The organism is Paenibacillus paludis, assembly GCF_042610515.1.
In the GTDB taxonomy this organism is placed as follows: domain Bacteria; phylum Bacillota; class Bacilli; order Paenibacillales; family Paenibacillaceae; genus Paenibacillus_AQ.
In genome coordinates, this window is sequence record NZ_JBGJZP010000008.1 from 57,090 (window position 1) to 287,775 (window position 230,686).

The 230,686-nt window shown below is 48.0% G+C and carries 226 protein-coding genes and 1 pseudogene (1 of these 227 running past the window's edge); 62 read left to right on the top strand and 165 right to left on the bottom strand.

Annotated features, from left to right (window positions below):
* Positions 1–204 precede the first annotated feature (204 nt).
* From ACAN56_RS17170 to ACAN56_RS17195, 6 genes are all read right to left on the bottom strand, one after another.
* Positions 205–891, bottom strand: coding sequence for a hypothetical protein (locus ACAN56_RS17170; protein ID WP_379144391.1), 687 nt, complete (start codon positions 889–891; stop codon positions 205–207).
* A gap of 105 nt (positions 892–996) precedes the next feature.
* The gene (locus ACAN56_RS17175; protein ID WP_379144394.1) at positions 997–1,554 is read right to left on the bottom strand and encodes a DUF4240 domain-containing protein; all 558 of its coding nucleotides are present in this window, start codon (positions 1,552–1,554) and stop codon (positions 997–999) included.
* Between the two features lie 36 nt (positions 1,555–1,590).
* A complete protein-coding gene (locus tag ACAN56_RS17180; protein WP_379144396.1) occupies positions 1,591–2,061 on the bottom strand; it encodes a hypothetical protein in 471 nt (156 codons plus the stop codon).
* A gap of 259 nt (positions 2,062–2,320) precedes the next feature.
* Complete coding sequence (locus ACAN56_RS17185) at positions 2,321–3,529, bottom strand: MFS transporter (protein ID WP_379144398.1); 1,209 nt, start codon at positions 3,527–3,529, stop codon at positions 2,321–2,323.
* A gap of 12 nt (positions 3,530–3,541) precedes the next feature.
* Positions 3,542–5,350: an ABC transporter ATP-binding protein gene (locus tag ACAN56_RS17190; RefSeq protein ID WP_379144400.1), complete on the bottom strand. Its 1,809-nt coding sequence runs from the start codon at positions 5,348–5,350 to the stop codon at positions 3,542–3,544.
* A gap of 108 nt (positions 5,351–5,458) precedes the next feature.
* Complete coding sequence (locus ACAN56_RS17195; RefSeq protein WP_340897734.1) at positions 5,459–6,013, bottom strand: MarR family winged helix-turn-helix transcriptional regulator; 555 nt, start codon at positions 6,011–6,013, stop codon at positions 5,459–5,461.
* Positions 6,014–6,334: 321 nt separating this feature from the next.
* Between ACAN56_RS17195 and ACAN56_RS17200 the strand changes: the two genes are divergently transcribed.
* Complete coding sequence (locus tag ACAN56_RS17200; RefSeq protein ID WP_052092164.1) at positions 6,335–7,468, top strand: C45 family autoproteolytic acyltransferase/hydrolase; 1,134 nt, start codon at positions 6,335–6,337, stop codon at positions 7,466–7,468.
* 97 nt (positions 7,469–7,565) lie between these two features.
* On the top strand, positions 7,566–8,006 hold the full coding sequence (locus tag ACAN56_RS17205; protein WP_038593784.1) for a DUF6376 family protein: 441 nt from the start codon (positions 7,566–7,568) through the stop codon (positions 8,004–8,006).
* 124 nt (positions 8,007–8,130) lie between these two features.
* Here the strand turns inward: ACAN56_RS17205 and ACAN56_RS17210 are convergent, their stop codons facing one another.
* Positions 8,131–9,036 (bottom strand): hypothetical protein, encoded by a 906-nt coding sequence (locus ACAN56_RS17210; protein ID WP_038593787.1) that lies wholly within the window; start codon positions 9,034–9,036, stop codon positions 8,131–8,133.
* A 193-nt stretch (positions 9,037–9,229) separates the two neighbouring features.
* Here ACAN56_RS17210 and ACAN56_RS17215 point away from each other — a divergent pair, with 193 nt between their 5' ends.
* A complete protein-coding gene (locus ACAN56_RS17215; protein ID WP_379144405.1) occupies positions 9,230–9,733 on the top strand; it encodes a hypothetical protein in 504 nt (167 codons plus the stop codon).
* Here ACAN56_RS17215 and ACAN56_RS17220 read toward each other — a convergent pair.
* From ACAN56_RS17220 to ACAN56_RS17260, 9 genes are all read right to left on the bottom strand, one after another.
* Positions 9,657–10,421: a VOC family protein gene (locus ACAN56_RS17220; protein WP_379144407.1), complete on the bottom strand. Its 765-nt coding sequence runs from the start codon at positions 10,419–10,421 to the stop codon at positions 9,657–9,659. The genes ACAN56_RS17215 and ACAN56_RS17220 overlap by 77 nt on opposite strands.
* Positions 10,421–11,230, bottom strand: coding sequence for a pyrroline-5-carboxylate reductase (gene proC, locus ACAN56_RS17225; RefSeq protein ID WP_379144409.1), 810 nt, complete (start codon positions 11,228–11,230; stop codon positions 10,421–10,423). The genes ACAN56_RS17220 and proC overlap by 1 nt, the downstream gene beginning before the upstream one ends.
* A gap of 17 nt (positions 11,231–11,247) precedes the next feature.
* Positions 11,248–12,078 (bottom strand): MetQ/NlpA family ABC transporter substrate-binding protein, encoded by an 831-nt coding sequence (locus tag ACAN56_RS17230; protein WP_379144411.1) that lies wholly within the window; start codon positions 12,076–12,078, stop codon positions 11,248–11,250.
* A 12-nt stretch (positions 12,079–12,090) separates the two neighbouring features.
* A complete protein-coding gene (locus ACAN56_RS17235) occupies positions 12,091–13,110 on the bottom strand; it encodes a uroporphyrinogen decarboxylase family protein (RefSeq protein ID WP_379144413.1) in 1,020 nt (339 codons plus the stop codon).
* A 29-nt stretch (positions 13,111–13,139) separates the two neighbouring features.
* Positions 13,140–13,799, bottom strand: a complete 660-nt coding sequence (locus ACAN56_RS17240) for a methionine ABC transporter permease (protein ID WP_038593806.1) — start codon at positions 13,797–13,799, stop codon at positions 13,140–13,142.
* A complete protein-coding gene (locus ACAN56_RS17245) occupies positions 13,774–14,817 on the bottom strand; it encodes a methionine ABC transporter ATP-binding protein (protein ID WP_038593809.1) in 1,044 nt (347 codons plus the stop codon). Before ACAN56_RS17245 ends, ACAN56_RS17240 begins: the two co-directional genes overlap by 26 nt.
* Before the next feature lie 243 nt (positions 14,818–15,060).
* Positions 15,061–16,212: an amidohydrolase gene (locus ACAN56_RS17250; protein ID WP_379144760.1), complete on the bottom strand. Its 1,152-nt coding sequence runs from the start codon at positions 16,210–16,212 to the stop codon at positions 15,061–15,063.
* A gap of 30 nt (positions 16,213–16,242) precedes the next feature.
* Positions 16,243–16,926 carry a GntR family transcriptional regulator gene (locus ACAN56_RS17255; protein WP_379144416.1) on the bottom strand — a complete coding sequence of 228 codons (684 nt, stop codon included), beginning with the start codon at positions 16,924–16,926 and terminating at the stop codon, positions 16,243–16,245.
* A gap of 432 nt (positions 16,927–17,358) precedes the next feature.
* A complete protein-coding gene (locus tag ACAN56_RS17260) occupies positions 17,359–18,345 on the bottom strand; it encodes an aldo/keto reductase (protein WP_379144417.1) in 987 nt (328 codons plus the stop codon).
* A 217-nt stretch (positions 18,346–18,562) separates the two neighbouring features.
* Here ACAN56_RS17260 and ACAN56_RS17265 point away from each other — a divergent pair, with 217 nt between their 5' ends.
* Positions 18,563–19,315: a nucleotidyltransferase domain-containing protein gene (locus ACAN56_RS17265; protein WP_379144418.1), complete on the top strand. Its 753-nt coding sequence runs from the start codon at positions 18,563–18,565 to the stop codon at positions 19,313–19,315.
* A gap of 70 nt (positions 19,316–19,385) precedes the next feature.
* Here ACAN56_RS17265 and ACAN56_RS17270 read toward each other — a convergent pair whose 3' ends face one another.
* From ACAN56_RS17270 to ACAN56_RS17290, 5 genes are read right to left on the bottom strand one after another with little or no spacing between them, the layout of a single operon-like run.
* Entirely contained in the window at positions 19,386–20,399 is a 1,014-nt protein-coding gene (locus ACAN56_RS17270; protein WP_379144419.1) for a Gfo/Idh/MocA family protein, read from the bottom strand.
* Entirely contained in the window at positions 20,396–21,589 is a 1,194-nt protein-coding gene (locus tag ACAN56_RS17275; protein WP_379144422.1) for a radical SAM protein, read from the bottom strand. Before ACAN56_RS17275 ends, ACAN56_RS17270 begins: the two co-directional genes overlap by 4 nt.
* Positions 21,589–22,707 carry a glycosyltransferase family protein gene (locus ACAN56_RS17280; RefSeq protein ID WP_076114451.1) on the bottom strand — a complete coding sequence of 373 codons (1,119 nt, stop codon included), beginning with the start codon at positions 22,705–22,707 and terminating at the stop codon, positions 21,589–21,591. Before ACAN56_RS17280 ends, ACAN56_RS17275 begins: the two co-directional genes overlap by 1 nt.
* A 13-nt stretch (positions 22,708–22,720) precedes the next feature.
* The gene (locus ACAN56_RS17285) at positions 22,721–24,055 is read right to left on the bottom strand and encodes an ATP-grasp domain-containing protein (protein ID WP_379144425.1); all 1,335 of its coding nucleotides are present in this window, start codon (positions 24,053–24,055) and stop codon (positions 22,721–22,723) included.
* Positions 24,052–24,294 (bottom strand): acyl carrier protein, encoded by a 243-nt coding sequence (locus ACAN56_RS17290; RefSeq protein WP_038593838.1) that lies wholly within the window; start codon positions 24,292–24,294, stop codon positions 24,052–24,054. The genes ACAN56_RS17285 and ACAN56_RS17290 overlap by 4 nt, the downstream gene beginning before the upstream one ends.
* A 168-nt stretch (positions 24,295–24,462) precedes the next feature.
* Here ACAN56_RS17290 and ACAN56_RS17295 point away from each other — a divergent pair, with 168 nt between their 5' ends.
* Positions 24,463–25,395 carry a helix-turn-helix domain-containing protein gene (locus tag ACAN56_RS17295; protein WP_379144428.1) on the top strand — a complete coding sequence of 311 codons (933 nt, stop codon included), beginning with the start codon at positions 24,463–24,465 and terminating at the stop codon, positions 25,393–25,395.
* The gene (locus ACAN56_RS17300) at positions 25,373–26,359 is read left to right on the top strand and encodes a hypothetical protein (RefSeq protein ID WP_379144430.1); all 987 of its coding nucleotides are present in this window, start codon (positions 25,373–25,375) and stop codon (positions 26,357–26,359) included. The genes ACAN56_RS17295 and ACAN56_RS17300 overlap by 23 nt, the downstream gene beginning before the upstream one ends.
* 127 nt (positions 26,360–26,486) lie before the next feature.
* Here the strand turns inward: ACAN56_RS17300 and ACAN56_RS17305 are convergent, their stop codons facing one another.
* The gene (locus ACAN56_RS17305; RefSeq protein WP_379144432.1) at positions 26,487–27,386 is read right to left on the bottom strand and encodes a LysR family transcriptional regulator; all 900 of its coding nucleotides are present in this window, start codon (positions 27,384–27,386) and stop codon (positions 26,487–26,489) included.
* Positions 27,387–27,541: 155 nt separating this feature from the next.
* Between ACAN56_RS17305 and ACAN56_RS17310 the strand changes: the two genes are divergently transcribed.
* On the top strand, positions 27,542–28,201 hold the full coding sequence (locus ACAN56_RS17310; RefSeq protein WP_379144434.1) for a histidine phosphatase family protein: 660 nt from the start codon (positions 27,542–27,544) through the stop codon (positions 28,199–28,201).
* Positions 28,202–28,227: 26 nt separating this feature from the next.
* Here ACAN56_RS17310 and ACAN56_RS17315 read toward each other — a convergent pair whose 3' ends face one another.
* The 7 genes from ACAN56_RS17315 to ACAN56_RS17345 form a co-directional block, all read right to left on the bottom strand.
* Positions 28,228–29,724 (bottom strand): serine hydrolase domain-containing protein, encoded by a 1,497-nt coding sequence (locus ACAN56_RS17315; RefSeq protein ID WP_379144435.1) that lies wholly within the window; start codon positions 29,722–29,724, stop codon positions 28,228–28,230.
* A gap of 205 nt (positions 29,725–29,929) precedes the next feature.
* Positions 29,930–30,148 carry a helix-turn-helix domain-containing protein gene (locus tag ACAN56_RS17320; protein ID WP_038593853.1) on the bottom strand — a complete coding sequence of 73 codons (219 nt, stop codon included), beginning with the start codon at positions 30,146–30,148 and terminating at the stop codon, positions 29,930–29,932.
* A gap of 10 nt (positions 30,149–30,158) precedes the next feature.
* A complete protein-coding gene (locus tag ACAN56_RS17325) occupies positions 30,159–30,641 on the bottom strand; it encodes a DUF2975 domain-containing protein (protein ID WP_379144762.1) in 483 nt (160 codons plus the stop codon).
* A gap of 229 nt (positions 30,642–30,870) precedes the next feature.
* Entirely contained in the window at positions 30,871–32,427 is a 1,557-nt protein-coding gene (locus ACAN56_RS17330) for an ABC-F family ATP-binding cassette domain-containing protein (RefSeq protein WP_038593856.1), read from the bottom strand.
* Between the two features lie 190 nt (positions 32,428–32,617).
* Complete coding sequence (locus ACAN56_RS17335; protein ID WP_379144438.1) at positions 32,618–33,493, bottom strand: amidohydrolase family protein; 876 nt, start codon at positions 33,491–33,493, stop codon at positions 32,618–32,620.
* The gene (locus tag ACAN56_RS17340) at positions 33,480–36,650 is read right to left on the bottom strand and encodes a GNAT family N-acetyltransferase (RefSeq protein ID WP_379144441.1); all 3,171 of its coding nucleotides are present in this window, start codon (positions 36,648–36,650) and stop codon (positions 33,480–33,482) included. Before ACAN56_RS17340 ends, ACAN56_RS17335 begins: the two co-directional genes overlap by 14 nt.
* A gap of 289 nt (positions 36,651–36,939) precedes the next feature.
* Positions 36,940–38,244: an MFS transporter gene (locus ACAN56_RS17345; RefSeq protein WP_379144443.1), complete on the bottom strand. Its 1,305-nt coding sequence runs from the start codon at positions 38,242–38,244 to the stop codon at positions 36,940–36,942.
* A gap of 256 nt (positions 38,245–38,500) precedes the next feature.
* On the opposite strand from ACAN56_RS17345, the gene ACAN56_RS17350 reads away from it, so the two are divergent.
* Positions 38,501–38,593: a YjcZ family sporulation protein gene (locus ACAN56_RS17350; protein WP_231578298.1), complete on the top strand. Its 93-nt coding sequence runs from the start codon at positions 38,501–38,503 to the stop codon at positions 38,591–38,593.
* Between the two features lie 54 nt (positions 38,594–38,647).
* Here ACAN56_RS17350 and ACAN56_RS17355 read toward each other — a convergent pair whose 3' ends face one another.
* A complete protein-coding gene (locus ACAN56_RS17355; RefSeq protein WP_076114330.1) occupies positions 38,648–38,968 on the bottom strand; it encodes a hypothetical protein in 321 nt (106 codons plus the stop codon).
* Positions 38,969–39,132: 164 nt separating this feature from the next.
* On the opposite strand from ACAN56_RS17355, the gene ACAN56_RS17360 reads away from it, so the two are divergent.
* The 3 genes from ACAN56_RS17360 (at position 39,133) to ACAN56_RS17370 (ending at position 40,426) form a co-directional block, all read left to right on the top strand.
* Positions 39,133–39,387: a hypothetical protein gene (locus tag ACAN56_RS17360; protein WP_379144448.1), complete on the top strand. Its 255-nt coding sequence runs from the start codon at positions 39,133–39,135 to the stop codon at positions 39,385–39,387.
* A 35-nt stretch (positions 39,388–39,422) separates the two neighbouring features.
* Entirely contained in the window at positions 39,423–39,833 is a 411-nt protein-coding gene (locus ACAN56_RS17365; RefSeq protein WP_379144450.1) for a hypothetical protein, read from the top strand.
* Positions 39,834–39,982: 149 nt separating this feature from the next.
* Positions 39,983–40,426: an aminoacyl-tRNA deacylase gene (locus ACAN56_RS17370; protein ID WP_038593867.1), complete on the top strand. Its 444-nt coding sequence runs from the start codon at positions 39,983–39,985 to the stop codon at positions 40,424–40,426.
* Between the two features lie 34 nt (positions 40,427–40,460).
* On the opposite strand, the gene ACAN56_RS17375 is transcribed toward ACAN56_RS17370, so the two are convergent.
* The 8 genes from ACAN56_RS17375 to ACAN56_RS17410 all read right to left on the bottom strand — a co-directional run bounded on the left by ACAN56_RS17375 (position 40,461) and on the right by ACAN56_RS17410 (position 48,095).
* The gene (locus tag ACAN56_RS17375; protein ID WP_156130918.1) at positions 40,461–40,790 is read right to left on the bottom strand and encodes a hypothetical protein; all 330 of its coding nucleotides are present in this window, start codon (positions 40,788–40,790) and stop codon (positions 40,461–40,463) included.
* A gap of 123 nt (positions 40,791–40,913) precedes the next feature.
* Entirely contained in the window at positions 40,914–41,474 is a 561-nt protein-coding gene (locus ACAN56_RS17380; protein ID WP_038593874.1) for a cysteine hydrolase family protein, read from the bottom strand.
* A gap of 159 nt (positions 41,475–41,633) precedes the next feature.
* Positions 41,634–43,106 (bottom strand): protein adenylyltransferase SelO, encoded by a 1,473-nt coding sequence (locus ACAN56_RS17385; protein WP_379144455.1) that lies wholly within the window; start codon positions 43,104–43,106, stop codon positions 41,634–41,636.
* Between the two features lie 28 nt (positions 43,107–43,134).
* Entirely contained in the window at positions 43,135–44,058 is a 924-nt protein-coding gene (locus ACAN56_RS17390; protein ID WP_038593880.1) for an amidohydrolase family protein, read from the bottom strand.
* Between the two features lie 65 nt (positions 44,059–44,123).
* A complete protein-coding gene (locus ACAN56_RS17395) occupies positions 44,124–45,272 on the bottom strand; it encodes an SGNH/GDSL hydrolase family protein (RefSeq protein WP_379144458.1) in 1,149 nt (382 codons plus the stop codon).
* A gap of 51 nt (positions 45,273–45,323) precedes the next feature.
* Positions 45,324–45,932 (bottom strand): CPBP family intramembrane glutamic endopeptidase, encoded by a 609-nt coding sequence (locus ACAN56_RS17400; RefSeq protein WP_379144462.1) that lies wholly within the window; start codon positions 45,930–45,932, stop codon positions 45,324–45,326.
* A 111-nt stretch (positions 45,933–46,043) separates the two neighbouring features.
* Positions 46,044–47,369: a GHKL domain-containing protein gene (locus ACAN56_RS17405; RefSeq protein WP_379144464.1), complete on the bottom strand. Its 1,326-nt coding sequence runs from the start codon at positions 47,367–47,369 to the stop codon at positions 46,044–46,046.
* Positions 47,370–48,095, bottom strand: a complete 726-nt coding sequence (locus tag ACAN56_RS17410) for a LytR/AlgR family response regulator transcription factor (protein WP_341379035.1) — start codon at positions 48,093–48,095, stop codon at positions 47,370–47,372.
* A 196-nt stretch (positions 48,096–48,291) separates the two neighbouring features.
* Between ACAN56_RS17410 and ACAN56_RS17415 the strand changes: the two genes are divergently transcribed.
* Positions 48,292–48,648, top strand: coding sequence for a MarR family transcriptional regulator (locus ACAN56_RS17415; RefSeq protein WP_379144468.1), 357 nt, complete (start codon positions 48,292–48,294; stop codon positions 48,646–48,648).
* Between the two features lie 19 nt (positions 48,649–48,667).
* Positions 48,668–49,117, top strand: a complete 450-nt coding sequence (locus ACAN56_RS17420) for a pyridoxamine 5'-phosphate oxidase family protein (RefSeq protein ID WP_038593899.1) — start codon at positions 48,668–48,670, stop codon at positions 49,115–49,117.
* Between the two features lie 78 nt (positions 49,118–49,195).
* Here the strand turns inward: ACAN56_RS17420 and ACAN56_RS17425 are convergent, their stop codons facing one another.
* The 4 genes from ACAN56_RS17425 to ACAN56_RS17440 all read right to left on the bottom strand — a co-directional run bounded on the left by ACAN56_RS17425 (position 49,196) and on the right by ACAN56_RS17440 (position 53,339).
* Entirely contained in the window at positions 49,196–50,008 is an 813-nt protein-coding gene (locus ACAN56_RS17425; RefSeq protein ID WP_038593902.1) for an ABC transporter permease, read from the bottom strand.
* On the bottom strand, positions 49,992–51,029 hold the full coding sequence (locus tag ACAN56_RS17430) for an ATP-binding cassette domain-containing protein (protein WP_379144471.1): 1,038 nt from the start codon (positions 51,027–51,029) through the stop codon (positions 49,992–49,994). Before ACAN56_RS17430 ends, ACAN56_RS17425 begins: the two co-directional genes overlap by 17 nt.
* Before the next feature lie 229 nt (positions 51,030–51,258).
* Positions 51,259–51,984: an AAA family ATPase gene (locus tag ACAN56_RS17435; RefSeq protein WP_038593908.1), complete on the bottom strand. Its 726-nt coding sequence runs from the start codon at positions 51,982–51,984 to the stop codon at positions 51,259–51,261.
* A gap of 134 nt (positions 51,985–52,118) precedes the next feature.
* The gene (locus ACAN56_RS17440; protein ID WP_379144474.1) at positions 52,119–53,339 is read right to left on the bottom strand and encodes an MFS transporter; all 1,221 of its coding nucleotides are present in this window, start codon (positions 53,337–53,339) and stop codon (positions 52,119–52,121) included.
* A 334-nt stretch (positions 53,340–53,673) separates the two neighbouring features.
* Between ACAN56_RS17440 and ACAN56_RS17445 the strand changes: the two genes are divergently transcribed.
* On the top strand, positions 53,674–53,949 hold the full coding sequence (locus ACAN56_RS17445) for a hypothetical protein (RefSeq protein WP_038593914.1): 276 nt from the start codon (positions 53,674–53,676) through the stop codon (positions 53,947–53,949).
* Positions 53,950–54,037: 88 nt separating this feature from the next.
* On the opposite strand, the gene rbsB is transcribed toward ACAN56_RS17445, so the two are convergent.
* The 8 genes from rbsB to ACAN56_RS17485 form a co-directional block, all read right to left on the bottom strand.
* Positions 54,038–54,955 (bottom strand): ribose ABC transporter substrate-binding protein RbsB, encoded by a 918-nt coding sequence (rbsB, locus tag ACAN56_RS17450; protein WP_038593917.1) that lies wholly within the window; start codon positions 54,953–54,955, stop codon positions 54,038–54,040.
* Positions 54,956–54,970: 15 nt separating this feature from the next.
* Complete coding sequence (gene rbsC, locus ACAN56_RS17455) at positions 54,971–55,939, bottom strand: ribose ABC transporter permease RbsC (RefSeq protein ID WP_038593920.1); 969 nt, start codon at positions 55,937–55,939, stop codon at positions 54,971–54,973.
* A gap of 2 nt (positions 55,940–55,941) precedes the next feature.
* A complete protein-coding gene (locus ACAN56_RS17460) occupies positions 55,942–57,423 on the bottom strand; it encodes a sugar ABC transporter ATP-binding protein (protein ID WP_379144477.1) in 1,482 nt (493 codons plus the stop codon).
* Positions 57,424–57,444: 21 nt separating this feature from the next.
* Positions 57,445–57,840 carry a D-ribose pyranase gene (gene rbsD, locus ACAN56_RS17465; protein ID WP_379144479.1) on the bottom strand — a complete coding sequence of 132 codons (396 nt, stop codon included), beginning with the start codon at positions 57,838–57,840 and terminating at the stop codon, positions 57,445–57,447.
* A gap of 2 nt (positions 57,841–57,842) precedes the next feature.
* Complete coding sequence (gene rbsK, locus ACAN56_RS17470) at positions 57,843–58,721, bottom strand: ribokinase (protein ID WP_379144482.1); 879 nt, start codon at positions 58,719–58,721, stop codon at positions 57,843–57,845.
* A gap of 5 nt (positions 58,722–58,726) precedes the next feature.
* A complete protein-coding gene (locus ACAN56_RS17475; protein ID WP_076112475.1) occupies positions 58,727–59,725 on the bottom strand; it encodes a LacI family DNA-binding transcriptional regulator in 999 nt (332 codons plus the stop codon).
* A 177-nt stretch (positions 59,726–59,902) separates the two neighbouring features.
* Positions 59,903–60,892 (bottom strand): hypothetical protein, encoded by a 990-nt coding sequence (locus ACAN56_RS17480; protein WP_379144485.1) that lies wholly within the window; start codon positions 60,890–60,892, stop codon positions 59,903–59,905.
* Positions 60,893–61,105: 213 nt separating this feature from the next.
* Positions 61,106–61,684, bottom strand: a complete 579-nt coding sequence (locus ACAN56_RS17485; protein WP_379144487.1) for an NAD(P)H oxidoreductase — start codon at positions 61,682–61,684, stop codon at positions 61,106–61,108.
* 240 nt (positions 61,685–61,924) lie between these two features.
* On the opposite strand from ACAN56_RS17485, the gene ACAN56_RS17490 reads away from it, so the two are divergent.
* On the top strand, positions 61,925–62,302 hold the full coding sequence (locus ACAN56_RS17490) for a winged helix-turn-helix transcriptional regulator (protein WP_038593935.1): 378 nt from the start codon (positions 61,925–61,927) through the stop codon (positions 62,300–62,302).
* Between the two features lie 220 nt (positions 62,303–62,522).
* On the opposite strand, the gene ACAN56_RS17495 is transcribed toward ACAN56_RS17490, so the two are convergent.
* The 5 genes from ACAN56_RS17495 to ACAN56_RS17515 form a co-directional block, all read right to left on the bottom strand.
* Positions 62,523–62,999: a hypothetical protein gene (locus ACAN56_RS17495; RefSeq protein ID WP_038593938.1), complete on the bottom strand. Its 477-nt coding sequence runs from the start codon at positions 62,997–62,999 to the stop codon at positions 62,523–62,525.
* Positions 62,996–63,376, bottom strand: a complete 381-nt coding sequence (locus ACAN56_RS17500) for a hypothetical protein (RefSeq protein ID WP_063848052.1) — start codon at positions 63,374–63,376, stop codon at positions 62,996–62,998. The genes ACAN56_RS17495 and ACAN56_RS17500 overlap by 4 nt, the downstream gene beginning before the upstream one ends.
* A gap of 170 nt (positions 63,377–63,546) precedes the next feature.
* Complete coding sequence (locus ACAN56_RS17505) at positions 63,547–64,680, bottom strand: DUF4179 domain-containing protein (protein WP_379144490.1); 1,134 nt, start codon at positions 64,678–64,680, stop codon at positions 63,547–63,549.
* Entirely contained in the window at positions 64,646–65,239 is a 594-nt protein-coding gene (locus tag ACAN56_RS17510) for an RNA polymerase sigma factor (protein WP_038593943.1), read from the bottom strand. Before ACAN56_RS17510 ends, ACAN56_RS17505 begins: the two co-directional genes overlap by 35 nt.
* Positions 65,240–65,394: 155 nt before the next feature.
* On the bottom strand, positions 65,395–66,288 hold the full coding sequence (locus tag ACAN56_RS17515) for a LysR family transcriptional regulator (RefSeq protein WP_038593948.1): 894 nt from the start codon (positions 66,286–66,288) through the stop codon (positions 65,395–65,397).
* A 133-nt stretch (positions 66,289–66,421) separates the two neighbouring features.
* Between ACAN56_RS17515 and ACAN56_RS17520 the strand changes: the two genes are divergently transcribed.
* The 4 genes from ACAN56_RS17520 to ACAN56_RS17535 all read left to right on the top strand — a co-directional run bounded on the left by ACAN56_RS17520 (position 66,422) and on the right by ACAN56_RS17535 (position 70,883).
* Positions 66,422–67,009, top strand: coding sequence for a LysE family translocator (locus ACAN56_RS17520; RefSeq protein ID WP_379144494.1), 588 nt, complete (start codon positions 66,422–66,424; stop codon positions 67,007–67,009).
* 210 nt (positions 67,010–67,219) lie between these two features.
* Entirely contained in the window at positions 67,220–69,091 is a 1,872-nt protein-coding gene (locus tag ACAN56_RS17525) for an LTA synthase family protein (protein WP_379144496.1), read from the top strand.
* Positions 69,092–69,240: 149 nt separating this feature from the next.
* On the top strand, positions 69,241–70,050 hold the full coding sequence (locus ACAN56_RS17530; RefSeq protein ID WP_379144499.1) for an alpha/beta fold hydrolase: 810 nt from the start codon (positions 69,241–69,243) through the stop codon (positions 70,048–70,050).
* A gap of 29 nt (positions 70,051–70,079) precedes the next feature.
* Entirely contained in the window at positions 70,080–70,883 is an 804-nt protein-coding gene (locus ACAN56_RS17535) for a lipase family protein (RefSeq protein ID WP_038600141.1), read from the top strand.
* 28 nt (positions 70,884–70,911) lie between these two features.
* Here the strand turns inward: ACAN56_RS17535 and ACAN56_RS17540 are convergent, their stop codons facing one another.
* On the bottom strand, positions 70,912–71,412 hold the full coding sequence (locus ACAN56_RS17540; protein WP_379144501.1) for a hypothetical protein: 501 nt from the start codon (positions 71,410–71,412) through the stop codon (positions 70,912–70,914).
* 173 nt (positions 71,413–71,585) lie between these two features.
* On the opposite strand from ACAN56_RS17540, the gene ACAN56_RS17545 reads away from it, so the two are divergent.
* From ACAN56_RS17545 to ACAN56_RS17555, 3 genes are all read left to right on the top strand, one after another.
* On the top strand, positions 71,586–73,226 hold the full coding sequence (locus ACAN56_RS17545) for an AraC family transcriptional regulator (RefSeq protein ID WP_379144503.1): 1,641 nt from the start codon (positions 71,586–71,588) through the stop codon (positions 73,224–73,226).
* Between the two features lie 127 nt (positions 73,227–73,353).
* Positions 73,354–74,355 (top strand): ABC transporter substrate-binding protein, encoded by a 1,002-nt coding sequence (locus ACAN56_RS17550; protein WP_038593962.1) that lies wholly within the window; start codon positions 73,354–73,356, stop codon positions 74,353–74,355.
* A 26-nt stretch (positions 74,356–74,381) separates the two neighbouring features.
* Positions 74,382–75,155, top strand: coding sequence for a (2Fe-2S)-binding protein (locus ACAN56_RS17555; protein WP_379144506.1), 774 nt, complete (start codon positions 74,382–74,384; stop codon positions 75,153–75,155).
* A 9-nt stretch (positions 75,156–75,164) separates the two neighbouring features.
* Here the strand turns inward: ACAN56_RS17555 and ACAN56_RS17560 are convergent, their stop codons facing one another.
* From ACAN56_RS17560 to ACAN56_RS17580, 5 genes are all read right to left on the bottom strand, one after another.
* On the bottom strand, positions 75,165–75,560 hold the full coding sequence (locus ACAN56_RS17560; protein ID WP_038593968.1) for a hypothetical protein: 396 nt from the start codon (positions 75,558–75,560) through the stop codon (positions 75,165–75,167).
* Positions 75,561–75,608: 48 nt separating this feature from the next.
* On the bottom strand, positions 75,609–76,511 hold the full coding sequence (locus ACAN56_RS17565; protein WP_379144508.1) for a sensor histidine kinase: 903 nt from the start codon (positions 76,509–76,511) through the stop codon (positions 75,609–75,611).
* A gap of 27 nt (positions 76,512–76,538) precedes the next feature.
* Entirely contained in the window at positions 76,539–77,276 is a 738-nt protein-coding gene (locus ACAN56_RS17570) for an ABC transporter permease (protein ID WP_038593974.1), read from the bottom strand.
* Complete coding sequence (locus tag ACAN56_RS17575; protein WP_379144511.1) at positions 77,269–78,192, bottom strand: ABC transporter ATP-binding protein; 924 nt, start codon at positions 78,190–78,192, stop codon at positions 77,269–77,271. The genes ACAN56_RS17570 and ACAN56_RS17575 overlap by 8 nt, the downstream gene beginning before the upstream one ends.
* A 96-nt stretch (positions 78,193–78,288) precedes the next feature.
* On the bottom strand, positions 78,289–78,981 hold the full coding sequence (locus tag ACAN56_RS17580) for a response regulator transcription factor (RefSeq protein ID WP_379144514.1): 693 nt from the start codon (positions 78,979–78,981) through the stop codon (positions 78,289–78,291).
* 135 nt (positions 78,982–79,116) lie between these two features.
* Here ACAN56_RS17580 and ACAN56_RS17585 point away from each other — a divergent pair, with 135 nt between their 5' ends.
* Positions 79,117–79,671 (top strand): SMI1/KNR4 family protein, encoded by a 555-nt coding sequence (locus tag ACAN56_RS17585; protein WP_379144517.1) that lies wholly within the window; start codon positions 79,117–79,119, stop codon positions 79,669–79,671.
* 95 nt (positions 79,672–79,766) lie between these two features.
* Here the strand turns inward: ACAN56_RS17585 and ACAN56_RS17590 are convergent, their stop codons facing one another.
* The 19 genes from ACAN56_RS17590 to ACAN56_RS17680 all read right to left on the bottom strand — a co-directional run bounded on the left by ACAN56_RS17590 (position 79,767) and on the right by ACAN56_RS17680 (position 95,767).
* Positions 79,767–80,192 (bottom strand): GNAT family N-acetyltransferase, encoded by a 426-nt coding sequence (locus ACAN56_RS17590; protein ID WP_076112453.1) that lies wholly within the window; start codon positions 80,190–80,192, stop codon positions 79,767–79,769.
* Positions 80,193–80,207: 15 nt separating this feature from the next.
* A complete protein-coding gene (locus ACAN56_RS17595) occupies positions 80,208–80,966 on the bottom strand; it encodes an amino acid ABC transporter ATP-binding protein (protein WP_379144520.1) in 759 nt (252 codons plus the stop codon).
* A complete protein-coding gene (locus ACAN56_RS17600; RefSeq protein WP_379144523.1) occupies positions 80,959–81,699 on the bottom strand; it encodes an amino acid ABC transporter permease in 741 nt (246 codons plus the stop codon). Before ACAN56_RS17600 ends, ACAN56_RS17595 begins: the two co-directional genes overlap by 8 nt.
* 11 nt (positions 81,700–81,710) lie before the next feature.
* Positions 81,711–82,574 (bottom strand): transporter substrate-binding domain-containing protein, encoded by an 864-nt coding sequence (locus tag ACAN56_RS17605; protein WP_379144525.1) that lies wholly within the window; start codon positions 82,572–82,574, stop codon positions 81,711–81,713.
* A gap of 38 nt (positions 82,575–82,612) precedes the next feature.
* Positions 82,613–83,623 carry a glutathione S-transferase C-terminal domain-containing protein gene (locus ACAN56_RS17610; RefSeq protein WP_379144528.1) on the bottom strand — a complete coding sequence of 337 codons (1,011 nt, stop codon included), beginning with the start codon at positions 83,621–83,623 and terminating at the stop codon, positions 82,613–82,615.
* Positions 83,624–83,644: 21 nt separating this feature from the next.
* Positions 83,645–84,616 carry a glutathione S-transferase family protein gene (locus tag ACAN56_RS17615; RefSeq protein WP_379144531.1) on the bottom strand — a complete coding sequence of 324 codons (972 nt, stop codon included), beginning with the start codon at positions 84,614–84,616 and terminating at the stop codon, positions 83,645–83,647.
* Between the two features lie 22 nt (positions 84,617–84,638).
* Complete coding sequence (locus ACAN56_RS17620; protein WP_379144533.1) at positions 84,639–85,613, bottom strand: glutathione S-transferase family protein; 975 nt, start codon at positions 85,611–85,613, stop codon at positions 84,639–84,641.
* A gap of 16 nt (positions 85,614–85,629) precedes the next feature.
* Positions 85,630–86,064 (bottom strand): GNAT family N-acetyltransferase, encoded by a 435-nt coding sequence (locus ACAN56_RS17625; RefSeq protein WP_379144536.1) that lies wholly within the window; start codon positions 86,062–86,064, stop codon positions 85,630–85,632.
* Between the two features lie 171 nt (positions 86,065–86,235).
* Positions 86,236–86,655 carry a hypothetical protein gene (locus tag ACAN56_RS17630; RefSeq protein ID WP_379144538.1) on the bottom strand — a complete coding sequence of 140 codons (420 nt, stop codon included), beginning with the start codon at positions 86,653–86,655 and terminating at the stop codon, positions 86,236–86,238.
* A 49-nt stretch (positions 86,656–86,704) separates the two neighbouring features.
* The gene (locus tag ACAN56_RS17635) at positions 86,705–86,971 is read right to left on the bottom strand and encodes a hypothetical protein (RefSeq protein WP_379144540.1); all 267 of its coding nucleotides are present in this window, start codon (positions 86,969–86,971) and stop codon (positions 86,705–86,707) included.
* Positions 86,972–87,093: 122 nt separating this feature from the next.
* Positions 87,094–89,034, bottom strand: coding sequence for an FtsX-like permease family protein (locus tag ACAN56_RS17640; RefSeq protein ID WP_379144542.1), 1,941 nt, complete (start codon positions 89,032–89,034; stop codon positions 87,094–87,096).
* Positions 89,031–89,786 (bottom strand): ABC transporter ATP-binding protein, encoded by a 756-nt coding sequence (locus ACAN56_RS17645; protein ID WP_038594028.1) that lies wholly within the window; start codon positions 89,784–89,786, stop codon positions 89,031–89,033. The genes ACAN56_RS17640 and ACAN56_RS17645 overlap by 4 nt, the downstream gene beginning before the upstream one ends.
* 136 nt (positions 89,787–89,922) lie before the next feature.
* Positions 89,923–91,311 (bottom strand): hypothetical protein, encoded by a 1,389-nt coding sequence (locus ACAN56_RS17650; protein ID WP_379144544.1) that lies wholly within the window; start codon positions 91,309–91,311, stop codon positions 89,923–89,925.
* A gap of 67 nt (positions 91,312–91,378) precedes the next feature.
* Positions 91,379–91,687 carry a DUF1801 domain-containing protein gene (locus ACAN56_RS17655; RefSeq protein WP_379144764.1) on the bottom strand — a complete coding sequence of 103 codons (309 nt, stop codon included), beginning with the start codon at positions 91,685–91,687 and terminating at the stop codon, positions 91,379–91,381.
* A gap of 100 nt (positions 91,688–91,787) precedes the next feature.
* Positions 91,788–92,792 (bottom strand): sensor histidine kinase, encoded by a 1,005-nt coding sequence (locus ACAN56_RS17660; protein WP_038594034.1) that lies wholly within the window; start codon positions 92,790–92,792, stop codon positions 91,788–91,790.
* Positions 92,789–93,478: a response regulator transcription factor gene (locus ACAN56_RS17665; RefSeq protein ID WP_038594037.1), complete on the bottom strand. Its 690-nt coding sequence runs from the start codon at positions 93,476–93,478 to the stop codon at positions 92,789–92,791. The genes ACAN56_RS17660 and ACAN56_RS17665 overlap by 4 nt, the downstream gene beginning before the upstream one ends.
* Positions 93,479–93,636: 158 nt before the next feature.
* Complete coding sequence (locus ACAN56_RS17670; protein ID WP_038594040.1) at positions 93,637–94,335, bottom strand: polysaccharide deacetylase family protein; 699 nt, start codon at positions 94,333–94,335, stop codon at positions 93,637–93,639.
* Positions 94,336–94,361: 26 nt separating this feature from the next.
* Positions 94,362–94,964 (bottom strand): YkoP family protein, encoded by a 603-nt coding sequence (locus ACAN56_RS17675; protein WP_379144548.1) that lies wholly within the window; start codon positions 94,962–94,964, stop codon positions 94,362–94,364.
* 230 nt (positions 94,965–95,194) lie between these two features.
* On the bottom strand, positions 95,195–95,767 hold the full coding sequence (locus tag ACAN56_RS17680; RefSeq protein WP_379144550.1) for a hypothetical protein: 573 nt from the start codon (positions 95,765–95,767) through the stop codon (positions 95,195–95,197).
* Positions 95,768–95,941: 174 nt separating this feature from the next.
* On the opposite strand from ACAN56_RS17680, the gene ACAN56_RS17685 reads away from it, so the two are divergent.
* The 7 genes from ACAN56_RS17685 to ACAN56_RS17715 all read left to right on the top strand — a co-directional run bounded on the left by ACAN56_RS17685 (position 95,942) and on the right by ACAN56_RS17715 (position 104,256).
* Positions 95,942–96,796, top strand: a complete 855-nt coding sequence (locus ACAN56_RS17685) for an AraC family ligand binding domain-containing protein (protein WP_379144552.1) — start codon at positions 95,942–95,944, stop codon at positions 96,794–96,796.
* On the top strand, positions 96,796–97,719 hold the full coding sequence (locus ACAN56_RS17690; protein WP_379144766.1) for a DMT family transporter: 924 nt from the start codon (positions 96,796–96,798) through the stop codon (positions 97,717–97,719). The genes ACAN56_RS17685 and ACAN56_RS17690 overlap by 1 nt, the downstream gene beginning before the upstream one ends.
* Before the next feature lie 147 nt (positions 97,720–97,866).
* Positions 97,867–98,448, top strand: coding sequence for a LysE family translocator (locus ACAN56_RS17695; RefSeq protein ID WP_379144554.1), 582 nt, complete (start codon positions 97,867–97,869; stop codon positions 98,446–98,448).
* A 20-nt stretch (positions 98,449–98,468) separates the two neighbouring features.
* Complete coding sequence (locus tag ACAN56_RS17700; RefSeq protein ID WP_379144556.1) at positions 98,469–99,242, top strand: AraC family transcriptional regulator; 774 nt, start codon at positions 98,469–98,471, stop codon at positions 99,240–99,242.
* A gap of 185 nt (positions 99,243–99,427) precedes the next feature.
* Positions 99,428–100,540, top strand: coding sequence for an ArsR/SmtB family transcription factor (locus ACAN56_RS17705; protein ID WP_379144558.1), 1,113 nt, complete (start codon positions 99,428–99,430; stop codon positions 100,538–100,540).
* A gap of 51 nt (positions 100,541–100,591) precedes the next feature.
* Entirely contained in the window at positions 100,592–102,430 is a 1,839-nt protein-coding gene (locus tag ACAN56_RS17710; RefSeq protein ID WP_038594060.1) for an ABC transporter ATP-binding protein, read from the top strand.
* Entirely contained in the window at positions 102,427–104,256 is a 1,830-nt protein-coding gene (locus tag ACAN56_RS17715; RefSeq protein WP_379144561.1) for an ABC transporter ATP-binding protein, read from the top strand. Before ACAN56_RS17710 ends, ACAN56_RS17715 begins: the two co-directional genes overlap by 4 nt.
* 162 nt (positions 104,257–104,418) lie before the next feature.
* Here ACAN56_RS17715 and ACAN56_RS17720 read toward each other — a convergent pair whose 3' ends face one another.
* Positions 104,419–104,877, bottom strand: a complete 459-nt coding sequence (locus ACAN56_RS17720; RefSeq protein ID WP_038594063.1) for an Lrp/AsnC family transcriptional regulator — start codon at positions 104,875–104,877, stop codon at positions 104,419–104,421.
* 171 nt (positions 104,878–105,048) lie between these two features.
* Here ACAN56_RS17720 and ACAN56_RS17725 point away from each other — a divergent pair, with 171 nt between their 5' ends.
* Positions 105,049–106,224 carry a serine hydrolase domain-containing protein gene (locus ACAN56_RS17725; protein WP_379144564.1) on the top strand — a complete coding sequence of 392 codons (1,176 nt, stop codon included), beginning with the start codon at positions 105,049–105,051 and terminating at the stop codon, positions 106,222–106,224.
* Positions 106,225–106,368: 144 nt separating this feature from the next.
* Positions 106,369–107,568, top strand: coding sequence for an MFS transporter (locus tag ACAN56_RS17730; RefSeq protein ID WP_379144567.1), 1,200 nt, complete (start codon positions 106,369–106,371; stop codon positions 107,566–107,568).
* A gap of 142 nt (positions 107,569–107,710) precedes the next feature.
* Here the strand turns inward: ACAN56_RS17730 and ACAN56_RS17735 are convergent, their stop codons facing one another.
* The 4 genes from ACAN56_RS17735 to ACAN56_RS17750 form a co-directional block, all read right to left on the bottom strand.
* Entirely contained in the window at positions 107,711–108,586 is an 876-nt protein-coding gene (locus tag ACAN56_RS17735; RefSeq protein ID WP_038594069.1) for an AraC family transcriptional regulator, read from the bottom strand.
* Between the two features lie 92 nt (positions 108,587–108,678).
* Positions 108,679–109,236, bottom strand: a complete 558-nt coding sequence (locus tag ACAN56_RS17740; RefSeq protein WP_379144569.1) for an HAD-IIIA family hydrolase — start codon at positions 109,234–109,236, stop codon at positions 108,679–108,681.
* 22 nt (positions 109,237–109,258) lie between these two features.
* Positions 109,259–109,684 (bottom strand): GNAT family N-acetyltransferase, encoded by a 426-nt coding sequence (locus ACAN56_RS17745; RefSeq protein WP_379144571.1) that lies wholly within the window; start codon positions 109,682–109,684, stop codon positions 109,259–109,261.
* 35 nt (positions 109,685–109,719) lie between these two features.
* Positions 109,720–110,499, bottom strand: coding sequence for a hypothetical protein (locus tag ACAN56_RS17750; protein ID WP_179091797.1), 780 nt, complete (start codon positions 110,497–110,499; stop codon positions 109,720–109,722).
* 160 nt (positions 110,500–110,659) lie between these two features.
* Here ACAN56_RS17750 and ACAN56_RS17755 point away from each other — a divergent pair, with 160 nt between their 5' ends.
* Positions 110,660–111,817 carry an acyltransferase family protein gene (locus tag ACAN56_RS17755; protein ID WP_379144574.1) on the top strand — a complete coding sequence of 386 codons (1,158 nt, stop codon included), beginning with the start codon at positions 110,660–110,662 and terminating at the stop codon, positions 111,815–111,817.
* 252 nt (positions 111,818–112,069) lie between these two features.
* Here the strand turns inward: ACAN56_RS17755 and ACAN56_RS17760 are convergent, their stop codons facing one another.
* The 12 genes from ACAN56_RS17760 to ACAN56_RS17815 form a co-directional block, all read right to left on the bottom strand.
* Entirely contained in the window at positions 112,070–112,504 is a 435-nt protein-coding gene (locus ACAN56_RS17760) for a MarR family winged helix-turn-helix transcriptional regulator (protein ID WP_038594072.1), read from the bottom strand.
* Positions 112,505–112,509: 5 nt separating this feature from the next.
* A complete protein-coding gene (locus tag ACAN56_RS17765; RefSeq protein WP_379144577.1) occupies positions 112,510–113,469 on the bottom strand; it encodes a zinc-binding dehydrogenase in 960 nt (319 codons plus the stop codon).
* A 256-nt stretch (positions 113,470–113,725) separates the two neighbouring features.
* On the bottom strand, positions 113,726–114,427 hold the full coding sequence (locus tag ACAN56_RS17770) for a YhfM domain-containing protein (RefSeq protein ID WP_379144579.1): 702 nt from the start codon (positions 114,425–114,427) through the stop codon (positions 113,726–113,728).
* A gap of 206 nt (positions 114,428–114,633) precedes the next feature.
* Entirely contained in the window at positions 114,634–115,122 is a 489-nt protein-coding gene (locus tag ACAN56_RS17775) for a hypothetical protein (RefSeq protein ID WP_038594076.1), read from the bottom strand.
* A gap of 7 nt (positions 115,123–115,129) precedes the next feature.
* Positions 115,130–115,579 carry a DUF5412 family protein gene (locus ACAN56_RS17780; RefSeq protein WP_052092175.1) on the bottom strand — a complete coding sequence of 150 codons (450 nt, stop codon included), beginning with the start codon at positions 115,577–115,579 and terminating at the stop codon, positions 115,130–115,132.
* 255 nt (positions 115,580–115,834) lie between these two features.
* The gene (locus ACAN56_RS17785) at positions 115,835–116,386 is read right to left on the bottom strand and encodes a hypothetical protein (protein ID WP_038594079.1); all 552 of its coding nucleotides are present in this window, start codon (positions 116,384–116,386) and stop codon (positions 115,835–115,837) included.
* Between the two features lie 877 nt (positions 116,387–117,263).
* On the bottom strand, positions 117,264–117,626 hold the full coding sequence (locus ACAN56_RS17790; RefSeq protein WP_038594082.1) for a hypothetical protein: 363 nt from the start codon (positions 117,624–117,626) through the stop codon (positions 117,264–117,266).
* A 233-nt stretch (positions 117,627–117,859) separates the two neighbouring features.
* Positions 117,860–118,624, bottom strand: a complete 765-nt coding sequence (locus ACAN56_RS17795) for an ABC transporter ATP-binding protein (RefSeq protein WP_038594085.1) — start codon at positions 118,622–118,624, stop codon at positions 117,860–117,862.
* A gap of 15 nt (positions 118,625–118,639) precedes the next feature.
* Positions 118,640–120,979 carry an ABC transporter permease gene (locus ACAN56_RS17800; protein WP_038594089.1) on the bottom strand — a complete coding sequence of 780 codons (2,340 nt, stop codon included), beginning with the start codon at positions 120,977–120,979 and terminating at the stop codon, positions 118,640–118,642.
* A gap of 37 nt (positions 120,980–121,016) precedes the next feature.
* Entirely contained in the window at positions 121,017–122,303 is a 1,287-nt protein-coding gene (locus ACAN56_RS17805; RefSeq protein ID WP_379144585.1) for an MFS transporter, read from the bottom strand.
* Positions 122,284–122,970, bottom strand: coding sequence for a TetR/AcrR family transcriptional regulator (locus ACAN56_RS17810; protein ID WP_379144588.1), 687 nt, complete (start codon positions 122,968–122,970; stop codon positions 122,284–122,286). Before ACAN56_RS17810 ends, ACAN56_RS17805 begins: the two co-directional genes overlap by 20 nt.
* Before the next feature lie 166 nt (positions 122,971–123,136).
* On the bottom strand, positions 123,137–123,742 hold the full coding sequence (locus ACAN56_RS17815; RefSeq protein ID WP_379144591.1) for a histidine phosphatase family protein: 606 nt from the start codon (positions 123,740–123,742) through the stop codon (positions 123,137–123,139).
* Between the two features lie 218 nt (positions 123,743–123,960).
* Between ACAN56_RS17815 and ACAN56_RS17820 the strand changes: the two genes are divergently transcribed.
* Positions 123,961–124,905 carry a serine hydrolase domain-containing protein gene (locus ACAN56_RS17820; protein WP_379144593.1) on the top strand — a complete coding sequence of 315 codons (945 nt, stop codon included), beginning with the start codon at positions 123,961–123,963 and terminating at the stop codon, positions 124,903–124,905.
* Positions 124,906–124,969: 64 nt separating this feature from the next.
* Here ACAN56_RS17820 and ACAN56_RS17825 read toward each other — a convergent pair whose 3' ends face one another.
* Together ACAN56_RS17825 and ACAN56_RS17830 are read right to left on the bottom strand one after the other, a co-directional pair.
* Positions 124,970–125,767 (bottom strand): hypothetical protein, encoded by a 798-nt coding sequence (locus ACAN56_RS17825; RefSeq protein ID WP_379144596.1) that lies wholly within the window; start codon positions 125,765–125,767, stop codon positions 124,970–124,972.
* A 169-nt stretch (positions 125,768–125,936) separates the two neighbouring features.
* Entirely contained in the window at positions 125,937–126,872 is a 936-nt protein-coding gene (locus ACAN56_RS17830) for a heparinase II/III family protein (RefSeq protein ID WP_379144599.1), read from the bottom strand.
* A 41-nt stretch (positions 126,873–126,913) separates the two neighbouring features.
* On the opposite strand from ACAN56_RS17830, the gene ACAN56_RS17835 reads away from it, so the two are divergent.
* Entirely contained in the window at positions 126,914–127,168 is a 255-nt protein-coding gene (locus ACAN56_RS17835; protein ID WP_269322572.1) for a helix-turn-helix domain-containing protein, read from the top strand.
* Between the two features lie 141 nt (positions 127,169–127,309).
* Here ACAN56_RS17835 and ACAN56_RS17840 read toward each other — a convergent pair whose 3' ends face one another.
* The 3 genes from ACAN56_RS17840 to ACAN56_RS17850 form a co-directional block, all read right to left on the bottom strand.
* Complete coding sequence (locus ACAN56_RS17840) at positions 127,310–128,089, bottom strand: CPBP family intramembrane glutamic endopeptidase (RefSeq protein WP_052092178.1); 780 nt, start codon at positions 128,087–128,089, stop codon at positions 127,310–127,312.
* A 126-nt stretch (positions 128,090–128,215) separates the two neighbouring features.
* On the bottom strand, positions 128,216–128,770 hold the full coding sequence (locus ACAN56_RS17845) for a hypothetical protein (RefSeq protein WP_379144602.1): 555 nt from the start codon (positions 128,768–128,770) through the stop codon (positions 128,216–128,218).
* A gap of 125 nt (positions 128,771–128,895) precedes the next feature.
* Positions 128,896–130,008, bottom strand: coding sequence for a copper amine oxidase N-terminal domain-containing protein (locus ACAN56_RS17850; RefSeq protein WP_379144604.1), 1,113 nt, complete (start codon positions 130,006–130,008; stop codon positions 128,896–128,898).
* Positions 130,009–130,444: 436 nt separating this feature from the next.
* Between ACAN56_RS17850 and secA2 the strand changes: the two genes are divergently transcribed.
* On the top strand, positions 130,445–132,727 hold the full coding sequence (gene secA2 / locus ACAN56_RS17855; RefSeq protein ID WP_379144606.1) for an accessory Sec system translocase SecA2: 2,283 nt from the start codon (positions 130,445–130,447) through the stop codon (positions 132,725–132,727).
* A 25-nt stretch (positions 132,728–132,752) separates the two neighbouring features.
* On the opposite strand, the gene ACAN56_RS17860 is transcribed toward secA2, so the two are convergent.
* Together ACAN56_RS17860 and ACAN56_RS17865 are read right to left on the bottom strand one after the other, a co-directional pair.
* Positions 132,753–132,959: an HAD hydrolase-like protein gene (locus tag ACAN56_RS17860; protein WP_231578301.1), complete on the bottom strand. Its 207-nt coding sequence runs from the start codon at positions 132,957–132,959 to the stop codon at positions 132,753–132,755.
* A 212-nt stretch (positions 132,960–133,171) separates the two neighbouring features.
* On the bottom strand, positions 133,172–133,663 hold the full coding sequence (locus ACAN56_RS17865; protein ID WP_379144609.1) for an AAA family ATPase: 492 nt from the start codon (positions 133,661–133,663) through the stop codon (positions 133,172–133,174).
* A 160-nt stretch (positions 133,664–133,823) separates the two neighbouring features.
* Here ACAN56_RS17865 and ACAN56_RS17870 point away from each other — a divergent pair, with 160 nt between their 5' ends.
* Positions 133,824–134,192, top strand: coding sequence for a hypothetical protein (locus ACAN56_RS17870; RefSeq protein WP_038594114.1), 369 nt, complete (start codon positions 133,824–133,826; stop codon positions 134,190–134,192).
* 79 nt (positions 134,193–134,271) lie between these two features.
* Here ACAN56_RS17870 and ACAN56_RS17875 read toward each other — a convergent pair whose 3' ends face one another.
* The 4 genes from ACAN56_RS17875 to ACAN56_RS17890 form a co-directional block, all read right to left on the bottom strand.
* The gene (locus tag ACAN56_RS17875; protein ID WP_038594117.1) at positions 134,272–134,475 is read right to left on the bottom strand and encodes a hypothetical protein; all 204 of its coding nucleotides are present in this window, start codon (positions 134,473–134,475) and stop codon (positions 134,272–134,274) included.
* 97 nt (positions 134,476–134,572) lie between these two features.
* Positions 134,573–136,561 (bottom strand): chemotaxis protein CheA, encoded by a 1,989-nt coding sequence (locus tag ACAN56_RS17880; protein ID WP_379144612.1) that lies wholly within the window; start codon positions 136,559–136,561, stop codon positions 134,573–134,575.
* Positions 136,562–136,578: 17 nt separating this feature from the next.
* Complete coding sequence (locus ACAN56_RS17885) at positions 136,579–137,004, bottom strand: chemotaxis protein CheW (RefSeq protein ID WP_038594123.1); 426 nt, start codon at positions 137,002–137,004, stop codon at positions 136,579–136,581.
* Between the two features lie 23 nt (positions 137,005–137,027).
* Positions 137,028–138,617: a methyl-accepting chemotaxis protein gene (locus tag ACAN56_RS17890; protein WP_379144615.1), complete on the bottom strand. Its 1,590-nt coding sequence runs from the start codon at positions 138,615–138,617 to the stop codon at positions 137,028–137,030.
* Between the two features lie 283 nt (positions 138,618–138,900).
* Here ACAN56_RS17890 and ACAN56_RS17895 point away from each other — a divergent pair, with 283 nt between their 5' ends.
* Positions 138,901–140,238 (top strand): MFS transporter, encoded by a 1,338-nt coding sequence (locus ACAN56_RS17895; protein ID WP_379144618.1) that lies wholly within the window; start codon positions 138,901–138,903, stop codon positions 140,236–140,238.
* Positions 140,239–140,279: 41 nt separating this feature from the next.
* Positions 140,280–141,035: a PIG-L deacetylase family protein gene (locus ACAN56_RS17900; protein WP_379144620.1), complete on the top strand. Its 756-nt coding sequence runs from the start codon at positions 140,280–140,282 to the stop codon at positions 141,033–141,035.
* 80 nt (positions 141,036–141,115) lie between these two features.
* On the opposite strand, the gene ACAN56_RS17905 is transcribed toward ACAN56_RS17900, so the two are convergent.
* The 10 genes and pseudogenes from ACAN56_RS17905 to ACAN56_RS17950 form a co-directional block, all read right to left on the bottom strand.
* Positions 141,116–141,988 carry a tetratricopeptide repeat protein gene (locus tag ACAN56_RS17905; protein ID WP_379144622.1) on the bottom strand — a complete coding sequence of 291 codons (873 nt, stop codon included), beginning with the start codon at positions 141,986–141,988 and terminating at the stop codon, positions 141,116–141,118.
* A gap of 26 nt (positions 141,989–142,014) precedes the next feature.
* Entirely contained in the window at positions 142,015–142,974 is a 960-nt protein-coding gene (locus ACAN56_RS17910; protein ID WP_379144624.1) for an ATP-binding protein, read from the bottom strand.
* Between the two features lie 59 nt (positions 142,975–143,033).
* A complete protein-coding gene (locus ACAN56_RS17915; protein WP_379144628.1) occupies positions 143,034–143,888 on the bottom strand; it encodes a phosphotransferase in 855 nt (284 codons plus the stop codon).
* Between the two features lie 94 nt (positions 143,889–143,982).
* Positions 143,983–144,816 carry an alpha/beta hydrolase gene (locus ACAN56_RS17920; RefSeq protein WP_231578302.1) on the bottom strand — a complete coding sequence of 278 codons (834 nt, stop codon included), beginning with the start codon at positions 144,814–144,816 and terminating at the stop codon, positions 143,983–143,985.
* 240 nt (positions 144,817–145,056) lie between these two features.
* On the bottom strand, positions 145,057–145,899 hold the full coding sequence (locus tag ACAN56_RS17925; protein WP_379144631.1) for a GNAT family N-acetyltransferase: 843 nt from the start codon (positions 145,897–145,899) through the stop codon (positions 145,057–145,059).
* Between the two features lies 1 nt (position 145,900).
* Positions 145,901–146,890, bottom strand: coding sequence for an MBL fold metallo-hydrolase (locus tag ACAN56_RS17930; protein ID WP_379144634.1), 990 nt, complete (start codon positions 146,888–146,890; stop codon positions 145,901–145,903).
* A 144-nt stretch (positions 146,891–147,034) separates the two neighbouring features.
* Positions 147,035–147,199 (bottom strand): annotated as a pseudogene (locus ACAN56_RS17935) (sugar ABC transporter permease); the annotation flags it as partial.
* The gene (locus tag ACAN56_RS17940; protein ID WP_379144637.1) at positions 147,196–148,374 is read right to left on the bottom strand and encodes a sugar ABC transporter permease; all 1,179 of its coding nucleotides are present in this window, start codon (positions 148,372–148,374) and stop codon (positions 147,196–147,198) included. The pseudogene ACAN56_RS17935 and the gene ACAN56_RS17940, both read right to left, overlap by 4 nt.
* Before the next feature lie 11 nt (positions 148,375–148,385).
* Positions 148,386–149,906 carry a sugar ABC transporter ATP-binding protein gene (locus ACAN56_RS17945; protein WP_038594148.1) on the bottom strand — a complete coding sequence of 507 codons (1,521 nt, stop codon included), beginning with the start codon at positions 149,904–149,906 and terminating at the stop codon, positions 148,386–148,388.
* Between the two features lie 96 nt (positions 149,907–150,002).
* Positions 150,003–151,106, bottom strand: coding sequence for a sugar ABC transporter substrate-binding protein (locus ACAN56_RS17950; protein WP_379144639.1), 1,104 nt, complete (start codon positions 151,104–151,106; stop codon positions 150,003–150,005).
* A 256-nt stretch (positions 151,107–151,362) separates the two neighbouring features.
* Here ACAN56_RS17950 and ACAN56_RS17955 point away from each other — a divergent pair, with 256 nt between their 5' ends.
* Positions 151,363–152,400, top strand: a complete 1,038-nt coding sequence (locus ACAN56_RS17955) for an asparaginase (protein ID WP_379144641.1) — start codon at positions 151,363–151,365, stop codon at positions 152,398–152,400.
* A gap of 175 nt (positions 152,401–152,575) precedes the next feature.
* Here ACAN56_RS17955 and ACAN56_RS17960 read toward each other — a convergent pair whose 3' ends face one another.
* From ACAN56_RS17960 to ACAN56_RS17975, 4 genes are all read right to left on the bottom strand, one after another.
* On the bottom strand, positions 152,576–153,262 hold the full coding sequence (locus ACAN56_RS17960) for a cyclase family protein (protein WP_038594154.1): 687 nt from the start codon (positions 153,260–153,262) through the stop codon (positions 152,576–152,578).
* A gap of 227 nt (positions 153,263–153,489) precedes the next feature.
* Complete coding sequence (locus tag ACAN56_RS17965; RefSeq protein WP_379144644.1) at positions 153,490–158,919, bottom strand: diguanylate cyclase; 5,430 nt, start codon at positions 158,917–158,919, stop codon at positions 153,490–153,492.
* 13 nt (positions 158,920–158,932) lie between these two features.
* Complete coding sequence (locus ACAN56_RS17970; protein ID WP_379144646.1) at positions 158,933–160,099, bottom strand: small-conductance mechanosensitive channel; 1,167 nt, start codon at positions 160,097–160,099, stop codon at positions 158,933–158,935.
* A 442-nt stretch (positions 160,100–160,541) separates the two neighbouring features.
* The gene (locus ACAN56_RS17975; protein WP_379144648.1) at positions 160,542–161,639 is read right to left on the bottom strand and encodes a winged helix DNA-binding domain-containing protein; all 1,098 of its coding nucleotides are present in this window, start codon (positions 161,637–161,639) and stop codon (positions 160,542–160,544) included.
* A 174-nt stretch (positions 161,640–161,813) separates the two neighbouring features.
* On the opposite strand from ACAN56_RS17975, the gene ACAN56_RS17980 reads away from it, so the two are divergent.
* The 3 genes from ACAN56_RS17980 (at position 161,814) to ACAN56_RS17990 (ending at position 163,977) form a co-directional block, all read left to right on the top strand.
* Positions 161,814–162,728 (top strand): apurinic/apyrimidinic endonuclease family protein, encoded by a 915-nt coding sequence (locus tag ACAN56_RS17980; protein ID WP_379144650.1) that lies wholly within the window; start codon positions 161,814–161,816, stop codon positions 162,726–162,728.
* Positions 162,729–162,904: 176 nt separating this feature from the next.
* Positions 162,905–163,333: a VOC family protein gene (locus ACAN56_RS17985; RefSeq protein WP_076109742.1), complete on the top strand. Its 429-nt coding sequence runs from the start codon at positions 162,905–162,907 to the stop codon at positions 163,331–163,333.
* A 239-nt stretch (positions 163,334–163,572) separates the two neighbouring features.
* Positions 163,573–163,977 (top strand): CBS domain-containing protein, encoded by a 405-nt coding sequence (locus ACAN56_RS17990; protein ID WP_038594172.1) that lies wholly within the window; start codon positions 163,573–163,575, stop codon positions 163,975–163,977.
* 63 nt (positions 163,978–164,040) lie between these two features.
* Here the strand turns inward: ACAN56_RS17990 and ACAN56_RS17995 are convergent, their stop codons facing one another.
* From ACAN56_RS17995 to ACAN56_RS18035, 9 genes are all read right to left on the bottom strand, one after another.
* Entirely contained in the window at positions 164,041–164,319 is a 279-nt protein-coding gene (locus ACAN56_RS17995) for an STAS domain-containing protein (RefSeq protein ID WP_038594175.1), read from the bottom strand.
* A gap of 1 nt (position 164,320) precedes the next feature.
* Positions 164,321–166,330 carry a methyl-accepting chemotaxis protein gene (locus tag ACAN56_RS18000; RefSeq protein ID WP_379144653.1) on the bottom strand — a complete coding sequence of 670 codons (2,010 nt, stop codon included), beginning with the start codon at positions 166,328–166,330 and terminating at the stop codon, positions 164,321–164,323.
* A gap of 51 nt (positions 166,331–166,381) precedes the next feature.
* The gene (locus ACAN56_RS18005; RefSeq protein WP_076109745.1) at positions 166,382–166,774 is read right to left on the bottom strand and encodes an ATP-binding protein; all 393 of its coding nucleotides are present in this window, start codon (positions 166,772–166,774) and stop codon (positions 166,382–166,384) included.
* A 15-nt stretch (positions 166,775–166,789) separates the two neighbouring features.
* Entirely contained in the window at positions 166,790–168,217 is a 1,428-nt protein-coding gene (locus ACAN56_RS18010; protein WP_379144656.1) for a SpoIIE family protein phosphatase, read from the bottom strand.
* 191 nt (positions 168,218–168,408) lie between these two features.
* Positions 168,409–169,155 carry a type I methionyl aminopeptidase gene (gene map / locus ACAN56_RS18015; protein WP_038594183.1) on the bottom strand — a complete coding sequence of 249 codons (747 nt, stop codon included), beginning with the start codon at positions 169,153–169,155 and terminating at the stop codon, positions 168,409–168,411.
* A gap of 211 nt (positions 169,156–169,366) precedes the next feature.
* Positions 169,367–171,091, bottom strand: coding sequence for an assimilatory sulfite reductase (NADPH) hemoprotein subunit (gene cysI / locus ACAN56_RS18020; RefSeq protein ID WP_038594186.1), 1,725 nt, complete (start codon positions 171,089–171,091; stop codon positions 169,367–169,369).
* Positions 171,092–171,109: 18 nt separating this feature from the next.
* Entirely contained in the window at positions 171,110–172,963 is a 1,854-nt protein-coding gene (locus ACAN56_RS18025; protein WP_379144769.1) for an assimilatory sulfite reductase (NADPH) flavoprotein subunit, read from the bottom strand.
* Between the two features lie 244 nt (positions 172,964–173,207).
* Positions 173,208–173,417, bottom strand: coding sequence for a hypothetical protein (locus ACAN56_RS18030; protein ID WP_379144659.1), 210 nt, complete (start codon positions 173,415–173,417; stop codon positions 173,208–173,210).
* On the bottom strand, positions 173,392–174,684 hold the full coding sequence (locus tag ACAN56_RS18035) for a DHA2 family efflux MFS transporter permease subunit (protein ID WP_379144661.1): 1,293 nt from the start codon (positions 174,682–174,684) through the stop codon (positions 173,392–173,394). Before ACAN56_RS18035 ends, ACAN56_RS18030 begins: the two co-directional genes overlap by 26 nt.
* A 154-nt stretch (positions 174,685–174,838) precedes the next feature.
* Between ACAN56_RS18035 and ACAN56_RS18040 the strand changes: the two genes are divergently transcribed.
* Entirely contained in the window at positions 174,839–175,399 is a 561-nt protein-coding gene (locus ACAN56_RS18040; RefSeq protein WP_038594189.1) for a PadR family transcriptional regulator, read from the top strand.
* Positions 175,400–175,512: 113 nt separating this feature from the next.
* Here ACAN56_RS18040 and lspA read toward each other — a convergent pair whose 3' ends face one another.
* Entirely contained in the window at positions 175,513–176,004 is a 492-nt protein-coding gene (lspA, locus tag ACAN56_RS18045; protein WP_038594192.1) for a signal peptidase II, read from the bottom strand.
* 180 nt (positions 176,005–176,184) lie between these two features.
* On the opposite strand from lspA, the gene ACAN56_RS18050 reads away from it, so the two are divergent.
* Positions 176,185–176,868 (top strand): DUF421 domain-containing protein, encoded by a 684-nt coding sequence (locus ACAN56_RS18050; protein ID WP_038594195.1) that lies wholly within the window; start codon positions 176,185–176,187, stop codon positions 176,866–176,868.
* A 69-nt stretch (positions 176,869–176,937) separates the two neighbouring features.
* Here ACAN56_RS18050 and ACAN56_RS18055 read toward each other — a convergent pair whose 3' ends face one another.
* The 4 genes from ACAN56_RS18055 to ACAN56_RS18070 form a co-directional block, all read right to left on the bottom strand.
* A complete protein-coding gene (locus ACAN56_RS18055) occupies positions 176,938–177,912 on the bottom strand; it encodes an aldo/keto reductase (RefSeq protein WP_038594198.1) in 975 nt (324 codons plus the stop codon).
* 179 nt (positions 177,913–178,091) lie between these two features.
* The gene (locus ACAN56_RS18060) at positions 178,092–181,355 is read right to left on the bottom strand and encodes an ATP-binding protein (RefSeq protein ID WP_379144664.1); all 3,264 of its coding nucleotides are present in this window, start codon (positions 181,353–181,355) and stop codon (positions 178,092–178,094) included.
* Positions 181,333–181,713: a response regulator gene (locus tag ACAN56_RS18065; protein ID WP_038594201.1), complete on the bottom strand. Its 381-nt coding sequence runs from the start codon at positions 181,711–181,713 to the stop codon at positions 181,333–181,335. Before ACAN56_RS18065 ends, ACAN56_RS18060 begins: the two co-directional genes overlap by 23 nt.
* 60 nt (positions 181,714–181,773) lie before the next feature.
* Entirely contained in the window at positions 181,774–183,405 is a 1,632-nt protein-coding gene (locus ACAN56_RS18070; RefSeq protein ID WP_379144668.1) for a GGDEF domain-containing response regulator, read from the bottom strand.
* 222 nt (positions 183,406–183,627) lie between these two features.
* On the opposite strand from ACAN56_RS18070, the gene ACAN56_RS18075 reads away from it, so the two are divergent.
* On the top strand, positions 183,628–183,897 hold the full coding sequence (locus ACAN56_RS18075; RefSeq protein WP_019910116.1) for an ACT domain-containing protein: 270 nt from the start codon (positions 183,628–183,630) through the stop codon (positions 183,895–183,897).
* 28 nt (positions 183,898–183,925) lie between these two features.
* Complete coding sequence (locus tag ACAN56_RS18080; protein ID WP_256718062.1) at positions 183,926–185,281, top strand: PFL family protein; 1,356 nt, start codon at positions 183,926–183,928, stop codon at positions 185,279–185,281.
* A gap of 183 nt (positions 185,282–185,464) precedes the next feature.
* On the opposite strand, the gene ACAN56_RS18085 is transcribed toward ACAN56_RS18080, so the two are convergent.
* From ACAN56_RS18085 to ACAN56_RS18095, 3 genes are all read right to left on the bottom strand, one after another.
* Positions 185,465–186,337, bottom strand: a complete 873-nt coding sequence (locus ACAN56_RS18085) for a sigma-70 family RNA polymerase sigma factor (protein ID WP_379144771.1) — start codon at positions 186,335–186,337, stop codon at positions 185,465–185,467.
* 94 nt (positions 186,338–186,431) lie between these two features.
* The gene (locus tag ACAN56_RS18090) at positions 186,432–186,878 is read right to left on the bottom strand and encodes a carboxymuconolactone decarboxylase family protein (protein WP_379144773.1); all 447 of its coding nucleotides are present in this window, start codon (positions 186,876–186,878) and stop codon (positions 186,432–186,434) included.
* Between the two features lie 86 nt (positions 186,879–186,964).
* Positions 186,965–188,419, bottom strand: a complete 1,455-nt coding sequence (locus ACAN56_RS18095; RefSeq protein WP_379144670.1) for an MFS transporter — start codon at positions 188,417–188,419, stop codon at positions 186,965–186,967.
* A 160-nt stretch (positions 188,420–188,579) separates the two neighbouring features.
* On the opposite strand from ACAN56_RS18095, the gene ACAN56_RS18100 reads away from it, so the two are divergent.
* Together ACAN56_RS18100 and ACAN56_RS18105 are read left to right on the top strand one after the other, a co-directional pair.
* Positions 188,580–189,005 (top strand): MarR family winged helix-turn-helix transcriptional regulator, encoded by a 426-nt coding sequence (locus ACAN56_RS18100; protein ID WP_379144672.1) that lies wholly within the window; start codon positions 188,580–188,582, stop codon positions 189,003–189,005.
* Positions 189,006–189,025: 20 nt separating this feature from the next.
* The gene (locus ACAN56_RS18105) at positions 189,026–189,610 is read left to right on the top strand and encodes a histidine phosphatase family protein (protein ID WP_379144674.1); all 585 of its coding nucleotides are present in this window, start codon (positions 189,026–189,028) and stop codon (positions 189,608–189,610) included.
* Positions 189,611–189,639: 29 nt separating this feature from the next.
* Here ACAN56_RS18105 and ACAN56_RS18110 read toward each other — a convergent pair whose 3' ends face one another.
* Complete coding sequence (locus ACAN56_RS18110; protein ID WP_379144676.1) at positions 189,640–190,284, bottom strand: DUF1796 family putative cysteine peptidase; 645 nt, start codon at positions 190,282–190,284, stop codon at positions 189,640–189,642.
* Positions 190,285–190,440: 156 nt separating this feature from the next.
* Here ACAN56_RS18110 and ACAN56_RS18115 point away from each other — a divergent pair, with 156 nt between their 5' ends.
* Together ACAN56_RS18115 and ACAN56_RS18120 are read left to right on the top strand one after the other, a co-directional pair.
* The gene (locus ACAN56_RS18115; RefSeq protein WP_038594226.1) at positions 190,441–190,947 is read left to right on the top strand and encodes a YbaK/EbsC family protein; all 507 of its coding nucleotides are present in this window, start codon (positions 190,441–190,443) and stop codon (positions 190,945–190,947) included.
* A gap of 2 nt (positions 190,948–190,949) precedes the next feature.
* Positions 190,950–192,179 (top strand): MFS transporter, encoded by a 1,230-nt coding sequence (locus ACAN56_RS18120; RefSeq protein ID WP_038600203.1) that lies wholly within the window; start codon positions 190,950–190,952, stop codon positions 192,177–192,179.
* Positions 192,180–192,956: 777 nt separating this feature from the next.
* Here ACAN56_RS18120 and ACAN56_RS18125 read toward each other — a convergent pair.
* The 6 genes from ACAN56_RS18125 to ACAN56_RS18150 form a co-directional block, all read right to left on the bottom strand.
* Positions 192,957–194,657: an extracellular solute-binding protein gene (locus tag ACAN56_RS18125; protein WP_379144679.1), complete on the bottom strand. Its 1,701-nt coding sequence runs from the start codon at positions 194,655–194,657 to the stop codon at positions 192,957–192,959.
* Positions 194,654–196,057, bottom strand: a complete 1,404-nt coding sequence (locus ACAN56_RS18130) for a response regulator transcription factor (RefSeq protein WP_379144682.1) — start codon at positions 196,055–196,057, stop codon at positions 194,654–194,656. Before ACAN56_RS18130 ends, ACAN56_RS18125 begins: the two co-directional genes overlap by 4 nt.
* On the bottom strand, positions 196,050–197,795 hold the full coding sequence (locus ACAN56_RS18135) for a sensor histidine kinase (protein WP_379144686.1): 1,746 nt from the start codon (positions 197,793–197,795) through the stop codon (positions 196,050–196,052). The genes ACAN56_RS18130 and ACAN56_RS18135 overlap by 8 nt, the downstream gene beginning before the upstream one ends.
* A 134-nt stretch (positions 197,796–197,929) precedes the next feature.
* Positions 197,930–199,765 carry a type 2 periplasmic-binding domain-containing protein gene (locus ACAN56_RS18140; protein WP_379144689.1) on the bottom strand — a complete coding sequence of 612 codons (1,836 nt, stop codon included), beginning with the start codon at positions 199,763–199,765 and terminating at the stop codon, positions 197,930–197,932.
* Between the two features lie 171 nt (positions 199,766–199,936).
* Positions 199,937–200,830: a carbohydrate ABC transporter permease gene (locus tag ACAN56_RS18145; protein ID WP_379144692.1), complete on the bottom strand. Its 894-nt coding sequence runs from the start codon at positions 200,828–200,830 to the stop codon at positions 199,937–199,939.
* Positions 200,831–200,844: 14 nt separating this feature from the next.
* Positions 200,845–201,804 carry an ABC transporter permease gene (locus tag ACAN56_RS18150; RefSeq protein ID WP_038594237.1) on the bottom strand — a complete coding sequence of 320 codons (960 nt, stop codon included), beginning with the start codon at positions 201,802–201,804 and terminating at the stop codon, positions 200,845–200,847.
* 512 nt (positions 201,805–202,316) lie between these two features.
* Between ACAN56_RS18150 and ACAN56_RS18155 the strand changes: the two genes are divergently transcribed.
* Complete coding sequence (locus ACAN56_RS18155) at positions 202,317–202,853, top strand: CDP-alcohol phosphatidyltransferase family protein (protein ID WP_379144694.1); 537 nt, start codon at positions 202,317–202,319, stop codon at positions 202,851–202,853.
* Between the two features lie 41 nt (positions 202,854–202,894).
* On the opposite strand, the gene ACAN56_RS18160 is transcribed toward ACAN56_RS18155, so the two are convergent.
* Positions 202,895–203,575 (bottom strand): SDR family NAD(P)-dependent oxidoreductase, encoded by a 681-nt coding sequence (locus ACAN56_RS18160; RefSeq protein WP_379144696.1) that lies wholly within the window; start codon positions 203,573–203,575, stop codon positions 202,895–202,897.
* 155 nt (positions 203,576–203,730) lie between these two features.
* Here ACAN56_RS18160 and ACAN56_RS18165 point away from each other — a divergent pair, with 155 nt between their 5' ends.
* The 4 genes from ACAN56_RS18165 (at position 203,731) to ACAN56_RS18180 (ending at position 208,042) form a co-directional block, all read left to right on the top strand.
* Positions 203,731–204,309 (top strand): TetR/AcrR family transcriptional regulator, encoded by a 579-nt coding sequence (locus tag ACAN56_RS18165; protein WP_379144698.1) that lies wholly within the window; start codon positions 203,731–203,733, stop codon positions 204,307–204,309.
* A gap of 118 nt (positions 204,310–204,427) precedes the next feature.
* Positions 204,428–205,972 carry a right-handed parallel beta-helix repeat-containing protein gene (locus ACAN56_RS18170; RefSeq protein WP_379144700.1) on the top strand — a complete coding sequence of 515 codons (1,545 nt, stop codon included), beginning with the start codon at positions 204,428–204,430 and terminating at the stop codon, positions 205,970–205,972.
* Positions 205,973–206,140: 168 nt separating this feature from the next.
* Positions 206,141–206,719 (top strand): TetR/AcrR family transcriptional regulator, encoded by a 579-nt coding sequence (locus ACAN56_RS18175; RefSeq protein ID WP_379144703.1) that lies wholly within the window; start codon positions 206,141–206,143, stop codon positions 206,717–206,719.
* Between the two features lie 189 nt (positions 206,720–206,908).
* Positions 206,909–208,042: an NADH-dependent flavin oxidoreductase gene (locus ACAN56_RS18180; protein WP_379144706.1), complete on the top strand. Its 1,134-nt coding sequence runs from the start codon at positions 206,909–206,911 to the stop codon at positions 208,040–208,042.
* Positions 208,043–208,253: 211 nt separating this feature from the next.
* Here the strand turns inward: ACAN56_RS18180 and ACAN56_RS18185 are convergent, their stop codons facing one another.
* On the bottom strand, positions 208,254–209,138 hold the full coding sequence (locus ACAN56_RS18185; RefSeq protein ID WP_379144709.1) for an SMP-30/gluconolactonase/LRE family protein: 885 nt from the start codon (positions 209,136–209,138) through the stop codon (positions 208,254–208,256).
* 153 nt (positions 209,139–209,291) lie between these two features.
* On the opposite strand from ACAN56_RS18185, the gene ACAN56_RS18190 reads away from it, so the two are divergent.
* Positions 209,292–209,924: a GyrI-like domain-containing protein gene (locus ACAN56_RS18190; protein WP_379144711.1), complete on the top strand. Its 633-nt coding sequence runs from the start codon at positions 209,292–209,294 to the stop codon at positions 209,922–209,924.
* On the opposite strand, the gene ACAN56_RS18195 is transcribed toward ACAN56_RS18190, so the two are convergent.
* From ACAN56_RS18195 to ACAN56_RS18240, 10 genes are all read right to left on the bottom strand, one after another.
* The gene (locus ACAN56_RS18195; RefSeq protein ID WP_379144713.1) at positions 209,914–210,591 is read right to left on the bottom strand and encodes a bactofilin; all 678 of its coding nucleotides are present in this window, start codon (positions 210,589–210,591) and stop codon (positions 209,914–209,916) included. The two genes, ACAN56_RS18190 and ACAN56_RS18195, sit on opposite strands and share 11 nt — an antisense overlap.
* Positions 210,581–211,270, bottom strand: coding sequence for a hypothetical protein (locus ACAN56_RS18200; protein ID WP_379144715.1), 690 nt, complete (start codon positions 211,268–211,270; stop codon positions 210,581–210,583). The genes ACAN56_RS18195 and ACAN56_RS18200 overlap by 11 nt, the downstream gene beginning before the upstream one ends.
* 13 nt (positions 211,271–211,283) lie before the next feature.
* Positions 211,284–211,916, bottom strand: a complete 633-nt coding sequence (locus tag ACAN56_RS18205; RefSeq protein WP_379144718.1) for a YhbD family protein — start codon at positions 211,914–211,916, stop codon at positions 211,284–211,286.
* A 184-nt stretch (positions 211,917–212,100) separates the two neighbouring features.
* Complete coding sequence (locus ACAN56_RS18210) at positions 212,101–212,715, bottom strand: 50S ribosomal protein L25 (RefSeq protein ID WP_038594264.1); 615 nt, start codon at positions 212,713–212,715, stop codon at positions 212,101–212,103.
* A gap of 275 nt (positions 212,716–212,990) precedes the next feature.
* Positions 212,991–213,956 (bottom strand): ABC transporter ATP-binding protein, encoded by a 966-nt coding sequence (locus tag ACAN56_RS18215; protein ID WP_038594267.1) that lies wholly within the window; start codon positions 213,954–213,956, stop codon positions 212,991–212,993.
* Entirely contained in the window at positions 213,949–214,932 is a 984-nt protein-coding gene (locus ACAN56_RS18220) for an ABC transporter ATP-binding protein (protein WP_038594270.1), read from the bottom strand. The genes ACAN56_RS18215 and ACAN56_RS18220 overlap by 8 nt, the downstream gene beginning before the upstream one ends.
* A 14-nt stretch (positions 214,933–214,946) precedes the next feature.
* Positions 214,947–215,807 (bottom strand): oligopeptide ABC transporter permease, encoded by an 861-nt coding sequence (gene opp4C / locus ACAN56_RS18225; RefSeq protein WP_379144776.1) that lies wholly within the window; start codon positions 215,805–215,807, stop codon positions 214,947–214,949.
* Positions 215,808–215,885: 78 nt separating this feature from the next.
* Positions 215,886–216,839 carry an ABC transporter permease gene (locus tag ACAN56_RS18230; protein WP_038594276.1) on the bottom strand — a complete coding sequence of 318 codons (954 nt, stop codon included), beginning with the start codon at positions 216,837–216,839 and terminating at the stop codon, positions 215,886–215,888.
* A 61-nt stretch (positions 216,840–216,900) separates the two neighbouring features.
* Positions 216,901–218,655: an ABC transporter substrate-binding protein gene (locus ACAN56_RS18235; protein WP_379144723.1), complete on the bottom strand. Its 1,755-nt coding sequence runs from the start codon at positions 218,653–218,655 to the stop codon at positions 216,901–216,903.
* A gap of 235 nt (positions 218,656–218,890) precedes the next feature.
* On the bottom strand, positions 218,891–219,793 hold the full coding sequence (locus ACAN56_RS18240; RefSeq protein WP_038594282.1) for an ArsR/SmtB family transcription factor: 903 nt from the start codon (positions 219,791–219,793) through the stop codon (positions 218,891–218,893).
* Between the two features lie 210 nt (positions 219,794–220,003).
* Here ACAN56_RS18240 and ACAN56_RS18245 point away from each other — a divergent pair, with 210 nt between their 5' ends.
* From ACAN56_RS18245 to ACAN56_RS18255, 3 genes are all read left to right on the top strand, one after another.
* A complete protein-coding gene (locus ACAN56_RS18245; RefSeq protein ID WP_038594285.1) occupies positions 220,004–220,297 on the top strand; it encodes a GNAT family N-acetyltransferase in 294 nt (97 codons plus the stop codon).
* 85 nt (positions 220,298–220,382) lie between these two features.
* Positions 220,383–221,234, top strand: coding sequence for a GNAT family N-acetyltransferase (locus ACAN56_RS18250; protein WP_038594287.1), 852 nt, complete (start codon positions 220,383–220,385; stop codon positions 221,232–221,234).
* 228 nt (positions 221,235–221,462) lie between these two features.
* Entirely contained in the window at positions 221,463–222,533 is a 1,071-nt protein-coding gene (locus ACAN56_RS18255) for an SDR family oxidoreductase (protein WP_379144727.1), read from the top strand.
* A 56-nt stretch (positions 222,534–222,589) separates the two neighbouring features.
* On the opposite strand, the gene ACAN56_RS18260 is transcribed toward ACAN56_RS18255, so the two are convergent.
* The 5 genes from ACAN56_RS18260 to ACAN56_RS18280 form a co-directional block, all read right to left on the bottom strand.
* Positions 222,590–222,973, bottom strand: a complete 384-nt coding sequence (locus tag ACAN56_RS18260; protein WP_038594293.1) for a winged helix-turn-helix transcriptional regulator — start codon at positions 222,971–222,973, stop codon at positions 222,590–222,592.
* 99 nt (positions 222,974–223,072) lie between these two features.
* Entirely contained in the window at positions 223,073–223,852 is a 780-nt protein-coding gene (locus tag ACAN56_RS18265) for a hypothetical protein (protein WP_379144731.1), read from the bottom strand.
* 2 nt (positions 223,853–223,854) lie between these two features.
* A complete protein-coding gene (locus ACAN56_RS18270; RefSeq protein ID WP_038594296.1) occupies positions 223,855–224,307 on the bottom strand; it encodes a flavodoxin in 453 nt (150 codons plus the stop codon).
* A gap of 169 nt (positions 224,308–224,476) precedes the next feature.
* Entirely contained in the window at positions 224,477–224,842 is a 366-nt protein-coding gene (locus ACAN56_RS18275; protein ID WP_038594299.1) for a VOC family protein, read from the bottom strand.
* 102 nt (positions 224,843–224,944) lie between these two features.
* Positions 224,945–225,778, bottom strand: a complete 834-nt coding sequence (locus ACAN56_RS18280) for a helix-turn-helix domain-containing protein (RefSeq protein WP_379144735.1) — start codon at positions 225,776–225,778, stop codon at positions 224,945–224,947.
* A 293-nt stretch (positions 225,779–226,071) separates the two neighbouring features.
* Between ACAN56_RS18280 and ACAN56_RS18285 the strand changes: the two genes are divergently transcribed.
* Together ACAN56_RS18285 and ACAN56_RS18290 are read left to right on the top strand one after the other, a co-directional pair.
* Positions 226,072–226,935: a class I SAM-dependent methyltransferase gene (locus tag ACAN56_RS18285; RefSeq protein ID WP_076109786.1), complete on the top strand. Its 864-nt coding sequence runs from the start codon at positions 226,072–226,074 to the stop codon at positions 226,933–226,935.
* A gap of 3 nt (positions 226,936–226,938) precedes the next feature.
* A complete protein-coding gene (locus ACAN56_RS18290) occupies positions 226,939–227,685 on the top strand; it encodes an RluA family pseudouridine synthase (protein ID WP_342436178.1) in 747 nt (248 codons plus the stop codon).
* Positions 227,686–227,738: 53 nt separating this feature from the next.
* On the opposite strand, the gene ACAN56_RS18295 is transcribed toward ACAN56_RS18290, so the two are convergent.
* Positions 227,739–228,170, bottom strand: coding sequence for a MarR family winged helix-turn-helix transcriptional regulator (locus ACAN56_RS18295; RefSeq protein WP_038594308.1), 432 nt, complete (start codon positions 228,168–228,170; stop codon positions 227,739–227,741).
* 203 nt (positions 228,171–228,373) lie between these two features.
* Positions 228,374–230,686, bottom strand: the 3' portion of a protein-coding gene (gene gyrA, locus ACAN56_RS18300; protein WP_038594311.1) for a DNA gyrase subunit A. It continues 129 nt past the right edge of the window; only the last 2,313 of its 2,442 coding nucleotides appear in the window; the start codon falls outside the window, past its right edge; the stop codon is at positions 228,374–228,376.

Here is a 230,686-nt window from a genome sequence, read left to right on the forward strand (position 1 = left end):
CTGCAGGCTTGCCGAGCACACTTTTTCTTATCACGAGACATAATATGATGGTTGCCATGCTCAGTATGATCGCTATAGAGTGCATGCCTCCATAGTATATGCTGAGTACCAGCGCCCGAAAGGATCAATGTATTCCACCAAACTTAATATCGCCGTATTTAGGTTCCATCGTAATCCGCCTATTCTAATAAACTATCAACAGCATTACATGCTCAAGAGTTCGGTTTCATATTTTTCAAGCTTCTCCATTACACCGTCAACCCATTCCCGGTCATCCCACAATTTAGGATTATTAAGTTTTCTTACCGCTGGGTGACCTGTTGCCAACGTATCTACACCATCTTTGTTTCCAAAGTACAAATCTACTATTATTAATGACTTGTTAACAGATTGAATTAACAGCTTGCAGCTCATTCCAGACCCCTTGTTTGAAAAGGGGAAATCTAAATAGTAAAGATTGTTATCCAGCCTCTTGAGCTCTGCTTTCGTAAACTCATTGTCCAGGCCGAATATTATACCATTACCACCCTTCGAATCCTGCAGTTGTTCTAACTCCAACATTTTATTAGTGAACTGACGGAGATTTTTATTAGCGATGTAGTTTTCAAACGATACGGTTACCTGTTCTGCAACAGCTCCGGTATAAAGATTTATGAATGCTTTTCCGAAGGCCTCCATAAAAGTATAATCATCTTCACTAATCTGATCTGCTTGGATTGAAAACTCTTGATTAGCCAGATCACTTAATATCTCTGCTGCAGATTTCTCTGGCGATTCACCAGAAGCTTCTATATAGGATATAGATCCCTTTGTTGGATTATTTTCCCTCTGTGAACAACCCGCAAGGATCACAAATACCAATACAGCAATACCTAACGTAAATTTCTCCATAGCACCACCTTTTAATAAATCATTCAGTTACCTTGTCGTCCGCAAAGTTCAAGACCATTACATTCCAGGAGGACCGCGGCGGTTTGTCCGCCATCAAAACATTCCTTAGGTCAGTGGATTCTCTCCAAATCTTCCCCATAATAATGGGTACATTTCTTCCAGGTCTTCTTCTTCCCAATCATTTTCAATCTCTGTTACTTCAAAATTGTAGCCTCGAGCTTCCAGCTCATTATAAAATTCAGTGTTTATATCATCGTTGTACTCGAACATACCGGTTTTTTGATAAATGTACGCGTCTGAAGCAACTGATAGCATCTCTTCCAGTTGGGGTGCAAAAACATCCTCTTGCAAATTTTCTTCAGATAAATATTCTGCTAGAAATTCAGGATTCTTTATTACCTGATTGAAAACTTCTTCTCCGCGGGAGATTAACCAACCCCTAAAGCAATCAAATCCATCATCTGAACATCCTCCCATTACTACAAAAGCTGCTCCCCATAATGAAGATGTATAGGATTGTTCCATCTTATTCCTAAATTCTATTTCAAATTGAAGGATCTCTTCTTTACTAGACTTTGTTAATTCATTGGTTAACCATTCAATTTGTTGTTCACCATACTTTTTTGAGTTGTTTATCAATTCCCAGAAAAAAACAGTCGTCATTGCAGAGAACCTCCGTTATTATGTTTTTTATTAGGATTACTTAACTTCATATTCATTTAATTTGGATTCAATATATTCCCAAGCACTATTTAGATCTTTAAACACCCATCCAATTTCTTCAATTGTTTTATTGCTTTCTAAGCCAACAATTAGAGTTCTAATAGCCTCTTCTGATCTGCTCCCTACAATTAATGCTACTGGAAACGGTGTGTCTATATATATTTCTTCTCCAACAAAAAAGATGCTTTCAATTCGATCCCCCCACTCATATGATAGATCGCTTAAGTCAATTATTAGACCCCCAGGTTCCCAAGCTTCTAAAACGGCTTTACCAATTGCGCTCATATAAGTTGCATCCGAGTTCCCAGCTGATCCATATCCATAATCCCCGATAAATTTTAAAATCATGATTTCGAGATAATTTACTACTCTTGATGTGCCAGTATGTACTTCATATTGGATATTGCTCAGATCCTCTAGTTTCAACTGCTTTGTAAATATGTTCATATACTCCTCCAAATTGACTAAATGTGCATTTTGACTAACTTTATATTCACGTAACTCAAGACAAATCGTGTTTGTAACAGTCCTATCTAGGCATGTTTTAATTATACTATCAAATGGAAGAATATTACGATTTCAAAATACACTTAGTAATCGTTAATCTCAGCAAGGGAATAAAAAAGGCAACTTCAAATGAAGTTACCTTTAATAAACAATCGTTATGATGTCATTTCATCGTTTTTTTTGTTTATTGATCACAAATTTACTGGCTTTTTATCTCCCCTGCCTCCTCATGATGAATAAGACATGCTGCTAGCAACCCAACGCACAGAATACATGCCAATAGAAGAAACGTAATTAAATAACTTGCATTATTCATCAATTGAAGCGAGATAATCGGACCGAAGCTTGTGCCTGTAAACAATATAAAAGTATATACGGATACAGCTATCCCGCGCATCTTGCCGCCCACTTGCCCAACAAGCGAAACAAGTGAAGGAACGGCTAGTGCGATCCCTCCCACAAAAAGGATGCTCATCACAATAAGAAGTGGCAGATTAGAAATCATCCCCATAGACGCCAAACCAATGATCGCTAGCAACAATCCACCGCGAAGCGTTCTACCTACGCCGACATGCTTGGATATTCTTCCCGCGAATGGAGAAACGAGCATGCCTACTATGCCGATAATACGGACAGAAAGAATTTCTTGCTTGCTTAGTTCATATGGAGCTGTACTTAGATAGTTACCCAGCACTGTATACATACTTACAAAAGACATAAGCAGAACGAATGCTACTAGATAACATAATACCAATTGTTTTTGAACAAACACTTTGCCAATTTGCTTAATAGGCTCCCAGATATTAGCGTGTGCCTGCTGGATACCGCCTTTGGGAAGGAAGAAGAACACTAATATGGCGGTCACCGCATAAACAACGGCAAGAATATAAAAAACAGCGTTCCAGCCATAATGCTCACTGAGTATACTACTAACCACTTGACCAACAATACCTGCAATCAGAAATCCTGTACTGATAAAACCAATGGTAGTTACCCGTTTTTCCGCTGGATACATCTCAACCGCATAGGCAAGTGCTACTGGAGAGAAGGTTGCTGCTGCTGCTCCCTGTAGTCCTCTTAATCCTAAAACCCATGCAAAGCTGTGAACGGTTCCCAGAATTAATGATATCAATGTCAGGAAAAGGAGCCCTGCAAATATAACAGTCTTCCGTCCGTATTTATCGGACAGCGCGCCATAGATTAAGCAACCAATGGCAAAGCCTATCGAAAAGGTACTTCCCGCAGCGGCAGCATTCGTCGTGGAAATTTCAAAAAGCTGTGCAAACAATGTAATTAGCGGAATCGTTACGTATAGACTGGACATGACAACAAGGCCGGTCCAGCAAAGGATAATGGTCATAAGCGTATAATTTCTAGTTGCACCCGTAGCATTGATTGGATTGTTCATATTACACCTCAATTATAAAATTTGTTCGAAGTTAGATTTTGATGGAAATTGCATCTCGTATAGTTCCTTGTATCGCCCATTTCGGCGGAGTAGGTTTTCATGATTTCCCAGCTCCACAATCTCTCCATGCTCCAATACAACAATTTGATCGGCATTTTGAATCGTGGAAAGACGATGGGCGATAACCAGACAAGTTCGACCTGGAAGAAGCACAGATAACGCATGCTGAATACGTTGTTCAGATTCCGTATCCAGAGCAGCCGTAGCTTCGTCCAAAATAAGAATGCGAGGATTGGTCAAGAAAGCTCTGGCGATTGACAATCTTTGCTTTTGTCCTCCGGAAAGCTTGACCCCTCTTTCACCGATGGGCGTATCATAGCCCATTGGAAAGGCTGAAATAAATTCATGGGCATTTGCGGCATGGGCAGCCGCTTTAATCTCATCTTCTGTGGCCTGAGGTCTACCGTACGCAATATTTTCACGTATCGTGCCATTGAGGAGGATTACGTCCTGAGATACGATCCCCATCTGCTGTCGAAGTGACTTCACCGTCACTTCCGTTAACGGATAACTGTCAATATAAATGTCCCCTCGCTGAACGTCGTACAAACGGGCAATCAAATAAGCAATCGTTGACTTTCCTGATCCTGACGAACCAACCAAAGCCGTAGTTTGGTTACATGGAAGCCGCAATTGAAAGTTTTGTAGAATGGGATGTCCTTCTTCATATGCAAACTCAACATCATCAAACACAATTTGTCCTTTTACTGGCGGCAGAACAATCGCTCCTTCCTTATCGTAAACCTCTGGAACGGTTGCTAAGACTTCTTGAATGCGCTCGAATGCTGCTGCCGATTGCTGCACTTTGGTAATCATTCTTCTAAAGGAGCGGATGGGCGCTTGCAACAAACGTAAATAAGCTAAGTAAGCTACGATATCACCAACGGACATGTTCCCATGCATAACCTGCCACGCTCCGAACAGGAGCACCGACGTCATACCTACATAATTCAGCCAATCGATAATTGGCGAGAAAGTTTCCGACAACCTTGAAGCAAAAACTGTGGCTATCCGATGCTGTTCGCTCAATGCCTCGAACTGCTTAGCTTCCGCATCTTCACTTGCAAAAGACTTGATCATCCGTATGCCTGATAACGTATCTTGAAGTGAGTTGTTTAACTGAGCTGATATTTGACGTACCGCTCTATAGGCATTCTTAATGCGTAGGCTGAAATATCGTGATGTTACAAATAAGAAAGGCAAGGTAATAAGTGTAATTAATGCTAGTTGCCAGTCCGTATATAATAAGTACCCCACGATCGCAGCGAAGGTTATGACATCCGCTATGATGGACAGGCTATCGGCTGAAACCAGTTCCTGTAGTTGATTTACATCACTCGTTAACCTTGCCATAAGATCCCCGGTCCGATTACGATCAAAAAATTTCAGATCCAAACTTAATGTGTGTTTGTGCAATTTGTTTCGCAACTGGAGAATTGCCTTCTGACTAACAATTGTCATTACATAACTGCTACTAAAGTTAAATATCCCCAGCAGCAATGCAGCTAGCAGGATAAGACCTCCCGTTTCTAGTAGCGCGTAATACCTTTTTTCAGGGATGATCTGGTCTATGATCTCTTTAGTTAACTGAGGGATCATAAATTCAAGAATGGAAATGGCTATCACTGTGACGGCACCAAGCATAAGCAAGACCCATTGCGTCCTTGTGTGCAAGAACATCTCCTTAAACATGATGCGCAGCGATATAAAATGCTGTTCACGACTCTGCTGCTGGTCCCCGGAATGCCGAGTTTGTTTCATTTTGAATCACATACCTTCATGTTGTAATGTCCATCACGGTTACCAAATCAGATCATATCCCTCTCTGATCTCATGTAATTAGATTATCTAACTATATGACCAAAAAAATTATCTACCCGATCCAAGTCGTTTTTCTAAGCTTGCATTTAGTTTAACCAACACTTTTTGGAACACCGCTTGCTCCTCTTTATCTAATTCATCAACAAGGGATGCGCAAGTAGACCAGAATGTAGGCAATATTTGATTCACAAGCGTACTGCCTTCAGCGCTAATACGAACGTGAGTCATGCGGCCATCCTTGGCATACGGTTCACGAACAATCAAATTTTTTTTCTCCAGCCATATTAACAAGGCCGTTACAGACGATCGACGAATCCCCAATCGGTCTGCTATGGATGAAGGTGTTACCAACTCCTGATCGGCGTGAAGGGATAATAGGAGTAATAGATCCAGCTTGCTCTCCGTGATGTCAAAAGCAGCTAAATCAATATCCACCATGTCTAAAATGTTATCTCCCAGCCAGATCATAATTAGTCCCAGATGCGCTGAATTTAGATTGGTATCGGATGAAGCTGTAAGCTCCATCAACTTCAAATAAGGTGATGTTCCAAGTCTCGGTAATTGTTGCTCAGTTGTATATTCCTTGGCAGGCTTTCTTTTCAATTTGTATACCTCCTTACTCCTATAGTTAGATTATCTAATTACATTGAATATAACTGATTTCTTTTATTTTTGCAAACCTGATTAAGAAACAAGGGTAAGCCTAGAGGCAGAGTTACCTAACATCATGTATTCGAGAAATGTACAGAATTCCGAAAAACTAATTCTTGAATAATCTGGATCTGATACTTACCCTCTTCGATCTGTCAACTATGCGCAGGTAATGACAGGACAGTATGAAAGAAAAACAATATCATAATATGCAGAGGGGTGAGTATAAGCCACCCGCTTATTTGAAAAATAGTCTGAAAGAAGGCGCTCAACATGTCAAACCAGTTCGTTAGCTTTTCAAAATTCGTCTCAGAGGGCAGCCATTACGAGATTGGCACTAAGCTGGCTCATACAGTCAGAAACAACCCGGAGCTTATGAGTATCAATATACAAGGTGATTGTATGGATAGTTTTTTATTAAGAAAGAAACAAACCCTTTTAGATGAATTTTGTCCCGGAGTAAACGAGGAAATCCTTGGACTTTCAGACAGCTTAAAAATCCCACTGGGGAAATTGGCTGTATTTGCGGATGATGTAATAGAAGCTGGAGCATGCAGTCAATTCGCAGCTTTGCCAAGTATTACATCTGATGGGCACACTTTAATTGGCAGAAGTTATGAATTTTCGACTGAAGATGAGATGTGTTTGTGTGTAACAAGGGCAGACGGAAAACCTGCACATATAGGTTTTTCACTGCTATTGTTTGGGAGATTTGACGGAATAAATGAGCATGGCTTAACAGTAAGCATGTCATCTTGTGAATTTGGACAACGCCCTTTTGGTGAAGGACTTTGGTTCCCGTTTGTGCTGAGGTCTTTATTGGATAATTGCTCCTCTGTTGAGGATGCCATATATCTTTTGAAGAATATGCCTATACGAAGCAATGTAAACCTGCTGATTGCTGATACTTACGGAAATGCCACAATAGCTGAAACTGCCTGCTTCGGAGACGATAGAAAAATATCTTTTAGAAACAGTGAAGATCTTCTTATCGCGACGAATCATTATCAGAATAACGAAATGTTGCCTTATGATAATAATCGCAGAAGGCATTCTGTGATTCGATACAACACTATAAAAGATTTTTTTTCAAAAAAGAAAGGATCTATTTCTGTAGAATCAATAAAGACAATCCTAGAGGAAAAAGTGCCACAGGGCGTATGTTGCCCATTTTATGAAGATTGTTTAGGAACCTTGCATTCAATGGTTTTTGACACGACGGAGATTAGCGTACAGGTGTGTTTTGGGGCAGCATCCCCGCAAAAATGGGAAAAAATCTCTTTTAATAGTCCATGTGAAAATTCTAAAATACAAGTCCCTATAAATAACGAGTTCCCCCAGAACCCCACAACCTTTTGGGAGCACTTAAACCCTGGAAGTATGGAGCAGAATCGTCTTCATCGGTAACCGTAGCCGCATATCACTTTCATGCAACCTGACGCCCTTCTGGCCGTATGAACTACAGTAAACTTGGCACATACGATACTCTAAAGGAGTGAAGCAAATGAAGAAATATGGCTTAAGTCTGCTGCTACTCATCTTGCTGGTTGTACCGGGTTGCGGGATTGCGGAAAAGGTAGGAGACAGCGTCAATTTCACCGCCGATACCGCTTCTTATATGCAAACTTTGACGGAGTTCGGACAAGAGATGGGAACCTGGGCCACGGATGCTGCCACAGACCCGCAGGCCAGGGATGAATTAAAGGATAGGCTGCTTGCCCTCAAGGAACAGATCGTCCAATATGCCGGGCTTCAGGTTCCGGAATATGCGGCAGGCCTGCATCAATCTATTGTCGGATACAATGAAACACTGCAGCAAGGACTGGATCAGGCCATAACCAACCTGGAAGAAGGAAAAGCCGCCTTCGAATCGACAGGTATTCCCGAGACTATAAACCAAGTCAACGAGCTATTGAACCAGATCACCCAGCTCATCCCGCAGTAACAGTCTAAATAAGCGCTCAAAGTATGGGAAAACATACCTGGAGCGCTTTTTCTTTTGTCAGCCGCATCTAAGGGAGCACGTGAAAAAGAAGTGGCAGGTTTCTCCACTTCTCTCAAATTTTCATTTACGATGCTATTTCTGCTTTTTGTACACTAGTTACAATCTCTTGGCTGATAGGAATTACTGCCTTTTTATCTTCTTGCTCTTCAAAATTCCCATGTTTATCTAGCGTATAACAACTCTTGATCAGGTAGCCCTGTTGACAATTGGGACAATGACCAAACTTAAATCCATATTTAACATTAGTATCTGAAGCTCCACCCTCACAAAGTGTCTTTTGTTCAGTGATATATTTTGTTAATCCTTCACCGTTGTTATTTTGTATGTATTGATTGATTTCACTTAATACCGGCTCTATCATTTCATCATTTACATCTAAGAGCTTATGTTCCTGTAAATAGGCTTTGTTACACGAAGAACAATGTGTCTTACCACTTGTCACCAGCAATCCGGCACTTAGACCACCTATTAATAAACCAACACATTGTATGAGGAATTTGCTGATGTTTACCCACTTATTTGGTTCAATATCTATTGCATTGCCTACATGTCCTCTTGAAAATATGCTTAAACTGCTATTATTAAATTTATAATCATAATAGTTCAATAGTGTTATAGGTTTATCTGATTCTCCAAACACAAAATTGCTTATATGCTCCCCCTCAAACTTATAATTAATTTCATTCGATGATGAGACATATGCCATCTGATATTCTCCATACATAAACCCGCTAAATGAAAGTAATATGAAAATAACCGATATTAAATAGTTGTTTTTATTCGGCTTTAATCCCTGTCTTACAGTTTTAGAAAAATACCCGAAGGTGGCTATACCTCCGAGAATAATCCCCCCTACCGGAATAATGAATAACACAGAAAAGCTAAAAAAGTTAAAACCTAAGAGACTCAAGATAAGCAATTGCACAATTACTGATACTGCCGCCGTTATTACTCCCCAAACCCATTTCATAAATATTACTTCCTCCTCTTTCTGAATAAGATATATTTTAACATCTGATGCAAAATGCCCCAATAATAAAAATTACATCATTTTTCGACAGTTTAATCTTGTATTCCTGCCTGTTCACTGGCTTGGGCTTCCTGTTTATTCGCCCCTAGCAGTTTGACGAGCTTTTCCGATCCATGCTGGAGGGGCAGTACAGATGGCGGCTTATTTGGATGCCATTCATCAGGCGGATTTGCTGATGGGAGACCGGAAAGCGGCGGATGAATATGCGAGACCGCTCAAGGAAGGCAGCTTAAAATTATGCCATGATGCACCGCTTCAAAGTTGGTTGCCTTATCTTGAAAATGCGCTGGATCGAGGAGATTTCGAGGATGCGGCTGCCAGTGCTAATGCGCTTTATCGGCAGGGAAGCGGAATAGCTCTGACTATTTTGCACGGGATTTGGAAGCTGCCGAGCGGCTTATACTCCAGCACAGCCAGAAGTGATTCAGAGCAGAGCCTTAATGCAGAGAGAGTCGGCAGGTTCCCCACATTCTCTCTACAAAACGCAAATAGGGTTGTTACCGCGCTATGCGATAACAACCCATTTTCAAACCAAGGAAATCAATTCACGCAGTTACTTTTTAAACAAACACATACTCACCAGCACCAACTTGAATCGTCTTTCCTTTTAACCCGGTGGAATCCGTTTCAAAAATGACCTGTTTGAATTGGTTCTCATCCCCTTGCAGAAAAGCAAAAGACTTATCTCCAATTTCAAGGGTGAAGTTGTTAACTTCTGACTGTGCAATTGGCAGTCCAAATAACGCTCCCCAATGTTCAGCGGCGGCTGCAGGATCTGAGACACGGAATACTGCCCTCACGATTTCCGCATGTCCCGCAGGATGGGATTGAATGACTCCGGATGCCGTTAACCGTTCCAATCGCTCTTCATCCGTCCCGTTCCATTGAATGATAAACGGATAGACCAGTCCTTGAAAGTCTCCATCAATGGTCATCATCCGCCACTCTATTAATCTTCCTTTATTATCCAGACGTTTACCATCGATTATAGGAGATAACGATAAACCGGCTGCCTTCAAGGAAGCAGCGATTTCTTCAATATCATTCGTCCGGATCACAACTCTGCTTAAGACTTCCTGTTCTGGAAGAAGGTTAACCGCATCCCTCACTACAACATTGTGCTCGGTTGCCTTCGCTAATTCCAGATCCTCGATGCCAAGAAACTCAAGATAGGTTAGCCCAAAGTAACTTAAGGCATTATAGGTTCCCCAATCCTTATGAGAACCTCCCATAAAAGCAATCAAACCATGATCTCCGAAGATTTCAACCGGTTTATCCAGATCATTGACATAGTGTACTAAATGATCCCATTTCAGGATTGCCATTATTCCTTCACTCCCAGCTCAGTAGTACGCTTTACGGCTGCCAGAACACTTCTTTGCAGTCCGGCCGCGAAATCACTGTTGTTCAGCTCGTACAAGCCGTGAATGCCAACACCGCCAGGCGAATTATTAATATCAAGCAGTTGTCTTGGATGCAGACCTGTCTGCTGCAGCATCACAACCGCTCCCATAACATTCTCCAGCGCTACCTTCCAAGCTTGCTCCCGTGGCAGTCCGGCGAGGACACCCGCATCCGCAAGAGATTCAATGAAATAATAGATATAGTTAGGTCCAGCTACACCGAACCCAGTGAAGATATCTATATATGACTCCTCCAGATATTGTACTTTGCCGAACCCGAGCAGGAACTTTTCAACTTGATCACGAGTGGCGTAGGCATTTAAAGCTATACCACTATAGCCGTAACCCGTATCGGTCAACGTATTGGGAATGACCCGAATGATTGGGCGTTCAGCTCCAAAATATTGTCCTAACTTCGCAATCGTTACCCCCGCCACAATCGATACGACTGCGGCAGTAGGTGAAGCGAATTGTTGCACAATTTGTCCGAGTGCAGTCAAATCATCCTGTGGACGAACTGCAACTACAATCAACTCTGCTGTTGAGAGGCCGTGCTCCTGCGAACTATCTGTATTTACGCTGTATTTTGTATTCAACAACTGAAGACGGGCTTCATTAATATCGGATACACTGATTTGTTCTGCAGACAGGGTATCATTGGCAATACTTGCGCGGATGATCGCTTCCGCCATCTGTCCTCCGCCAATAAAATGAATCTTTTGCTTGGTCACGTACGTTCACTCCTTACTTAATTATTTTTCCATGCTTCAGGCAAAATGAAACCATCATATTTCTCGATTCCAAGGATATATTCTTCAAACTCTTTGGATTCATAGGCAGCCTTCAAGTCCTTGGCCCACTGCGAATCTTCATCCTTTTTGTTAACCGATACGATGATTCTGTGCTGCATTGGCGTGTTTTCAATCTTGAGTGCATCCGTAATCTTTCTGTCGGGTGAATTCGCAATATAATTACCGTTCACAACACCATAATCCACATCTTGAAGGGAAACCAGAATTTGCGCCGGGTCCAAAATTTTAATATCAATATTATACTTATCCGGCTCCATGCTGTTAATGTTGAAGTCTGCTACACCTGCTCCTTCTTTAATTTTGATCCAGCCCAATTCCTCCAGAATACGCAGTGCACGCTCCTGGTTAACCGGATCGTTGGGAACCGCCACCGTTGTACCATCTTTAACATCGTCAAGAGTAGTATGATTTACGGAATAAAGACCTTGTGGAGCGCCTGGCACATAAGCAATTCCTGTCATGTCTGCATTAATTTCTTTATTAATGGCTTCCATGTAAGCTGTGCTTTGGAATATGCTCGCATCAATGGAGCCTTCCTTCATCGCCGGATTAACCTGCATGTTTTGCGAGAAGGTTTTAATATCAACGGTATAGCCTTGTTTCTCCAGGATCGGCAGAATCGATTGACGGAATTGTTCCTCATAGGTTCCGACACCGAATCCAACGGTAAGCTTCTTCTTATCTCCAGAACTTTCTGCTTCCTTATTGCCGCAGGCCGTTAACACCGCCAGAACACCTATCAACATTACTAACATTAACTTTTTCATTACCTTCATCTCCTATTCAAATACTGAGTTTTTTAGTTGTTCTAACGCCTCATCTGTAACATTTAGCGGGATCGCACAATTTGGCGAGAGAATAAAAGGCTGGTTTTTCATTAACGTCAAAGCTTCCTTCGCCTGCTTTTGAATTTGATCTAAATTGTTTTCTGCAAACAATCCATGATCAACGCCACCTACTTTAGTAGCTTTAAGATTCGCTTCTAAACCTGGATTGCCTTCGGCTATAGTATCCCAGCTGATCCCATCAATACGATAATCATTGAATTTCTCCGGCTTTGCATGGGCTCCACAGGTATGAAGGATGTTTTTTCCATAACTTGCGGCCTCCAACACAATAGAATCATAGGGTCTGGACAGCTCATCGAACATCGCTTCATCAAATAATCCCGGATGTGCTGTACCTGTCACCGCATAGAACAAACCATTTGAACCTGCATGCTGCAACTCTTGCACATAATCAGCTAAGGTTAATGAAATAGCATGTAACGCATGGTGTGCTGCCGCTCTATGCTCTTTAAACAACGATTCCAAAGTAACAGGCTGCTCAATGCCAAACACTGTTTTTGTTACATATGCAGAACGCCCTACGATAAACAGCAACACCGTTAATGGCGAAAATACGGTTTGGATTAGCGGAGTGTCCGGTAACCCTTGACGAATTTTTCTGACCGCCTCTAAATGCTCCTGCAGAGATGCAGTCTGGGTTGCCTTTTTCACTTCGAGATCCCATAGGTTATCGGCTGTAGGAATAGCAGTCGTCTTCTGTCTTGGAAAGACAGTCTGATAATCCGTAAAGTCATACTGATTACCCCAAGCTTCAGCTAAATAAGTTGCTCTAGGATTAATTTTGACCCAGTCCCAATCATATTTTTTCGTGAAGGAAATCGTTGTTGCTGCTAAATCTTCTGCATTTTGTTCCTTGTCAATAAAATGTCGCCATCCGCTGACAATGTGACGATCCGCCCGTTCTCCGGACAATATTGCTTTAAACCGATCTTGCTTACTCCATTCACTCATCTGCCAATCCCTCCATGTCTCAGTAATAACTAATAGCGGCGAATTTTTCTTGCCAGCTTGTTACCTAAAGATTGAATGCCTTGCACCAAAATGATGAGAATAAGAACGGTGGCTACCACGACTACGGTGTCAAATCGCTGGTATCCATAGACTATGGCCAAGTTGCCGACTCCGCCGCCGCCTACTGTTCCGGCCATTGCAGTTGCACCTATCAATCCGATCGTTGCTGTTGTCAATGACAGGATTAAGGATCCGACCGCTTCCGGCAACAAAAAGTACCAGATGACTTGAAAGGGAGTAGCCCCCATCGCCTCTGCGGCTTCCAGAATTCCCGGGTTCACTTCAAGCAGCGAGTTCTCTACCAAACGTCCTATATAAGGCGCGATATAGATAATCAGCGGTACGATCGCTGCGCTTGTCCCAATCGAAGTATGCACAATGGCCCGTGTAAACGGAACAATCGCAACCAGCAAAATAATAAAAGGTAGAGAGCGAATGATGTTGATCATCGGATTTATGATGGCGTAAAGGGCTTTGTTCTCCAAAACACCGCCTGGACGAGTGATTACTAGCAATATCCCGATTGGAATCCCGAGCAGAGAACCAAGAAACAAGGAGAACCCTACCATTTGAATCGTTTCTATTATGGCCTGCATAAATTGTTCACTTGTTACTGTGGTCGAAAACATAAGATTCTACCTCCTCTACACCGACTCCGCTTCTTTTCAGGAAAGCTAAAGCATTGTTAATCTCTGATTGCTCTCCATTTAATTGAATGATCACTGTTCCGAGTGTCGTTTCTTGAATCTCTGTCATATTCGCAAATAAAATATTGACCTTTATCTCGGAAGAACGAATCATCTCATACAGAACGGGCTCAGATGCACTTTCACCAACAAAATTAAGTTTATAGAGCAGACTTCCATGTTCTGCTTTTATTGATTTTTGAACACTGGACGTCATGCTGTTTTGAATAACGGTTTTCACAAAATTTTGCGTGGTCTCATGTTTGGGTTGACCGAATACATCCAGCACGCTTCCTTGCTCGATGATCCGTCCCTCTTCCATCACAGCCACCTTGTTGCAAATCTCTTGAATGACAGACATTTCATGCGTAATGATCATCACCGTAATGTTGTATTCCGCATTGATTTTTTTCAAAAGCTGTAAAATAGATCGTGTTGTCTGTGGATCTAAGGCAGAAGTCGCTTCGTCACACAGCAGGATAGACGGATTCGAGGCAAGCGCTCTGGCAATCCCGACCCGCTGCTTCTGTCCACCTGATAATTCACTCGGGTAACTTCCAGCTTTGTCACTTAATCCGACAAACTCAAGCAGCTCCTGTACCCGCTTGCGGATTTCATCTTTATTCTTTTTCAACAGAACGAGAGGAATCGCGACATTATCAAATACTTTTTTAGATTCTAACAGGTTAAAATGTTGAAAAATCATGCCGATATTTTTCTTGGCCGCCCGCAGCTCTTTATCGTTGTATGTTCCCAAATCACGCCCGGCTACTAGAACCTGTCCTTTTGTGGGTCTTTCCAAATAATTGACTAAACGGATTAATGTGCTTTTTCCCGCACCACTATAGCCGATAACCCCGAATATATCGCCTTTTTCAACCTTTAAATTGATCCCTTGCAGAGCATCAATCGTAATATCTTTGCGAGTGAATGTTTTGTACACATTCTTTAATTCAATCATGTTCATTCCCCTCAATCATATTGTAGATTTAAGATTGAACTGAAAAGTTTAGAGTAAAGGTTCAGTCGCAACTACGGGTAATGTTTGGACTTCCGGCCGCTGTTGTCTTCGGATTTCTTGATTATGACCGCTGTTCGCGGATGAAATCCGAAGACAAAGGCGGTCGCTATCGCTCCTACAGTTCCAAACCCCCCCTCCGCCGCTCCGCTCTCTTCCCTCAAGTTTCAAGTTCAATCTATAGGATTAAGCCCTCTCTAGCAGCTTCTGAAGTGCTTGCTCTGCCAATGAAGCAAAATATTTAGCGGCAGGCAGTATAGCTGCCTCATCAACATCGAATCGGGGGTGATGCAAAGCATAAGCCGGTCCTGTTCCGATATTTACAAATGCACCCGGTATCTGCTGTAAATAGTATGAGAAATCTTCTCCCCCCATTTGCGGCGGGATATCATGCACATCATATCCGGCTTCTAAGGCGACTTCTTTGGTGAAGTCAGCCCAATCCCCATGATTGATAGTTGCTGGCGGGCCTGGATACCAATGCAATTGCGCCTCAGCCCCGGCTCCTGCAGCAATCCCTTCGATAATTCGGGTCATTTGTATAGGAATCTGGCGGCGGATCTCTTCATTGTAAGTACGTACCGTACCTTCTAATTCAACTTTTTCCGGCAATACATTCCATGTGAAGCCTCCGTTAATTCTGGTAACACTTAACACAATCGGCTCTAAAGTATTATTTTGGCGGCTTACGACGGTTTGCAGCATTGTAACAATTTGCGCAGCGGTCACAATTGAATCCACACCTTTTTCCGGAGTAGCAGCATGAGCGCCAACGCCTTTTACAGTGATTTCAAACCGGTCAACACCTGCCGTTAAAGCTCCCGATCTCGTTCCAAAAGATCCTGTTGGCAAGTCTGGTGAGTTATGTAAACCGAATATAGCTGCTACATCCTTGAGGCCTCCTGATGCTAAGACACCTTCCGCCCCGTGTCCTGTTTCTTCTGCCGGCTGGAACAAGACTCTAACTCTTCCCGGCAATTCACTTTCACGCTCTTTCAGCAACAAAGCAGCGCCTAAGATGGTAGCAGTGTGAAAGTCATGTCCACATGCATGCATTTTCCCTGGAATCTCTGAGGAAAAAGGTAATTCTGTTTGTTCTTCTATCGGAAGTGCATCAATATCACAGCGAATGGCCACAACAGGCCCGTCACCTTGTCCAATCTCTGCGATAAGTCCAGTCTCTAAAGGGAGGTCTAAAATATGTATATTGGCAGATGTCAGCCATTCCCGCAGTTTCTTTGTTGTTCTGAACTCTTCATATGCCAGCTCTGGTTCTCGATGCAGGTTTCTTCGAACCTCTATCAATTGACTAGCTAAAGCTTGATCAATCTTATGCAGTGGCTTCATAGGTGAAGTAATCCCCTTTCGTTATGGACCGATATGGTCTATCTCGTTTTCTTCCAGCCCTTTGATTCGCTCAAGCGCAGTAGATAAGCTGCTTAGAATATGCTCCCGCATTGCTTTTTCTGCACCATCTTCATTTTTGTCAGCTATCATTTGCAGGATATAATTATGTTCTTCATCCGCCTGTGTGTTCCAATCTCCATGCATGGAGACATAGCGACAGTAGCGAAGCGAATGATCTCTTAATTGATTCAGAACTTTCTCAAAGGTCCTAAGTTCACTGATTTCAGATAAATAATCATGGAACTCAAAGCCATAGGATACAAAATCCTGTTTGTCACCTAACTGGAAGGAATGTTTGATTCGCTCCATCATCGTCGTTAAATGTAGAATATCTTTATCTGTAGCATGCTTAGCTGCACTTCTTGCAATATAGCCTTCAAGCATGCTGCGAATCAGAAAAACCTCTTCCACCTCTTTGATAGTTACGGAGGCTACCCGCAACCTGCCATTCGGCTGACGAACGAGAAAATCTTCATTCTCCAATCTCTGAATGGCCTCTCTTAAAGGAGTCCGGCTGACCCCGAGCAACGCCGCCAAATTTTCTTCATTTACCGCTTGATTCGGCTCTAACTCACTATCAATAATTTTTTGTTTTAATGCATAGTAGGTATTATCCTTTGACAACCTTCGTGATCGTATCACCATACCTATATTGCTCCTCATCGATAATTTAAGAGTGGCTTTAAATATATTTGTATAATTGTATACAATTATTAAATTAATAGATTAGATAGAAAATTATTTTAAAACACGTCTCTGTTTTTCAAGCTTTTTTCATACTATAAACCTATTATCCCCCCTAGTCAAGTGGGTATTATGGGTGAATAAACTCAGGTTTTCCAGAAGTATACTGTGCCCCATAAGTAAGACACTTAAAAAAAGTAAAACTGTTGAGAGCCTTGCAAATACGTATAGAGTTTCCTACTAGTTCAGAGTTGGTTTCGAGTCGTCATTGAAAATCCCAGGAACAGCAAAAGAAAGACAAAAAGTATCTCCAGTATTGAAATCACCCTTAGCTAGCAAAAGACACTAACGCAGGTTAGTGTCTTTGTGTATTCATAGCTTGCAATTTTATCATTACATCGAAATAGGACCCACTACCGGATGTGGAACATATGGCTCTTCCAGCGACGCAATTTCTTCAGCTGTTAACTTAATGGAAAGAGCGGCTACGGCATCTTCAAGGTGAGACATTTTCGTGGCACCGATAATCGGGGCTGTTATTGGTGCTTTCTGCAACACCCAGGCAAGTGCAATTTGAGCGCGGGGAACACCACGGTGCTCTGCGATTGCTGCAACTTTCTCTACAATTAACCGGTCCGTATTCGCAGTCGCATCATATTTAGATTTCTGGACTTGGTCGGTTTCGGAGCGATGTGTGATTTCCGACCAATCACGCGTCAATCTCCCTGATGCAAGTGGGCTATATGGAATCACAGCGATTTTTTCTTCCTTACAAAGCGGCAGCATCTCTCTCTCCTCTTCACGGTATACGAGGTTGAAATGATTCTGCATGGATACAAACTTAGTCCATCCATTGTTCTCAGCTACATGTAATGCCTTTAGAAACTGCCAAGCGAACATGGCAGAAGCACCAATATATCTTGCCTTCCCGGCCTTAACAACATCATGCAAGGCTTCCATCGTTTCTTCAATGGGAGTATTGAAATCCCAGCGGTGAATCTGGTACAGATCCACATAATCTGTTCCCAGTCTCTTGAGACTCTTGTCTATTTCACTCATGATCGCCTTTCGGGAGAGTCCGGCACCGTTTGGACCTTGATGCATTCGGAAATAAACTTTCGTCGCCAGGACAATTTCATCTCGATTAGCATAATCCTTTAAAGCCCGTCCAACGATTTCCTCGCTTGTTCCGTCTGAATATACATTCGCTGTATCAAAAAAATTGATCCCATTCTCCAGAGCTTGTTTAATAATGGGACGACTCCGCTCTTCATCAAGGACCCATGGATGGACCCATCGTTCTGCTTCACCAAAGCTCATACAACCCAGACATAGCCGAGAGACATCCAAACCAGTATTTCCGAGTTTCACATATTCCATTTGATTGTTCCCCCCATAGATATTGTTTCCTTCAAATGTAGTTTACTCCTTGGAGTTAACTCCAAAGCAAGCGATTTTATTACATGCTGCGGATGAATAGATGTCTTCATTGACCATAGCCGCTAAGCGCGGTAATCGTTACGCTTAATAGAGCAAAAACAATATAGAGAGGATGAACCTGATGTTGGAACACCATAGACAGACATTGGAGAATTTCGTGAACAAGCTGAAAGTTGACGCTTCTTGTCTGGCGGTCATCACCTCTGGGTCGGTTGCCCGGGACCGGGCGAAGGAAACTTCCGATGTGGATGTCCATCTGGTGGTAACTGATGAATCCTACGAAGCGCATGCAAGAAACAACAACCTGTCTTATGTGGACCGGGAGGCCAGCATATATGAAGGCGGGTACGTGGATGTGAAGGTGATTAATCTCCGCTTTCTGGAGCTGGCCGCTGAGCGCGGTAACGAGACGACGCGGTATGCGTTTACCGGTTCGCAAGTACTTTTCTCAAGAATGCCTGAACTGGAGCGTCTTGTAGCTCGAATCCCCATTTATCCCGAAGAGAACCGTGAGCGCAATTTGCGGGACTTCAGCGCGCAGATTCATCTGCATGCTTTTTATTTCGCCAAGGAAGCCGCCAAAAATAACGATACCTATCTAATGGCGCATACGGTAAGCAATCTGGTATTTTACAGCGGGCGGATGATCCTGGCCTATAACCGTATGCTCTTCCCCAGCCACAAGGCCTTACTCGATACGGTCGAGACCGCGCCGCACAAACCGGAGGTTTTCAAACAGCGGGCTACAGAGCTTCTGCTTAATCCGAATGTCAATAAAAGCACACGGTTTGCAGCGATGATGCTCTCTTTCCACAACCCCGGGCTTTCCTCTGACCAGGCACTGGGGATCTATGTAAAAAACAATGAGCGCAACTGGATAGACCAGCCGCCTCCCTTGTCCGACCGTTAATCCGCACACAAAAAACAGTCTGATCCCTGGACCAGCAGTTCTGGCCACCGGATGCAGACTGTTTTCTTATTTACCTATAGCTCCAGGCCTGTTCGGCCATAGCCATCATTCGCGATTGAAGAGTTACCCGTTCCAAGGAACGCACCAGTCCAGCCTCACGGGTCCCGTCCATTATTTCAGCGAAAGCTCGAAGCTGGTTCACGTAATAATTCATTGGTTCAAAATCTTGAACTGTGCTGCGGTCATCCGGCAGATCATGGCGTATTTTCATAGGATAGAATCCTTTGAGCGGCCGTAAGAAATCGGGTACCGTCAGCACCGTCTGATCAAAATAAAGGGTATGCGAGGCGCGGTAAGGCAGTTCAAAGGAGATCAGACATTCCGCATCCAGCCCGCTGTCATACTTAATCGATGCCTGAAAGGTCCAGTCGCAGCCGTCCGGACCGTCAAATTTCGACTGCCCGGAGATTTGCACATGTTGAAGCCCCACTATGTTCTCCACGAACTGTAGCCAGTAACAGCCCAGGTCAGCAAAGGCACCGCCGCCTTTTGACTTGATGCAGCGGTAATTCCCGGTATGTTGGTCCTTGGCAGGAATGGTTATACGGGTCTTCAGACTGCGCAGCTGGCCATATTGACCGGAATCAATGATGGATTTGAGCGCCTGCTGCCAAGGATGATGGGCCACCATCAGGCCTTCGACTAGCTTCGGAGCTGCAGGCTGTGCCGAAGCCGTCCTCAATTGTTCCGCCTCTGCGGTAGTCAAGGCAATTGGCTTCTCGACCAGCACATGCTTGCCAGCCGCCAGTGCCTTGAGGGCCCACTCTGCATGCAGGTCGTTGCTGAGAGCGATATATACCGCATCCAGCTCCTTCATTTCCAGCAACGCCTCAAGACTGCCTGCAACTTGGGGGATGTTGTATGCGTGAGCCAGTTCCGCCGCCTTCTCCGTGGTGCGGTTGGCAATAGCGGATACGGTAATACCATCAACATAACGAGCCGGTTCCAGCAGGGCAGGCCTGACGATATTCGAAGCACCGAGAATGCCGAGCCTGTAAGAGTGTGTCCCGCCTTCAGTCCTCATACATGTGTCAGTGCCGAATAGGTATTCAGGTACAGCACATTGCACTTGGAGCAGGCCGGGGACAACCCTTCATCCAGAATCCGCCGCAGCCGGTCATAACGCTCGGAGTTCCAAATATCTGTTAGCGTTTGTTCGTTTACATTGCCGATGGACAACTCAGAAAAGAACTTGCAGGCGCTCACATCGCCATTCGGGGCAATATCGACCCGGGTGCTAAGCGCCAGACATTTCGAGGTGCTGCGGGACGCCATCGGCTTGCCGGCCACGAAATCCTCAATCTCATCGAAGTCCAGTCCCGGCTGGTAACGGATGCGGGTATTTTTCCAGGTGTGGGCATTGATCCGTTTCAGGTCTTCCGTCAGCCTGACCACATTGTCAGGTTTGATATGATACTTGAAGGCATGCCAGCTGCTGCGGTGGTCCGGGCTCAGCTCGGCAAGCCATTGGAAGCGCTCGTCATAAAACCGGTCCATTTCCAGACTGGTCTCACTGGAAATATACCAGGGGAAGCAGAGCAGCACCAGATCGATACCCTTTTGCTCGAAGAATTCCACCATTTCGTACAGCTTGCCGATCATATTGTCATTGATCACATTATGCACCGATATTCTGCCTTTGAACTTCCCTTGCTCCCGCAAGGCAAGCAGCCGGTCCACAGCCTCGACCACTTTTTGAAAAGAGCCTTTCCCCCGCAACAGATCATGTTCTTCCTCGAAGCCCTCAATCGGGATCAGCAGTTCCAGATTGTCCGAGATCGCACACAGCTCCTCTTCATATTTAGAGAGAAGAAGGGCATTGGTGCAAACCGTCGTATCTCTGGGATGCGCCTTGAGCAGCTCCAGAATTTGCTGTGTATCACGGTGAAACAACGGCTCTCCACCCCACAAATACAGTCTGGACTGTGCTTCATCGGTTTCCTCCAGCAGTTCGCGGATCATGTCCAGCCTCATGTCGAGATTCTGTTCGGCCTTGTCCATATCATGGTGATAGCCCGATTCATTCCACTGATAGCAATGCTTGCAACGAAGATTACAACGGTTGGTCAGCTTGAGCGACATAATTTCCGGCATCACCGTCTTGAAGCCGGGATCAAGCTTCCGCTCTCTATGAGGAACGACTACATTTTTGATGGTGCGTTTCAGCGCTTCAAAGGACTTGGCGTCCAGCGCTACTTTGCTGCTTGGTTGCATTAGCTTCTCCCTTCTGCTGCATACAGACGTTCTGCATAGCTCTTGGCATAATCAGGATACCGTTCTCTGGACGTTAGGATGTTCTCCGATAACCTCCGCAGCAGTTCACGGTCAAAGCCAGCCTGCTTCCACTCCTCATAACGGATACCGAAGCCAAGCCCGACCCAGAGATCACTGTTGATTTGCTCGTGGGGACCGAATGGGTCCAGCAGCACGAGCGGAGTCCCGGAAGACAGTGAATCGACCAAGGCACCACCACCCGGCTTACTGATGACTGCAGAGGCCTGGCGGATAACACCATACATGCCTTCTGGATAATTTTGACAAGGCGGGAACCGGTTCTCCCCGCTGCCGCTCACCTTGGCAAAGGGAGGGAAGCTGTAGTGTCCGCTGCTGTCACGGAGCCATGTCCTCCACTGCGGGTCATTCATATAGTAATGTCTTCCGTGGATTTCTTCGCCGATCTCCTCATTGCTGTAAGCAGCTATATCAAGCAGGTAGCCCGCTGCCTCCAGCTCAGCAAATTTCTCGCGGAATGTTCCGATTCCCCAACCTCCGCCATGCACAACCAATCGGCCATTCCTTGCCGGCATGGGCAGCGGCTCGATACCCGTGTCAATTCTGCACAGCACCTTCCGATTCACAAGGTCATACATGTTCACTTCATGGTAGCCCTGCGCATACCCGGGGTTCAGTCTGCGGAGGTTCTTCCAGGAAGGAGAGAGGTCCGCATCGATGTAGAGCAAATCGGCCAAGACTTCATAAGCCGCCGTTTCCCGGTACATATCCAGTACATGAACCCAGTGTCCGGAGAGTGTAATGAAATGCTGCCTTCCTTCCCCGCGCCAACGTTCAAATAGAGCTTTAACCACAGTGGGGTCAAGGCTGTTGCGGATATCCCCCGGTATTTTTTGCGAAGTCAGCGCCACGGCAAAATTCTCCCTGTAAGCTTTGCGGCTGTTATCTGTCGTCTTCTTCTTATCCTCAAACATTAAGGTTTCGAAGACCTCCACCTCCGCCTTGATTCCCAAAACCTTCAGCGCCCGTTCAATCAGCAGGCCAGGGACATAAAAGCCCAGCCCAAAGCCAGAACATAGTATTGTCACTGTATCCTTCATTGGCTGCTTCCCTTCATTTCCGCAAAATAGTATATCCGCTGCTTTGCAGCGCCTCGTCCAGCTTGACCGACAGCTCCTTCTTATGCGCAGTATCGCGGTAAGCAAGTGCCGCATACAGCTTGCCTTTGGTGCCTGCGGAGTGCTCCTTGCCCGGCGGATGAAGCGTTCCTGAAGTTAAAGGAATCACGCCTTCCCCGTTTTCCGCGCCGAACAGAATATTCGCTTGCTCCAAATGCTGCAGCAGCACTTCATAAGAGGCTCGCCCCATAGAAACCAGCGGGACCTGAATCAGAACTGCATGGATGTCTTCCCGGTTCAGATACCGGTCTACACTGTGCTTGATCAGACTCATCGATTTCCGTGCGTTAATCTCGACCAGAGGCGCGATTGAGCCGTCGCGCAGCAGCATCGAATCCACACAGACATCGCCATAATAGCCATCCTTGTAGAGATTTCTCCCTATACTGTGCATGATTTCACAATAATTCTCCTGCTCCAGCCTATCCAGCAGCGCTTTGCCGGGAGACTGTGATTCTCCGAAGGCAAACCCGTTGTTCACCAGTTGCTGCACAGACACAATGGAGATTGCACCTGCTTGATCAATGTGAAATTGACAGGAGAAGTCCATTTCGCGGTCGAGCAGCCGCTCCATTACAAAACGGATTCGCTTCTCCTTATTCCTGCCGGATTCCAGATACCCGGCAATTCTGCGCAGGGTCCGCTCGGAATCTACCAGCTGGTTTCCTTTGCCGGAAACACCATACTCATCCTTAATCAGGAATGGGCCCTTCTCCAGCATTTGCAGCCCGGTATTCAGCAATTCCTGGACGCTGTCAACTGCTAATCCTACGTTCGGCAACGACAATCGGTCCCGCATAGCAATCGAGTAGGATTTGGTGTTCACGCTGCGAACCGTCTGCTCGTCCGGCAGTTCAGGCTGAAGGCGGTAGCGCCTTAGGGCATTCTGTGTTCCGGGAAGCACGGCAAAAGGGGAAAGCGACGCTCCCCCGGGTATCATCCTGGCTAATGGGCCTTCCGGGTCCAGTCTGTCCAGCAGCTCAAATATATTCAGACTCTCCTGCGCAGCACCTTCCTCTTGCAATGTCATCGGATACACATTGGTAGTGAATGCGTAGCCGAGGGAATGCAAATAATCGACCTGCGCTTTGTTCATGCCGTAACGGGTCAGCAGAACATCGCCGCTGCCGCAGAATACAAACAGCATTTCATCCATAGCCTGCACAATGGACATCCCGCTCAGGTCGGGAATGGAAGGCAGCGCGGCGAGGTCTTTCTCCCGCCAGTACCGTTCCGACTCAAAGCTGCCGCAATGCACCGTAGTCTTCATTGTCCGGTAAGCCCGGCAACATAACCCGTGAAACGGTCTACCGATTTCAAATGCTCCAGATCAAAGGTATCGAAATCAACTTCGATATTGAACTCGTCTTCGATCCTAAGAATAAAATTAATAATCTGGAGAGAATCCAGAGCAGCGTCAATCGTCAAATCGGAGCTGCCGTCAAGCGTTTGCAACAACGCTGGATCCTCCTTGATTTCCGCTATGATTTCAATAACTTTTTGCTGCATGTGTATACTCCTTTCTCTGTGCTTACTTGGATGGAATGAAAAGAATATACCAAATTTAAAACTGTTAATATATGGTTGAATGCGCCAAAATATTCAGTTATACTAGATGGATTCCAGACTACTAATCTTACTTATTCTTCTACTTCTAGCTGAAACGGAGGCTCGTCTATGGAGGTTTTTCCGGTAGTTGCTGGGGAATATCTATTTGACACAAATTCACCGGTTCAAGTGTTGCTGACCGAAGAATCGCTCACATCTGTTCTCCACCAGCATGATTTCATGGAGATCGCATATGTGCTTGAGGGAGAGGGCATTCAGCTTATCGCCGGGGACAAGATACAGGTTGCAAAAGGTGATCTGTTTGTCATCCCGCCTGATGTATCCCATGTGTTCCAGCCCCGGGATCTGAGCGGAACACAGCCGCTGCGGATCTTGAACTGTATGCTCAGTCCGGAGGTGTTCAAGCTTCCTGCCGCTTTGCCGGCGCTTTTCACGGGGCCGTTCGATGAAGAACAGCAACGCCGGTTGCGGTTGCTGAAAGAACAGAAATCCTGGTTCGGATGCCACGGGCAGGGAATGGAACTGGAGGTCTTGTTCCGCCGCATGCAGGAGTTACATAACAACAGCCCATCGGCAGATCCACTAAGGCTGTATCCCTTATTATTTGAACTTTTAAGGATTGTCGAGCCTTGTGCGGGTGTTCCTTTCTCAGACCGTTTACAGCAGGCAGATGATCCGCTGCATGATGTAATTTTATATATGGTCAGTAATTTCAAGCAGAGAATTTCATTGAAGGAGATCAGCCGCTATATTTCCATGAGCTCGCGCCAGTTTCAAAGACTGTTCAAGCTGAAGACCGGCAAATCCTATATCCAGGTGTTTCAGGAAATTCGTATGAAATACAGCTGTGCACTGCTGATGTTCACAGACTTCGGCATTCAGAAAATTGCGCTTGAGGTCGGGATCGGAGATATGAAATACTTCTACCGTTTGTTCCGCGAATACAGCGGGATGACACCGGGCAATTACCGTAATTGGGGGCACAGCCATTTCTTAATTGGCAAGGAGGTGATAAGTTTTGCTGAACATCCTGCCCGTTAAAAGCACCCCCTACCCTACGCTTCGCAGCTGTATCGATGACTGTATCCAATCAGTGGCTGAATGGCAGGGTAAAGACAGCAAGTACATGTACGGCAATGCCTGGCAGTTCTCCTTCAAGGAACAACAGTCTTCAGAACAGTCCGTCATCGACCGGGTATCAACTCCGCGAATCAGCAAGGAGTATCTGGCGGCTTATCATGGGATAAATTTCACATATGTCAACCGTGAAGAGCCGGCGATGGACAAGTCTTTTCTGCTTGAAATGCTGGAGAAGCGGCTCGCTGGCGGCATGCCTGTTCTGGTAGGATTCGATTCCTATAGCTGCCCCTGGTGTCTGGCCTACCGTAGGCTGCATACTTCACATGCCTGTCTGGCTGTAGGCGTCGATCGTTCAAGCCGGAAGATTTATTTAACGGATGGCTACTACGGCCGCCCCCTGGAAACGGTGGATTTGGATGAATGGGAGTCCGCCTGCCATTTCTTCGCAGAGTTCAGCCTGTGCGAAGCATCGCGCCCCCTTGGGCAATGGCGCCTCGCCCTTGAGCATACGCTGATGAATCAAGAGCATGAAGTCCAGCCGCTCCAGGTTGCGGAGCATCTAAGGGCCTATGCTGATGCCTACCTCGAGACAGGAATAATCGCCGAGAATCCCGAGGAATATAGTGCCTATTTCTTGCTGGCTGCCAACACCCTTCCGATCACACGGATAAGGTACAGCCTTTTCCTGAGTGCCATTTCCGCTGATCAAGAAGTGCCTGAGCTTACCCGGATTGCCGAGGGCTACCGGATTGCCGGGGAGATGTGGAATATGGTGAATCAATTTATGATAAAGGTGATGTGTTCGGGTAACAAACCGGCACAACGCGGCAAAATTCATAAGAAAATGCTTGAAATCATTCACTCGGAAGAAGAGCTGCTGCTTGAGCTGGTGCAATTAGTGAACCAACCCGCATTCAAGAGTTAGATTTCCCATAGACACCACTACAAATAGACCGCTCCTTATTAGGAACGGTCTTCTCTTATTACGTTTAGATCAAATAGATTTTAAGAAATCGTTAACGGCTTGAGTTTTTTTATCTCTGTTCAAGCAACTACTTTTCTAATTGTTCCATGACCAGTGCAATGAACGACTGAACATAACTTTCCTGCTCTGCCTTGGGTCTGCTGGCCATCCATATGGAATGCTTGGTCACAGCGTCTCCTGTTTCAACCTTGGCTAACGTCCCCTGATCAAGATAAGGCTGTGCCAATAAGGAAGAGACAAAGGTAATTCCATAACCGGCTATCACGGCCAGAATCGTCTCGTTCACTCCATTAAATTGCAGTTCGATCTTGGGTTGCCCTACTTTTCTGTCTTCGCACAGCCGAAGCAGTCTCTCTCTGACCGCACTGCCTTCCTCTCTCATAATAAAAGCCTCAGATACCATGTCTCCAAGGCAGACCTGCTGCTTGGCAAAAGGGTGCCCGGAAGAAACCACAAACACATACTCATCCTTGTACAATTCGCGGTATTCAAAGTTTCCCGTATTATGGGATGGGAACTCCATATCACTGTAAATAGCCACGTCCGCTTCAAAGTTTATTAATTTTTCCATAGTTTCGTAAGAATTGGCGGTCGAAATCTGAATTCCAAGGTCGCGAAACCGTTGTTTAAATAAGGAGGCCCATCTGGGAATGAGCAGGCTTGTGGCAAGGTAATTGCCTGCGATGCGGATATTCCCTATCGGAAATTTATGATAATCTTCAATCATTTGCTCTATTTGTTCACCCATGGCAAACAGTTTCTCAAGTGGCTGGATCAGCCTGTGTCCAAGTGGTGTGAGCGCCATCCTCTTTCCTCTCACTTCTAATAACGTAATGTTATTCTCCCGTTCAAACTTACGAATCTGTGCGGATATCGCGGGTTGGCTGATATGCAATCGCTCCGAGGCTTTGGTTACACTACCTGTTATCGCCACGTAATAAAACAATCTCAATACATGAAAGTTCATCTGAATACCTTCCTAACGATATGAATGGAACGCTGTATTTGTGCAAACAGGAATTTTCAACTATAAATATACATTATGAATATTAATTATTATATAATGTTTATTTATATTCTCTTATTTTATACTTACATCTATAAATAAGGGAGGCTTCGAACATGACAGAAACCGTATTATATTTAACCCGCCATGGGCAGACAGAATGGAATTTGCAGAAAAGAATGCAAGGGCATCAGAATTCAGCGCTTACTACCCTGGGAAAGCAGCAAGCTGAATGGTTGAAGGAACGTTTAGAGGGAGAGAACTTAGGCGCGATCTATTCAAGTAGCAGTCTAAGAGCATTCCATACCGCACAAATTTTGAGGGGAAATCGAACGCTGCCTATTCAACAGTTGGATGAGCTGATGGAAATCAATATGGGGATATGGGAAGGAATGAAAACCGAGCAAATAGAGCAAGATTATCCCTTGCAATATGCTCGATTTTTCACCAATCCTGATCTATATGTTCCTGTCAGCTTAGGCGAGACGTATGAACAGCTAGAACAAAGAGTGATTCCCGCTGTTGAGTGCATCCTTAAAGATAACCTGGGACAGAAGCTGCTCATTGTTACACACCGAATGACCTTGAAAGTTATAATGGCTCATTTTCTCAATAAAACACTGCGGGAAATCGGGGAAATGCCGGATATTTTCTCCACTGCTTTATGTAAAGTACAAGTAATAAATGGAATACCACACGTCGATTTGCTGGGTGATACTTCACATTATCGTGGAGCACAGAACCAGGGAAGCAGAACCGGTAAAGCTACTTGTTAGCAAATGGGAGACCGGTTCTGCTTGAGTTAGGACAAATTGCTTCTAAGGACTCCTAGCTTTTTCAAATTCAATATAATCGATAACATGCAGCTGAGTGAAACAAGCCCCATCCATAGGAATAGGGAATACGACATCCACACGCTAATCATGTAGTAATTATTGTTTAACAGATAAGGCCAGAATATAACCATTACCAGCAACATCGCTCTTAGGATAATAACAAGAATTACTATAATCCTCTTGTTCCTTGTCTTTTGAACATTTTTATTTTGCTTGCTTCCTCCAGCTAATTTAATCACCTTAAGACTTAAACTAATGGCTGTTAGTAAGGCCAGGAACGAAAAGATCAAATCAAGCAATATATAACTGTCATCGTATGTAAATTTGTTCATTGGATTACCATTCATATTCTCATGCAGGTTATGTGCAATCAGCGATGGTGCAGTTGAATTCAAATTAGTTAATACTAATACGGCCTCAAGTTTCCCTATATCCATAATAAAATGTGAGGAATAATTAGGATTACTTCCACTGTGACTAATCACCCGTTCTTCTGGATCATTACTCCAACCGTATGAATAGTATTGGTTCTTCTCTTCATATCCAGCGGTTTGGAGGTCCACCTCATGAGATTGCCGAATAGCTCTCCTCAGACCCTCCGGGATATCACCCATTCCTAATTGGGCATTCATCCAATGCTCCAAATCCTTTATATTCGTCACCAAATATCCTGCAGCAATATTCCCATAATATCTGGGGGCATCATATTGGAAGCTTTTGCCGAAAAACACCCGGTATCCTCTGGTAAGCTGATCCGGTTTCTGTTCCTGACCTGTTGAAAAATAACTGTCCGTCATTTTTAGCGGAACCAGTATATTCTGAGTTACATAATTCTGATAGCTTGTACCTGTAACTTTCTCAATAATCATCGCCAGAATATCATAATTTACAGTTGCATACTGATATTCTGCCCCCGGGTATGTATCCAATGAAATATCTGAAATCTTATTTATGGTTTCGTCAAGCAGATTCTCAGTAGTTCCTTCAGGAATTAACTTTATACTCCAAGACGGAATCCCACTTGTATGTGCTAACAGCTGATCAATTGTAATATTCACATTCTCTTCTTGAAAGGTTGGGACAAAACGGGGAAGATACTCTGAGACAGCATCCGAATAAGCCAATTTCCCCTCATCTTTCAACAGAATAATAGCCAGAGCTGTAAACGCCTTAGTCGTCGATCCTAATTCAAATAACGATTCTTCAGTGACCTTCTTGTCTAGGTCAACATCTGCGTATCCGTATACTTTATAATCTGTATTGCCCTGCTTGGATGAGACTATGGCTACTCCTGGAGTCGCTGTTTTGGCCATAAGGGTCTCTACCATATGCTCCTCAGTATCATATTTCCCTACCGTAAACAACGTTCCAAACGCGCCCCTGTCAACAGCGGCAGTAATGATTACGATAAGCAAGATTACACTTGCTAGTGCTAAGCCTTTTCTCCTAAATAAGTTCTTCATTGTCTCTCCTCTTCATGTTCGTAATATTTCTTACTCCGTACAGCATCGTTCTTCATTTAGTTAGACGTTCTATTCCTCAACTTCTCTGCAGCTATTTGACAGAAATCCTCTCCACTAACCGTTTACACAAATCTGAAGACAACCAAAAAAGCTCCCGCCAAAACATCAGCAGAAGCTTCTTTGAACTATTTTTAGACATTTCAGGTCAATTAGTATCTTCGTCACTTTTGTATTCTAAGATATCGCCAGGCTGACATTCTAAAGCCTTACAAATCGCCTCTAAAGTGGAGAAGCGAATTGCTTTTGCCTTTCCATTTTTTAATATAGACAGGTTAGCCATCGTGATTCCAACCCTCTCCGTAAGTTCGGTTACGCTCATTTTCCGCTTAGCCAACATCACATCAATATTGATTATAATCGCCATAGTTTTCACCTCAGACTGTCAAATCATTTTCAGATTTTAGTTCAATCGCCTCTGTTAAAAGCCTTTGGAGAACAGCAGCAAAAACGGTAATCACCATGGAGGCAAAGATAATAATCAATCCGATGACTATGATTCCAGGGGCATCATCCTTCTCCGCTATGAGATAGAAGAGTGGCATGCCTAACACATACACGCTGCTGATTGTAATCGCACAGTATTTTATATTTTTTAATACTCGTACTGATAATTCTGAGAAAGCTTTGTTCTTGTCAATATAGCCCAGAAGTTTAAAAGCTTGATACAGAGCAATGTAAAAAGGAATCGCCGATGCATATAAATCGAGATAAACGAGAAATTGGATGTACGTCATCTCCGGATACAATTCTGCTGCAAAATTTGCGATCTCAGGTACCAGAAATATGCACAAAGCCAGAACCGGGATTCCAATCAGAATAACTGCTGCCTTTAAAAAGAGTGTTGTTCCTCGTTTCATAAAAAGCCCCTCACTTATGTTTAAATTTAATATGACTTTAGCATATAATTTATCGTTTTTCAATAAATAATTAGTGAATTTAAATATATTATTGTTGTTAAAAGTAAAATCCAAAAAAAAGCTCCTGCAGCACTATGCTGCAGAAGCTTTAATCTTTTCGTCACTTAAGCGCAACGCCCTTTACGCTCACTCAAATCTGCGACAACAGACCAGCTCTGTTGCCGGCTGTTTAAAACACTTTTGTCGTCCACGATTCGCAGTTCCACGTTTCTGTCACAATATCGCGGTAAAACTCGGGCTCATGGGAGATCAGCAAAATGCTGCCCTTGTACGCCTTGAGCGCACGCTGTAGCTCGTCCTTCGCATCCACGTCGAGATGGTTGGTTGGTTCGTCCAGTACGAGCAGATTTGTCTCACGGTTGATCAGCTTGCATAAACGGACTTTGGCTTTCTCGCCGCCGCTTAAGACCGCGATCTTGCTCTCGATATGCTTGGTCGTCAGACCGCATTTAGCAAGAGCCGCCCGAATTTCAAACTGCGTATAGGACGGGAACTCGGTCCAAATTTCTTCAATACAGGTGTTGTAGTTCGCATCCTTCATTTCCTGCTCGAAATAGCCGATTTCCAGCAGGTCGCCGAGCTTGACCGAACCGGAGATCGCCTGAATCTGGCCGAGAATGCTGCGCAGCAGCGTCGTCTTCCCGATCCCGTTCGCACCGACGAGCGCTATTTTTTGTCCCCGCTCCATGCGCAGGTTCAGCGGTCTGGACAGCGGAGAATCGTAACCGATCACGAGTTCATTCGTTTCGAAAATCAGCTTGCCGGAAGTGCGCGCGTCCTTAAAGTTGAACTGCGGCTTCGGTTTTTCCCTCGCGAGCTCGATAACCTCCATCTTGTCCAGCTTCTTCTGCCGGGACATCGCCATATTCCGCGTAGCCACGCTGGCCTTATTCCGCGCAACAAAGTCCTTCAGATCTGCGATTTCCTGCTGCTGACGTTTGAACGCAGATTCAAGCTGCGATTTTTTCGCCTCGTACACCTGCTGGAAATAGTCATAATCCCCCACATAACGGGTCAGTGCCTGATTCTCCATATGGTAGATCAGGTTGATGACACTGTTCAGGAACGGAATGTCATGCGAGATCAGAATGAAGGCATTTTCGTATTCCTGCAAATACCGCTTCAGCCACACGATGTGCTGCTCGTCAAGATAGTTCGTAGGCTCGTCAAGCAGCAGAATGTCCGGCTTCTCCAGCAGCAGTTTAGCCAGCAGCACCTTAGTCCGCTGCCCCCCGCTAAGGTCATGGACGTCCTTATCCAAGCCGATGTCGGTAAGTCCAAGTCCGCGGGCGGTTTCGTCGATTTTGGCGTCGATCATATAGAAATCCTGGCTCGTCAATGTGTCCTGAATGGTTCCAACATCCTCGAGCAGCTGCTCCAGCTCCTCTGGGGACACCTCACCCATTTTGCCGTACATGTCGTTCATCTCTTGTTCCATATCGAACAGATACTGGAACGCTCCGCGCAATACATCGCGGATCGATTGTCCTTTGGTAAGCACCGCGTGCTGGTCCAGATATCCGGTCCGCACTCGTTTAGCCCATTCAACTTTACCTTCGTCCGGTTGAAGCTTGTCTGTGATGATGTTCATGAAGGTGGATTTACCTTCACCGTTGGCACCGATCAGACCGATATGTTCGCCCTTCAGCAGGCGGAAGGATACATCGGTAAAGATCGCGCGGTCGCCAAACCCGTGACTCAGCTTTTCTACGTTTAATATGCTCATGTATTTAACACCTTTTCCTTTATTCTTTATACTCGTCATATTATAAAGGCTAAAGCGCCACAACTCCATACGGTTTTAAAAAATCTTACATTTCCCTTAACCAAAAACAAGCCATCCCCTCACACGGTCTAAGGGGAAGGCTTGTTCAATTATGCTTCATTGCACTGTGGCTGGGCTGTCCCCGGAAGTATCAGAGCGCCGCAATCCGCTGCTGGATGCGCGGAAACAGCCCAAAGGCATTCTCGCAAAATACCTTCTCGTGATGCTGCTCAGGCACAAGCCGGCGGACGAATTCCGCATACAGGTCAATTGGGGCAAGCGGCCAATCGGTGCCGAACAACATTTTCTCGTAATGGTCGGAGTACACCAGTGCCCGGCGGAAATGGTCCATGAACAAGGGTTCGTTCATAAACCGTTCAAAATGGGGCCGGTCGCCGACGACAAGGCCGGACAAATCGGCATAGACGTTCGGATTCTTGGCCACCACTTCGGCAGCGTCCATCACCCAGGGATCGCCCAGATGGCAGATCATAAAGTTCACGCCCCGCTGCTGGTAGGCTAATTCATCCACGGTAAGAGGATGCGAATACTTAAGCAATCCATTCATCGAATACGTATCGCCGGTATGAATGACCACAGGCAAGCCGTATTTGGCAGCCAGCTCATAGACGGGTGTATAGATTTTGTCATAGACGTAATGATGGTAGTACCCGGCGTAGAGCTTAATTCCCGCTACCTCGGGAGCTTGCAGCCGTGCTTCGATTCGGTCAAGCTCCTCTTGGACCTGGCCCCCTGCAAGCATGTTCGGGTTGATGCCAACGCATTCCATTAAGAACGGCGGAACATTGGCTTCCAAATCAAGACCCATCGGATTGGGTGAAGTAGAGTCAGGAAAGGCACCCTTCGTCTGTTCCGTGACCCCCATACCAATGCCTAGAACGACACCGTTCTTGTCAAACTCTGCCTTGAGGCCAGCGGCTGTGTAATCGACCTTGGACAGATCCGCCGCTGTTTGATGAAAGCTGTCGATGTCAGACAGATGAATGTGTATATCAATGATCGGCATTTAAGCTCTCCTTTTCGTCAGTGGGACTGGCAAAGGCCAGCTTCAGAAGTCCCCGTACATCCTCTGAATTCAGAGGGATCTCCCCCATGATCAGGAAGGTTGGCTGTGTCCAAGCAGTTTCTCCGTTCAGAAGTGGAAGATGATGATCCACATCATGAGCGAACACCTTATTGTTCACATACGCTGAAGCCCTCTGGTTGGGGTAATTATTCACAACATGCAGCATATCCTTACGTGAAGCCGCACCGACTCGCAAGATCCCCTTGGAATCCAGATGAGCTTCCACTTTCCCAAGAATGAATTTGCCTTCCCCGGGGAATTCCATCCATCCTTCGGAAAAAACAGGTGAAGGCTTGAAGTAACTATCCTCCGATAGCGAATACTGTGGCAGAACCATTCCACTTCCGTTGGTCACCGAATGGAGCATACAGAGCACCGGAACGCCGGGCAGCATAAGGTAATGCTGGTTGATTGTGATCCCCCGGTTTGCCTCCTGCTTTTCGATAGAAGTGGTTAACCGCAGGCCTTTCCAGACATTGCCGTGAACATCCTTCCGCTTCACCCATGCTGCGGTTCTCGTCTCCTGCTGCCGGCTGAATCCACCCATTCCGGAAATTCCTACGCCGAGACCACCGTACCAAGGATTCCACCAGGAACGCGGAACGGCTTCCGGGTAGGAGCTGTCCAGCCATTCTTCCCCTTGGTGCTTAAGGGAATACACCACGCTTCCGAACTGAGGGGCAGCCGCTATCGAAAGTACTCCGTTACTCACCGTATAAACGGAACCCGCCGGACCTTCTTCGATCTCGCAAACAACAGTTGTTTCCGTCTGAGGGAACCAAAGACCCGACCGCTCCTGAATGCGATCCTCTCCGCGATAGACGACCCGGACCTTCTGGCCGGAGTTGCTGTGTCCCGGTGATCCCATTTCCTCAGGAGAGAGCTCAAAGCCCGCAGAGCGTAAATCCTGCTCCCTTTGCAACTCGATACCAGCCGCTCTCTGCTCCGCTCCGCCATCGTTTTGCACATACAGATCGAGGCTTCCTGCAAGCGGGGTCATCTTTCGTTCGAGTAGTTCTGCCTGAAGCGCACCCGCCGCAAACGGATTTCCGCCGCCGAGTGTGAGTTCCAGATGATCGTCCAGCACCGGGATGACCGAATTCTTCTGCTTTCTGGCGAAGGCGCGGAATTCCGGCCACTTAGGAAAGGTGTTTAGTGCAAACACAGTTGCCTTTGTCCGCACGACCTCTCCAGCGGAAATCTGCCCAAGGTTATGCTCAAGCCCAAGCGTGTATTCCGGGCGAAGCAGCTTCAGAGAAGGGTCCCAGCAAATTCCGCAGGTGACGTTCTCTTCCTTGCAGAACATCCAGTTCTCCGTGACATGGTCGCTGTCCCAAAGACCCGGATCACCGGCGTACGCATCGCCCATGTCCACGTAATGTCCCTGATACGGCAGGATGAGCCGCTTGCCAAAAAAGCCGAAATTCGTCAGTACATACATATTCTCATCCAGTGCTTTGCTGCTGGTGTTGCAGATCTCATGATGAAACTCAGCGATTCCGTTTGCGAATAGCTTAGCCACTGTTGTTATCTCCATACCCGGGAATTCATCCGACGCGTAGAGCGCTTCGAGAACCTGGCTCTCCCCTTCCGGGTAGATCTTCACGCTGACGGCCTGCTTCTTAGAGAATTCTTCTGCGAACGGCTTGCCTAGCTTCGGAAAGGTCCACCAGAAGTTATGGCTGGAGCCGGGATATTCAATCCACATTCCATTGTCGGACTTGTTCATATGGAGCGAGAAGGCGCCGTTCACAGCGACCCACTGATCACCCTCCTGCCCGCCGAAGCGGCCCTGCGTTCCCTTCATTAGAACGGATAGTGTACTTGTGAAGGAGACCGCCTTTTGCCCAATTGGAACGGCCGTCACTTCAATATCTTGTGAGTAAAGCCCGTAGGACAACAGGGTGAAGGGTACCGGGATAGAGGCTTTGCTCTTAGCCGGAACCGTGAAGCGTACTGCACGTTCACCCCACTGCAGAAAATCCTCCTCCGGCAAGTCAAAAGCGAACTCCGCTTCCGAGGCGAAGTTATTCTCCACGTTCAGATACAGCTCAGCCGGACGGCCCGGATACAACTCCCGGGTTGGCAATACAATCTTCATCTTGACCGGAAATTTCGGAGCTACGCCAAGGCGGAACTCAGCCCGCTTGCCACCGATGATCCATTGGCTCGTCACAACCGGATGGGTCTTCTTGTCATTCTGCTCCTCCCGAACCGGATCAAGCTCGAAATCACCCTCTACAATGACCGTTTCTCCCGCAGCGAGCGTAAGTGTAGCGGAAAGATCAAACCGGATGTTCTTGTCGTTCTGGCCCTTGATCTCAATCGCCAGCTCGGAAGCAGAACGATTCTTGATCACATAACGAATCTTGTAAGCGGAGCCAAACACAAGATCATGATCGTCGATTTCAGTGGAGATTTCATAGTCAGGTGTATCAAGAGCGGTCAGCCCGCGACCGGACTTCTCGAATTCTGCCCGCAAGGAGAGTTCTCCCTTTTGCCAAGTGTAATCAAAGAAATCAAAACCACGCTCCCGCCGGCCATCCGGCTGAATGGGAAGTTCTCGGGTGCTGTCTGCGTACCAATCCAGCTCCTCGAAATAGGGAGCAAGCGCCTCCGTCTGCAGAACGGTTGGAATGAAGTTCATCAGATGGACGTAATCTTCATTCTTTTCCCAGAAGAATCCGCATTTCTTATACATCGGCACAGCCTTGGTGTTGCCTGCCCAGGTAAACAGATCGAGACGAGGCCACCCCGCTTCGACTGTCTTACGGACGGCGTTCAAAATCAGATTACGGCCTACCTTGTAACCGTGATAATCAGGTCGCACATTTAATAACGGTACGTACAAAGCCCCTTCATCTTGGCGGTAATGTGCAAAACTGCAGAATCCGACCACCTCTTTGCCATCGACAGCGAGAAACACATGAAGATTGGCCGAAACCTCCATCTCCCTGCGCACACTGTCTTCTGTTCTGTGGTTGGTACCGCCCCCCCAGCTTTCGTTGCTGCGGTTCCACATCTCTGCGACCGCCCCAGCGTAAGAAGGATCGTATTCAATAATGCGGATTTGTTCCGTAGGGATAATTGCTGTCATGAGCTCATCTCCTTATGTTTCAAATATGGATATGTAATCTTCTTTAGCAGGGCAATAATAGCCCTATAAGTTCTCATTATACTATTAATTGGAAGACCATTACGAGGGCTAAAACTCTTATACTTAAAGAATACATAGCACAGTCTGACCCTATTATAGGAAATAGCGGCAGCCATGGACGACGAAATTATGTCCGGACTGCCGCTGTTTTATTGGAGTATCGTTCTCTCTTAACCCATAACACTCAGCTTCTTGTTAGGTTGCTAGAGCAAGCGCGTTACCGCGCTGACTAGTTCAACCCGCTCGTCTTGCGGCCATGACGTCCGCCTGGCAAACCGGCATCCTGTCCCCTTCCCGGCTCCGGCACTAGCATGAGAATGACAATACCTGCGATGAACAAGACGACAAGGCTGAAGACCCCCATGTTCGTGTGGCCGGTGAGCTGCGCGGTGACTCCGATTAGAAGAGGCCCCAGAATCGATGCGAACTTGTCGAAAATATTATAAAACCCGAAAAACCGGTTAGCGTTCTCCTTCGGCACCATCCGTGCGAAGTAAGCCCGGCTCAACGCCTGAATGCCGCCTTGCGAGGTGGCGACCAGCATCGCAAGCACCCAGAAGTCGAACACCGACTTCATGAAATACGCGTAGATACATACGATGATGTAGACGCAGATACCGACATATAGCATGGTTTTGCCCGAGAACCGATCCGCCAGACGCCCGTACAACATCGCAAATGGAGCAGCGACGACTTGCGTGACGAACAATATAATAAGCAAATCAGTCGATTTGATGCCCAGATCAGTTCCATAAGCGGTAGACATCGTAATGATCGTCCCGACGCCGTCGATATAGAAAAAATAAGCGAGCAAAAAAAGGAAAATCGCACGATGCTGCTTGATTTGCTTTAAGGTCTCGTAGAGACGCTTGAAGCTGTTCGCGATAATTCGCGGCTCGCGGTTCAAGTAATGCTTCTGGTGTACATTGCGGAGCATGGGTAAGGTGAAGATGCCCCACCAGAGGGCCGTAATGAAGAAAGCGATCTGGCTCGACGCCGTGACGGAGATCGGCAGAATTTCTTGCTCAGCAAGAAGAATGATCGCGATGCTGATGATAAAAGGAATCGTGCTGCCTATATACCCGATCGCAAATCCGCGGGCAGATACCTTATTCATCCGTTCGTTGTCGGTTACGTCTACTAGGAACGCGTCGTAGAACACATTGGAGCCCGCCGACCCGACCGCGATGAACATATAGCAGATGAGCAGCAGCTCCCAGCTATCGTTCGGAATAAACGTGAGCAGCGCGGTAGCGACTATGCCGAGCAAGCTGAAGCAGGCGAAAAACGTTTTTTTGAACCCTTGGTAATCAGCAATTGTGCCCAAGATCGGGCCTAGCAGGGCAAGGATAAACGTCGAAACTGCAACAGCATATCCCAGGTAGGCCGTAGAATCCGCGGCACTAATGCCAGCATCCTGAGCTGCTGCTTTGTAGAAGAGCGGGAAGACTGCCGTCGAAATGATGATGGAGTAGGCGGAATGACCCCAGTCGTACCACATCCAGCTTTTTTCTTCCTTCGAATATGTACTCATAAACTGGACCTCCTGAATGAACTGAATGCTTTTATGTATAGGATATGTGAGTTTGGACAGGGTGAGGTGACTCATAAAGGAAGTATAAGGCTTATAATCGCAAAAATAACACGATATTTGTAAAAATTGCTGGATATAGATTTAAAAAAGAGCGATGAAGATGATCAAGAAAAAAAACAATTTAGGCATTAGTCGTTACAGAGATAGGGACAGATACATAGTATGGGGTATAAGTTAAAGCAAAGGAGGAACAACAATGAGTGGTTGTGCAGGATTCGGAGGGTATACTTCTACTACTGTCATCTTGGTGCTTTACATTCTGTTGGTAATTGTTCTGAGAACGTTCTAAAATGATATTAAAAAAACAAGAGCCTACGCTATGGAGGCTCTTTTCCCATTTATGTTATGTGTACAATAAAGTAATGACAAGCAGCTCGTACAGGACAAGAGTTAGAATCATCTCATCACTACTGTAAGAAGGACTTCCGAAAAAAGCACGCTGCCCTCCTTGCTTTGGAACTGCGAAATACAGTAAGCCTCTGTCACAATGCACAATTCTCCCGACGTAAACTTGACCGTCCAGGGTTTCAATTCTGACAATTTGATTACCATGTTGTTTGCATATATGCTGTAGGTGACTTCTAATGTTTTTTAAGTTTTGAACAGATTGGCTGTCTGCTTGATACAAAACTTTTTGCTGATATCCTGCAGTTTGGAAACTCATGGTTAACACTCCCTTCTAATAAACTAATACATCATATGCCTAGTGCAATTACGTGGTTCGTTGCTTTAGAAAAAAGTTCTATGAACCTCCCCTCTTCCTTTTATTTGAAATGAACCCGTTTTATTTGGTATAACATAAGCAAACTGGTAAGGAGGTGAGCTCATATGAACCATAAACTGCTAAAAGCACTGAATAAGCTGTACAAGTATCCTAATTACGATTACGACAGAGAGAGGGAAGTAAGCGTCTACCTGGTGGATACCCTGTCATCTGCCGATCGTGAACTGCTGGAACAGCATCATTGGCAGGCTAATGATATCGGGCACATCACACATGATTCTGTGATTCTGTGTGCGGGTTCAGCCACAACGATGAAGGCTGGACAAACGCATCCTATATTAGATATGCCATTCACTTAGGGAATGTATATGGAAATAGTCCAATCGGCGCCTATGTGGACATAACCGAGTTTGCGCAAATCATAAAGAATGAGCCTTTAATCCCGAGTAGTGAGGATATTGCCGTTTTTAATCGGCTGCTCCGCAGTCTCGCTGAGGCGCCGGAAGATGAGACTCCAGGTAAATATGAGAAACGCCTAACCTCCATGAAGCTGGTTAAAGGAACGGCAGGTGTGCGCCGGGGTATCCTGCAATCACTGGCAACGGTCGGCATCCTGCCCAATCAGGTGTTGGAGCTTCAAGCTGATCGTTGGAGCAATAGGGAAGACATTGTAAACGGAGAACTGCAGTTGAACAATACAAGAGGCCGGTCCGACATGGAAATGCCGTGGGCGGGATGGTACGGAGACCTTGGGGTGGATTGGGACAAGGCGCAGCAGTTATTTGGCGAATGGATACAGCCCTAATATTAAAGCGGAGCTGCACAAGAAAGTCGGCAAGAAACTACGAGCAAGAACAATGGTGTTAGATGCATGTAAAAAAGCGAATTTCACGACTGTCCAACTTTTGAAAACTTCATAGCCGTTTCGATTATTGGAAGGGAGTACACCTATTTATGGATAATCTAAAAGCGATTTTGCAAGAAAAAGGGGTTCAATATGAGATTATTCATCATGAAAAACAGATTCGTACAGCCCAGGAAGGCGCAGATTATTTTGGAATTGAAATAGGTCAAACAGCACCCACTTTGGTTCTCAAGTCAGAAAAAGGATATTTTGCAATGATTGTTTCTGGAAATCGTGGGCGTGTAAATTTAGAAGAAGTGTCAGACATTTTAGAATGCAACCAATTGAAAATGGCAACCCCAAAAGAAGTCCAGCAAATAACTGGATACACTGTTGGTAGTGTCTCCTTAGTGCTTTCTTTGCCTTGTATCGTAGATAGAGGGCTTTTTTATTATCCATTTGTTTACGGAGGTACGGGAGAACCAGCATCGACATTGAAGATTGCCCCAAATGATTTAGAAAAACTAAATCAAGTTGTCGCTTTTTGGGATTGATTAAAAGAAAATCATCTTACGCCAACTTGATACTCTAATTATCTAATAAAACAACAATAATTACGAAAAGAGCCAAAAAGAAACATACTGTACCCGATAGATCATCGTTGGCTTCACTATAAATATTAATGCTATTTTCAGCATCATCATGGGCAGTAAGATTATATGAGTCATCAATCCAATCGCCATTGCTGCGCGCCAGCAAATCGCCTAATTCTTCATCTTTAGGCTCAGCAGTTATTTCCTCTTCCACCTTCTTGGGTGGATTGTTCTCAGCAGCGCTACCTCTATTGTCATTTAATTTTGATGTGCTGCAAGCAATCAGGGATGTTAGCAGTAGTGAAACCAAAACAACCATAAACATACGTGATAGAAATTTCAAAAATAGCCTAAGTTTGTTTTATTTTCCACAGTCTAGTTTCTAGTACCCTCTTCCCCACTAGTGAAAAGTCAGCAAAAAGCGGCACATTTAAGTGCCGCCTGCGAATTATGATCTATAAGAGTCATGTGTGGGACGAAACAAATCTTCCTCGGAATCTCTGACCATAGAAAAGTGTTCCACATTGTAGTGCCCATGTAACGTTTTATTGTGATGCCTGATGATCTGTTCTGCACTTAAAACATCAGTGTCCGTTGTAGAATGTCCATCCCCAACCAAGGTGACATCCATATTACTGACCGTAGCAGTCCGGACTGCAGTATCGATGCAGTGCTGAGTTTTACACCCCATAATGACCACATGCCCAATCTGCTGATCTTTCAGGTATTGAAGAAGTCCTGTCCCGTGAAAAGAATTGGTTGCCAGCTTATCAAAGACTTTGGCATCCGCAGACTTATTGATTTCATGGTGCACTTGAAAACCTGCACCTTTTCCCTCCGCTACATCGAGGTCCCTTACAAACACAACTTCGACACCTGCTTCTTGGGCTCGTTCAATCACTTTATTAATATTCCGGATAAGCTGTTCTTTGTTAAATACCGCACTTTCCTGCTCATTTCCATCGATTAACTCTTGCTGCGCATCAATAATTAATAATACCTGATTCAAATTGATTTTCCCCTTTCAGATGGCGGGGAACGTTAACGGACATGATTAGTTAGACGTTATCCCCATATTGTTTTTTTCACTGGCATTGTTTTTCATAATATCTACCTCCCGAGAAAAATAGTGTATCCACTTTAGTCTGAACCTTTAAGACTTTATTAGTCAGGTACCGCAGAAAGTCCGGTAGGGTCTGGCGGATTCCTCTGGCAGTGAATTGTAGTCATCCTGATCTGAAGAGTAGGCGTATGGGTTCGCAAGCACACCAAGAAGCCGCTCCAGCACACTGAAGTCCTCTTTTCTCACTGCTGCTTCGAGCGCTTCTTCTACCCGGTGGTTGCGTGGAATTACCGCTGGATTGCTGGCGCGCATTACCTGCTGCGAAGCGTCTTGCGATTCCTGCTGCCTGCCCAGTCTCGCCTGCCAAAGTTCATACCACCCCGTAAATTCAGATGTTCCATGCAAAACCGTTTCTTCCGGCTTATTTAAAGTTAAGGCACGGAAAGTATGGGTATAGTCGGCACGATACTGTTGCATCATTTCCAGCAAGCCTTCGATAAGGGATTCATCCTGCGGTTCTTCGTTAAAGATTCCAAGCTTCGCCCTCATTCCTGCGAGCCATTGGCTGAGGAAGATCTCTTGAAAATCTGCAATCGCATCCTCGGCAAGGCTGATCGCCTCGCCCTTGTCTTCATGCAGCAACGGCAGCAGCGTTTCCGCAAATCTTGCGAGATTCCACGCAGCAATCCCCGGCTGATTTCCATAGGCATACCGGCCTTGAAGATCTATCGAGCTGAATACTGTCGCAGGATCATAGACATCCATGAAGGCACAAGGACCGTAGTCAATGGTTTCTCCACTTAGCGCCATGTTGTCGGTATTCATCACTCCATGAATAAACCCGACCAGCTGCCACTTAGCAATCAGCTCGGCCTGACGTTTGATCACTTCCCGAAGCAGCACAAGATAACGGTTCGGATCAGAATCAGAGTCAGCTCCCGGATAATGTCTTTGCAGCGTGTAATCTGCCAGAGCCTGAAGATCCTTGTCAGTGCCCCATGCGGAGACATATTGAAAAGTACCGACACGCAGATGACTGGCAGCTACACGAGTCAATATAGCACCCGGCTGCTCGGTCTCGCGGAATATGGACTCCCCTGTAGTGACAACCGCCAAGCTGCGGGTGGTAGGAATACCAAGCGCATGCATGGCTTCACTGATAATATATTCGCGTAGCATTGGCCCGAGCGCTGCCCGTCCATCGCCTCCGCGGGAGTATGGCGTTCTACCTGCACCCTTAAGCTGAATATCAAATCTCTCGCCTTCTGGCGTAATCTGTTCACCAAGAAGCACAGCCCTGCCATCACCTAACCTGTTAAAGTGTCCGAATTGATGCCCTGCATAAGCTTGGGCAAGTGAATCAGCACCTTCAGGAATTTCGTTGCCTGCAAACACTGCAGCACCATCATCGCTACGCAGTGCCGGACCCTTCAACCCAAGAGATGCTGCCAAGGTTTCATTGAAAATCACCAGCTTCGGCAGTCGTACAGAATCCGGTTTGAGCCTTGTATACAGCGATTCGGGAAGAGAAACATAACTGTTGTCGAAATTCCATCCTGCATCTATTTTCTCCGTCATAATATCTCCTTTATCCGAAATTTATTCTTCACAAAGCATTTTCTCTGATTTCATTTAGTTCAGCTGTATTAAAAACACCTGCATGATACAGGTTGAAAAATTCCTCCGAAACACTTTGATCAAAAATAATCATGTCATCCGTATTTACGGTGACTCTAATCCCATTATCATATAATTTTCTAATAGGATGCACGTTATAACCTGCTGCCCTGCAAAGTACAACATTACTTGTCGGACATATATTAAGCTGAATTTTATGATCACATAACCAATTCATAATGCTTTGCGAGCTGGCAGCAGCTATGCCGTGCTGAACTTGATCGAGTTCAAGTTCTTCTACAGCCTCTTTGACTAATTCAGCTGATCCAAATTCGCCTACATGCGCTTTTAGCAGCAATCCTTTTTCTTTCGCTTTTCTGTATACTTTTTTGAAGGAAGGAACAGCAAATTCATCGCCAAACATATCCAACGATTGGAAATAATTCTGAGCGAAATATTGATCTAACTTTTCATTTATCTCATCAATAGGAGTATAGGATAAGAATGCAATTTCCGGTACAAAAGTAACATCTGGAGCAACGCTTTGATGGATCCTTTTTAATGCTTTAACCAAATCCTCAATGGATTGATCATAAAAAGCCTCTTCTCCTATTGAAACGCTCATATGAAGCAGCTGTACACCATCCAACTTTGCCTGCATAAATGCGGCTTCGAGACGTTTTTCATACCCTAATCTTCCCTGAAATAATGGTTTTATGTATTGCGCATTCCATTGATTCATTTCATCCAGATCTTTAAACTTCGGACAATCAGGTATTTTCACCCCGGCCCATTCTTCGATATACTTCTTATTACCGCCTCTTGGAAGATGGTTGTGCAAATCCCCTTTTGGTATTTTTCTCATCTCAGCCAAATCATTACTTTCCAACGCTTTACAAAATCTTTCCTTCATCCTGCACCTCCTGAATACCGCTCCTCCAGTTCCAAAATCCCCCTCCATTGCTCCTTTTCTTTATCTCAAGTATTTAAGTTCAATTTATATGTCGCTAAAATTCCTTGGATGTAACCGGTCAGCTCTTGTGCCGCTTGCTTATGGGCCAAAACCCCCGGATGGCTTCTTGCACCTATAGTTTCATTCGTCATATTCGGAAGTTGAAATACAGAAACCTTCTTGTCGCCTGTTCTCTTGGCATAACGGTCTACACCACGATGAATCGCCGGCATCATCGGGATGCCCAGCATTCCATAGGCCCAGATGATGTGCGTAGTTTTATTATTAGTTCTGAGCTTCAGAAGAAACTTCTCAACAGCCAACTCGAATGCCGCCAAATCCGCTTCATTATAAGTCCCGTCCTCATTTAGCCGTTGATTATGAATCTTCCCGCTATCTTCATCGTGCCATCCCGGAGAATGAAAAGCACCGTCATCATTGGTTCCGAGATTAACCACCACCACATCCGGCTGCCAAGAATCAAAATCATTTGCTGAAAAAGCTCCTAACGCTGCATTTTTCGCACCGGCAAGCAGCCCGCATACCTGCTCGTAGGTTTCAGGAAGATTGGCATGCGGATTATTATCCCAGCTAGTAAGCACTCCCCACCCGCTTTGCGAAATAACCCGATATTCTGCGTTAAAAGCGTCAGCCGTCATTGCCGTATAATTATGTATTGCGCTGAACCACATCGGAATCCAGTCTTCTTCACTTTTGCCTCCGACGACGCCTTCCCCGGAAGTAATGCTGTCGCCAATAAACTCAAATTTATAGGGCCTAGCTTCAACAGGCACAAATTCCCCATCCGTCTTCACGGCGTGGATTTGCATGTAGCAGCCCGGATCTCCGCTCATAGCCTGCACATCTTTTACAACCCGGACATTCTTCGCAGCATTCTCATTCATCCCTCTGAACACACAGACCCAGTACCTTCCGGCGGTTAACATTTGTCTGCTTACAGGTACAGAGTTGATGAGTATACTAATCCAAGGCTCGTACTGGTCATATCCGGACTCCACTTCAATCCAGAGCTCCGAAGCCTTTACGTTGAATTCAACCGCACTTCCTGTCCAGAACAAGGTTACCGGATCCAGGCAGCCTGTTGTTCTGCCATGAACCTTCAAATGTTCGATCCCGGAGCATGGATATGTCTGCAATGCTTCATTTTTGTGCATCAAATTCCCTCCAATTTACGGTTTTAACCCACAGGAGATCTGTAAACTTCTCTACATCCATTGATACATCATAACAATAGAGGAGATCAGGTTAGTCAGCCCATGCAGGACCCAACCTGGTATAATCGAGCCGGCAGATAACTTCTCGTCCAACAGTCCGATGCTCCAGCCCACAAAGCCTGCAAGAATCATTACAACTACAGAATGAAAAAATCCGGCACTACTGTATAACATAACAGCATGTACGGCGCCAAACAATAGAGCCTGGGCACTGTTCCCAATTGCAAATCCGAACTTCGAGCTTAGCCGTTTGCCAATGAATCCGCGGAACAGAATCTCTTCGGACAAACTCGTCTGCATCCATGAATAGATCAACGCCGGAATCAGCCCCTTAAGACCTGTACCGTAAAACTGCGAGCTGGCCAAAGTATCCTTATCCAGCATATAGATTGTAGTAAGCATTCCCAAGCTGGTGAATATAGTCGCTGTAAGGATGAAGCATAGGATGAACTGCCTTCTGGAAACCACTTGAGGTTTCTTCCAGCCAATCCACTTTACAAACGAAGATGTCCTTCTGCTTGTAAAGAACCAGTATACATAGGGAATAGAGGTGAACAAGATAAGCTGAAGGACTGCACTGATGAGCAATGACAATGTCAACGGAATAACCTCCTTTTAATAAAGAACAGCCTCACTTTATCATGGACTGCTTCTCTGAAACGGGAGGAGACCGTAACTTGCCCGGTTGATGGAGTAATTGGCATCTGATAGCTACCCGGGCACTGGCAATACCGCCAGCATCATGAACTGCTGATCCTCATATCTGAAACTGACACTTCCTTGAAGCTGCTGAACGGCATACTCAATACTTTCGATTCCGAACCCTTTGCTGCCTAAGTTCCGCTTGCTGGATAAAAAGGAGCCATGTCCGTCCTCCGTAAGCAGAGATGCGGGATTCTTCAGGGAAATCACCAATAATCCGTCACTATAAATCACTTCCAGTTCAATTGAATACGGCCCTGGCTGGGGTAATCTCTGAACTCCTTCAATCGCATTGTCGAGGGCATTGCCAAGGATTATCGCAATATTCACCTCTTTGCCTGCAAGCGACAAGTCCTGAGGAATGCGAAAATGAGATTGCATTGCAACCTTATTCAGTTCGGCTATAGCGAACTTCTCGTTATAGATCGCATCAATAGCTATGTTTCCAGAAGAGATAAATTTTTCTCCCGGCCTATGCTTCAAAGCAACCTCCGCAACATAAGCGCTGGCTTCTTGTACAGCTCCTGCTTCCAGCAGAGAATGAATGAGGAGCAAAACATGATTCAGATCATGGCGCAATCGCTTTGCTTCTTGATTCTCTTTCAGCTTACCTGTGTATTCCGTCACTTGCTGCTCCAGCACATGATTATGGAATTCTACCTGCATCCGTCTCATTAACTTATGGTACATAAACATTACAGCAATGTTAATGACAAGAATACCTAACAGAATGATCACAAATTCAAGCGGGATATTGGAAGGCTTGAACCCATTCCCTCTTATATTGACAATAATAATGAGCAAAGAGCCGGCCGAAACCAGATCCAGCACAGCCCAATCCTGATTCGACAGTAACGTTGTGTTGTCAACTTGGAATAACCGCAACAATAGCAGGCATGACATGATGCTTAGCAAAATAACAACGATGAAACTGAAAGACAGCCATAGGAAATTGGCGTTATCCACTCTCTCGGGATCGAGCGGGATATGCTGAACCCCGTACCACACCAGCATTTCAATAACAACTGTAAATACCGTATAGAAACTGCTGAAGAACAGCTTTTGCAGTACACTGCCGCGAAAATAAACGGTCGTAATCAGACTATACACTAGGAGGTGAAGGACAACCGAAACAACCGGCGGCAAGCTGGCTGCGGTAAGTGATTTAACCATATAAACGAGAATAAGGCAGCCTACGAATGACTTCTTGCTCCTGTTCAGGATTAGAAATTTCTTTAGAAAAATATAGAATGCAAACCCCTGCGGAGCATAAATAAGGATGAGCATAAACACACCGAGCAAAAAGTAAGGACTATTCTCCTGAATGAAAGACATCTATCTAAGAAGCCTCTTTTCTATAAAGGCATGGTACGACCGTAAAGAATCAGAGCTTCTACTGCGGCTGACAGGAAGTTCCACTCCGTTCTTCAATTGAATAAGCTCTTTACTTAAAGACCGGACATAGAGCCAATTTACAAGGTATCCCGTATGTACGCGACAAAAATCATGCGGCCAGAGCCGTCCCTCCAACTCCCCCAATTTGCCGTAATATGAATAAGTAGCGTTTTCAGTACACAGGACCAATTTTTTTCCCCGTTCTACCGTGATATACATAATGTCATCTACTTTTAAATTATAGTCCATATGATGAATTGAGAATGACAGCACATTGCTTCTTTGCATGCATTGCTGGACAGCCTTGACTGTCGCGGCCTGCAGTTCATGTTCATCAATGGGTTTCAGCAAATAACGGAACGGATGAACCTCAAAGCTTCTTCTCATATAGCTGGTGTGGCTGGTGACATAGATGATTAACACCCCGGCATCTTCTAGCCGGATCTTCTCTGCGACTTCTATGCCGTTATACCCGGGCATCTCCATATCCAGATAAACAATATCGTAAGCAGTAGAGCTCATGGCCGTAAGCAAGGATTCACCTGACTCAAAAATCTCAATGGTGCCAGTTATCCCCTGCAGGTTCATCAGCAGCTTCATTAGCAATTCTTCCAATCTTGAGGCCTCTGTCCTCTGATCGTCACAAATAGCAATGTGAAGATTCATAATATGTATCCCTCCAAGTGAACGTATTCTATCATATTATCAAATGGAAAAATATGAAGATCAAGTGTGATAAAAAGCGCAGATAACATTCCTATATAGGAATATCCTGTATAGGAGGAAGGTGGTCCACACGAAAACATCAGGTGGTTTCTTGATCTCTCAGATCAAACAGCTCCAAGGCAGAGTTTTTGAAAAAATGTTAAAAGAAAGCGGTGTGGACGCGTTTAACGGTGCACAAGGAAGGATTTTGTATGTGCTGTGGGAACACGAGAGGCTTACGATTTCCGAGATTGGCCGGCTTACCTCGCTTGCAAATACTTCATTGACCAGCATGCTTGACAGAATGGAAGAAGGGGGGCTTATTGTACGAATTCCAGACAACCATAACCGCAGGCAAACTTTCATAACGATTACCGAACAGGCCAAAGCATACCGTGAGGCTTACGATCTCGTATCTGAACAAATGAATACTTTGTTCTATCAGGGATTCACAGAATCGGAGGTTACTGCATTCGAGAAAATGCTGAGCAGAATTGTTGATAATTTGAAATGATGAATTGGAGGAACCCGAAATGGAGCAGCAAACCAAAGAAGCTATCATCAAATTAATTGAAAATAGCCGTGATGCCATTGCATGTTCAATTGACAGTGACGGATTTCCAAACGCCAAAAATATGTTCAAGATCAAACATGAAGGCCTAAAGACCTTCTGGTTCTCGACAAACACGTCAGCAATCCGCACCAGCCAATGGATGCACAACTCCAAATCTTGCATTTATTTTCTCGACGCCGAGGACTTTCACGGATTGATGCTTACAGGGCATATGAAGGTATTCCTTGATGATGAAACGAAGCAGAACTTCTGGAAAGAAGGCGACGAACAATATTATCCGCTTGGGCCAACCGATCCGGATTATTGCATGCTGTGTTTTACGGCAGAGAAAGGGAACTATTATCATGGGCTGCAGAAGCATTTGTTCAGCGTAGAGGAATTGCAGGATTATAATCGTCATGCCTTATAAGGCGTGCCCGGTACGAAAATTACGAAACCATTCCGTATCGGGCAACTCATGCCTAATTATTAGATCTCTTTTTAACGGTTACGTACGACGCATATATGCACGCACGGTGATGGGAGCGAAGATCGCTACGATTACAGCCGCTCCGACGAGGGAGAAGACAAGATCTGTGCCCATTGTCCCCGAGTTGACCAGCTCCCGGACGGCTGTTACCAGATGAGAAATCGGGTTAATATTCACGAACCACTGGAGCCAGTCCGGCATGGTATTGACCGGCACAAAAGCATTGGAAAGAAAGGTGAGCGGGAACAGCACAATCATGGATATCCCCTGCACACTGGAAGCCGTGCGTGCTATTACGCCGAAGAAGGCGAAAATCCAGCTGATCGCCCAGGAACATCCGATCACGAGGAGCGCAGCGATTGCTACATGCCCGATCCCGCCTTCGGGACGAAAGCCCAGAAGATATCCCATGACAAAAGTAAGTACAGTCGCTATGGTGTACCGGACGGTGTCGGCAAGCAATGCTCCTGCGAGCGGGGCAATCCGCGAGATCGGCAGTGACTTGAACCGGTCAAACACTCCCTTTTCCATATCCTCCCTGAGCTGAACGCCTGTAACTATGGAAGTCGTAATAACGGTCTGTACGAGAATGCCGGGGATGATGACCGGCAAATAATTATGCACATCTCCAGAGATCGCACCGCCAAAGATATAAGTGAACATCAGCGTGAAAATGATAGGCTGAAACGTGACATCAAACAACTGCTCGGGTGTACGCTTGATTTTCAGCAACCCCCGATAGGCCATTGTTAGTGAATTGCGCACCGATTGGCTAAAGCTCGAATGATTTTTCAGCTTTCGTTCGGCACCTGGTTTAATGATTGTACTCATACTGTTGTTCCTCCACTTTGTTCGATTTGCCGGACGCCTGAACCGCGTCCTCCTGTACACCATGGCCCGTGAGCGTCAGAAACACCTCATCCAGCGTTGGTTTCTGCACACTTAATTCGGCTAGCGGGATACCTGCTTCGCGCAGCGCGATCAACAGATCGGTAACCCGGTCGGCGTTGCCCATAGGTGCAGTGATTTTCGCCACTTCCGCCGAAAGACTGGACGGTACCTGAAGCACCTGTTGCACAAGCCGGCGGGCATTCGTGAGATCTTGCGGATGCTGAACCTTTAAGTGCAGCGACGAGCTTCCGACAGAGGACTTCAGTTCATCTACGGTGCCCTCGGCAACCACACGGCCATGATCGATAACCGCGATCCGGTCAGCCAGTTGATCAGCCTCTTCAAGGTATTGCGTAGTTAGCAACACGGTTGAACCCGACTTCACCAGCCGCCGGATCGTATCCCACATTTGGTTGCGCGTACGCGGGTCCAAACCGGTCGTGGGTTCATCCAGGAAAATGAGCGGTGGCTGCGCAATCAGACTTGCGGCCAAATCCAGCCTCCGGCGCATACCGCCGGAGAAATTTTTGAGCGGACGTTTCGCCGCTTCAGTGAGTCCGAATTCCTCCAGCAACTCTGCTGCCTTATGACGTGCCTCGGCACGTCCCAGTCCGAGCAAGCGGGAGAATATAACCAAATTCTCTGTCGCACTGAGCGACTCATCGACTGAAGCGTACTGGCCGGTCACCCCGATCAGCTGACGCACAATCTGCGGTTCCTTTACCACATCATGTCCGAAGATCCGCGCCGAACCTGCATCCGGTCTTAGTAAGGTCGCCAGCATTCGGATGGCTGTGGTCTTCCCCGCTCCATTCGGACCCAGCACACCGTAGATCGAACCGGTCCCCACTTTCAGATCCACACCGTCTACCGCCCGGTTGTCTCCAAAGACTTTGACAAGCCCCTGCGCTTCAATGGCCCAATCGCCGTGGTGTGGTGCTGTTTTCGTTAATTGATTCATTTGCAATTCCTCCTAAACAACTGAATATATAAGGATGGTAAGCCCCTTATTTAAACTGAATATAAACCTGCTATGTATTTCCTCGGTGCTGCTTTATTATAATCCCGCACCTGCTAGGATCTTAACGGTCTGTGAGATGATTTAAATCTCGGCCTCGGGATGGATAAACCAAAAAAGCCGATCCTCTCGGACCGGCCCATAATCACTTTTTTTCAAGGAAGTTTCAACCCTAGTCATTTTCATCCGAATCGCTGAACAGCTCACGCAGAACACTCTTTCTATTTTCGAGAAACCGTCTTGTGATCATGTAATGCATCGTCTCTTCATAACGAATTTCCCCAACCGGATCTTCATCGAAATTCAGAATCTGGGCATCCGGATAACCGAGAAGAATCGGCGAATGTGTAGCTATGATGAACTGGGCTTCATGTTCCAGATCCTTAATAATACGGAGTAAGGCCAATTGCCGTGCTGGCGAAAGAGCCGCCTCCGGTTCGTCGAGTAAATAGATCGCCTTTTTGCCGAAACGATGATTAAAGAGTGCCAGAAACGCCTCACCATGGGATTGCTCGTGCAACGAACGCCCACCATAATACTGCAAGCTCTGAGGCATAGTATCCAGATGAGAGGCAAAGTGATAAAAGGTCTCTGCCCTGAGAAAAAAGCCGTTTGTAACTTTGGGCAGCCATGATAAGCGAATATGATCTCCCAGAGCAGAGTGGGAAGCATCCACCTCGTAGAGGTTGTTCTTGCTGCCTCCTGCCGTATTAAACCCGCATTGATAGGCCATGGCCTCCAGAAGGGTTGATTTGCCCGAACCGTTCTCTCCCACAAAGAAGGAAACGTTTGTTTTGAATTCAAGAGAGCTCAGGTTCTTTAAAGCTGTAATGGAAAACGGATAACGGCTATGGTCCATTTCATGTTTCCTCAGAATTTCAAGACTGCGCAAGAACAAGGTACCCTCTCCCCACCATTTTTATAGAATTGTTCCATCGTTGTTCTTACCATACACCTGCGGAATGTTTGAACTTCCGGCCGCTGTAGTCGTAAGAATTTCTTGATTTCGTTCCGCTGTTCGCGGCTAAACGTCTATTCAGTCTCAGTGCGCTGCCGGGACGCCAGCCGCCGAAACTGAATGAAGATAAACAGAGCGGTCAGCATCACGACTATTCCTGAACCGAGGAACCATAGCTGCACGCCGTATTCATCCACCACGGGTCCTGCCAACAGAAGTCCAACCGGTGAAGACAACATCATAATACTGGTCACGAGTGAAATGACGCGGCCCAGCATCTCCGGCTCGAATGAACGCTGAATCATCGCCATGAAGGGGCCATTGAAGAAGGGTGCGGCACTTCCCATGAAGAACGAGAGAACCGCAAAGATCACAAAAGCATCCGAACCAATCAAGCCGCTGATTACACAGGTCAGGCCGATGACCAGCAGACCCAAACTCATATAGCTAATATCACTCCATTTGGATGAGAACACCGACAGAAGCAATCCTCCCAAAATCATCCCGATGCTGAACACCGCTTCCACCAAGCTGGCACTGTAGCCCCCACGGCCAAAATGAGACAACGTCATATAAGGAAATAGTGTCGCCAGCGGCATAAACGCGATACTGAACACTGCTGTAGCCCCCGTAATCAACACAATAGGTTTTGCTTGAATGAGTGCGCTCCAGCCCAGCCGGAATTCATGGATAAAGGAGGGTGAAACTGTTACCTGCGCTTTGGGCTGATGAATCTTCACCAGGAACAGCATTAGATTCGCAATCAGCGCCCCGGCCACATCCAGGAGCAATACCGCCCCAAGCGAAGTCGCCGAATATACTGCTATCCCAAGCGCTGGACCCATTACATTCGAGAAAGAGAAGACCATCTGCTGCCAACCCGCGACTCTTGTCAGCTCCTCTTCCGGTGCAATCAACGGAACGGCCGCCTGGAACGCTGGGGCATGAAAGGCCGAAGCCGCCGAACGCAAGCTCAGAATGATATAGACGAAGCCGAGTCCCGGCTCCCCCAAAATGAAATAGAACCCTAAGATCAGACTGAAGAGCGCAATTGCGCTATCCGCAATAATCATCGTTAATTTACGGTTCCAGCGGTCCAGCCAGACCCCTACGAAGGGACCCAGGACAGCTTGCGGCAAGAATGCAGCCAATCCGGCAATCATCAAAACTGCGGCTGAACCTGTCGATTCCGTCAAATGCCAGATCACTGCGAATTGAACCATCGAACTCGTGAGTATAGAGAATATCTGTCCGCTAAAAATAAGCGCGAATGTTTTTTTCCATTGTTTTTGCATAAGGCCATCTCCTTTGATTAAAAACTCAAATAAACTCATTCCATTAGCATCGGCACACTGAAACAGGCGCATAACAAATAAACTCATTCCCTTGTCTCAAAAAATGGGCGAGTTCACCAGTCTTGCACCTCCAATTACCGTAAACGTATGGAATGGGTCACAAGGAGCACCTCCTGAAAAATTATGTTTATTATAACATCGCCTATCCTCCATGAGCCAGTTTCAATAATCGGCTCGTCTCTTCCATATCTTCTAAGGTCCATTCCATTCAGCATTCCTCCTGAGGTACAATAGTATAATTAACCAAATAAATGCTATTACGGAGGTAATAAATATGAAAAAAAACATTTCAGTTGTATTGATTCTCGCAATTTTACTTATCTCTTTGTCAGCTTGTGCAAAAAATAGTCCCACTAAATATGTAGATGCAAATGGAAAAGAGTATACATATAGTCTTGAGTTAAGTGGCACAATGCCAAATGCTGAAAAGTCGAGTAAATGGGTCGTTTACACGAATGATGCTGATTTGACATTTGATGAGGCAGCAAAAAGTATATTGAGTTCTAATTCAAATGACTGGATTGATATGCATATTGTTTCAATGGAATAATATAGGGCTAAAAAAAGCCCGGTGATGCAGGAATTCCTGAATCACGCGGGCTTTTCGTGGGTTGAAGCAGAATATGCCTTGTCTTCTATTACTCTTTCACGATCAGCTTCAGCGGTGCGGGAATCATTGGCTTCACGGTCTGCCCGTCCAGTACATCCTTTGCAGCTTGAACGGCCAACTGGCCGATTAATTCGGGCTGCTGGGCGATGGTTCCGGTCAGTTTGCCTGCCTCGATGGAATCAAGAGCGTCTTTGTTGCCGTCGAACCCGATTACGGGGATGTTTTTACCCGAGCTCTGGATCGCTTCAATCGCCCCTAGAGCCATCTCGTCATTGTGTGCGAAGACTGCCTGCACGCCCGGATTTCCTTCGATCAGGTTCTCCATGACGGTCAATCCTTTGGTGCGGTCGAAATCGGCGGTTTGCTTTGCAATGACCTCAAGCTGGGTATCCGCGATTTCATGGAATCCCTTACCCCGTTCACGGGTGGCTGATGCGCCCGGTGATCCTTCCAGCTCGATGACCTTCGCACCCTTGCCCAGCTTCTGGACGATATATTCGGCCGCCATGGAACCGCCTTTGATGTTGTCCGAAGCGACCAGCGCTTTGACATCTCCTTTATCCGCCGAGCGGTCTAATGTAATGACGGGGATATCCAGGCTGTTCGCCGACTGGACCGCCGTCGAGATTGCCGATGAATCCACAGGGTTGATCAACAACGCGTCTACCCCTTTTTGTATCAGATCCTCCACATCATTGTTCTGCTTGGCAGAGTCATTCTGCGCGTCGATAACCAGGATCTCCACCCCTTGCTTATTCGCCTCGGCCGTCACGCCGTCTTTGAGGGCCACGAAGAAGGGATTGTTCAGAGTTGAGAGAGATAAGCCGATTTTCAAATTTTGCCCGTTGCCTTCATTATTGGGCTTGGCCCATTCCGGGGGCTCCAGGGAGCAGCCAGTCATTAGCAGCAGCAGTATGGACGTCAGGACTAAAGTGATTTTTTTCATAATAGAATCCCCCTTTTATGCGGCTTTCTTGCGGTCAATCAGTACGGCTATCGCAATGACAATCCCTTTGACCACCATTTGGTAGAAAGAAGAAACGCCCAGCAGATTCAACCCGTTGTTCAGAATTCCGATAATGAGCGCACCGATCAAGGTACCCACAATACGTCCGCGGCCCCCGGTCAAGCTGGTGCCTCCCAGTACAACGGCCGCGATAGCATCCAGCTCATAGGAGGTTCCTGCCGTTGGCTGGGCCGAATTCAACCGGGAAGTCAGAATGGCCCCGGCCAATGCCGACAGCATACCTACCAGTGAATAAATCATTATTTTGATGCGGTCTACCTTAATCCCGGAAATTATTGAAGCTTTCTCATTACCGCCGATGGCGTAGGTCTTGCGGCCGAATGGAGTTTTGTGCAGTACGACCCACAACAGAGCGAACACGATAATCATCGTCACAGCGGGAACAGGAATGCCCAAGAAGTACCCGCGGCCAAACAATTGGAACGTCATGCTATCTCCAAGGCCCGTAATCGGGTTGCCATCCGTATAGACTAGAGTTAATCCCCGGAAGATCGTCATGGTCGCCAAGGTAGCGATGAACGGCGCCATTTTACCCTTGGTGATCATTAGGCCATTGACCATCCCGATCACTCCACCCAATACACAGCCGCCGATAATCGCCAGTATGGGATTCCAGCCTGCCAACAGCAAGTTGGCCATGAAGGCACTGGAGAGCGCGAGAACGGAACCCACCGATAAGTCAATTCCGCCTGTCAGAATGACAAAGGTCATGCCAAAGGCGATCAGCGCGTTGATCGCAACCTGCCGGAGCAAATTCAGAATATTAAGCGGCTCCAGAAAGCTAGGGTTCAGCATGGACACGATGAGAACAAGAATAAATAACCCCAACAGCGGGCCCAACTTTTGTGTAATCTGCCCAACCCGCAAACTCTTCTTTTCTTTGCCATCCGTAATTGTTGTCATCTCTATTGCCCCCCTGTGGCTAATATCATAATGCTTTCCTGCGTCGCTTCCTGCCGAGAGAGTTCTCCGCCGATCTCCCCTTCATGGACCACTATTATGCGGTCACTCATCCCCAGAATCTCTGGCAGTTCAGAAGAGACCATAAGGATCGCAACGCCGCGTTCGGTTAACTCGTTCATGAGCTGATAGATTTCGCGCTTCGCTCCCACGTCGACGCCGCGTGTGGGTTCATCCAGAATCAGCACGCTGAGGCCGATACCAATCCATTTGGCGATGACCACTTTCTGCTGATTACCTCCTGAGAGCTGACGCGCCAGCGTAGATGAAGACTCCGTCTTGATTTGAAGACGCTGAATGAGCAGGTCCGCGAAATCTTTTTCCTTCTTGTCAATGATTACACCCTTGGGGGCGAAGCTGGATAAATTCGTCATTGCCATATTGTCCCGAATGGAAAAATCAAGAATCAAGCCCTCATCCTTCCGGTCCTCCGTAACGAAGCCGATACCTGCTTGCATCGCATCATGGGGATTGCGGATTGCCACTTGCTTTCCCCGAATCTTCACCTCACCGCTGTCCAGTGTATCCAGTCCGAACAACGCTCTCATGATTTCCGTCCGGCCCGATCCCATCAATCCGGAGAATCCAATAATTTCACCGGCCCGCACCGAGAAGTTAACGTCTTTAAATTTCCCCGTTTTGCAAGCATTCTTCACTTCAAGCACCACTTCTCCGGGCTGGAAGACGCGCTGAGGGAAACGGTCCGTTAATTGGCGCCCGACCATTTTCCGAACCACATCGTCAAAATCCGTGTCTGGAATGGCTTGGGTATCTATGGTTTTCCCATCCCGCATGACGGTAATCCGGTCGCATATCGTAAAGATCTCCTCCATCCGGTGCGAAATATAGACGATGGAGACACCTTCTTTTTTGAGGGAGGCAATGACTTCGAATAATTTCTGAATTTCCCGTTCGGTCAGTGCAGCCGTGGGTTCGTCCATCACGATAACCTTGGCATGGGTCATGAGCGCCTTGGCAATCTCGATCATCTGTTTCTCCCCGACAGAACATTCCCCAGCCTCCTGGTTCAGTGGAATCGTCACGGAGAGCTTGCGGAACTGCTCGTTTGCTAACGCTTTCATTTCTTTCATATTCAATAGCCCAAGTGAAGAGATTTTTTCCTTCCCGATAAACAGGTTCTCCAGAACCGTCATATCCGGCCATACATTCAGCTCCTGGTGGATAAAGGCGATCCCGCTTCGCTCTGCTTCTCTGGGGTTGGCAAAATAGGTTTCCCGCCCATCAATGTGAATCGTTCCCTGATCCCGCTGATGAAGACCAATCAGAATGTTCATCAGCGTGGATTTGCCGGCGCCATTCTCCCCCATCAGGGCATGAATCTCCCCATCCAGCAGTTCAAAATCTACCCCCGCAAGAACCGGGTTGGTGCCAAAGGACTTATAAATGTCTTTCATTGCAATGCGCATATCCCTCGAACCTCCTCCATATCAAAAATAGACGCCGGCTTGCAGGATGCAGTTCGCGTAAGGCTTCGCTTCTCCCGTGCGAACAATCACCTTGGCCTTCTGGGTCAACTGCTTGAATTGCTCATGGGTAAGCGCCTCTATCGGCGTTCCCCTGAATTTGTCATTCACATATTGCGAGGTTGCTTGATTATTCACGGCCAGTTCCTCGGCCACAATCACCTTTTCGATCACCATATCCTCCGCAATGACATCGACGACCTCTTGAAAGCCGGGTACGCCCAGTTTAAGCGCCAGGTCAATCTTGGGAACGCCCGCCGGAACCGGCAGTCCGATATCTGCAATGACAATCATGTCGGTATGGCCCAGGTCAGCCAGTATTTTGGAAATATGACTGTTCAATATTCCATGTTTCTTCATAATTAAAGACTCTCCTCGACTTCAGCTCTCATGGGCATGCCGCCTTGAGCGCCGAATTTTGTTACGGATAAAGACGCAGCACGATTCGCGAACTTCACACTGTCCGGGATGGAGCTGCCTTCGGCCAGAGCCACGGCAAATGCGGCGTTGAACGTATCTCCTGCTCCAGTTGTATCTATGGCCTCCACTTGATAAGTGGGCACCAGCACCTCGCGCTCTCCATCGTAATACCGCACGCCGCTGCTGCCCTCCGTTATGAATAGCTTGCCCGGAAACTTCCGTAAAGCTTCTGCTTTATCCACCCCGCTGAACAAAATGGAGCATTCGTGTTCATTCGGCGTAAGATAGGCAGCCTTTTCGATCACCGCTTCACTAAGCGGGCGGGCAGGCGCTGGATTGAGCAGCAAGGGCACATTGATTCTCTGGCAGAGGCTGCTAACATACGATACCGTTTCCTCCGGAATTTCCTGCTGCACCAGGACCATATCGGCGCTTCGGATGGCGTCCAGTGCCCGTTCGACTAGAGCAGGTGTGACGTGATCATTTGCACCTTTGACCACGATAATGCTGTTGTCCCCCTCAGCTAAAACGATGTGGGCTGTTCCGCTCTCTACATGTGTAACCGGTTCCACATTGGCGGTAATAACGCCATTTCTTTTAAAATTGTCCATGATCGCTTTGCCGTAAAAATCGTCCCCGATACAGCCGATCATCGTTACCTCAGCACCCAGCCGTGCGGCGGCAACCGCTTGGTTCGCACCCTTGCCTCCCGGAACGGTGGTGAAGCGGTCTCCTAGAACCGTTTCACCAACTTGAGGCCGTTTGGAAGCGGTTACCACCAAATCCATGGAACAGCTTCCAATTACACAAATCTTAGCCATATCTTTCACCCTTTCTTACTGGTTTCCATTCTGCTCCGGGTAGTTTCCCGCTCGATGAAGCTGACCGGCAACTGAATGATCTTATCTTCCACCTGATCCTGCTCAATGAGCTGAATCAATAATCGGGCGGCCTCACTGCCCATGTCACGTGCAGGCTGGCGGATAGTTGATAAAGATGGCGACATCAGACTGCTGAGCGGAATATCGTCAAAGCCGATAATCTGAACGTCCTCCGGCACGGTTTTGCCCAGCCGGTGAGCTTCATGAAGAACCGCTGTGGCCACAATATCATTACTGGCGATCACGCCGTCTGTATCCAAAAACCGTTCAAACAGCTCGGTCGCCCATTGCTCTGCTTCGGTATAGGAAAAGGATGATGTCCGGATCACATTGTAGCTGATCCCCATTTCTTCAAGCGCTTCGGCCGCGCCCTGAAACCGGTCCTGCGCCGGCTTGACATGGGCCGGTCCTTGGATAATGGTAATCCGGCTGCTGCCTCTTGCAACCATTTCCTGAGCGGCGAGACGTCCGCCCTTCCGGCCATCCGCGTAAACGGAAGGACTGTCATTGGAAGTACGGTCCAGGAAGACGACCGGAATATTCATTTCCAGATAAGCCCCGCTGTCGGGAAAATTCGTTGAAGATATCACACCTACAACATTATTCTGTACAAAAGTGCGGATATAATCCAGCTCTTTCTCCTCATTCTCGTCACTATTGCCAAAAATAATCCGGTACCCATTCTCTTGCATGTAATCTTCGATGCCGCGTGCCAACTGTGGAAAAAAAGGGTTGGTAATATCCGGCAGCAGTAAACCGATTAACTTGGATTTGCGTTTGTATAAAGACCGGGCCACTTCATTGGGGGAATAATTGCTTTGCCGGATCGCCGCCTCTACCTTTTTGCGGGTATCGATGTTGACATAACCTGATTCATTGATCACCCGTGAAACCGTGGCCACCGAAACGCCGGCAATTTTCGCGACATCCTTAATTGTAATCATGGACTGCTCTCACTCCCTCACGTGTGTAACCGGTTACATGTTTTACATTTACAGATTAGCATATCCCGATTTGATTTACAAGTACCAAATAAAGGCACTTGCACGAAGCAAGCACCTCATACTTAGCGCCCTGTGGAATATGGTCCGGGCGATAGGTCTGGGTTCAAATCCACAACATCACCCAGCCATGTTCGTAACGGCATACCGCAGCAGCTGCTCACGCGTATCTAGCGGAATGTCCTGAGGCTCATCCACCAGAGCATGCGGGTTCACCTCTATCTCTTCTCCAGCTTCTGCCTTTAAACGGGCAATCTCTTTAATGGTATCTACAGGACTGGAGTGGCTTCCCAGCAATTGAGAGGTTAACCGCTCCGTCAACTCTTGCGGATTCTCCATCTTAAAGCACAGCTTCCCTTCTGCCAGCCGGATCTGCGACTCATACTGATCTCTTTGATCGGTCACGGTCCATCCCGGCCAAGCTGTGCGAATCTGCTGCAACAGAGTCCCCGCATCCGGGGCATACCAGATATCTATCGTTCGTGCCAGCAAATCCAGGTGGAAGCCTTGATCCGGTGTCTCTTTCGGCCATTCGTTTAAGTCCAATTCTGTGCTGCCTTCCGATTTATTAAGCAATTCTACCAGCGAAGGCCCCTGCAATAGATAATCTTCCAGCTCCGATTGTACCGGGTATAGCCGCATTTCCCCATCCAGATAAACCACGCTTGCCACCGTTCGGACCCAGCCGTCCCTGGGTTCAGGCACCAGCGATAATGGAGTAATGGTCCTACTCACTTCACTGATGAGTTCTTCCACCGGATAGCCCACATAAGCTGCCATGTCCAATATCCCGGAAGAAGCCCATTCAATAGTCCATCCCGGCCATAAGGGCTGCATCATCTTCAATAGATGCCGGCGCAGCGGAATCTCATAATGCTCGTCCTCTCCACCGTACCACAATAAATGCCGGTGATCCAAATCCACACATGCACAGCCTTCCGCCCATGCATTGTCCAGCCAACCCTCTGCAGGCTCTTGCTGTTCAATAAAAGCCACGGCCGCTTCCGGCCCCCAGAACAAATCACTTGGAAGAGTAATTGCGCACCAATGGCTGTAGTACAAAGAGTAATTACCTTCCCGAATAATCATGAGATTGGCCCGATGTCCCATACTCTACCTCCTAGTGAATTAATGCAGTTTCTCCAATCTCAACTGCCTCAGCGGTGTTAATTCTTTGTGCACTTTTTCGCTTGATATATTATTCGGCTTAACTACCTCTTTCCCCTCTGAGGTTAATGGAATGGTCCTGAATTGGACGGGAATTCGCGCGCAAAGTTGCTCGGAAAACGCAGCTATAACAGCAGCAGCAAACCGCCCTCCAGCTTAATGATCCTTGGCATAATTCAAACCTAAGCGGTAAGCTTGGTTCAGCAGCATTTCGAAATGACCGGGATTTGAAGCCATGGTCTCATATAAGAATTCAACCTTGGAATTGGAAACACCGCAATAATCTGCAATTCCTACATTCAGCAGATGAGTAATCGTTTCATCATAGTTACGCTTTTTCATCTGTTCTTTCGAAACGCCAGCCAAACCTAGCCACAAGACATGCTGATGATGAAGGTGGTTCGAACCGTACGCAAACCCATTGTTCCATACACGGTCAATATACCCCTTTAGCATAGCCGGCAAATGCCACCACCAAAGAGGAAAAATAAATGCCAAAGCATCATGCTCCTTCATCCGTCTTATTTCCATTTCAACTTCAGGGGAAAAGGACTGTTCCGCAACTAACCAATCGGGTTCATCTGCTCCTTTTAAAACAGGGTCAAAACCAATCCCGTGCAAATCCAATATCTCGTAGTCGTGGCCAGCCTCGGCAAGACCTTGTACGAAACGACCAGCCACCTGAAAGGTCAAGGAATCTTTTCTCGGGTGTGAAACAACGATTAATACTTTCATGCTTGTATCTTCACTACCTTTCTTGAGCAGCTGACTTCTAGCCATGGTTAATGGCTGATGCTATTATAAACAGTAGGAAAATAATCTGGAAGTACGCACTTTTAAGTTCTATAGGAAGATACAGGTGCCATAGGAACATGGAAGTACCCTAGGCAGATTCCCCAGAAACCGACCTGAGTAACGGATTGAAGTGATTGGTTGTTCTCAGCAAACCTAGCCTTTTTAACGGAGGATTAAGAGATGACTGAACAGATGAAAAATAGCGTTCAAAAGAAGTATCAAGTTGGAGTGGAAGCGGCTTTAGAAGTAATGGGAGGAAAATGGAAGCCTTTAATTATCTACCATTTGATGACAGGACGGAAACGAACGTCTGAGCTTCGTCGGTTAATACCCGGCATTACTCAAAAAATGCTGACCACTCAGCTCAGAGGCCTGGAAAAGGATAAGATTGTTACACGAAAGGTTTATAAGGAGATCCCCCCTAAAGTGGAGTATGAATTAACGCACTACGGCTGGGGATTAAAACCCGCGCTAGACCATTTATGCTATTGGGGTGAGGATCACCTGGAAAAGATTCATGGAGACAAATCCAAGGTTTTGGAAGAATTCCAAGAGTGACGTGGCCACTGCGAAGAGGGGGGGCCTCCGATCAATCTTTAATGTCGAACAGTAACGTTTTTCCAGCCTCCCTCTCCCTCCGTTTCTGTTACGTTTGCCAGCCAACCTAAGTAGTAATGTTCATCCAGCTTATCGAGACATGCTTCATTCTGATCCGCTCTATTCAGCAATTTGCGTAAAAAAGACCCTTCCCGGGAAGAGTCTCTGTCAGGTTGATTCATTAATCCCAATTATTAAAAACTATCTCTTTAAGTACTTGTGGTTTCCAATATTTAATCTGCTTCAGTTCATCTTGGTTCAGGTTTTGAATCATCTCTTCATTAACTCTCATTTCAAGATCCTCAAGCCCTAATATGCGATAAATATCGCAGCGATCATTACTTTCAAATTGCTCTCTGCATCGAGAAAAGGTATTAATATAATATGTATTATCAATAAATTCAATATTTCCATTTCTATATTCGCTTGCAAATGCTACGAAAGGATATTGTTTGTTCATGATTATATACACCTTACCAGATGCTTTAGCCAGTTCTCCAATGTAGTAATTTGAAGTGTAAAAAATCTCTACAACATTAACTATATCCAACCCTAATTCTTCTGAAAATTGGTGACAGAAGAATTTAAATTCTTTATCCGTAATTTTTGTTGTGGCTAAACTCTTGCCAAATCCCGTAATACCTTCCGGAAGGATCATACTTGATTCTCCAATTTGTCCTTTACTCGTTCAATAAAATTAAGCAACTGTGACTGCTCTCTTCGTTCTGCTATCATCGAATCCATTACTTCTACTGTCACATCACGGCCTCCACTTAAATTCGTAAATAGCGAACCAATGGTATAAATCGGCCCCCACGGTATGCCCCACCATCCGAACAATACACTAATAAACGTGAATTTGAGCCCTGTACCAACTGAACCCATTCTTGGTTCTATGTAATAGATTGACGAACTCTTCCGGAAGGTCATGAAGATGATGGATATACAATATGTATACACGACAAATTTCCCGCCTTGTTCAACCTCCTGCTCTAATGTATCCCAAGGGAGTCCCCCCAGGCCAATAATATCCATCTTACAATTCCCTCCATATGTATGTATAGTTGCAATATTCTTTTGCAGAGTGATTGTAACATAGATTCCACAATTTGTAATCGAACAATAGTCACCTTCCTACACAAGAAAACCACGCCATTTCGGCATGATTTTCTAATCAAGCTATGCAGATAGGACTGTCACGTCATTTACGGTTGCAGAGGGATGGTCACTTCCAAATCCTTCAGATATGTGCGCTTTCCCAGATTTTCAGTCCCTGGAAGAATATTGCCTTTGCTGTCTTTCTTTTGCCCAACAATACTAAAGTCATCATTCTTCATGGTCAATGTAAATGGTTTGATTGTTACCGTCTTAGGTGTAGCGGCAAATGGAGCATACAGTTCATTAACGTGATACGAAGTTTCCGGTTTGCTGTTGAAGAACCCGAATCTGTATGGGTCAAAGGCATTTCCCTGATCATCAACAATCTCATAGTACACTTTACTTGCACTGTAGTCGCCTGACTGCTCCTTAGACTGTGGAACCTCACCTTGGCTGTCCAAGATCAGACGGGTGGAGACTGGAGAAACAAACAATTCCTTGACGGTATAACTAAAGGATCCATCCGATTTGGAAATGTCCGGCTTGACCACAAGCGCATTGTCGTCCAACTGTACAGGTACCTTGAATTCATAAGTTTCATTCACCTTAGCGATTTTAGCCTGAATCGTCAGATCGAATTGGTCAGGCAGATTCAAACCATGTGTCAATTCGACCAGATAAGCGTTCTCTTGAAATGGCACATCACCAAAACTACCTGAGCTGAACTTGATCTCCTGCCCGTCAGCAAGCAGAACCGGAAGTTCAAGCTTTGGTATCGGATCATTCACATCTGCACCTTCGTGTTCCAGCACGAAAGATAGACGTGTGCCATCATACAGCAGATTGCCCAGCTTCAGAGTGATTCCGTCATGAGTCACACTTTGTCCAGGTTCGGATAGAATTCCTTGCGCAATAGCGGTCTCTACCGCTTGATGGCTCGTTCCTTCATAAATGATGCCAAGGCCCGGAATCTGCTTTAGAGTTTCTGCCATGACCGGTGATACAAATCCTGCGCCGATCGTACCTGCACCAAGCACCCCTGCAATTGATGCCGCAATTGCGGTTTTTTTGAAGACACTGGATTTTGAATTCGATGTTCTTGTTCTTCTGCTCATATCATGCTCCCCAATCTTGTTCATAATGTAACTGCTCAGTTCTCGCTTTGGCAAAGTGGATTCACGAATTATTTGTTCAATGGCATCCAGCTCAGTATGTTCTGTTTGCTTCGGCAATTGTCCCATGTACTCTCTCTCCTTTGTGGCCTATGCGTTCCATTAGCTTTTTGCGCAGCCGTTCATATTTTTTTCTGACCGTAGCGGTCTTGAGTCCCATAATTCCACTTATCTCCTCAAAGGTGTACTGTTCTACCGCTTTTAGAAGCAGGATATGACGTTCTTCCGTTGTGAGATAGGCCATAAGTTCGTAGATCACCGAGTCTTGTCGGGAGATGTGCATCTGTGACTGCTCGTCTTTGCAATGTTCAACCAGCCTAAGCCAACGACCTTGTTTCTTCTTCATGTTGATCAAATGATGGTATGCCAGCTTGTAAAGCCAAGCCGAAAAAGAAATACTGCTACTGTAGTGATGAAGGTTCTGATAGGCGCGGATAAAGATTTCCTGCACGGCATCTTCTGTTTCTGTATGATTTTTTAGAATATAGAAACAATAGGTATACATTTGCCGCTCAAACTGATGAATGATAATTTCGTAGGAATGCTTGTCTCCTGCTCTGACTGCTTCCACAGCCTTCTCGATCATTTTCTTCCTATCATCCTCTTCCCCGGGGATGGTTGGCTGCACAATCTCACCTCCTTCCGTATGTTTACCTATATAACAATCCCAAAGCATGATTTTGTGACACGATCAGGTGATTTCTTCTATTTCTTTCAAGCTTACGAAAAAGACCCTTCCCTTGAAGAGTCTAATTAGAATCGTATGTTCACAGCAAATTGCCCTTAATACTCAATTTCCGCCATTTGCCACATTCGCTCTACGATCAAGCCTATTTCATGAAGCACAGAATCACTCCGTTTATCTTTCGGATACCCAAAATACAGATCAATCTCAAGATCAATGCCGTTCCAGATCTGCAGCTTATTGTCCTCGGCAAAACGCATTGCGATCGGCTCCGCCAGCAGCGAGCAGCCGGTCTCCCGCCCGACCAAATCCCCGATCAGCGATTCGTCATCGACATACATGATTTTGAGCGGAAGCAGTTTCTGCTGCAGGAAATAATCAATGGATTGTTTATAGAAGGGACAACCCTGTGTCGTCCAGATCCATGGCTTCTGAGTAAAATACTCCAACGTTAACTCCCCTTCAGGCATAGCCCAGCTGTTAGGGTAGACAACAACCATCCTGAAGGAATGCAGTTTGATCGAATGTACGGACGGATGTCCGGCAGTTCCATAGTAAAAACCCGCGCTTATCCGGGAGCTGGTCACATCCTTAAAGAAATCTTCACTTTTGATGTCCATAAAATGCAGCTCTACTTGCGGCAAACTCTCCGAGATGAACTCAATCAATGGTTTGATTTGAAGAACCTGCCCGTCTGTATTCAATCCAATCCGAATGGGTTCCGTTGAATTTGTCAGCAAATCACTTGCTTTATTGTGAAAATCGTCAATGGATACGAGTATTTTCTGCGCTTCTGGCAGTAGCTGTGAACCTTTTTCCGTAAGGACCATCCCTCTGGAGGTTCGGTAAAAAAGTGCAAAACCCAGCTCATTCTCCAGAGCTTTCAGCTGCGCGCTTGTTGCCGGTTGGCTCGTGTTGAGCTGTGCTGCCGCTTCGGTTAAATTGCCTGTCCGGGCGATCTCGACAAAGGTCTTTAATTGGTACAGTTCCACGGCACTCCCCCCTTTAATTGCGGTTAAATAAACCATCCGTTTTTCCGATCGACTTCATCCGAACATACAATTGGACGGCGTGATTCGGATCAACTATAGTAACTCTAGAATGACTGACAAGGAGTGTGCAATTATGTCTCTATTCATTGCCATGTGCTTTTTTTCATTAACCATGTCGATTTCTCCAGGTCCGGTGAACATGACAATTCTGTCTACAGGAGTCAATTACGGATTCAAGCGTTCTATCCCGTTGGTGTCCGGCGCAACTGTCGGCTTTACGCTCTTGCTAATCGCCGTTGGACTTGGAATATCCAATCTCGTAGCCCAAGCTCCGGTATTCTATCAGTTGCTAAGATACGCGGGCGCAGGGTACATGAGTTATATTGGATACAAAATAATGGTATCCCGTCCAGAGATCGAATTCAAGGAGGAGCGGCTCCCACATTACCGTCATGGCTTGCTCATGCAGTGGCTTAATCCCAAGGCTTGGATCGCTTGCCTTTCCGGTGTTTCGGCCTTTGGGTTAAATGAATCCTATTCTTCCCTGCTTGTCTTTGTATGTATCTATTTCCTGATTTGCTATCTTTCGCTTTCCGCCTGGGCCCTTCTGGGCTCAAAACTGCAATTTCTCACCAAAGTGAAGAACGGGATCAAAGTGTTTAACCTGGTAATGGGAGGATCATTGATTATAGTAGCAGTTTATCTGATGTTCACGAAATAGCATGGCTTCAACTTTTAACACTTCAGCCCTCATATAGACCTCCTTAGCTTGTTAGGAGAATTATACTGTGAGTAGTCAAATCCAGTAATTGACATGAATTTTACATAATAAGGTTGCATTTCTCTTAAATCCTTCTTCCAATCTAGTTGATTTTGAGCGCTTCCATGTAATAGAATGGACTAATTAAAAAGAAAAGGATGCGCATAACCGATGCGGTTGAAGAAACCACGTACACTCAGTAAAAGATCCATATTATTTTTCTCACTGATCATGCTTGCCAAAAGCTATTTTGCTTGGTATTACTTGTTCGAAGACGGGCCAACCTGGACTACATGGTTCAAAGAAATTCCTTTTGTGCTATTGATCTTCTGCTTGATCGAATGGTTCGCTACGAAACGTAAAATAGCCATCTACATGTTTGTGAATTTGCTCATTACCGTTTTGTTCTTCTCTCTGATTGTATATCATAATCATTTTGGTATTATTGCTACTTCTCAGGTCATCGGCCAGGCGAAACAGGTGGGAGCCGTGAAGAAAAGTATTTTTTCGGTCATGCACCCTCAATATATGCTTATTTTTCTGGATATCATTATCATTAGTTTTGTTATGTTTAGCCGAAAGAAAGCAGTCGCCTGGAAAAAAGCCATGTCACGCCGAAGTAACCGCAAAGTGGTGGCTGCCTTGTTCTGTGTTTCTTTCGCGATCTGTGTAATGAATATTTTTCCGAACCAGGCCAGTATGAATGAAACCATCCAGGCTGAGCAAATGGGAATTCTCAACTATGAAGCCTACGCCCTGCTTGCGGAGCGTGAAGAAGAGCTTATTGAGCTCTCCAAAATTAATCAATCCGTCATTGATCAAACTAAAGGCATTGAGGCTCAATCTAATCCGCTCTTGTTCGGAGCCGCCAAAGGAAAGAACCTGATTATTATTCAAATGGAGTCTTTTCAGAACTTCCTGATTAACTTGTCGATTGACGGGCAGGAAATCACTCCGAATCTGAACAAGCTTGCCGCCGGGAATTTCTATTTCCCCCGTTTCTACCAGCAGGTTGGACAAGGCAACACTTCCGATGCTGAATTTATCGTGAACACTTCTTTTTATGTACCACCGAATGGTCCAGCTACTGATATATATGCTCCCAAAGAGCTTCCAAGCTTACCTAAGCTACTCCAGGCGCAGGGTTATGATACAGCAACCTTCCATACGAATGAAGTTGACTTTTGGAACCGCGGGGAGCTTTATGAGGCATTAGGATTCGACCGCTTTTATGACAAATCTTACTTCGGTGAAGATGACACCGTCTTCTACGGGGCGTCCGATGAAGTTCTTTACAAGAAGACATCGCAAGAGCTGGCCCGAATGGACCAAAGTGCTCAACCTTTCTATTCACATGTAATCTCCATGTCCTCTCATAATCCGTTCTCGATTCCGGAAAGCAAATACAAAATGACATTGCCGGAGCGATTCGAAGGAACGCTCGTTGGCGATTATATTCGTGCTCAGAATTACGCGGATTACGCGCTTGGACAGTTTATCGACGAACTAAAGCAGAACGGCGTATGGGATAACAGCTTAATCGCATTATATGGTGATCATCGGGGACTTCCTATTTTCTCACTTAAGGATGAGGATAAAGTCTTACTTGAGGAAATTCTGAACCATGAATATACGGAACGCGATTTGATTAATATTCCGTTAATCATAGCTTCTAAGGGGATTACGACTCCAACCGTAAAGGATCAATTAGGCGGACAGGTTGACATTTTACCTACGATATCCAATTTATTAGGGGTAACGCTAGATAACCATATTCATTTTGGACAGGATCTGTTAAATGAATCCGCCTATAACCTGCTGCCTCAACGCTATTATTTACCTACCGGATCTTTCGTGAATAACGAAGAGCTTTTCTTATCCGGCAGCGGGTTTGAAGACGGCCAACATTATACTTTATCCGGAGATGGCGCTAAACCGCTTCAATCCACTGAAGATGAGTTCAATCGTGCCCTGGAGCTCCTCCGGCTGTCAGACAGTTATGTGACGCAATTACCTGATAGAGAAGTTGCCGAAGTAGAATAGTAGGCACAGCCCTCACGGCAAGGACAGCCCTACATAGCTCATTCAACCCCACCGTTATTAAACGGTGGTTTTTTTTGTAGGCACTTAACCCAATCAGCTGAATAATATGTCTTGAAAAGACAAATTAACGGATGAATGAGGGAAGCCTAATGGAACATTGGATTAGAGTAGAACCGCAGGTGAATGTATATGTAAATGATATCAACCCGCTAGGCAGGAAAACGATTTTGTTCATCCATGGCTGGCCTGCGAACCACAAGATGTTCGAATATCAGTACAATCGTCTGGTGCCCATGGGATATCGCTGTATCGGAATGGATATGCGGGGATTCGGGAATTCGGATAAACCTCTGAGCGGATACGACTACAATCGGTTAGCGGATGATATCCGGTGTGTTATCGGGGCTTTAGGGATTCGGGACATTACACTCGCGGGACACTCCACCGGAGGAGCTGTAACTATACGTTATATGGCCCGCCACAACGGGTATGGGGTGTCCAAACTTGCGCTTTTCGCCTCGGCTGCTCCCAGCCTGATTCAGCGGCCCGGTTTTCCTTATGGCACCACAAAAGAAGCTATAGATCAGATCATTCAAGCGACCTATCAGGATCGGCCCAAGATGCTGCGTGACTTCGGAGAACAATTCTTCTATCAAAAAGTATCGCAGCCGTTCTCGGACTGGTTCTTCCAATTAGGACTGCAGGCAGCGAGCTGGTCCACTATAGCCGTCTCCAACGCCTGGCTCGCCGAAGTATTATTTCAGGATCTCCCAAAAATACAGGTCCCTACTTTGATTCTTCATGGCATCCATGATCAAGTTTGTTACTACCCTTTGGCTGTGGTGCAGCATCAAGGGATAAAGAATTCTGTGCTTGTGCCATTCGAGAATAGCGGCCACGGATTGTTCTATGACGAACGCGAAAAATTCAACCGGGAGCTGTCCAGGTTTGTCGGGTAGCCTAAATAAGAAAGAAGGGCGGGATGCAGATGGGCAGCAATAAGGGTTATGAGCAATGGGCGATTTTTCTGGCTGCTGTCTGCGGACAGACCTATGCGCAATTTTCGAATACGGATGGTTCGTTCGCCGTGCCGGCGAATTATTCGGTCAATCATGTAATCAAGGCGAAATCCTTGGGCCATGTATGGGAAAACTTCGGATTTATTATGGAATCTCCACAGGAGATAATTATTGCTTTTCGGGGGACCAGCTCGACAACCAATTGGATCTCGGACATCATCGCCTCACAGAGAAAATTCAAATATATTAAGGAAGATTGCCTTACCCATCGCGGGTTCACAGACATCTATTCTTCGGCCCGTGAAGGAATTCTCTCAGCACTGTCCAAGATCGAACCCGGCAAGACATTATACATTACAGGCCACAGCCTCGGTGCAGCACTTGCGACAATGTGTGCAGTCGATCTGAGTGCCAATACGGATTACCGCTCACCATATCTATTCACTTATGGGTCCCCTCGTGTAGGCGATCCAGCCTTTGCAAAAGTATGTACAAGGTATGTTCCGAACAGCTACCGCATTGCCAATCCTTTTGACGTCGTGACCTACACTCCACCCTCTATCTACAAGCTGCCTAAGCGGGAAAAAAGGTACTATTACAGTCATGTTCAGACCCTCAACCCGCAGTCTTTCCAGAATGGTGCTGTTGGTCTCAATCACATTATTGGAAGTTATTTCACAGCGCTCTCCAAGCTTCAGCCGGAGTTTACCGAACAATTATGTCAGGCGAATCCCGGTTTTTGCCCGCTCATTGAAGTGAAAGTGCCAAACTAATTCAGGCCGCTATCCATGAATTGGCGCCTTATTGTATCCATTCCATCAAGTACAACCGTTGCTTATCCACGTTAAGGATGATGATGCAGTAACTGCCGTCCTCTTTCTTTTTGTAATAATAATAATCACCTGCGTTATACTCCGTCGGGTAGTTCTGATAAAGTTTACCGTATTCAGCAATCTCTTTCTGTGACACCGGTATAATAGATTGTGTGAACCGCAATACTTCTTCTTCCAGGGAATGCCTTGATTCTTCAGTTATTGGCTGCCAGAGTGCCTGGTCTTGAACCTTTGCCAGTTGTTCTTCGTTATAATTCAGAACATAGTATCCTTCTCCATCCCCATGAAAACTCGGTTCACTTTCAAATACAACTACTAGCTCAGCTGGTTTAGGGATCGTTATTCCCCACCTGCTGCTCCACATATCATAGTTTGCGGTATCATTGTCATACATTTTATAACCCGCACCTATACCGATAACGATTAAAAAAATGACGCCACTCCATATGGCTACTGTCTTCCTTCGCATTGTTGCTTCCTCCAGCCTTGGGTACTCCCCGAAATAATTGCTACACTTTCAAAAGTAAATATTTGTTATTATACCTTGAATGGTTATTGTTTGCACTCTACTATCCCAATTGCGGTCATCATGATTGTGAGCTAGAATGTTCTTTAATTAGCCATAGAGGTGGTGATTTTTACTTGCTTAATCAGAATAAGAACATAGTTAATAAACCGTATATTCCATTAGATAATTTATCCTGTAAACTTCGGGAGATTATTCATATCAAGTGCAGTCCGAACGAATGGGAAATAAAGCTTCAGTTCATCGAATCGCACCAGCTTCTTATCGCGGCAAGCGGTCAAGGGTGGCTGAACGTTGACGGACAGTTCATCGAAATGCGGGAGGGCAACATGTATGTGTGCACACCCGGTCAATTGATTCAAGCCGTGGCACACTCGTTTGATGAACGCGGATTCTATTATTTGCGGTTCGATGTCATTGAGGATGATAAATCAACAGTTGATCCTATGCAGATGGTTAAGCGGGACAGTGTGTTCCCGGTAAAAGGCGAGGTTGCCGCCTCTTCTCCAGTTTCTGTTAACGCATTGTGCGAAAGCATTTGTAACTTCTTTCAAAGCGAAGATCAATTGGAACGGTTTCGTAGCCACATTCTCTTTCAAGAGCTTCTGTATCATATCTTGCAGGATGCTCATGTTGTACAGGCAAAGGATTCGGATGCAGCACTTGAATATGTGAAAACCTACATAGAGCAGCATTATCAAGAGGAGTTGTCGATTGAGCAATTGGCCAAGGTGGCGGGAGTCAGCTCCCGCCACTTCATGAGGTTATTCAAGAAAAGATACGGCTGCAGTGCGATCGACTATTTGGCAGCCTTCCGGATCACGCAGGCGCAGCAGCTTATGAGGACAGGAGGAGAATACAGGCTCAAGGATATTGCCCGGCATGTGGGATACCCTGATGATCTTTATTTCCGGCGCAAATTCAAACAGATATCAGGACTCCCGCCAGCCGCATTTATGAGAAACAGCAAGCAAAAAATTGCCGCTTATCACGGGTCTAGCATCGGTCAATTGCTCCCGATTCAAGTCACCCCTAGGGCTGCACCATCCGATCATCCCTGGACAAACTATTATCAGCGAAAATACCAAACGGATCTTGTTCTGCCGCTGAGTACGGATCATTCATTGAAAAGGGATGAGCTTAAGCTCGCTGAGCCTGATTTTATTATCGGAATCGACAGCTTCGTATCTGCCGAGGAGCAGACAAGGATCAGGCAAATTGCACCCGCATTTTTCGTACCCTGGATTGACAACGACTGGCGTGGACATTTGCGCTTGATTGCACAATTTCTGGACAAAACAGCAATAGCAGAAACCTGGCTTGGTAACTATGAGCGCAAAGCCCATTTTGTAAGAGAACAGATTAAGAACACGATCGGGGAAGAAAATCTTCTCATCCTTAGAATCACTGGAGACCGCTACCATGTTTTGGGCTGTAGGAGCCTGGACGCTGTGTTCTACGACGATCTGCATCTTGTCCCCGCACGCGGTGTCGATCGTATGAATCCGAATCAGCAGCTGACCCCAGATGAGTTAACGGATTTCTGCCCAGATCGGATATTGCTTATCCTGAACGAAGACCCGCTGTCCCAATCAAGTTGGCGTGATCTTATGCGCTCAGCATCTTGGCGGGAGCTAAAAGCAGTCAGGAACGGGCATGTCGACTTCCTTCCCACATATCCTTGGGTAGAGTATACGGCTTTCACACATGATCTCATCCTCGACGAAGCCCTCAAGCTGTGGCGTAATCGTGCATAAAAAAATGTCGTTATCGTCAATATGCCGAAGCTACAAAATCATTTATACTCCATCTATGTGATAATGATAATCAATCTTATTGCGAGGTTGTCATTGGCAAATTAGTTTATAAGAGGAGTATCGGCGAATGAAAAGAAATAAAATAATGATCACGGGACTAGTTATCCTATTGTTAATAATGCTGAGCACGGCATGTGCGGGCAAAAACACAGCATCAGATAATTCCGGCACGGCATCCGGAGACTCTGCTGAAACAAGCGCAAGTGCATCCGATAATAAGCAGCGTGTTGTAAAAAGTACAAACGGAGACATCCGAATTCCTACAGAACCTAAAAGGGTTATTGGTCTTTCAGTCGTGTATCCCGAGTTCTTATATGCTCTAGGTGTGACACCGGTTGCCGTTCAGAATTACCATCAGGATTTCCCTTCTTATTTAGAAGAAGGATTAAAAGATGCATTGAAAACCGGGATTGCCGAAACCCCTAACTTTGAAGCCATATTGTCTGCTAAACCGGACCTCATTATTGCACCCGTGTGGTGGTCCGAAAAGGATTATGAGCAGCTTTCCAAAATTGCACCAACCGTGCTTTTGCCACAACGGGATCATTGGCGTGAGGAATTACTCGATATTGCTGAGGTTCTAGACAAGAAGGAACAAGCTGAGCAGGTCATTGAAGATTTGCACCAGCAAGAAGCCGACGCCAAGGCTAAACTAGATACTCTTGTTGGCAACGAAACTGTAATGTATATGATGATTATGGCAGATCAACTGATTATTTATGGAGAAAATATCGATCGGGGCAGCTTCATCCATAAAGTGTTAGGCTTGTCACCCGTTAAGGAATTCCCGCAAAATGAAAAGAGCATTTCGATTTCATTAGAGAAAATCCCCGATTATAATCCTGATCATATCATTCTGCAGCTTGATGACGAGTCCAACGAAAAAGTTCAGAACAGGTATAAAGAAATGCTGGACAGCTCGCTCTGGAAAAATATGACGGCCGTGAAGAAAAACCAGATATACATGATGAATGGCAAAGAATGGTTCAATCTGGGGATGTCTCCTTTGGCAGACAGTAGTGCAATTAACGATGTACTTGATGCGTTTGAGAAGAAAGGGAATGAGTAAGGTGACGGTGACAGGTGGTGGAGCGGATGGACTTTAAGCAATTGGAAGACAAGTATTTCCTGACCCTGCATGAGCCTTGCAATACCATACTTGCTATGTCAGCATATGATTTACTCCAAGCAGGACATACGTTACTCCTGCTCGATACTTACGGTCCTTATATCAAGTCAAGAGAACGCTCGACCACTGCCGTTTTTTTCTGTACCTGGCTTGGTGAGCTGTGTGCTGCTATGCAGCACATGTTGTTTTGCGGCGAAGAAACCATATTGGAATTGTCATTACGGAATATATCTGTACAATTGTATGATGCAGACACCCAGTACCCTTTGTTTTCATTTAAGATAAACGAAATAAGGCGTATTGAAATTCCGACTGTAGACCGGGAAGTGTGGAGTACGAAGGTACTCCATTCCTTTTACAACGATCTTGTTAGACCGCTAATCGAAATTTTGTCTGCAGTGGCTCAAATAAACGTCATGCAGTTATGGGGGCAAATCACCAATACGTTGTACTCTCGAATGGAAGAGGAACTTGCCGGAGCTTCGTCCGTGGAAAGCAGGCTTCAAATCAGTAATCATTATAATATCCTGAAGCAGGGTATCGATCCCAAAGCCTTCGGGCTTCGCAGTAATCCGTTTGATGTGAAGCTGCGGTACATTGAAGACCCGGCTCAAAGCAATCAGAGACTCTTGCTTAAGACAGCCTGCTGCCTTGCTTATCGCTTGGATACCGGGTTCGGATATTGCGATACTTGTCCGCGATTGAATGCAAAGGATCGGGCAGCAAGGTTCCCATCCTGATGTTGCCCTTCACCCTTCCACTAACCCATAAAATCTCAAATCTCCGTCTTTAGTTTCCGCGATGAATATATCGCTCCGTTCCTTGACGCTGTAGATCTTTGTCCCAATGGATAATTGATTGGCCGTGCCATTCTTAAATTCCTTGCCATCTCCGGACTGTTCAATAATTTCCGTTACATACTGATCTTTATGAAGTTCTAATTCATCCACCCATGGAATCCCAGAGTTATAAATGATATCCGAGAACATAAAGATATTCGCATTGGAATTGTCAGACAGAACATCTTCCGCAGTTGGATTGGATGTACTCCATTCCCGGCTGACTGAACTTTTGTTGGAATTACAACCAGCTATAACAAACATGAAAATGATAGTGACCCATAGAATTGCAATCCGTTTGTTCATTTTGTCCTCCCCTGAGCTGCTAAAGTATTGGGTGCGGCTCCCTTTCTGTCATTCTCCAAACGTAAGAACCAATTGAAACTCCCCATCCGCAAGTGCGGCGCCAAGGCTCCCCCCCTGCTTCTCTACCAGTTGTTTCACGATGGATAAGCCGAGGCCCAATTGGCCGCTTGCTCTGGAGTGATCACTGGTATAGGTTCGCTCGAACAGCTTGGGAAGATCCTGTTCGTGGATATGATCGGTGTCATTCGCGAAAATAATCATTACTTTGTGATCCTTTGTAAATAAAGAAATCGCAAGCCGGTTTTTGGCATACCTAAGCACGTTCTGCAGCACATTGGAGAAAATTCGAATCATGGCTTTCTCATCCAGCCAGATCGTCCGCACCGCTTCATCCAAGTTCAGCTGAACTTCAATGTTCTTCTGCACAAGGTCCGTATGGAACGCGAGAATTACTTCGCTCAACAAGCTGTACAGATAGAGGGGCTGCATATCCATAGGATAGTCCCCGGACTCCAGACTGGATAATTCATAGAACGACTCCACAATGTTGTTCATCACCGTCATTTTATGCAGAATAATGTCCAGGTACTCCTGCCGCTCCGCTATTGGGATTGCCGGGTCCTTCAGCAGATTGGCGTAGCCTTGCATTGAAGTAAGAGGTGTCCGCAAATCGTGAGAAATGTTGGCGATTTCCTGCTTGATTGCAAGCTCTCTCGATTGATGGGTCACTTGTTCTTTCCTGCGCTGATCGAGCTGCCGGTTAATGGCAACCACCAGCTGCTCCATCTCACGTCCCGGCAAAGGCAGCTTTACGTTCAGGTGCTGCGTGGGAGGATGGTCTACTTCTGCCAGTTGTTTTCGTACTTGCATAATGCTCCGCCGCTGCAGTATATAGGGAATAAGAAACAAAGCAGCCGTTAAGGCAGCAGTTATGACGAGAGCTAGATGCATGTTCCTTATCCCCTCCTGGACCTATAGTCAGAACTCTTCTTTCTTGAACAGATATAGCCCTAGCGTATAAAATACCAGCGTATAGACCGCCCCCACTGCCCACGGTTCCCAGGCTGCATAGCCCATCTCTTCATAGGCATTGAGCAAATAATAAGCGGGTCCATGACTATGCAACCACCCTGCCCATGTAAATCTGCCTTGGAGGTAACCCAGAATATAATGTGGCAGGAAATAGATGAGCAGGTAGGCGATGAGCAGCTGTGCATTTTTCTTCATGATGGCAGCAAGACAGTAGTAGGTTGTGATTCCTGCAATCATGAGGGGCAGCATGTTAAGCAGCATCCTCGTATATTCCGTGAGTGCGTGATCAACATTGCGAACCAACAGGGTAGTTCCCAGAAGCAGGGACACTCCCACCAGTACAAGAGCGAACAAGAAGAACCCGGCCATTGTAATCAGCAGTTTGGCTGTATAGATGGTTTGCCTGCTGTAGCCATAAGCTACCGTATTCTTAAGCACATTCTTATTGTCGCCCATAACGATCAGCGGAAAGATGAAGAGCAATACGAACACAACCGGCATCATGCTTAGGACATTGCGGTAGAAGAATCGTTCATTTCCGTAGGGGAAATTAGGCTCTGACTGCTGAAAGGCATACAGGGTGACAGCCGCGCCAACCATTAGCAGGATATAAAGCAAACCAGATAAATAATAGTTTCGGGTCCGGACGAAACGATACTGCTCGCTTTTCATCAGATTAAGCATCACGTTCACCTCCCAGCAGACTCAGGTAGTATTCTTCCAGGTCTCCTCCCGTGACATTTATCGAAAATACACCGATACCCTGACTATAGAGTACCCGGTTAATTTGATCGGTCTTGTCCATACCGCCGAACAGCTGAATATGATGATCCGGCAGGATTCGATAAGGGATGTCCGGGAAGTGCTTTTCCAGAATCGTGGCGGCTTTGCCGCTGTCATTCACAACCAGCTCGACGGTTTTTCTGGTTTTGTTCAGCAGTTCCTCTGCCGTCAGCTGCTCAACAATCCGTCCCTGATCCATGAAAACATACCGGGTAGCTACGCTCTGTAATTCAGATAACACATGACTTGAGATTAAGATCGTCACCTTTTTTTCCTCATTCAAGGTCTGAATAAGCTGACGGATCTCCACCTTCCCTTCCAGATCCAAACCGTTAGTCGGTTCATCCAGAAGCAGGAATGTCGGATGAGTCATCAGGGCAAGCGCCAGTCCCAGCCGCTGCTTCATTCCGAGGGAAAACGCCTTAAATTTCTTCTTCCCGGTAGTAAGAAGCCTCACTTCCTTAAGGGCTTGATCGATAGAGGTTTTGCCTGCGATGCCCCGCTGCTGGCGGTAATATTCCAGGTTCTGCCTGGCCGTAAAGTCCGGGAAAAATGCAGGCTCTTCAATGAGCGCACCCATCTTCCTGCGTTCCTGCCTAACCTCGGCAGCTTCGCTTTTTCCATACAAAGTGATTTTGCCAGCCGTCGGAAAGACCTGTTCGGTAATACATTTGAATAAGGTAGTTTTACCAGCGCCATTTTTACCAATTACTGCGCAAATATCACCTGCAGCAATGTTCAGGTGGATATTCTGGAGTGCGTGTGATTCCCTGTAGGTTTTACTTAGCCCCTCAATCTCCAGTATACAATGCATCATCGTAATGACTCCCTTGCAATTTGATAATTCAATTGTATCCAGGTCACCCTTAATAAGCTTTAAGCAAAACCTTAAGAAACCTTAAAGAAGTTAAGGCTACACTATTTTGAACCCGATACCCCAAACCGTGCGGATATATTCCTCTTCGGTAACCGCGGCGATTTTGGCCCGCAGGTTGCTGATATGTACATTAATGGTGTTGTCGTCTCCAAGATACGTCCCTTGCCAAATATTCCGGTAGATCTCACTTTTCGAGAAAATCTTATCAGGCTTGGACAGAAGCAGTGCCAGAATTTCGAATTCGTATTTAGTTAAAGTCAGTAATTCGCTGTTCAAGGTCACTTCACGCCGCTGCTTGTCCATAATCAGTTCACGTACACGGATAATTTCTTCGCCAGGATTCACCGCATGCACGTATTGTAGACGTCGAAGCTGTGCCTCCACTCTAGCCATAACTTCTTCCTGATCAAAGGGCTTGGTAATATAATCATCCGCACCTAAACGAAGCAGCCCCACCTTGTCCTCCAGTGTGCTTTTTGCAGAAATGACAATGATCGGAACCGTGGATTGTTCCCGGATTTGCGGAATCAACGTTTCTCCAGGCATTCCCGGCAGCATCAAGTCCATCAGCACCAGCTGGTAGGCTTCAAGCGACAGCCGAAGCGACGCTTCACTTCCCGAAAATGCAGAGACGGCAGTAAGTCCTTCGCCCGTAAGCATGCGGCACAGCAGGCGATTGATATCGGCATCATCTTCTATTACGAGTACTTTGATGTTTGAGTCATCCACTTAGGTTACCTCCAGCTACAATTATGGCCAATTCCAGTTCCTTCTCTGGAAACGTAATTTGCATTGGCTCTACTACTCTATTAATCTTAACGTATTGTGACATCATCCGGTAGACCGGACAAGGGGGAATCGTTCATGGAATGGGACAACGTATTCGGAATCAGTTATCAGAAGCAGCCTGGCCTAACGGAAGCAGAGCTGGAGCAATTTATGCAGAGCTGGCACAAACCGCTGACGGAGCCGGAAATCGACGAAATCATCAGCCGGCAGCGCAATCCCTTCCCGGTTGCCCATCCGCTGCATGCGCAGTACGCTCCGTTTGACCCCGGCTTATGGTCCATCCCGCACAAAGCGCTGCCTGCAAGTTATCTGGACTTTCTGTGTTATTCCAATGGCGGGGAGTTTGTGAACGGGGAACGCTACTTTCAGTTTTTTAGCGCGGCTGAATTAAGACCCATGCTTCTGGCCTATGAGTTTCCGCAGTATATGCCGGGAGCGGTGCCCTTTGCCATGGACGGGAACGGCAATCATTACATTTGGGATATGCGCATGGAAAGGGATGCTCTGGAATATCCGATTCTTGTATCCCATTCCGGCAACCTCGGCTACGAGGATTCCATTGTTATTGCGGGATCGTTCCCGGAGTTATGCCACGGAACTACTTCAGTGGACGATGAGCTGCACGGGTAGGGTGCTGGCGGAAGAAATAAAAAGCCTGAAATCGTCCCAGCGCTATGCTAAGACGACTTCAGGCTATACTTACAGCTTCTGTCTGCAACTATTTATCAAATAAAATCCATCTTGATCAGCTGCTCAATATGGGAGGGATGATACATCGCCATGCCCGTCTTCATTCTTCGAAACCCTTGTTCCTCGTACCAGGAAACCGTATTGGGATGGGTATACAGCACGACGTTGCAGCCTGCTGTTTCTTCCAGAATCGCAGCAATGATTTGCTTGCCCAAGCCCCTATGATGATAGGCTTCATCCACTGCAATGTTATACACTGCCGCTTGCGAAATGCCGTCAGACAACGCTCTGCCACAGCCGATAACCTTGCCGCCAGCCAATACAAATACATTGACAGCACTGTTCTCAAAGGCAGTTTGTGTCTGCGCGGGTGTGAAATCCGTTAAGCCAAAACCATTCAATAACCCGGTTACCTGGGTCCAATCGATATTTCCTCTATCTTTTTGAAAAGTATAGGTCATCTTAAATCCCTCTTCTTAAATCGCAAATTCCGGTTCCTGGTCACGGTAGTAATTGGCAAGAAATTGCTTGGTTCTGTCGGATTTCGGATGTGAAAATACTTCCTCCGGCGTTCCGTCCTCCACGATGATACCTTGATCCAGAAATAGCACTCTTGTAGCTACTTTGCGTACAAAGTTCATCTCATGTGACACCAGCAGCATCGTGTTGCCTTCTTCCGCCGCCTTTTTGATCGTGTCCAGCACTTCGCCGACCAGCTCCGGATCGAGTGCAGAAGTTGGCTCGTCAAACAGCAGGATTTTGGGCATCATCGCGAGCGCCCGGGCAATCGCTACCCGCTGCTGCTGCCCGCCGGATAATTGCTTGGGATAATGATGCACCCGGTCAGAGAGTCCAACTTTGGCAAGATGTTGTTCGGCGATTTTCCGTGCTTCCTCTTTGGGAACCTTCTTCACAACTGTTAATCCCTCCATGACATTTTCAAGCGCAGTCTTTTGGCGGAAAAGATTAAACTGCTGGAATACCATTGCCGTGCTTTTTCTAAGCTCAATCACATCTTTTTTGGATTTCTTAGCCATATCCACCTTGAGATCATCGATCTTAATCGTACCTTCATCCGGTACCTCCAGAAGATTAATGGATCTTAACAACGTAGATTTCCCTGCGCCTGAAGAACCAATTACTGCGACGACATCTCCTTTGGCAATCGTTAAGTTAATGTGATCGAGGACGATACTTTTATGAAATGATTTGGTGAGTCCGTTAATCTCAATCAAGGATCACATCTCCTTTTCTGCTCCGCAGGCTCTTGTAGTCGATGTCCAGACGTTTCTCGAGCAGCGCAATCGCCTGTTCAATCAGGATCGTCATTGCCCAATAAATTAAAGCCAGCGAGCAATAGGATTCAAAAAACCGGAGATTGTTCCCGGCCAGTATCCGTGATTGGGCTGTGATCTCAACGACCGAGCAGACGAACGCCAGAGAAGTGCCTTTCATCAGTCCAATCAGGGCATTGCCTAACGTGGGAAGGGCAACGATAAAAGCCTCCGGAATAATGATCCGTCTCAGCACCTGGCCATACGTCATGCCTAGCGATTGCGCGGCTTCAGTCTGTCCTTTATCCACAGACAATAAGGCCGCCCGGATAATCTCAGAGTTGTACGCAGCTTCATTTAACGATAAGGCAAGCAGTACATAAAATATAGAAGAAATCGAATTCACATTGTAGCTTGTATCATGATAGTAATTGTAATATTTCAGAATCAGCGGAATTCCTGCGTACGATAAATATAACTGAATGAGGATCGGTGTCCCGCGGATGAACGAGATGAACACCACACTAATTTGATACAGTACGGGTATTCTTTTAATCTTGATAATGGCCAGCAGGAGCCCCAGAAGAAGCCCTACCAGCATGGATATAAGCGTCAGTTCAATCGTCACAGGCAAATATTTAAGCAGCTTCGGAATCAGCGTAAATACGAGCTCAATATCAAATATATTCGGCATGGGTACGTCCTTTATTGAAGTTCTGGTGCAAAATCGCCATTTAAGTATTTTTCGCTGATTTTGGAGATGGTGCCGTCCTTGACCAAAGCTTGGATGCGGCTGTTTACATCCTTCGTCAATTGTTCGCTGTTCTTGCCTTTACTGAGAATCAGGTAGCTGTAAGGAACACCAATCCGGTCCGTATCTTCCTGGGACAGCGGGATGGCTTTCAGCTTCAGGCCAAATTCCTTAATATACAGCTGCAGCATCGCTGCATCAATTAAGTTGAAATCATCTGCGCCGCTCTCCACATTTTGCAGGGTTACGGCAAGCTCAGTGTCTGTGTAGTTCAGAACGACCGGCGTTTTCGCGTGTTCCTTGTTGTATTTCTCCAGAGCGACGGTATAATTCACACTTGGGCTTACGGAGGTCTTCTTGCCTTCCAGATCCGCAAAGGATTTAATATCGTCCCGGTCTTCTGCTACGGCGATCACAAACTGATTTTTAAAGATCGGGTCCGAATAAATGTATTTTTCTTTTCGCTCCGCATTGCTGGCAAAATTGTTGGCGCCAATCTGATAGCGGTCCGAGTCCAGTCCGGCAAAGATCGAAGGGAACTCGGTTTTCTCAATATTAATCTCGTATTGGGGCAATCCTTCAAAGATAGCTTTCACGATCTGAATATCGTAACCGTCAATCTCATTATCATCATTTACATATGAGAAAGGTTTCGGCGCACCGCCTGTAGCTATATTGATTGTCGTTTTTTCCTTGTTAGCAGCATTTGTGCCTGCAGCATTCGCCGAAGAGTTATCTTTTCCGTTGCCGCAGCCGGCCACTCCGGCTAATAATACGATTGACGCCAAACCGAGTCCTAATTTTCTCCATGTTGTCATCTTCATTTCCCCCTATATTTCAACCTTATTAATGTGCTTTATTTTTGTGCTCTGAATTTATTCTGCGGATCAGCACTTTTGTCTTGTCTGTTCTGCGGTTCTGACCACAGCCCGTCAAAATCAATCTCATTCCAAAATCGTGTATTATAATCAATAAAGATGGTTTCCTTGTTGCCATTCGATTTAGCCAAGTCCCGCAAATACGTATTGTTCTTAAAGGCCGGAATTTGATATAAATCACGGGCATATCCCCATATATTCTTGAAATCGACAATCCGGTTCCGGATCGGGCCCAGGTTCTTGAAATAGTAGGTATCAAAACGGGCCAAGGTTACAAATAAGCGGACATCTGAATCTGTAACATAGTCCCCGAATAAAAATCGTCTGGACTCCAGTCTCTCCTCGATAGCATCAAACGCCGCATACAGATGATTGAAAGCATCGTTATAGGCTTCCAGTGATTGCGCGAACATGGCCTTATACACGCCGTTATTGACATTATCGAACAAGTAATCGTTGTACTTATCAATTTCTGTTCTTAATTCTGCAGGATACAAATCCGGCGCACCTTCTTTGTGGAAGGGGGCAAATTCATTCTCCAAGTAATTCGTCAGCCAGACGTAATCGTTATTCACAACTTTTTGGGTTGTAATGTCAATTACCGCGGGAACCGTAGGTCTTCCTTTATATTCGGGATCACCGTTTGCGTATAATGTACTTAGGAACTGCTCACCTAATACGGGGTCGGTATTATTGTCATCGTAGACAAATTCCCACCCGAGATTCACTTCATGTTTTCCGTGTCCCACCAGATTAATACTGATCACGTCTTCTAAACCGAGTAATTCTCTTACGATTGAGGCACGGTTGGACCAATGGCAGCCTTTCGCCCAGATCAGACGGTAACGCCCGGCTTCAACAGGAAGCTTGCCTTCTCCCTCTCCAAAAGGGATAGTGAAGTGGTTTTTCTGACGGACAAAAAATCCTTTATCGTCGATTTCATGCTCCGTTTCCTTCGGTCTTACGCGTACATTCGTTTTTTGGGTCATCTACTTTCCCTCGCTATCTATTTATTTATTGTTATGCTGCTCAAACATTTGGGCTCTCCCGTGCTCCGTATGCCAGCCGGCCAAATCTGGTCCTTTGGGCAGGATTTTGGAGAATGCGCGGTTAGGGTCATTGGTGATGGATAAATGATAATGCTTTTTGATGGCTTCAAAATCAGTGGTGTCGCCAAAGCCGGGAGTTTGGTATAAATCCCGGGCATATCCCCATAAGTTCGGAAACTCAACCAGACGATTGCGGTTTACTCTGAAAGCTGTGTTGTAAGCAATATCAAACCGGGCCAGCGTTACATACAAGCGGACATCTGCATCGGTTAATTGATTGCCGAATAAATATCGCTGCGCCGCCAGCCGCACCTCCAGCTCATCCAGCAACTGAAATACACCGTCAAATGCCTGCTCGTAGGCTTCCTGAGAACGGGCAAACCCCGCTTTATATACCCCATTATTGATGCCGTGGAAAATACGTTCGTTCAGCTCACGAATCTCCGGCTGCAGCACTTCCGGGAATAACTCCGGTGCACCCTCTTTATGAAGTGGTTTCCAGGCGGTCTCCAAGTAGTAAGTCAATTCATGGTAGTCGTTATTTACCACCTTCTTGGAGGCAATATCGACTACAGCCGGAACCGTAGGTCTGCCTGTGTATTCAGGATCACTATTGAAATACACTTCACTGATATAGTGAATTCCCAAGACCGGGTCCACATTCTCTTCATCCAGTGTAAATGCCCAGTCCACCCGATCTATGATTGGCCGCAGCGGGTCCGCAGTGCCAACACTTATGGCATTTTCGAGTCCAAGCAGCTTCCTCACAATAATGGAACGGTGCGCCCAAGGGCAGACTGGAGCCCACAATATCCGGTAACGGCCCGCTTCTACAGGGAGTTCCCCTTCACCGCTGCCAAACGGAGCCGTGAATTGGTTGCCCTGCCGTTTAAAGGCGCCTGTTTGTTCAATTTCCGCAAGCTTGCTTGTCATCCACGTTTCCCTCCTCTTTCGCTTATTGAAATCTGTTTCGGTCATGGGATTCATTCCAAATCGACACATCAGGACCTTTGCCCAGAATTTGATATGGATTTTCCGCATGATTTCCGAGCTGATAACCTCTTTTTATAGCTTCAAAATCTGTGGTGTCCCCGAAGCCCGGTGTCTGATACAAATCCTTGGCATAATTCCAAAGGTTCGGGAAGTCAACGATCCGGTTGCGGTTCGTCCGGAACACAGAGTAATAAGCCACATCAAACCGCGCCAGCGTCACATAGAGCCGGACATCTGCGTCGGTAATTTGATCTCCCAACAAGTACCGCCGGGTTGAAAGTCTTTCTTCCAATTGATCCAGTCTGGCGAACAGGACATCATACGCTTGTTCATAAGCCTGCTGGGATTTGGCAAAGCCGGCTTTGTACACCCCGTTGTTCATTTCATGAAAAAGAATGTCATTCAGTGCATCAATGTCGCTTCTTAATGCTTCCGGATATAGATCAGGCGCCCCCGCTTTATGAAATGGCTTAAAGGCGGTTTCGAAGTAATTGGTTAATCTGAAGTAATCATTATTGACTACCTTTCTCGTAGTTACATCCACTACAGCAGGCACCGTTGCTCTGCCGCTGTATTCCGGATCGGTCTCCGCATAAATTTCTGGCAAGTAACGGATGCCCAGCAGTGGATCAACGCCGCCTTCATCCAATGAGAATTCCCAGCCGTTCTCCGTTCTTACAGGACTCGCAGTCCCCAGGCTAATGACCTCCTGCAAGCCCAGCAATTCACGTACAATTACAGCGCGATGCGCCCAGGGGCAAATTCTTGCCCACAGCAAGCGATAACGTCCTGCCTCAGCGGGCAGTTCGCCCGGCCCCTCGCCAAAAGGAGTAGTAAAGCGGTTTTTCTGGCGGTTAAAGGCCCCATCCTTGGTAATTTCATTGGCATCCTCGTGGTTCACTATATGTGTATCGAGGATTGTATTTTCTTGGGCCATAATCTCCTTCCTCTCTTCAACTGATTTCTTTTTCTGTATACACAATGGGAATCGCGGACTTTATGATGATTTCTGGCTTTGCGATATAGCCTAAGCTCTCATAGAAACCTACCGCTTGTTGTTGACTTGTAATCACAATCTTGTGAATGCCAAGTTCTCTGATCCAGTTCTCCGCAGCATCTATGAGAATCCGGCCATACCCCTTGTTCTGAAATTCCGGAATAACCCCTACCCTTTCAATCTTGGCATACTCTTCATGGGTTAAATTAATGCGCGCTGTGGCAACTGCAGTTTGGTTCTCCTCCAGCAAGAGATAACAATAACTCTCCCCATACACTTCATCGAACTCTAATTCTTTGGGAATTCCCTGGCCGTTCACAAAGGTTCGAGTTCTTACTTCATAGACGCCTGCTAGCTGCCAGACAGAATCCACCCTGTAAATTTCCGTCATCTCTCTCCCCCTTGAAATACACTTACATATCCATGTAAGTTAATTGAAATAATACTACTATAATTCCTATCTACTAACTGTGATTAATGTCATTATTAAAAATCAGCATACAAAAAAGGCACTAACGCGGGTTAGTGCCTTTGTAAGCTCTTATGTACCTTGTAGTCAAGCTTATAGCCATCTCTTAAAGCTTTTATGGAATACTTCAATCTGATGCTGTTCTGCCCATGCCTTCAGCGCTTTCATCCCCTGGTCTTCTTTTTCCGCAAAGGAGAAACAGGACTTATACGGTACAAAAACATTTCCATTCGGTTTAATTCCGAGTACGGGCTTGAAATACCCTTTAATATACACAGCTTTGGTTTTCTCGGCTTCAATGGTCAAATCTTTTAACATGATTGCACCAGGTTTCAGCTCAATATTCATAATCTGCCTGGCTGTGAAAACACGTTGCAGCAAAACCCCTATGATGGTAAGACAGAAGATACTCCAAACATACGCGAAATAAAGTGAAAAACTCCCTTCTTCCGATAAATAGAGCATTGAAAAGATCGCAATTCCCATCGACACACATAGCGATATAGTCATCATAAGCTCCGCAGGACGTCTGCCTTTATATACCTCTACCGGGTCCATACCTTCACCTCATTCTTTTAATATCCTTGTTAAACCAATGAATATAACCACAACGGTGACAAGTTAAGGTGTTCGCGGAACGGTTGGCAAAATCAAGGTTCAAAAAACTTAAGAGAGCTGTATTCAGCTGCGCGTATCCATGCTCGAATTTATCATATTGGCAATGAACACATGTGACATAAATTCCATTGGCCTGATAATAACCGGGACCTGTTGATTCCTTAATATTCTTGGCAAACAGCTTAAAGAACCTTTTCGCCTCATTTGGCATAGCAGTTATCCTCCATTTAAATATAGCTTTATATATACATACGCTTCCGTTATTTGGGAAGTTTCGATTACTTGCCTCATACGAAAAAAACAGCCTGCCGGAAAGGCAGACTGCTGTAATTTCTATAACGATTCACGGATCACTCTCTTGTAAAAGAGCACCGACAGGAAGCCGAAGACCGAATACAGTATTGTATAGAACAGCATGACCAGGATCATCGGTGTAAGCATTTCAGTACCAAAGAAGAACCAGCCGGATTTGACAGCAAAGTAGCTATGGCTCAGGCCGATGACCAGCGGAATGCCGAAATTGAACAGCTGCTTGAATTGGATGCCGTGCAGAAGGTCGCTCTGGGTAAAGCCCAGTTTGCGCAGGATGGTATAACCGCCTTTTTCCTCCTCGCCTTCATCCATCTGCTTGAAGTAAAGAATACAGCCTGAGGTAATGAGGAAGGTCAGGCCCAGAAACCCGACGATGAACATAATCATCCCCATATTACTCCGCTGGTTCATTTCGTACTCATGCTGGGAAAAGCTTGGCTCCTGCGGAGCCTGGTTCTCGTAAATTTGATTCGCGGTGTCCAATTTCGACCGGTCGGTAATTTCAATCCCATAATAATTCGCTACTTCTTTCTTTTTTTGCAGTTTGGGGTCGAGCACTTTAACCAGTTCCTGATAAACGGACTCATCCACCACGAATACTCCGGAGCCGGAGGCATAATAGACAGGCAGGGTAGGCTGATTGGATACACCGTTCAGCTGCAGTTTAATCGTCCCGCTTGAAGTCAGGAACCCAACCTCTCCGTTCTCTTTCAGTTTTATTAATTTTTCCAGAGCACTGCTGTAGCCCATGAGACGGGTCTCACCGGGTTCCAATTCTACACCTTCGATGCTGATGTCACTGACAACAGAGGTGGATAGGATGCGGTCCTGGGAGTCTGTGAACGGTGACGCGTCCATAATTTGAGTGGCATCTACATCCACCCCAACCGGATAGATATCAATTTCCTTGTACTTGATCTGCTCCTTATTGAGCGCTTGAATAAACTTCTCCTTCGCCTCGGTCCGGGCAAAGCCAAAATCATGCGGGGAACTTTCTTTGGCTGTCGCTTCCGCCGAATAATAGGAGATATAGCTTAAAGACAACAACCCGATGGCCAGTGCAGAAACCGTCGTGATGATCGTCAAGAGCAGCGCGTTCGATTTCATCCGGAACATGATCGATGAGAGCGACAGTACCTCGTTGATAGACAGGTAACCCTTTTTGCTCTTGCGGATCGCGTTGAATACAAAGCTGACCGAACCTTTATAGAAGAGGTAGGTGCCGACAATGACTAAGCCGAGAACCAAGATCATGATGATCATTAATTCGTTCATGGCATTGAACTTTCCGCCGAAAAGCTGGGTCGACAGATAATACCCCCCTGCAACAAATCCAATGCCTAGCAACCCCATGATAATCTCCCACAGCGACATTTTTTTAATCCGCTCCTGAGTCGTGGAAGTGACCCTGAACAGGGAAAGGATGCTCTGCCCTTTAATGAACACGTAGTTCATGATCATAATCAGCAGGTATATCGCGGCAAAAACGATCACGGTCTGCAGCAGCGCCTGCGTGGAGAAACGCAGCTTGGCCAATTCATCCACTTCAAGGATTTTGAACAAAATCATCAATATCAGCCGTGACATCACAAATCCCGCACCAATTCCGATGATCATGGAACCGAAATACAGAATCAGGTTCTCCGCACTGAGCAGTTTGAAGATTTTACCCTTGGTGAGTCCTATCAGCTGGAACAAGCCGATCTCCCGGCTGCGCCGTTTAATGAAAATCGTATTGGCATAGAGCAGGAAAATCGCAACAATGACCACTAGCAGCACAGAAGAGGCGCCGATAGCTGCCCCACCCTTTACCGAACCTTTGACTTCGTCCATGGCCGGATCATATTTAAGGGTCACAAAGGAAAAATACAACGCAACACCGAAGATCAAGGCAAAAACGTAAAGATAATAATTTTTAATATTTTTTTTCAGATTGCGCAGAACGATATAATTCAGGCTCATTGCTGGACACCGCCCAATACGCCCTGAGTCTTGATAATGTCGTTGAAGAAGGACTGCCGGGACTCATCACCTTTGTTCAGCTGCGTATAAATTTGCCCGTCACGGATAAACACCACCCGGCTGCAATAGCTGGCTGCCACAGGATCATGCGTAACCATGACGATGGTCGCCTGGCGTTTGCTGTTCATGTCAGAAAGCTTGTTCAGCAGGTCAGAGGCCGACTTGGAATCCAGCGCCCCCGTAGGCTCATCTGCAAAAATGATGCTCGGGTCATGCACAAACGCCCTCGCCGCCGATGTCCGCTGCTTCTGCCCGCCGGATATTTCCGAGGGGTACTTATCCTTCAACTCGTAGATCCCCAGTTCGCCCGCTACCTGTTCGAACTTCTGATGGGCATCCTTCTTGGAAATACCTGTGATGGACAGCGGCAGCAGCACGTTTTCTTTGACCGTCAGTGTATCCAGCAGGTTATATTCCTGAAAAATAAATCCGAGGTGATGCTTGCGGAATTCAGCCAGCTGTTTTTCCTTCATGCCCGTAAATTCCTTGCCTTCGATTTCGATCGTCCCCTGGCTTACGCGGTCAATGGAGGACAGCACGTTCAGCAGTGTCGTCTTCCCTGAACCGGACGCCCCCATAATGCCGACAAACTCGCCTTTATTTACTTGAAGGTCAATGCCTTTCAAGACCTCTTGTTTATTGAATTTTTTTCCGTAGGTTTTGTAAATTTTATTAGCCTGCATAATGATCATGTTCCACCCACTCCTTTTCTATAGTTCTATCATAAGCGGGATGTTTTTCTTTTTCCTGCGATTCGCCGAACAAAGTGAAGAGGCATGTGACATTGTTGTCACATGCCCGATATCTCCTGAAAAGGCCCCGCCATTCTCAGAATGTATAGGCTGGACTTGCCGTATCCGCCCAAGCCAGCGTTCCATCCGGCATCCATCCGAGCAGCGTGCCCGCAGCCACAAATTCAAATGTCCGGTCAATTCGATTGTATACCCAAATAGTTCCGGTATTGGAGGCGTATGCCGCGAACTTGCCATCTGGCGACCAGCGGATCTTCGAGATAGCATAATAGTCCTGCTGGCCTTCATGTGCAAAAACATCCTTCATCACCTGATCCGTTAGCCGCTCATCCTGGACGATCGAGGACTTGCTGCTCCGGATGTCCAAAGCTATCCTGCCGAGCGGATTACTCTCTTCACTGTCTGCTGGGAGAATAAGCACGGAATTGTCCTCCCAAGTCAGTGGATAAACGAACAAGAAGCCATCGCTATGTGACATTGAGGCCGCATTTTCCTTCGAAAAGACCTTATTCCCCTTCTTATCCAGAACCAGCAGATCCGCCCCGGTACCCACATAGTCATCGTGAGCAAATAATACGGCAATTTTGCTGCCATCCGGTGAGGAAGACATTCCGTATACCGGCTTCTCAAAGCTATGCAGCGGCTCGCGCGAGAAATCGTTCAAATCAATTTTGTATAATATCTTGTTTCCCAGAACCATGTAAGTATATTCAGGATAGAAACGGTCGGAATACATTTCATGGTATCCATAGTCATTGCCGTACGAACCCTCCTTAGCCGGAAGTGAAGGGATATTCATAATCTTGTCCCCTAAGGCATCGTATAAATGATGTTCCTCTTTCCCGTAAAACAGGAAGGACGGACCGTTCTTACCGTTGTCGTTGATATTTTTGATCCAGCTTGTATCCCAAGCCGGAAGTACCTTGTTCGTATCCGATTGAAAGTTCTTCAGCGTGATACTGCCCTGATTGGCTGAATATTGCACCACGACCTTATTGCGGTACGGCTGATCCTGATTTTTATACGTTCTTCCGTCTGCCGTTTGGGCTTCATCCAGATTAAACAGGCAGGAAAAAGGACTCTCCTCAAGCATGCGAAGACGAATTTGCACAAACCGGGGCGATTCCCATTCCAGTGTATAGCTGAACTCCGTATGTGGATCGCTTGTATTTAGGCTGTTCTTCAGCGCCTGCTCCAGTGAAAGCTTGTCTATGTCGCTATTGGATTTCACTTGCACCAGTTGTTGATCGTTGCTGATACTTTCCAGTTGTTCTATATAGAGAAAGGGTTCTTCTGTACTTACGGGTACTGTGGAGGACGGCTGCGGTGCCAAGGGCGAGCTCTGAGCTTCTGCACTTTTATTGGTATTCACTACGGAAGCATTAACGTTATCCACCGTCGCTTCCGCGTTCTGGCATCCTGCGAGCAATATGGCGGCAACCGCAAACATCGCAAAATAGCGCATATAAACAACTCCTACCTTCAATTTTTATCCAGTATATTTATATTGACGCTTTTTTCGCTCAGATGTTTCAGCACGGACCGCCGGTATGTCCATCTGCAGTCCCTTTAATCCATTGCGCGACGACTTCCACCAGCTTCTCTTGCTTGCCCTCCACATCCTCCATATCCGTAATTGTCACAATCGCCCGGTCAGCAGCAACCCATTCGAGCAGTCCGGTAGGGTCCTCGAAGAGGTTCCCTTTGACTGCATGCTCTTGTACCTTGGCCCCAGTATGAAAAACAATCCGAAAAAAACCCTTGCCGTGCAGGTTAAAGGTTATACGGTCCTCCCCATTGAAGCAAAAACTCGGTGCTTTCCATTTGATATGTTCAGAAATTGAGCGACTTGTTCAGGCCCGGATAATTTGACCGGTTTCTTGCCTGGAATTCCGGGCCCATTCTTAGAGTTTGTCATCTTCGCTCATCCTTCCATTATGTTCACATACCTTCAATCTTTACGAACTCATTCTCCCGCGGAAAAATCAATGTAAATACTGTTCCTTGCCCAAGTATAGAATTCACCTGAATATTGATCCCCAGCGGCTCCGCCACTTGCCTAGTCAAATACAGTCCCATCCCGGTAGCGGCCCCTTCCTGACGCCCGCTCGTCGAGGTGAAGCCTTTATCAAATATCCGCGGCAGATCCTTTGGGTCAATTCCCCGTCCAAAATCCTCAACGGTAAGCACAACATGACCGTCTTTTTCCGTGCTCAGGATGAGGATATCGGAAGCTTCACTGTATTTCACGGCATTCGTGAGCAGCTGCCTGAGCATAAAGCCTAGCCACTTGCCATCGGTCAGCACTTCTTCGGCCGTAAGGAATACGTCGAAACCGATGCCTTTGGGAATACACCAGGATTTCAGCGCCCGGATCTCCTTGTTCAGAACCGCCTCCAGCTTGACCCTTTCGATAAACAGGTCATTGCGCATAAAGGGAATCCGTTTCTGGTGAAGCTGCTGGTCGAGCAGATGATGGATCCGCAGCCATTCGTACATTAACTGCTTCTGCAGCGTCTCGTCCGGAAGACGTTCAATCATCAGCTGCATGGCCGTTAGCGGAGTTTTGACCTCATGAATCCACGACAGCAGATCATCCTTCTCTGATTCCAGCAGCTGAAAATTCACCGAGGTTTCCTGCCGGTAACGTTCCGTTTGGGTGATCACGGCTTCCTGCACTACCTTTTCGAACGGGCTCTCGGCTTCCCCCAGAACACCAAGATCATAAGTTTGATCCCAGGCTTCCATGTTTCTGTAGAACCGGGTTTCCTTGGGATATCGGAGAAATACAAATGCGGTACAGACCAGCAGATTCAGCAGTATTATGTACAGCATCGGCATTAACGGAATAGACGCATCGAGATAGACTACTAACAGAAGGAGCAGCTGCAGCACGACCAGCAGGAGCAGCCAGCTCCGTTTCTCCTTAAGGTATTTCCAGATCATAACGCCGCCTCTTCAGTTGCCATATACCCTTGTCCCACCCGGGTTTCAATGTAAGTGTCCAACCCCAGCGGTTCCAGCTTTTTGCGCAGCCGGTTCACATTCACGGTCAGCGTGTTGTCGCTCACAAAATGCTCATTGTCCCACAGATCCTTGATCAGGTCTTCGCGGTTTACAATCTGATCTTTGCGCTCTACCAGGATCTTCAGGATAAACGTCTCATTCTTAGTAAGCAGAGCAGCGCCAAGACTGTTGGTTACAGTGTTCTTCACATATTCAATCGTAGCTCCGCGCCATGTCTTCAGCTCCGTCCGCTCAGTGCTATAGTTGTACACCCGGCGCAATGTGGCTTGGATTTTGGCGATCAGCACCTCGAAATGAAACGGCTTCTGAATAAAATCATCGGCTCCCAGCTGCATAGACATCACCATATCGCTCGGATGATCGCGTGAGGACAGAAAGATAATCGGCACATTGGAATGTGCACGCAGCAGCCGGCACCAGTGGAACCCGTCAAACTGCGGCAGCTGAATATCGATCACGACCAGCTCCGGTTTGACCACCGTGAATTCCTGCAGCACCTTGCCGAAATCCGAAATGCCATAGACTTCATAGGACCACTGTGACAACCGGTCCTTGATCTCATTGAATAACGTAACATCGTCTTCGATAAGCATAATTTTAAACAAATAAAGCCACCCCGCTTTGAATCTTTGGACAGATTCATCTTTTTGTAGTGTCCATCTACATTATCATTAACTATTTCGTTATGCCAGGTCAATATTACTTAAACCCCTTTACAGGAAAAACCCTCAGCGCACACAACGCAGAGGGTTCAATATGAGTATTATGCCATTTCATCCAATCGTACGAATCTAAGGTGTCTTGTCTTCAATTGCGGCAGCACCTCGTCTAAAGCCTCCAGCATAAAATGAGGTGCCTGTGAGTCTGCACCCACTGTCTCGCCGCTGTCATGCAGCAACACAACGGAGCCGCCAGTAATTTGGTCAAGCAGCTTTGACTGGAGGCGGGTCTGACAGACCCGGCTGCTCCAGTCACCTGCCGTAATTGACCATAACGCAATCCGGTACTCCTTGTAACGGAAGTAATCAAACATATTCATTAAGCCCCAGGGCGGACGATAGTGGTCGGGTCTGGTGCCAACAATACCTTCTATAATATCTGCGGAACGATCCAGATGTTCACTGCGAATCGTTTTAGGCAGCATTAGCCAGTTGGAAGTATGACAATAATTATGTATGCCAATCTGATGGCCCTCACGGTCGATTCTTCGAACAAGCTCTGGATACCGTTCCGCTTGCGATCCCAGTACGAAAAAGGTTGCCTTAACCTGATGCCGTTCCAATAAATCGAGTAATTTCGGTGTATATTCCGGATGTGGCCCATCATCAAAAGTGAAGGCCACCTCTCCCTTTCCTTTACCTTTGCGGAAGACCCCCCATCCGGTCATCCGCGAGATTAAGCTTGGAATGAACATATAAAGAGTGGCAATACAGAGTATTCCTCCTATTAAATAGTTAAACATGCTTCCCCTCCCCCTTTATTGGCAGCTTATCCGGACAGACGCTGTTCGGGTGAGAAACGCTTCTTCAGCGATCCCCGCGAGTGAACCAGAAGCATGGGTACAAGCTGATCAGTGCGCCGGTCAATTCTTTTTCTTCCTTCCGGATGCATAGCTGACAGCAGCAGGCGGAGGTAGACTGTTGTAATTCTCGTAAAAAATCCCGATTTCATCTGCTGCTGCTCAAAGCCCAGACCATGTGTCAAACCGCGATGGAGCAGCGTGATACCCATTAACGCTTTCACCTGCTGATACTCCGACTGCGATTCAAAGGCTTCATTAATTTGCTTCATTGATTTACGCAGCATCCGGGCCGTTTGCAGTGCCGCACGATCCGAGCCTTCGGACTTAATAAGCTTCAGAATTTTTTCATTGTCCAGGTGAAGCTCCCCTACCCACTCTCCCTTGTGGATAACTGTTGAATCCTGGCATACAATGGCCTCGCCCCGATGTTTTTTTAGCATCACCGAGCATATGCCAAAACGCGATGTACTCGCTCCCCGAAAATATGTAAGCACCGAAAAGGCTTTTTCCCACATCATCCAGAGGTTTTGAACCGTAGTTTTCCGTATTTTGATTCCCAAATGATACACCTTCCTTACTTAGCTGTTCTTTTCCCTAATTACTATAGTAGTGATCAGAAATTTCTTTTTTCTTATGTAATTCTTACGTTATTCTTAAGTTGTTATTGCCCCTAATACTCTACTCCTTTCAATGCAATCCGCTGTGTTATCACACTTCCTTTATTTGACGCTATAGATAGGAATTCCCCTGCAACCGGACCAGCGATCACAGAGAAATGAGAAGGGAATGCCTACATCCTTCATTCTTCCAGACTCATAATCATTGAATGTAGACGGATGCCTTCCGGCAAATTTTCCTTGGCGACACTGATAAGAGATCTGGTAAACAATTTTCCTGGCATTTCTTTGTCCGATGGATTCTGATCACTCACAGGCACTGCCTCAATTTTTAAAATCGGTTTTTCTGCAGCGGCATGTTCAGCGGGAAGTGTTAGCGATTTTACCTCAAATCCCTTTGTTACCGACTCTGTTTCCCCGATGCTTACGCATATGAAATACTCTGTGGGGGTTTCCTTCACTAGATATCCGCCGGGTGCTGAATTTTCGTACTCTTTATACCGGCCCGTTACTTCCTTCGGTAAATTTTCGGTATTACTCCACTCCCAGGTGAAATCAGGCGAATGCTTGGAGTAGAGATGTTGTGTAAACGGAATACTTGCACTCTGTTTATTACTATCTATTTCTACGGTTTCAGTTTCAGTCTTAGTTTCCGCTACTCTATGATTCCTATTTCCTTCTATGTCTGCGCTGCACCCCAGCTGCAAGCCTAACATCAGCGTGATGATACAAGCCCCATATCTTGTTCTGGACAATGCTTAATCCCCCTTATTGGCAAACTTCCTTTTTCGCTTCTTCCCGGAAATCATACCACAATTAGATTTTTCTGTAAGGCCGTTCAGTACCTCTGCTCCAGCAACATCATTCAAGAAATGTTCTGTTGTTCATATTATAATGGTTACATAGAACCAGAAAAGAAGGTGCAGACAGTGACTCGTGAAGTACGTACGGTAGTCTATGATACGGACTTAAAGCTTGAAGCGTATCGGTTTGAAGGAATAATGCAGAAGTTCCCCAACCATTTCCATGACTACTATGTCATTGGATTCATTGAACAGGGCAAGCGGTATCTGGTATGCAATCATGAAGAATATATTCTTAATAGCGGAGATGTGATTATCTTTAATCCGCAGGATCCCCACGCCTGTGAACAGCTGGACGGCAGAACGCTTGACTATCGCTGTATCAATATAGAGCCGGAGATAATGCGCCAGTATGTGCTGGAAATTACGGGGGCGGGCGATCTGCCCAGATTCACACCAACTGTTCTTTACCAGAGTGAGTTGGCCTTGTCCCTGCATGAGCTGCACCGGATGCTGCTGGAGGAACAGTCCGATTTCCAAAAAGAAGAACTATTCCTGTTTCTGCTGGAGCAGCTCCTGAGAGAATACTCCGACGCAGAACTCCCCAGCCCCAGCCGGGAGCTTACCATGGAAATCAAAAGCATTTGCCAGTACATTGAGTCACATTATATGGAGAGCATTACGCTGAATCAGTTAACAGCCTTGACCGGCTTGAGCAAATATCACCTGCTGCGTCTATTTACGAAACAAAAAGGGATATCGCCCTATTGCTACCTGGAAACGATTCGGATTAACCATGCCAAACGCCTGTTGGAACAAGGGATGCTGCCCATTGAAGTGGCGCTCCTGACCGGATTTAGTGATCAGAGCCATTTCACCAATTTCTTCAAGAAGCTGATCGGTCTAACGCCTAAGCAATATATGCGCATATTTACAACCCGGCAGACAGAATCAAAGCCATCTCCGGAGAATACGCCATGATGGAGGAGCGCAAGGCCACTACCGGACATCTGCTCGCGTTGCTTACCATTCTGATCTGGGGTACAACTTTTATCTCTACTAAAATACTGTTAGTTGACTTTACGCCCATTGAAATTCTGTTCTTCCGCTTTATCATCGGTTACGTCGCATTGTGTCTTATTTATTCGCGTCCCCTTCGGACGAAATCATTCAAAGAAGAGCTGCTGTTTATCGCGGCTGGGCTCTGTGGGGTAACGTTATATTTTCTAGTGGAAAATATCGCCCTTGTCTATACGCTCGCATCCAATGTTGGCGTGATTGTTTCGATTGCGCCCTTCTTCACGGCGCTTGCCGCTCACTTCTTCCTGGAGGAAGAGAAGCTGAATGCACAGTTTATGACCGGGTTTCTGATTGCGCTGGCCGGGATTGTGTTAATCGGGCTGAACGGGAGTTTCAACCTGCAGCTGAATCCCATTGGAGATTTGCTGGCCTTCCTGGCCCCTGCCTTATGGGCAATCTATTCCGTACTGATGCGGAAAATAAGCGCATTGCAGCATCATACGATCGGGGCTACCCGCAGAGTGTTTTTTTATGGGCTGCTGTTTATGCTGCCTGCGCTTTTACTGTTTGATTTCCGTCTTGGCCTGGACAGATTACTCAGCCTTTCCAATGTATCCAACCTTCTTTTCTTGGGACTGGGAGCCTCGGCACTCTGTTTTGTCACCTGGAACCGGGTGGTCGGAATCCTTGGAGCGGTAAAAACAAGCGTGTACATCTATATTGTGCCTGTAGTTACAGTTGCCGCTTCCGCCCTGTTCCTGCATGAGAATATCACTTGGGTCACAGTGGCGGGAACCTTGCTCACCCTCGCCGGCTCCTATATTTCAGAGCGCAAAGCAAAAACGATCCCCCGGAAGCGGATCGCTGTAAAAAGTGCGGATTGAGTCTGTCCGTATGCTCATTTGAACGTAAATCCGCTGTGGATGGTGCCACCTGCTTGTTTCACCTGTTCGGCGATTTCTGCAATAATATACTATATGCATGCTAAGATCACCTGTATTATTCATGGGAATAGACTTTAGGAGGTCCTCATGAATATTACAGCTTTTATCATCTATTGCGTTGTTATCACCATCACACCCGGGCCCACCAATATTGTGATCTTATCTTCTGTGCAGCATTTCGGGGCAAGAAAGACCATGAAATATGTATACGGAGCCACGATTGCCTTTGGCCTGCTGCTTGCCGCTTCTGCTGTGCTGAACCATGTGCTTGCCGGAGTGATCCCGAATATTGTGGGTATTATGCAGATCATCGGCAGTGTCTATATGCTCTATCTTGCCTATCAAATCTACAAGATGAATACAGGGGAGGCCGCACCGTCCCACAATACCAATTTTTTGTCAGGCCTAGTGATGCAGTTTGTGAATCCAAAGGTGATCATATTTACTTTAACGGTGATTCCCAGCTATGTGATGCCTTACTATTCCTCCTCGTTAGCCTCATTTCAGTTTGTAGCTATCATTACGGTTATCGGGTTTCTGGCGTTTATGACCTGGGTCATCTGTGGTACAGTCTTCAAAAAATTTCTCCAGCAGCATCAAAAAATAGTCAATGTTCTAATGGCGCTGTTTCTGGTATACTCTGCAATTATGGCGTCGGGAATCATATAGAGAGTGTTGGGGGTGAGAGTATGGAGCAATTTACGTATAAAAAATCTGCAGATGTCCTTGCTCTGGCGGCAAGTTTCGCCGATTTCACCTATAAAAAACATTGCCACGAGGAGTATGCTGTCGGCGTAACCCTGCGCGGCATTCAGCAATATAATTTGAGCGACAGCTTCCAGTCCTCCCACAGGAATGGCGTCATGCTGTTTAACCGCGAGCAGTATCATGACGGCAGGTCCTACGATAAGGAAGGCATTGATTATGTCATGCTCTATATCAAGCCTGAGCTGGTAGCCGAGATCCTGGGGAAGAAAGAGCTGCGTTTCCAGTCCCCTATCGTCTACGACGTCAGCCTGGCACGAAGCATCTGCGCCCTCAGCCAGGCCATTCTGGACGGTAACGACGAAACGCTGTGTACGGAGCAGTTGATCCATTTAATCGGCATGTTATCCAAAACAGCGATAGATGTAGAGCAGCGGAAGAATAACCGGCTAGTGAAACAAGCGAAGGAAATGATGTACGGCAGCATCGGCAATGTGCTCAAACTGGATGATCTTTGTACAGAGTTTGGGATGTCCAAATACCAGTTGATCCGCGAGTTTAAGGCCCATACAGGGATCTCGCCCTATCAGTTTTTTCTGAATTGCAAGGTGGAACATGCCAAACGGTCCATTGAGGCCAGCAAGGATATCTACACGGCCGTAGCAGAATACGGATTTGTGGATCTGACACATCTGAACAGGCATTTCAAAAGTATGTTCGGGATTACTGCATATGAGTACATGACACAATTACAATAATACAATTACGGATCACCCAGATGCCTATGGCATCTTTTTTTTGCCGTTTTATGGCTTGGATTTCCATCATAAATTTACTCTTTACAAAATATTGACTATGGGTTATTTTAACATTAAGTAATTATTAAATATTAACCAACTATCTATAATATTTAAATTATTCAAACTTGAAATTGGAGGACAGTATGGAAATTGTGATGAAGGATATGTTACTGAACAATATCAATTTTGCTTACAATGAGGCCATCGAATTGATAGTGTCCATGGGAATGATCGCTTGTGAGGGAGAGCTGACTTCCATGGCAGAGGATTTAAAGATTGAGATGGACCCACTCGTAGCAGCCTACTATGAGGACGCACGGGTCCGTTTGTCACCTCATTCCTACCGGGAGCTTCAGTTTTTTTTCAACTATAACTTTTTCCACAAGGCACTCGATTTTGCTTTCTACGAATCCATCTGCACTTATCCTGATCCACAGACTGCAGAAGCATGGATTGAACGGCTGGAGCAGAGACCGGCAGAACAAGTGGTAGCCGAAATGGTGTATGGCGTGTATTCCGATAAATTGGAAGATCTGCTGGAAGGCAATGACTGGGAGGAAGTCAAGAAGGATGTTCATTTGATGTCTGAGCTTGTGGCAAGAACGAAACCCCAGCCTGAGGTTGCCGGGGCGCAAGGACCGCTGCTTGAATGTCTTGCTTTCCCGGAAGAAACGAAACTGCGGTATATGCAGCTGCTCCGTCAATTCTACAAGGATGTCTTTACCTATTGGAAAGAGCGGTTACAAATGGAGTCTGAACAAGCCACTCTACATTACGAAGCGCTTTTCCTGGCCGATCCCGTCCGCTTCATTAGGGATATTAACAAAAATGAGCCTGCGCTGTATGATGTACCGACGACTTTTCATATCAGCTTCTTTTCGCAGGTGGGCAATCATTTCCTTAATTTCTGGACGGAGGCTGGAAGGGTCGGATGGGTGATATTTGGTGTACTCAACGACCGTGTATACGGACCTGCTGCTGACCGGGAGAAGACAGAACTTTTCTTAAAAGCATTCTCGGATAAAAGACGCCTCGACTTCCTGCTGCTGTTAAAAAAACGCCCGCATTACGGGCAGGAAATCGCCGCGGCCCTTGGCATTACACCGGCAGCTGTGAATTACCATTCCAACTTCTTATTCTTTCTGGACCTTCTGGAAATTAAAAGAGAGGATCACCGCTTATATTACCATCTGCGCATAGATAGATTACGGGAATTGCTGGCCTTAACCGCAAAAGTCATGCTGGATGAAGATTAGACTGGCTTAACAGGAGTACAGGAAAATTTGAGAATAAGGGGAGTGTCCCTCGTGAGTGAATCAAGCCATGCAGCAGCCGGCAACAAGGAATCCGCTGCTGTTTCCAGCACAACTTTCCGTTTATTTAAACTTGGCAGGCCTTATTTAGGCTGGTACATTCTATTATGCGCCCTGGCAGCTGTCATCTCTCTTACAACGGTTGGTGTAGCCGAAGCTTTACGGCGAATTATTAATTCGGCTACAAATCACAATATGCCGGGCCTGACTTCCGCTACCCTGTTTGCCGTTGCCATTATGTTCGTCGATGCCGCAGCCAACTTTCTAAAAAGCTATTTGTCAGGTGTACTTGAGGTCAAGTCGACCTCCCGGCTTCAGGTATCACTTCTGGGCAGACTGCTGAATGTGCAAATGAAAGAGCTGGATCGTTATCATTCTGCAGATCTGATCAGCCGGATTAATGATTCCGCCTCTGCGGCCCAGCATGGAATCAACCAGAAAACCATTGACCTGTTCAGCAATCTGCTGCAGATTGCTTTCCTTCTCACATATCTGTTATCTCTTCAATTTGCGTTAACCTTGGGAACAATCATCATTTGCTCCCTGGTTCCACTCGTCATGCTTCCCTTCACTTCCCGGCTGCGCTCCATGCATGAGCAAAGACAGAAGATCGAAACCGCGCAGCAAATGTTTATTCAGGATACAGTCCAGGGTGCCGAAGTCGTGCGTGCCTTCTCTCTTGCCCCCAGGCTGCACCAACAATTTGCCGCCCGGGTAAAACAATATTTTACTATTCATATACCGCTCACCCGTTTAGAAGCTGTTGGCTATAATATGCCACTGGTCGTTATCCTTGGCGGACTGCTCTACGTCCTCTCTTTTGGCGGATATCTGGTCATCGGGGGGCGTCTGGATGTGGGAGCCGTGGCGGCCTTTCTGATCTGTTTTGAGCAGATTTCAAATCCGGTCTCGAAGCTGGCCAACCTGTGGACGGAATTGCAGATGTCTTTAGCGCAAGGCAAACGGATGTTTGAAGTGCTGGATTTACCGGAGGAAGAGGCAAATTACGAAGCTGCAGCTTTAAATTCCCGGATTGAGATAACTGAAGAGCCCGATCCGGAAATGATCAGCCGATCCGATATTTCTTTTAACAACGTAAGTTTCCACTATGATGCCGCTCCAGTATTAAACAATGTGCAGCTTACCATACGCCCCGGCAAGGTGACTGCATTAGCAGGCCCCAGTGGCAGCGGAAAAAGCACCCTGCTCCATTTGCTGCTCGCAGCCTATGAACCGGACGAAGGGGTTATCTGCTGTGGCGTTCACTCCTTAACCAGAATCCCGCTCCGGCTCTGGCGTGAGCGGATTGCCTACGTGTCCCAGGAGCCTTATCTGTTCTCCGGCACTTTCCATGAGAATATAGCCTGGGGAAGATCCGGTGCCACAACGGAAGAGGTCATCCAAGCAGCCCAAAGAGCCGGCATCCATGAAGTCATTATGAGAACGCCCTTACAATATGAGACTACTATTGGGGAACGGGGGTTAACATTATCGGGCGGTGAACGGCAGCGTCTCTCCATTGCCCGGGCGTTTGTCCGCGAGCCCAAACTTCTGCTGCTCGATGAACCTACGGCCGCACTGGACAGCCACAATGAGGAGCTGATCCAGCAAGCCCTCAGGGAACTCATGCATGACCGGACAACAGTCGTTATTGCCCATAGATTGTCCACTATCCGAGACGCCGATCAGATTTATTTCATGGAAGCAGGATCTGTAGCAGAAACAGGCACACATCAGGAGTTAATGGCACTAGAAGGCAAGTACTTCAAAATGGTTGAGACTTCGATGAAGCAGAATCACGATTTGCTTGAGGTCAGGGAGGGTCTGGAATGAATGCAAAAGCGTCCGCAAAACTCAAGCTTGGATATGTACTGCGCAGGTTGATGACCTTCTCAACCCCCTACCGTATCGGGTTAATGGCGGCTGTATTACTGCTCTCGGCAAGGCTGGTCTTGGACATCGGCTTTGCAGCCATCCAGCAGGTGTTTATTGATACCATCAACAGCTCTAATATGCATTCCCTTACACGCATTACCGTTATTTGCGCCATCGTCTGTTTTATCATTATTATCTGCCTCATGCTGCAGCATTACTTCCGCTTTATTACAGAGAGCCAAATGGCTTGGGCGATTCGCGCCAAGCTGTTCGACAAGACCCACCGGCTTCCCTTCCGTGAAGTCCAGTCCATGCATTCCGGAGATTTGGTCTCGCGCAATAACCGGGATGCAGGTGCGGCCATTGGCATGATTAACGGCATCGTCTATGATTTGGGCTATAATCTGCTTTTATGTCTCGTTTCTTTTCTGTACCTGGCGAAAATGGATGTCTGGATCGCGCTGCTTGCGCTCGGTTCGGGACCAGTTGTGTTTCTTTCCGGACGCTTCTTTGACCGCAGACTCCGCAAACTGTACACGGAGATCCATCAGAAGGAAGCTGAGCTGCGGGGTATTCTGCAGGAAACGCTGCAAGGAATGAAAGTGGTCCGGGCCTTTTCCCTGGAGGACAATCTCTTGAACCGGTATGCAGCCGGACGTGAGCAGTTGAACCGGCTGCAGCGCCAAAGAGCACTGCTGAACACGCTGCTCTGGCAGTCCTCTGCCTTTATCAACAATATCGTAATGGTGGCCTGCGCTGCGCTGATCGCAGTCTCTGCCGTAAGAGGCGGAACAACAGCCGGTGAAGTACTCGCCTTCATCATTCTGATGGGACGGGTACAGTGGCCTTTTGTCCACATGTCCCAGACCTGGGGTGGTGTTCAAGAAGCGTTAGGAGCAGCTGACCGCGTATTCGCTGTACTGGATGCAGATGAGGAAGGAGCACCACATTCTTCTCCGGCTTCATCCCCTCCTCCCTCTGCTTCCGAGAAGTCGGCTGCATTAAGCCTGCAAGAGGTCAGCTATAGCTATTCCGGCCGAATAGAAACGGAGCCGCCGCTGTTTGAAGGCTTCAGCCTGCAAATTCAGCATGGAGAAACGGTCGCAGTTGTAGGCCCAAGCGGTTCCGGCAAAACAACGCTTGCCCGCTTATGCTGTGGATTGTATGAACCCGATGCCGGCAGCATCTCGGTTTATGGAAGACCGGTTCAGGAGCAGCTGGAAGAAGCCAGGGCACAGGTTACTTATGTACCGCAATCCCCTTATTTGTTCTCTGGTACGATTAGAGACAATATAGCCTTCAGCTCTAATTCAGCCAGTGAACAAGAAATTCACGAAGCCGCCCGGCTTGCGGGCGCAGCCGAGTTTATCACGAAGCTTCCGGGCGGATACGATACGGTCATCGGTGAACACGGCTCGAGTCTTTCCGGCGGACAACGGCAGCGAATCGCTATAGCCCGGGCCTTTCTTCGTGATGCACCGCTACTTCTGCTGGACGAAGCCACCTCTGCTCTGGATAACGAATCTGAGCGGTTGGTTCAGGAAGCGTTAGATCACTTGATGAACAACAGGACAACACTGGTAATTGCGCACAGGCTTTCAACCGTACGGAACGCATCCAGAATTGTTGTACTGGATCAGGGGGTTATTGCCGAGGAAGGCACACATGATGTTTTGCTCGCCCAAAACGGGCTTTATGCACAGTTATATAACCTCCAGTTTAAAGCAGCAGAGGCAGAAGCCTCCCTATTTGAAGAATCACATGCAGCTATACAGCCTGCTTAGCAATATATTCTAAATTTTAATATTTTCAAAACATCCCAATCGGGGTTGAAAAGCTCCCTTTCTGGATAGAACGGATCAGCTCCGCCTGATAGACTGTACATAATGCCCACGGCTAAATATCCCAGTGGGCATTTGTGTTCATGAACATCAGGCGGGGGCTGATTAACTCAGCATATTTATTGGTGTTTCTCCCAGTGAAGGGATGAGGAATTTATGATCGATCGGAGATGACATCACGATTAGAATCGTGTAGGTCCCGTATCTATCACATTGATTTCCGAACTCTTCAAGCGCTCGCGTAGAATCGCTAATCACTTTCAATAAATAGTTGTGCTCCCCGCTTATCCGGTAACATTCGACGACATCGGGAGCCGCCCGGCAGAAATCAAGGAATGCGTTACAATCTCTAGAATGAAACAATATATAGGCGGCAGCCTGTTTGCCAATCTTTTCAGGGGATATGATGGTGCGATATTCACTGATGATCCCCTTCTCCTCCATGCGTTTAACCCTCTCTGTAACTGCAGGCTGTGATAAGCCGACGTTTTTCCCCAGTTCTGTCATAGAAATTCTCGCTTGGCTCTGCAGGTGGAACAGGATTTGCTTATCTACATGATCCATTATAGTCAGCTCCTTTAAAATTCAGGTCAATTGGATAAAACAAATATAATTTAATCGTTTTACAGCCGAGTTACCTTTGTTACGTTATGTAACCAAGGTAACTTATTTTATATAATAAGCCTACAATAGTAAAGTGTCCAAGACTTTAACTATTCCGAGAGGATGGAGCCCATGTGTACATTATATTCAAACCCAAGTGATCCGCAATGTTTGTCGGGCCGCATCGATGAAGTGATGGATCGGACGCTTGCCGACAAGAGGCTGGTCGGTGCCGTCATTAAAGTAGCAATAGACGGAACAATGGTTTACAGCCGCGCTGCAGGTTATGCTGACCGCGGTCTGAACCGGCTTATGAGAGAAGATGCTTTATTCCGGCTCGCCTCGGTCACCAAACCTATTGTTTCCACGGCTGCCTTAGTACTGGTTGCACAAGGGCGCCTGCAGTTGGACGACCGTGTTGACAGTTGGCTTCCGGAGTTCCGCCCACGCTTGCAGAACGGCGAACTTGCGCAATTGACGGTCCGCCATCTAATGACGCATACAGCCGGTCTGTCTTACCGGTTCTTCCAGGAAGAGAATAGTTCCTATCAGCGGGCAGGGATTTCGGACGGCATGGATCAGTCCGGAATCACACTGGAAGAGAATATGCGCCGCCTCGCCTCTGTGCCGCTTCTCTACACGCCAGGCACAGAGTGGAGATATTCCATAGCAACGGATGTGCTGGGTGCAGTCATAGCCAAGGTCACAGAAACAACGCTCGGCGAAGCCATAGATTCACTGGTAACCAAACCGCTCGGCATGAGTGACACCGGGTTCATTGCAGCTGATCCAGAACGGCTGGCCACCCCCTATGCCAACGACTACCCGGAGCCGCGGCCATTACTTGATCCTGACAAGATTGCCTTTGTGGACGGTACAGCAGGCTTCCTGCTTGCTCCAGGCCGGGCACTTGATGCCGCCGCCTATCCCTCCGGTGGAGCCGGCATGGTTGGCAGTGCCGGGGACTTTTTGCACCTGCTGGAAACATTGCGCCAGGGCGGGGGCCCTTTGCTGCCGGAATCTCTGGTTCACGAAATGACTACCAATCAGATCGGTGACCTGCCTATGCCCTTTTGGCCAGGACGGGGATTCGGTCTTGGCATTACAGTGCTGAAAGACCCTGCCGCCGCAAACACTCCTGAATCACCGGGAACATGGCGGATGGGCGGCACTTATGGCCATTCATGGTTCGTCGATCCTAAGCAGCGGCTAAGCGTTGTGGCATTTACAAATACCTTACTGGAAGGCATGTCCGGCCAGTTTACGGTTGACCTTTGTGAAGCGATTTATGCCAGCATCAGATCATAAAGAATGAGTACAGGGGAGCCTTGGCCGGTACGTACCGGTCAAGGCTCTCTGTGACTGAAGGAGTCGTGACTTGTATCGGCCTTCAGAGCAGGCTGGCCGTAAAATCTAAACATAAAATAATAAATGCAAAGAGGTGCTACTCAAATGAGCCAAAATACAACTTCTTCCGCACAGAATGACTCCGGCACTTCTGAGCGGCTCCCATGGGCTGGCTTGCTCGCCCTCGCGATGACAGGGTTTATCTGTATTCTCACCGAAACGGTTCCCGCCGGCTTGCTGCTGCAAATTGGTGATGGGCTTGGTGTCTCTGAAGCTCTAGCCGGTCAGCTTGTCACTTTGTACGCCCTCGGTTCATTGTTGGCCGCCATTCCCTTAACCGCCGCAACACGCGGATGGCGGCGGAGACCCCTGCTGCTGCTATGCATTATTGGGTTTCTCGTATTCAACACCATCACTGCCTTTTCTTCTAATTATATATTGACGCTGGCTGCCCGTTTTTTTGCCGGCATATCTGCCGGTGTCCTGTGGGGAATGATCGCAGGGTATGCCCGCCGCAGGGTGCCGGAATCGCTTAAGGGGCGGGCCATGGCGGTGGCGATGGTCGGCACGCCTCTGGCCATGGCCATCGGTGTCCCTGCCGGAACATTTCTTGGCACCTTTGTCGGCTGGCGTGCTGTGTTTGGAATCATGTCACTGCTCGCGCTGCTGCTGGTCTTCTGGGTGCTTTGGAAGCTGCCGGACTACCCGGGCACAAGTGCCGATAAGCAGCTGCCGCTTTATAAGGTCTTTGTTATTCCCGGAGTACGGCCGGTCCTGGCCGTTGTTCTAGCTTGGGTATTGGCCCATAACATCCTTTATACCTATATTGCGCCATTTCTTGCGCAGGCCGGGCTTACCCGGCGTATTGACCTGGTGCTGCTTATTTTCGGTATTACTTCACTGGCAGGCATCGCAATTACCGGAATTCTGATCGACCGTAAATTGCGTCCATTGGTTCTGATCAGCCTCGCAGCATTTACTTTGGCCGCCGTTGCACTTGGCATAAGCAACCATCCCGTCGTAATCTATCCTGTGGTTGCTGCATGGGGATTGACGTTCGGAGGTGCTGCAACAATGCTGCAGACAGCAATTGCCGAAGCTGCTGGGGAGAGTGCCGATGTAGCCCAGTCCATGCTGGTAACGGCATGGAATCTGGCTATCGGCAGCGGTGGTGTGCTGGGCGGGATTCTAATCGAAACGCTGGGTGTCGCCTCATTCCCCTGGGCATTGTTTATTCTATTGCTGCTTGCGCTGTTCACCGCTTGGCGAGCGAAGGAATACGGATTTCCTGTGAAGCGGCCTTGAGGGGATTGTACATGTGAGAGAAGCGGTCACCTGTGTTGCCGGTTGAGCCAGACCAAACAAATACACCGTCAGCAATCTGACGGTGTATTTGTTTTCTCCTAATTTTTCTTGAACAAGTTTGCTCCCCTAAGCTGTACCCTTTCTACACCCTTTTCGCAACCGGAATCCAAATTTCGCTTTTGTAAGTCGGGGACGTTACATCTTTGCTCTCATTCCATAAGATTTCCGGCCCTTCGGTCTGCTCATAGTTGGAAGAAGGGAACCACTCGGAATAGATCCGTCCCCAAATATTTTGCAGGGTAGCCGGAAAAGGTCCGATGGACTCGAATACTGCCCAAGACATTGCCGGAACCTCCAGCAGCGTGAAGGTCTCGGGACATCCCAGCGTGGTAGCCACTCCGATATAATGATCCAGTTCCCCCTTTTCTTCCATCCGCCCCTCGGAAAAGTTTGTGGATGCGCTTATCAATCCCAGGGGTGCGACATTCGAAAGCTCTTTGAGCTTGGAGAGGGTTGGCAGATCCAGGCTTTGCCACATTGCGGAAATCTCCGGATTCACCCCCTCAAAAATAATAGGGACTCTCTTCTTAATCCCGACGATATGGAATGCTTCCTTCTCCTCAATCCGGTAATTCATTTCATTTCCTCCTCTGATAATGAGCTGAAAAGTCATTCGAGGAAAGGACTTCAGTGAAGGTCCTGCAGTTCTTGCTTCTGAGGGCAAAACACCGTGAAACTGCTGGAATGCCTTGGTGAAGGCGTCCGGTGAACTGTATCCATAATTCAGCGCAATGTCGATAATTTTGAGCTGGCTGCTCTGCAGATCGAAGGCCGCGAGTGTCAGCCGTCTACGCCGTACATATTCCGAAAGCGGGAGGCCGGCGAGAAAAGAGAACATCCGCTTGAAATGATATTCCGAGCACAATGCGCGTTTTGCCGCTTCCCGGTAATCAATCTCCCCAGTCAGATGTTCTTCGATATAAGCCAATGCATGATTCATGTTCTCCAGCAGGTTCATCTTCGCTCCTCCTCTCCTCACATCCAGAATAGCAATAATGGAGCACAGTCACCCGACAGTTCGTGCACTGTTAATGACGGGTCCTTAGAGATTTAGATCATTGGCTCTTCCACACCACGCACGTACTGCTCTATGTAAGTAACTGCATCAGCAAAATCTCCGGCAATATAATCCGGCACGGTATCCAGCCATTTATTTCTATACTCATTTAATGCCGCGTTTCCTGCACCAGTCATGACTAACACTTTCATACATCCGGCACGGTCTGCCGCCACCATATCCATCCAACGGTCTCCAATCACTGCACATTTGCTTAGATCCAGATTGTTTTCTTGCGCTGCTCTAATCAGCATTCCAGGATTAGGCTTACGGCAATGACAGCCTTCATTATGCTGATGCGGACAAATGTATACACCGTCAAATCCAAACTCCAGCATTTCTATTCTAAAAGCTTCCTCAGTTGCCTCCCCTCTCGAGATTCCGGGTTGATTCGTAAAACCATAAAGTTTAAGCCCCATGAATTTCAGCGTGTTTAAAGCTCCGGGGGTAAACGGGAACAATTCAAAAAAACCCGGATACTGCACTTCGTCACTTCCGCCTAGGGTTCCATCCCGGTCAATAAATACAGCCTGCAATTTAGGTTCTCTCATGTTTGTTCGTTCCGCCTTCATACTATAATCTTTTCTCTAAAACAGCTTCATCATGCTTAACATAACCACAGCTTGCGTACGTGGCAATCGCCGGATCATTCGTTCTTCCTGTCAAAATCTTCACAGTGCCCACACCGCGCAAGCGGAGCTGAGCTTCCAGAAAGGCAAGCAGTGCTGCCGCCACGCCTTTCCTCCGGGCTGATTCCTGAACATACATTTCCGTAATTTCACCATGACTTGCTGCGTAGCAGAAGGATTGCGAGCTCTGCGCGCAGGCAAAGCCGACGACTTCGTCCCTTAATTCGGCAACGGCAACTAACTCGTTCCCTGTGTTCAAACTCCCGATAATTTCCGCCTCCGGACGTTTGTCCCCGCCATTAAACTCATAATTCAGCCTGGATAATACATCTGCATCTTCTATTGTAGCCAGCCTGACTATTGGAATCACGTATGTTCACACCCTCAGCAAAAATATTTTGAAGCTTACATTCCCGCAGCCGCCTTAATTTGCTGCCTCTGCGTCATGATTAACTCCTTCAGCCGGTCTGTTCCAAACGCGCCTGCCGTGAAGGCATTCCCCTTGGGATAATAAACCATCCGGAAGGAGGTGCCATCTTGCAGATGCACCCGCAGGAACACTCCGTAATCATGTTTTGTTTGCTTATAAACTGCATCGAAACCAACATTTTTCAGAGGCAGCAATTCACGAATGAATTCTTCGGAGGCCTCTTTTGTGAAATCACCAAGCGGACTGCTATCCATACCGCTTTCCAGACTGACTTTGTCCACTTTCCCTGCAATATCCAGCAGGTCTCCGATAGTGGCTGCCTTTGGATTCTCTTCTACTTCATAAATTTTGTTATCCGCTACCACCCGAAAATCGGATCTGTAGCCTTCCAGCGCATAAATCACTGTACCCACAGGAAGGAATGCGGCATCCCCGTTTTTGGTGACATGATCCGTACAGGCATTATCACTCACTTTAAAAGACACTTCCCCTACCTTATCTCCGAGTTGATCCGCAGGTACCGGCTTGGTTGCATCATAATTATGAGAATACCTGATATCATTGATCATCAAGAAATCCACCCATTCAATCTCGGCATAGCAGGGTTCTGACGTCTGCTCCGGCACTGTTTCAGGTGCAGCAGTCCCGGCTATTGGCTCCACATTTGCCTTATTCGTTGTCCCACAACCGGCTGCGAGCAACATCAATATAAGCAGCATTGAAATCGGCCCGCCAATTTTCATCCATTTCATCATCGTTATTCACCTCTGTTACTATTGACGGGCTAGTGCACCTTGATGTTACAGCATTTACCAAAACTTTTTCATATCCCGATTTATTATTCGTTTTGAATAACTTTTTATATAAAAGTTCTCTATTTGTGCTAATATATAGAAAAATAAAGGAGGTATGCTGATGAATAACCATAAAGTTAAAACTAATGGTCATTATGTTGAATTAGATTCGCTCAGAGGCATCGCTTCTGTTCTGGTGCTTATTACACACCTGATGATTGTTTTCCCCATGATTTACTCGCCCAGTTCGCCGCAGGATAACCTGACTCTCTTCGTGCTCAAATATTTGCCGTTTACAAGGGCTCTGTTTATCGGCGGTCCGGAAGCGGTCAAACTATTCTTCGTACTGAGCGGATTTGTTCTGGCTTTACCCTTTCTTAAAGGCGGTACAATCCGGTACTTGCCCTACTTGCTCAAGAGATTCCTCAGAATCTGCATCCCTTTCTATGTTGCCATATGTTTAGCGGTGCTTCTCAGCATAGTGATCCAAAGGAGCTCCATTCCTGAACTGAGTGAGTGGTATAATTCCATGAGCTGGACTACGCCGATCTCAGCCAGACTACTCTTGGGACATTTTTTCCTGATCGGCAATTTCAATGTGAATGCATTTAACAATGTAATTTGGTCGCTGGTTCATGAAATGCGCATATCCATTCTGTTCCCCTTGATGATGTATGGAGTGATCAGGTATTCATGGCAAAAAAACGTCGCAGCTTACCTATTGGCCGGTATCATCGGGTTTTATTTAGGCGGATATGGAGATACGGTTGGCTATATGCTGCTGTTTGTGGTCGGCGCATTGCTGGCGAAACACAGAGCTTTTTTCATCAAACAATATAAAAGAACCGGCTCACTCCCGAAAATCATTCTTTTCACCTTTGCCTATGCGTTGTATTCGCTGCATGCACCAGGGAGCAACCCCTTAATCACAGGTTTGGTTTCCTATATCAACATGCTCGGATGCGGCTCATTAATAATCATTGCCTTATCCAGCGGGAGATTCTCAACAATCCTGAGAAATAAAGCCGTCAGCTATCTGGGGCGGATCTCGTACAGCCTGTATTTATATCATTTCATCATCCTGGTAGCTTCCATTAAATTATTGTACGGAGTCATCCCTATTGGCTTCATCCTCTTGCTAACAGCCGCGGCCAGTATTTCCATCGCTGCATTGTCATATCATTTTATTGAAATCCCGTCTATTAAATGGGGTAAAACACTTACACGCAGCAGGGATACCGCCATTCAGCAGCAATACGCACTTCCCCCATCACAATAAGGTTAGCCTATTCTAAAAGGTGCAAAGTGATTGATTCACTATGCCCTTTTTTTTGCTACTATATAGATTCAACTATAGTTTTAGAGTACAGGATCAGTCGCACTTTTGCACCTAGAGCAACGGTTTAAACCCTTGAGCGCGTAAGAAGAATTCATAATAATTTTCACTTGAATTGACAAAAAAAACACCTTGCTTGTTTGGTATCATGGAAGCGCGAACACCCATGCCAATAAGAAAGTGTCTGAACATTGATTAGTTGAATTTATTTAAGGAATCAATTAAGCGTCTTAAGTCGTCCAATAAACGCTGCTTTTCGTCTACGGTCCAGTCCGTCAAGGCTTCTTGTAAGATGCCATTTCGAGTGGAGTTAATTTGAGAAAAAATCTCCTTTCCGTGATTTGTTAATTCAGAAACACGAATTCTAGAATCATTCCTTGCCGGATAAGTATGGACCAATCCGGCTATTTCCAATTTATCAATTTGACGGCTAACACTGGAGTAATTTTTGCCCATCATGGCAGCCAAATCGCCGACACTAGTTGACTGAAGACGCCCAATGCCGATGAAAACACGAAAAGCTGCTGCTTCCATATTAACGCCAGCATGGGCAATCATTTTCTTATGGCGGTCTGACTGATTAAGCATTGTAGTCAATTCAATCAGTGTACTAAAAAGTTTATCTTCCATGTTCCTTATTTTATCATTATAACGGGACGAGGTGTCAATGGTGCATTCCAAGCTATTTCGATATCTTCTAAAGAAAATGTTGTTGTAGCGATATGGATCTTTCCTTTTGAAGCAAGATCCAAAACACTTTGTGCAGATGACAGCATATTTAATTGTGAAACACTTCTGCCGCCACTGCCGACCAGTTCGATCGTAGATGCACGAAGTAATGAAGAGGGCATGTTGATGTATTCTTGCCCGGACGCAGTTACTATACTAACAAATCGCGTTGGGCGGCTCCCACCAGCTTTTGCAGCAGCAGAGAGAATGGCGAAGGCACTGTCACCCCAGAGATAATCTAGTACTACATCTACACCATCCGCAAAAGCTGGCTCCAGGGCTTTCTCAAAAGCTTGTTTACCGTTGTCAGTATTCATGTCAAATGCAACGAATTCATCTGCTCCTAAGGACTGTAACTTTGAGTGGTTTCGTCCGGTTGCAATAATTTTTTTTGCGCCTAAATATTTAGCAATTTGAATGGCCAAACTACCGGATTCACTAGTCGCACCGTTAATCAGAACCGTTTGACCAGATTGGAATTGCGCCCGATATACCAAAGCAGCCCACGAAGACATAGCCGGGTTTGTGATTGCAGCGGCGGTTACTTCATCAATCTCTTTGGGTAAATGTATAATCATATTTTTTTCTACAATGGTTTGTTCAGCTAAACTCCCATAGGGTGCGGCAGGGAGCGCAAAGTAAACACGAGATCCATCTGCCAATGTGCCGACACCATCTGCACCAGCTACAATTGGAAAGTTTGTTTCTGATGAATAATGCATGCCTAACGAACGGAACTTGCTAAGTTTACTTAAAGCAGCGGTCGAAACGTTAACAATAACTTTATCAGCGGATTCAACTGGTGCAGGAAATTGACCTAATACGGGAGGGATTCCCGCTTGCTTAACAATTGCGGCTTTAATCATTTGCATTCTTCCCTTCAATTAATATATGTGCGTTTTGCACATAAATACCATAACATAAATAAGTGCAAAATGCACATATTATCGAAGCCGAGTTTATGTATTGTATTTTGCTGCTGATATTCACTCAAAAACCCGAACATTTTCTCGCACATGATGCGATAATTGCCCGGGTTTTTCTGTATACCCTCTATTCCTGCCATGATTGGCCGTGTGTGGGAGTCTGTACCCTGATATCTATAGTGCGGAAGTTGAGTAACTAATAAATCAGTGCCCTTAACTCATTATGAATTCTCTCTGGGATCTCATACCCCTGTCCACTGTCTTCAGTATCTACCAGCAGACCCGTTATCCCCTCTTGTTCGCTATTCGAAATGTTTAGTACATACTTTTTTTGCGTGCCGTCAAGGTAAGAAATATGCATTAGAAAATATGTAACATAATTCAGTTCACCATTCATTTTCACTGCCTTGTTCAAGGCATTTGCAAAGACTTCAAGTTCATCTTCATCGGTGTAATTTTTTTCAGTAAATGGTCCAGACTTGTCCGTCCCTTCTTTGCATAAATCAGCACATTCCAGCCTGATGCTCTTGATCCTGGTGTCCTTTATTCGGAGGCCTGTCAATATCCCGATAAATTCCTGTTTGGTTTCCGCAGCTTTATCATTGTTGGAAAAATTCAATATATATATAATTTCTTCTTTATGCGGGATCACCGCATAATAGGTATCATGAGTCCCTGTAAGCCCGGACGCTGCAGAGCCGTTGTCGGCATCCAAAGTAAATAATCTGCTTGTTCCCATTGGAATATCAAGCTCCTCCTCAGAAGTCAGCGAGCTGTGATTGGGCATTACCATTTTCTTAAAATCAAAGTTCTCCACAAATTCACTGGCCGATACTTCGCCCCTGGCCTCACCTTGCTCATCTTTAATTACATAAACCTTCGGATCGGACGTATCCAATCCCCAGTTTGCCGGCAAGTCCATATGGAGTGTGGACAAATCATAGGACTGTTGAACCGCAGGCGCGGCTGTGGAGGAACCCTGCTCTTCTAACGCTGTAGAGGATGAGCTGGAGCATCCGCCAAGTGTGAATACTGACAAGATCAATACGATCATTATTTTTTTGGACACAAGCACTACCTATTCAACCTCCCCATTCACGTAAATTAATGTCCCCGAATATCAAACGAGGCATCATATCCTCCATCGTACAAAATGATAAAGTAATAACCGGAGTAATCTGCGATGTCTTTTAATGTACCAAAGGTCAAAGAGCCGTGTTCCAAATGTACCGAATCCACAGCAGCTCCTGTAACAGGCAGTACTTCAGTGATGACCGGGTATTCTCCGCTCCGCTTGGCATTTTTAAAGGTTTCCTTGGTGTAATAGCTTGTCAGCTCGTCCACAGATAATGAAGAATCCACTAGAATTGCAGCCAAAAAGTCCAACCCGTTGCCGTTTCCATTCAGTTTGCCAAGTATAGACTCCCTTTCTACAATCGTGGTTTCAGGCGGGAGCTGATGTTTGCTGAATTGTTTCTCGAACTTGGATAAGTTCACATTGTTAACCAATGGAATAATCAGGAACAGGGAAACGAATAACACTATAATAACCAAAGGAGTGACCAGAAGGGTTAATCCTATCTTCTTCAACATAACGGGTCTACTCCTTCACGTCTTGATAGCAGGTTTCATATTGGTCTTTAAGCAGGAGGCTTCGGCAAGCAGATCCTGACTCCTCATAGATCTCGGTATTCACCTTCAGTTCAATATTCCGATATTCTTTATATTCTGGACTTTCATTTGTGATCGAGAGGATATCCGAAGCTTGCCAGTCCATTGAAAATTTGTCTTTGTGCTCGCTGGAATATATGATTTTCTTCACGCCTGTCTTGGTTTGCTCGACTTCGACAAGATACATTACACCGCCTGCAGCGCCACCATATGGGATATAATACGCGCGTGCATTATACTCACCTTCGGGTGACTCAATGGGACCACTAAATAGGGTGGCTTTCCCAAGATCCATAAATTGATAGAAATATCTTCTATAGCCCACTAAACCTAAAATGATTATTAGTAGCAGGATTAATCCAATCGTTCTTTTTTTCACACTAAACCTCCTATGTATAAGGATCGCAGTCCATCCATATTGTACCATATAGGATTTATCAGAATTGACTGGATTGTCACAAGTGGAAACGGCTTCGCCGTTCTCAAAAGGACGGTATCCGTTTCAGCGAGAAATAGAAGGATAATTTATAGTGTGAAGCATATAAATTCTATATTTTAAAAAAACCTGCAGACGTAGTGCCATCGTGGCACTGTCTGCAGGTTTTTCGAAAAAGTATGATTGCAGTAAATGAATTTACTTAACTTCGGTTGCTCCAGTTACTTTACCATCCACTGCTGCGGATGCTTTCACATCTTCGCTGGCAAAGTAGAGGTTACCATCAATTGTAGAGGATTCGTGCAGGTTAAAACCTTTTGCTTCTACATATACATCACCTTTGATGGTTCCGCCTTGCACTCTGAAGTTTTCACTTTGTACGGTAACCTTAGGTGCGGTAAGTGTGTAATTTGCAGTAACTTTGTGATCCGCATCCTGTGCATAAAGAGCAAGCTTGCGGTAAATTGCATTCTCAGCAACACCTTTATCATGGAACTCACCGGCTACAACAACGTCTTGATCAACAGTCACATCATTTAGAATAGCAACGATCCAGGTTCCTTCTGCACTTACAGCCTTAGTAAATGCAGCCGCTTCATTAACGATGGAAGCTGCCGATGTAGCATCTGTCTGAGCTGCTGCTGGAGAAGCAGTTGCTGCCTCATTTGCCGCCTTTTCATTATTCGCACCACAACCCGACAACAATGCAACCGATACTCCTGCTACTAGCAAACTTTTAAATAGTTTCATCTCAAATCCCCCTAAATTCTTTTTATAAATTTATTATATATTAAAATTTTATAATAGTCACGTGAATCTTTTCACAATTCTGTGTCTTTTTCATATTTCGACAAGACATGACAGTCGTCCCCGATTTGCCGTAGGAACGCATAAATCCCCGCTTACCTTCAGCCTAAGGTAAACGGGGATTTATGTGTTCAATCCGTTCTTCAATTCAATCATTTCCTCCAGCAACAATCCATATCCCTGACATGGTGATTGTTATTCATATTTCGGTAGTCCCCGTGCGCTCCCTTTCGGAGTGTTGCTCCATGTCCTGCATATGGGATGAGTTCCCGCGTACTCGATGTCACGAAAAACGTTTTCACGGACGTTTTCCCTACTGTGAGCCATCGTGTTTAGTACGCATCGCTAACCTTTTTCAATGGAATCACGCTCCTTCTTCCGCAAGATGAATCCTGCTTGAATAGCTGTTCCTTGTTCATGGTTACCTCTGGATTCCCGCATACCCACGGTCTGCGAAAAGATGTCGTCACTTACACCTTCTCCAGCAGCAGCCGATTCCGGCATGCATCGCTAACGGTAGTACATCGGGGCCTCTCCTTTCCTACATTCATTTCTAAATTTAGGAATGAGTCCATCACCTGTAACCGCTTGCTGCTGTTCTTTGTGGTTACCATTTGGTGATGTCTATATCTTAACGTATTACGCCTAAAAATTAAACCTTCATAATATTATGTATTCTGTCGCAATACCTGGAAAATCCTGATCTCTTGCAATGAACCGCCCAGACCTAAGAATTCCTTTGAATTTTGGACTATTGTGCGTAAATACGCAAAAACCGCCTTGAGATTCCAAGACGGCTGGTGATCTGAAGCCGAAAATATTAATCCCTGATCAGAAATATGTATTCAAACAGCAAAATAAAAAAGGCGGTGAACATTCCTACCGAGTTAATGACCGTAAGTTCTGCCACATAATTTTCGCTTTGAAAATGAGAAAAGAAGGCGACAGTCCAAAGCACCGCAAAAAAAAGCGGGATCATTCCGGAAACAGCTCCAACGGCTGCCCGTCTGCCCCGGTAGATAAACAATGTAATCTCCGAAACGGTGTAAACGATAAAAATAATGATCTCAGACAACTTAACCGAATCCGGAATGTGGAGCTTGAAAAGATGCATGAGAGCATACTGCAGAGCCAAAACAGTAAATAACCAGTTGTTAAACGAAATCCTCTTAAAGATCAGCATTAAATCGACTCCCTTAAACAGAGTAATCGGACTGCTGTCATATGGCACGGATGATCCTGGAAATGCAGGCCGATTCCATAATGATATCGCTTACATTATACTGGAAAATTTTATTAAATTCTGTGGATATCCTATGACATTTGATCTAAGTAAATAGTATCACCCTTTCGCCGGAGTTGCACAATGAATCCCGGCTGAGAGGGTGATGCAAACTTCATTCCTTAGTCTATCGCTCAGAACTCCAGGGTCCGCAGCCATGAGGACAACTTCTCTTCCCTCTGCTTAAGATCACCTTTTTCTTTATGATATTTGCCCAGCCAATGCTCCGAAGCCATTCGGCCATCCAGCATGTAGAGCACCCGCTCTGCACCAGCAGCGACCTTGGCATCATGGGTAACCAGAAGAATTGTTGTTCCCGAACGGTTAATCTCCCCCAGGATTTCCATGATCTCACCGGCAGCCTTGGAGTTCAGTGCTCCTGTAGGCTCATCGCCAAACAGAATATCCGGCTGATTGATCAGCGCCCTGCAGATCGCCACTCTCTGTGATTGTCCGCCGGACACCTCTGTTATTCCCCGGTCAGCCAATGCGGAAATGCCTGTCCTTTTCATAAGATCGGCAGCTCTTGCATTGATGGCTCTACGGCTGGTCTTTTTCGCCCGGTAAGCGGACAGGATGATATTGTCGCGGATATTCAGATTTTTTAACAGATGCATCTGCTGAAAAATGAATCCCATACTATACAGGCGCAGCGCCGCCAGTTCGGTTTCGGAAAGGGAGCTGATCTCCTGCCCCTTAAAAAGGACACTGCCCGCAGTCATTGTATCCATACCGCTTAATGTATACAACAATGTTGATTTGCCGGAGCCTGAAGGTCCCATCACTGCTGTGAACTCCCCCTGTGGAATCTGCAGGTTGATCTCTTTTAATACAGGCTGCTGCGTTCCTTGCCCGTTTGAATAAGTTTTGCTTAATCCCTTAGTTTCTAATATATGCATCCAGTTGTCGCCCCCTCAGTCGGCTATTTTATTCGTGAACCCGGACTTGTGTATGGATCCTGTACTTCCTATAGTAGTAACCGCCACGGCCAGCATGAGGCTAACCGGAAGAATCAGATAGGCCAGCACCGGATCAACCTCAAGCTGAATTCGGGAAGCACCCAGGAATGATCCGAGAACATGCACCAGACTTTGACCGATCGTCCCGGCCGTCAAGATCCCAAGCAGGCTGCCAAGACCGGCGATCAGCAGCGTTCTGGCCAGATATTGCCGGCGGATATCAGCGACCGTGAACCCGATGCTTCGCAAGATTGTAATTTGTGTGGAATCCTTCGCCAGCAGCATTTTTAGAAACAAGGACGTAATCAGTACCGCTATCGAGATGGAAATGGTGATCGCGAGTATAGTAACCATCCGCAGCTGCTTAACCGTATTCCCCAGGGTCTGAGCTAAATAGCTGTCCAGATAAGTGATTTTAGCCGGATAGAATGCCCCGGCCAACTCTTCTATTTTCCCGGCGACCGGAATTTCAGGCTGTACATCCACCGCTACCACATACCACATTACAGTCTTTGGATCATAAGGCAGCTGCGCTTTGGCCGTCCGCCCTCCATTGGTGATATCCTGATAGATTCCGCTTACTGTCAGCTGCCGTTCTTTCCCTCCAGCCTTGATAAGAAGCGTATCCCCGACCCGTTTATTCAGCTCCTTAGCGTTCAGATCAGACAGGGCGATTGCACTTCCGCCTTCCGGGGCGCCCCCTTCTATGTATGACAAAGGAAAGATGGAGAAATCTCCTGTTTCCACATTGATATTCTCCCAGACGTCATCACTTCCCAGTACCTTAAACCGGGAGGTAATCAGCGGCGATAGTTTCTTGATGTCTGGATCCTTCTTAAGTGTTGTGAGCATTTGTTCAAACCGCCGGGCGGTATCGCCTGACTGCTGAAGATCAATCCGGATGGTGCTCTGTCCTACGCCCATATAGGATATAAAGTGCGGGGAGCGCAGCGTATTCAACAAATTCACCGGCATGATGATCATAAACAGACAGATGACCACAACCAGCAGCAACACTCCGAACATGCTGAAGCGGCTGTACACGTCTTTTAACCCTAAAAAACCATTCACAGGCAGCCATTTACGGTTGCTGAGTGTAAACGATGACGTATGTGTTCTCCCCACCCCGGCAGTACCTGACCGCAAGGCTTCAATGGCTGTGATCCGGTTGAACCTTCTAAGGATCAGCCTGCAAAAGAGCACAACAATCCCGAAGCTCAGACTGACAGCGAGTAAAGGAACAATATACTGAAGCAGACCCTTCGGAGCCGCGCCCAGGTACAGGCTAATGTTGGCTGTAAACAACCGTGCAGTAAAAAGGGACAATCCATAGCCGCAGCATGAAGCCAAAGCGGCCAGTATGATGTATTTGGCCATATAGATTCTTCTGATATCCTGCCGCGGCAGTCCGATTGCTTTCATGACTCCGATCTCCCTGTAATCCTCCTCCATGGAGGCGATCATCGTAAATCTGAGACACAGGATAGCAATCACCATAAGCAGGAGGCTCACCAGTATAATGACAAGGGCTATAATTCCGTCGGTTAGAGCATTTAGCGTCTTAAATAAAGGGTAATCAATGGTCGGTCCTTTATCTGGCAGGCCGGCAGATTGATAGCTATTACGGAACTCAGTAAGCTTGCTGCTATCCTTGAGCTGAAATTCAATCAGATATTCCACTTCACCAACGTTCCCCCGCAGCGCTGTGTAATCCGCCTCATTTACGACAAAACGTTTGGAGCTGACAATCGCCGGATTCATTTGAACATCCCGGACAAAATCAACGATCACGAACTCTCTGGTAAAGGACCCGGAGGTAACATTGACCTTATCCCCGATGTGCAGCTGCTTCTGTCCCTTATAGTAGATAGGAACGGCAATTTCGCCGCGTGAAACCGTGATCACCTGATTATCCAGATTCAGCAGCAGATCGAAATTCTGATTCTGCTTCACAAAACCGATATCCATGACGCTGGCGGCTTCCGACTTTTCCGGATTGCCCAAGTACACATTTGAGCCGTCGACCGTAAGCATCTCCACCGTCTGCTGATCCTGTACAAGCGGATTTTCCGAAACAAAACGTTTAAGGGCGGAATCATCTAGGGTCCCGGAATGCATTTGCACAAAATGGGGAGCCTTGGATGTTGCCAGGAGCTGATTCAGCGAGCCGGTCAGTTCCATAATGATGTGCGAGGCAGAAGCAACCAGCAGCGAAGACAGCATAATAAAAACGAACAATCCGCCGGTGATGATTTTATTGCGTAGAACATCTCTTTTTACGATTTGCAGCAGCATCTGGCTGTCTTGCCTCCTTCTCCGATATAGAAACTCATTAATGTTGTTGTTCAAGAGCCCGAATAGATTTGATTCTTGGAACAATCACCGCCACAATTACTATCAGCAAACCGCAGACGATGAACAGGAGTCCGATACCCCGGCCTTCTCCTGTACCCAGCACCTTGCCCACTGAGGAAGCAAGACTTCCCCCGCTGCGCAGCAGTGGATTAAAGACATGATCTGCCAGCACCCCGGCTACAGCATAAGCGGCCACATACCCGAGCTGTGAAAGAATGCCAATGATCCCCCAAGCACGGCCTTGTGCTTCGGCGGCGATATTTTTTCGGATCAGCACGTCAGCACAGGTGTTAATGAAGGGTAGTGCCGCGAAGAACAACAATCCGGCTGCAGCGATAAAATATAGATTTGTAGTCAGACCAACCAGTGCAAAGAAACCTCCGGCGAATCCCAGACTTATAGCCAGCACCTTGGCATATTGGCCCTTAATGCTGAACATCCCGATGAACAGACTGCCGATCAGCATGCCAATCGCACTTACCGATTCCACTGTGCCCAGGGTTTGCGTATCTGTAAACGGCAGTAAGAGCGGTGTAAACAAGGTCTGGAGAAAACCCATATAGAATGTAACCAGCGATAAAATGACCGTAAGCTGTAGAACACCTTTCACGGAAACGAGCGTATCCCAACCCTCCTTCAGCTCTCTTGCAAAGGACTGCCGTGTTTTCGCTGGAAACTCAGCCTGCAGGTTCTTTTTCACAGCCAGCACCGCAAGCACGGTCACCACAAAAGTAGAGATATCTATAATCAGCACAGCCTTTATATCCATGTAGCCAAGCAACACCCCGGCAATCAGCGGAGAGAGAAGATATTTGGAGGAGGCTGCAAGCTGCACCAGCCCGCTGGCCTTGGCAAACTGCTCCTCGGTCAATAAATCGGTAATGGTCGCCTTGTAAGCCGGTTCGAGCAAGGATACGAATATGGAGCTGAAGGCCACTCCGAGACAGATTTGCCAAACGGGCGGATCGCCCAGCAGCATGATAAACAGTAGGAAGACAAGTCCAAATGCGGAGCATAGATCACCCGTGATCATCATCAGCCGCCGGTCAAAGCGGTCAGCCAGCACGCCGCCGATTGGACTGAGCAGAATGGAAGGCAGAAAAGCGCAGAGCGTTACCAGCGCTACACTGGCTGCAGTCCCTGTCATCTGGTAGACATAAACACCCAGCGCAAAAGCGGTCAGCCCACTGCCCATACTGGATATCCATTCTCCTGTCCATAACACCAGAAACTTGCTGAAGGATTTATTGTTCTGTTTCCCCATCCTTTATCCCCGCCCTCTCATCCTTTCCATCAGCTACGGGAGGCTGCCCGAACATTTGTGTGACATAGGCGAAGCTGCCCTGCTTGGCACCCAGAGAGGTCTCCATAATATGAATGAAAGCCTCGATCTTGCGGATAATTTCCTCCGGCTGCCACTGGAAAATGCCTTCATCCAGCAGAAACTGCGAAGCCACCAGCAGAAACTCAACCGTTTCCCTAGGAAAAGCGGTATGGAATAACTGCTCCTCGATGCCCTGCTCAATGACTTCTGTCAATACAGGTGTCAGCCGGAGAATGGTTTCCGTCAAGCTCTTTTGATGAAGCTGGGCATTTTCCGCCTGATGGAACTGCTCAATCAGTTGCTCCTTCCCTTCCGAGTCCGGCTTCTGTGCCATAATGATCCTCAGCAGCTTCTCGTGAACAGAAAACCTGTGATCGGAAGCGATCTCTTTCGCAGCTGCAACCCCGGCATCAATGAACCGCATGACCACCGCATCCATGACCTCCTCCTTCGATTTGAAGTAATAATAGAAGGTTCCCTTGGCGATTCCGATTCTCTGCAAAATATCGTTAATTGTAGTTCTGCTATACCCCTGGGTGAAAAAAAGCAGCTCTGCCGTATCTAAAATTTCGTTTCTGCGTTCTTCAGGTTCCTTGGAAATCCGCATAATTGCAATCCTCCATTTCATCGACCGACCGTCGGTCTATAATGATTATAGTGAGTCCCCCCCTCTATTGTCAATCACTGGATTAAGAAAACAATCGCACGCAAAGAAACTCCCGCATACTTAGCTGCAGGAGTTTTTGTGTTCATGTGATATTTAGATCCTTTGATTAGACACTCAACGTTTCCATTGCAATCTCCCATTTTCCGGCATCATATTGGATGTGATGGAGACTGGTATATGTACTAGGGTAAGCTTTGCCTTTATTCGACCACTCTACCCCATTTAAAATATGATAAATAATATTAATAACTCCGCCATGGGTTACAATTAAAATGTTCTCCTCCCCCTTGTTGAGGAGTTGCTCCTCGCATAACTTTTTAAAGGTTGCCTGTATACGGGTGAAAAAATCAATCGGACTCTCCCCGCCCGGGAATTCCTCATCCATCCGCAAAGTCGAGAAATAGAGACCCGGATACTGCTCCTCTACAAGTTCATGAGCCATCCCGGCGATGAGGCCATTGTTCATTTCTCTCCAGTTGTTGCTGGTTTCGAGTGGTAAGCGGAGCTCACTGGCAATCTCGGTTGCGGTTTCAACCGCACGGCTTAAATCACTGCTAACCACCCGCTGAATGTTGTAAAGATTGTTGTGCGCTTTAAGATACTGCCCCAGCTTTTGCGACTGTTCAATTCCTTCTGCAATAAGCCCACGCTGGCTCCATCCACCGCGGAATCCCTCATCATCTTTACCGTGTCTGACCAAATAGATTGACATTGTTCTCCCCCGCAACCATTCTGTTATATTGTGAGCTGTTCCTGATTTCACTTGAATACTGGATGGGACAGCCATTCCTCCCTCAGCAGCCCCATTTGAATTGAATCATAAAATTCTCCATTTGTATGTTAATATTATTGGTTGAAAGGCAAACTATCGCGCAAATGCCGGGTTTCACCCATGAACTCTCCTGATATGATAATGAAAGGATAAACCCAATGAATCTATCTTCAATTTCCGCAGCGCTAACAATGCTCGATTTGCGAAGCTGTCTGATCAGCCGGGACAACAGGCTTGTACTTGAACACTATAGAACGCCTAATACAGCCACTGAACTGGCCAAAATCAATTCCTGCACCAAAAGTGTGCTCTCCGCACTGATCTGCATCGCCATGGACAAGGGGCTGCTGCCGCAGCCGGATGCGCCGCTGACGTTATTTTATCCGCAGCTTAGCCTTGACCCGGATCATCGTAAAACAGAAATCACACTGGAGCATCTGCTCACGATGTCTGCCGGTTTCAACTGGATTGAATTTGGCGGGCAGAACTCATTCCCCCGGATGACCCGTTCTCCGGATTGGGTCCGGTTTGTGCTGGAACAGCCGATGTCGGACACACCCGGAGCACGAATGGTATACAACTCCGGCGTTTCCCAGCTGTTGTCTGCCATCCTGAGGCAAGCGGCTGGCATGTCCACGGCCAAGTTTGCCGAGCATTATTTGTTTGGCCCTTTGGACATTAAAGCTTATGAGTGGGAGGTTGATCCTCAAGGCGTTCATACGGGCGGGTTCGGGCTGAAGCTGCGGCCTTCCGACCTGCTGAAGCTGGGACAGCTCTATTTGCAGGAGGGCATGTGGGAGCACACAAAGCTCATTTTCCCTGAACGGGTCAACCGCTCTACGGAAACCGCACTTCATGTAGAAGCCCCCTACCGCGGCGGATATGGCTGGCATTGGTGGACTGATGTCTACACCTCGGCTGCTCAGGAGTCATCTGCAGCTTCCCAGGCATACTTCTATGCCCGCGGGTATGGAGGACAGTTTGTTTATATTATGCCGGAGCTTTCGACGGTTGTGGTTCTGACCGAAGATCAGCGGCGGAAAAAGAAACCTCCTGTTGATGTGTTCCGTGAGATCATCGTACCTGCACTGCTTGCCCCGTGATCAAGCTTTAACTTTCAGACTCCGGAATTTGGTTATAAGACAATTCATTCTGAACGTTCTTCCCTTACAAAAACGCAGCAAAAAAATACTTAAGCGCCTCCTGGGAATAACCATCCTCACCCCGCCAATTGGCTACCGAAATAAAATCGCCGTTGCCGCCCCGTCCCGGGCGCGGCTCGTTCGATGGAGGCAGGATCCCGGCGTATCCCCAAACCTCCATCACGACATCGCGTTCCTGTTTACTTGAAGGGACAACATCCTTCCAGCGTTTCTCCAGCTGCCGGGCGGCATCCTTCGCGCCGCAGTCCATAACTGCCTCCGTCATTGCGGTGAGGATGTCCAGATCCTCCCGGCTGACATGCAGGTTCTCCTCCAGGGCAAGCATCTCCAGATCAAGCCAACAATAGAGAAGCCAGTTCAGGCGGACTCCTCCCCATTTGATCCGTTCAAAATTCAGCACATTCCAGTCCTGATTCACATAGGCCTTGTCTGAGATCAGCTGTGCGTTATTGCAGTGACCGCAAGAACTGAACATGGGCGGTTGTGCAAGAAGCTCCCCATAGGTGTGCACAGCCAGCTCCGAGGTTAACGCCCAGCTCGACAACGCGCTCCGCAGATGGACCTTTCGGGTTGACAAGCTGTGCAAGAATGCTGTGGCCGCCCACTCTTTGCTGATGATCTTCTGATGCAGCTCACATAACCTCTTCGTCACCGCATCATGTGTGATGTTCACCGGATCGAACATAAGGCCCTTCTCTTTGGCATATTCAAAATCCGCTCCACTGTAAGGAGACGGACTGCTCTTCCAGCCGCCGGAGGTCCAGAAGGTACTTAACAATATTTTTTTGGCTTCTTTATCCATGAAGTCTCCCCCAGTCCTTTAAAGGTTAATAGAGTGCTTCTGCTTCGAACATGTTCAGTTCTGGAAGCATCGCCTTCTGTTGTTTATGTAACTGTATGTATTACCCAAATAAAGACAAAAAGACTCCGGCGTTTGCCAGAGTCTTCCTGAAACTATTATGTCTGCCTGTTTAGTTCTGCCGGACGCTATGATTCACGACCACATCATCCGAATGTCTGCCCCCGGCGAATTCAAGTCCGGCCAGCACGGATTTGCCTGGCAGAAGCTCCCGGGAAACAATATTCCCGGTGTGGTCCAGATAGGAGTCCACGTCTACAGAGTTGTGATACAGGTAAATCTCATCACTCCAATTATCCCCGGATATCCGCAGCGCCGTAGCTTCCAGCGCAGACAACTCCCGGCCCTCCAGCGTGACCGGCATTCTGCTGATCCGGATCTGCGGCTGGACCGTCCAATAGGGAACAAGGAGCGTTTCATAAACCGCTCTTCCCGCAGTGGACATGGACCGCTTCGCTACCGGATTCACGTAATATTGACCCTGCCTGAAATCAAGACCGCTCTCCAGTGTAAGCTGATCCTCAGCCTGCTCCTGTTCCGGGAATAGAAGCAGCACATTGCTGTCATTATGGTTCGTATGCACCTGCCCACGGTCCCACTGGACTACCGCATCGCCTATTGGCAGGTGGAAATATTGCTCGTAGGTATGCTGCTCTTGCGCCTCAAACAGATCCACTATCAGCCAGTAACGGTTCTTCACAAAAACTACCTTACGGGAATGGATAACGGGATCGTCATAGCGGGTATAGCCATAATGGCTCGCGAAGCAATAATCATAATCCTTGCCATGACGCGCATCCCATATTTTACAGGCTACGGTTTGCGGTGTATTCCAATGCAGGCCGCGCACATGCTGATCCTGCCCGTCAACGACGACCGTGTTATGCGCTCTTGTCGATACAGCATATTTGCGTTCCTTATTCCATTCGAACAGTCCCATGCCGGAATCGGCCAGCAGTTCCCGTCCTCCGGCATAAAGAATCAGGCTAAGCGCATCGGAATGGGCATGTCCCCCAATGCCCACCCCTGCCCGCATCGCCATATACATAGCCTCCTTCTCCCAGCTCTGCCGGGAGAAGGGCCGCCTCGATCAATTACAGCGTCCCTTATTTCAGCAGTATGTTCAAGAAAACCGTAGGCGAGAGTTTTATCCAGTATTTGACCCGATTGCGGATAGAAAGGGCCAAGCTGCTGCTGTTGACCTCCGATCAGAAAACCTTTGAAATCGCCGAAGCAATCGGGTTCGAGAACTACCGTTCCTTCAACCGTATCTTCAAAAAAGAGACCGGGTTCTCTCCCTCGGATTTCCGCAGGATCGGTGCGTCTGCCGAAGCCAGCGTCTAGAATCCGCTGGCTCTTAACGTCAAAAGGCGCCTCCAGCATTAAGCTGAAGGCGCCTTTGATAAGTGGTGAAGCTATTCATTAATCGCAGCACTCAAGCCACTTTTTGCAGAATCAGGGGTTTCTTCCTCTATGCAGCCTGACCTACCTGTGGTTCCCGACCGTTTTGCCGACTGGATGGTTGACCTTGTTTCTGCGCACCAGGTTGTAAGCCAGATAGATTCCATAGATCAGATACAAGATATTCAAGAAGGAAACCAGCAGAACTTCCTGGTCCAGATTCTCATTGCTGATCATCGCAAGCGCATCATAGGCAAAATGAAACACGATCAATGGAATAATGTGATTTGTAGTTTCAATAAGCAGTGCAAATATGAAACCGAGCAGCAGCGCATTAATGACCTGCAAAAGGATATGTATTATATTACTTCCGTTTAGTGCATTAGCCATATGTAGGACACCAAAAAAGACGGAGGAGAACACGATGTAAAACACCGGCCCCTTGAATTTCAGTTTATCCCTGATGATTCCCCGGAAAACGGATTCTTCCGTAAAGCCCACCAGCATGGTGAAAATTACAATAACCAGAATGTCGACCGCAGAAAGCTCAAAGTTGATGCCGCTCATAATAGGTTGTACAAGTGCGATAATAAGCAGCGGTACATAATAGAGAGCTTCTTTTGCCTTGGACACGCCAGTGCTTCTGAAGCCGAATTGGGCTAATGTGTGCTCTCCTTTTGTCATATACAGCATTACAATAACAGCCATGACCAAAAATGCTACAGCTTGGGCAATCTTCAGCCCCGTATCGTCCAGTTCCATGATGGTTCCGGCTGCGGATGCGACTGAGATCAATACTATCAGCAGAACCCCCAGCATGAGTGAAAATAAAATCGGATGCCCTTTTGCAGTGTTTTTTACCATTACTCGTCTCCTCTGTTATACAATCTAGTGTTCATCGCCATGCAAAGGGCAATAATGGATTTATTGTAATCCATTTCTGTGACTGACGCCATATTTATCTACATAATTCCGCTATGATTCCTTTTTTTAAGCTTCAACTGTTCTCCCCAGTGGTCCATCATCCCAGACCTGCACTTCAATATATCTCTCCGGCCCATATGAGCCATCTCTGTTCCAATCCTGAGGCAAGCCATATTTCTGAATGAGCTCTAAAATTTCTTGGTAGGTGTAAATCTGCCTGCGATATTCCTTGCCGTCATTCACCCGCGGGCTAAAGGTGGGAAACAAATCGCCATAGGAGAATGAGAGGGTGTCCAGTTTAAACTGTGAAATAGGTATTTGTACAAAAGCACTTTCCTTATACCAGTCACTAAGCCAGTCGCATGGGCCAACTACCATATAATGCGGGGCTTTTCTTACAGGCTTCCCGCCTTTTGAGATGAACAGTTCTCTGGCTAATCCCTCTAACTCCCGTCTGCGCACTAAATACCCCTGATCTCGGCGGGAAGCCATCACATCGTTTTGTTTGCGGATTGATTCCAGAACTTCGTCTGCCTGCGCTTCGCTCAAATCGGATAAATTGGCAAATGGGCCTCTGGACTTCTCATAATAATGATATAAATAGTCAGCGGAGCTCTCCATACTTACACCTTGCCTTTCTATAATGAATCGGATCAGACATGCTTTGAGGTAGTGCAACCGTTCGCAAAGAGCAGTGAAGACAGTAAAATGACCGCAAAAAAGCCTTTGTTCAAATCTGCCACTCCTTAATATTCATTCATTCGATAGTTGTATATTTGATCTTCTCTGCCCAGCTTAAACTGCAAAGTATTGCCTTCACGTTTGATAAACTTCAATTCGTCTCCGTAATAAGGCACGTCGTTCGTTTCCGCATATTGCTGCTGTTCCTCATTCAACAGCTCCTTGTACAACAACGTCTTTCCGCCTGTCTTGCGGTCAATAAACATTAGAAGCCCCTTCTGATTCGGACGGATCAACAGGAAATCATCATCAATTCCTTCGACCAGATAATTATCGTCTTCACCCCCGAGCTTCGCCAGATCCAGGGTCTCCTTCACCTTCCCTGTTCCGTCCTCAATTACCCGGAGGATCTTGCCATCCGTAAGCACCAGATTATTGCCATACATGGCTACGTTATTTCCGAACCGTTTATAATAGCCGACACTCGCCTGCCGGATCACCACTCCGTTCTTTATCACCAGGGTGTACCATGTATTGTTGATATGAGGTTCACCATAAATATCCGAGAGTGTCAAGTGGATTAAGCCTCCAGGTGTCTTCTGGAACTTGAATTCGACCATCTCGTACAGCTTGGAGCCGAGCTTAGCAATCAGCTGCGGTTTTCCCGGTCCCTTTGCGGCATACAGCGTGCCGGACTCTTTAACGACGGAATAAGTGACGCCTTCAAAGGTGGCGTTGACACTCGCAAAGGTCCCAAGCCCTTTGGCGGTGTAGACAGCATGAGCCGCATCCCAGCTTACTGTCTGCCCTTCCAGCGCCTGCACCACAAAGCGGGCAGGAAGATATAATTGCTCTTTATACCGGAACGGCGCTCCTCCTAATTGAACTGTTTTCCCATCAAGCACAGCAGTCTTGCTTCCAACCGTGACAACCACTGTTTTTTCCCATCCAACGTATTTGGCCCGTAGATCTGCCTTATCCCAGGCAACCCGCAGACCCGCCTCTTCCAGCAGACTTGCCGGGACAAACGCAGTTCCGCTCTTAACCAGTGCCGGAACAGTACCCTTGCCGCCATTCGCCACGTAATAAATGAACGAAGCATGGGTAGCCGCTGACGATATTGCCGGGAACAGAAACAGCAAAAGTAATATTGGAGTAAACATCCATATTTTTCTCATTACCTATCCATATCCTTTCTTCACTTTACTTTATTTTCTAATTCACAGATAATTATAAGACTCTTGGTTTTCCAAAAAGTTGCAGCTGCGGATGAGGAGGCGGGATATTTATGTTGGAGGGATGCGGACGTTTGCTGCTTAACTTCTATTTGGTTTGCTATAAATTCATCCTTAACATACTGAGCCTCGACCGGACACCACTGTTTACCGTTCTCTTCGACAACCACTTATTCTGCAGTTTCATCTCTCTAAAAACAATATTGCACTTTGAAATGATCCTGCTGCTCTCCAATCATCTCGTACAGGGTTATGATCTGGTATGTATAGCAAGTAAACGAATTCTTATCCGGTTCCATACCTTCAAGGAGCCTAGCCACATCCTGCTTTCTAATAGATAACGCCCGCCGTTATTACTATTAAAGGAGGATTATTTGCTATGGGCAACAATCTGTATAGCCGCATAGAGGCGAAATTCCAGGAGCGTAAGCTCAAACCTTATTATGAAAAAATCAAACGCATCCGCCAGCTTCCAATGGAGAACTGGAGCGACATCCAAATCAGGCGTTGCGCCGGGGAAATGAAGCTGAAAGCCCAAAGTGGTGTACCGCTTGAGGATTTAATGATCCAAGTGGCAGCACTTGTAGCTGAAGCTGTGTGGCGATTCATGCAAATCCGTCTCTTTGACGTACAGCTCGCAGCCGGATTAGCCCTGTGTGATGGTTATCTGGTGGAAATGCAGACCGGGGAAGGGAAAACGCTGGCTGCCGTCCTCCCCGCTTACTTACAGGCGCTTCAGGGGAAAGGCGCTCATATCTTTACCTTTAACGATTATCTGGCTCGGCGGGATGCCGAATGGATGGGCCCTGTCTACAGGGGGCTGGGTCTCTCCGTCGGTTATGTTGCAGAGGGGCAGGAGGTCGGGGAAAGAAAAGCAGCATATGCTGCCGATATCACTTATTTGTCGGCGAAGCAGGCTTGCTTTGATTACTTAAAGGATTCACTGGTGTATACTCCGGCCCACAAAGTCCAGCGCCCCCTTCACTGCGTACTGGTCGACGAGGCGGATTCCATACTCATTGATGAAGCCCGGATTCCGCTTGTCATCGCGGGAGAAACGGACAAGAAACGTGCAGGTAACCGTGAAATACCGTTGATCGTGAAGCAGCTCATTCAGGGGCCGGATTATGATACGGACGAGCATAGGCGGAATGTACACCTGACGGAAGCCGGAGCGCTTAAGGCTGAGGTCATGCTGAAATGCGGAAATTTATATGAGTCCCGCAACTCGGATACGCTCGCAGAGCTTCACTGTGCGCTGCATGCAGAAGCTTTATTAAAGAAAGATGTCGATTATATTGTAAGAGACGGCGCCGTGCTGCTTATTGATGAATTCACCGGGCGAATTGCCGAGAACCGGCATTGGCCAGACGGTCTGCAGACAGCAGTGGAAGCCAAAGAAGGGCTGAGCATTCAGTCCGGCGGCAAAATTCTTGGAACCATGACGCTGCAGCATTTTTTAAGCCTCTATGCCCGGCTCTGCGGGATGACAGCAACGGCGTTATCCTCGGCGGATGAGTTTAGAGCCTATTATGCCCTGGATGTGATGGTGATTCCACCGCATCAGCCCTGCAGAAGAATTGATTATCCTCATGTAATATTCACGCACCGTGAAGCCCAGTGGCAGGCCATTCTTAGTGAAATTGCTGCTGTTCATAAGACGAAGCAGCCTATCCTAATTGGTACAGCTAGTGTGCAGGCATCCTGTCAAATGGCAGCCGACTTGCAGAATGCAGGCATTCCATGCAACCTCCTGAACGCACAAAATGATCAAAGGGAAGCGGAGCTGATCGCCGGAGCAGGCCGGCTGAATGCGGTGACCGTTTCAACCCATATGGCAGGCCGGGGTGTCGATATTATTCTCGGCGGAGGCGATGCGGAAGAATACTTGGCAGTAAAAAAGCTCGGAGGGTTGTATGTCATCGGTACAAATCTGCATGAAAGTGTACGTGTAGACCAACAATTGCGTGGCCGTGCAGGCAGGCAGGGAGATCCCGGCTCCTCCCGCTATATGATTAGCCTGGAGGATGATTTGCTCGCAAGGTTCGGCTTAAGAGAGGCGCTTCCGAAGGAATATCAGGATCTGCAGCAGGATTCTCCGCTTAAAGGTTCCAGAATCTGCAACCTGATCAACCATATTCAGCTAGTCATGGATGGCCAGCATATTGAAATCAGAAAAACCTTAAATAAATATGCCGATTTGATCGAACAGCAGCGGCGTATTCTTTTCACGAAACGGGAGGCCCTGCTTGGTGAGTTATTGAGGCCAACCATCTTAATGACAAGAGTACCTGCAATTTACGAACAATTATGCCGCAGGTTCGGGGAAAAAAGGGTTGAGGAAGCCGAAAGATTCATCACACTGGTTCAAATTGATAACGGCTGGGCTGATTATCTGGCTTACGTTTCTTCTGTGAAGGAAGGCATTCATCTGGAAAGCCTGAGCCACAAAAATCCGCTGCATGAGTATCACCGGCTGATCATAAATGCCTTTGCAACACTGGAAGAGAGGATCGAAACCGCTGTTGTGGAACTTTTTCTGACAACGGACTTTTGCTCACTGAAGATAAATTTCCACTTGGAGGCTTTGAGAGTCCCCTCAGCGACATGGACGTATATGATCAATGACAGCTTTTTTCAGAACAGAATCAATCTTTTATAAAAGGAAAACTGCTTGTTGCCCTGTCTTAGCCAACTTTCAATGCAATCAGCCATTGTGCGGCTTCCAGCAAGTCTGCTGCAATAAAGTCCGGCTCCGCCGCCTCATACCAATCCTTGCGGTAAGCCATAAGCGAATTTTCGCCCCAGCCCGTACGGACAAGCACTTTGATTGCGCCCACTGCGGCTGCTGCCAGCATATCCGTTGTTCCAACCCTGGTTTGGGTTTCTGGCATTCACAGTCACTACCGGAGGAATGAGGACAAATGTAGGAGGCGTCCATCCCGAAGGACACAAACTGGCTGCTAAATTCCGCCTCACTGGCTTGGCCAACGCGAACGGGAACAGTTCAAAATCGCGGGGATGAATAAAATGTCCGGTTCCCCCCATCGTCCCGTCACGGTCTATGAAAACGGCTTGAAGATTATCCATAAGCATAAAGCCCTCCTTATTGACTGATGATTAATTTCATTTGTTCAACAACTTCGTCCACACCGTGGCTGCTTGTATCTATTTTAGTAGTCCCCATGTTCCGGTATAAGCTTAAACGTTCGATACTGCTGAGAATTTGCTCCTCCGGTCTATGGTCTTGCTCCATCCGCTGCCTTAGTGCAGTCTCCGAAGAGATCAAGGTAATCGTTTGTGTATCAAATTCCAGATCATCTAGCCGTTTCAGAAGACCTTGCAAGATCTCTTCGCGATGAAGAACCCAACTGAAAATGACATGTTCAAATGTAGAGTTCGTCAAGAAGCTTCTTAGCTGATATGTAATGTTATTCTCCACCATGGCTCTGTTTTCATCGTTTACGATCCAGGGATTCATCATCCAGCACCAATCGCCATCCAGCCATACGGAATGATTTAGCACCCCGTTCAGGCTTTTGCATACGGCGGATTTCCCGACACCCATTGTGCCGTTGACAACAATTAACTTTTTCATGACATCCTCCTCTAAAAGGTATTTACACATAGTTCCATCGAACTATTCTTTTAATAAATTTCAGTAGGAAATGATTCCTTTGCATGATATAATCTCTTAGTCCATCATCGAGAATTTATCCCCATTGAAAGTATGGGTTTGCAGGAGGATCACTATCATCATGAACAATCAGATTAAAATAGTCAAAGTATCCGCAGAGATTGAGAAGGATGAATTTGATATTAAGGTGAGCCCTTGGCGATTGCTGCTTGAGACCAACCGTTATTACGAGATCAAACCCGAGCTTGGACCTGTAAAGAGGATCTATAAAGAGAAGCTTAATACCGTTACCGATGAAACAAAGTCTTATGCCGACGGTATTCTCTCCTGCTCCGCATTTTGCATTGAAGACCGGGTTAATGAGATGCAGTTGGAGATCCTGCGCAAACTGCAGTTGAAAATCAATGCCTTCAGAGATGAACTGCAGTTAAACCAAAAAGCAATCGAACAACAAAAATTCTTACCAAAAATAGAGGGTTCAACGGAATAAATGAGAAGTGGATTTCCTCACAAAGGTAAAGAGCCGCAGGTGCGCAGGTGTCGCATCTTCGGCTCTTTGTCGTATTGTTCTATACCAGCTCTGCGTTTTTCAGGGCATGCTCCCAGCTTGGAAAATAATACAATGCGCTCCGCATCAGCTCCGGATCCTGCTGTTTTACCTGCTTTTTGTTGATTGTTCCGTTGGATTGAAGCTGCTTGATCCGGTTGATAACTTCATCAGATCCCAGTGTAATATCCACATCACCACTCCTTTCCCTTAAGTCTTCTTCCATATTTTTCTCCATCCTGTAAAGTTCTATACAGTGCTCTATTGAAAAAGAGTGCTCCATCAGCCATTCTCCGGCTGATAAAGCACTCTCTCATCATAATTTAATGGCTTACGAGATAGGAAGCATCCAAGATGATAGCCACCCGTCCGTTCCCTAGAATGGTCGCCCCGGATAGATGGTTCAAGGTCCCGAGCATGGTTCCGAGCGTTTTGATGACCACTTCCTGATTGCCTAAGATTTCATCCACCGCAAAGGCAGAAATTTTGTCGACTGATCTGACAATGACAATCGAGATCGTTTTGGAACTGCGCTCAACACGCGGATAATGCAGCTTGTCCCGCAGCCAGGAGAACGGCACAATCCGTCCATGGTTGATAATCGCCTGCTCCCCTTGGATCGTCTGAATCTCTTCCGGGTGAATACGAACAATTTCAGCAATGTTGTACATGGGGAGAATCAATACCCGGCCTGACACCTTGACCAGCAATCCCTTGATGATCGCCAAGGTGAGCGGAAGCCTGATCGTGAATGTCGTCCCTTTACCCGGCTCTGTATCAATATCAATGATTCCGTTCAATCTTCCGATTTGGCTGCGGACAATATCCATTCCCACACCACGTCCGGATACATCACTCACCTCGGAAGCCGTCGAGAAGCCAGGCTCGAAAATGAGATGAAGCGCTTGAAGCGGCGTCAAATGTGCAGCCTGATCCTCTGTAATGATGCCTTTGCGAAGCGCGGAAGCCTTGATATTCCCGGCATCAATGCCCTGACCGTCATCTGCCAGGGAAATCACTACATTATTCTCTTCATGGAAGGAGGACAGGGTAATGCGCCCCTTCGCCGGTTTGCCTTTTGACGCACGCACTTCGTGGCTTTCGATTCCGTGGTCTGCACTGTTGCGGATTAAGTGGATCAAGGGATCGCTCAATTCCTCGATAATCATCCGGTCCAGCTCAGTCTCGCCGCCCTGTACCACCAGCTCTATATCCTTGCCGAGCTTTTGCGCCAGGTCTCTGACCATACGCGGGAACCGGCTGAAGAGCTGGTCTATAGGCAGCATGCGTGTCTTCATCACGCCTTCCTGCAATTCCTTGATGACACTGCCCATATGATCGGATACGCCACTGATGCTCTGCAGCGCTTTAGCAGGGTCATTGCGGATGCCGGTCGTTTTCAGATCCGCTAGTGAGGTCTGGTCTATCAGCAATTCACCGACCAGATTCATCAGATGATCGAGCCGTTCCACACTGACCCGGACCGTCGGTTGATTACCTTTGACCCGTTCTTCAGCCGGAGGCCCGGACTGTGGCATATTTGCCGGTACTTCTATAGTAGCTATCTCTCCGCCGGCAGCTTCTCCCGATTCGAAGGGAGTAATCGCCAGAGTTTGCACATCTGAATCCCCCTCCAGCTGTGACTGGATCAGCTGCGGCTCTTTCGAGGTTGCAACCACTACAGCGAATCTGCCGTAACGGCTGTCTTCATCTTTATCTACAGCTTCACCGGGTGAAAGTGAAGCAGCAATAACCGATCCGCAGACATCTTCGATCCGCTGCAACAGGATGAAATGGCGTGCTGCCTTCATCTGGCAATCCTCTTTCAGCGAAACGCCGATCATCAGTATCTGTTCCCCGGCGGCAGTGGCTTCCTCTACTTTAAGACTCTCAGCGGCACTTAACACAGGCGGGCGGACCGGTTCTTGCTTTGCAGGTTTGTTAATCAGCGCTTTAATCTCCGAAACCACAGAACTGCAGTCATCATAAGCTTCCCCGCTGATATATTGGCTGCGCAGCTTCTTCATGGCATCCAGTGCGCTAAAGAGTGTATCAATCAGAATTGCGGTGATTTCCGGTTTTTTCTCACGTACCCATTCCAGCGCATACTCCACTTCATGGGTCAAATCACTCATTTCCAGGAAGGCCATCGTTGAAGAAGAGCCCTTGATCGTATGTGCGGCCCGGAACAGAACTTGGATCAGCTCGGACGAAGGAGATTGCTCAAGGGTCAACAGGGACTGGTCCATCCGCTCCAACTGGTCGTTCAGCTCTTCTATGAAAATATCTCGGTAGGCAGACAGCTCCATCATTATTTATATTCTCCTTTCTATCCGCCCAATATTTCCTCGAGCTTCAAGATCCCAATAAGCTGGTCTCCCTGTTGTCCAATGCCATGAAAAACACCTTCTCTACTTCGGCTATGCGCTCCAGTAGGCGGATGAATTTCTCCGTAGGTAGTCACTTTGTTCACTTTATCTACGATCAAACCTACGAATTCATCCCGGCAACGGACTACGATAATCCGGGTTTCTCTTGTATAGGGCTCATCCGACATACCAAGCAGATTGCGCAGGCTCATGACACAGACTACTTTGCCCCGGAGGTTCACCACGCCCTTAACTTCATTCCTGGTGAACGGTATATCCGTAATGCTCAGCATCTTAATGATTTCATGAATCTCTTCGATACGGATCGCACAGGTCTCGGCACCCACGGCGAGTTCAATATATTGTTCCTTCTGCAGCGTGGACATGTTGTCACCTTCAGTCTGTAAAATTAGTGGGTTTTGAATGCGGCAGCGGAAATCGCCAATTCTTCAGAGAGCTGAGCCAAAGACTGGCAGGTAGCTGCAGTCTCTTCAGAAGCAGCGGCGGACTCCTCACTCGAAGCCGAGATTGCTTCTACCGAACTCATAACCTCTGCAGCCTGTGCAGACTCTTCTTCGCAAGCCGCAGCAATTTCATTCACTTTAAGCGCGGAGTTATTCACCATCGCGATAATTTGCTCAAAAGCCTGGCTGGTCATCGAAGATTGCTCCACACTTTCGGACACGGCCCGGACACTTTGCTTCGTATTTTCCTGCATCGCTTTAATAATCTTCGTAATTTCCTTGGTCGCCTCGCTGCTTCGTTCCGCCAGCTTGCGGACTTCATCGGCTACAACGGCAAAGCCTCGGCCCTGTTCTCCGGCACGAGCTGCTTCAATGGCTGCGTTCAGCGCAAGCAGGTTCGTTTGCTCGGCGATATCGTCAATGACCTCAATAATATCGCCAATCTTGCTGGAGTCATCCTCCAGCTGAGTCATCTTGTGATTCACAGCCTGCATTCCCTGAAGGGATGTTTCAACCACATGTCCGCCTTCACGGGCAGTTCTGACCGTATCATTAGAGAGCTCTGCTGCTTCTTCTGCACTTACAGCCACAGAGTTAATGGCAAGCGACAGTTCTCTGAAGAGTTCAGTGATGTTGGCTGCCGCAGCCGACTGGCTGGTGCTGGTGCTGGAAATTTCCTGTGTGCTTGCTGAAATCTCCTCGGAGGAAGCGGCAACACTTTGCGAATTCATCACAATACTATTGATCAATTCCTTTAAGTTAGTCACCATCCGGTTGAGTGCAGATGCCAATTGACCCACTTCATCCTTGGAGGAAACCTCTGCTTGTTGCGTCAAATCTCCATCAGCCACCGCGGAAGCGAGACTAAGCATCTGCCGTAGAGGTCTAGAGATCGAGCGTGCAATGAAAGTTCCAATAAGGATGCTGATAATGACCGCAGCGACTACCACGGCTATAGTAACAACCAGTGAGGTGTTATAGGTTTGTTCCGAACGATGGTTGGTGGCTTCTGCCAAGCTTGCATTGAAAGCAACCAGCTCCGTCAATGTTACTGCAACCTTTTCTGATTGCAGGCTCAGAATTGTTTTATTAAATTCGTTAAATGCCGTAATATCCTTATTCTCTGCGATGGACATGCCCTGCTCATAAAGCGTTAAATAGGATGGGTATTCGATATCGAACGTCCGCAGCAGTTCCTGCTCCTTCGTGGTAGTGGCTACCGTACGGAAAGTATCGATCTTTTGTTCGATACTCTCGCGGGCTGCAGCAATCTCGGTCTTGATCTTAGCCTTTGCTTCAGCTCCGCTCTCTGTGCTCATATTCCGCAAATATAAACGCATATTCATAAAACTGATCTGTGCTGCGGATAAATCTCTTACGGAAATTAAATTGTTGTTGTACATTTCATTTGTGTTTTTGTTCATCCCCCGCAGCGTCGATATCGAATAGATACCGAATCCCGCCAAAATCACAGCGACTAGCAGAAAAGCTGAGATGATTTTCTTTGCTGTTTTCATGTTACTGAACCACTTCATGAGTACTCCCCCTGGATACGATCTTTGTGTGTGTCCGGTGTTTAGCTGTGCAATTACGCAATCTCCCCAGCATGCATCCCGGACAGCATAGATATATTTCGACAAATTTCGTCGATTTCTGAATAGTTTATTTTTGCATTGCCAAAAAAAAATTTAAAAATGGCTTTGCTTCTATTACGAAATATCCGGAATCGTTATTTGCGCAAACATTATTACAATATACATATCCAACCAGTTATGCACTACAATCATCTTTAACTTCAGCGGAAATGAGGGAGGTCTCATGGAAACGAAAGTACCCGTCAAAGAAAAGATTTTTTTCTCCGGGGGATTGCTGGGCCAGAATATTCTATACAGCTTTATGTCGATGTACATTTTGTTCTTTTACACCGATTTATTGGGCATACCTGCTACCACGGCCAGTCTAATTCTGGTGGTAGCCAGCATAGTCGATGCCTGTCTTGATCCGGTGATGGGGATGATTACAGACAAGACCCGCACAAAATGGGGGAAATTCAGACCCTATCTGCTGTTCGCCCCGTTCCTTATCGCAGCTGCTACGGTCCTGTGTTTCTGGGATTTCGGAGGTTCCCCTAAGCTGACGTTAGTAATCGCCTCTGTCTCCTATCTGTTATGGGGTATGTTGTATACCGTATGTGATACGCCGCTCTGGGCATTATCCTCTGTAATCTCCAAAGACCCCGATGAACGGACGCTGGTAGTTACCTTAGGGAAAATTGGCGGTACCCTCGGAGCCGTAGCCGTTACCATTGGTGGCATCCAGCTGCTGCTCGCCTTCGGCGGCGAAAGAAACACGGATGCTTACCTCTATTCCGCAATCCTCGTAGCCGCTATTGCGGCGGTCTCTATTTTCCTCACTGGATTAACCTCCAAAGAAAGAGTAACCCCTTCGCCCGGTAAGATTTCCTTTAAGACAAATCTTCAGACGATTTACAAAAATAAGCCTTTGCTGGCCCTGCTCGCCTCACTGCTGATTATCAATTTGATTAACGGCATCAGGCAGAGCATTCAATTGTATTATGTGATTTATGTCTGGGGGGATGCGGTGTATGTCACTCAGGTGGGGATCAGTCTTGTTGTGGGGATGCTGCTGGGAATGGTAGCCACTCCGAAATTGCTGAGGTTGTTTTCCAAGAAAAAGGTGTTTATCGCCTCTTGCCTTCTGGGCAGCTTATCCTGTGTTATTCCCTATCTGTTTGGGGACGAGAATAGGATGTTTGCACTTGTCTTCTTTGGGATCAGCTTCTTTTTTTCAGGGATGACCATCATTGTGAGCACATCCATGCTTCTGGATACGATTGACTATTCCGAATGGAAGCTGGGCTTCCGGGGGGAGGGTATTGTTTTTTCAACGAATACATTCATCACTAAATTCAGCGGAGCTGTCTCCAGAATCATCATCGGTACAAGCCTTGGATTCTTGAACTATGTTGAGAACCAGCCGGTAACCTCGGGTCTCCAGCATGGGCTCAGCTTTGTGATGTTCATCCTGCCGGCGCTTTGTTTTGTCGCTGCCATTATCCCTATCCTGTTCTATAATATTAGCGACAAGCAAAGAGATCGTATATTATCCGATTTGGAAATTTCCCGAGCCTTATAATCGTCTGAATCTCGTACATTATGAATAAGGAGTGAATGGATATGGATTCATCTGCACTGCATACTCTTATGGCCCCTCCCGAACTCACGGGATGCCGCAAAATATTATGTGTACAACCCCATCCGGACGACAATGAAGTCGGAATGGGCGGCATTATTGCCAGCTTCGCGGAAAAAGGCTGCGAAATCCACTACCTGACCGTAACGAATGGTGACCTGGGGGCAGAAGATGAGCAGCTGTCGCATGAAGAGATTGCCAAGATCCGACGAGTTGAGCTGGAGGCAGCAGGGAGAATGCTGGGCGCTACGGAGTTTCATCAGCTGCAGCATGGTGATGGCACACTGGATCATGTGCCTTCATTGGCCGGGGAAATCGCCGAAATCATTCGAACCGTACAACCCGAAGCCCTCTTCTGCCCCGATCCGTGGCTGGACTATGAAGCGCATCACGATCATATCGTTGTTGGCAAGGCAACGGCACAGGCTTTTCTCCTGGCAGGACTTGCCCGTTATCCCAAAGGCACCTCAACCAAACCGTGGCAGCCGCAGGCCATCGGGTTTTATTTCTCGTCAGAGCCGAACACGGTCATTGATATCACCGGAACTTTCGAGCAGAAATTTGCTGCAATGGCCCAACACCGCAGCCAGTTCAGTGATGAATTACTGGCCCTATACCGGCTCTACTTTGCAGAGAAAGGCCGGCAGTTGGCCCGAGATAAAGATTTCGAAATGGGGGAAGGGTTGAAGGTGTTGTCTCCGCTGCACATGCATTGCTTCGTGGATGCGAAACGGATCTGAGGTCAGGAGGATTCAGCACGGTAAATGTAAAAAGACACCAACGAAACGCTGGTGTCTTTTTACATTCCGGCTCAGGACTATCACATTCCCCTTCGTCTCCAGCCAAACACTTGCACATGTACTATGGCTTTGGTTACCCAATGCGTCAGTACATACAATACGATAAACAGCAGCACGAACGGCCTGAATAAAATCCATATAATGAACCAGGCCATAATGATCTGCCACCGCTTCATTCTGCGCACCAGCCGGGTAGGCCATAAAAAAATCCGTAGCAGCTTGTGCTGCTGCTGGAGCGCCTCCAGAAATTCGCTCTGAATCTGCTTATCGTCAGGGCTTAGGCGTACCGCATTTTTCATGTATGTTTCTTTAAGCTTGTAATCCCCGCGGTCGCCCGCCGCCCATCCCAAATATAACATCACATATGGCATTTCGGCTCCATATTGAACCGCTTGACGGTCAAGTTCGGCTGACTCTTTTATGTTGCCCAGCAGTGCCTCAGTATAGCTTAATGTAGCCAAATACAGCGGACTCTCCGGTCTTAGTTCCAATGCAAGCCGCAAAAGCTCTCTCGACTCTTTGTATTTCTGCTTCTTGTTTAGAAGATTAGCCTTCAGAAAAAAGTAATGAGCTTCATAAGGATCAATCCGCATCGCTTCCTGCAGATTCTCATTAAGCGCTTTCTCGTTGTCCGTTTCGTAGTAGACACTGACGCGTACATACCAGGCCAACGTCTGCTCCGGTTCCCGGATCAGTGCCTCGTTCGCCCAATACAGCGCCTTTTCATAATTATCCATGAGATTATAAATATGGGCAATCAGTGCAAAAACATCCGGATCCTCCGGCTCTTCCCGCAGCGCCTGCTCTGCTTCTGTCAGAGCTTCCTTGTAACGTTTCCACTCGATGAGCTGATGTACCGCTTGAAGGGTATTTTGCTTAAATTGATTCTCCACTGTCAGCGCCTCCGTCACTCATCCCGCTATTTAATTCCGTGTTTCTTGGCATAGTCCAATACGATCTGGTAGTCCCGGTTGACATCGCTGAAGGTCGCATAATTCTTCGCGGTTGAGAACCATTCCAGTGTCGTGGCCTTCCGGGACTTCGCTGCTTTCTTCAGATCATCATTTGTAATCGGCTGGATCTCTCCGGTCTCAAAGGTGCGCTCCATCGCAGACTCTATGGCATCGCTCACCACCTGCTCCAGATCGGCACCCGAGAAGAATTTTGTATCTGCTGCAATCTTGGGCAGATTCAAGGCTTGAGCAGGTTTTCCGGCCATCTTCAGGCCCAGAATAGCCTCACGTTCGGACTCCTCCGGCGGCGGGACAAACACCAGGTGGTTGAAGCGGCCCGGACGCCGCAGTGCGGAATCGAGATACCAGGGTGTATTGGTGGCACCGATGACAAACACATTCTCATTCTCGGCTTGCAGACCATCCAGCTCCAGCAGCAGCTGATTCACCAGCATCCGGTCATGATGCTGGCGCATCTGATGGCGGCTGCCGCCCATCGCGTCCAATTCGTCGATAAAGATGACGCACGGTTTGTTCTCTCTGGCTTTCTCAAAAATATTATGCAGGTTGTTCTCACTTTGGCCCACATACATCGCCAGGATGGCCTGCAGCTCGATATGCATAAAATTCGCTTCAATCTCACCGGCTACCGCCCGTGCCAGAAAGGTTTTGCCGCAGCCCGGGGGCCCGAACAGCAGCAGACTGCCGCCCGCTTCTTTGCCGTAAGCTTTGAACAGCTCCGGCTGCTTCAGCGGCAGAATAAAGTTCATCCGGATCTTCTTCTTCACTTCTTCCAGACCGCCTACATCCGCGAAGGTTTCCTTAGGTTTCTCTGACTCGATAAGCGTTTGATCCTCTTTACTGAATTGAATGAGTTTCAGCCGCTTGCGCCTCTGTTCCATAAGCTCATCATGATCATCGGACATTCATCTCTCACCCCTATGGTTAATGAGATTAGTTTACCATATTTTAATAGGATTTGTTGTTACACCAGATGTGTTCTCCAGTGCTCCCAAGCGGTCAAATAGTCCTTCAAGTCATGCGGATGGACTCTGGCACAGATGCCAATCCGGCAATACAGCTGGAAGACTACCTCTTCTATCAATCTGGAATGTCCTATTGTGTCCTGCTTGAGCTGGTCAAACGCCTTAAACAAGGTGACCCTGTTCAAGTCATCCGGTGAGGAACAGAACGCATAAGTGAAGTCATAGATGAGTGGTCCAACCATCGGCGAAGGGTCAATGACGCCCACCAGGCTGTGATCCTGAAATACAAAATTATGAACACCTGTATCGCCATGCAGAAGATACTTGTCCTCCGCGCCGGAGATTCTGCCGGACAAGGCTTGTACTTTATCATAATCCTCCGCAGGCAATATGTCTCCCACACTGGAGCGTGCCTCTTCTAAACTGATTCTATTGAACTCAGCCCATGAATCCCGCGGCATTTCCAGGCGGCCCCATTGTGGCGCAGATGAGGTTTCATAATGGTTCAGAAGACCGGTTACAATGCCTGTCAGCCAATCTATCTTGGCACCGCGTTTATAATGAGTTGTACCCGCAGTATAGGTATACAGAATGTAGTTACCGTGCGGATCGGTATACAGCAGTTTTGGCAGCAGTGAACTCCCGGGATACGTTGCCAGCAGCAGTTCGGCGCAGGAAATGCTCTGCGGCCTGTCCACCTTCAGCACATATTTCTTTTCCTTATTGACGGTCAGAATGTATACGAGACCTTCGGTCGTTCCTTTCATTTCCTCGCTGACTTGACTGTTCTGTTCAATCACTCCCAGGTCCTGAAGTGTATCAACTATCGCCTGGATATCAGGTCGCAACGTCATTCTAATCCGCCTCCAAATTTATACGTATTCTCTATTATAGGGACGGGTGATCCACAAGAGATAGGTATAGTTTGGATCTATTCAGACTTTGCACTTATTGGGCCTCTTCTTGTGATTCCAGAGCGAATCTCAGCAGACGGCTGAGCGCTGCGGGCAGGACCGTAACATGGCCCTCTTGCGGGAATTTGGCCAGGCTGACCTGCAAGCCTTCCGCAGCAAGTGGGGCGAGCAGAACCGGCAGCTTCTCGGCATCCTCGACCATGTGATCCAGCTCTTCTGCGCCAATGGTGATCAGCAGTTTCCGCTGTAGTTTCAGCCCAGGATAGATGGCGGAGAACCGCTCCTGCTCAACTAGCAGGGAATAACCACCCCACCAGACCGAAGGGCTGCCGGCAGCGTAATGCGTGAACAGTTGCGGCCGTGTGAACAGGGCATGGAGGACGAGCAGACCGCCCAGCGAATGTCCGAACAGTGACTGGCGCTGGCTATCCACAGGAAACAGCCCGGAGATCAACGGCATGATCTCGTTCTGCAGCAAATCGAGGAAGCTATCCGCGCCTCCATGTTCAGGCCAATCACTGCCGTCTGGCCGCTTCGGCAGTGATTCTAACTCCGCAGGCATCGTGAAATCATAGCAACGGCGGGTCATGTCAAAGGGTTCGCTGGAGGGATAGCCGATGGCTACAATCACAACAGGATCATAGCCATGCGGCTTGCGTGTCTGCAAGCGCGCGGACTCTGCCAGCGTATGAAATACGGCATTCCCGTCGAGTGCGTAGATGACCGGGTAGCCCTCCGGCGGCGCTTCCCCGGAAGGATGGGAGACAAGGATCCGGTACTCCAGATTCCGCTCACCTGCGTAGAGGACATGCTCCTCACAACCACGGTGCGGATAACTCCGTTCAAGTTCTTTACTCATTACAATCATTACACTTCCCCCTAATGATAACCATTCTCATTATTGGAGATTATAAAGGATACACGCCCGGGTATCCATGGACTCTATCCTGCTCCGGGCTTGGACAATGTGCTGAAAGCATCAATAACCGCTCTTCCAGCATCCGGTTAATCGCTACGGCCGATTATTCAAAATGCGTTCAACAAAAAGAGACACTACAATGTGTCCCCTTAGAAATTGGTTGCCGCTTATACGCCTGCCCTTATAGGATTACACAGCCAGCCGGTAATATGGCAGAGTAACCGCCGGCCTTAAACCAAGCTTTTGCGCCAAATAATATGAACCTTGATTTTCCAAACGACAAGCCCATACCGGCTCCAGATTATGCTCCAGACAATAATCGATCAGTGCTGAGCATACAGCAAGTGCGCAGCCTTTTCCGCGATGATTCTCCGCCGTTTCGATTCCGATCTCCAGCTTCCCCGCAGTGCGGCAAGACGCAAAAGAGGTAGCGGCAGCTTCACCGTCTGAAACTAAAGTATAGCCTATCCCTTCGGCAGCAAAATGCTCCTCATCCCGCCAAAAAAACCGGGGAACGACCGCTCCGCTCTGAGCCAGGAACTGTTCTTTGGTCGTACGCATGATAATGCCGTCAGGTCGCGGAAGCTGCGCCTTGGCATCCATGTAGGCTTCTCGGTTGAAGCAGAAGTTCACTCTTGTATTCCGCTCAATGGCCCGGGAATGATTCTCCAGGGATGAAATTCCGCTGTTTATCAGAGAGCTGTTATGAATAGATAAAATAGAATCAAGGATAGGGGTCCACTCTGCTGCCGGATCACTTTGCAGCCACTCCGCACTCTGTCTCATTCCTGCTTGATTAGTCATATAATCATGAAGTCCCCTTGTAAACGCCTCGTTGCCGGCCTCTCCAAACAATAAAGACATGCCATAGGAATGCACTACATAGAAGGCACGGGGATTGTGCACAGCATCTACATAAACGCTGCCGGGAACAAGGTGCTCAAGCACTGCCCGTGCAAACATTGTGTTAATATTCACATGATCGAGCAGCGGCAAGCCTTTGAAATAATCCTTGCTTTCAAGTTCTAACATGTTATCCTCTCTCTTCTTTGAGTAGTAAATTAAAAAGCCAGCGGAAATTCCATTCATATACATGGGACATCATCCAATGATCATACGGTGCCGGTATCCCCTTCTCCAGCCAGCGATCGGCGGATTCTCCACTCTGGGCAGCGTTTTCCGCGTAAGCCTGGATATCAGTAAGGTAACTTATCATTTCTGTAATGCTTTCCCTGCCGGTGACCCCGCCATGCCCGGGAATAACCAGATTGACATCAATCTCGCGCTCAATCCGTTCCAGAATCTCAATCCAGGCAACCGTAAAGCCGCTCAACATCGCCGGGTGGGAGTGGCTTAAGATAAGATCACCGGCAATCAACACCTTGGCGTCTTCGATATACACCATCGCATCGCTTTCCGTATGCCCGCCGCCATAGGTGAGCAGAGTAATCGAACGGGCCGAGCCGTGAATGATCAGTTGCCGCGAGAAAGTAACGGATGCTGTCACTCTATGGATCATAGGCGTTGCCGCCAGCAGCGCAGCCTTGTCGGCAATTTCATAACCGAGTGCTTCGCGGAGCCGGGGATCTGCCGCAGCCTTTTCCCCTTGTTCCAGCATTTCGATTTGATTTCGCAGGCCGCTCTGCCAAGTATTCAGATCTGGAGCCCCGCCTTGAACCAGCACCTCCCGGGTAAGCGCTGTGGAGATAATGATGCTGCCGGCAAATACCTGATTGCCATAATGATGATCTCCATGATAATGGGTATTGACTATGTATTTCACTGGCTTACCCGTAAGCAGCTCTGCCTCAGAACGCAGGAACTCGGCTGCCTGCGGAAGACTGAAGGTGTCTACAACTACTGTTACATCGCCCAGATCTATGATCGACGCGTTCCCCAAAGCTCCACTTCCGGGAATAACGATAGCGGCCCAGACACCTTCCGACACCTGCTGCAATGTAAAATAAGGATTCGTATGCTTTACCTCCTCTATATCTACCTTATAATGGTGCGAATCTCTCATGCCTTTCTTCAGTGAGCGATCACAGATTTATCAGACATTATACTATATTATGGGAAGCTTGGAGTAATCATTTATTAGTAAAAAAAGCGGCGGAGTGCCTCTTAGCACTCCGCCGCTTTTTTTACCAGTGAGTTCTGTCTTGAACTATGCTCTTTGCTTGCGTGTCATTACATCAAAGATTACAGCTGCGGCCAGCACGCCGCCACGGATCATGTACTGATAGGAAATACCAACGCCTAGCAGGTTCATGCCGCTGGAAAGTGAAGCCATAACGACCGCACCGATAATGGAACCGGTAACTTTACCTACCCNGCTCTTTGCTTGCGTGTCATTACATCAAAGATTACAGCTGCGGCCAGCACGCCGCCACGGATCATGTACTGATAGGAAATACCAACGCCTAGCAGGTTCATGCCGCTGGAAAGTGAAGCCATAACGACCGCACCGATAATGGAACCGGTAACTTTACCTACCCCGCCGGCAGCGGATACGCCGCCAACATAAGCAGCTGCAATGGCATCCAGTTCAAACAGCGTTCCTGCTGTGGTAGTCGCCGACTGCAGGCGGGAAGTGAACAGTATCCCCGACAATGCAGACAAGAGTCCCATGGAGCAAAATACAATATACGTAATTTTCTTAACGCTGATCCCGCTTAGATTCGCGGCTTCCGGGTTGCTTCCGACTGCGTAGATATGACGCCCGATTACAGTGGAGGTCGTCAGAATGTGATAGATGACAACGACGATCATCACGATGACTACTGTCCACGAGAAGCCGTTGTAACCTGCGAGAATCCAAGTGATGTAAGCAATGATGGCGGACACGAAGACCAGCTTGACGGTAAACATGCCGTTTGACAATACTTCGAAGTTGTATTTGAGCTTATTGTTCCGTTTGGAGAATTCAAAATAAATGAACAGGACGATAATGAGTGCGCCGATAATCAGCGACAGCAGATTCAAATTGCCAACCTTGGCGATGGCCGGGATAAAGCCATTGCCGATCGCGTTGAAATGCTCATCCTTCACGATGATGGTTCCTGTCTTCTCCGTGACCCGGAGCAGCGCACCTCTGAAAATCAGCATCGCTGCCAGAGAAGCCACAAAAGAAGGAATACCCATCTGTGCAACCAGGAAACCGTTAAAGAGTCCAACAATAATCCCCATGATCAAAATAAGCGGAATGGTGAAATAGACCGGAACTCCTGCCTGCGTTAAGAAGATGGCGGCAATTGCCCCCAGGAACCCGGCTGCAAAACCGACGGATAAATCGATATGCCGGATCACAATGACCAGTGTCATTCCGACAGCCAGAACAGCAATGTAACCAGTGGCATCAATCAAGTTGCTTATATTCCGCGAAGACATAAACAGTCCATCCGTCATGATCGAAAAAGTCAGCATAATGACGAATAAAGCAATGTACATCCCATAATCCCGGATATTAACCTTGATCAATGATTTCGCTTCGTTAAATAATTTCACGGGTCTTCCTCCTATTGCGTAGCAAGTTTCATTATTTTTTCTTGATCTGCGTCCTTTGCGGACAGCTCGCCTTTGATTTTGCCCTCGGCCATGACATACACGCGGTCACTCATTCCAAGCACTTCAGGCAGCTCCGAGGAAATCATGATGATGCTCATACCCTCGCTGATCAGCTTGTTCATAATCGTATAAATTTCGAATTTCGCTCCGACGTCAATGCCGCGTGTAGGTTCGTCCAGAATGAGCAGGGTCGGTCCTACAAACAGCCATTTGCCAAGGGAAACTTTCTGCTGGTTGCCGCCGCTTAAATTACCGACCAGCTGTTCAACAGACGGGGCTTTGATATTCATGGATTTTTTGTATTCGTTCGAAATCTTCACTTCTTCATTGGTGTTGATCATTCCCTGCGAAGAAATGGCCTCAAGATTAGAGACTGAAATATTTTGCTTGATATCCTGAATCAAAAATAAGCCGTCGCCTTTCCGGTCCTCCGTCACATAGGCGATTCCCGCATTGATTGCGTCTTTGGTGTTCTTAAATACTTTTTTGGCGCCGTTCATATATAAGTCGCCATGTATTTTATAGGATTTCGGATTGCCGAAGATGCTTTGTGCCAATTCCGTCCGGCCTGAGCCCATCAGACCGGCGATGCCGACGATCTCGCCCTTTTTCACGTGGATGTTCACATCCTTGACCACATCCCGGCCCAGCTTGGGGTCAAATGCCGTCCAGTTCTTGACCTCCAGCACATCATTTCCGAAATGCTCAGTATTCCGTTTAGGGTAGATATCATCGATGTCACGGCCGACCATGTTCTTGATAATTACACTTTCCGATATTTCATTCTTGGCAGCATCAAGCGTGCATATCGTCCGTCCATCGCGAAGCACGGTGACATGATCCGCTATGGCAATGACTTCCTTCAATTTGTGGGAGATCATGATGCTGGTAATTCCTTGTTTCTTCAGTTCTCTCAGCAGTTCCAGCAAGTTCTCACTATCATCTTCATTAAGCGCGGCTGTTGGTTCATCGAGAATAAGCAGCTTCACATCCTTGCTGAGCGCCTTGGCGATTTCGACCAGCTGCTGCTTGCCGACACCCAAATCCTTAATCAGCACTTCAGGATTGACGTTAAGATTCACTTTCTTCAGCATTTCCTTCGCTTTGACAATCGTCTGATTCCAATCAACTATTGCGCCTTTCTTCACTTCGTTCCCGGCAAAAATATTCTCATATACGGTCAGATCCGGAAACAGGGCTAACTCCTGATAAATAATTGCGATCCCGGTTCTGACGCTGTCGCTAATTCTGCCAAAGCTCTGCACGTTGCCTTCGTAGACAATATCCCCTGAATATGTTCCATGCGGATACACCCCGCTAAGCACCTTCATGAGTGTGGACTTGCCGGCGCCGTTCTCGCCGACCAGACAGTGAATCTCGCCTTTGCTAACTTTGAAATTGACATTCGAGAGTGCCTTTACGCCGGTGAATTCCTTGGAAATATTGTTCATTTCTAAAATATATGGATTCATAATTAGCTTGTGCTCCTTCACAAAACAAGTCTTAGAATAGAGGAATAGTGATAGATGTATCTATCACTACTCCGTCTAAACTATGTTCAGGTGCGTTTACAGTCCCGTGAACTCGCTGGCTTCGTAATATTTGGAATCAATGAGTGATGCTTTGACATTGTCCTTGTCAACGACTTGAACATCGGTTTGCTTCGCTTGTACTTCAATCTTGCCGTTATCGTAGGAGCCGGTTGTTTCAGGCGTTTTGCCGTCGAGAATGGAAACCCCCATGTTGATTGCATCTTTAACGAGGTTGCGGACATCCTTGAACACGGTCATTGATTGTTTGCCGTCAATGACGTATTGGATGGAAGCCTTCTCAGCATCCTGGCCGGAAATGATGAAGCTGGTCACTGCGGAATCCGAAGCGAATACGTCAGCAATGGAACGGGCTGTGCCGTCATTTGGAGCAAGGATGGCCACATCGCCCTTTTGATCAGCGCTTGCAGCGGTCAAGTGAGTTTGTGCTTTGTTCTTGGCTTCGTTGGCATCCCAGTTTGTGGTCACCTGGCTGATGATTTTACTGCGTTCCTCACGGGTCAGCTCTGCTTTATCCTTCAGAGCAACAGCTTCACTGGAGTTGGCGATGGTGAATGTGCCGTCAGCAATCTTCGGCTGAAGCACAGACCAAGCGCCCTCAAAGAACAGAAATGCGTTGTTATCCGAAGCTGCACCCGCGTACAAATACAATGGCTGGCCTTTGCCTTTGGCATGATCCACCAGGTATTGGGCTTGTGCTTTACCTACTGCGATGCTGTCAAAAGTTACATAGTAGTTAACGGCATCCGTGTTGTTAATCAGGCGGTCATAGGCGATAACCTTGATGCCTGCTTTTTGAGCGGCCTCAGCAGCTGCAGCGGCGGCATCACCGTCTTGCGGACAAATGATCAGGACTTTAATGTCTTTGGCAATCAAGGCCTCTACGTTTTCTTTTTCTTTAGCAGAAGAACCTTGGCTGAACAGTATCTCCGAGGTATATTTGGTGTCTTTCAGCGCATCCTTGAATCTTTGCTCATCCTGCACCCATCTCGGCTCATCTTTAGTCGGCAGCACGATGCCTACATCCACCTTACCGCCTGCACCGTTACCGCAAGCGGATACCAGCACGGCAAGCATCATGGCTACAAGCAATAATGGTATCGCTCTCAAAGACTTTTTCATTCTAAAAAACCCCTCCCTATATTTGGCTGCTGCTGTTCTTTCATCCTGATGTTATCATTTGAGCTATCCACCCGGAATAGAAAATTCTCCTTTGTTTCTTGAATATCCTCACATCACGGTCCAGCACTTTTTTTCATCATAAAATACTGCACATGGCTATTTATTATAGGAAAGGTTTGATACAATTCTATTGACTTGTTAATGGCATAACATTAGCTTTCTCACATAATAGATTGACCTGAAAGGAAACGAAGAGATGATTATTCCAATCCCTGAAGTGAATTTTGACGCTTCCCCTTACTATAATCCCGTGCTTAAAAATGTGGTCATTCTGGCTACCGGCGGCACCATTGCCGGAAGTGGAGAAGCCCACAAAACATTGAATTACGAACCCGGCGCCCTGCCGATACAAGACCTGCTGGACAGTGTTCCCCATCTGGAGCGGATCGCAAATTGCGCCGGAGTACAGGTCAGCAACCTTTGCAGTGCCGACATTACCAGCGACCACTGGCTGACGTTGGCTACATTGATCAACACCCTTGCCCTCCGTGAGGATATTCACGGATTCGTCATTACGCACGGAACCGACACCCTTGATGAAACCTCTTATTTCCTGAACCTGGTTATCAAAACCGACAAGCCGGTGATTATTACCGGATCAATGCGGCCTGCAACTGCGATCAGCGCAGATGGCCCACTGAACCTGTTCCAATCGGTAGCGTTGGCAGCGAATCCGGACGCTTCCGGTCAAGGAGTTATGGTTGTTTTTGCAGAGGGGATCTACAGCGGCAGAGATGTGCAGAAGGTGAATACCTTTAAAGCCAACGCCTTTGACGAGCGGGATTTCGGCTGCCTGGGCTACATGCGCGACAGTCAGGCTTTCTTCTATACAAGATCCCTTAAAAGGCATACCACTGCAGCACAGTTCGACGTATCGGCTCTGAGTGGATTGCCTGAAGTGTCTGTCGCTTATTTCCACGTCGATGCCGATCCGGGCATTCTAGATTACCTGGCTACGATCTCCAAAGGAATTGTAATTGCAGGAGCGGGCGGAGGAATATACAGCAAACCATGGATTGATAAAGTTGGGAAACTTAAGAACAACAACATTCCGGTCGTCCGCTGCTCGCGGATCTCCAGTGGAATTACGCTGAAGGATTCTTACATTGACCTTTCTGCCAATTCGATTCCCTGCAACAGCCTGGTGCCGCAGAAAGCGAGAATTCTGCTGTCGCTGGCACTGACGCAAACTGTAAAGTACGATGAAATTGCCACAATGTTCAATGAGTACTAAGAGTTAAACAACAAACCGCCCGTGGATTGTCCACGGGCGGTTTGTTGTAGTTATAAAAGACAAACTACGCAAATCACTTATTCTTCTTCATATCCGAGCGCCTTTACGCTCATCTTCTCTATGTATGCCGCTATTTCTTCCCCGGACGGATCGTCCGCACATTCCTTGTTAGGCTTTATTCTTCAATTTCAACGATGATGTTAACGATAGATGCATCATGGTTTTTAATACGAAGCGGAGCTGTAAAGGCAGAAATTAACTTTTTGCCAACCAACGGCGCTGGATTAATGTCTTCATAAATGAGTATTGTCTTCTCTTTATACTTTTCATGATCTAAGAAGGCATGGTGGACAAAATAACCGTTTCTTTTGGCTTCACTCATATTCTCAATGCTCAAGGTATCAATAGCCACCGCTTTGCAGTTTGGCAACTTCGTCCGGATGTATTCAGCGGCTTCAGGAGAGACAGCGGGGAAATTATTGGCGTATATCCCGAAATCAGTATCCCGGTGTTTCCAATGACTCGTGTTGAAAATCAGAAGATCCGCTTCATTCAGTTCTTCATATTCCTCGAGTTTCTCAACGGTGATAAAGCCGTTCGGGCCAAGCGGGCAATCAATTAACAGCGGCTTTCGGTAAATGAAGTCTTCAATCGGAATAGCATCTATTCCCTTACCGTTATTCATGTGATGCCACGGGGCATCGACATGGGTACCGGCATGAAGATAAATACTTAACACACTTCCGTTCCAGTCATCCCCTTTGTCCAAGCGCTCTTTAGGCTCTAATTTCACTTCTGGCAATCCTGGAAAAACAGGCATTCCTTCATAAATTGGATAACCAATTTCGACGTATTTTGACATATTAAGCTGCTCCTGTAGTTGAGTTATAGTTTTGTGCCACGCATCCCCAAGCAGATTCAGCAGTGTCACTACCACAATAATACCTGGACCTGAGCGCTAACGGAAGCATGGGGAAGCAGCCTCACCGCAGAATAGATAGAGATGTTAGGCTAGTTTTTTTGCGGGTTCAGAGCAGACAGCAAAACCTCCGCAACCTTACGGCTCTGGAGGTTCTGAAAGAGAATTGGCTATTCAAACAGCGTCACACAGTTTCTGCCCGCTGCTTTGGATTGATACAGCGCATCGTCGCCGAGCTTGTAAATATCCTCTTCGCGAAGGTTATCGACGCGAACTGCGGCAACACCTATGGATACCGTTATGATTCCGTGCTCTGGACTCAGCGAATGTTCGATCCGCAGATCGGCGATGCTTCTTCTGATGTTTTCAGCATACTCGCGGGATTGCCACGGAGTGAATCCGGGCACCACGATGCCAAATTCCTCACCGCCTAACCGGAACGCGAAGCCGTCGGCACGTTCAGCCAATTGCTGCAGCAGACTTCCTACCTGCCGGAGTACGCTGTCTCCTTCATAATGACCATACGTATCATTGAATTTTTTGAAATAATCAATATCCAGCATCAGATAAGTCAGATTATTTTTATCCTTTGCCGCTTTCTCCACTTCATCGAGGAATAATTTGTTGAAATACCTCCGGTTATATAGACCTGTCAACTCGTCGGTTATCGATATCTCTTCGATCAGCTGGATATATTTATTCAGTTCCTCGTTGTTCAGCTCCAGCTCCTTAGTCCGCTCCACAACCAGTTCCTCCAAATGATCCTTATGCCGTCTCAGCTCCTCCTCCGCCTTTTTGCGCTCGGTAATATCCTTTACGGTGCCTTGAACAGCCGGTTTGTTCATATAGGTAATAAGAGTCGCCTTATGAATGACAATAATTTCACGACTTTTGTCCTTATGCATCAATTTGGTCTCATACTCAAATGGCGCCTGCTTGCCCTCAACCCGTCTGGAGTAATAATGCAGAACCTTTTCCCGTTCAGCTGGACTCACGAAGTTCTCAAAATGCTGCTCCAGCATCTCCTCCGTGTGGTAGCCAAGCATTTGTGCCAGCGCTTCATTTGCGTATTTGCATTTTTTGTCCTGCGTAATAAAGATTCCGTCCTGCAGATTGCCCACCAGCTCACGGTATTTCTCTTCGGAGCGCTCCAGTTCGGAGTAAAGGCTGGCATTCTCCAGCGAGAAGACCATTTCTCTGGACAGAAGATTGATAATCTTCATCCGTTCTTTCGTAAATAGGCCTGTCACCAGGTTATTCTCCAGGTAAATAATCGCGATGGTCTTGTTCTGGTTGATCAGCGGCATGCAGACGAGCGATTTGGGACGGTGCTTGACGATATAAGGATCATTAACGAACGGGGTCTCGGAATAGGCATCATTGTAAATGACTGTTTCCCTGCTCTCCTCCACCAGCCTTACTATCGAATCCGGCAGATTGTCATACCTCTTATGATCCTGCACGGCTACCGTGATTTTATCTTCCTCCGGCTGATACTCCCCTTCCACCAGCAGACCGGTCTTGGAGGTCATCAGGATAAAACCCCGCTGGGCCCCGGCATTTTTGATGACAATCTGCATGAGCGCTTCCAGCAGATTATTCAGCTCAATTTCCTTAGAAATAGCCTGAGAGGCCAAGATCATCGAATTCAGATCAATGCTTTCGGTATAATCCGAGACCGTGCGCCCGTGCATAAATTCCTTGGTGTTGATTTTCTTGACGATATCCGGGTAGCGTCCGTTAATAAACCTGATCTTCTCCTTCGCCCCCCAGACGGAATAATAATATACCGATTGTCTGAGCAGATAGGCTGCGAACTCTTTGAAACCCTTGTTGTAGTAAAAACGGGCCGCCAGCTCATTGGTCAGCGCCTTATATCTCACGAAGCTGCCCTGTTCACTGGTCTCAATCGCCAGGTCGTAGTAATGCCCCGCTTTCTCGTCCTGCCGGGAGATCCGTGCCCATTCGGCCTTCATCAGATATTCATGCTGGCGGAAGGTATGCGGTGCATGCCTGGCCCACTTGCGGACCCGGCGGAACTCCTTGCGCATTCTGCTCCGGGCCTTCTTTTTATCCAGAAAATTCAGATCCTTGTAACTGTAAGCCAGGTTAAGGAACGTGTAGAGGGCGAACTCCTCCATAAAAGCCGAGCCGGCAAGTGTGCCGATAATCGGGTAGGCTTTATCTATATACTCCATGGCCTCCCGGTAGCTCTCGTAGGTGAACAATAGCTTCATTTTATAAATATAATAGATGGCGATTCCGGAAAAATAATTGGCCTCCGTAAGCTCCCGCAAATAGACTTTTTCACTGAACTCATCCCCGTCAAAAGAATGGTTGTCCGCAAGCTCACCGGCCAGATTCAGTAGATACTGCCGGGCCAGCTGCGCTGTCGCAAGGGACTCCTTATACTTCGTATTCTCGATCATCGCAAGGGTCCGGCTGCTTTCCTGCAGGTTCGCGGCAATATCCATTGACGGATTCCAGAGATTTACGTAGAAGGAGGAGTGGGCCAGATACAATAAATCCCCTGTCCGCAGGCTTGCTTCTATGGATGTGGTGAACCAGTCCTGCAGCGTGTCCCAAGGCTCCGTCCAGGCGTGAGAGAACAGGGTGTATAGTACATATGTCGCGCCCTTCCACTGCTGGTCATTGAACTTGTCATTCATTCGTATGCCCAGTCTTCCATAGTCAAAAGCTCCCTTGCTGTCCCCAAATCCGGATAACAGCATGGCATAGCCGACAAAAGCAAGTGCCGATTCCGGAGCATTGCCGTAAGTCAGCGTGAGCCCAACCTTCTTCAGTACAACTAAGCCAAAAAGTGAGGTCTCCCCGGAAATAAAGGCTGGTGGAATGAAGTTAATCAGCAGTCTCATGATCAGCTTCATTTCCGGCTCCTTCATCTCAGCCGCCGCAAAAATATCCTCGGCCGGTCTCCCGCGAAGTGCAGTCTTGATCTTCACAAGCTCCTTAAGCACGGAGCCCATACCAACCTTCTCCGGGATGTTCATTCCCAGTACAGCCAGGCCTTGTCTGCCCGATTGAATTGATTCCTTCATCAAGCCCAGATACATATAGTGATTAGCCTGCATCTCGTAAATTTGCGCAAGGGCCATTCTGTCTTCCGTATGCTGGATTAGAATTGAACAGGCTCTGTCTGCCGCTTCAGTATGATGGGTGAGGTAGCCGCATTCCGCATAGAGCTCATAGATTTCCGCCGTCTGAAGCCGATCTTCGGTCCAGGCATCCTCCGGCAGCAGCTTTTTTGCCGTCTCCAGCAGCACATAAGCCGATTCATAGCCAAACCCGGCTTTTGCTTTGCGGGCTGCCTTCAGATTAAGCAGTATTAACCTGCTGATTTCCTGCTTAGCGCCAATCAGCTCCAGCCCTTTGTTCAGATGTGCGGCGATATCGACGATTTTATCCTCCGCTTCCTCAGGCGTCAGCTTATCCAGCATTAGCCGCCCGATCTTCAGATGCAGCGCTTTGCTCTTGTCCTCGTTCAGCATCTGGTAGAACGCCTGCTGAATCCGGTCATGGGAGAATCTGAACGGGATGTCGGCCAATTGCAGCAGATCTTCCTCCGCATCGGCGAGCAGACCTGAGAATAGGCCATAACGGTAGTCGGCAGGGTGAATGAACTCTCCTTCCACCGCCGCAGCGATACAGCCGGCAAGGACTTCCCGCGGCTCTTCCGCAATCAATGTCAGCATGCCATAATCAAACACATTGCCAATGGCAGCACCAAGCATCAAAATTCTGCGCAGATCTTCCGGCAAGGTGATCAGCTTCATCATTAGAAATTCGACGATATTGTCATTGATCGGGAGGTTTACAATTTGCTGAAGCTGCCAGCTCCACTCACCTTGCCGCTCATCAAAATGCAGGTACCCGGTTTTATTAAGATCCTTCAGAATTTCGCTGATAAAAAAAGAGTTGCCCTTGGTACGCTTATAAATAACCTCTGCAAGCTGTCTGACGTTGTCTGTACCCGTATAGAGTGTATCGGCAATCAGACTTTGCACATGACTCAAGGACAAAGCTCCCAGCTTAATTTCATCAACTTCCCTGCTTTTCTCCATTTTCATCTTAGAGGTAAACAGCGGATGACCAGCAGGTATTTCGTCGTGCCTGTAAGAACAGACAACAAAAACTTTCCGCAGCTGGTTATCCAGCACCAACCTCTCCACAAGCTGAAGGCTCGAGAAGTCCGCCCATTGCAGGTCATCCAGGAACAGGACCAGCGGTCTCTCGTTCCTTGTTATTCCTTCGATGAACTTAGCAAATGTGAGGAAGAACCGGTTCGTCTCCTCTGCGGGATTAAGCGGCGGGGGCTCTATCTCCGGCTGATCGCCGATGAACAGGCTGAGCTCCGGGATCAAACCGGCAATCAGGCTGCCATTTCCGTCCAGCGCCTTGGTCAGAGCGCCTCCGATATATTGTTTGTAATCCTCATCCGGGCTGTCCAGCAGCTGGCTGATCAACTTTCGGAACGCCTGAATCAAAGCACTGTAAGGGATATGCCTGTTGTACTGGTCGAACTTGCCTTCGGCGAAAAGGCCCTTCTCCTGGCTAATGTATTGATGCAGTTCGTGAACCAGCGCAGTTTTGCCCACTCCGGCGTCTCCCGTTACGAACATAATCTGCGGATTGCCCCGGACACAACGCCGGAATGCATCGGAAAGACAGGCTACTTCCGCTTCCCTGCCGTACAGCTTTTGCGGGATGCGGAATAGATTCAGCCGATCCTCGCTGCCGATCACAAACTCCTCGTTTCCTGCGAGACATTTTTTCAGATCCGCTTTAATTCCGTAAGCACTGCGGTATCTATCTTCAGCGGATTTCTCCATGAGTTTCATGATGATAGCGGACAGGACAGGTGAGACCTTGCCGCCGGTTGCTTTATAGGGGGGAACGGCTTCCTTGGCGATAATGGAATAAATCTGCTCCAGCATTTCCTCCGAGTCATGCGGCTTTATGCCGGTCATCATCTCGTAGAGCACAACACCAAACGAATAATAATCACTCCGGTAATCAATATTCCGGCTCATTCTTCCCGTCTGTTCCGGGGAAATATAGTGCAGGCTCCCTTCGAGTACACCGCTGTTCTGAAACTCCGGCCTCTCCTTGGACAGCTTCACGGCAAGATCGAAATCAATGATCTGCACGAGATTCCGTTCCCTGTTCCAAATGATATTCGAGGGTTTGATGTCCTTATGGATTACATTCTGTTCATGTATCGCTCCCAGAATATCAATAACCTGAATCGCCAGCTGCAAAAGCGTGTGCTGATCCGGTGAATCTTCAGCCATAATCCTCTTAAGCGACCGTCCACCGGCATCCTCCAGCACCATGATGTAGCACCCGTTCTGCTCTACCAGATTGTAAGGCCGAATAACCCCCGAAGCCGTTTCACTCAGCTCTTGAAGCAGCCTGAATTCCTGTTTGAACCGCATCACAGCTTCCGGACCGGCAAACTCCGACTTCAGCACTTTCAGAATGACCGTAATACCTGATGCAGCATCTGCGCACCTGTAGACCGATTTGATAACGTTGTCGGAAATAGTTTCCAGAAGCTGATAGTTTTCAAATGCAATCATGCCCACTCCACCTTTAGCTCTTGTCTCCCGTTACTTCAAAATCGGCATCAAATTTAAACACATAGGCGGCGATCAGCCACATAATCCAACAGTTCAGGCCAAAAAATAGATACCCGTAGTAGCCCAAAATCGGCATTTCGGAAAAAATATGGAACTTATCCAGATAAGGCACAGAATATTTCCAATAATTCGGATTTACGGGCATTGAATCGTGGAACCACTCGCTGCCAAAGTTCCAGAACTCCCAGAAGAATCCGTTGCACAAAGTGGCCAGTGCTATCAGAATAACCTTGGACCAATCTCCGTTCTTGATGGATGTAAACGGGGTCCAGAAGCCGGCAAGCGCCATAGCGGCAGACAACATCGGGACAAGAGCCACCCAAAGTACCCAGAACAGCAAATAGGGGTAATACCCCATACCAAAGGCCAAAATCAGTCCAAGGACATAATAAATAATCAGAAAAGTTCTGGAGACCGTAAATTTCGGCCCATTTTTGTAGCGCTCCCTAAGCGCCCTGAAAGTCTTGAGCAGCATGTACCATTCAACAATTGCCGGAAGAACGGTAGTATAGGACAAAGAAAACCAGAACACATTGCCAAAGTTCGAGAAGACCTCTTTATTGGGATAATACCAGTTTTCGATCACAAAAAAATTAAGATATTCAAAAGCGAACCAGCTGAAGCAGGACACCACAGCCAGCAGCTGCATCAGTTGAGGCTTGCGGGAAATAATCGAAACTCCGTTAGTTCTTTTATAAACCAATCCGTCCAAAATCAAAATAAATGACCACCACAATGGAACAAACGTGTAGGATTCCAACGAAAACGGCAGCTTGAGCCGTGCCCACATCAGAAACCAGCTGAGTGCAAGCACCGGCAGACTCCACCAGAACCAGACGGGAAATCCGGCTGCTGGAGCCTGCGGCTCAGGTATCCGCTGAGTCTTCTTGAACCCAAACCAGCGGGGAAATAACAGCACCAGGGTAATGAGTAAAGCCACAATACAGGCCAGGGAGAAATAGATCAGGCTGAACCCCGGATCGTTCTCCACCTTTTGTGCGGGAAACTCACCATAACCTGCGGGCAACCCCTTCCACTGAGCCAAACTGCCCAGTAAAGGCAGAAGAAAAATCAACCCAAACGTAACAACCAAAAAAAATGTTTTCCGCCCTGTTTTCATTGTCTCTAACCCCTCTTATGCACGGATTTCAAAAGTCGAATTTTGCTGACACACACTCGCTATCTATTCGATAGTCCTCCAATTTATTCCTGCTAGCGTGATCGGTTCTTTCAACTTCTAGTCATACTTTTCAGCTTTTTTCACAAGTGGAAACGGCTTCGCCGTCCTCAAAAGGACGGTATCCGTTTCAGCGAGAAATAGAAGGATAATTTATAGCGTGAAGCATACTAATTCTTATATTTTAAAAAAGGTCCCGCCGGCCAATCTTGGCCAGAGGAACCCTTAGGAAACATCCGCCTTCGGCGGCATACTCCATGGGATCAACGAACGCATTATCCTGAATCGTTGTTTTCCATGAGTTATAGAGCACATTCATATAATAAGAGCAGTGTCCAAAATGATTTACAACGTTGGCCTTACGGGCAATCCAGCGGTTTTCGGCTTATATTTCTTTCATATCAAGCTTGGTGAGCGGGAGTCCCAGAAAAGCAGCATAACGTCCGGCAGCCTGTTCCAACTGTTCTTTGAGGACGCCGTCCAAGGATCTAAAGGGGAATAACATCAGCTCGGCACCTTTTTTCTTGAGGGTGCGTTTCCATATCCCGATGACCTGTCCATCCCATACAATCGTCGGCATAAATACACCGTTGTTGCCGGGAACAATTAGCGGAGCGGTCTCCGGCTCAAGGACCGCACTGCGGTCCTTGTAGCCCAGAATATACTCATCGAAACCCGGAAGCAGATAGACAGCGGAAGATTTACCGGTCTCTGTTCCGTCACCAGGTGTATTCGGCATCCAGTACTCACCGGATTCTATAACTTCGCTTATAAGCTCGTTGCTCACCGCGTCCAGTCCTGCTCTGGCATCCGTAACCGTCATGCCTGTCCACCAGGCGAAATCATGTACGGTTGCAGGCCCATGGGTCGTAAAATACCGCAGGGCAAGCTCAGCAAGTGATTCATCGAAGGACAGCTCCCTGGACCCGGTTACCCATTCATCCAGCAGGACGAAGGTTTGCTGCTTGCCGTGCAGAGGCCCAAAACAAATTAATGCGTTATACGCGCAGTGCCACAGGATATGGTAGCCCCGTTGGCTGGCAGTGCTGATCCCCTCTTCCTCCAGCAGCCGAAGCAGATCAGGGCGCGTAACACACCGCCCTCCTTTTAAGGCATGATAGAGGATCCTTCTGCAGCGCTCCAAAGTCTTGTCGTCCAGCTCCAATTGTTCCAGCCTGCGTTTTGTCGCCCGCAGCAGCCGTGGAGCGCATAGCTGAAGCATCCACTTCACATCTTCAGGCGGTACACAATGAATGGTCCCGCGAAGTGACCAGGTCAGAAGAATTTTCCGTTCCGTGATGGCCCGCTCCACATCGGCCAATCCTGCCGATGCTGTGCGCAAGCCGATAGCCCAGACCGCCTGCATATAGTCCTGTGCCTGCAGCGCACCTAGTGCCCTTACGACCTGTTCCGGCTGCTCGAACGCGGGACTGCTGATGTGCTGGTTCAAGAGCCGAAGGCCGGCAATCCGCTTGTTAGTCACTTCTATTCTCCTTTGCTAAAACCTTTTGAAACCATTTCATTCCCCTAGTATATTGAACGGGCCGGTTAATTGTCTATCCGAAATACTACGGCCCAGGCAGGAAATTGGAAGTTGTCCAGCGAAGCTAATACCAAAAAATGACTTTAAAGCGAGGCGGTTAGACTGCAGCAGTATATGATTGGACAATATGGAGGGTTTGATTACGAGAAATTCCATAAAGACTTTAGAAACGGATTCTATGGAATAGAGGCTTGTTCATTCACCACCGCAGAAGATATGCAGCATTTAATCGAAGAATCGCGCACCAAAGGATTTCAGGTTGGCGTACATTTTCCGTTCCGGGCTGACGCCACCAGGCTACGCGATCCCCTCTTCCTCTCCACAGACGGGCAGGTGCGTGAGGATGCCTATCAGCATGTACGGGAAGAACTGGATCTTCTGACAGCCCTTCATCCGGAATATATTCTTTTTCATTATCCGAAACCTGTGATTCTAGACGAACGTGTGAATTGGACAGGATGGCGGTTTGGAGATTCCCGGGAGTTTATCTATGAATCTGAAATCACGCTGGAAGAGCTGATAATGCGCAGCGAGCAACTCTTTGAATGGCTGAATGCACAGAGCCTTCAGTATCAATTTGTCCCCGTATTGGAATTTGATGCATTAAACAGATATGTTTACGACCACGATTTTTTCGAGCAATTATTAATCCGGTACCCCCGTATTAAGCTCTGCCTGGATACTGCGAGGTTATTTTTGCAGGACAAGCTCGACCCGTCTTTTGACGCCAGAGCCATCCTGAGAAAGTTTACCCGCTATGCAGGTCTGATCCACCTCTCCAATGTTCAGGTGAATGACAGCGTGCACAACAGCCACTATCCGGTTCTTCCGGAATTAAGCCCGCAAGACGGCTGGGCACCAATTGAGGATTATTTGCGGATTATCCGTGAGGAGAACAGTGACGTAAAAATCATGTTCGAGCACCGCTCCGACCTTATTTCAGAGGAACAATTGCAACGCTGTTATTTATGGGTTGACGGAATCCTGAACGGAGCAGCGCAGCCGGACAGCGGGAACATTTCATTCTGATGGTCAACTCTTCATGCGCAATATTACCTGAATTGACATAAATTTTGGGGTATTCATTGTATTTGTTCATTGCAGCTTGTAATATAGACCCGAAAGAATATTTTCCTATGGACAAGGCCATGATACATTATGGAAATATGCGCTTGGCTTAATTTAACATTAGAGGAGTGAAGCATGTGTCTGTTGATGTATATTTGAATTTCAATGGGAACTGCCGTGAAGCTGTAGAGTATTATGCTGCGGTATTTGGTACAGAGGCTCCACAGATCATGACCTTTGGAGATTCGCCGCCAAACCCCGAGTATCCGCTTCCTGAAGAAGCCAAATCCTTAGTCATGCACTCCAGATTGAACATTGACGGCAGCAATGTAATGTTCTCTGATGTGTTTCCGGGCATGCCTTTTACGGTGGGGAACAATATCAGCCTCGCTCTCGTATCCCGCGATGAAGAGCAGCTCAAATCCTGGTTCCATCAGTTGAAAGAAGGCGGAACAGTAGTCATGGAGCTGCAGGAGACCTTCTGGAGCAAATGTTACGGCAGCCTGAAAGATAAATTCGGCATCGAATGGCAGATCAGCCACGAGAATGGCGAAGCAGGCAAGTAAGAACAATGCATGTTGATATCTAAAACAGAGAATATAGAATCCCGCTCGTTTTTCGCAGGGTCTATATTCTTTTTTTGTGGGCAAGAAATCACATTTCTTGAAATAAAAAAACAAGCTGAGACGGTTGTTACAGGTTCGAGGGAAGTTAAAAATCTTTTTTATTAATGCGCTTACATACTAAACTATGGTTTAATTAAACTACCGCTACGCATTTATTCCACTGTAAAGGAGTCGAACCTATGGAAATATCCTCTTTTTTGCTGCCCAAAGATCAGGTCGCATTTATTGCTTCCTCCATATCCATGCTGGAAGCTATGGAGCAGCTGGAACAGCATTATTATTCTGCGATACCCATCATTGACGATGAAGGCAAATATGTTGGTACCTTATCAGAGGGCGACTTGCTATGGAAGCTGAAGAACACAGCGGACCTCGGCTTTGAGAATATGCGTGAGGTTACCGTAAGCGAGATCCAGAGACATGTGCATAATGAAAGCGTGGAAATTCACGCCCAGATGGAGGATATGCTTACACTCGCCGCAGACCAGAACTTTGTGCCTGTCGTCGATGGCGCCGGAGTCTTCCTCGGTATTATCCGCCGCAAGGATATCATTGAATATTACACCCGGAATATAACTGATTAATTCGTGAATACAACCAAGGCCTCCCCCGCAGAAAGCGGTGGGAGGCCTTGGTTGTATTTTTGCTTATAATATCTCAAACACATTGGTCAGCCTTGTTAGTTCAAAGATCTTCAACACATTTGAATTCAAGGATTGCAGTCTGATCGTGCCGCCATTCTCCACGCATTTCTTATAAGAGCTGACAATCACCCCAAGCCCGGTGCTGTCGATAAACCGGCAGCCGCCGAAATCAAGCAGAAAACTTGAATATCCCGTGCTGATATAACTGCGGATATCTTCTCTAAACTTGCTTGCTTCTTCTACGGAAAACATCTCCGGCATTTCAATAATAATCTCGCTCATGTCATTTCCCCCTAATTATAAATTTCTCAACGAGGAATTCCAGCTCATTGGCCATGGCACTGACCTCCTGGGCAGAAGAGACGAAATTGTTGACTGTCGCCGCTTGTTCCTCGGTTGCGCTGGATACACTTTCGCTGTTCATTGCCGCCAATTCCGAGATCGTGCCCATAGAGTCAATGAGCTTGATGATCTGATCCGAGGTGGCAACCTCGTCTTTGGTAATCTCCAGGATTTCCCGCACACTATCGTTAATCATCTCCACCGATTCAATGATATGGATAAATGCATGATCGGTTTCATTAACGATCCTCACTCCGCCCTCCACGGCTTCCGAGGCGCCCCGCATCGAGTTCACAGCTTGCGCAATCCGGGAGACCATATCATGTACCAGTGATGAGATTTCGTTTGCCTGCCTGTGCGTTTCATCCGACAGCTTCCGCACCTCTCCGGCCACCACGTTGAAGCCGCGCCCGTGTTCTCCCGCTTTTGCAGCTTCGATGGCGGCATTCAGCGCCAATAAATTGGTCTGCTTGGCGATGGCATTAATGGTTCCGATAATAGTGGAAACTTTGCCGGACAACTCGCTCACAGTCTGCAGCTGCTCTTCTGTCTCCTTGGTGCTGCTGTTGATCGTATCCATCGCTTCAACCGTATTAATGACCTTGATTCTGCCATCCTGTGCTGCCCGGTTGGTGCTGTCCGCATTCAGGGAGGTCGCTGCCGCCTTGCTCTGAGCCAGCTGCACCAGACTGGAAAGCTGCACCAGAACCTGCGAGGCATTCACTACCGAATGGTTGTTATTCTCCGCACCGGCGGCAATTTCCTGAGTGCTGGAGCTGATTTCTTCAATCGACGCACTGATCTCCTCTGAAGAAGCCGCCATTTCTTCCGACATGGAGGTTAGAACCTCCGAGCCCGCCCTTACTTTCTCAATAATGGCTTCCTGCTTGTCAATCATTGCATTAAAGGAATCGCTTAGCGACTGCAGCTCATCCCCTGATGTGATGGCCGTATGTACTGTCAAATCGCCATCACCGGCCTGAGCCATGGCTTTCTCCAGCTTCTTGATTGGACTGATGATACTCCGGGTGGTGAAGAAATACCCTGCAAGAAGAGCTACCAGAATGAAGGCAATAACAACGATCAGTGTCGTATTTCGGATCTCTGTTGCAGACGCCATGTATTCCCCGTAATTCGCAGTGGTCGCCACAACCCAGCTTCCTACAGGCTGAAAGGACACATATTTATAGACGCCTTCATAGGTATAAAAGCCATGGGAAGCTTTGCCGCTTTTCATAATCTGTACAAGCGCATTTAATTCCTTATTGCTGTTGCCGTCCAGATTTTCTGTGAGAATCTTGCCTTTATCAGGATGATAAACCACAAGGCCTGTACGGTCGATCATATACCCGTATCCGCTCTCGCCAATTTTCACTTCGGCTACGGGCGCGGAAATGCTGTCAAAGACGATTGTCCCGATCAATACACCCTTAATAACATTATTCTGACGCAGCGGATGGGCAATCGCGACGATATGCTGATTGGTTTCCCTGGAGGTGAGGACATCGCTTATCGCCTCTTTCCCCTGAAGCGCCTGCTGAAAATACTCCCGGTCCTGCACATCCAGCTCTGGAGCTTCAGAACTGCTGGAAAGCAGCGCCTTTCCGTTCACATCAGCAACGATCAGCGATTCAAGCAGCTTGGCGTTGTCTTGCTGGATCCCGGAAAGATAACTGAAAGACGTCTTTCTTTCTCCCTCCGAGGCTGGACTTGCGGCGAAATCGGCCAGTGTGCTGTTTTTGCTGGCGATTTCAAGATAATTGCCTACCGCTTCAAGCTCGCTCTCAACAGACTTGGCGGCTGAACTTGTTGTTGTTCTTAATTCCTCTTCAATTGTCGTTTGCAGTGCATTTGCCGCTAGTTTGTAAGAGATGATACCGGAAACAAATAACGGCACGCTAATGATGAGGAACAAAAGAATGCTGATTCTAACCTTTAAACTTAACTTCACCGAATTCTCCCCTTTTCCATTCACAGAAAACAGTCCTCAGAAGAGAACCTGTCAACTAGGACATACATTCTTGCTGATGTACATCGTATTTCGGATCATCTCCACACTATCCGAGAAGCAGCTGATCAAGTACAGACCTCTTCCTCCGTCATCCAGCAGCTCGTCACTACTGATATCCTGCGGAATAACGAGATCCCGGCCGCCTTCTCCAGAGTCTTCGACCTGAAGCTTAAGCAGCTCATCTCTAAGCAAATACCGGATATAGATCGGCTTCGTGCAATCGCTGAGATTTCCGTGATAATACGCATTCGTAATAGCCTCAACCAGAATCAGACGGATATCAAAAGCATAGGCTTCCAAATCAAGCTCTTCGATAATTCCGTCAATAATTCCCTGTGTGTGCTCCAGTCCGTGAAGCAGCACTTCCTTATGTACAGCGTTCATAATTCACCCCTTGTCTCACTGGATATTCAGGCTCAGCCAGGTGCAGTCGTCCTGCAGACAAACGCCTGCAACCTTATCGTGCAAATATTCGTATTCACGGCCTAACTCCGATTCTTCAAACAAAAGCTCCATACCGTCGCTATAGAAGCAGAAACGGTCACCCGATCCAAATGCAACAGCCTGCTGCTCAAATTCACTGTCGCTGAACATGCCCAGCGGAGCTCCTTTGACTGTTATTTGCTGGCCGGCCTGCGCTTTCGGCACATAGATGAATTCGTTGATCCCGGCCCCTGCTGCCTTAAGCACACTGGCGCCGAAATCGAGATGAAAGCAGCAGCCGGCAATATAATCCTCTCCCAGATACTGTCCCGCTTTCAGATTCAAATCCTTCAGAACCTGAACCGGCTCTATTGAAGTGAGCAGACTGTCCAGGAACAGCACACGCAGCGCGGAGATGCTTAATGCGGCCGAAATGCCTTTGCCGGTGACGTCACCGATGATTCCGATGACCTGTTCATCATCAATTTTGTGAAAGATGAAGAAGTCGCCGCTGAGTGTTGTAGCAGGAATGTAGATCTTGTCCAGCACTGCCCTGTTCTCCAGAGGAAAAGCAACGGCATGACGGTGTTCTTGAAGCTTGACCGCCCGTTCAAGTTCCTTTTTGTTCTCCGTAATATCCCTTAATACCAATTGCAGAGCTACTTCTTCTTCATATACAATCGGTACGCCCGAGATCTCCAGATCAAAAATATGTTTGTCATGCCGGATAAAACGCTGCTCGATCCGAAACCGGTCCTTCATGGAACCTTTGGTTTTTAGTTTTTTATACTCTGTGCTGCTAAGCGGTTCCTCGTAAAAAAAATCATCAATGCCCTTTCCAATCAGTTCCTTCTTCTTCCTGCCGAACATCTTCTCAGTTTGCTGATTTGCAAACAGAATCGTTCCCCCGCTGTAAACCAGAATGGCTTCAGGACAGAGATCAACCAGATCCCTGTAACGTTCTTCGCTTTCCCGGAGTCTTTGTTCGGAGCGGACCCGCTCGCTGACGTCATGAATAACGGTGTAGACACATGTCTTTCCTAACATCGTCATGATCCCCGTATGAATCTCCACCACTATGATCTGGCCTCCGGCCAACTGATGCCTGTCCATAAACACCTGGTTTCCCAGATATTCTCCGCCGGGCATGGCATTATCCACGAAGTCCCGATCCCCAGCCTCACCCTCTGCATTCAAATCCGAGATATGAAGTTTTCTGAAATCACGGAGGCGGTAGCCATAGAAATCGCAGGCTGCCCTGTTCGCATCAACGATACTTCCGTCAGATGGGTCAACCATCAAGGTAATTAAATGGTTATTCTCATAAATACAGCCATAGTGCTCCATACACTGCTGAGGGCTGGGTGCGCCATGCTGATTCTTGCAATGTTTGTCTGTTGCCATTTCTGATCCTCTATTCCCCTTCAGCCTTGAGTTACCATTATATTCATTCCCTCCCCATAAAACCGTGAATTCCGACACATTAAGACAAATAACCAAAAAAAATAAACCCGGTCAGCGCCATGACATGCATGAGCGGCTGACCGGGCTTACCGGCAGTACTTCCAACCAAATTACGATCCAAACACTTAAGATTACAGCTCCGTCAAAATAATCGTTCCCTGCGGAGTTATCGCCAGGGTGTGCTCGTATTGCGCCGACAAGCCGCCGTCAATCGTCCGGGCTGTCCACCCGTCCGCATCTACCTTTGTCCGGTAGCTTCCGGTATTGAGCATCGGCTCAATGGTGAAGACCATGCCTTCCTTGAGACGCGGTCCTTTGCCTGCAGGTCCGTAGTGAGGCACCTCAGGGGCTTCATGCATTTCGGAGCCGATGCCGTGCCCGATAAAATCACGGACGACTGAAAACCCGTTCGACTCGGCATACACCTGAATGGCATGGGCGACATCGCCGATCCGGTTGCCTGCAACTGCCTGCTCTATGCCCTTGAACAGTGACTCCTTGGTCGTTTCCAGCAGCTTCGCTGCCTGATCGCTGATGTTGCCTATCCCGTAGGACCACGCAGAGTCGGCCAGCCAGCCATTCAGGTTCACGACCATATCAATCGTTACAATGTCACCGTCTTTAAGCGGCTCATGTTTGGGAAACCCATGGCAGATTACATCGTTCACGGATGCGCAGGTTGCGTAAGGATATCCATGATACCCTTTTTGCTCAGGTGTTGCCCCTTGGGAAAGAATGAACTTCTCAGCAAACTGGTCAATTTCCCAGGTCGTAATTCCGGGTTTCAGCATTCCGGCGATTTGCCGGTGGCATTCAGCAAGAATCTTGCCGGCTGCACGCATTTTTTCGATCTCTTCCATCGATTTCATGATGATCATCACATTCGCCTCTTCTGTACAGAACGCATTACTCACTATAATGGCTCTTAGATATGTTATGGGTACTCTTTATATTATGTAAGAAAACCGCCGAAAATCCAAATTCATTCTTCGATTATGTAAATTGAACTTATAATTCTTCTGTTTGGGGATTGCCCGTAAAAAGGAACCCATCCTCCGTGTTGCATTGGAGAACAGGTTCCTTTGTTAGTCAGTCATGGAAATTAAGCCCCGAGGTGACGGCCTTTACATAGCCGCTGCGGATAACAAAATCTCCGAAATGTTCGCCCGCCGCGCGTTCTTTGGCAAAGCGTTGAAGAATAGGCCCCAGCGTTTCAAGAATTTCATTCTCGTCGATATTTTCCTTGTACAGCTTGTTCAGCCTGTCTCCGGTAAAGCCCGCACCCAGATACATATTATATCTGCCCGGAGCTTTGCCGATAAAGGCGATTTCCCCCAGTGCCGGTCTGGCACAGCCATTCGGGCAGCCGGTCATGCGGATGATAATCTCTTCGTTGCGCAGGCCCGCTTCATCAATGATCAGCTCCAGCTTATCGAGCAGGAGGGGAAGATAACGTTCCGCTTCGGCCATGGCAAGACCACAGGTTGGCAAAGCTACACAGGACATAGCGCTGCGCCGCAGAGCGGTGTGCTGCGCTCCGTCGGTCAAACCGTATTGCCGGGCAAGTTCGTCCACCTTACGTTTCTTCGCACTGCTCACATTGCCGATAATCAGATTCTGATTCGGCGTCAGACGGAAATCCCCGGTGTGTATCTTAGCGATCTCCCGCAGTCCGGTCATCAGCGGATAACCTTCCTGGTCCTGAATCCGCCCGCTTTGGATATACAACGTCAAATTCCATTTACCGTTGATGCCCTTCACCCAGCCGTAACGGTCACCGTTATGGTCGAAATGGAATGCACGGGCAGCCTCCAGCTGCCAGCCCAGCCGGTGATGCAGCTCGCCCGTAAACCAATCCAGGCCATGGCGGTCGATGGTATATTTGAAACGGGCATTTTTGCGGACGGAGCGGTTGCCATAGTCACGCTGAATCGTGACCGTCTTCTCCGCCACATCAATCATCTGCTCCGGCCGGCAGAAGCCGATCACCCGCCCAAGCTGGGGATAGGTGTTCGTATCGCCGTGCGTCATGCCCATCCCGCCGCCAACCGAAACATTAAATCCTACCAGCTTGCCTTCCTCCAATACCGCGATGAAGCCAAGATCCTGGGAGAAGACATCGACGTCATTGGAGGGCGGCACTGCCAGACCGATTTTGAATTTGCGCGGCAGATAGACCGGACCGTAGATCGGTTCCACTTCTACGCCTTCCTTGCTGTCCACAACCTTCTCGCCGTCCAGCCAGATTTCATGGTATGCCGGAGTACGCGGGGATAGATGATCGCTGATCTTCCGGGCCCATTCGTACACTTCCGCATGCGTTTCGGACTGATACGGATTCGGGGCGCTCATCACGTTGCGGTTGACATCCCCGCAGGCTGCGAGTGTGGTCATCAGCGTATCGTTAATGGTCTTGATCGTCTTTTTCAGGTTCCATTTCAGCACACCGTGCATTTGAAACGCTTGTCGTGTCGTCAAACGGAGTGTGCCGTTGCCGTATTTATGGGCAAGCTCATCCATGACCAGCCACTGTGCTGCAGTAGCGACTCCGCCCGGAGCCACCACACGCAGCATGAACTGATAGGCCGGCTCCAGCTTGGAGCGCTCACGCTCACTGCGCAAATCCCGGTCATCCTGCATGTAGCTGCCATGAAATTTGAGCAGCCGGTTGTCATCCTCTGGCAGTCCTCCGGTTACCGGGTTGCCCAGTGTCTCCACAAGTGCGCCCCGCAGGTAGTTGCTCTCAATCTTTATATGTTCAACATCACTAGGCGGGCCGCCGATCGGCTTCACCGCTGATTCATTATTCGCCATAGCTGAACCTCTCCTCCCTTAATACACATCGCGCTGATAACGCTGTTCCTGCTGCATGTGCTCCAGGTAAGCTGCTGCCTCTTCCGGGCTTAAGCCGCTCTCCCGCTGGATCACAGTGACCAGTGCGGAATGAACATCATGGGCCATATGCTTCTCGTCACCGCATACATACACATGAGCACCTTCCTGCAGCCAGGCATACAGCTCACGGCTCTGTTCCAAAATGCGGTGCTGTACATATACTTTCTCTTCCGTATCCCGGGAGAACGCAACATCCAGCTTGTTCAGCACGCCGTCCTTAAGCATTCTCTGCCAATCCGTCTGATAGAGGAAATCGGTCACGAAATGCCGGTCGCCGTAGAACAGCCAAGTTCTGCCGCTTGCGCCCTGCTCTTCCCGCTCTTCCAGGAAGGAACGGAATGGCGCTACCCCCGTACCCGGCCCGATCATAATCACGGGAACCTCGGAATTGGCCGGAAGTTTGAAATTCGGGTTGTTCTGAATATAGATCGGAAGGGTATCGCCCGGCTGTACCCGTTCAGCGCAATGGACCGAGCAGACGCCGTAACGGTCACGGTCATGTGATTCGTACCGCACCGCGCGAACCGTGAAATGAACCTCATCGGGGTTCGCGTTATAGCTGCTAGCGATCGAATACAGTCTTGCGGGCAGCTTGCGCAGAATGGTTACAAAGCTGCGTGCAGGCACTTCCCATGGTGCGAAATCCTGGACCAGATCCAGCAGATCACGTCCCTGGATATATGACTTCAGCTCCTGCTGATGATCCGGAGCAAGCAGCGCATGAAGCCCTGCCGATGCGGTCAATTGTGCCGCCTGTTCCAGCAGCGGCTTCGTCAGGACTGTAATTTCATAATGACGCAGCAGCGCTTCATGCAGAGTGCCTTCCTCCCCCTTCTTATTAAGGGGAACAGATTCATCGCTATTCCAGCCCATAGCGGCAATAATATCCGCCACCAGCTGAGGATGATTCTCCGGGTACACTCCCAGCGAGTCGCCCGGCTCGAAGCTCAGATTGGAGCCGGCAAGCGACAGCTCCAGATGGCGGGTCTCGCGGTCAGAGCCGCGTCCGTTCAGATTAAGATTCTCCAGCACTTCAGCAAGGAAAGGATGGTTGCGTGAGTAGGCTGAATCCGGCGACTCCGCATGTTCAGCTGCCTGTACCGCTTCCCCGGCAATTGCCGGGGCATTCTGCGGACCGCTCAGTGAGCTGATGACCTGCTGGAACCATTCCGCTACCGGCTCATCGTAATCGAGATCACAATCGACGCGCGGGCTCAGACGCCGTCCGCCCAGCTCTTCGAGACGCTGATCGAAATCCTTGCCGGTCTGGCAAAAGAACTCATAGGAGGTGTCGCCGAGCGCCAGTACGGAATAACGCAGATGATCCAGTTGGGGCGCTCTCTTGCTATAGATAAATTCATGGAAGGCCCGGGCATTATCCGGCGGTTCGCCTTCGCCGTGCGTGCTGACCAGCAGCAGCAGATTCTCGGCCTTCTTCAGACCATTCGGCTTGAAGCCGTTCATTGCCGACACGGTAACCTGGAAGCCCTGCTCCTCCAGCTTGCGGGACAGACTGGACGCCAGACGCTGGCAGTTGCCGGTCTGAGAACCGAACAGCACCGTCACTTCGCGGGAGATTTGCGGCTGTGCCGCCGGGGAGACGGCTGCTGCAATCCCCTCTGCTTGCAGCGGCGTGCCAGTGGAAACCACTGCCGCATTTCCCTGCAAGGACAACGCGGACAAATATCCGCCGAGCCAGATCTGCTGCGTCTCTGTCAATGTCGGCAGAAGGCGGTTCAGAAGCTCAACCTGGTTCTCGTTAAATGGACTGTTCGTAACTTGTAGTTGCACCAATATCGACCTCTCCTTAACATGAAATCTAGTTCCCTCTTAACCTCATGTGATCAGGCTATCATAATTATATGAAACGATCAACGAACTCTCTTTATCATAAAATTTGGTTTTATTAGTAATATTGCCTATAAAACGCGTAAAAGCTGCTTAAATCAGAGTAAATGACCCCGATTTAAGCAGCTTCATTACAATTAATGATAACTTGCATTAGATAAAATGATACTTAATATTCAGCTTTTGATTACTGATTCGCGATCTTACGGACATGGGTCTGCATTTGCAGAGGCGTTGTTCCTCCTTTGCGGCGCAGCAGAAGCATGAGCGGAAAACCAAACAGTACGATGATGGCAGCGACGACAAATACATCATTTACCCCCATTGTAAATGAGAGCAGGGTGATCGAATCAGAACTCGCTGCACCGGACTCAACGAGCTCTTTGGAGTGGATCACAGATCTGCTCGACAAGAGTGAAGTGAATACGGCGATGGCCAATGAGCTTAATACATTGCGCACCCAGTTGTTGATCGAAGTTGCATGACCTGACCATTACCGGAATCTCCTCCATGGATGCCGTGCTGCTTGGAACATTGGCCAGACCGATCCCCAGATTGCGCACAACCATCGCCCACAAAATAAAGTTGTGCGAAACATCCACATGCAGCCTGCTCAGCATAAACAAACCGGCAAAGATAAAGGCAATTCCTGCGGAAATCAGCTTCACCGGACCGAACTTGGGATACAGCTTGCCCACAACCGGGCTTAACAATGCCAGCAGGATGGATGAAGGCAGCAGAATTAGTCCTGTTTTGAGGGTCGTGGCGCCTTGCACAGTCTGCAGGAAAAGCGGCGTTAAGTATGTGCCGGCATACATCGCCACCGTTACCAGACTATAGATGCACAGCATAGCCGTGAACCGCCGGTTCTGAAATACGCGCAGATTCAGCAGCGGCACTTCCGTCCGCAATTCACGCAGGACAAACAAGAGGAGCAGAACGATCCCGGCAGCGATTAACAATAGAGTTCTCCAGGAACTCCAGCCCCAGCTGCTGCCTTGGCTAAAAGCAGTCAGAAGCGCGAGGCTGCCCGTCACCACCGTAATCAGGCCGGGAACATCGAATGACTTCGGTACATTCATCCGGTAGTAAGGGATCAACAGTTGGGTTAATATAATAGCCACAAGTCCCACCGGGATATTAATCAGGAACAGCCAGTGCCAGCTGGCATACTGCAGCAGCCAGCCGCTGAAGGTCGGCCCGATGGCCGGCGCAACCATTGCGGACAGCGACCACAGGCTGACGGCGAAGGGCCGGCGCTCAATCGGAATGACCTGAAAGATAATCGTCATCGTGCAGGCCATAATCAGTCCGCTGCATGAGCCTTGAAGCATCCGGAAAATGATCAGCATCAGCGGGTTACCCGATACGGCGCATAACAGGGAGAACAGTGTAAAGCCCGATAAAGCGAACAAATAAAGTCTCTTATAACTGAATCTGCCGCCAAGATAACCGGCCAAAGGTGCCGTTACACCTGTTGCCAGCATAAAGCCGGTAACCATCCACTGCATCGTGTGCAAGCCGGTATGGAAATGATTCATTAGTAGGGGAACAGCAATGTTAATCGTTGTGGTGCTTAAGACAGAGACAAAGTTCCCGAAGAATATGGCAATCATAATCGGCCAAAAAGGAACTTTGCCTCGTCGTTCATGGTTCTCTTCCATGGCAGTTCCTCCTCATCATTATTTATATGTCTACTTTTACATATGTGAGTTAACTTAAATAATGTTATAATCGAATCTACAATATGTCAATGATGACATAGTAGTAATACTCCTAATGAAAACGGATTAATTTGGATTGGAGGAACTCATAGTAATGAATACTCTGTCTTACGGGCTCCTTGCCCTGCTGACTGCCAACTCGCTGTCCGGATACGAGTTAACGCAAAGCATTAAGCCGCTATGGCGGGCGGGCCATAGTCAGATTTATCCTCTGCTGGTGAGTATGGAGCAGAAGGGATACATCTCCTACGAGCGGATCGAGCAGTCAGATAAGCCGGATAAAAAAATATATACGATCACGGATGCAGGACTTGAACAATTGCGGGAGTGGGTTGAGACGCCGGCTGATCCCCCCGTGTTGCGGGACGAACTGCATTTCAAGCTGTACAGCCTGTGGCTCGCAAGGCCGGAGGAGGCTAAGGCGCTGCTGGTAAGGCGTGCGGAATTCTGCAGGAGTGAGCTGGACCGGTATAACCTCATGATTAAAGCTAATGAAGCCCTGTGCCAGGAGCGCGGAGAAACCCGCGAGCTTACGGCAACGACGTTCGGGCGGTATTTGCTGCTGCGCAAGCGGGTAATGGATATGGAATCTTCTGTAGCCTTTTGCGAATGGGCCATCGGGGAACTTGAATCGAACGCCGGTCCGCTGGAATAAAGGTTCGATGTATTGCAGCAAATGATAAGTAAATCCCAAAGAAATAGGGTTGTCCATAGTCATAATAATGACTAATAGGACAACCCTATACTTAAAACCGGGGGTAAGAACAGTCACACCTGTCCGGTGCCGCTGCCTTTCACCCGTCTTCTCTTGGCCGTGCTGCTCTTCACCTGATCGATAATCAGATGGATCACGATCAGGATGCCGCCGGCATTGATTGCCAGATCGGCCAAATTCATGATGCCGCCGCCTTCCCCGAATACAAGAAAATCCGTAACCTGATGAAAAATTACGCGGTCTATTGCATTGCCGATAGCACCGCCCACCAAAAATCCGCTGGCGGCTTCAAGCAAGGGCCCTCGCAGCACTCCTTTACGCCGGTAATAAAAAATCGCGACTACAAATACTGCCGCAACAATCGAAAAATACTTCCCAAAACCCTGAAAAGAACTGAAGGCCGCACCACTGTTCTCATAATAAGTAAATTGCACGTAAGGGTTCCAGAACGGAATGGTCTCCCCCAGCTGCATGTTTAACCGCACCATCCATTTAGCAGCCTGGTCCGCCAGTACCACCAATATTGAAATCAGGTAAAAAAGCATCTCTGTGCCCCTTTCACGTCTGTTAGAATCACTCCATTAACGGGTTCATAAAGACAGCTTATCACAGAGCACCACCCGGATTCACCTTTGGGAGTACAGATAAGGAGAAATGTTACATTCGAAAGCGTAATGGTTAAACACTCTTAGATTATAAATCGTTTATTTGAGGGTGGGTGCCAAATGGAATACGGAGCGATATTCATCAAGCTGATCGCGGGTTTTATCGGGTTATGGGCAATGACGAGATTGCTGGGCAAGAAGGAAATCTCCGCTTTGACACCTTTTGACTTTATCTCTGCAGTGATTCTGGGTGATTTGGTCGGGGACACCATATATACACCAGAAAATTCCGTGCTGATGCTGATCTTTACACTGGCTGTTTGGACCGTATTATCCCTGACGTTCGAGAAGGTTACCCAGCGAATCCGCGCGCTCCGCAAACCGCTTGAGGGCGAACCGGAAATACTGATCCGTGACGGAGAGATCGATCTGGTCAAGCTGCGCAAGAACAATCTTGACTTCGACCAGCTGAGGATGATGCTGCGGGCTAAGGATACTTTCTCTGTCAGTGAGGTCGCTTATGCCATCTATGAGACGAATGGTTCTTTGAGCATTATGAAAAAGCCGCAATTTGAGGCAGCCACCCGCGAGGATCTGGCTGTTTCCATACAGGAAACCACGCTGCCCCAGAGTATTATTGAGGACGGGATCATTCAGCGGCGTACGCTAAGCGAACTTGGCCATGACGAGGCCTGGTTGGATTGCGAGCTGCGCAAACTGGGATATTCGGGCCCGCAGGCTGTAGCTTATGCTGAAATCACTGAAGAAGGCGAGTTTGCCGTGGTCTCCTCGGTTTCCCACTAAAGAAACCAAAAAGAGGATATGCCCGGTGTTCGGACATATCCCCACTCTATCAGAATCTTGCTGAATGGTTTACCAGGCGTAGGCCTCCGGAGCCGGACGTCCCGGTCCCGGGAATATTTCATCCAGCTTCTTCAGCGTGACTTCATCCAGAACGATTTCAGTCACGCGCAGCGAATCCTCGAACTGTTCAATAGTTCTCGGTCCGATGATGGGCGCAGTCACGGCTGGATTCGCCAGCACCCACGCCAAAGCTACCTGATCCTCATGCTCGCCAAGCTCCTTGCAGAGGGCAGAGAACTGCTCCAGCTGGCTGCGGTGCTGCTCCAGCTTGGCGGAGCGGGCGCTGCGCACGCCGGTCTTGGCCAGCGCGTTGCGGCCGAGGAGACCGCCCGCAAGCGGACTCCACGGGATGACGCCAAGTCCCAGTTCCTGCGATGCCGGTAGCACCTCAAGCTCCGGCGTCCGTTCGAGCAGATTGTATAGATGCTGCTCGGAGACAAGGCCCAGGAAGTGGCGCGCTTTTGCCTGCGCCTGAGCATGTGCAATATGCCAGCCGGCAAAGTTGCTGGAACCGATATAATCCGCCTTGCCCTGGGAGACCAGGATTTCAAAAGCACCCCATAACTCATCCCAGGAAACATTGCGGTCGATATGATGCATTTGATACAGCTCAATATGATCGGTCTGCAGACGTTTCAGCGAGCCCTCGAAATGTCGTCTGATCTTATAAGCGGATAAGCCCGAACCTGAATTGGGACCGTCCTGCTCATCAAGCATGTCATTGTAAACCTTGGTCGCCAGCACCACCTTCTCGCGCCGTCCGCCCCCCTGCTGAAACCAGCGTCCGATAATCTCTTCGGTCCAGCCGCGCCGTTCCTGGCCGCCATAGACATTCGCAGTATCAAAAAAGTTAATGCCCGCATCCAATGCGGCATCCATGATCCTGAAGGCGTCCTTCTCCTCGGTTTCCGGACCAAAATTCATCGTGCCGAGACATAACTGGCTGACCTTTAAACCCGATTTCCCCAAATAACTGTACTTCATCGCAATTCCTCCCATTCATCCCTGTATGGTTGTCCGCATTCCCTCCCACTATAAGCCTTAGAGTCCACTTTAAGGCAAGCTTTTTTTTCAGAAAAAAAACAGACCGTTTGTGCATGGCCTGTTCTTCTAATCCTTTTATAAATAATCATTTCGATAAGTGCTGCTACAAAATAATTCTCCTATTCCCCATCATGACCGCTGTCCGGAAACAGCACTTCTCCAGTTCCCTGTTCAATCGCTATGATTTCCTGCAGGGTAACCGACAGATCACCAGGGGGATAAGGTTTGGTCAAATACTTCTGAACATTGTTCATCAGACTTTTATCTGTTTTGTCCAGCGCCGAGGAAATAACTATCGGAACGTTCGCTGTCCGCTCATCATCCTTCAGCATGCGGATCAGGTCCCAGCCATCCAGCTCATCCCCCAGCATCAGATCCACGACAATCGCCACAAAAGGTGTCTTCAGTGCCTGATCAAACGCCTGCTGCGGATGATAATGATGTGTCACCCGGAAGCCTTTGCCCTTCAATTCCTCCGACAGCAGCAGGGAAAGACTGTAATCATCCTCTACAATCATTACGTTCGGCTTCGTTTCCTTCTCCGAATTCCATTTATAAGGCTCATCTTCATGCCGGCTGCCGCTATGATTCAGAACCGGAAGACTGAACCATACAGTGGTGCCTTCGCCTTCCACCGAATCAATGCCGATCGCACCCTTCTGCTTCTCAATGATTTCCTTGCAGATGGCCAGGCCTAGACCTGTTCCGCCGATCCGTTTGGATGCGCTGTTGTCTACCCGTCTGAATTTCTGGAACAAATGGCCGATCTGATTCTTAGGAATCCCCAGCCCGTGATCCTGGATCTCCACAATAATCCGCTCGGGTTCATTATGCAGCAGCACCTTGATCTCATTGCTGTTCGGTGAGAACTTAATCGCATTGCTAAGCAGGTTGGTCAGTACCTGGACAATCTTGTCCTTATCCACTTCCACCTCTGCATTCCGCGCTGCATCCTCCAGCAGAATATGGTGGGTGCCACTCAGTTTGTACTGGTCAATGACGCCGAGGACAAGCGAGCTCAGATTGACAGGCTCGGCATTGTACTGCTGGGTGCCTGATTCCATCCGCTGCAGATCCAGAAAATCATTGATCAGATCGGTCAGCCGGTGCGCCTCCCTATGAATGGTCTCCAGATATTTCAGCTGCTTCTCCGGCTTCATTGTTCTGGATAACAGCAGCTCTGTGAAGCCGAGCACACTGGATAACGGTGTCCGCAGCTCATGGCTGACCGTGCTGACCAGTTCGGATTTCATCAGATCCAGCTCATATTCCCGGGTAATGTTCCGGTGCACAAACAACGTCCCGAAGCGGATCTCGCGGCGGAATACCGGAATAGCATATACCTCCACATGTTTCATCGCTTCCGTGCCTATGGAATATTTGATCGTGCTAGAGTCAAAGAATGTTTCGGACATCGCCGTTTGGTAGAACAGCCGCAGATCATCCTGCTCATTGGCCCTGTGGATGAAATGTTCTGTCCAGCGTTCCTTAAGGACTACTTCCCCTTCAGTCCATTCATCGTACCCGAACAGCTGGCCAAGGGCCTTATTCATCTGCAGCATCGTTCCGTCCATTTGGACAAACTGAATTCCTTCATTGACGTTATTGACAATGTCCCTGTTCAGCATCCGGCCATCTTCGATTTCTTCATACATGAACAGCCGCTCAATGGCCAGCGCCACCCGGTTCATCATGCCTTGAATCTCGTCGGTTTCTTCTTCGCCAAAGGAATGCCCAATCCGGGTACCGCAGAATACAGCCAGCACTTCATCATCAGCATTGACAACCGTTGTGTAGTAATCATAGGAATATATGCCTTCCGGAGAAATGCCCTGCTCCCGTAAGGATGCCGGACGTTTTGTAATATAGGATTTCTCCGTTTGCATGCGGAACAGCATATCATTATTATCACTATCAAGATAACGTTCCACATTCTCCAGAGGTACGCCTTTAACGACGGCAATTTTGTCTTTGACCATCAGGAAAAAGCTCGAGTCGAACGCATATTGCTCATTCATAAACCGGATAAACTTTTCGGCGAACTCCTGCTTGTCCAGAGTATAGGTAATGTCATGGTTAAGCTGATTGCTCCGCTCCAGCAGAATCTTGGTTTGTTCCGTCTTTTTCAGGGTATCCGCCAGCTCCTGCTGCACACTTTTCATGGAAGAAATATTGTTGGCGATGAGAATGTACTGGTAGACATGGCCTTCATCATTCAGATAAGGCATCGCCGTCAAATGCAGCCAGATCACCGAACCGTCCTTGGCCCGAATCTGAATCTCGTCGCTCCATACCCCGCCAGTGGTCAGCTTGCGGAGAATTTGCTGCTCCTGATGACCTGAAATATTATAGAGCTCGAACAGCCTGAAGGTGTAACCGATGATCTCCGGGTTCTTATACCCCGTATACTCGCTCAGATTCTCATTAGCATAGGTGAATACGCCTTTGTTCGAAAGAATGGCGACTGCGGAGGACTGATCCAGCGCCTTCATCATGCTCTCGATCTCGCTTAAAGACCGTTCCAGCTTAAACTGCTGATCCTGAAGCTCATCCTGCTGCGCATGCAGTTCTTCGTTCTGCATCGTCAGCTCTTCTTCTTTGTCCTGTATGCTTCTCGCCATATTCAGGAATGCTTCATAGAGCCGGCCGATTTCATCCTGCCTCTGAAGCTTGCTTAGCAATACAGACCGGCCTTCCGCAAGCGAAATAGTTGCCTCCTCCAGCTTCACGATCGGATCAATGAGAACCTTCAGGATCCTCCAGATCATCAGGGTGAATAGAAGCAGCAGGAAGCTGCTTAATACGAACGACGCAATAGTAAACGAATTAGCTTGCTTAATGGAATCGGCAGCCATTTCGTTCAATTGTGCATCTGAGCGCGCTTTGTATTGCTTCGTGTATGAAAGAAATTCATTTACCGCCTGGGTGTTTCCATCCTGTGCCAGCGCCCGCAGCGTAACATAATTATCTTGCTCGACCAGAGCGATCGCCTTAGGCAGCGTAACTTTTTGATAATTTTGACTGTATGCCGTCAATTGGTCCTTGAACTGCAATTCTTCCGGGGACAGCTTGAGCAGGGAATACGTATTAAGGACTTCCCCCAGCTTCTGCAGTGCTTCATAGGCGAGCTTCAGCTCATTATCATTTTTCAGCGCCGTGTAGCCTCTGACCCGAAAAAAAACATCATTCAGTGTTGTTGCCAGTTCATTGATCGTCTCCGCCTTGTTCTGCAGCACTTCACGATCATGGCTCAACTTGTTCTGCTGAGAAGATATATAGAAGAATAAGAGCAGGCCAGTCAGTGCGATGAGAACAAATAAGCCTGAAATAATGCGGAAATATTTATCTTTGATGCTCAAATTAACGAATTTTTTTCTTTTCACCAAGAATACCCTCCACGATCTGCAGGAGCTCTGTCGGACTGAACGGCTTAGGCATGAAATAACGCGCGCCCGCCTCCCTGGCTCTGCTCCGGTCCATTTCCTGCGCCTTGGCGGTCAGCATCATTATCGGCGTGGAGTTCTTCATGTCCTCGTCCAATTCAGACAAAACTTCAATACCGGTCATTTCCGGCATCATATAGTCCAATATCACCAGATCGTAGAGATCATCCGATAGCTTGGCAAGCGCCTCAACCCCATTTTCAGCGGTACGAATCTCCACATCTTCGAGGTCCTCCAGCGTATCTTCAATCAGCATGCGCAGAACATCTTCATCATCTACTACAAGTACTTTTTGCATCTTTCTCTCTCACCTTTCAATGTACCCTAAACCATTATCTGCGTTTCAGCGCTAAATGTTTCAGAACAAAAATCTGTGGGCCAGCCGTTCAATTCTTATGAGCAGCTCCGGCAAGTGAAACGGCTTAATGACATAATCATCGGCGCCCATTTGCAGGGCATGTATGATATCCCTCTGGTCGTTCCGCCCGGTCAGCATGATCACGAGAATATTCACTTCCGGATAACTGCCGCGGATCCGCTCAAGTACCTCCAGCCCGTCCAGCTCCGGCATAATGCCATCAAGCAGGATGATAAATTTCTCCTCGGGAGCATACCAATCCGACTGGAGAAACTGCGGGCCGTTAGAATAGCTGCTTACTTTCACTTTGGCAATGCTCTCCGGCTCCCAAGCTTGGAACTGATGGGTCACTATTCTGCGGATCAGCGGATCATCGTCGACGATGATGACATTCAGAACCGACTCCAGCTTGCCTGCCGGCAAATGCTCGTCATACAATGTGGTCTGGTTTCTGCCGGCATGTTTGCTGGCATACAGCGCCTGATCCGCTTCGTCAATAAGTTTATCGGCGTTGAGATGTAATTCCGTTACCTCTGTGATCCCGGCGGAGAAGGAAACATTAAATCGTTCATTTTTGGCCCAAAACTCTTTTAAGGAAAACTGCTGCTGAATCCGTTCGATGACAAACAAGGCCGATGCGGCATCGGTATTGGGCATGAACAGGGTAAACTCTTCACCGCCATAGCGGCAGAATGTATCCTCCACCCGGATGGATTTCAGCACCAGCTCGGAAAAAGTCTGAAGTACTTCATCTCCGACCAGATGGCCGTAGCTGTCATTCACATGTTTAAAGTAATCCAGGTCCATAAGCGCAAGTGAAAACGTCCGCGCGGTCCGCCTGAAATCGGAGATCAGCTGCTTCATCGTTTGATTAAAATATTTGCGGTTAAAAGCCCCGGTCAGCTCATCCACGATTATGGATTTTTGCCATTCAAGCTTCAGCTCAAAGCGGTTCTTAATGAGTACCAGGAACAAATCAATATCTAAAGGCTTCGGAATATAATCCATCACCCCCAGCGAATAGGCATACATCTGCACATCCTTAGAATGTTCACCGCTGACGATAATAATCGGAATACGCTCTTTCTTCGCCTTGCCGATGATTTGTTTCAGGACATCAATCCCGCTCTGATCGGGCAGCAGGATATCCAGCAGGATCATGTCCGGCTTACTTTCATAAAAAATTTTGAGTCCCCGTTCGGCGGATAATGCAATACTCACAAAATAGGACTGCTTCTCCAGCGATTCCCTTAAAAAGGCCACCAGCTCTACATCATCATCAATGAGCAGAATTTCGTATTGCTTCTTGCCGTCAGGCAACATTGCCGCTTGCAACCCCGGGACAGGTATTGCTCCGTTCATCAATTGCTCATCAAAAAGCCCCAGCAAAGGATACAAATAATCCCCCCACTCGGCCTCTGTCCAATTTTTATAAGATTCATCCGAGAAATAAAGCAATGTGCTGCCGGCATACTCCTCCACCAGGTGAAGGTCTACCGTTCCGGCCGTGCCCTTCAAATTATGCAAAAAGCGGTAGATTTCCTTTTCCTCGACGTCTGGCTGTTCCGACCACTTTTGCAGGGTTTGCCTGGTACGCTGCTCAACCAGCTCTTTGTATTTTCTCGTTGTCATAGTTACTCCTTCAGACGATCATGTCAATCTATCAGTTGATCATATATTTTTAACACTGTCAACTGTATTCTAATGAAATTAGGGCATAAGATCAAATTTCTGATCAGACTGACAAAAAACCTTTGGTTGATGACTGCAACATCATTTGCAATAATAATTGCAACGGTTCATTCCGTTAATGCGGCGGATGAACAGAGAATAGATAAATAGGAGGCTTTTTCATTGAAGGGGATTATAACAGTACTGGGAAAAGACAAAGTAGGGATTATCGCCAAAGTCTGTACCTACCTTGCAGGCCACAATCTGAACATTCTCGACATTTCGCAGACGATTGTGCAGGACTATTTCAACATGATGATGATTGTGGATATTTCCGCACCAAGCAAGTCCTTTGAAGAGATTGTGGAGGACCTGCAGCAGGTGGGCGAAGAAATCGGCGTTGAAATCAAGCTCCAGCACGAGGACATTTTCAATATTATGCACCGCATCTAGCTAGCAGCGAAAGGAAGAGATAGGGATGATTTCACTTGTGGAAGTGCAGGAAACGAATAAAATGATCCGCGAAATGAATCTGGATGTCCGCACCATTACGATGGGGATCAGCCTGATGGACTGCGCCCATACAGATTTGCGGGTGTTTAACCAGAATGTATACGACAAAATCACCCGGTCCGCCGAAAAGCTGGTGAAGACCGGTGAGGATCTGGAACGGCAATTCGGCGTACCGATTGTCAATAAACGGATCTCCGTCACCCCGATCTCCATTGCAGCCGGTTCCGTGCATACGGATACGTATGTGCCGGTTGCCGAAATTCTGGACAAGGCGGCCAAAGAGGTGGGCGTCAACTTTATCGGCGGCTTCTCGGCGCTTGTGCAGAAAGGCTGCACCAAAGGCGACCGGATTCTGATCGACAGCATCCCTGAAGCGCTGGCTGTGACGGAAAGAGTCTGTTCCTCTGTGAATGTAGGCTCCTCACGCAGCGGGATCAATATGGATGCCGTGAAGCTAATGGGCGACATCATCCTCCAGACAGCGGAACGCACCAAGGACCGTGATTCCATCGGCTGCGCCAAGCTGGTTGTCTTCTGCAACGCCGTTGAGGACAACCCCTTCATGGCCGGAGCATTTCACGGCGTGGGCGAGCGGGAATGCGTGATCAACGTTGGGGTCAGCGGCCCTGGTGTAATCAAGCGCGCGCTGGAAGAAGTAAAGGGCCAGGACTTTGAAACGCTATGCGAGACGATCAAACGGACCGCCTTCAAGGTGACCCGTGTAGGACAGCTTGTTGCACAGGAAGCCTCCAAACGGCTGGATGTGCCGTTCGGCATCATTGATCTGTCGCTGGCACCCACCCCTTTGGTCGGTGACTCCATCGCCGAGATTTTCCAGGTCATGGGCCTCGAAGAAGCCGGAGCACCCGGCACCACGGCAGCACTCGCCATCCTGAACGATAATGTCAAAAAAGGCGGCGTCATGGCCTCCTCTTATGTCGGCGGACTTAGCGGCGCGTTCATCCCGGTCAGTGAAGACCATGGCATGATCCAGGCTGTTCAGCGCGGTGCGCTGACGCTGGAGAAGCTTGAAGCGATGACCTGCGTCTGCTCCGTCGGCCTCGACATGATTGCCATTCCGGGCAGCACCAGCAAAGAAACCCTCTCCGGCATTATCGCTGATGAAGCCGCAATCGGCATGGTCAATAACAAGACAACCGCCGTCCGCCTGATCCCGGTTATCGGCAAGGAAGTCGGCGAGATGGTCGAATTTGGCGGTCTGCTCGGCTACGCCCCGGTGATGGCGGTGAATCCTTTTAACTGCGCCGGGTTCGTGAACCGGGGCGGACGTATTCCCGCTCCAATCCACAGCTTCAAGAACTAATATTCCAAGTGGAAACGGCATCCGCCGTCCTCAAAAGGACGGTATCCGTTTCAGCGAGAAATAGAAGGATAATTTATAGTGTGAAGCATATAAATTCTTATATTTGCACAAAAGCGCCGCCTCACCTCATTAGGTGGCGGCGCTCTTTTTGTAAACCAACCGGTTGATAGAACAGCCCGCGGCTTAGAAGACATGACCCAGCTTTTCCGGTCCTACAACCAGATAGAAGCGCTTAATCTGCTCCCCTGCCCGGTCCAGCACCAGACATAGCACGGCTTTAACCTCGCCATCCTGCCTGAATACCAGTTGATCTTCGCCGTTGACCGTTTCTACAGACGGCTCCAATTCCCGCAGCCGGTTCAGCACCCGGCGCGAGGTCAGCAGTGCCAGCACTCCCTTTCGGCCAACCATCGGCCTAAGGATCGTATGGACATCCTGGCCGCCGCCGTCGGCAACAAGCACGGGATGATCGGACAGCAGTTCCAGCATCGCACTGACATCATAAGCGGTAAAAGCCTCTGTAAAGCGCCGCAGCAGGCCAGATCTCACCGTTCCCGTCCCGGGTTCGGCCATGGTTGCAGAAGGTTCGGTCTGAAGCGTGCGCTTGGCCCGGCTAAAGATTTGCCGGCAATTGGCTTCCGCTTTGCCCAGCATCTCTGCGATATCCCCATAATCGTACTGAAAGGCCTCGCGCAGTACAAATACCGCCCGTTCAGTGGGCGACAGCCGCTCAAGTAGCACCAGAAACGCATACGACAGCGTATCCTTACGTTCCGCTGCTGCCTCCGGTCCGTCATAAGGTTCGCTTACCGGCTCAGGCAGCCACTCGCCGATGTAGGTCTCTCTGCGGCTGCGCGCCGAGTTCAGCATATTCAGGCAGCGGTTGGTAATGCCTTTTGCCACATAGGCCTTCATATTGTGAATGCCGGTCCGGTCACGCCGCTGCAGCTCGGCGAAGCAATCCTGCACCGCATCCTCCGCATCAACCGCTGTTCCGAGCATCCGGTAAGCGATGGAGAAGGCGTAAGCCTTGTAACTGAGAAACAGCTCCTCCATCCCCGGTGCTTGAGATGCAGTTAACCTTGTGTCGGCCTCGTTGCTTTGTGGTTTCAATGGCACTCCTCCTGCTCCTGAATTTATCCTCAGCGATTTAGAGGCTAGCTCCCGGATACATTCCTGTAGAAATCGCTAACCGGTTCCAGCAATTGATCGTATTGATCGCCATAATCCAATCAACATATTCTTCTTCACTGAAATGCTCCCGGACCTTCTCATATACATCGTGGGGCACGCCGGCCTCACTGATATGTGTGACAGCTTCGGCAAGCTCAAGCAAGGCTCTCTCTTTATCCGTAAAGATCGGCGCCTCGCGCCATACCGTGACCAGCAGCAGTTTATCCTGATAATCCCCCAGCTTCAGCAAATCCTTGGCGTGCATATCCAGGCAGAAGGCGCAGCCGTTCAGCTGGGATACCCGTATTTTGACCAGTTCAGTCAGGAGCTTATCGCTGCCCCGGGCTGCGGTATGCTGCTCCAGCGACATCATTGCCCGGAAAGCGGGCGCGTTCACTGCTCTGTAATTGAATCTCAAACTCATCATAATCTCCTCCTCAATGTGTTTACAATACTGTAGACAACCGGGCGGATTATTTTGTGACAACTATTTCAATATATTTGTTCAAGTTAAGCTGCTGCTCTCTTGTCTCTTCTTGCCGTGATCAGCCGCCAGCCGGTAAGCAGTGCCGAGACCAGGCAAATTGCCGAGGAAGTCATAAATACAACATGCATCCCCGAGAGAAAAATATCCGGACGGCCCGGAACCAGATCGGTTACCCGATGCCCTGCCTTGCTGCTCATCACATTAAACAGGATGGAGGTGGCGATGGTGATGCCGACAACCATGCCCACATTGCGGACCAGCGAATTGACGCTGCCTGCGGAACCGAGCTGTGTCCGCGGCACTTTGGACATGATGAGTGAATTGTTGGGCGATTGGAACAAGCCGCTGCCGACACCGAGCATCGCAATCCATAGTCCGACCAATAGCACAGAGCTTCCGTCATGCAGCCGGGCCAGCCCAAACTGGGCGATAACCATCACGATTAGTCCGGCAAAGGTCAGGAACTCGGAACCGATCTTATCGGACAAGGCTCCGCTGACCGGTGAAACCACCACCATGCAGATCGGAAACAGCATAAGCAGAAATCCGGCATAAAAAGGCGACAGATTCAGCATGTTCTGCGCATAGAACGGGGCAATGATGTTGAAGCAAAAGTTGGCCACGAACACGAGAAATGCGCACAAAATGCTGAGTGAGAATAAGGGGTTCTTGAACAGCGAAAGCTGCAGCAGCGGCTCCGCGCGGCGCAATTCTACGGTAATAAAAGCAATAAATGCAGCAACTGCGATGATCAGCGCCGTGAGGATGCGGGCATCCCCATACCCAAGCTGCTGCCCGAGCAGCAATCCGGCAAACAGCGTTAGGATAAACACCGCGAACAGCATGCTTCCGGGAATGTCGATTTTCGATTTTACCCGTACCAGATCCTTAGGCAGAACCTTCCATCCAAGCACAACGGCAATCAGGCCAATCGGAAGGTTTACCCAGAAAATATATTCCCAGCCCAGTGTTGAAACAATAATCCCGCCCAAACTCGGTCCGGCGATACTCCCCAGCGATACGAAGGTGCCGATAAGTCCCAGCGCTTTGCCCCGCTCTGTAGCCGGGAAAATATCCGTCACAATCCCCTGGCTGTTCGCCATGGTCATGGAGGCCCCGATCGCCTGAATCACACGCGATAATATAAGGAAAGGCAGACTTGTGCTCAGCCCGCAGAGCAGCGAGCCGACGATAAAGACGATCGTGCCGATTTTGAAAATCCGGATCTTGCCGAGCATATCTCCAAGCTTCCCGAAAAGCAGGATGACTGCGCAAATAGCCATCAGATACCCTGTCGTTACCCATTCGACCTGAGCTACCGGCAGGTTCAGCTGCTTCACCAGCACGGGCAAAGCAATATTGACAATACTTCCGTCGAGCGTTGACATAAAGGTAAAAAGATTTAAGACGATCAAGATAATCCAGCGTTTCTTCTGGATGGCGGCATCATCCTGATAGGTTGCGGCAATGGAACTCATAACTAACACCCTCTTGAATCAGTTTTTAGAGATAGTTGCACGCGCAACTATCTGACATTCCCCAGTGTACCGCAAACTAGTTGCGCACGCAACGACTTTGTTGTAATATTTTGAGCAGATAAAGGGTTGCAACAGCATTTAACCTAAAGAGGTGTCATTTTTGAAAAAAGAACCGATTGGCAAGTTGATTTCCAACCTTCAGCGTCAAAACCAGAAATATTTAGCCCGGGAGTTGGCTCCTTATGGGATCGGCGGCGGCGGGCAGCACAACTTTCTTAAGCTGATCCTTGGCCATCCTGGAATTACCCAGGATCAAATGACAAATGAGATGAAGTTCGATAAAGCAACAACCGCCCGGTCCGTCAAACATCTTGAGCATTTGGGTTATATTGAACGGAGAACCGATCCGAAAGACCGGCGCTCTTCGCTCCTGTATCCGACCGCTAAGACACTTGAGTTCGCACCGGTATTTCAAGCTATAATGGATGAACTTAACCGCAAGCTTTCGGCCAATTTAACGGAGGAGGAAGCAGATCTATTGGTTACTCTGCTCCAAAAGATCAGCATAAATTCCGGAGAGTTGTGATTCGGGGAGGGGAGGATTGGATGGTCTTGATCGGATTCATCAGACACGGCATTACCGATTGGAATGTGCAGGGGAAGGCGCTGGGCTTGTCCGATCAACCGCTAAATGAGGAAGGCAGACAGCAGGCTGAAGCTTTGGCAGACCGACTGCGGAAAGAGCCTTGGGATATGATCATCTCCAGCAATTTGTCCCGTGCACAGGAAACTGCAGGAATCATTGCTGCTGCAGCTGGAATCCCGGTATGTCTGACCGATGACAGATTACGCGAGATCGACTGCGGACAGATCGAAGGAATGACGGAAGAAGAACGAATCGACAAATGGGGGCTTCGTTGGCGTGATCTTAACCTGGGAATGGAGAGTGTCCATGACACTGCTGCCAGGGGCGCCTCTTTCCTGGAAGAGATTCATTCCAGTTATATTGCCAAGAACATCCTGGCAGTCAGCCACGGTGCGTTAATCGGGTTAACGTTGCAGCATTTGCTGCCACTTCAATTTACTGCAACTCATATGAGAAATACTTCTCTGACCCTGCTCACCAAAGCAAACGGTCGGTGGCAATGTGACTTATACAATTGCGTGAATCATCTGTCAACGATGCACTAAGGGCAGATCATTTAATTAACGCCAGCTGACTATACCAGGCTAACACCCTCCAGAATATAGTCCCAAGTCTCATTGTCCCCGGTCCGGTTCGGAATGCTCAGTGAACTGATGCCGGGTGGTCCCCATTCGTTATCGATCACTGAATCCAGTCCGTCCACTCCGTTTACGATCAGAATATGGAAGGTTCCCAACGTTAACGAGCCCAGCGCTTTTTGAAGCTGCAGTGCCTGTTCATAAGTACTTCCCCAGCGGATGAATAACGCCTTCCGGCTGACAATCAGCTGATCCAGCAAGCGCTGGCTGCGCATGTCGATTTTATCCTTAAAGCCCGGATACACGGAGCCCCACTCCTGCTCCTCGAGAATAGGAAAATCATGAACGGAAATCACATAATAATAGTAATCTTTTATAAAATACGATCGGACCGGCATTACAACTTCATTCTCCACGAAGACATCGTCCCCTTCGTCCGGCACCTCATTCGGCAGCTCCATGTATTCCGGGAATCGTCGGCTGAGCAGCAGGTTCACATCTGTATGGGATAACGAAACAACCCAGTCCAGAGGCGATGAAAAAGTCCTTAAACCCCTTCTGCGCAAATGCGCCGCCGGTTCGCAAGAACTTCCCAGGCATACAATGCAATCATAAGCCCCCTTGATCTCCTCAAACCTCATCTGTCCTCACCTCTATCCTGTTTTTGTATTATTTAATGCCCTTGAGCCAAAAATGCTTGGATGCTAGATTAGGAATGTTTTGCCCATGCATAAAAAACAAGTTAAAATGTAAACCAAATGAAAAAATAATGAACTTTCAGAAAGGAAGCAAGGCTCATGTCGATTGTAAGTGTAAAAGAACATTTCCGTACCTTTAACAAAGAGCAGGATGTACTGGAGTTTGCCACTTCCAGCGCTACCGTAGAAATGGCGGCGGCGACGATTGGGGTAATTCCTGCCCGTATAGCCAAAACCTTGTCCTTCCGCGGGGTAAATGACGATGCCATTCTGGTCGTTGCTGCAGGAGACGCCAAGGTCGACAACAAGAAATTCAGAGAAGTCTTCGGTTTCAAGGCGAGAATGCTCAGTCCCGATGAAGTTCTGGAGCAGACGGGTCATGAGATCGGAGGGGTTTGTCCATTTGGCCTCACCCGGGAGCTTAAAGTTTATCTGGATATTTCCATGCAGCGCTTCGATACGCTGTTTCCGGCCTGTGGCAGCACCAATTCTGCGATTGAGCTGACCTGTGATGAACTAGCACTGTACTCTAAAAGTACGGATTGGGTGGACGTGTGCAAAGGCTGGGATGAGCCGCCACTGTCCGGGGACGGACAAGCCTTATGAAGATGAATCCGGCCAAGGGCCACACATCGCCATCGCAGCGAAAGGAACGGTTTCCGCTGTCACTTCTCTGTCTTACCCTTGGCGCATTTGCGATTGGCATGACCGAGTTTATCATCATGGGGCTTCTGCCCAATGTTGCGCATGACCTCGGGGTAACCATTCCGCAAGCCGGACAGCTTATTACCAGCTATGCGCTTGGTGTAGCCATCGGCGCACCTATTCTTACTATCTTTACGCACCGGTTGCCGCAGAAGCAGCTGCTCGTCATTCTGATGTGCATTTTTATATTCGGCAATGCTGTGTCGGTGATTGCGCCTACCTACACGCTGCTGATTATCGCCCGTATTCTTACCGCCTTCGCGCACGGAACCTTCCTGGGGGTAGGCACAATTATTGCCGCCAGATTGGTAAGGCCGGAGAAACGGGCCGGGGCCGTATCAGTCGTGCTTGCGGGCTTGACCGTCGCTAATATTATCGGAGTGCCGTTCGGCACCTTTATCGGCCAGCAGCTCGGCTGGCGGGCCTCCTTCGGGGCCATTACCGTGCTGGGCATCGTCTCATTGTTCGGTATTATCCGGTTTATTCCCGTGATTGTCCAGGAGCAGACTGCCAATCTCCGCGAACAGGTGCGCGGTCTGGTGAATCCGAAGGTGCTGCTGATTCTGCTCACCGGAGCGCTGGGCTGCGGCAGCCTGTTCTCGCTCTTCACTTACATCACGCCAATGCTGGAGAACATTACCGGCTTTGCCGAACATCATGTCACCTGGATTCTCGTACTGTTCGGAGTTGGCGTCACCATCGGAAATATTGCCGGCGGCAAGCTGGCTGACTGGAAACTCATGCCGTCACTGATGGTCAACTTCGGCGTGCTCGCACTGATTATCTCTATGTTCACGCTGACGCTGCACAATCCGGTGCTTACAATTATTAATATCTTCCTTTGGGGAATCGCGGCGTTCGGCATTATGCCCGGCATCCAGCTGCGGATCATGAACCTGGCGCATAAAGCGCCGCTGCTGGCCACAACCTCAAGCCATTCCGCACTTAATCTGGGCAATGCGGCAGGTGCTTATCTCGGCGGGGTCGCCATCAATTCATTCGGCCTATCCTCGATTCCCTGGCTTGCCGCTGCCCTTGCAGTGCTGGCCTTGGCCGGTGCTTGGCTCAGCTACCTGTCAACGAGCGGCCGTGCCGGAGCCGTTGTTTCCGGCGATATAACCGCCGCTCCGTAAGGAGCAGCGGGGGGAATATTCTTTTGGGTTAGACGAATGGTTTGGACAACACAGAAGGCCGGATTTCCCTGATGGGAACTCCGGCCTTCTGTCTGTTCGGGTGCTACGGGCAGCGGAAGCATTTTTCACCAGAATACGAGCATTTACAAGCTGATGGGAGTACTCATAGCGGCTGATCAACCTGGAACGTAGCACTGTACTCACAGCTGCTACTCAACCTGGAACGTAGCACTGTACTCACAGCTGCTAATCAACCTGAAACGTAGCACTGTACTCACAGCTGCTAATCAACCTGGAACATAGCTCTGTACTCACAGCTGCTAATCAACCTGTGAAGTAGCACTTACTCATAGTTGCCTACTTTCTACAATGTTTTCTATCCTTACGGACTCAGATGCAGCTATTGTGGAAAAACAAGATGATTAATACCACAAGCGGACTCAGGTGCAGCTATTCCTTCGATCACAGCCATAATCCGCATCAAGATCAGCATATAACGTCACTGAAGTCCGAATGTCCAAATAAACACATGATCTATCTTAAATAAGGACGCTGGGGTCCGAAAGCTTGTTTATACAACACTGGAACTGCTTGAGGTCACTCACTCGAAACCAAATGTCTAATTGCACTCCACCCGTAATCTCCTTACATACGTCATCCTTTACGTTTACGTCACTTTAACTCTCAGTCAACACCAGAACATCGCCTTACTCCATCCTTTACTGCCTATCCAATCCCCCCAACCGTCCTTTCCATGACCGCGACCGCCAAAGCTCGCTATTCCGCCATATCGCCCATTTGCTCCGCCTCTCTGCTTTTCACGATCACGTTGACTTCTTGGGTGATCTGATCCCCGCCCTGCCTTTTCCATTCCGCCACAAAAGTATCAAAGCTGCTCACCGGCGTATCACCGACGATAATGTTCAGGAAGGTCTCGCTCTCCAGCTTCTGTAGCGCCGGCCATACACTCTGCATATGGGTTGTGCTGCCATAAAAGACGCTGCGCACGCCCTCGATCGCCGTCGCGGACAATACAGCTGCCCCGTATTTGTATGAATTGGCTGCTTTCCAGCCCTCCAGATTCTTCTTCGGCTGCTCCTCCTCGGCGAGCCACCGCTCATAGATGACCCTGGTATCCGGGTCTAGCAGATCCGGGTCGATCTTGCCATGCAGCGCCTGCTGAATGTCCGCATAATGTTTCTCAATAGCGCCGGAATAATCAATCAGCAGATCAAACGGGTAATACGCACGCGGCTGAATGCCGGTCTGCGCCGAGAAGTCATCCAGTTTCTTGACTTCCTCCGTGTTGGGGTCCCGTCTTCTCTCCAGCCGGGTGAAGACGTTGAGCAGCTTCATTACGGCTTCGGGATGCTCATACCCTTTGCGGACGACCAGATAGCGGTCAGTTACCGGCGCCATATGCGCGACGAATTTTCCTGCGCTGTCCAGCGGTGCGGCATAGGCTCGCCATTCCGCCTTTGTATCAAGCGCCACTGCTTCTGACAGCGGATAGTAGGGCATCCACCACGGGCCGAAGAACATCCCCGCATTGCCGGAGATAATCGGCTCCTGCGTTTCTTTATAAAGCGCAAATTCAGGGTCAATTAGGCCGCGTTTGTACCAGTCGGCCAGCTTGGCTAACGCTTCTTTGGTTTCCGGTGCAACTGACCCGTAAACAATCTCGCCGCTGCCCGTTCTGATCCAGTTGGTAGGAAAAGCGTGAAAGGCGCTGAACACGGAGTCTAAGCCATTCACATGCGGCTTGGTTCCGTACACGATATTTTTGTAAGCGCTAAGCCCCAGCGTATCCCGTTTACCATTGCCGTCAGGGTCCCGTTCAACAAACGCCTTCGCGATGGCTTCAATATCCTCAAAGGTCCGTGGAGCCGGAAGCTCCAGCTTGTCGAGCCAATCCTGGCGGATCCAGAGCAGCGACAGGGAATCCGCATTGATCGCCACATTCGGTAGCCCGTACAGCTTACCGTTGCGGGAGGCATCGCCAAGCGCCTCGCCTTTGGTCGAATCATACATATCCTTAATCAGCTCTGAGCCGTATTGCTCGTATGTTGCGGTCAGATCCGCAATCATATCGCTGTCGATCAATTTTTTTAATTGATCTCTGTCCACAACCACGGCATCGGGCAAATCATTGCTGTCGATAGCCAGCTGCACTTTTTGATTAAACGGCTCCTCGCCTTTTGCCTCCCAGGAGTGGATAACCCTGATGTTCGTGAGGCTCTCCAGATACCGGGAAATCGGGTTATTATCATTGCTGTCGCCGGTGTTCAGCCGGGAATCAGGCACTTTGAACCCTACGCGCATTACGACCGGGTCTTCATATCTGCCATAAGCAGCAGTTTCGGCGGCACCGCCGCCCGGTTCGCTCCCTGCGGAATCCGACGGCACCCTGCTGCCTTGGCATGCCGGCAGACAAAGCAGCAGCAAGGCGGAGATGTAAACAGTAAGCCTCTTCGTCAAGTCCTCATCCCCTCCGCACGGTATTCACTCGGCAGCTTGCCGACCCGATCCCGAAAGAGCCTGCTGAAATAACGGTCATCCTCAAAGCCTGATTTGCAGGCAATCTCGCAAATGGGTTCATTACTTTCAAGCAGCAGCGATTTGGCCAGATTCAGACGCATCTCCCGCAGACTCTCCCCAAAGCTCTCCCCGGCAAAGCGGGCGAAGCATTGGCTGAAATAGCCGCGGCTCATATTGACAGCGGCTGCAACATCGCTTTGATTGATTTTGTCCCCGGCATGGCTTCGCATATAACGGACAGCACGGATGAGGCAGAGCATCACCTCTTTGCTCAGGCCCAGCTCAATCATCCGCCGCTGCGCATGATCGGAGAACTGCCGCAGCCAGTGTTTCCATTGGCACCAGTTCAGGTTATTCCCTGCCGCCGCTTGCAGCTGCGCCGTCTCCTCGGGCTTCAGCAGCAGAGCCCCCCAATTCCCGAGCAGTGCATACCCAAAGTCGGAAACCCGCTGCGGTGAAGGCTGCTGTGTCACTACTCCGGCCATAAAAGTCTCCCATCCGCCCCGGTCTATCGTCCATCTGAGATTCAGTGCTCCTTGTAGTACATCTTTCTCATCACTGAAGATCGTTGCTTCTGATGCCATTACTTTAAGCTCGGCATAGTTCAGTCTGGCCGGTTCCTCGGCTCCGCCGGAATAGAACAGCGCATGTTGCGCTGACAGCCCTAGGATCTTCTCCACTTCCTGCAGGCTTTGATCCCGCAGTCCGCTCACCAGCGCCGTCTGCCAGCGGCTCCCAAGCACTTGCTTGAGCTCACGGCTGCCATCTTCCTCTGCAAACCGCTGGTGCAGCGGCGTGATCCACATGTCCTGAAAAGTGATCAGCGGATGGTTCTTCACCACCGAGAGCTGAAACAGCTCTTCCTCGCTGGCCCGGGGGTCCAGCGGCAGATAGAGCAGCGCCTTGTCCGCAGCGATAATCCTGCCCTCTCCACGGTTAAGCGACTCCCGGTTGCTGTCCTCCCATTTGATCCGTTCAACCAAACGGCGGATCGTCTCATCCGCATTTTCCACCTCCAGCAGTGTCTTCACGATGTAATCAACCGCACCCAGGCGCAGCGCCTCCTGCACATAATCAAATTCATGATGGCAGGTCAGCACTACACAGCGGATAGCTGGGAACCGCTGCCGCACCTGCCGGATGAGATCAAACCCGGACATCCCCGGCATCGTGAGATCGACAAACAGCAAATCGGTCTCCTGCTCGCGGAGCAGGGCCAGCGCGGCGTTGCCGTCCCCGGCCTCGCCGACAATGACAACTCCAAAGGACGACCAGTCAATCAGCGAGATGAAGCCTTTGCGCACAAGCCGCTCGTCATCGACCACAACAGCCTTAATCATCGAAGTCCTCCTTGCTTTTCTTAGGTATGATAATGGATACACATGTGCCTTCCCCCGGGTTGCTGGCAATTTGCAGCGTCATCTGCTCTCCGTAATACATCCTCAGCATCCGCATGACGTAGGAGAAGCCGATGCCGAGTCCCCGCTTTCTGGCACCGTCATCCGAGAGCAGCTCTTCAATCTTGTCAGGGGCCATTCCCGTTCCGTTATCCTTCACACACAGCAGAATTTCATCTACATCATGCGCAGTAATTATAACCTCGACCTTCCCGTTATCGCTGAGCCCGTGATAAATCGAATTTTCGACCAGCGGCTGAAGCAGAAAACGTGGGACCGCAGCGGACAGCACATCTTCCTCCGCTTGCACGTTGAACTCAAATTCATAATCGTAACGGATGCGCTGAAGCTCCATATAATTGCGGATGGCTTCGATTTCTTCACCGATCGTAACAATAATGCTCTGTTTGCCGAGATTGTAATGCAGCACCTTCACCAGCAGCGTGACCAGCTTGTCAATTTCCTTCTGCCCGTTCAGCCGGGCGAGCCACTGCACCGTGTTCAGGGTATTGTGCAGGAAATGCGGGTTGATCTGGCTGAGCAGCTTCTCAATCTCAAACTGGCTTTTCTGCTTCTCATTGCGGGCTACGGCCAGCAGCAGATCGTTGACCTGATCCTTCATCTGCTGAAAGTTGCTCAGTACAAAGTCGAACTCCTCCACATTCGTGAAGGCAACAGGCGCGGTAACATTTTCAGCCATGCGGATAATTTCCACGTTGACTTTGCGCAGAGGGCCATAAATCCGCTTCCAGATCAGCCAGGCCAGAAATCCGGCAAAGAGCAGTGTGGAGAGGGCGAGCAGAATCATTTTGTAGAACCAGGAGTAAATTTCGCTGTTAAATACCGACTTCTTCACGACAGCCACCAGCTTCCAGCCCTGCGGACTCTCGTATCGGAACAGATGGTAGCCGTCCAGCTCCTCATGCGGTAGCCCCGAAGATTTCCCGGCCGCTTTGACGATCTTTCCGGGCAGCTTGCCGTCGATGACATGGGTAAGTGTGCCGCTCTGGTTGACCAGCAGATGGTTTACCTTCATTCCATAGGCTTCCTGCTTGAAAATTTTGCGCAGCAGACTGTAGTTCGTCTCCAGATAGATATACAGCTGATGCTGGCCGCTCACCCTGACAATCCGCTGTTCGGAGAAAACCACGTTATCGCCTACAGCATACATCGTGCCATGCGGCCCGTAATAATCAGCTCCGTTATAGCGCATAAAAGAAGGCAGCGTGCTGATATCAAAGTTCCTCCGCGCGCTCATGTTGGTAAACAACACCGGGTCATCGCTGCCCGGCATGATATAGGCAGTTAACCCTATGTAAGGATTGGTGAAGTTGACCAGATTAATCTTCTGGTTGATCGAACTCATAATCTGCGATTTGCGGTAAATCTGCTTCTCCAGCAGAAAAGAAGACATTTCCTCCACAATCTGGCCGTCAAGCGCAAACTGCTTGGAGGCAAAATCAAGATTGTCGATGGCATTCTCCAGGCTGAGCGCCTCCTGGCGCAGGCTTGCGCTGATCCCGCTGCCGATTTTCCCCGAAAGAATCGAAAAAATGGAAGTGTAGGATACAATTCCGACGATCAGGAGCGGCAGCAGCGTACCGATCAGCAAATAAATCACCAAGGTAGTCCGCAAAGATTTGACTGCCGGCGTATGGCTCCCTGGCTTCGTTCTGCTCATTTTCCGTATCCTCTCTTCTATTTGTAAGCGTTTTATATAATAGAATTAGAATACCAGATTTAACCTGAACTGAAAATAATAAGGCAGAACAGCTTAACGCGCCGCCCTGCCTTATCTTTATGCTTTGCCCCTGCTTACTTTACACTTTTGCGGGCCTCGAACAGCTCCTCCGCTTTTTTGACCGAAAATTCAATAACGTCGGCATAGCCGAGACCGTTGACCTTGTCATGCATTTCCTTGTTCAGCTTGTCAAATTCAGCCTGATTTTTGGCAAAAACCATTTTCCAGGAAATCTGCTGAATGACTGTACCGATCTGTTTATTTTTCTGCTCCAGCGTTTTATCCATAATCAGCGGCTCTTTGCCGGTGAAGCCCTGCGGCGCAACGGCGAGCAGATTGTTTTTCTCAAAGTATTCCTTAGCCGTCAGCACGCCCATCTTTGCTCTCCAGTCACTGTCAAGCTTCGATGGATTACGTTCCAGTGTTGTCTTCCACAGATTGTGGTCATACGGCTCGCTTGTCTCGGGATTCTCCATCGCCGGAACAACAAACGAGAAGTTCATCTGATTCGACCCGTAATAATAGTCACCGCCGCCGAATTCTTCAGGTACTTGGGTGTTCTGCTGGTCAGTGTAAGCCTTCCAACCGAAATCGGTGACTACTGGCTGGCCATTGCTGTTAATATCCCAGGTCAAGCCCTTCGGCCCGTTAGGTACAGCTGTTCCGCTGCCTGCCGAGAGCATCGCGCCTTCCGGTGTATACATCCAATTGAGGAACTCCATAATCCGCGCAGGCTCCTTGGCTTTTGCTCCGATGGAGATAATACCGTTGCCGCCGTACACATTGAAGCCTGTTGAATACATCAGCTCATCCTTGAACGGTACCAGTGCAAAACCTTTGCCTTCTGCCGTTCTTTCCGCAGTATTGTAGTTGGCGGCACCCAGCCACGGGAACCAGGAGAACAGCATACGGCCATCCTTGTATTTCGCCACCACATCATCAAATTTCTGGGTCAGGGAGTCAGGATCGAGCAGCCCCATTTGATTGGCCTCGTAATACAGCTTGAGCGACTTCATGTACCAGCTGTCCTCGGAGAGGAAATCATAATATTTCTCTTCATCGGCTTTAACGTAGACTGCAGTATCGGGGATTTCATCATAGCCCAGCATGTTGGCGAATTGCTTTGCCAGCGTCATTTTGTAGTTGCCGTCCCAGTCGGACCAGAGCGAGAAGGCATAGGTTTTTTTGCCTTGCTCATTCTTCGGCTCAAGCTCCTGCATCTTTTTCAGTACCGGCAGGTAATCCTCAATGGTTTTAATCTCCGGTGCCCCGATTTGCTGGTACAGATCCCAGCGTAAATCCGGTCCCCAAGTCATATCCTTGCCTTCGGAAGGGCCGGAAGGATTGGTAGCAACACTGTTTCCGATGCCATAGACTGTGCTGCCCCCGCCAAAGGCAACTTTAGCCTTCTCCACAGCTTTCGGGAATTGCTTCATGATATCGGTGCCGTATTTGTCAAGCAGCCCATCCTGCGTCCAGTCCAACAGCAGCTTTCCTTTGATCGCATTGGGATAGTGGTTTTTATCATCCCCGAAGACGATGATATCTCCAAGATCGCCGGAAGCCATCATCGCCGAGATTTTGGTGTCCCCGCCGGTCAGGTTGGAGGCAACGATATCCAGCTCGATGTTGAATTTATCCTTGATGACCTTAGCGAACCAGCCGGTCTGCGGACCCGCATAGTTGGCGGTTGTTGAGAATACTGTCAGCTTCAGCGGTTTGGAATGATCAAGTGCGCCGTCATCCGGTGCTGCGGTTTCTTTTGCCGCGTTCGTAGCCTCGGTGACCGGTTTATCTGTACTCTCCGCTTTGCCCCCATTGCCTGAGTTCCCGTTTCCGCCGCCGCAGGCTGCCAGAACGAACACCATGATGGCGCTCAGCAGAAGCAGCGATAACCTTCTGAACTTCATAGCTTGTTACCCCCTAAAAGTTTTGTGAGAATCTGCTCCTCTTGAATCTGCATCGAACAAAACTCGTTTCGTAAGCATACGCTATAAGTTTTGTGTACATTTGCATAAGTGCAAGCTCCGCCACAGGCAGAGCCGGACTCCTTTCCTGTTCCTTGCAGCTGCTTCCTTGTGTCAGCCCTTGACTGCGCCGATCATAATGCCTTTGACAAAAAAACGCTGGAAAAACGGATACACAATCAGAATCGGCAGTACCACAATCATCGTTACTGTCATCCGGACCGAGGTCGGGGTCTGCATGTTCTGGACGCTGGCCGCCATATCTGGTGAATTGCGGATCAGCGCTGCCAGCGAACTGGACTCATTTAAGTAACGCCAGAGCAGAAACTGCAAAGTGTAATATTTCGTATCCGTCATCAGAAATGCGGTATCAATGAAGGAATTCCACTGGCTTACCGCCGAAAAAATCGTAATCGTAGCCAGTATCGGCGTCGTCAGCGGGACAATAATACTCCAGAACACCCTCAGATAACCTGCTCCATCCATGCTCGCGGATTCCTCCAGTGAAGGCGGGATCGCCTCCACAAAGGTTTTGACCAGAATAATATTGAATGGCGTAATGATCGTCGGCAGAATATAAGCCAGATAATTGTTGGTCAGATGCAGGTTGTGCATCGTAATGTACCAGGGAATCAGCCCGGCGCTGAAATACATCGTAACCACGACGCTGCGGTACCAGATTTGCCGGCCCCACATCTCCTTTTTGGTGAACAGAAACCCAAGGAAAGCCGAAGCACCCACAGTCAGCATTGTGCCGACTACTGTACGGTAGACCGACACCAGCGCCGCATGGCTGAGCCCGCTGATCCGCAGCACCTTGAAGTAGTTGTCGAAATGGATCTCACGCGGATAATATTTGATATAGCCTGCCGCACTGAGATCATTGGAGCTGATCGTGTTGATGAACAGATAATAGAACGGATAAATGCAGCTCAGGGTGAACAATCCAAAGAGCAGATAGTTAATTCCTTGGAACAGGGCATCGCCGGGCTTTAGCTTTTTTCGCAAGTGGAGTCACCCCCTTAAATGATAGATTCGTCGCGCACCACTCTCGACAGCGTATTGGCCGCGAACAGCAGAATGACGCTGACGACCGATTTCAGCATGCTGACCGCCGTGGCGAACGGGAAGTTGTTGGCAAAAGCGATATTGTACACATACAGGTCCAGCACTTCGATGGCATCCTTGTTCATTGCGTTCTGGAAGGCAAAATACTGTTCCATCCCGTTATTCACAAAGTTCCCGATCGAGAGCAGCAGCAGTACAAAGAAGGTAGGGATAAGACCGGGCACGGTTATATGCCAGATTTTGCGGAACCGGCTGGCTCCGTCCACCTCTGCCGCTTCATATAGCTCCTGGTCAATGCCGGCAATCGCCGCCAGATACAGGATTGCCCCCCACCCGAGCGATTTCCACCAGTACCAGGCAATCATGGTGACCCAGATATTCGAGCTGGAAGCAAGGAAATTGTATCCCTCATCGACTATGCCCAACTGCACGAGTATGCCGCTCACCACCCCGCTATCCACGGAAAACAGCGAGAACGCCAGTGCATAGACGAGAATCCAGCTGATGAAATTCGGAATCGTGGTCAGTGTCTGTACGAACTTGCGGTACCAGCCCGACTTAATCTCGGTGAGAAGTATCGCAAAAATGACCGGAAAAACAGAGGTAATCAGCCCCAGGGAGCTCATCGCCACCGTGTTCTTCAGCACGCGCAGCACTTCGGCGGTCTGCGTCGGATTCGAAACCATGGTCCGGAACCATTTCAGCCCGACATACGGTGTGTCCGACAGCGGAATGCCGGGGATGAAATCATAGAACGCGTAGATCCATCCGCTGATCGGCAAATAGTAGAAAATAAAGGTCACAACAAGAAACGGAAGCGCCATGAGAAACAGCTTGTGTTTGTTCTGCAGCTTCCTGCGGGATGGACGGACCGGCTCCACTCCGCGAAGCAGCTCTTCGGAAGGTACCCCCATATCGGAATCTCCTATATCCAGATTTTTGTTTACGCTTTCATCCTAGCAGACCTAAGCGCACCGCCGGGAGAGAGGACAGATCGCCTTTCCGTGAGAGCTGTAGCACAGTTTCGGACCATTTTCGCAGGGGATTGGACCATTTTCACAGGGTGATGCCAAAAGAAACAGACCGCCGGGAACCGGTGGCCTGTTTACAGTTCTATTGTGAAATTATGAATTGCACATGAAGACGGTAACTGGGATGATTATCGCATCAATCAAATGAAGGGGACACATCCTTCATATACAGTTTGAACTTAAGATCTTTCGATTTTGGGTTATTGTCGTAACTGCGGAGAATGTTTGGACTTCCGGCCGCTGTTGTCTGCAGATTTCTTGATTTTATTCCGCTGTTCGCGGTTGAAATCCACAGACAAAGGCGGACGCTAACGCTCCTCCAGTTCCAAACTTCCCCTCCGTCACTTCCACCCTTTTTAAATTTCCAAGTTCAATCTTCATAGGAGGTTATGCCGTTGTTAAAAAATACCGCAAATATCCTCTCAATCAGCCGGATCGTGCTCTTGCCTGCCTTGTTTTTCACTTACGGCAATGCCCTGCTCTTTACGGTAGTCTATCTGGCTTGCGGGCTTAGCGATGTGTTGGACGGGTATATAGCCCGTAAGACCAAAAGTGAAAGTACCTTGGGCGCGAAGCTGGACTCCATTGCAGACCTCGGCTTTTTTGCTGTAGTTATGGTGTCGATCATTTTCAAAAATGGGGATGAAATATTAGAATATCTGCCATGGATCGCTGCCACCGTGCTCATTCGCATGGCCAACCTGGCCATTGCGGCGTATAAATATCATTCATTTGCCATCCTGCATACCTGGGGAAACAAACTCGCCGGTTTTTTGCTGTTTGCAACTCCGCTCATCCTTCACCTGGATCAGGCAGCATGGCTTTTGCCGGTATGTTTCACCGCCTTTCTGTCGGCAGTGGAAGAGAGCATTATTCACCTTACCTCCACCGAACTTGATTTGAACAGAGCCAGCCTCTTTTACAAAAAATAAATGAATTAATAGTTACGGATCAAATGTTGCCCTTGATACTATTAATTAGGAATTTTCGTCGGATCAAACCCTGGCGGGAATATTTCTTCAAAGCGGTCCTTTTTCTCGTATAGGTCATACCAAGTATCTGCAATGACATCCGGATCGCCTGCTGTACCGGCTTGTATTAAGGTTCCGATGGAAAGATGTCCGACAAATATACCTTTTTCTTTCAACTCATTGTGCAAGTTTGTAGCGTAATTACGAATACCCGACATAACGATTCCACCATTCCCGACAAAAGGCAACGGGAACATAGCAGATAAGCCTGTTGTAAATAGAATGGCACCCGAACGGTTATTTATCATATCCGGTAATACTTCATTGACCAAAAGAACGGCAGGCAACACATAGCTGTTTACTTGTTCTAATACACTCTCTGGCGTTGTTTCCAGCACATTTGTGAATTTATCCCACCCTGCATAAGGGCTAAACTCCAGCACATCGATAGAACCAAAATCCTTTTTAACCGCTTGAATGGTTAGTTTTAAAGCAGCCAAGTTCGTAACATCCGCTACATAAGACTGTGCTTCGATATTTAATGCTTTAAGTTCGCTCATGATCATTGATAATTTCTCTGGATTACGCGAAATGGCAGCCACCCTAAATCCGTTCTCTCCGAATTTTTTGGCTAGCGACAAACCTAATCCAGGACCTGCACCCACTATTGCAATAGTTTTCATTTTTCGTAAGCTCCTTTTCTGTGCTATATTAAAGTAACAGGTGTTGCTTTAATGGATAATATACAACCTACGATTTAATGCAGCAACCAACAATCGATACACAAATGTTGCTATAGCGACAAGCTTGTTAATATGTCGGGTTAGGGGTGAAGCAAATGGCGACAAAAGTAATGAATGTGCGAATGACACAAACGAAGCAGTCTTTGATTAACGCATTTTTTCATTTAGTTTCCAAAAAGGATTTCGAAAAAATAACAATAGCGGATATAACAAAAGGAGCACAAGTCAACCGGGCTACATTCTATGCGCACTTTACTGACAAATACGAATTATTGGACTACGTTATGGGAGATTCTGCATCAGCTTCCATTGTAAAACACACTGCAGGCGTAGTGAAATTCGATCAAGACAGCATCCTTCAGCTCGTTTTAGCGGTATGCGATTTTTATCAACCACCTAACATCCAATGCCGTAGCAGCTATGTAGGTTTAGTCATACCGCAATTGAAAGAAAAAATAGTAAATGAGTTGAAGGAATATTTGTCGAAAAGTCTGGAAGACATCTATACAGATGACGAGAAAAATATTTATGTGCCTATTTTTGCACAAGTCATCCATGAAGGTGCCTTTCAATGGGCTACTGGGAACGTAGCTACTCATAAAGAGGAAGTCGCCATGAGAGTTTCATTATTAGTAATAGGTGGATTTCATTCTTCCGAGCTGACGTTACGCTAACGGGGCACTATTGGAGGTCGTTTCTTGTAACTACATTACTAGATGGCGCATAAGAGCCGCTTCCGGATGGCTGTAGTATAATTACAAGAAAACATTCAGGGAGGGCAGATCCAGCTCAATGCAAACAAAGCGTAAATTTTTCATACTGAGTTTGGTAGTTGCAACCGTAATGATTATGCTGTTGCAATTGCGTGCCACTTCTACTTCCGCAGCTGCTCCTACTTATTTTGTTGACTCCAAAGGCAACGATGACAACGCGGGCACCAAAAAATCTCCCTGGAGAACGCTCCAGCATGCAGCAGACTCCGCAAAACCGGGCAGCACGGTGTATGTTAGAGGGGGCGTCTATAAGCAAAAGCTTAAAATAAGCCGTTCAGGCTCAGCCCGGGAGGGTTCGATCACGTTCGCTAATTTCCCGCAGGAAAAAGCAATCCTTGATGGCAGCGGACTTTCTGTCACAGGACAACAAGGCCTGATTGAGATTGAAAATGCCAGCTATATTACGATTAAGGGGTTTGAAATCCGTAATTTCAGCACAGCAAAAACAGAGCAATTGCCAATAGGTATATTTGTCCACGGTTCTGGCAGCTATATTAAGATACTGAATAACAAAGTACATGATATCAAAAATACCGCAACACCAGCCGGCAGTGACCTGCTTGGCCGGGATGCTCACGGTATCGCTGTGTATGGCACTGATGCTCCCGCCTCCATTCATGATGTAACGATAGAAGGTAATGAGCTTTATAAGCTGGTACTGGGTTCAAGCGAGTCCCTTGTTATCAACGGAAATGTCGATACTTTTGCCGTGACGAACAATCTCATTCATGATAATGACAATATCGGTATCGATCTCATCGGCTTCGAAGGAACGGCGCCGCATCCGTCCTACGATCAAGTGAGAAACGGATTAGTCAGTGGCAATAGAGTTTATAACATCACATCGAACTTTAACCCTTCTTACGGTACATCACTTCCTAACCATAGCAACGCGGCTGGCGGTATTTACATCGATGGGGGAAAAGACAGCGTTATTGAACGAAATTACAGTTACAACAACGATATTGGCATTGAAATTGCCAGTGAACATGCAGGGAAATCCACTAGCGAGGTTACCGTGCGGAGCAATATAGTCTACAGTAACCGGTATACGGGAATAGCACTGGGCGGATACGATACGGAACGAGGTTCAACAGTAAATAGCAAGATCATCAATAATACCCTATATCACAATAATTCGCTAAATGATGGCAGTGGTGAAATTTTGCTACAGTACGATACCAAAAATAATATGATCACCAATAATATCATCTTTGCGAATTCATCGAATGTCTTCATCTATAACGAACAGAAGAAAAACTCGGGAAATGTAGTGGACTACAATCTTTATTACGCTCCCGGAGACGTATCGAAAGCAAGTTGGATTTGGAAAAACCAGGAGTATATCGGTTTCTCCACCTATAAGGCCCGCACCGGAAATGATAGCCACTCTGTATTTGCCGATCCTAGATTTGTGGATCAAGACTCACATGATTTTCACCTTAGAGCTGCTTCCGCCGCAATCGATGCAGGTAAATCTTACAGTTTCATCATCAAAACCTTGGACATCGACGGTCAAGCAAGACAACGGGGAGCATCAGTTAACATAGGGGCCGATGAGTAACGGCTCATGAACGTCCTGATCGTTACGCTAACGGGACATGATAGTTTAATGACATAAGGAAAAGTTGATGAACAGGAGCTCCTTTTTCATTTAGTTAAAGGTCAGCATAGTTTTCTGCGGGAGAGACGTTAGAGCTTACTTGACTTTAATTGAATGATCATTCACCATATGCCTATGAGACATAAAGATGAAAATAAAAGTGAGAGTATTTTTAATGCAGCGATCAAATTGATAAATGAAGAAGGGTTAGCGGAAATTTCGATGTCCAAGATCGCTAAGAAAGCCGGCGTATCTGCTTCAACAATTTACGTCTATTTTGAGAATAAGGAGGATATGCTGAACAAGTTGTACTTGAATGTAAAAAAGAAAATGAGTCAAGAAGTGCTTTTTAAATACGATGACTCGATTTCGATTCAAGCCGCTTTCGAAAATACGTTGAGAAAATTCGCGAATTTTATTCTGAACAATCAGGATGAATTCTTATGTATTGAGCAATTTTCGAACTCCCCTCTCCTTCTTAACTTATCTCGAAAAGAAGGATCAGAGTTGTTTGAGCCGCTCTTTAGCTTGTTTGAAAAAGGCAAAAGACAAAATATTTTTAAACAAGTGGATACAAGCCTACTCCATATCTTCATGTTTTACCCGGTTATGCAATATGTTAAGGAATATTTTAGCGGTCAAGTCGAATTGAAGCAGGATAACTTGAACGAAATAATCCAAATGAGCTGGGAGGCTTTAAAAGCTTAATTTGTAATTTTCAGAGGGAAACCTATTTCAGAATGCTAGAAAATAAAGCCCTCTGAATAATTACAGCTTGTTTTTAATCGAATGATCGTTTATTATTAGCAGTGTTAGCAATAAGCTAGTGAAGAATGGCGCTATTAAATAAACGAACATTCGTTTATTAATCACAATACAGAAAGAGGTATTAAAAGTATGAACGCAAAATACAACAACATGATGGAATCCTTTACCCTCAAGAATGGAATTACCCTTAAGAATCGGATTGTTATGTCTCCAATGACCACTTGGGCCAGCAATGATGATTACTCAGTTTCAGACGATGAAATAAAATATTACAGAAAAAGAGTAAGAGGCGTAGGTCTAGTAATAACTGGATGTACACATGTTCAACCAAACGGTATCGGTTTTACGAATGAATTCGCCGCTTATGACGATAAATTTATTCCAAGTTTACGCAAATTAGCAGATACGGTGAAAAGCGGAGGAGCTACTGCGTTACTTCAAATTTTCCATGCAGGTAACAAAGCGCTACCGAACCTTACACCAAATGGAGAAGTGGTTAGTTCCAGCGCTGTAGAGACGGAAGCCACTGCATTTGCTCCTTCAATTATACCAAGAGAACTTTCGCACAATGAAATATTGGAAGTAATCCATGCGTTTGGAGAAACAACAAGACGGGCAATTGAAGCAGGGTTTGATGGCGTTGAAATTCATGGAGCACATGGATTTTTACTTCAAAACTTCTATTCTCCGTTCTTCAACAGACGTGAGGATCAATGGGGAGGATCAATGGAAAACCGCTTGCGCTTCCCATTAGCCGTTATTCAGAAAATGAAGAATGTCATTAAAAAACATGCTACTAAACCGTTTATTATCGGCTACCGGATTTCTCCTGATGAACATCAAAAAGGCGGTCTATGCATGAAGGATACCTATGCATTAGTTGAAAGCCTGATTGAAGAGGAAATTGATTATGTACATGCTTCATTGGCCGATGCTCTTTCATCGAAGCCAGCCGACAGCCAAGATGAAAAAACGTATCTAGAACTTATTATTGAACATGTGAATGGTCGAGTACCTGTACTGGCCGCTGGTACTATTGTTACTCCGGATGATGTTGCTAGAGGAATTGATAAGGGGCTATCCCTAGCTGCTATTGGCCACGCATTAATCATGAATCCTGACTGGGTTGAAAAGGTTCAAAATGGACAAGAGTCAGAAATCCAAACAGCTATAAAAGCTTCGCTGGTTGGTGAGCTTGAACTTCCAGAAAAACTTTGGGGCGTCATCCAGGCTTCTGGTCCATGGTTCAATATTGAAGAATAACATTATTATCAAGATATCACTATGAGAGACGCCAATTTAATGTCTAATATTCTACACTTTTAATCTTTACACACATTTTTTGTAAGACTTCACCTTTCCCGATATAAACTCATCTCTAGTTAAACCAACGGAACACCTTAGTTCAATAGAGCAACGGCAGTCTAGAACGCTATGTCGTTCATGGCTGCCGTTGTTTCTTTTATTTGGGTTACTACCGAACCCCGCCTGCAAAAACATTGGCCGGCACTCCCTGCACCCCGGCTTTGAACTTAAACAGTCCTCCAGCCAGCGGCCAGTGCTGCAATTCTTCTTCGCTCATTCCGCTTCTCGCTGTAGTGATGTACAGCTCGTCCAGCGCCTCGCCGCCGAAAGTGCAGGAGGTTACATTCTTGGCCGGCACCTCAACCTTGCCGATCTGCTTCCCGGTGTGCGGATTCCAGCGCGAGACACAGCTCCCGCCCCACTGGGCCACCCAGAGCATGCCCTCACGGTCAATCGTCATCCCATCAGGACCGCCTGCACCTTCCGGTAAAGTAAAAACTGTCCTACGTCCGCTGACTGTCCCGTTCTGCAGATCATAATCCATAACATCGACGCCCCGGGTCGGCGTATCAATGTAATACATCAAGCTGCGGCTGTCATCCCAGGCCAGTCCATTTGAGATGCCGATGTCCGGCAAGACATGGCGCACCTCTCCATGAGGCTCCATGACATACAGATTGCCCGCCCCCGGTGTTGAATCCATACTCATGCTGCCGAACCATAGCCGGCCTGCACTGTCGCATTTGGCATCGTTCAGCCGGTTGCGGGGCAGCTCAGGCTCCACTGCAGCGATAAGCTGCGGCTGCCCGTTCTGCTTGAAGCTGTAGATTCCGTCCTGCAACGCAAGTATCCAGCCGCCGCCTGCGGCCGGCACTGCCGCACTGACCATGCTATCGAAGGAATAGATCTCCTCGCCTTGTCCCATTGGTTCATAAATTCTCAGCTGTCTGCCCTCGATATCAACCCAATGAAGCTTACTTTCCTGTCCGTCCCAGTGGGCGCCTTCCCCAAGCAGTGCTTTCGCGTCAATTACCAATTCAGCTTGTCCAATCATTGAAGCTCCTCCTAATTCATGCCAGTATATTACACTTCTCTTTATTCTACATGCTTCCACTTTCCTAATCTACTCCGGTCGAAGATGACACTCTTATGTCAAGTTACACATGATATTCTTAGATTAACACAATCTATTGATGAGGTGATTTCTATGAAATACGAATGGAAAAAGCAGGACAAGGCCCTGTATCTGCCCGCCGTCGAACCGGCAATTCTTACAGTGCCTGCATTTCCTTACTTTATGCTGCAGGGAGAGGGCAATCCGAACAGCGAGACCTTTGCTGATGCTGTAGGTGTGCTGTACTCTCTGGCTTACGCGGTAAAGATGCTGCCCAAAAAAGGAGCAGCACCTGAGAGCTACTACGATTATACCGTTTTCCCGCTGGAAGGTATTTGGGATCTGAACCCTGAGGGCCGCAAGAAAGCTGTCCTAGACAAAGACGACCTGCTCTATACCTTGATGATCCGGCAGCCTGATTTTGTGACAACCGATCTTGCGGGTGACATCCTGGAGAAGCTAAAGACAACCAAACCGCATCCACTGCTGCATAAAGCCGCCTTCGGAAGCTCCGAAGACGGCCTAAGTGTGCAAATGCTTCATCTGGGCTCTTACGATGAGGAGCCGCAGAGCTTCGCGCGGATGGAACAATATTGTTCCGAACATAACTTGCAGCGGGTTACCCACACCCACAGGGAAATCTATATTTCAGATGCCCGCAGAACAGCGCCGGAGAAGCTGAAGACCGTCCTTCGCTTTCAGGTATCCCGGCAAGTTACTTCGTAACCTTCACCTGCTGCTTCACGGTGGCACTCTTGTGAATTTCCAGCTTGCCGCGGTATTCCACGATCCCGATTTCGCAGTCTGCACCAATGATGACGTTTTCCCCCCGCACCACTTCTGCACGGGTATTTTGAATGTCCACCTGGTCTCCTTCAATCACCCGTGCAGTAAACAGAATCCCCTTCGACTGAACCTGTTTCAGCAGAACCCCAGCCTTGCTGCGCTTGATGGTAATGCTGCCTCCCCCGACTTCTGACGATCGGCTGGGTCCAAACAGCACAAGCTCCAGAATGTCTGCATTCAGTAGCCTGCCTACCCTAAGCGCACCGGTCATTTGCAGCTTCTCCGCTTCGCAATCTCCGGACACCTCCAGATCGCCGCTCAACTTGACACGTTCAGCGCTTAAGCTGCCACACTTTATCTCCCCCTGTCCGTGCAGGGCTCCTGCCGTAAGCCGCTCTTTGACTTCAATTTCACCGGTGAGCTTCAATTTCTCCGTCCGCAGACTGCCAGAAATCCCGCTGTTCCCGGTCAAAGAAAAGCTCAGGCAATCCACATCTCCGGAAAATTTGCCTTCACCGGTCACCTTCACATCGAGAAAGCATCCACCCATAGACGATGAAGTTCCAAGAATTTTCAGATTATTGCGCTCAGCAGCATTACTCACCATACTTCTCCACCTTTCCCACACTTGAACCAGGATGCACTTTCAGTTCCGAGCGGTATTCCAGCCGCCCGATCCTGCAGCCTATTCCGATTATGACCTTGTCGCCCCGCACAATATCTGCTGTCGTATTTTCCAGTTCAAGATAGTCGCCTTCAATGACCTTGGCAAGCAGCTCTGTTCTAAACCGGGGAATCAACCCGCCCAGCAGTTTGCTCACAAGATGTGAATCCCTCTGCCGGACAATCAGGCTCTCTACACCGATCTCATCCGCCTTGCTTTGCCCCTCAAGAGTGAAATCCATATATCCCGCACTAAGTAAGCCGATTACTGTAAAACTCCCCTCACCCTCAAAACGCTCCAGCTCGCAGCTTCCTGTTACACGGATCATCCCGTTCAGGATACAGTTCTCGCCGCGTAGGGGACCGTCTATCGTGACCATTCCGTCTAGCTGCATTCTCGCGGACTCCAGGCTGCCGTTGATTTTGAGCTTTCCATTCACGTCCATTTCTTCTGCTGAAAGATCCCCGTTCATCTGTATAACCCCGTTGCCCTTGAAATTCTGCGCCAGAACCGGCCCGTTCACCCGGCTTACTCCGTCCAAATTAACGTTGTTATAGGTCCCGCCTGCGGCGCCGCTCACTCCGGCCATCTGCAAATCCGGCAGTTGTTTATCAGTAAGCATTAACAATTCCTCCTTAATTCACTTTGCCCTTCAGCTGTTCCAGCAAATCTGTGAAAGCGAGTCTGCTAACAAGCCTTACGCCCTCATCAAAAACCAGATCGGCTGGAGATGCAGCGAGCAGGAACATGCTAACGCCCATTTTGCGGACAAAAAACAGCTCCCAGCTTTTCCCCTCGAACCTCTGCGTATTCACCGTCAGTGTATAGAACAGCCTGTCGGCTTCCTCCAGATTCACCTCGCCTTTGCTAAGCAAGAGGTCAACGGCAAATAGTTGTACAATCTGCTCAAAGGCAAATTCCTGAACTCCGCCTCCGTCCAACCCACCGAATCTGTCCAGGGTCAAGTTCGAAACAATGTTACGTTCTAACAATTGCTTCGCCGTCAACGACAGCTTGTAGAGGGTTGAAGTATCACCTAACCTGTCTGCCAGCTCATCCAGTGAAAGATCATCCTTCATGTGGATAATATTATGAATCCGACCCAGAATTCTGTCTTTCGGAAAAAAGGTTTCCTGCCCGGTAAATGTAGATTTGCGGATAAACCACTCCTCGGGAATCAGCTGTTTCCGTTTCCAGCGGTACAACTGCCCGTAAGAAATGCCGGTCAGCTCCAGCAGATCCTTCTTGGAGATCAAATCTTCTTCCATCTTGATCACTCCTCGAAACGATCGTAACATAACACTGTTACGTTGTAAATTATGAAACAGCAAATTTCCCGGCCCCATACCAAGTCACATCAGCCAAATCATTGCACACAAAAGGAGCAGACAGCTCCTTGTTAAGGAAATGTCTGCTCCTATTTAAACTAAATCTTCAAGTCCGCTAAGTAGCTTATTCTTCCGTCTTGCCCTCTTCGGAAGCCACGGCTGCTGCCGGTTCGGCAGTATCCGTATCCGTCGGCTCTTCAGCAGCGACAGGAGGCGAAATTCGTACGATCAGTGTATCCTCTGGTGTCAATACTTCCCAGCCTTCATGCTTCGGCAGATCGGAGACCAGCAATTGATCGCCAATATCAAGGCCGCTGATATCTACTTCAAAGGTAGCAGTCAGCTTGTCCGGCAAGGTGCGGATATCCAGCTCATAGAGCTCCACCTGCTGACTGCCGCCGCTCTTGACGCCGACAGGATCACCGGTGAAGTGGAAAGCAACCTTGGTGTCCAGCTCAGCCTTCATATCAATCTGATGCAGGTCCACATGCAGCAGCTTGCGTGAAAGCGGCTGGCGCTGCACTTCCTGGATCACCACATTCTTGGAGCCGGAATCCGGCAGTTCCACCTTGAGAATCGCCCGCGGGTTCTTGCCGAGAATTTCGTTCAATGTCTTCGCATCCGCTGTAAAGGATTGGCTATCTGAACCTGCACCGTAGACGACAACCGGTACAAAGCCTTTGCTCCGCTGTGAAGAGGTCGAGCCGGATCTTTCAGTCAAACGTACTGTGGTATTCATGATATTTCCTCCTAAAAGTTTTGTCAGCTTGGGCTGCAATGAATTACTACGAACAAAACTGGCTTCGAAAGCATATGCTTAGTTTTGTCAGCTTGGGCTGCAATGAGTTACTACGAACAACTGACTTAAGTATTAAAAAAACAAGACCAATTAGATGTATAGGTCTAATCAGTCTATTATTAACCATATTTACCTGCTGTGGAAACAGTATAGCACTGCCAGTACACCAAGTCAAAATCGGTAAATATTCAATTATAATACATATTTATAAGAAGTTATGCCAAATGACACGCCACATAATGGCCTCCGCCGGCATCGCGGAACACCGGAATCTGCGATTTGCAGACCTCCACGGCAAACGGACAGCGGGTATGGAATTTGCAGCCGGAAGGCGGGTTTGCCGGGCTCGGAATATCGCCTTGCAGCACGATCCGCTCCCGCTTCAGCTTTGGAATCGGAACGGGAACCGCCGAAAGCAGCGCCTTGGTATACGGATGCAGCGGATGGCGGAACAATTCGTCCCTAGCCGCTGTCTCCACCATGGAGCCCAGATACATCACACCGATCCGGGAGCATAAATGCTCCACTACGCTGAGATCGTGGGAAATAAACAAATAGGCCAGTCCCTTACTCTGCTGCAGCTTGCTGAACAAATTGATGATCTGGGCCTGAATGGACACATCCAGTGCCGAGACCGGCTCATCGGCTATGATGAGGTCAGGATTCAGGATCAACGCCCGCGCTATTCCAATCCGCTGGCGCTGGCCGCCGGAGAACTCATGCGGGAAGCGGTCGATATGATAGGAGGACAAGCCGCAGGCTTCAAGCGCATCCAGCACCAGCCCCCGGACCTCCGCTCTGGAGCATAATCCGTGATCCAGCAGAGCTTCGCCGATGGCGTCACCAACCCGGACTCTGGGATTAAGTGCGCTGTAGGGGTCCTGAAAAATCAGCTGCATCCGGGGCCGCAGCTGGCGCATCTCAGCGGGTGAAAGGCTGTGAATGTCCACACCCTTAAACTTAACCTCTCCGGCTGTTTTTTCGGTCAGCCGCAGAATAGTCCGGCCTACCGTACTTTTGCCGCTGCCGGATTCCCCGACAAGCCCGAAGGTCTCGCCCGGCTGAAGCCGGATGCTGATATCATCCACAGCTTTAACATGTCCTACCGTACGGCTCAGCAGACCTTGCGTGACCGGAAAATACTTCTTCAAATGATTAACTTCAAGCAGTGCCTCAGACATGGACTTCCGCCTCCTCATACAGCCAGCAGGATACTTTTTGCCCGCTGCCCGTCTCCTGGAGCTGCGGCTGGCGGCTGCGGCAGACCGGCATGCAGTGCTCACAGCGGTCATGGAAATAACAAGACGGAGTCAGCGTAAGCGGATTAGGCACCTGCCCCGGGATTGAATACAGCTCCTCTTGCCGCTGGCCCATCACAGGTTTTGACTTCAGCAGACCTCTTGTGTAAGGATGCTTGGGATTCTTAAACAGTTCGACAACCTCGCCCTCCTCGACGATTTTGCCGGAATACATCACAATCACGTAGTCAGCCATCTCTGCCACGACCCCAAGGTCATGGGTGATTAGCAGGATAGACATTTTGGAGCTTTCCTTGAACCCGCGCAGCATATCCAGAATTTGCGCCTGGATCGTAACATCCAGCGCCGTAGTCGGCTCATCGGCTATCAGCAGCTTCGGATTGCAGGAAATAGCGATGGCGATCATGATCCGCTGCAGCATTCCCCCGCTCAGCTCATGCGGGTAACTGTCGGCAATCTGCTCAGGCCGGGAGATCCCCACTTGCTGGATCAGCTCAATCGCCCGCAGCCGGGCTTCTTTTTTCTTCATTTTCAAATGAACGGTCAGCGGCTCCATAATCTGCTCCCCGATCTTCATTACCGGATTGAGCGATGACATCGGTTCCTGAAAGATCATGGCAATCTCGTTGCCGCGGATCGCCCGCAATGTATTTTGATCTAGCTGCAATAAATCTTCTCCCTGAAAATCTATACTTCCTCCGGCAACCCGCCCTCCGGGTTTCTCCACCAGTCCCATAATCGACATGGCGGTTACGCTTTTGCCGCAGCCGGATTCCCCGACAATGCAGACCGTTTCCCCTTCGCGTACCTGGAAGCTTACATTATCAACGGCTGTTACATTCCCTTCTTCTGTGAAGAACTTGGTGCTGAGACCGTCTATCGTCATTAAATCCTTCATCGGATGTTGGACACCTACCTCTTCTGTTTAGGATCAAGCACGTCTCTGAGGCCGTCACCGAATATATTAATGGCAATGACCGTGGCGAATATCGACAGACCCGGCGGAATCCACAGCCAAGGGCGATTCTGGAAATCGATCATATTATTCGCAGCATCAATCATGTTCCCCCATGTCGGCGTCGGCGGCATAACCCCCAAGCCGAAAAAGCTGAGTACGGATTCGCTGAGAATCGCTCCGCCGATGTTAAGCGTCGCCATCACGATCAGCAGTGGAACGATGTTCGGAAGCAGATGGTTGAACAGCTTTCGGCGGTCGCTAAGCCCCAGCACTACCGCAGCCTGCATGAATTCGCGTTCCCGCAGGCTGAGCATTTGGCCTCTCACCATCCGTGCCAGACCCGGCCAGTTCACGATACTCAGCATAAGCATAACAATATACATCCGGTAGTCCGTCGGAATCTTCCATTCCGACAGCAGCGCACCGAAGATGAACAGCAGCGGCAGACTGGGAATCGTCATTAGCAGATCCGCAATACGCATGATGATCTGATCAGCAATTCCGCGGTAATAACCGGCTATCGCCCCCAGAAGGGCGCCGAGAAATACGGACAATACCATCGAAGCAAGTCCGACCGTAAGCGAGATGCGTCCAGCCTGCATCACCCGCGTCAGTATATCGCGGCCCAGCGCATCCGTTCCCAGCCAATGCTTGAGATTCGGTGCTTTATTCATCATGGCCATATTGATTTTGTTATCTGTATACGGCGAGAACAAAGGACCGATAAAACAAAGCACAAACATAAATACAACGACTACAAAACCGGATACCGCCAGCTTGTTATGAAGCAGTCTCCGTATTGATTGCCGGAACAGTGAAGATTTCTGGACCTTGGCTGCAGGCCTGTGAAGCTCGTTTAAAGTGCTGTTAGCTGCCACAATGTCATCCCCCCTCTATAACCGGACACGCGGATCGGCAACCCGGTACAAAATATCCGAGAGCAGCGTTCCAATCACGGTCAGAATGGCAAGCAGCATCGTAAAGCCCATCAGCAGAGGATAATCTCTCAGCCCGAAGGACTTCATATACAGTTGGCCGATGCCCGGCCAGTTGAAGATCTGCTCGATAATAATCGACCCGCCGAACAGCGCCGGAAGCTCGAAGCCAACGAGCGTAATGGCCGGCAGCAGCGCATTTCTCAGCGCATGGGTGAACAGCACCTTCCGCTCCTTTAAGCCCTTGGCCCGGGCTGTGCGGATATAATCCTGTTTAAGCACATCTATCATATTGCTGCGGAAATACCGGGTTAGTGAGCCCAGCCCAAGCAAGGTCATCACTATAACCGGCAGCGTCATATGACGCACAACATCTTTGAGGTATGCCATACCGGCAGCATTGCTGCCTGTAGTCGTCATTCCTCCAGGCGGCAGCCATTTGAAGTCAACCGCCAATATTTTAATCAGGAATAGGCCGATAAAAAAAGACGGAAGCGACATCGCCGCGAATATGGCAATCATCACCAGCGTATCAAACCAGGAGTATTGCTTATAGGCAGAAATCACTCCGATAATAACTGCGATAACCCAGGTCAGAAAGGTCGATACCGCCGCCAGCAAAAAAGAATTCCAGATATAGTCGTTGAACAGCTGAAGCACCGGCTTCTGCTGGGCGAGCGAATATCCGAAATCCCCGTGCAGTGCATTTTTCATCCATATGCCGTAACGTTCAAGCACCGGTTTGTTCAGGCCGTAGATCTCCCGCAGCTCCGCCTTGCGTTCTGCAGTCAGCTTGATATTCCCGGTGATAAAGTCCCCCGGCGTAGTAGCATAAAGGCAAAAAATGAGCAGTGATGCCGCAAACAGAATGATGAATATATACAGCAGTCTTTTTGTCAAATAAGTACTCATGATTGGCTCCTTATGGATTCGTCCCCTGCCGTTGCATACCCGGCAGGGGACGAACAGTTAATTATTGCAGAGTCCAGTCCGGCAGGCTGCCGGCAAGCCCGATGAATGGGCTGACCGTAAGATTCTGGATGCGGCCGTTATAGGCGTACACTGTCTTTTTGTAGCTGGTGAAAATGATCGGAAGTTCATCATTTAACAGCTGGTAGAGCTCTTTGTAGACTGCTTTACGCTGTTCGATATCGGTAGTGGCTAGTGCTTTATTGTACAGCTCCAGGAATTTCGGATTATCGTAATCGTTAATTTCACCGTCGAAGAATTGCATGAATCCGTCAGCCGGATCGGTCAGCATAGGTGTGGAGAAGGATACAAGATCATAATCCCCGCCTTCCACCTTCGAAACCAGCGAGTTAAAATCTGCGAAAATTTCCGGTTGGAACTCAATGCCCAGCGCTTCAAAGTTCTCTTTGGCTACAGCAATAAAGATGTCGGTGTTTTTACTCTTGGAGCCCAGATAGTGAATGCTGAGCGGTTTGCCGTCTTTTTCGCGGATACCGTTCGCACCTACAGTCCAACCGGCCTCATCCAGCAGCTGTTTGGCTTTTTCCGGATCATATTTATAAGGATTGATGCCCTCTTCCGTATATGACCAGGAGATCGGCGATGCCGGAATATTGGCAATGGAGCCTGCACCCTGGGCAGCGTCCACGTAAATACTCTGACGATCAAGGCCGTAGACTATCGCCTGTCTCACCAGCTTATCCTTGAGCTGCTCGTGCTTCAGGTTAACCTGCATGTAGCCGTAAGTGCTCGGTGTATAAGGAATGATATTCACATACCCGAGTCCCTTCAGCTTTTCGATATTTTCTTCTGTGGCACTGAAGGAAGCATAGTCGACTTCTCCTGTCTCCAGGAACTGCCAAACGTCGCCCTCAGAGGTTTTGTAAATAAAATGTTCGGTCTTTGGTTTGCCTTTGAAGTAGTTCTCATTAGCCACCAGCCGAACTTCTTGCCCGGGGATGAATTTCTCCAGCTTGTAAGGACCGTCGCCAAGCGGTTTCTCATGCAGCTTCTTGATGTACTCCAGCTCGCCGAATTTGTAGTCCTTGCCATAATAGGCTTTCGACAGCACATTGGAGCCAAGTACCACAAGTGCCGTAGCATTTGGCTGCTCCAGCGTTACCGAGATCGTCTGCGGGTCAATAACCTTAATGCCTTCGATGCTTTTGGAAGTACCTTCTTTGTAAGCTTTGCCGCCCTTCACATTGAGCGAAGGCAGCGAGGACCCGCCGTCATAAGTCTTGTCATATTGAATCGTCCAGGTAAAAGCCACATCCTCCGCAGTGAGCGGTGAGCCGTCGCTGAATTTCAGGTCTTTGTGCAAATGGAAGGTGTATGTAAGCTGATCCTCCGACACATCCCAGCTTTCGGCAAGCTCCGGAGTAGGAACACCTTTGTCATCTACCGTTACCAGTGAAGCATAAAGTAGAGAAGAAACGTTGCCGTCATAACCACTTTCCTGGAAATAAGGTGTAAACGCGCCGCTGGGGTCGGTGAGTCCGACGATTATCGTATCCGTACGGTTCTGGGCAACTGCGGGCAGCTTCGACAAGTCAGTTGCCGTGAAAGGCTCGCTGAGTGCGCCAGCCGGCACGGGTGCCGGTGAAGCTGCCGCTTCGGTTCCGCCAGTATCTGCAGAGGCCGTAGCCGGGGTGTCCACAACTTCAGAGTTGTTCGCACTGCCGTTGTCCGAGCAGGCCGACAGCAGCAATGAACCTGCTATCAGTAAGGTGGACAATAAAATCGTACTTTTTCTCACAAAATCATCTCTTTTCTCTCCATTTTATAAAGACTGATAATTCCTACCTACTAAGTATGATTAATGACCGATAGTTCACATTATAGAAAGTAAATTCTGTTCTGTAAAGAGAGAACTTAAAAATAATTCTCCACAAACAGAATTCACTGGCGTTTTTTCCGGTACAAAAAAAGCCAAAGCTTCTCTTCAGCAGAGAATACCTTGGCTTTGTAAAGGATTATAGGGTGTACCGGGTTCAATTCAAATATTTAAAAAGCTGCTCATTCATCCGGTGAATCCCCTCCAGACGAAGGCTGTATGCGGTGACATTCTCCCCTTCGATGTAGGCATGAAGCAGACCGGCACACCGGAGACTGAAAATATGATCATGTACGATCCCTTTGGAAATGCCCGCTTGCTTTACGATTTCCGTGAACGTTTTGCGTTCTCCGCCGACCGATTGAAGAATCTTCAGCCGGCTTTTTTCACCCAGACTGCGTAGAGTCCTGTACATAAACGGTGATATTTCCTCATCTGTGACCATAATTCTCGCCGCATAATGACAAATGGTCAAAGTGCCGAAGTTGTAAATAATGTTGACAGGCTGAAAATGAAACTGCGGGATTAGCACCAGCCTGCGCAGTCCGTCCCCCGGCAAGAAATAGAAACCATTGGTTGTCTTGTTGACAAAATCGGAAGTATTGTTTGTCTTGAGTTCCCGGTTCCGTTCCTTCGTATGCTCCTGCAGCTTAGCGAGAATGGCGGGATCACTAGTGCTGAAGTATTGCCGGTTCCATTCGGTTAACAGGTAGGTCATCCGGCTGCGGAACTGCTCCATCTGGACAGGAAACACACTGACATGCCCGGCAAGGGTTTCGTATATTTCACCGACCGACAGACTTTCCAGCCAGTTCAGCGCACTCTCCACATTTTGTTTGGCCGGACATAAATAGATCAGCAGGTTCAGCAGCTTCCAGTCATTCCCGAGATCTGTTTCCTCCAGTGCACTAAGAAGCCCTGGACTAAGCTTGCCTGCCACTTCGGCAGCCCACGGGGTACCCAGATCGATTTTTTTATTGGATTTCTTGCAGATAAACGTATGTATGCTGTTTACTAACTCATAAACCGGCTCAAACTGAACCTCTATCTCGTATTCCATGGGCTTTCCTCCTGATGCAACTTCTATTCGTTACAGCGTTAGTGTCTTAATCTTAGGGCATGAAGCAGCGTAAGTGCAAGTCATTCCGCATCCCCTTCCAGCTGGTGTTAAGTTCTTCCATGAAAACAGGCAGTCATTATGTACAGTTCTCGCTTTTTCTAAATCAGGGTAGTAAAATAAAGGCATTACATTTAGGCAGGAGTGAAGAATATGGAACTGATTGAACAAGGAGAAGGACGTTTCTATATTGCAGGCGACGGTAAGGACCTTGCCGAGATTACATACAGACTGGAAGAGGCTACAGGAACACTGGTCATTGACCATACCTACGTCTCTGAGGATCTGCGCGGTCAAGGTGCCGGTGAAAAACTTGTACGGGCGGTTGTGGACAAGGCCCGTGAAGAGGATTTGAAGATTGTCCCCGTGTGCTCTTATGCTGCGCATCAATTCAAAAAACATGAAGAGTACTCGGATGTACTCAGCGGAGACGGAAACCGGTCTTAAGACCATGCCCGTTTCCTTAAATACTATGAATCTATGGGAGCTAAAGCTTCATCGCTGAGCGCTCACAACCTTAGGAGGAAACGGTTTGACTACAGCTGACACTTTAAAAGATATAGAAGAATTGCAGCAGCGCTGCGAGCAATACGAGGGAATCTCCCTCAAATTGAATTGGGATATGCTGCGGCTGCCTTCAGCGGCCGGCGGGACGGAATGGCTGGTAACCTACGAAGAGGAACTGCTGGTCGGTTTCATCGGACTATACAGTTTCTCCAGCGAAATGGAAATATGCGGCATGGTCCGCCCGGGCTACCGCCGCCGCGGAATCTTCACCTCCCTTTGGATGCGGGCCCAGAGCATTATTAAGCAGAAAAAGGTTACCACACTGCTGCTGAATACGCCCGCCAATTCAGCTTCGGGTTCAGCATTCCTGCAGACATTGCCACTGGTCTTCAATCATGCCGAATACCAGATGAAATGGGATGGAAGCACTTTGCCGCAAGGCTCCGGAGAAGCCAGTTCTGCTGCCGGTACCGTGGTGCTGCGGCCCGCTCGCGAGGACGAGGAATCCATCCTCATTAAGCTGGACAGCGTCGGCTTTAACATGTCGGAAGAGGATGCGGCCGAAGTTTTTGAAATGTATAAACATGAAGGGCTGGAGGAGCATATCATCATTGAAATGAACGGACAGCCTGCCGGTAAGATGCGGCTGTCCACGGAGGATAACGAAACCTGGATTTTCGGATTTACGGTCGACCAGAAGCTGCGCGGACTCGGTATCGGACGCAGTGCACTGCTGCAGACCATCGAGCGGGAGCGGCGCAATTATAACAGTGTGAATCTGGAGGTTTCACTGGACAATCCCAACGCGCTTAAGTTATACGAGAGCTGCGGATTCGTAATTCTTAACAAGCAGGATTACTACCGCTATACCGGCTGAATTCTCTGCCTCTCTATAGCAGCACAATAGTACAACATACAGCAGCCCCTTGTCGCTTGGCACCCTTCGCCAGCAGCAAGGGGCTTTCTTGATTGCCGGTGAGTCCAGCTCCTTATGTTACCTGCAGGTTCCTATATGACTTCAAAGTGCGTACTATTCATCCCTCTTCCCGCGATCCATACTTGGGGTGTATCCAAATCCAATACACAGAGAGAGAGGACAATGAATATGAATTCAAAAGAACATACACCGCAAAAAACAGCCCTCGTTGTCGGCGCAGGCGGCGTGATTGGACGCAATCTGATCGAACATCTCATTACGCTGCCCGAATGGGACATTATCGGCGTGTCACGCCGGGGTGGAGAGAATACTACGCGCATCCGCTACATTTCCGCCGATTTGCTCGACCCTTTGGACGTTCGCCAAAAGTTAGACAGCCTTTCGGAAGTGACACATATTTTTTACGCAGCCTATCAGGATAAGCCCACCTGGGCGGAGCTTGTCCCCCCAAACCTCGCCATGCTGGTTAACGTAGTAGATGTTATTGAACCGGTGGCCCATGCTCTGCAGCATATCAGTCTTATGCAGGGCTATAAAGTATATGGCGCTCACCTTGGACCCTTTAAAACGCCTGCCAGGGAAACCGATCCCAATCATATGCCGCCGGAATTCAATATTGATCAGCAGAACTTTCTTGAAAAGCGGCAGCAAGGGAAAAGATGGACCTGGTCAGCACTGCGACCTTCCGTCGTCGGCGGGTTTGCACTTGGCAATCCTATGAATCTTGCCCTCGTTATTGCCATATATGCCTCCATGTCGAAGGAGCTTGGGTTGCCTTTGCGTTTTCCTGGTAAACCTGGGGCCTATCATAGCCTGCTCGAAATGACTGACGCAGGGCTGCTGGCGAAAGCGACCATATGGGCGGCAACCGATACGCGCTGTGCTAATCAGGCTTTTAATATTACGAACGGCGACCTGTTCCGCTGGAGTGAGATGTGGCCCAAAATCGCCGCGTATTTTAATCTTGAAACGGCTCCGCCTCTTCAGATGTCGCTGTCTGTAGTCATGGAGGATAAGGAGACACTGTGGAATAACATGGTAGAGAAGTACGGCTTGGAAAAAAACAGCTATCAGAGCGTATCATCCTGGGCATTCGGGGACTTTGTCTTCTCCTGGGATTACGATTTTTTTGCAGACGGTACCAAAGCACGCCGCTTGGGCTTCCATGAGTTCGTAGAAACGGAGAGTATGTTCATGAATATTTTTGACGGGCTCCGAAAAGCCAAGGTTATCCCTTAAGCAATACTCCCTGTATGTATGATAGCTTTTCTTAAGAAAAACGACCGGTCCCTGTTTCAGAGGCCGGCCGTTTTATCATTCCGCTCACGTTCAGACAATACAATGGCCCGATCACCGTACACCCGTTCAATGTGCGTATCGCCCCATTTGCACAGAAGGTGAAGAATTGCTTTTAGACTCCAGCCATATTCCGTCAGCTCATACTCTACTCTCGGTGGAACCACATTATAAGAAGTCCGTTTTATGACTCCGTCCTCTTCCAATTCCCGCAGCTGCTGCGTTAGCACCTTCTGTGTAATAGCAGGCATCAGCCCCATCAGTTCCCCATTGCGTTTCTTGCCAAACGTAAGAAAGAATAGAATCACCGGCTTCCACTTGCCTCCGATCACTTCAAGCGTCGCTTCCACTGCGGTGTTATAGGTTTTAATTGTTTCCGGCATTGGCTGGAACACCTCCTGCCCTTAACCATATCTTCATGTCCCCTGCTTGGCAAGCCTGTCATGCTCCGGGAAGGAATGGATAGTCCACTTGGTTACGGATTACATTAATCCGTATCTTCCGAAGGATTCCTCACTTTTCTCGTTCCTGCGCTCTCCGTATTTTAATGCAGGATGTGCCATGGCTTCGCCCTCCAAGAATACAGACAACAATCGCACATAATCAAGTGATTCGCCAAGCGGTACACCTGCTCCGTCAAAGATATGCCGGCGGCCGTCAAGCAAAGTATATATTTCAATGGTTTCAGCTGGTTCTCCATAAGCCTTATGGCAGAACACATTAGCCATGTGCAGAAATCCGGTGATCACATCCTCATTTCCGTTCACCATAAATTTCTGGATATTCAAGCAGCGTCCATTTATTGCGGAATTCCAGGCCAGTTGAAAAATCATCGCCAGGTCGATCGCCAGGTCCGGTACCGGAACATGCCACTGCTCATAGAGCATCACCGGCACCTCGCGGGTATGATTCCCGGAGACAATGCGCATCAGCTCGTCAGCCACCGCCGTTTTGATATCCCAATAGTGCATTAGCGAAGGAAAAGCTGTTCCTTTGGGCGGCCAGCGCCGCTCCAGCAGAAATTGGATAGGCGTCTCCCTGCGCACATCTGGCTGCAAACTGTAGAAATCGTTAAGGGTGTGTCCTACTGCATACTGGACTTGCTGCCTCCAGCGCGGAAGCCCTGTGGCCGCAGCCCCTCCGGTAGGATCCTCGGCTCCGCCCAGCATGATATGCTCCATGCGGAAATCGTTAAGCCGGCTGTAGCCTGCGTCCGGCACTTCCCTACTTCCCGCCACCTGATATCCTGCCGCGCCGCCCATTCTTAAGAAACCGCCGCGCAGGTTTCGATAAATTGACGACCGAAATTCCGGCAGGCCTCTTTCTCGGCAGCGTTCGGACCGTATTCAATCTTCAAGCTTTCCTGAACAATCTCTGCGCCGCGTTCCTTGAGTTTCTCCTCAATCTGATTCACGGCTCCACAATAGATTTCATATCCGGTGTCCCCGCTTCCGAAGGCAGCTGCCTTATAAGCCGTCAGATCCAGATCATCCATCTCCTCATAAAAATCTAAAAATTCATCAGGCAACTCACCGTCACCCCAGGTATAGGCACCAAGCAGCACGCCCTCATAAGCTTTTATCTCATCCGCATTGCAGTCGGTGACCGATTTCAGAACGGCCTCTCCGCCTGCCTGGCGTATTCCTTCCACAATCAGCTCAGCAATCTCTTCCGTATTGCCGGTCAAGCTGGCATATGCCACGAGCACCTTAGCCATGAATCTGTTCCTCCCCAAGGTAAACATTAAATTTAAACCAACTTTTACTAACCTCATTCTATTTGATAATGATTATCATTGTCAATATATAAAAACACGAACACTGACCGGGAGTCCGGTTGATGTTCGCGTTCATCGTCGATTCTGTATTATCGAGGCTTGCTATAACTTAATATGCTCCTTCAAGCAAGGTAATGCTATTGCCGTCAGGATCGCGGAAATTCATTTCCTTACCCCCATATTCCATTGTAACCGGCGGTTGGCAATCCAATCCTCTTGCCTTGAGCGTTTCATAGGTCTCATCCAGATTGCTGCAGGAGAACACCAGATTGACTGCTCCTGTCGTCAGCTTATCCCATTTATTCTCATCCCAGATAATGATGCCCGGCTGACTCTTGTCAAAGCCAATCTTCGCCCCGTCAGAGTTGCCATAGCCTTCAAACGGTACGGGAATCCCCAGCACCTCTGCATAAAATGCCGCCAAGGCTGCAGTATCCTTGCTGTACAAATTGATGCCTTCAAAAGCAGAAATCATAGTATATCCCTCTCATTCTCATCATTTGGTTAGCGGCGCATTGGCCATCTGACAACAGTATACCTGGTGACCGCCGCCGCTGTATTGCAAAAAAACGACATGTTAATTCCGTGCATAGGCCAGAGCTTCAAGCGGCGTTTTGCCGGCGAATTTCTTGAAATTATTATTCAGATGGGACTGATGGCTGTAGCCGTAGCTATATACAACATCCTGAATATTTCTATTCTGTGAGGGTGTACGGTATAGATCCAGCCATACATTCTGAAAGCGCACAAGATCGGCTGCTTTTTTGGGCGAAATTCCGATATATTCACGAAAAAGCCTTTCCAGCTGCCGGCTGCTAAACCCCGAATTCCCTTCCAGTGCAGCGGCGGATATGACGCCTTTGGACTTCACGATGGCATACACAGCATTCAGCATGCCGTCATTGCTGTGCCGGGTCTTCTCCAGCTGACGCAGCAGATAAGCTTCTACCAAGGCAATCCGTTCTGCTACAGTACGGGTCCCCGGCAGCTTGTCTCCCAAGTCGCTGCGGAACGAACCGAAATAATGGTCCACCCCGGTATGGATGTTCAGGACCTCCCTGAGATGGTCATCGGCGAACAAGTGCACGGCCCAGAAGTGGAAGCGGATGGCGAAGCGGATTTTCCCCGTATCGTCGTGAGCTTGTCCGGCTTCAAAAGGCGTATCGTTAATCCCGCAAAAAATCCCGCCCGACTCTCCCGTCTGCTCATCCCACTCCCAAATGATGTCCATGCAGCTGTCCGGTATAATAATTTCTCCCCCAAGGGAGGGGGCCGAGGGAGCATTAAGCTGTTTCTCTGGCTCTCCCCAGAAACAGCGGATATAAGGACGCAGCGCCTTGCAAGGCAGAATCTCCCCTGCCCCCTTCGGATTCGCCGTAATCGGATAATACAGCTCCGACAGATTGTACATGAAGCCGCTGCCCCCTTCTGTGCTTGTTCAACTTCCGATAAACATACTTAACCTGATCATACACAATCACTGCCAGAAACGCTACAATAACGGCCGTCAGCACTCCTCCGAGAAGCAGATAGTTTCTTGTCATTTGTTGGCCTAACTCGCTGATATATTTGGAAATATTATACGCACATCCCCAAATGGGCAAAATGAGAAGAGTCGCAGCTTTGTTACCTTTTTGTTTGTAGGGCCCGGGCTAAATGTTGTACAATAAAGGCTAAATGAATTTTTTGAAGGATGGATTAAATATGTATATAGCTGGCGATTGGAAAGACTACGAAGTTATTGATACCGGAGGCGGAGAAAAGCTGGAACGCTGGGGCGATATTATTCTGCGCCGCCCGGACCCGCAAATCATTTGGCCGCTCGCGAACGAGACGGCGAAGTGGCGGGATGTGCACGGACATTATCACCGCAGCTCTGCAGGCGGCGGACAATGGGAAATGAAGAAAACCATTCCGGACGACTGGAAAATCAGCTACGGCAAGCTGAAATTCCACCTGCGTCCGACGAACTTCAAGCATACTGGCCTGTTCCCTGAGCAAGCGGCCAACTGGCGCTGGATGATGGACAAGATCGCTGAGGCGAACCGTCCGATCTCTGTGCTCAACCTGTTTGCTTACACCGGTGGGGCTACAGTGGCTGCAGCGAGCGCCGGAGCTTCGGTAGTGCATGTGGATGCGGCCAAAGGCATGGTCCAATGGGCGAAGGAAAATGTGGCCCTGTCCGGCCTTGCCGAACGTCCGGTCCGCTATATTACCGATGATGTCTTCAAATTTGTACAGCGCGAACAGCGCCGCGGCAGCAAATACGATGCAATCATTATGGACCCGCCTTCCTATGGCCGGGGACCCGGCGGTGAAATGTGGAAGCTTGAAGCGAGTCTGTACCCGTTCCTGGAGAGCTGCATGCAAATCATGAGCGACAGACCTTTGTTCATGCTCATTAACTCCTATACGACAGGCATTTCTCCAACCGTTCTGCGCAACATGCTCTCGATGACGATGGGCAAACGGTACGGCGGCAAGCTGACCTCCGGCGAAATCGGACTGCCGATTACCTCCTCCGGGATGAACCTGCCTTGCGGAATTTTGGGCCGCTGGGAGGCGTAAGCCATGACTGCACACAATTCCGGTACAGCCGGAGTGGGCGGGGAGGGAAATTCCCGTTTTGAAGTTCTGTACGAGGACAACCACCTTCTCGGCATCGTGAAGCCTGTAAATATCCCCGTACAGGAGGATGCTACTGGCGATGCAGACTTGTTGAGCCTGCTTAAGGAAGATGTGAAGGAACGCTTTAACAAGCCCGGTAATGTGTACATGGGACTCGTTCACCGGCTGGATCGTCCAGTCGGAGGTGCGATGATCTTCGCCAAGACATCCAAAGCCGCTTCACGGCTGTCCGAAAGCGTCCGTACCCACAGCTTCCATAAAGTCTACCTGACCGTGGTGCACGGCCAGCCTCCGGCCTCCCAGGGCCGTCTGATCAATACCTTGCTCAAGGATGCCAAGAGCAATACAGTTACCATTGTCCGCAAAGGAACACCGGGCGGCAAAGAGGCTATTCTGGATTATACGGTGCTGGGAAGCGCGGAGGGGTATACTCTGCTGAAGATAGACCTGCTTACCGGACGTTCGCATCAGATCCGCGTGCAGCTTGCCGGAATCGGCTGTCCCTTGTTCGGGGATCAGAAATACGGTTCGGCGGTGAACAGACCGGGGCAGCAAATTGCCCTCTGGTCCGCGCTGGTCGGCTTTCCGCATCCGGTTACCAAAGAAGAAATCGAGCTTATCTCGCTGCCGCCGCAGACTTTTCCCTGGAATCTGTGGTCCCGGCATTTGCAAAAACAGGCCATCCGTTAACGGATGGCCTGTTTTTGAGCTTATATAAGTATTAATACGATCCAAGTTTAGGTTCAGGGTGTAGAGCCTTCCGGCGTTGGAGCAACCGCCATCTTGCCCATCAGATAAAGCAGCAGCTGCTGATTATGTGAAGAAATCGGATCAAGCGCTTCGGCAAAAAAATCACTGCGGATCTGGAGTCCGCGCTCGGTCTCTTTCTGTCCGTTCTCCGTGATGCTCACCCAGACAATCCGCCGGTCCGCTGCATCGCGTTCACGCACAATCAAATTATGCTTCTCCATCCGGTCAAGCAGCATCGTCACCGCCGCCGGGCTGGTCGCGAGATGGGGGGCCAGATCAGAAGGCTTCATTGCGTCACGTTCCTGAAGCAATTCAAGCACGGTGAGTTGGGCATCTGTCAGTGTAGGCGCAAGCTTGCTATCCATATGTAGCTTATAGTCCTTCAATATTTTATGCCAAATCTTACTGAATTCTGAGGAATGCACAGTTACTCCTTCCTTTCCCTGCGGATTTCAATCCGGTATATCTACATTTTCGAGAAAGAAATTCCATTTCCTGCAAAACGAAAAAATAAATAACCAAACCCCTTGTTATCTGTTACTTTACCTATACAAAAAGGCGTTGTAGCCAGCCAGTGAGGAGCCGTCAAACGCCTTTTGTATGTTAGCCCTGTTGCAGTGCATACGAATTACTTAATTGCAGGTAAAAGAGTGATGATCTCATCCTTCTTCTCAACCGGAACAAGTTGTTTGCCTGTAGAACGGCGATCACCCAGCGGAGCAGCCTCAGAAGAGAACTGATGATGCAAGCCATCACGGGTGAAGGCGACTAACTCCAGCGGATCCTTGCAGTGGAATGCCCCCGCAAGCCTGCTGCCGTTCGGTTTGACCCGTTTGCCTTCCTTGAACTCGAAGGTCGGCATCCCTTTGCCGCCGCGGCTCTGCGACGGATAATCCACTAATAGTGTCCGTTTCGCATATCCAAGGTCGGAGACAACCAGTATTTCGCCTTCGTCTTCGCTTACCCAGAAGCAGGAAACCACTTCGTCACCTTCGCGAAGCTGAATACCGCGGACCCCGCTGGCCACACGGCCCATCGGATTGACTTCGTTCTCGCGGAACCGGATGCTCATCCCTTCGCGGGTCACAAGCACGATGTCCTTGTCTCCGCTGCTCAGCGCCACTGTAATGATCTCATCGCCATCAGCTACCTTGCAGGCAGCCACGGCTCCGGAACGGCTCGTAGAGTACTCCTTGAGCTCCGTACGTTTGACCTGGCCCTTACGCGTGACGAAGACCAGACTCGCCTGAGGCTCCTCCAGATTGCCCACCGGCAGCACGCTGACAATGCCATCGCCTTTCGCCAGGCTGATGACGTTCACGATTGCCGTGCCGGGCTCTTTCCATTTGAATTCCGGTATCTGGTGAACCGGAAGCAGGAAATATTGCCCCTTGCGGGTAAATACCAGCAGGCTGTCCCTTGTATTGAGATCCAGCAGCTTGACGATATGGTCGCCTTCCTTAACACCGGAGGCTTGGCGTTCACCGCCCGAACGCGTGAACGAAGGCATTCCGGTCCGTTTGATGTAACCATCGGCCGAAAGTGCTACAAGCACATCCTCGGCGTTAACCAGTACTTCAAGGCTGACCTTCAGCTCTTCAACCTCGCCCTGAATAAGCGAGCGGCGGTCTATCCCGTATTTATCACGGATCTCCAGCAGTTCCTTGCGGATGACGGCGATCAATTTTTTGTCGCTGTCCAAGATACCGCGTAATGTGGCAATCCGCGCCTGCATTTCGTCCAATTCCTTCTGGAGCGAATGAATCTCCAGATTGGTCAGACGGTACAGCTGCAAAGTAAGAATGGAATCGGCCTGGCGTTCGCTGAAGCCGAACATCCATACCAGATTGTTCTGGGCATCCTGGCGGTTCTTCGATGCCTTGATCGCAGCGATAACCTCGTCCAGAATGTTCAATGCCTTTACAAGCCCTTCCAGAACGTGAGCGCGGTCCTCCGCTCTTTCCAGGTCGAACTGGGTGCGGTGGGTAACCACATCACGCTGGTGGGCGATATAGGCTTGCAGGATAGCCTTAAGGCCAAGCTGCTGCGGAGCCTTGTTGACAATCGCCACCATATTGAAGTTGTAAGTGACCTGCAGATCGGTTTTCTTCAGCAGATAAGCCAACACGCCCTGGGCGTCGGCTTCCTTCTTCAGCTCCACCACAATGCGCAGCCCTTCCCGTCCGCTTTCGTCGCGGACTTCGGCGATGCCTTCGATCTTCTTCTCCAGACGGATGTTCTCCATGGAGGTGACCAATCGTGATTTCACAATCTGGAACGGCACTTCCGTAATAACGATCTGTTGTTTGCCGCCGCGCAGATTCTCAATCTCTGTCTTGGAGCGCAGGTAAATGCGGCCTTTGCCGGTACGGTAGGCGTCCATAATTCCTTCGCCGCCCATAATCGTACCGCCTGTCGGGAAATCCGGACCTTTGATAAATGTCATGATGTCCTCGAGCTCGATCTCCGGCTTTTGCATCACCGCGATACAGGCATCAATGACCTCACGCAGATTATGCGGCGGAATCTCCGTGGCGAATCCGGCAGAAATGCCGCTCGTTCCGTTGACCAGCAGGTTCGGATAACGTGAAGGAACCACCACTGGCTCCTTGGCTGTGTTGTCAAAGTTATCTTTGAACAGCACGGTGCGCTTCTCGATGTCGCGCATCATCTCCATGGCAATCGGCGACAGGCGGGCTTCCGTGTACCGCATCGCTGCTGCCGGATCATCATCCATCGAGCCCCAGTTGCCGTGTCCGTCCACAAGCACATGGCCCATCTTCCAAGGCTGTGCCATCCGCACCATTCCGTCATAAATCGACGAATCCCCGTGGGGATGATAATTACCCATGACGTCCCCGACGGTTTTGGCGGATTTACGGTACGGCTTGTCCGGGGTATTCCCGGAATCGTACATGGCGTATAGAATCCGGCGCTGTAC

Bases quoted from the DNA above. Each gene is read 5' to 3' on its own strand.
- ACAN56_RS17345 (WP_379144443.1), bottom strand. From the start codon at position 38,244: ATGAGTACATATTCGAAGGAAGAAAAAAGCTGGATGTGGTACGACTGG.
- ACAN56_RS17355 (WP_076114330.1), bottom strand. From the start codon at position 38,968: ATGAGTTTCCAAACTGCAGGATATCAGCAAAAAGTTTTGTATCAAGCA.
- ACAN56_RS18175 (WP_379144703.1), top strand. From the start codon at position 206,141: ATGCCTATGAGACATAAAGATGAAAATAAAAGTGAGAGTATTTTTAAT.
- ACAN56_RS18190 (WP_379144711.1), top strand. From the start codon at position 209,292: ATGAAATACGAATGGAAAAAGCAGGACAAGGCCCTGTATCTGCCCGCC.
- ACAN56_RS18280 (WP_379144735.1), bottom strand. From the start codon at position 225,778: ATGTACAATCTGTCGGAGCTGTATTATCCGATTACGGCGAATCCGAAG.
- ACAN56_RS17945 (WP_038594148.1), bottom strand. From the start codon at position 149,906: ATGAATCCATATATTTTAGAAATGAACAATATTTCCAAGGAATTCACC.
- ACAN56_RS17475 (WP_076112475.1), bottom strand. From the start codon at position 59,725: ATGATTACAATTAAGGATGTCGCGAAAATTGCCGGCGTTTCGGTGGCC.
- ACAN56_RS17185 (WP_379144398.1), bottom strand. From the start codon at position 3,529: ATGAACAATCCAATCAATGCTACGGGTGCAACTAGAAATTATACGCTT.
- ACAN56_RS17340 (WP_379144441.1), bottom strand. From the start codon at position 36,650: ATGACAGCAATTATCCCTACGGAACAAATCCGCATTATTGAATACGAT.
- ACAN56_RS17425 (WP_038593902.1), bottom strand. From the start codon at position 50,008: ATGAGTACAATCATTAAACCAGGTGCCGAACGAAAGCTGAAAAATCAT.
- secA2 (WP_379144606.1), top strand. From the start codon at position 130,445: ATGGGCAACAATCTGTATAGCCGCATAGAGGCGAAATTCCAGGAGCGT.
- cysI (WP_038594186.1), bottom strand. From the start codon at position 171,091: ATGGCGAATAATGAATCAGCGGTGAAGCCGATCGGCGGCCCGCCTAGT.
- ACAN56_RS17405 (WP_379144464.1), bottom strand. From the start codon at position 47,369: ATGTCTTTCATTCAGGAGAATAGTCCTTACTTTTTGCTCGGTGTGTTT.
- ACAN56_RS17445 (WP_038593914.1), top strand. From the start codon at position 53,674: ATGAAAAAAAACATTTCAGTTGTATTGATTCTCGCAATTTTACTTATC.
- ACAN56_RS17640 (WP_379144542.1), bottom strand. From the start codon at position 89,034: ATGAGCCTGAATTATATCGTTCTGCGCAATCTGAAAAAAAATATTAAA.
- ACAN56_RS18105 (WP_379144674.1), top strand. From the start codon at position 189,026: ATGGTCTTGATCGGATTCATCAGACACGGCATTACCGATTGGAATGTG.
- ACAN56_RS17360 (WP_379144448.1), top strand. From the start codon at position 39,133: ATGAACCATAAACTGCTAAAAGCACTGAATAAGCTGTACAAGTATCCT.
- ACAN56_RS17690 (WP_379144766.1), top strand. From the start codon at position 96,796: ATGGAGGAGCGCAAGGCCACTACCGGACATCTGCTCGCGTTGCTTACC.
- ACAN56_RS17350 (WP_231578298.1), top strand. From the start codon at position 38,501: ATGAGTGGTTGTGCAGGATTCGGAGGGTATACTTCTACTACTGTCATC.
- ACAN56_RS17480 (WP_379144485.1), bottom strand. From the start codon at position 60,892: ATGGGACATCGGGCCAATCTCATGATTATTCGGGAAGGTAATTACTCT.
- ACAN56_RS18085 (WP_379144771.1), bottom strand. From the start codon at position 186,337: ATGGAGGAGCTGTTTCTCAGTTACAAGGCTTACGCCTTCTCCATCGCT.
- ACAN56_RS18070 (WP_379144668.1), bottom strand. From the start codon at position 183,405: ATGACAACGAGAAAATACAAAGAGCTGGTTGAGCAGCGTACCAGGCAA.
- ACAN56_RS18055 (WP_038594198.1), bottom strand. From the start codon at position 177,912: ATGAAGTACAGTTATTTGGGGAAATCGGGTTTAAAGGTCAGCCAGTTA.
- ACAN56_RS17990 (WP_038594172.1), top strand. From the start codon at position 163,573: ATGGAAATATCCTCTTTTTTGCTGCCCAAAGATCAGGTCGCATTTATT.
- ACAN56_RS17490 (WP_038593935.1), top strand. From the start codon at position 61,925: ATGACTGAACAGATGAAAAATAGCGTTCAAAAGAAGTATCAAGTTGGA.
- ACAN56_RS17650 (WP_379144544.1), bottom strand. From the start codon at position 91,311: ATGCGCTATTTTGCGATGTTTGCGGTTGCCGCCATATTGCTCGCAGGA.
- ACAN56_RS17995 (WP_038594175.1), bottom strand. From the start codon at position 164,319: ATGAGCGAGATTATTATTGAAATGCCGGAGATGTTTTCCGTAGAAGAA.
- ACAN56_RS18220 (WP_038594270.1), bottom strand. From the start codon at position 214,932: ATGAAGGATTTAATGACGATAGACGGTCTCAGCACCAAGTTCTTCACA.
- ACAN56_RS17175 (WP_379144394.1), bottom strand. From the start codon at position 1,554: ATGACGACTGTTTTTTTCTGGGAATTGATAAACAACTCAAAAAAGTAT.
- ACAN56_RS18270 (WP_038594296.1), bottom strand. From the start codon at position 224,307: ATGGCTAAGGTGCTCGTGGCATATGCCAGCTTGACCGGCAATACGGAA.
- ACAN56_RS18205 (WP_379144718.1), bottom strand. From the start codon at position 211,916: ATGGAAGAAGATTTGATCTCCAAGAAGGATCTGCTGGAGCTGACCGGC.
- ACAN56_RS17220 (WP_379144407.1), bottom strand. From the start codon at position 10,421: ATGGCAATCCTGAAATGGGATCATTTAGTACACTATGTCAATGATCTG.
- ACAN56_RS18180 (WP_379144706.1), top strand. From the start codon at position 206,909: ATGAACGCAAAATACAACAACATGATGGAATCCTTTACCCTCAAGAAT.
- ACAN56_RS18210 (WP_038594264.1), bottom strand. From the start codon at position 212,715: ATGAATACCACAGTACGTTTGACTGAAAGATCCGGCTCGACCTCTTCA.
- ACAN56_RS17235 (WP_379144413.1), bottom strand. From the start codon at position 13,110: ATGAGTGAATGGAGTAAGCAAGATCGGTTTAAAGCAATATTGTCCGGA.
- ACAN56_RS17750 (WP_179091797.1), bottom strand. From the start codon at position 110,499: ATGATGAAATGGATGAAAATTGGCGGGCCGATTTCAATGCTGCTTATA.
- ACAN56_RS17525 (WP_379144496.1), top strand. From the start codon at position 67,220: ATGCGGTTGAAGAAACCACGTACACTCAGTAAAAGATCCATATTATTT.
- ACAN56_RS18195 (WP_379144713.1), bottom strand. From the start codon at position 210,591: ATGGTGAGTAATGCTGCTGAGCGCAATAATCTGAAAATTCTTGGAACT.
- ACAN56_RS17385 (WP_379144455.1), bottom strand. From the start codon at position 43,106: ATGACGGAGAAAATAGATGCAGGATGGAATTTCGACAACAGTTATGTT.
- ACAN56_RS17485 (WP_379144487.1), bottom strand. From the start codon at position 61,684: ATGAAAGTATTAATCGTTGTTTCACACCCGAGAAAAGATTCCTTGACC.
- ACAN56_RS17860 (WP_231578301.1), bottom strand. From the start codon at position 132,959: ATGCCAGAAACCCAAACCAGGGTTGGAACAACGGATATGCTGGCAGCA.
- ACAN56_RS18115 (WP_038594226.1), top strand. From the start codon at position 190,441: ATGTCGATTGTAAGTGTAAAAGAACATTTCCGTACCTTTAACAAAGAG.
- ACAN56_RS17820 (WP_379144593.1), top strand. From the start codon at position 123,961: ATGAATCTATCTTCAATTTCCGCAGCGCTAACAATGCTCGATTTGCGA.
- ACAN56_RS17705 (WP_379144558.1), top strand. From the start codon at position 99,428: ATGGAAATTGTGATGAAGGATATGTTACTGAACAATATCAATTTTGCT.
- map (WP_038594183.1), bottom strand. From the start codon at position 169,155: ATGATCATCATGAAATCGATGGAAGAGATCGAAAAAATGCGTGCAGCC.
- ACAN56_RS17845 (WP_379144602.1), bottom strand. From the start codon at position 128,770: ATGGAGAGCTCCGCTGACTATTTATATCATTATTATGAGAAGTCCAGA.
- ACAN56_RS18135 (WP_379144686.1), bottom strand. From the start codon at position 197,795: ATGAGCAGAACGAAGCCAGGGAGCCATACGCCGGCAGTCAAATCTTTG.
- ACAN56_RS18200 (WP_379144715.1), bottom strand. From the start codon at position 211,270: ATGCTTACTGATAAACAACTGCCGGATTTGCAGATGGCCGGAGTGAGC.
- ACAN56_RS17290 (WP_038593838.1), bottom strand. From the start codon at position 24,294: ATGCAGCAAAAAGTTATTGAAATCATAGCGGAAATCAAGGAGGATCCA.
- ACAN56_RS17550 (WP_038593962.1), top strand. From the start codon at position 73,354: ATGAAAAGAAATAAAATAATGATCACGGGACTAGTTATCCTATTGTTA.
- ACAN56_RS17260 (WP_379144417.1), bottom strand. From the start codon at position 18,345: ATGGAATATGTGAAACTCGGAAATACTGGTTTGGATGTCTCTCGGCTA.
- ACAN56_RS17695 (WP_379144554.1), top strand. From the start codon at position 97,867: ATGAATATTACAGCTTTTATCATCTATTGCGTTGTTATCACCATCACA.
- ACAN56_RS17615 (WP_379144531.1), bottom strand. From the start codon at position 84,616: ATGACAAGCAAGCTTGCGGAAATTGAACAAACAGGCGCCTTTAAACGG.
- ACAN56_RS17670 (WP_038594040.1), bottom strand. From the start codon at position 94,335: ATGTTTAACTATTTAATAGGAGGAATACTCTGTATTGCCACTCTTTAT.
- ACAN56_RS17955 (WP_379144641.1), top strand. From the start codon at position 151,363: ATGATTATTCCAATCCCTGAAGTGAATTTTGACGCTTCCCCTTACTAT.
- ACAN56_RS17790 (WP_038594082.1), bottom strand. From the start codon at position 117,626: ATGCTGATCTTTAAGAGGATTTCGTTTAACAACTGGTTATTTACTGTT.
- ACAN56_RS17560 (WP_038593968.1), bottom strand. From the start codon at position 75,560: ATGAACAAACGGATTGCAATTCTATGGGTCACTATCATTTTCATGTTT.
- ACAN56_RS17730 (WP_379144567.1), top strand. From the start codon at position 106,369: ATGAGCCAAAATACAACTTCTTCCGCACAGAATGACTCCGGCACTTCT.
- ACAN56_RS17325 (WP_379144762.1), bottom strand. From the start codon at position 30,641: ATGAAACGAGGAACAACACTCTTTTTAAAGGCAGCAGTTATTCTGATT.
- ACAN56_RS17620 (WP_379144533.1), bottom strand. From the start codon at position 85,613: ATGGCCCAAGAAAATACAATCCTCGATACACATATAGTGAACCACGAG.
- ACAN56_RS17190 (WP_379144400.1), bottom strand. From the start codon at position 5,350: ATGAAACAAACTCGGCATTCCGGGGACCAGCAGCAGAGTCGTGAACAG.
- ACAN56_RS17760 (WP_038594072.1), bottom strand. From the start codon at position 112,504: ATGGAAGATAAACTTTTTAGTACACTGATTGAATTGACTACAATGCTT.
- ACAN56_RS18130 (WP_379144682.1), bottom strand. From the start codon at position 196,057: ATGATTAAGGCTGTTGTGGTCGATGACGAGCGGCTTGTGCGCAAAGGC.
- ACAN56_RS17295 (WP_379144428.1), top strand. From the start codon at position 24,463: ATGGAGGTTTTTCCGGTAGTTGCTGGGGAATATCTATTTGACACAAAT.
- ACAN56_RS17270 (WP_379144419.1), bottom strand. From the start codon at position 20,399: ATGAGGACTGAAGGCGGGACACACTCTTACAGGCTCGGCATTCTCGGT.
- ACAN56_RS17255 (WP_379144416.1), bottom strand. From the start codon at position 16,926: ATGGTGATACGATCACGAAGGTTGTCAAAGGATAATACCTACTATGCA.
- ACAN56_RS17900 (WP_379144620.1), top strand. From the start codon at position 140,280: ATGGATTCATCTGCACTGCATACTCTTATGGCCCCTCCCGAACTCACG.
- ACAN56_RS17840 (WP_052092178.1), bottom strand. From the start codon at position 128,089: ATGGTAAAAAACACTGCAAAAGGGCATCCGATTTTATTTTCACTCATG.
- ACAN56_RS17890 (WP_379144615.1), bottom strand. From the start codon at position 138,617: ATGAAGTGGTTCAGTAACATGAAAACAGCAAAGAAAATCATCTCAGCT.
- ACAN56_RS18005 (WP_076109745.1), bottom strand. From the start codon at position 166,774: ATGAACGCTGTACATAAGGAAGTGCTGCTTCACGGACTGGAGCACACA.
- ACAN56_RS17535 (WP_038600141.1), top strand. From the start codon at position 70,080: ATGGGCAGCAATAAGGGTTATGAGCAATGGGCGATTTTTCTGGCTGCT.
- ACAN56_RS18230 (WP_038594276.1), bottom strand. From the start codon at position 216,839: ATGAGTACTTATTTGACAAAAAGACTGCTGTATATATTCATCATTCTG.
- ACAN56_RS17765 (WP_379144577.1), bottom strand. From the start codon at position 113,469: ATGATTAAAGCCGCAATTGTTAAGCAAGCGGGAATCCCTCCCGTATTA.
- ACAN56_RS17310 (WP_379144434.1), top strand. From the start codon at position 27,542: ATGACAGAAACCGTATTATATTTAACCCGCCATGGGCAGACAGAATGG.
- ACAN56_RS18040 (WP_038594189.1), top strand. From the start codon at position 174,839: ATGAATACTCTGTCTTACGGGCTCCTTGCCCTGCTGACTGCCAACTCG.
- ACAN56_RS18290 (WP_342436178.1), top strand. From the start codon at position 226,939: ATGACTGCACACAATTCCGGTACAGCCGGAGTGGGCGGGGAGGGAAAT.
- ACAN56_RS17330 (WP_038593856.1), bottom strand. From the start codon at position 32,427: ATGAGCATATTAAACGTAGAAAAGCTGAGTCACGGGTTTGGCGACCGC.
- ACAN56_RS17210 (WP_038593787.1), bottom strand. From the start codon at position 9,036: ATGAAATGGGTTTGGGGAGTAATAACGGCGGCAGTATCAGTAATTGTG.
- ACAN56_RS17200 (WP_052092164.1), top strand. From the start codon at position 6,335: ATGTCAAACCAGTTCGTTAGCTTTTCAAAATTCGTCTCAGAGGGCAGC.
- ACAN56_RS17605 (WP_379144525.1), bottom strand. From the start codon at position 82,574: ATGACAACATGGAGAAAATTAGGACTCGGTTTGGCGTCAATCGTATTA.
- ACAN56_RS17970 (WP_379144646.1), bottom strand. From the start codon at position 160,099: ATGAAAACAGGGCGGAAAACATTTTTTTTGGTTGTTACGTTTGGGTTG.
- ACAN56_RS17230 (WP_379144411.1), bottom strand. From the start codon at position 12,078: ATGAAAAAGTTAATGTTAGTAATGTTGATAGGTGTTCTGGCGGTGTTA.
- ACAN56_RS18010 (WP_379144656.1), bottom strand. From the start codon at position 168,217: ATGGCAACAGACAAACATTGCAAGAATCAGCATGGCGCACCCAGCCCT.
- ACAN56_RS17590 (WP_076112453.1), bottom strand. From the start codon at position 80,192: ATGACCTATACTTTTCAAAAAGATAGAGGAAATATCGATTGGACCCAG.
- ACAN56_RS18165 (WP_379144698.1), top strand. From the start codon at position 203,731: ATGGCGACAAAAGTAATGAATGTGCGAATGACACAAACGAAGCAGTCT.
- ACAN56_RS18170 (WP_379144700.1), top strand. From the start codon at position 204,428: ATGCAAACAAAGCGTAAATTTTTCATACTGAGTTTGGTAGTTGCAACC.
- ACAN56_RS17910 (WP_379144624.1), bottom strand. From the start codon at position 142,974: ATGTCCGATGATCATGATGAGCTTATGGAACAGAGGCGCAAGCGGCTG.
- ACAN56_RS18035 (WP_379144661.1), bottom strand. From the start codon at position 174,684: ATGGAAGAGAACCATGAACGACGAGGCAAAGTTCCTTTTTGGCCGATT.
- ACAN56_RS17880 (WP_379144612.1), bottom strand. From the start codon at position 136,561: ATGATGGAGCTGTCTGCCTACCGAGATATTTTCATAGAAGAGCTGAAC.
- ACAN56_RS17800 (WP_038594089.1), bottom strand. From the start codon at position 120,979: ATGCTGCTGCAAATCGTAAAAAGAGATGTTCTACGCAATAAAATCATC.
- ACAN56_RS17520 (WP_379144494.1), top strand. From the start codon at position 66,422: ATGTCTCTATTCATTGCCATGTGCTTTTTTTCATTAACCATGTCGATT.
- ACAN56_RS17740 (WP_379144569.1), bottom strand. From the start codon at position 109,236: ATGAGAGAACCTAAATTGCAGGCTGTATTTATTGACCGGGATGGAACC.
- ACAN56_RS17645 (WP_038594028.1), bottom strand. From the start codon at position 89,786: ATGATCATTATGCAGGCTAATAAAATTTACAAAACCTACGGAAAAAAA.
- ACAN56_RS17660 (WP_038594034.1), bottom strand. From the start codon at position 92,792: ATGATCTGGAAATACCTTAAGGAGAAACGGAGCTGGCTGCTCCTGCTG.
- ACAN56_RS17865 (WP_379144609.1), bottom strand. From the start codon at position 133,663: ATGAAAAAGTTAATTGTTGTCAACGGCACAATGGGTGTCGGGAAATCC.
- ACAN56_RS17830 (WP_379144599.1), bottom strand. From the start codon at position 126,872: ATGTATATGGCGATGCGGGCAGGGGTGGGCATTGGGGGACATGCCCAT.
- ACAN56_RS17305 (WP_379144432.1), bottom strand. From the start codon at position 27,386: ATGAACTTTCATGTATTGAGATTGTTTTATTACGTGGCGATAACAGGT.
- ACAN56_RS17725 (WP_379144564.1), top strand. From the start codon at position 105,049: ATGTGTACATTATATTCAAACCCAAGTGATCCGCAATGTTTGTCGGGC.
- ACAN56_RS17930 (WP_379144634.1), bottom strand. From the start codon at position 146,890: ATGAGAGATTCGCACCATTATAAGGTAGATATAGAGGAGGTAAAGCAT.
- ACAN56_RS17245 (WP_038593809.1), bottom strand. From the start codon at position 14,817: ATGATTGAATTAAAGAATGTGTACAAAACATTCACTCGCAAAGATATT.
- ACAN56_RS17460 (WP_379144477.1), bottom strand. From the start codon at position 57,423: ATGCGCATTGCAATGAAAGACATTTATAAGTCCTTTGGCACCAACCCG.
- ACAN56_RS17980 (WP_379144650.1), top strand. From the start codon at position 161,814: ATGATTGGACAATATGGAGGGTTTGATTACGAGAAATTCCATAAAGAC.
- ACAN56_RS17610 (WP_379144528.1), bottom strand. From the start codon at position 83,623: ATGACCCAAAAAACGAATGTACGCGTAAGACCGAAGGAAACGGAGCAT.
- ACAN56_RS18160 (WP_379144696.1), bottom strand. From the start codon at position 203,575: ATGAAAACTATTGCAATAGTGGGTGCAGGTCCTGGATTAGGTTTGTCG.
- ACAN56_RS17950 (WP_379144639.1), bottom strand. From the start codon at position 151,106: ATGAAAAAGTCTTTGAGAGCGATACCATTATTGCTTGTAGCCATGATG.
- ACAN56_RS17180 (WP_379144396.1), bottom strand. From the start codon at position 2,061: ATGAACATATTTACAAAGCAGTTGAAACTAGAGGATCTGAGCAATATC.
- rbsC (WP_038593920.1), bottom strand. From the start codon at position 55,939: ATGACAACAATTACGGATGGCAAAGAAAAGAAGAGTTTGCGGGTTGGG.
- ACAN56_RS17170 (WP_379144391.1), bottom strand. From the start codon at position 891: ATGGAGAAATTTACGTTAGGTATTGCTGTATTGGTATTTGTGATCCTT.
- ACAN56_RS17810 (WP_379144588.1), bottom strand. From the start codon at position 122,970: ATGCGGATTTCCAAGGAACCTGAAGAACGCAGAAACGAAATTTTAGAT.
- ACAN56_RS17630 (WP_379144538.1), bottom strand. From the start codon at position 86,655: ATGATGACTATATCGCTATGTGTGTCGATGGGAATTGCGATCTTTTCA.
- ACAN56_RS17795 (WP_038594085.1), bottom strand. From the start codon at position 118,624: ATGCATATATTAGAAACTAAGGGATTAAGCAAAACTTATTCAAACGGG.
- ACAN56_RS17505 (WP_379144490.1), bottom strand. From the start codon at position 64,680: ATGGGACAATTGCCGAAGCAAACAGAACATACTGAGCTGGATGCCATT.
- ACAN56_RS17920 (WP_231578302.1), bottom strand. From the start codon at position 144,816: ATGATTGTAATGAGTAAAGAACTTGAACGGAGTTATCCGCACCGTGGT.
- ACAN56_RS18260 (WP_038594293.1), bottom strand. From the start codon at position 222,973: ATGCCGGAAACAATTAAAACCTATAACACCGCAGTGGAAGCGACGCTT.
- ACAN56_RS18285 (WP_076109786.1), top strand. From the start codon at position 226,072: ATGTATATAGCTGGCGATTGGAAAGACTACGAAGTTATTGATACCGGA.
- ACAN56_RS17375 (WP_156130918.1), bottom strand. From the start codon at position 40,790: ATGTTTATGGTTGTTTTGGTTTCACTACTGCTAACATCCCTGATTGCT.
- ACAN56_RS17440 (WP_379144474.1), bottom strand. From the start codon at position 53,339: ATGCAAAAACAATGGAAAAAAACATTCGCGCTTATTTTTAGCGGACAG.
- ACAN56_RS18095 (WP_379144670.1), bottom strand. From the start codon at position 188,419: ATGAGTTCCATTGCCGCAACCTATCAGGATGATGCCGCCATCCAGAAG.
- ACAN56_RS18110 (WP_379144676.1), bottom strand. From the start codon at position 190,284: ATGAGGTTTGAGGAGATCAAGGGGGCTTATGATTGCATTGTATGCCTG.
- ACAN56_RS17635 (WP_379144540.1), bottom strand. From the start codon at position 86,971: ATGCCAAATGAGGCGAAAAGGTTCTTTAAGCTGTTTGCCAAGAATATT.
- ACAN56_RS17825 (WP_379144596.1), bottom strand. From the start codon at position 125,767: ATGGATAAAGAAGCCAAAAAAATATTGTTAAGTACCTTCTGGACCTCC.
- ACAN56_RS17870 (WP_038594114.1), top strand. From the start codon at position 133,824: ATGAACAATCAGATTAAAATAGTCAAAGTATCCGCAGAGATTGAGAAG.
- ACAN56_RS17965 (WP_379144644.1), bottom strand. From the start codon at position 158,919: ATGATTGCATTTGAAAACTATCAGCTTCTGGAAACTATTTCCGACAAC.
- ACAN56_RS17430 (WP_379144471.1), bottom strand. From the start codon at position 51,029: ATGAATCAATTAACGAAAACAGCACCACACCACGGCGATTGGGCCATT.
- ACAN56_RS18065 (WP_038594201.1), bottom strand. From the start codon at position 181,713: ATGCAAAAAGTACTTGTAGTAGATGATGAAGATGTTCTGCGCATGCTG.
- ACAN56_RS17600 (WP_379144523.1), bottom strand. From the start codon at position 81,699: ATGCCGAATATATTTGATATTGAGCTCGTATTTACGCTGATTCCGAAG.
- ACAN56_RS17575 (WP_379144511.1), bottom strand. From the start codon at position 78,192: ATGATGCATTGTATACTGGAGATTGAGGGGCTAAGTAAAACCTACAGG.
- ACAN56_RS17555 (WP_379144506.1), top strand. From the start codon at position 74,382: ATGGACTTTAAGCAATTGGAAGACAAGTATTTCCTGACCCTGCATGAG.
- ACAN56_RS17785 (WP_038594079.1), bottom strand. From the start codon at position 116,386: ATGAAACTATTTAAAAGTTTGCTAGTAGCAGGAGTATCGGTTGCATTG.
- ACAN56_RS18140 (WP_379144689.1), bottom strand. From the start codon at position 199,765: ATGAAGTTCAGAAGGTTATCGCTGCTTCTGCTGAGCGCCATCATGGTG.
- ACAN56_RS17805 (WP_379144585.1), bottom strand. From the start codon at position 122,303: ATGGGGAAACAGAACAATAAATCCTTCAGCAAGTTTCTGGTGTTATGG.
- ACAN56_RS18120 (WP_038600203.1), top strand. From the start codon at position 190,950: ATGAATCCGGCCAAGGGCCACACATCGCCATCGCAGCGAAAGGAACGG.
- ACAN56_RS17885 (WP_038594123.1), bottom strand. From the start codon at position 137,004: ATGTCCACGCTGCAGAAGGAACAATATATTGAACTCGCCGTGGGTGCC.
- ACAN56_RS17320 (WP_038593853.1), bottom strand. From the start codon at position 30,148: ATGGCGATTATAATCAATATTGATGTGATGTTGGCTAAGCGGAAAATG.
- ACAN56_RS17530 (WP_379144499.1), top strand. From the start codon at position 69,241: ATGGAACATTGGATTAGAGTAGAACCGCAGGTGAATGTATATGTAAAT.
- ACAN56_RS17585 (WP_379144517.1), top strand. From the start codon at position 79,117: ATGGAATGGGACAACGTATTCGGAATCAGTTATCAGAAGCAGCCTGGC.
- ACAN56_RS17370 (WP_038593867.1), top strand. From the start codon at position 39,983: ATGGATAATCTAAAAGCGATTTTGCAAGAAAAAGGGGTTCAATATGAG.
- ACAN56_RS17500 (WP_063848052.1), bottom strand. From the start codon at position 63,376: ATGGATATTATTGGCCTGGGGGGACTCCCTTGGGATACATTAGAGCAG.
- ACAN56_RS18265 (WP_379144731.1), bottom strand. From the start codon at position 223,852: ATGGGCGGCGCGGCAGGATATCAGGTGGCGGGAAGTAGGGAAGTGCCG.
- ACAN56_RS17390 (WP_038593880.1), bottom strand. From the start codon at position 44,058: ATGAAGGAAAGATTTTGTAAAGCGTTGGAAAGTAATGATTTGGCTGAG.
- ACAN56_RS17735 (WP_038594069.1), bottom strand. From the start codon at position 108,586: ATGAACCTGCTGGAGAACATGAATCATGCATTGGCTTATATCGAAGAA.
- ACAN56_RS17570 (WP_038593974.1), bottom strand. From the start codon at position 77,276: ATGCTTAATCTGATGAAAAGCGAGCAGTATCGTTTCGTCCGGACCCGA.
- ACAN56_RS17960 (WP_038594154.1), bottom strand. From the start codon at position 153,262: ATGTCAAAATACGTCGAAATTGGTTATCCAATTTATGAAGGAATGCCT.
- ACAN56_RS17755 (WP_379144574.1), top strand. From the start codon at position 110,660: ATGAATAACCATAAAGTTAAAACTAATGGTCATTATGTTGAATTAGAT.
- ACAN56_RS17285 (WP_379144425.1), bottom strand. From the start codon at position 24,055: ATGAAGACTACGGTGCATTGCGGCAGCTTTGAGTCGGAACGGTACTGG.
- ACAN56_RS17205 (WP_038593784.1), top strand. From the start codon at position 7,566: ATGAAGAAATATGGCTTAAGTCTGCTGCTACTCATCTTGCTGGTTGTA.
- ACAN56_RS17565 (WP_379144508.1), bottom strand. From the start codon at position 76,511: ATGCATCTAGCTCTCGTCATAACTGCTGCCTTAACGGCTGCTTTGTTT.
- ACAN56_RS17815 (WP_379144591.1), bottom strand. From the start codon at position 123,742: ATGTCAATCTATTTGGTCAGACACGGTAAAGATGATGAGGGATTCCGC.
- ACAN56_RS17775 (WP_038594076.1), bottom strand. From the start codon at position 115,122: ATGTTGAAGAAGATAGGATTAACCCTTCTGGTCACTCCTTTGGTTATT.
- ACAN56_RS17420 (WP_038593899.1), top strand. From the start codon at position 48,668: ATGGAGCAGCAAACCAAAGAAGCTATCATCAAATTAATTGAAAATAGC.
- ACAN56_RS17240 (WP_038593806.1), bottom strand. From the start codon at position 13,799: ATGTTTTCGACCACAGTAACAAGTGAACAATTTATGCAGGCCATAATA.
- ACAN56_RS17275 (WP_379144422.1), bottom strand. From the start codon at position 21,589: ATGCAACCAAGCAGCAAAGTAGCGCTGGACGCCAAGTCCTTTGAAGCG.
- ACAN56_RS17410 (WP_341379035.1), bottom strand. From the start codon at position 48,095: ATGAATCTTCACATTGCTATTTGTGACGATCAGAGGACAGAGGCCTCA.
- ACAN56_RS18090 (WP_379144773.1), bottom strand. From the start codon at position 186,878: ATGAGTTTGAGATTCAATTACAGAGCAGTGAACGCGCCCGCTTTCCGG.
- ACAN56_RS17540 (WP_379144501.1), bottom strand. From the start codon at position 71,412: ATGCGAAGGAAGACAGTAGCCATATGGAGTGGCGTCATTTTTTTAATC.
- ACAN56_RS17395 (WP_379144458.1), bottom strand. From the start codon at position 45,272: ATGCACAAAAATGAAGCATTGCAGACATATCCATGCTCCGGGATCGAA.
- ACAN56_RS17495 (WP_038593938.1), bottom strand. From the start codon at position 62,999: ATGATCCTTCCGGAAGGTATTACGGGATTTGGCAAGAGTTTAGCCACA.
- ACAN56_RS17715 (WP_379144561.1), top strand. From the start codon at position 102,427: ATGAATGCAAAAGCGTCCGCAAAACTCAAGCTTGGATATGTACTGCGC.
- rbsK (WP_379144482.1), bottom strand. From the start codon at position 58,721: ATGGCTAAGATTTGTGTAATTGGAAGCTGTTCCATGGATTTGGTGGTA.
- ACAN56_RS17280 (WP_076114451.1), bottom strand. From the start codon at position 22,707: ATGAAGGATACAGTGACAATACTATGTTCTGGCTTTGGGCTGGGCTTT.
- ACAN56_RS17895 (WP_379144618.1), top strand. From the start codon at position 138,901: ATGGAAACGAAAGTACCCGTCAAAGAAAAGATTTTTTTCTCCGGGGGA.
- ACAN56_RS18275 (WP_038594299.1), bottom strand. From the start codon at position 224,842: ATGATTTCTGCTTTTGAAGGCATCAATTTGTACAGCAAGGATACTGCA.
- ACAN56_RS17925 (WP_379144631.1), bottom strand. From the start codon at position 145,899: ATGTTAGAACTTGAAAGCAAGGATTATTTCAAAGGCTTGCCGCTGCTC.
- ACAN56_RS18150 (WP_038594237.1), bottom strand. From the start codon at position 201,804: ATGGGGGTACCTTCCGAAGAGCTGCTTCGCGGAGTGGAGCCGGTCCGT.
- ACAN56_RS17875 (WP_038594117.1), bottom strand. From the start codon at position 134,475: ATGGAAGAAGACTTAAGGGAAAGGAGTGGTGATGTGGATATTACACTG.
- ACAN56_RS18245 (WP_038594285.1), top strand. From the start codon at position 220,004: ATGGAACTGATTGAACAAGGAGAAGGACGTTTCTATATTGCAGGCGAC.
- ACAN56_RS17315 (WP_379144435.1), bottom strand. From the start codon at position 29,724: ATGAAGAACTTATTTAGGAGAAAAGGCTTAGCACTAGCAAGTGTAATC.
- rbsD (WP_379144479.1), bottom strand. From the start codon at position 57,840: ATGAAGAAACATGGAATATTGAACAGTCATATTTCCAAAATACTGGCT.
- ACAN56_RS17700 (WP_379144556.1), top strand. From the start codon at position 98,469: ATGGAGCAATTTACGTATAAAAAATCTGCAGATGTCCTTGCTCTGGCG.
- ACAN56_RS18240 (WP_038594282.1), bottom strand. From the start codon at position 219,793: ATGGAATACGAGATAGAGGTTCAGTTTGAGCCGGTTTATGAGTTAGTA.
- ACAN56_RS17720 (WP_038594063.1), bottom strand. From the start codon at position 104,877: ATGGATCATGTAGATAAGCAAATCCTGTTCCACCTGCAGAGCCAAGCG.
- ACAN56_RS17335 (WP_379144438.1), bottom strand. From the start codon at position 33,493: ATGCCGATCATTGATATACACATTCATCTGTCTGACATCGACAGCTTT.
- ACAN56_RS18185 (WP_379144709.1), bottom strand. From the start codon at position 209,138: ATGATTGGACAAGCTGAATTGGTAATTGACGCGAAAGCACTGCTTGGG.
- ACAN56_RS18255 (WP_379144727.1), top strand. From the start codon at position 221,463: ATGAATTCAAAAGAACATACACCGCAAAAAACAGCCCTCGTTGTCGGC.
- ACAN56_RS17850 (WP_379144604.1), bottom strand. From the start codon at position 130,008: ATGAGAAAAATATGGATGTTTACTCCAATATTACTTTTGCTGTTTCTG.
- ACAN56_RS17915 (WP_379144628.1), bottom strand. From the start codon at position 143,888: ATGACGTTGCGACCTGATATCCAGGCGATAGTTGATACACTTCAGGAC.
- ACAN56_RS18050 (WP_038594195.1), top strand. From the start codon at position 176,185: ATGGAATACGGAGCGATATTCATCAAGCTGATCGCGGGTTTTATCGGG.
- rbsB (WP_038593917.1), bottom strand. From the start codon at position 54,955: ATGAAAAAAATCACTTTAGTCCTGACGTCCATACTGCTGCTGCTAATG.
- ACAN56_RS17415 (WP_379144468.1), top strand. From the start codon at position 48,292: ATGTTAAAAGAAAGCGGTGTGGACGCGTTTAACGGTGCACAAGGAAGG.
- ACAN56_RS17215 (WP_379144405.1), top strand. From the start codon at position 9,230: ATGGCGGCTTATTTGGATGCCATTCATCAGGCGGATTTGCTGATGGGA.
- ACAN56_RS18215 (WP_038594267.1), bottom strand. From the start codon at position 213,956: ATGTCTGAGGCACTGCTTGAAGTTAATCATTTGAAGAAGTATTTTCCG.
- lspA (WP_038594192.1), bottom strand. From the start codon at position 176,004: ATGCTTTTTTACCTGATTTCAATATTGGTGGTACTGGCGGACCAGGCT.
- ACAN56_RS17625 (WP_379144536.1), bottom strand. From the start codon at position 86,064: ATGACGGAAATTTACAGGGTGGATTCTGTCTGGCAGCTAGCAGGCGTC.